The 230686-nt window shown below is 42.1% G+C and carries 168 protein-coding genes, 9 tRNA genes, 1 other RNA gene, 1 pseudogene and 1 riboswitch (1 of these 180 only partly in view); of the genes and pseudogenes, 140 read left to right on the top strand and 39 right to left on the bottom strand.

Translation table 11 applies throughout. From position 1 onward, the window contains the following. Window positions 1-703 precede the first annotated feature (703 nt). The 13 genes from ACPFYS_RS02410 (at window position 704) to murI (ending at window position 17807) form a co-directional block, all read left to right on the top strand. Window positions 704-4852, top strand: a complete 4149-nt coding sequence (locus ACPFYS_RS02410) for a Rib/alpha-like domain-containing protein (RefSeq protein ID WP_427877463.1) — start codon at window positions 704-706, stop codon at window positions 4850-4852. 307 nt (window positions 4853-5159) lie between these two features. Then, window positions 5160-7016 carry a SpaH/EbpB family LPXTG-anchored major pilin gene (locus ACPFYS_RS02405; protein WP_427877461.1) on the top strand — a complete coding sequence of 619 codons (1857 nt, stop codon included), beginning with the start codon at window positions 5160-5162 and terminating at the stop codon, window positions 7014-7016. Window positions 7017-7315: 299 nt separating this feature from the next. After that, window positions 7316-7699: a hypothetical protein gene (locus ACPFYS_RS02400; protein ID WP_427877459.1), complete on the top strand. Its 384-nt coding sequence runs from the start codon at window positions 7316-7318 to the stop codon at window positions 7697-7699. A 475-nt stretch (window positions 7700-8174) separates the two neighbouring features. Continuing rightward, on the top strand, window positions 8175-9254 hold the full coding sequence (locus ACPFYS_RS02395; protein WP_427877458.1) for a class C sortase: 1080 nt from the start codon (window positions 8175-8177) through the stop codon (window positions 9252-9254). A gap of 58 nt (window positions 9255-9312) precedes the next feature. Beyond that, window positions 9313-9675 carry a hypothetical protein gene (locus tag ACPFYS_RS02390; RefSeq protein ID WP_427877456.1) on the top strand — a complete coding sequence of 121 codons (363 nt, stop codon included), beginning with the start codon at window positions 9313-9315 and terminating at the stop codon, window positions 9673-9675. 257 nt (window positions 9676-9932) lie between these two features. Continuing rightward, window positions 9933-10613, top strand: coding sequence for an Abi family protein (locus ACPFYS_RS02385; RefSeq protein WP_427877454.1), 681 nt, complete (start codon window positions 9933-9935; stop codon window positions 10611-10613). A gap of 75 nt (window positions 10614-10688) precedes the next feature. Then, window positions 10689-11006 (top strand): hypothetical protein, encoded by a 318-nt coding sequence (locus ACPFYS_RS02380; RefSeq protein ID WP_427877452.1) that lies wholly within the window; start codon window positions 10689-10691, stop codon window positions 11004-11006. 44 nt (window positions 11007-11050) lie between these two features. After that, window positions 11051-11124: transfer RNA gene (locus ACPFYS_RS02375), tRNA-Lys, on the top strand. Window positions 11125-11242: 118 nt separating this feature from the next. After that, complete coding sequence (gene xseA, locus ACPFYS_RS02370; RefSeq protein WP_427877600.1) at window positions 11243-12598, top strand: exodeoxyribonuclease VII large subunit; 1356 nt, start codon at window positions 11243-11245, stop codon at window positions 12596-12598. A 97-nt stretch (window positions 12599-12695) separates the two neighbouring features. Further along, on the top strand, window positions 12696-13028 hold the full coding sequence (locus ACPFYS_RS02365; RefSeq protein ID WP_427877450.1) for an exodeoxyribonuclease VII small subunit: 333 nt from the start codon (window positions 12696-12698) through the stop codon (window positions 13026-13028). A 45-nt stretch (window positions 13029-13073) separates the two neighbouring features. Next, window positions 13074-13146 (top strand) — tRNA-Arg (locus ACPFYS_RS02360). Window positions 13147-13497: 351 nt separating this feature from the next. Next, complete coding sequence (gene ileS / locus ACPFYS_RS02355) at window positions 13498-16896, top strand: mupirocin-resistant isoleucine--tRNA ligase (protein ID WP_427877448.1); 3399 nt, start codon at window positions 13498-13500, stop codon at window positions 16894-16896. A 137-nt stretch (window positions 16897-17033) separates the two neighbouring features. Beyond that, entirely contained in the window at window positions 17034-17807 is a 774-nt protein-coding gene (gene murI, locus ACPFYS_RS02350; RefSeq protein ID WP_427877446.1) for a glutamate racemase, read from the top strand. 1 nt (window position 17808) lies between these two features. On the opposite strand, the gene ACPFYS_RS02345 is transcribed toward murI, so the two are convergent. Next, window positions 17809-18447, bottom strand: coding sequence for a vitamin K epoxide reductase family protein (locus ACPFYS_RS02345; protein ID WP_427877445.1), 639 nt, complete (start codon window positions 18445-18447; stop codon window positions 17809-17811). 48 nt (window positions 18448-18495) lie between these two features. On the opposite strand from ACPFYS_RS02345, the gene ACPFYS_RS02340 reads away from it, so the two are divergent. Continuing rightward, a complete protein-coding gene (locus tag ACPFYS_RS02340; protein ID WP_427877443.1) occupies window positions 18496-19413 on the top strand; it encodes a PHP domain-containing protein in 918 nt (305 codons plus the stop codon). A gap of 95 nt (window positions 19414-19508) precedes the next feature. On the opposite strand, the gene ACPFYS_RS02335 is transcribed toward ACPFYS_RS02340, so the two are convergent. Beyond that, a complete protein-coding gene (locus ACPFYS_RS02335) occupies window positions 19509-19730 on the bottom strand; it encodes a DUF3107 domain-containing protein (protein ID WP_427877442.1) in 222 nt (73 codons plus the stop codon). Between the two features lie 59 nt (window positions 19731-19789). Beyond that, window positions 19790-21535, bottom strand: coding sequence for a phosphotransferase (locus ACPFYS_RS02330; RefSeq protein WP_427877598.1), 1746 nt, complete (start codon window positions 21533-21535; stop codon window positions 19790-19792). Between the two features lie 158 nt (window positions 21536-21693). Here ACPFYS_RS02330 and ACPFYS_RS02325 point away from each other — a divergent pair, with 158 nt between their 5' ends. Further along, on the top strand, window positions 21694-23193 hold the full coding sequence (locus ACPFYS_RS02325; protein WP_427877440.1) for an ATP-dependent helicase: 1500 nt from the start codon (window positions 21694-21696) through the stop codon (window positions 23191-23193). On the opposite strand, the gene ACPFYS_RS02320 is transcribed toward ACPFYS_RS02325, so the two are convergent. The 4 genes from ACPFYS_RS02320 to trxA all read right to left on the bottom strand — a co-directional run bounded on the left by ACPFYS_RS02320 (window position 23177) and on the right by trxA (window position 28463). Next, window positions 23177-25015: a zinc-dependent metalloprotease gene (locus ACPFYS_RS02320; RefSeq protein WP_427877438.1), complete on the bottom strand. Its 1839-nt coding sequence runs from the start codon at window positions 25013-25015 to the stop codon at window positions 23177-23179. The two genes, ACPFYS_RS02325 and ACPFYS_RS02320, sit on opposite strands and share 17 nt — an antisense overlap. Window positions 25016-25122: 107 nt before the next feature. Further along, window positions 25123-26724, bottom strand: coding sequence for an MDR family MFS transporter (locus tag ACPFYS_RS02315; RefSeq protein WP_427877436.1), 1602 nt, complete (start codon window positions 26722-26724; stop codon window positions 25123-25125). Between the two features lie 193 nt (window positions 26725-26917). Next, window positions 26918-27901, bottom strand: coding sequence for a G5 domain-containing protein (locus ACPFYS_RS02310; RefSeq protein WP_427877435.1), 984 nt, complete (start codon window positions 27899-27901; stop codon window positions 26918-26920). A 190-nt stretch (window positions 27902-28091) separates the two neighbouring features. Further along, window positions 28092-28463, bottom strand: a complete 372-nt coding sequence (gene trxA, locus ACPFYS_RS02305; protein WP_427877434.1) for a thioredoxin — start codon at window positions 28461-28463, stop codon at window positions 28092-28094. A 257-nt stretch (window positions 28464-28720) separates the two neighbouring features. Between trxA and serS the strand changes: the two genes are divergently transcribed. The 4 genes from serS to ACPFYS_RS02285 all read left to right on the top strand — a co-directional run bounded on the left by serS (window position 28721) and on the right by ACPFYS_RS02285 (window position 32666). Beyond that, window positions 28721-30007, top strand: a complete 1287-nt coding sequence (serS, locus tag ACPFYS_RS02300; RefSeq protein WP_427877432.1) for a serine--tRNA ligase — start codon at window positions 28721-28723, stop codon at window positions 30005-30007. 79 nt (window positions 30008-30086) lie between these two features. Continuing rightward, window positions 30087-30171: transfer RNA gene (locus ACPFYS_RS02295), tRNA-Ser, on the top strand. Between the two features lie 364 nt (window positions 30172-30535). Then, complete coding sequence (gene dcm, locus ACPFYS_RS02290; protein ID WP_427896794.1) at window positions 30536-31837, top strand: DNA (cytosine-5-)-methyltransferase; 1302 nt, start codon at window positions 30536-30538, stop codon at window positions 31835-31837. 94 nt (window positions 31838-31931) lie between these two features. Further along, a complete protein-coding gene (locus ACPFYS_RS02285) occupies window positions 31932-32666 on the top strand; it encodes a PmeII family type II restriction endonuclease (RefSeq protein WP_427877428.1) in 735 nt (244 codons plus the stop codon). 628 nt (window positions 32667-33294) lie between these two features. Here ACPFYS_RS02285 and ACPFYS_RS02280 read toward each other — a convergent pair. Next, window positions 33295-34092 (bottom strand): thiamine diphosphokinase, encoded by a 798-nt coding sequence (locus ACPFYS_RS02280; RefSeq protein WP_427877426.1) that lies wholly within the window; start codon window positions 34090-34092, stop codon window positions 33295-33297. A gap of 320 nt (window positions 34093-34412) precedes the next feature. Between ACPFYS_RS02280 and infC the strand changes: the two genes are divergently transcribed. From infC to ACPFYS_RS02235, 9 genes are all read left to right on the top strand, one after another. Further along, window positions 34413-35171, top strand: coding sequence for a translation initiation factor IF-3 (infC, locus tag ACPFYS_RS02275; RefSeq protein WP_427877425.1), 759 nt, complete (start codon window positions 34413-34415; stop codon window positions 35169-35171). Beyond that, entirely contained in the window at window positions 35152-35346 is a 195-nt protein-coding gene (gene rpmI, locus ACPFYS_RS02270; RefSeq protein WP_004128670.1) for a 50S ribosomal protein L35, read from the top strand. The genes infC and rpmI overlap by 20 nt, the downstream gene beginning before the upstream one ends. Before the next feature lie 78 nt (window positions 35347-35424). Continuing rightward, window positions 35425-35808: a 50S ribosomal protein L20 gene (gene rplT / locus ACPFYS_RS02265; protein WP_004105106.1), complete on the top strand. Its 384-nt coding sequence runs from the start codon at window positions 35425-35427 to the stop codon at window positions 35806-35808. Between the two features lie 135 nt (window positions 35809-35943). Beyond that, a complete protein-coding gene (gene xerD, locus ACPFYS_RS02260) occupies window positions 35944-36927 on the top strand; it encodes a site-specific tyrosine recombinase XerD (protein WP_427877422.1) in 984 nt (327 codons plus the stop codon). Window positions 36928-36986: 59 nt separating this feature from the next. After that, entirely contained in the window at window positions 36987-37826 is an 840-nt protein-coding gene (locus tag ACPFYS_RS02255; protein ID WP_427877420.1) for a ParA family protein, read from the top strand. 241 nt (window positions 37827-38067) lie between these two features. Further along, a complete protein-coding gene (gene typA / locus ACPFYS_RS02250; RefSeq protein WP_427877418.1) occupies window positions 38068-39990 on the top strand; it encodes a translational GTPase TypA in 1923 nt (640 codons plus the stop codon). 176 nt (window positions 39991-40166) lie between these two features. Beyond that, on the top strand, window positions 40167-40574 hold the full coding sequence (locus ACPFYS_RS02245; RefSeq protein WP_427877416.1) for an alcohol dehydrogenase: 408 nt from the start codon (window positions 40167-40169) through the stop codon (window positions 40572-40574). A gap of 136 nt (window positions 40575-40710) precedes the next feature. Next, on the top strand, window positions 40711-41706 hold the full coding sequence (locus ACPFYS_RS02240; protein WP_427877414.1) for a prephenate dehydratase domain-containing protein: 996 nt from the start codon (window positions 40711-40713) through the stop codon (window positions 41704-41706). Then, on the top strand, window positions 41700-42821 hold the full coding sequence (locus ACPFYS_RS02235) for a prephenate dehydrogenase (protein WP_427877413.1): 1122 nt from the start codon (window positions 41700-41702) through the stop codon (window positions 42819-42821). The genes ACPFYS_RS02240 and ACPFYS_RS02235 overlap by 7 nt, the downstream gene beginning before the upstream one ends. Window position 42822: 1 nt before the next feature. Here ACPFYS_RS02235 and ACPFYS_RS02230 read toward each other — a convergent pair whose 3' ends face one another. After that, complete coding sequence (locus ACPFYS_RS02230) at window positions 42823-43116, bottom strand: DUF6725 family protein (RefSeq protein WP_427877412.1); 294 nt, start codon at window positions 43114-43116, stop codon at window positions 42823-42825. Between the two features lie 83 nt (window positions 43117-43199). Between ACPFYS_RS02230 and ACPFYS_RS02225 the strand changes: the two genes are divergently transcribed. The 12 genes from ACPFYS_RS02225 (at window position 43200) to mltG (ending at window position 57144) form a co-directional block, all read left to right on the top strand. After that, window positions 43200-44234, top strand: a complete 1035-nt coding sequence (locus ACPFYS_RS02225; RefSeq protein ID WP_427877410.1) for a tyrosine recombinase XerC — start codon at window positions 43200-43202, stop codon at window positions 44232-44234. 504 nt (window positions 44235-44738) lie between these two features. Further along, window positions 44739-46373: a peptide ABC transporter substrate-binding protein gene (locus tag ACPFYS_RS02220; protein ID WP_427877408.1), complete on the top strand. Its 1635-nt coding sequence runs from the start codon at window positions 44739-44741 to the stop codon at window positions 46371-46373. Between the two features lie 204 nt (window positions 46374-46577). Further along, window positions 46578-47504 (top strand): ABC transporter permease, encoded by a 927-nt coding sequence (locus tag ACPFYS_RS02215; protein WP_427877406.1) that lies wholly within the window; start codon window positions 46578-46580, stop codon window positions 47502-47504. Window positions 47505-47518: 14 nt separating this feature from the next. Then, window positions 47519-48514: an ABC transporter permease gene (locus ACPFYS_RS02210; RefSeq protein ID WP_427877596.1), complete on the top strand. Its 996-nt coding sequence runs from the start codon at window positions 47519-47521 to the stop codon at window positions 48512-48514. 24 nt (window positions 48515-48538) lie between these two features. Next, the gene (locus ACPFYS_RS02205; RefSeq protein ID WP_427877404.1) at window positions 48539-50557 is read left to right on the top strand and encodes a dipeptide ABC transporter ATP-binding protein; all 2019 of its coding nucleotides are present in this window, start codon (window positions 48539-48541) and stop codon (window positions 50555-50557) included. Window positions 50558-50654: 97 nt separating this feature from the next. After that, window positions 50655-51008, top strand: a complete 354-nt coding sequence (locus tag ACPFYS_RS02200) for a hypothetical protein (RefSeq protein WP_427877402.1) — start codon at window positions 50655-50657, stop codon at window positions 51006-51008. 32 nt (window positions 51009-51040) lie between these two features. Then, window positions 51041-51715, top strand: coding sequence for a histidine phosphatase family protein (locus ACPFYS_RS02195; RefSeq protein WP_427877401.1), 675 nt, complete (start codon window positions 51041-51043; stop codon window positions 51713-51715). A 235-nt stretch (window positions 51716-51950) separates the two neighbouring features. Further along, window positions 51951-52349 (top strand): DUF948 domain-containing protein, encoded by a 399-nt coding sequence (locus tag ACPFYS_RS02190; RefSeq protein ID WP_427877594.1) that lies wholly within the window; start codon window positions 51951-51953, stop codon window positions 52347-52349. Beyond that, the gene (locus tag ACPFYS_RS02185) at window positions 52349-52606 is read left to right on the top strand and encodes a hypothetical protein (protein ID WP_427877399.1); all 258 of its coding nucleotides are present in this window, start codon (window positions 52349-52351) and stop codon (window positions 52604-52606) included. The genes ACPFYS_RS02190 and ACPFYS_RS02185 overlap by 1 nt, the downstream gene beginning before the upstream one ends. Before the next feature lie 20 nt (window positions 52607-52626). Beyond that, entirely contained in the window at window positions 52627-55317 is a 2691-nt protein-coding gene (alaS, locus tag ACPFYS_RS02180; RefSeq protein ID WP_427877398.1) for an alanine--tRNA ligase, read from the top strand. A 53-nt stretch (window positions 55318-55370) separates the two neighbouring features. Further along, window positions 55371-55880 (top strand): Holliday junction resolvase RuvX, encoded by a 510-nt coding sequence (gene ruvX, locus ACPFYS_RS02175; protein WP_427877396.1) that lies wholly within the window; start codon window positions 55371-55373, stop codon window positions 55878-55880. Window positions 55881-55968: 88 nt separating this feature from the next. Continuing rightward, a complete protein-coding gene (mltG, locus tag ACPFYS_RS02170) occupies window positions 55969-57144 on the top strand; it encodes an endolytic transglycosylase MltG (protein WP_427877394.1) in 1176 nt (391 codons plus the stop codon). A 67-nt stretch (window positions 57145-57211) separates the two neighbouring features. On the opposite strand, the gene ACPFYS_RS02165 is transcribed toward mltG, so the two are convergent. After that, window positions 57212-57781: a peptidase A24 gene (locus ACPFYS_RS02165; RefSeq protein ID WP_427877393.1), complete on the bottom strand. Its 570-nt coding sequence runs from the start codon at window positions 57779-57781 to the stop codon at window positions 57212-57214. A 227-nt stretch (window positions 57782-58008) separates the two neighbouring features. Here ACPFYS_RS02165 and aroC point away from each other — a divergent pair, with 227 nt between their 5' ends. From aroC to ACPFYS_RS02110, 11 genes are all read left to right on the top strand, one after another. After that, entirely contained in the window at window positions 58009-59196 is a 1188-nt protein-coding gene (gene aroC, locus ACPFYS_RS02160; RefSeq protein WP_427877391.1) for a chorismate synthase, read from the top strand. A gap of 149 nt (window positions 59197-59345) precedes the next feature. Further along, window positions 59346-61046, top strand: a complete 1701-nt coding sequence (locus ACPFYS_RS02155) for a bifunctional shikimate kinase/3-dehydroquinate synthase (protein ID WP_427877592.1) — start codon at window positions 59346-59348, stop codon at window positions 61044-61046. A gap of 19 nt (window positions 61047-61065) precedes the next feature. Next, on the top strand, window positions 61066-61521 hold the full coding sequence (gene aroQ, locus ACPFYS_RS02150; RefSeq protein ID WP_427877591.1) for a type II 3-dehydroquinate dehydratase: 456 nt from the start codon (window positions 61066-61068) through the stop codon (window positions 61519-61521). Window positions 61522-61583: 62 nt separating this feature from the next. Further along, complete coding sequence (locus ACPFYS_RS02145; protein ID WP_427877389.1) at window positions 61584-63266, top strand: CTP synthase; 1683 nt, start codon at window positions 61584-61586, stop codon at window positions 63264-63266. Between the two features lie 258 nt (window positions 63267-63524). Further along, window positions 63525-65084, top strand: a complete 1560-nt coding sequence (gene sufB, locus ACPFYS_RS02140; RefSeq protein ID WP_427877387.1) for a Fe-S cluster assembly protein SufB — start codon at window positions 63525-63527, stop codon at window positions 65082-65084. Continuing rightward, window positions 65084-66331: a Fe-S cluster assembly protein SufD gene (gene sufD, locus ACPFYS_RS02135; protein WP_427877385.1), complete on the top strand. Its 1248-nt coding sequence runs from the start codon at window positions 65084-65086 to the stop codon at window positions 66329-66331. Before sufB ends, sufD begins: the two co-directional genes overlap by 1 nt. A 9-nt stretch (window positions 66332-66340) precedes the next feature. Next, window positions 66341-67117 carry a Fe-S cluster assembly ATPase SufC gene (gene sufC, locus ACPFYS_RS02130; protein WP_004110671.1) on the top strand — a complete coding sequence of 259 codons (777 nt, stop codon included), beginning with the start codon at window positions 66341-66343 and terminating at the stop codon, window positions 67115-67117. Between the two features lie 114 nt (window positions 67118-67231). Beyond that, a complete protein-coding gene (locus ACPFYS_RS02125) occupies window positions 67232-68563 on the top strand; it encodes a SufS family cysteine desulfurase (protein WP_427877590.1) in 1332 nt (443 codons plus the stop codon). A gap of 112 nt (window positions 68564-68675) precedes the next feature. After that, window positions 68676-69347, top strand: a complete 672-nt coding sequence (gene sufU, locus ACPFYS_RS02120) for a Fe-S cluster assembly sulfur transfer protein SufU (protein WP_427877382.1) — start codon at window positions 68676-68678, stop codon at window positions 69345-69347. A gap of 32 nt (window positions 69348-69379) precedes the next feature. Continuing rightward, a complete protein-coding gene (locus tag ACPFYS_RS02115) occupies window positions 69380-69844 on the top strand; it encodes a metal-sulfur cluster assembly factor (protein ID WP_427877380.1) in 465 nt (154 codons plus the stop codon). Window positions 69845-69903: 59 nt separating this feature from the next. Then, window positions 69904-70533: an HAD family hydrolase gene (locus ACPFYS_RS02110; RefSeq protein WP_427877378.1), complete on the top strand. Its 630-nt coding sequence runs from the start codon at window positions 69904-69906 to the stop codon at window positions 70531-70533. A 165-nt stretch (window positions 70534-70698) separates the two neighbouring features. Here ACPFYS_RS02110 and ACPFYS_RS02105 read toward each other — a convergent pair whose 3' ends face one another. From ACPFYS_RS02105 to ACPFYS_RS02095, 3 genes are all read right to left on the bottom strand, one after another. Continuing rightward, on the bottom strand, window positions 70699-71376 hold the full coding sequence (locus tag ACPFYS_RS02105; RefSeq protein WP_427877376.1) for a DUF4125 family protein: 678 nt from the start codon (window positions 71374-71376) through the stop codon (window positions 70699-70701). Continuing rightward, window positions 71373-73424 carry a DUF4037 domain-containing protein gene (locus ACPFYS_RS02100; RefSeq protein ID WP_427877374.1) on the bottom strand — a complete coding sequence of 684 codons (2052 nt, stop codon included), beginning with the start codon at window positions 73422-73424 and terminating at the stop codon, window positions 71373-71375. The genes ACPFYS_RS02105 and ACPFYS_RS02100 overlap by 4 nt, the downstream gene beginning before the upstream one ends. A gap of 123 nt (window positions 73425-73547) precedes the next feature. Next, a tRNA-Pro gene (locus ACPFYS_RS02095) sits at window positions 73548-73621 on the bottom strand. A 469-nt stretch (window positions 73622-74090) separates the two neighbouring features. Here ACPFYS_RS02095 and lysS point away from each other — a divergent pair. Together lysS and ACPFYS_RS02085 are read left to right on the top strand one after the other, a co-directional pair. Next, the gene (gene lysS / locus ACPFYS_RS02090) at window positions 74091-75743 is read left to right on the top strand and encodes a lysine--tRNA ligase (protein WP_427877588.1); all 1653 of its coding nucleotides are present in this window, start codon (window positions 74091-74093) and stop codon (window positions 75741-75743) included. 373 nt (window positions 75744-76116) lie between these two features. Further along, window positions 76117-76857, top strand: coding sequence for a phosphoglyceromutase (locus tag ACPFYS_RS02085; protein WP_004112459.1), 741 nt, complete (start codon window positions 76117-76119; stop codon window positions 76855-76857). Window positions 76858-77009: 152 nt separating this feature from the next. On the opposite strand, the gene phoU is transcribed toward ACPFYS_RS02085, so the two are convergent. Further along, a complete protein-coding gene (phoU, locus tag ACPFYS_RS02080) occupies window positions 77010-77690 on the bottom strand; it encodes a phosphate signaling complex protein PhoU (protein ID WP_427877371.1) in 681 nt (226 codons plus the stop codon). 211 nt (window positions 77691-77901) lie between these two features. Here phoU and ACPFYS_RS02075 point away from each other — a divergent pair, with 211 nt between their 5' ends. Next, window positions 77902-79221: a sensor histidine kinase gene (locus tag ACPFYS_RS02075; RefSeq protein ID WP_427877369.1), complete on the top strand. Its 1320-nt coding sequence runs from the start codon at window positions 77902-77904 to the stop codon at window positions 79219-79221. A 38-nt stretch (window positions 79222-79259) separates the two neighbouring features. Here the strand turns inward: ACPFYS_RS02075 and ACPFYS_RS02070 are convergent, their stop codons facing one another. Further along, window positions 79260-79514, bottom strand: coding sequence for a DUF2530 domain-containing protein (locus tag ACPFYS_RS02070; RefSeq protein ID WP_427877367.1), 255 nt, complete (start codon window positions 79512-79514; stop codon window positions 79260-79262). Between the two features lie 235 nt (window positions 79515-79749). On the opposite strand from ACPFYS_RS02070, the gene ACPFYS_RS02065 reads away from it, so the two are divergent. From ACPFYS_RS02065 to ACPFYS_RS01990, 16 genes are all read left to right on the top strand, one after another. Then, complete coding sequence (locus ACPFYS_RS02065) at window positions 79750-80763, top strand: CHAP domain-containing protein (RefSeq protein ID WP_427877365.1); 1014 nt, start codon at window positions 79750-79752, stop codon at window positions 80761-80763. A 250-nt stretch (window positions 80764-81013) separates the two neighbouring features. Continuing rightward, entirely contained in the window at window positions 81014-81847 is an 834-nt protein-coding gene (locus ACPFYS_RS02060) for a Pr6Pr family membrane protein (RefSeq protein WP_427877363.1), read from the top strand. A 153-nt stretch (window positions 81848-82000) separates the two neighbouring features. Continuing rightward, window positions 82001-86557, top strand: a complete 4557-nt coding sequence (locus ACPFYS_RS02055) for a PD-(D/E)XK nuclease family protein (RefSeq protein WP_427877361.1) — start codon at window positions 82001-82003, stop codon at window positions 86555-86557. Then, window positions 86554-90957, top strand: a complete 4404-nt coding sequence (locus ACPFYS_RS02050; RefSeq protein ID WP_427877359.1) for an ATP-dependent DNA helicase — start codon at window positions 86554-86556, stop codon at window positions 90955-90957. Before ACPFYS_RS02055 ends, ACPFYS_RS02050 begins: the two co-directional genes overlap by 4 nt. Window positions 90958-91063: 106 nt before the next feature. Then, on the top strand, window positions 91064-91759 hold the full coding sequence (locus ACPFYS_RS02045) for a GNAT family N-acetyltransferase (protein ID WP_427877357.1): 696 nt from the start codon (window positions 91064-91066) through the stop codon (window positions 91757-91759). A 189-nt stretch (window positions 91760-91948) separates the two neighbouring features. Beyond that, complete coding sequence (locus ACPFYS_RS02040; RefSeq protein ID WP_427877586.1) at window positions 91949-93382, top strand: MFS transporter; 1434 nt, start codon at window positions 91949-91951, stop codon at window positions 93380-93382. A gap of 91 nt (window positions 93383-93473) precedes the next feature. Then, window positions 93474-93623 (top strand): hypothetical protein, encoded by a 150-nt coding sequence (locus tag ACPFYS_RS02035; RefSeq protein WP_427877355.1) that lies wholly within the window; start codon window positions 93474-93476, stop codon window positions 93621-93623. Window positions 93624-93713: 90 nt separating this feature from the next. Next, the gene (locus ACPFYS_RS02030; RefSeq protein ID WP_427877584.1) at window positions 93714-95651 is read left to right on the top strand and encodes a ribonuclease J; all 1938 of its coding nucleotides are present in this window, start codon (window positions 93714-93716) and stop codon (window positions 95649-95651) included. A gap of 113 nt (window positions 95652-95764) precedes the next feature. Further along, complete coding sequence (gene pepN, locus ACPFYS_RS02025) at window positions 95765-98380, top strand: aminopeptidase N (protein ID WP_427877353.1); 2616 nt, start codon at window positions 95765-95767, stop codon at window positions 98378-98380. 298 nt (window positions 98381-98678) lie between these two features. Continuing rightward, on the top strand, window positions 98679-100094 hold the full coding sequence (glmM, locus tag ACPFYS_RS02020) for a phosphoglucosamine mutase (protein WP_427877351.1): 1416 nt from the start codon (window positions 98679-98681) through the stop codon (window positions 100092-100094). A gap of 136 nt (window positions 100095-100230) precedes the next feature. Then, window positions 100231-100884 carry a peptide deformylase gene (locus ACPFYS_RS02015; protein ID WP_427877349.1) on the top strand — a complete coding sequence of 218 codons (654 nt, stop codon included), beginning with the start codon at window positions 100231-100233 and terminating at the stop codon, window positions 100882-100884. 227 nt (window positions 100885-101111) lie between these two features. After that, window positions 101112-102272, top strand: a complete 1161-nt coding sequence (locus ACPFYS_RS02010; RefSeq protein WP_427877347.1) for a hypothetical protein — start codon at window positions 101112-101114, stop codon at window positions 102270-102272. A 72-nt stretch (window positions 102273-102344) separates the two neighbouring features. Next, window positions 102345-103784, top strand: coding sequence for a zinc-ribbon domain-containing protein (locus ACPFYS_RS02005; protein ID WP_427877345.1), 1440 nt, complete (start codon window positions 102345-102347; stop codon window positions 103782-103784). A gap of 607 nt (window positions 103785-104391) precedes the next feature. After that, complete coding sequence (locus ACPFYS_RS02000; RefSeq protein WP_427877343.1) at window positions 104392-105762, top strand: ABC transporter permease; 1371 nt, start codon at window positions 104392-104394, stop codon at window positions 105760-105762. 61 nt (window positions 105763-105823) lie between these two features. Further along, a complete protein-coding gene (locus tag ACPFYS_RS01995; protein ID WP_427877341.1) occupies window positions 105824-107143 on the top strand; it encodes an ABC transporter permease in 1320 nt (439 codons plus the stop codon). Between the two features lie 105 nt (window positions 107144-107248). Beyond that, a complete protein-coding gene (locus tag ACPFYS_RS01990) occupies window positions 107249-107890 on the top strand; it encodes an ABC transporter ATP-binding protein (protein WP_427877339.1) in 642 nt (213 codons plus the stop codon). Between the two features lie 335 nt (window positions 107891-108225). Here the strand turns inward: ACPFYS_RS01990 and glnA are convergent, their stop codons facing one another. Then, window positions 108226-109662: a type I glutamate--ammonia ligase gene (gene glnA, locus ACPFYS_RS01985; protein ID WP_427877337.1), complete on the bottom strand. Its 1437-nt coding sequence runs from the start codon at window positions 109660-109662 to the stop codon at window positions 108226-108228. A gap of 167 nt (window positions 109663-109829) precedes the next feature. Between glnA and ACPFYS_RS01980 the strand changes: the two genes are divergently transcribed. The 7 genes from ACPFYS_RS01980 (at window position 109830) to ACPFYS_RS01950 (ending at window position 119773) form a co-directional block, all read left to right on the top strand. After that, on the top strand, window positions 109830-111404 hold the full coding sequence (locus ACPFYS_RS01980; protein WP_427877336.1) for an AI-2E family transporter: 1575 nt from the start codon (window positions 109830-109832) through the stop codon (window positions 111402-111404). After that, window positions 111401-112627: a glycosyltransferase family 2 protein gene (locus tag ACPFYS_RS01975; RefSeq protein ID WP_427877334.1), complete on the top strand. Its 1227-nt coding sequence runs from the start codon at window positions 111401-111403 to the stop codon at window positions 112625-112627. The genes ACPFYS_RS01980 and ACPFYS_RS01975 overlap by 4 nt, the downstream gene beginning before the upstream one ends. A gap of 301 nt (window positions 112628-112928) precedes the next feature. Next, window positions 112929-113774: an ABC transporter ATP-binding protein gene (locus tag ACPFYS_RS01970; RefSeq protein WP_427877332.1), complete on the top strand. Its 846-nt coding sequence runs from the start codon at window positions 112929-112931 to the stop codon at window positions 113772-113774. Between the two features lie 20 nt (window positions 113775-113794). After that, window positions 113795-115447, top strand: coding sequence for a hypothetical protein (locus ACPFYS_RS01965; RefSeq protein WP_427877330.1), 1653 nt, complete (start codon window positions 113795-113797; stop codon window positions 115445-115447). A gap of 158 nt (window positions 115448-115605) precedes the next feature. Next, complete coding sequence (locus tag ACPFYS_RS01960) at window positions 115606-116604, top strand: lipid II:glycine glycyltransferase FemX (protein WP_427877328.1); 999 nt, start codon at window positions 115606-115608, stop codon at window positions 116602-116604. Window positions 116605-116781: 177 nt separating this feature from the next. Next, window positions 116782-118590 carry a D-alanyl-D-alanine carboxypeptidase/D-alanyl-D-alanine-endopeptidase gene (locus tag ACPFYS_RS01955; protein ID WP_427877327.1) on the top strand — a complete coding sequence of 603 codons (1809 nt, stop codon included), beginning with the start codon at window positions 116782-116784 and terminating at the stop codon, window positions 118588-118590. Between the two features lie 259 nt (window positions 118591-118849). Beyond that, window positions 118850-119773 carry a hypothetical protein gene (locus ACPFYS_RS01950; protein WP_427877325.1) on the top strand — a complete coding sequence of 308 codons (924 nt, stop codon included), beginning with the start codon at window positions 118850-118852 and terminating at the stop codon, window positions 119771-119773. Between the two features lie 83 nt (window positions 119774-119856). Here ACPFYS_RS01950 and ssrA read toward each other — a convergent pair. Beyond that, window positions 119857-120253, bottom strand: a transfer-messenger RNA (tmRNA) gene (ssrA, locus tag ACPFYS_RS01945). A gap of 360 nt (window positions 120254-120613) precedes the next feature. Between ssrA and ACPFYS_RS01940 the strand changes: the two genes are divergently transcribed. The 12 genes from ACPFYS_RS01940 (at window position 120614) to ACPFYS_RS01885 (ending at window position 141135) form a co-directional block, all read left to right on the top strand. Beyond that, window positions 120614-130240: an InlB B-repeat-containing protein gene (locus ACPFYS_RS01940; RefSeq protein ID WP_427877323.1), complete on the top strand. Its 9627-nt coding sequence runs from the start codon at window positions 120614-120616 to the stop codon at window positions 130238-130240. Between the two features lie 102 nt (window positions 130241-130342). Then, window positions 130343-130555 carry a 50S ribosomal protein L31 gene (rpmE, locus tag ACPFYS_RS01935; protein ID WP_075523086.1) on the top strand — a complete coding sequence of 71 codons (213 nt, stop codon included), beginning with the start codon at window positions 130343-130345 and terminating at the stop codon, window positions 130553-130555. A gap of 93 nt (window positions 130556-130648) precedes the next feature. Then, window positions 130649-131746, top strand: coding sequence for a peptide chain release factor 1 (gene prfA / locus ACPFYS_RS01930; RefSeq protein WP_427877320.1), 1098 nt, complete (start codon window positions 130649-130651; stop codon window positions 131744-131746). 90 nt (window positions 131747-131836) lie between these two features. Beyond that, window positions 131837-132751 carry a peptide chain release factor N(5)-glutamine methyltransferase gene (prmC, locus tag ACPFYS_RS01925; RefSeq protein WP_427877318.1) on the top strand — a complete coding sequence of 305 codons (915 nt, stop codon included), beginning with the start codon at window positions 131837-131839 and terminating at the stop codon, window positions 132749-132751. Then, window positions 132729-133415: an L-threonylcarbamoyladenylate synthase gene (locus ACPFYS_RS01920; protein ID WP_427877316.1), complete on the top strand. Its 687-nt coding sequence runs from the start codon at window positions 132729-132731 to the stop codon at window positions 133413-133415. Before prmC ends, ACPFYS_RS01920 begins: the two co-directional genes overlap by 23 nt. Beyond that, the gene (locus ACPFYS_RS01915) at window positions 133412-134515 is read left to right on the top strand and encodes an MraY family glycosyltransferase (RefSeq protein WP_427877314.1); all 1104 of its coding nucleotides are present in this window, start codon (window positions 133412-133414) and stop codon (window positions 134513-134515) included. Before ACPFYS_RS01920 ends, ACPFYS_RS01915 begins: the two co-directional genes overlap by 4 nt. 69 nt (window positions 134516-134584) lie before the next feature. Next, entirely contained in the window at window positions 134585-136129 is a 1545-nt protein-coding gene (guaB, locus tag ACPFYS_RS01910) for an IMP dehydrogenase (protein WP_427877312.1), read from the top strand. A gap of 218 nt (window positions 136130-136347) precedes the next feature. Further along, complete coding sequence (locus ACPFYS_RS01905) at window positions 136348-136656, top strand: type II toxin-antitoxin system RelB/DinJ family antitoxin (protein ID WP_116438502.1); 309 nt, start codon at window positions 136348-136350, stop codon at window positions 136654-136656. After that, window positions 136649-136933 (top strand): type II toxin-antitoxin system RelE/ParE family toxin, encoded by a 285-nt coding sequence (locus ACPFYS_RS01900; protein ID WP_004136925.1) that lies wholly within the window; start codon window positions 136649-136651, stop codon window positions 136931-136933. The genes ACPFYS_RS01905 and ACPFYS_RS01900 overlap by 8 nt, the downstream gene beginning before the upstream one ends. 71 nt (window positions 136934-137004) lie before the next feature. Next, window positions 137005-137712 carry an oligoribonuclease gene (gene orn / locus ACPFYS_RS01895; RefSeq protein ID WP_427877310.1) on the top strand — a complete coding sequence of 236 codons (708 nt, stop codon included), beginning with the start codon at window positions 137005-137007 and terminating at the stop codon, window positions 137710-137712. A 39-nt stretch (window positions 137713-137751) separates the two neighbouring features. Then, the gene (locus tag ACPFYS_RS01890; protein WP_427877309.1) at window positions 137752-139209 is read left to right on the top strand and encodes a PIF1 family DEAD/DEAH box helicase; all 1458 of its coding nucleotides are present in this window, start codon (window positions 137752-137754) and stop codon (window positions 139207-139209) included. 93 nt (window positions 139210-139302) lie between these two features. After that, entirely contained in the window at window positions 139303-141135 is a 1833-nt protein-coding gene (locus ACPFYS_RS01885) for a proline--tRNA ligase (protein ID WP_427877307.1), read from the top strand. A gap of 207 nt (window positions 141136-141342) precedes the next feature. On the opposite strand, the gene ACPFYS_RS01880 is transcribed toward ACPFYS_RS01885, so the two are convergent. Continuing rightward, window positions 141343-141828: a single-stranded DNA-binding protein gene (locus ACPFYS_RS01880; RefSeq protein WP_427877306.1), complete on the bottom strand. Its 486-nt coding sequence runs from the start codon at window positions 141826-141828 to the stop codon at window positions 141343-141345. A 389-nt stretch (window positions 141829-142217) separates the two neighbouring features. Here ACPFYS_RS01880 and ACPFYS_RS01875 point away from each other — a divergent pair, with 389 nt between their 5' ends. Next, window positions 142218-143426, top strand: a complete 1209-nt coding sequence (locus tag ACPFYS_RS01875; protein ID WP_427877304.1) for a 1,4-beta-N-acetylmuramidase — start codon at window positions 142218-142220, stop codon at window positions 143424-143426. 582 nt (window positions 143427-144008) lie between these two features. On the opposite strand, the gene ACPFYS_RS01870 is transcribed toward ACPFYS_RS01875, so the two are convergent. Beyond that, on the bottom strand, window positions 144009-146147 hold the full coding sequence (locus ACPFYS_RS01870) for a M13 family metallopeptidase (protein ID WP_427877302.1): 2139 nt from the start codon (window positions 146145-146147) through the stop codon (window positions 144009-144011). A gap of 102 nt (window positions 146148-146249) precedes the next feature. Between ACPFYS_RS01870 and map the strand changes: the two genes are divergently transcribed. The 13 genes from map (at window position 146250) to ACPFYS_RS01805 (ending at window position 164741) form a co-directional block, all read left to right on the top strand. Continuing rightward, window positions 146250-147023 (top strand): type I methionyl aminopeptidase, encoded by a 774-nt coding sequence (map, locus tag ACPFYS_RS01865; protein ID WP_427877300.1) that lies wholly within the window; start codon window positions 146250-146252, stop codon window positions 147021-147023. Between the two features lie 85 nt (window positions 147024-147108). Continuing rightward, entirely contained in the window at window positions 147109-148254 is a 1146-nt protein-coding gene (gene prfB, locus ACPFYS_RS01860) for a peptide chain release factor 2 (RefSeq protein WP_427877298.1), read from the top strand. A gap of 45 nt (window positions 148255-148299) precedes the next feature. Beyond that, entirely contained in the window at window positions 148300-149895 is a 1596-nt protein-coding gene (gene ftsE / locus ACPFYS_RS01855; RefSeq protein WP_427877296.1) for a cell division ATP-binding protein FtsE, read from the top strand. After that, window positions 149895-150818 (top strand): permease-like cell division protein FtsX, encoded by a 924-nt coding sequence (gene ftsX / locus ACPFYS_RS01850; RefSeq protein WP_427877295.1) that lies wholly within the window; start codon window positions 149895-149897, stop codon window positions 150816-150818. Before ftsE ends, ftsX begins: the two co-directional genes overlap by 1 nt. Window positions 150819-150947: 129 nt before the next feature. Then, complete coding sequence (locus ACPFYS_RS01845) at window positions 150948-152375, top strand: CHAP domain-containing protein (protein ID WP_427877293.1); 1428 nt, start codon at window positions 150948-150950, stop codon at window positions 152373-152375. Window positions 152376-152444: 69 nt separating this feature from the next. Next, window positions 152445-152939 carry an SsrA-binding protein SmpB gene (smpB, locus tag ACPFYS_RS01840; protein WP_427877291.1) on the top strand — a complete coding sequence of 165 codons (495 nt, stop codon included), beginning with the start codon at window positions 152445-152447 and terminating at the stop codon, window positions 152937-152939. A gap of 229 nt (window positions 152940-153168) precedes the next feature. Further along, window positions 153169-154083 (top strand): ABC transporter substrate-binding protein, encoded by a 915-nt coding sequence (locus ACPFYS_RS01835; RefSeq protein ID WP_427877290.1) that lies wholly within the window; start codon window positions 153169-153171, stop codon window positions 154081-154083. Window positions 154084-154222: 139 nt separating this feature from the next. After that, window positions 154223-155209, top strand: a complete 987-nt coding sequence (locus ACPFYS_RS01830) for an amino acid ABC transporter permease (RefSeq protein ID WP_427877288.1) — start codon at window positions 154223-154225, stop codon at window positions 155207-155209. A 46-nt stretch (window positions 155210-155255) separates the two neighbouring features. Beyond that, window positions 155256-156104, top strand: coding sequence for an amino acid ABC transporter ATP-binding protein (locus tag ACPFYS_RS01825; RefSeq protein ID WP_427877286.1), 849 nt, complete (start codon window positions 155256-155258; stop codon window positions 156102-156104). A gap of 126 nt (window positions 156105-156230) precedes the next feature. Continuing rightward, window positions 156231-158138 (top strand): glutamine--fructose-6-phosphate transaminase (isomerizing), encoded by a 1908-nt coding sequence (gene glmS, locus ACPFYS_RS01820; protein WP_427877284.1) that lies wholly within the window; start codon window positions 156231-156233, stop codon window positions 158136-158138. A gap of 131 nt (window positions 158139-158269) precedes the next feature. Beyond that, the gene (locus ACPFYS_RS01815) at window positions 158270-159697 is read left to right on the top strand and encodes an ABC transporter substrate-binding protein (RefSeq protein ID WP_427877282.1); all 1428 of its coding nucleotides are present in this window, start codon (window positions 158270-158272) and stop codon (window positions 159695-159697) included. A gap of 103 nt (window positions 159698-159800) precedes the next feature. After that, window positions 159801-160568: a type III pantothenate kinase gene (locus ACPFYS_RS01810; protein ID WP_427877280.1), complete on the top strand. Its 768-nt coding sequence runs from the start codon at window positions 159801-159803 to the stop codon at window positions 160566-160568. Window positions 160569-160796: 228 nt separating this feature from the next. Next, window positions 160797-164741 (top strand): BspA family leucine-rich repeat surface protein, encoded by a 3945-nt coding sequence (locus tag ACPFYS_RS01805; RefSeq protein ID WP_427896792.1) that lies wholly within the window; start codon window positions 160797-160799, stop codon window positions 164739-164741. Between the two features lie 297 nt (window positions 164742-165038). On the opposite strand, the gene ACPFYS_RS01800 is transcribed toward ACPFYS_RS01805, so the two are convergent. From ACPFYS_RS01800 to pdxS, 3 genes are all read right to left on the bottom strand, one after another. Then, on the bottom strand, window positions 165039-166352 hold the full coding sequence (locus ACPFYS_RS01800) for an ATP-binding protein (protein WP_427877276.1): 1314 nt from the start codon (window positions 166350-166352) through the stop codon (window positions 165039-165041). 221 nt (window positions 166353-166573) lie between these two features. Beyond that, a complete protein-coding gene (gene pdxT, locus ACPFYS_RS01795) occupies window positions 166574-167188 on the bottom strand; it encodes a pyridoxal 5'-phosphate synthase glutaminase subunit PdxT (protein WP_427877274.1) in 615 nt (204 codons plus the stop codon). Window positions 167189-167210: 22 nt separating this feature from the next. Then, window positions 167211-168146: a pyridoxal 5'-phosphate synthase lyase subunit PdxS gene (pdxS, locus tag ACPFYS_RS01790; protein WP_427877582.1), complete on the bottom strand. Its 936-nt coding sequence runs from the start codon at window positions 168144-168146 to the stop codon at window positions 167211-167213. Between the two features lie 429 nt (window positions 168147-168575). Here pdxS and ACPFYS_RS01785 point away from each other — a divergent pair, with 429 nt between their 5' ends. The 8 genes from ACPFYS_RS01785 to ACPFYS_RS01750 all read left to right on the top strand — a co-directional run bounded on the left by ACPFYS_RS01785 (window position 168576) and on the right by ACPFYS_RS01750 (window position 177844). Further along, window positions 168576-170261 carry an ABC transporter substrate-binding protein gene (locus ACPFYS_RS01785; RefSeq protein ID WP_427877273.1) on the top strand — a complete coding sequence of 562 codons (1686 nt, stop codon included), beginning with the start codon at window positions 168576-168578 and terminating at the stop codon, window positions 170259-170261. Window positions 170262-170535: 274 nt separating this feature from the next. Beyond that, complete coding sequence (locus ACPFYS_RS01780) at window positions 170536-171504, top strand: ABC transporter permease (RefSeq protein WP_427877271.1); 969 nt, start codon at window positions 170536-170538, stop codon at window positions 171502-171504. Window positions 171505-171568: 64 nt separating this feature from the next. Then, entirely contained in the window at window positions 171569-172453 is an 885-nt protein-coding gene (locus ACPFYS_RS01775; RefSeq protein ID WP_427877269.1) for an ABC transporter permease, read from the top strand. A gap of 16 nt (window positions 172454-172469) precedes the next feature. Beyond that, window positions 172470-174110, top strand: a complete 1641-nt coding sequence (locus ACPFYS_RS01770) for an ABC transporter ATP-binding protein (RefSeq protein WP_427877267.1) — start codon at window positions 172470-172472, stop codon at window positions 174108-174110. A 91-nt stretch (window positions 174111-174201) separates the two neighbouring features. Beyond that, the gene (locus ACPFYS_RS01765) at window positions 174202-174696 is read left to right on the top strand and encodes an S-ribosylhomocysteine lyase (protein WP_427877266.1); all 495 of its coding nucleotides are present in this window, start codon (window positions 174202-174204) and stop codon (window positions 174694-174696) included. Window positions 174697-174790: 94 nt separating this feature from the next. Further along, window positions 174791-176146 (top strand): alanine racemase, encoded by a 1356-nt coding sequence (gene alr, locus ACPFYS_RS01760; protein WP_427877265.1) that lies wholly within the window; start codon window positions 174791-174793, stop codon window positions 176144-176146. Between the two features lie 81 nt (window positions 176147-176227). After that, window positions 176228-177511, top strand: coding sequence for a deoxyguanosinetriphosphate triphosphohydrolase (locus tag ACPFYS_RS01755; RefSeq protein ID WP_427877580.1), 1284 nt, complete (start codon window positions 176228-176230; stop codon window positions 177509-177511). 150 nt (window positions 177512-177661) lie between these two features. After that, complete coding sequence (locus tag ACPFYS_RS01750) at window positions 177662-177844, top strand: hypothetical protein (protein WP_427877264.1); 183 nt, start codon at window positions 177662-177664, stop codon at window positions 177842-177844. Window positions 177845-177899: 55 nt separating this feature from the next. Here ACPFYS_RS01750 and ACPFYS_RS01745 read toward each other — a convergent pair whose 3' ends face one another. Further along, complete coding sequence (locus ACPFYS_RS01745; RefSeq protein WP_427877263.1) at window positions 177900-179651, bottom strand: zinc-ribbon domain-containing protein; 1752 nt, start codon at window positions 179649-179651, stop codon at window positions 177900-177902. 101 nt (window positions 179652-179752) lie between these two features. Between ACPFYS_RS01745 and ACPFYS_RS01740 the strand changes: the two genes are divergently transcribed. The 4 genes from ACPFYS_RS01740 to dnaG all read left to right on the top strand — a co-directional run bounded on the left by ACPFYS_RS01740 (window position 179753) and on the right by dnaG (window position 183958). Then, window positions 179753-179938: a hypothetical protein gene (locus ACPFYS_RS01740; RefSeq protein ID WP_427877262.1), complete on the top strand. Its 186-nt coding sequence runs from the start codon at window positions 179753-179755 to the stop codon at window positions 179936-179938. A gap of 75 nt (window positions 179939-180013) precedes the next feature. Continuing rightward, window positions 180014-181450, top strand: a complete 1437-nt coding sequence (locus tag ACPFYS_RS01735; RefSeq protein WP_427877261.1) for an AMP-dependent synthetase — start codon at window positions 180014-180016, stop codon at window positions 181448-181450. Window positions 181451-181452: 2 nt separating this feature from the next. Beyond that, complete coding sequence (locus ACPFYS_RS01730) at window positions 181453-181866, top strand: hypothetical protein (RefSeq protein WP_427877260.1); 414 nt, start codon at window positions 181453-181455, stop codon at window positions 181864-181866. A gap of 10 nt (window positions 181867-181876) precedes the next feature. Beyond that, the gene (dnaG, locus tag ACPFYS_RS01725) at window positions 181877-183958 is read left to right on the top strand and encodes a DNA primase (protein WP_427877258.1); all 2082 of its coding nucleotides are present in this window, start codon (window positions 181877-181879) and stop codon (window positions 183956-183958) included. A 90-nt stretch (window positions 183959-184048) separates the two neighbouring features. On the opposite strand, the gene ACPFYS_RS01720 is transcribed toward dnaG, so the two are convergent. Next, window positions 184049-185743, bottom strand: a complete 1695-nt coding sequence (locus ACPFYS_RS01720; protein WP_427877578.1) for an acetolactate synthase large subunit — start codon at window positions 185741-185743, stop codon at window positions 184049-184051. Between the two features lie 310 nt (window positions 185744-186053). On the opposite strand from ACPFYS_RS01720, the gene ACPFYS_RS01715 reads away from it, so the two are divergent. After that, the gene (locus tag ACPFYS_RS01715; RefSeq protein ID WP_427877257.1) at window positions 186054-187247 is read left to right on the top strand and encodes an SLC13 family permease; all 1194 of its coding nucleotides are present in this window, start codon (window positions 186054-186056) and stop codon (window positions 187245-187247) included. Window positions 187248-187319: 72 nt separating this feature from the next. Further along, a tRNA-Arg gene (locus tag ACPFYS_RS01710) sits at window positions 187320-187392 on the top strand. A gap of 77 nt (window positions 187393-187469) precedes the next feature. On the opposite strand, the gene ACPFYS_RS01705 is transcribed toward ACPFYS_RS01710, so the two are convergent. From ACPFYS_RS01705 to ACPFYS_RS01685, 5 genes and pseudogenes are all read right to left on the bottom strand, one after another. Further along, complete coding sequence (locus ACPFYS_RS01705; RefSeq protein WP_427877255.1) at window positions 187470-187868, bottom strand: Fur family transcriptional regulator; 399 nt, start codon at window positions 187866-187868, stop codon at window positions 187470-187472. Between the two features lie 229 nt (window positions 187869-188097). Next, entirely contained in the window at window positions 188098-189270 is a 1173-nt protein-coding gene (gene purK / locus ACPFYS_RS01700; RefSeq protein WP_427877253.1) for a 5-(carboxyamino)imidazole ribonucleotide synthase, read from the bottom strand. Beyond that, a complete protein-coding gene (gene purE, locus ACPFYS_RS01695) occupies window positions 189254-189718 on the bottom strand; it encodes a 5-(carboxyamino)imidazole ribonucleotide mutase (protein ID WP_427877576.1) in 465 nt (154 codons plus the stop codon). Before purE ends, purK begins: the two co-directional genes overlap by 17 nt. 165 nt (window positions 189719-189883) lie before the next feature. Then, a pseudogene (locus ACPFYS_RS01690) lies at window positions 189884-192439 on the bottom strand (bifunctional lysylphosphatidylglycerol flippase/synthetase MprF). A gap of 227 nt (window positions 192440-192666) precedes the next feature. Next, on the bottom strand, window positions 192667-194037 hold the full coding sequence (locus ACPFYS_RS01685; protein ID WP_427877249.1) for an alpha/beta hydrolase-fold protein: 1371 nt from the start codon (window positions 194035-194037) through the stop codon (window positions 192667-192669). A gap of 354 nt (window positions 194038-194391) precedes the next feature. On the opposite strand from ACPFYS_RS01685, the gene ACPFYS_RS01680 reads away from it, so the two are divergent. Beyond that, complete coding sequence (locus ACPFYS_RS01680; protein WP_427877247.1) at window positions 194392-196584, top strand: LTA synthase family protein; 2193 nt, start codon at window positions 194392-194394, stop codon at window positions 196582-196584. A 122-nt stretch (window positions 196585-196706) separates the two neighbouring features. Here ACPFYS_RS01680 and purD read toward each other — a convergent pair whose 3' ends face one another. From purD to purT, 6 genes are all read right to left on the bottom strand, one after another. Continuing rightward, window positions 196707-197978 (bottom strand): phosphoribosylamine--glycine ligase, encoded by a 1272-nt coding sequence (gene purD / locus ACPFYS_RS01675; RefSeq protein WP_427877245.1) that lies wholly within the window; start codon window positions 197976-197978, stop codon window positions 196707-196709. Between the two features lie 56 nt (window positions 197979-198034). Continuing rightward, a complete protein-coding gene (gene purM, locus ACPFYS_RS01670; RefSeq protein WP_427877243.1) occupies window positions 198035-199069 on the bottom strand; it encodes a phosphoribosylformylglycinamidine cyclo-ligase in 1035 nt (344 codons plus the stop codon). A 46-nt stretch (window positions 199070-199115) separates the two neighbouring features. Then, entirely contained in the window at window positions 199116-200594 is a 1479-nt protein-coding gene (gene purF, locus ACPFYS_RS01665) for an amidophosphoribosyltransferase (RefSeq protein WP_427877241.1), read from the bottom strand. A gap of 48 nt (window positions 200595-200642) precedes the next feature. Beyond that, window positions 200643-204386, bottom strand: coding sequence for a phosphoribosylformylglycinamidine synthase (locus ACPFYS_RS01660; protein WP_427877239.1), 3744 nt, complete (start codon window positions 204384-204386; stop codon window positions 200643-200645). 167 nt (window positions 204387-204553) lie between these two features. Next, on the bottom strand, window positions 204554-205333 hold the full coding sequence (gene purC / locus ACPFYS_RS01655) for a phosphoribosylaminoimidazolesuccinocarboxamide synthase (protein WP_427877237.1): 780 nt from the start codon (window positions 205331-205333) through the stop codon (window positions 204554-204556). 173 nt (window positions 205334-205506) lie between these two features. Further along, entirely contained in the window at window positions 205507-206850 is a 1344-nt protein-coding gene (gene purT / locus ACPFYS_RS01650) for a formate-dependent phosphoribosylglycinamide formyltransferase (protein ID WP_427877236.1), read from the bottom strand. Window positions 206851-206990: 140 nt separating this feature from the next. Here purT and ACPFYS_RS01645 point away from each other — a divergent pair. The 7 genes from ACPFYS_RS01645 (at window position 206991) to ACPFYS_RS01615 (ending at window position 213800) form a co-directional block, all read left to right on the top strand. Then, window positions 206991-207066 (top strand) — tRNA-His (locus ACPFYS_RS01645). A 150-nt stretch (window positions 207067-207216) separates the two neighbouring features. Then, on the top strand, window positions 207217-209931 hold the full coding sequence (locus ACPFYS_RS01640; protein ID WP_427877234.1) for a DNA translocase FtsK 4TM domain-containing protein: 2715 nt from the start codon (window positions 207217-207219) through the stop codon (window positions 209929-209931). A gap of 135 nt (window positions 209932-210066) precedes the next feature. Continuing rightward, the gene (gene pgsA, locus ACPFYS_RS01635) at window positions 210067-210795 is read left to right on the top strand and encodes a CDP-diacylglycerol--glycerol-3-phosphate 3-phosphatidyltransferase (RefSeq protein ID WP_427877232.1); all 729 of its coding nucleotides are present in this window, start codon (window positions 210067-210069) and stop codon (window positions 210793-210795) included. Between the two features lie 44 nt (window positions 210796-210839). After that, complete coding sequence (locus tag ACPFYS_RS01630) at window positions 210840-211511, top strand: CinA family protein (protein WP_427877231.1); 672 nt, start codon at window positions 210840-210842, stop codon at window positions 211509-211511. Window positions 211512-211523: 12 nt separating this feature from the next. Further along, the gene (locus ACPFYS_RS01625; RefSeq protein ID WP_427877229.1) at window positions 211524-211757 is read left to right on the top strand and encodes a DUF3046 domain-containing protein; all 234 of its coding nucleotides are present in this window, start codon (window positions 211524-211526) and stop codon (window positions 211755-211757) included. Window positions 211758-211953: 196 nt separating this feature from the next. After that, window positions 211954-213081 carry a recombinase RecA gene (recA, locus tag ACPFYS_RS01620; RefSeq protein WP_427877228.1) on the top strand — a complete coding sequence of 376 codons (1128 nt, stop codon included), beginning with the start codon at window positions 211954-211956 and terminating at the stop codon, window positions 213079-213081. A gap of 50 nt (window positions 213082-213131) precedes the next feature. Next, window positions 213132-213800 (top strand): regulatory protein RecX, encoded by a 669-nt coding sequence (locus tag ACPFYS_RS01615; protein ID WP_427877226.1) that lies wholly within the window; start codon window positions 213132-213134, stop codon window positions 213798-213800. Window positions 213801-213866: 66 nt separating this feature from the next. On the opposite strand, the gene thrC is transcribed toward ACPFYS_RS01615, so the two are convergent. Further along, entirely contained in the window at window positions 213867-215387 is a 1521-nt protein-coding gene (gene thrC / locus ACPFYS_RS01610) for a threonine synthase (protein WP_427877224.1), read from the bottom strand. Between the two features lie 191 nt (window positions 215388-215578). On the opposite strand from thrC, the gene ACPFYS_RS01605 reads away from it, so the two are divergent. The 10 genes from ACPFYS_RS01605 (at window position 215579) to ACPFYS_RS01560 (ending at window position 223816) form a co-directional block, all read left to right on the top strand. Further along, window positions 215579-216904, top strand: a complete 1326-nt coding sequence (locus tag ACPFYS_RS01605) for a glutamate-5-semialdehyde dehydrogenase (protein ID WP_427877574.1) — start codon at window positions 215579-215581, stop codon at window positions 216902-216904. Between the two features lie 110 nt (window positions 216905-217014). Then, on the top strand, window positions 217015-217509 hold the full coding sequence (locus ACPFYS_RS01600; RefSeq protein ID WP_427877572.1) for a phosphoribosylglycinamide synthetase: 495 nt from the start codon (window positions 217015-217017) through the stop codon (window positions 217507-217509). Beyond that, window positions 217499-218323 carry a nicotinate-nucleotide adenylyltransferase gene (nadD, locus tag ACPFYS_RS01595; RefSeq protein WP_427877570.1) on the top strand — a complete coding sequence of 275 codons (825 nt, stop codon included), beginning with the start codon at window positions 217499-217501 and terminating at the stop codon, window positions 218321-218323. The genes ACPFYS_RS01600 and nadD overlap by 11 nt, the downstream gene beginning before the upstream one ends. A gap of 97 nt (window positions 218324-218420) precedes the next feature. Next, window positions 218421-219443, top strand: a complete 1023-nt coding sequence (locus ACPFYS_RS01590; RefSeq protein ID WP_427877568.1) for a ribose-phosphate diphosphokinase — start codon at window positions 218421-218423, stop codon at window positions 219441-219443. Between the two features lie 129 nt (window positions 219444-219572). Continuing rightward, window positions 219573-219643, top strand: a tRNA-Gln gene (locus tag ACPFYS_RS01585). Window positions 219644-219819: 176 nt separating this feature from the next. Beyond that, window positions 219820-221172, top strand: a complete 1353-nt coding sequence (glmU, locus tag ACPFYS_RS01580) for a bifunctional UDP-N-acetylglucosamine diphosphorylase/glucosamine-1-phosphate N-acetyltransferase GlmU (RefSeq protein ID WP_427896799.1) — start codon at window positions 219820-219822, stop codon at window positions 221170-221172. Between the two features lie 66 nt (window positions 221173-221238). Next, on the top strand, window positions 221239-221661 hold the full coding sequence (gene rsfS, locus ACPFYS_RS01575; protein WP_427877221.1) for a ribosome silencing factor: 423 nt from the start codon (window positions 221239-221241) through the stop codon (window positions 221659-221661). Between the two features lie 24 nt (window positions 221662-221685). Then, window positions 221686-222504 carry a histidine phosphatase family protein gene (locus ACPFYS_RS01570; RefSeq protein WP_427877219.1) on the top strand — a complete coding sequence of 273 codons (819 nt, stop codon included), beginning with the start codon at window positions 221686-221688 and terminating at the stop codon, window positions 222502-222504. Window positions 222505-222776: 272 nt separating this feature from the next. Then, window positions 222777-223277, top strand: a complete 501-nt coding sequence (locus tag ACPFYS_RS01565) for a LytTR family DNA-binding domain-containing protein (protein ID WP_427877217.1) — start codon at window positions 222777-222779, stop codon at window positions 223275-223277. An 89-nt stretch (window positions 223278-223366) separates the two neighbouring features. After that, entirely contained in the window at window positions 223367-223816 is a 450-nt protein-coding gene (locus ACPFYS_RS01560) for a DUF3021 family protein (protein ID WP_427877216.1), read from the top strand. Between the two features lie 147 nt (window positions 223817-223963). Here ACPFYS_RS01560 and ACPFYS_RS01555 read toward each other — a convergent pair whose 3' ends face one another. Beyond that, window positions 223964-224368 carry a pyridoxamine 5'-phosphate oxidase family protein gene (locus ACPFYS_RS01555; protein ID WP_004106472.1) on the bottom strand — a complete coding sequence of 135 codons (405 nt, stop codon included), beginning with the start codon at window positions 224366-224368 and terminating at the stop codon, window positions 223964-223966. 360 nt (window positions 224369-224728) lie between these two features. On the opposite strand from ACPFYS_RS01555, the gene ACPFYS_RS01550 reads away from it, so the two are divergent. The 3 genes from ACPFYS_RS01550 to ACPFYS_RS01540 all read left to right on the top strand — a co-directional run bounded on the left by ACPFYS_RS01550 (window position 224729) and on the right by ACPFYS_RS01540 (window position 227812). After that, a complete protein-coding gene (locus ACPFYS_RS01550) occupies window positions 224729-225706 on the top strand; it encodes a DMT family transporter (RefSeq protein WP_427877213.1) in 978 nt (325 codons plus the stop codon). 177 nt (window positions 225707-225883) lie between these two features. Further along, a tRNA-Ala gene (locus tag ACPFYS_RS01545) sits at window positions 225884-225956 on the top strand. Window positions 225957-226069: 113 nt separating this feature from the next. Beyond that, a riboswitch (Lysine riboswitch) is annotated at window positions 226070-226256 on the top strand. Window positions 226257-226405: 149 nt separating this feature from the next. After that, on the top strand, window positions 226406-227812 hold the full coding sequence (locus ACPFYS_RS01540; RefSeq protein ID WP_427877566.1) for an amino acid permease: 1407 nt from the start codon (window positions 226406-226408) through the stop codon (window positions 227810-227812). A 91-nt stretch (window positions 227813-227903) separates the two neighbouring features. Here the strand turns inward: ACPFYS_RS01540 and ACPFYS_RS01535 are convergent, their stop codons facing one another. Both ACPFYS_RS01535 and ACPFYS_RS01530 read right to left on the bottom strand, forming a co-directional pair. Beyond that, complete coding sequence (locus tag ACPFYS_RS01535; protein WP_427877211.1) at window positions 227904-228827, bottom strand: ATPase; 924 nt, start codon at window positions 228825-228827, stop codon at window positions 227904-227906. Between the two features lie 135 nt (window positions 228828-228962). Then, a tRNA-Asn gene (locus ACPFYS_RS01530) sits at window positions 228963-229038 on the bottom strand. A 286-nt stretch (window positions 229039-229324) separates the two neighbouring features. Between ACPFYS_RS01530 and ACPFYS_RS01525 the strand changes: the two genes are divergently transcribed. Then, a complete protein-coding gene (locus ACPFYS_RS01525; RefSeq protein WP_427877209.1) occupies window positions 229325-230029 on the top strand; it encodes a M23 family metallopeptidase in 705 nt (234 codons plus the stop codon). A 259-nt stretch (window positions 230030-230288) separates the two neighbouring features. After that, window positions 230289-230686, top strand: partial view of an AMP-dependent synthetase/ligase gene (locus ACPFYS_RS01520; RefSeq protein WP_427877206.1) — the beginning only. It continues 1417 nt past the right edge of the window; only the first 398 of its 1815 coding nucleotides appear in the window; it begins with the start codon at window positions 230289-230291; the stop codon falls past the right edge of the window.

The raw sequence follows: 230686 nt of genomic DNA, 5'->3' as shown, positions 1-230686 counted from the left end.
GGGATACTCGTGCAGATTGCGGTTTGCGCACTGCGGTTTGTTTGCGTGGCTGCGTCAGGTTTGCGCACTGCGGTTTGTTTGCGCACTGCGGTTTGTTTGCGCACTGCGGTTTGTTTGCGCAACTTCGTCAGGTTTGCGCACTGCGGCCACTTAGTTTCGCGTGCGCGCAGGCTGGCACCGTATTTAGCGCAAATGTATATAGGTTATAACAATATATAGTGGTTTTAAGACACGCCGAACGCGTTGTGTGCTGATTTTTGCAAATTTTATTTTTGGGAAATATTCGAAAAATATACGTAAGTTATGCATTTCACTATAGATTTTTAACTATATTTGCAATATAAAAAAAGTTTTACGCTATGTTATAAAAAGCTGTGAGAATTACTTGAAATACACCGTGGGGGGGGGGTATAACTACTAGAGGCTTTTAAAACGGATAGATATGCTTGCGTATAGGATATAGGGGTATATTATACTCGCTACCTGTGGTTGGCTCTGCCAGCCTGCGCATGGTCTTTATTATCGGAGTTGAGTTTCTCGCTCTGATTGACTTTTAGAAAGCTGCCGGAAGAATTTTAAGGATTTTTCCGTAGTGTGTTGCGCTGCGATTGGCTGCGTTTTGTGCAATGGTGATTACTCGAAGGGGTTGATTGCGCTAAAAATCAGGTTTTTGCGGCAGTGAAGGATTAGGAAGGCGAAGAAAATGCTACCAGCAAAGTTCCGTGGATTCGCATCACGCGTGGGTCGTCTTGCGTCGCGCGCTTTGGCTTGGCATAAGACCAGCGAGCGCGATGCATCGCTCAACGCTACCTCCAGTGCAACCGTATCTAGCGCAACTTCTAACTCTTCTGCTTCTACTTCTACCGTTACTTTTTCTTCTACCTCTGCTTCTTCAAATGGTTGCAGACGTATTCTTTCAAAGCATTACGTTTTCCGTGCGTTTTTAGCGTTGCTTGTTTCTGTTGCCACGCTTCTTGCTGTACTTGTTGTTCCAGCTAAGCCTGCAAACGCAGCTCAGGTTATGTGGTCGTATGGCGGTTATGGATATTTTACTGCTAATGGTAATGGTATTGGTAATGCTGTTGAAAATATGCATATTACGCCAAGTATTACTAAGGACTCTAATGGTACTCATGTGCAGTATGAAATATATTTTAACTATGCTTTTCTTGAGCATCTAGATAACCAGCCTAGGCAGCGTATGCCAGCGCGAGTCACTTTTTATGTAGATCTTCCTAAACAGCTTATTACGGACACTATTAGAGTGAAAAGAGATAGGCGAAATGTTTACGAGAAAAAGTGGAATGAATGGTCAACCCAGAATGATAAAAACATCCCAGAAACGATGAAAACTTGGGATAAGTATTGGGGTGCTACTAGAACAATTTCTCGTTGGCATTATACATATGGCAATACAGATTTCAATGATCAATGGGAAGACACTGTTGGTAATGGCCATTTTGGCTGTGGATATAATCAGGATACTGATCCTACAGCGCGTGATTTTACGAAGAAATATAGTTTATGCGAAATAAAGAAGTGGCATGATAATGGCGACTTTGGTATAATGCTGCGTTCATATGAGAGTGCTAATTCTACGACTTGCTACCGTTGGGTTATTACTGCAGATGTGCCAGATGGTACTGATATTCGTTACATGCCTATTATTGCTGGATACCAATCTACTAATGCTAAATCTCATGAGCGTCATTATGCAACTTATGGTCCTTATGATCATGATGGTGATGGCATACCAGACAACGTTGAGTGGGATAATAGTACCGATCCAACTAAGCCTGGTGGATTGCATTTTGAGGAGTCGGAGGATTCGCAGCCTCGTCAAGCTTCTTCTGTAAGAGCTTATACTGATGATGGTCACTGGCAGGAGAATGGTGATGATTACTACAATAATAAGGGTAGTTTTGTTCCTGATTATGGCAGTGACGGTAAAAGAGGTAAGCTGTACAATAATATTCCTAAGAATCTTATTTATTCCATTGATGGTAACGCTTATTTTGATAACAATAAGAGTTCCAATGCTCAAGTTACTTTTGATGATCCTAATAATCAGAAGCCAGAGCCTTTACAACAAGGTCATGCGTGGATTGATAAGTCCACAGGCAAAGTGTATTTTAACCCAGCAGACTCGCATAAAAATCATATAGTCTATATACCGATTAAAGTAACATACCCTAATCCAAATAAGTACAACTGTAATCATAATCAGCCTTTTTCAGAGACGGTTGTCGCTAAATTCCGTGTTTGGCCTATGTCTCATTTTTATAAGCCTGTGTATCCAGATTATGATAAAAAACAGGTACAAGCTGGAAACTCAATTACGTCAGTTCCAAAAAACGAGGGGATCACTAAAGGTGATTTTCCTAAAGGCACTAGGTTTGAGCTTGGTACAAATAATAATTATTCTAGTCCAGTGCTTTCTTGGTCAAAAATAACGAATGCTAGTACTGGTGAAGTAACTTTTACTCCAAGTAAACCTCAAGATCCTAAGAATTATGATACTCCTGTAATTGCTTACTATCCTGATGGTTCAAGCACTAAGGATAATGGTCAGGTTTATGCTCACGTTAAAGTAACGCCACTTACTATAGGCAATAACGACTTAGGTTTTTCTATTGCCGAGGGTACAGGTATGCACGATTGGGGTAGTAAGTATGACGACCGTATTACTTATGGTTCGTATCATACGGATCATTACACAAATCTTGATAAAGATAAGCAGATAGATAGTAGTAGGCTTCTTATACCTGACGCATGGTCTGCTAACAACAAGTCTCCGATTACATTCCGTGCTATTTGCCACGAAAAAAATAAGGATAATTATACGCTTCTTAAATGGGATGAAGAGAAAAACAAGTCCGTTGGTGATGTTAACGGATTAAAGTTTACTGCTTTCCATCAATGGAAGATTGCTACGGAAGAGGAAGAAAACAAGTGCAGGAATGATAAAAACTGTAATCTTGATGATTTTAAGTACTCGCATTTAACTAAAGACGAGTATAACACGAATATTATGGCTCGTTCTCGCGCGATTATTACTGGAAAGCCTGAGAAAAGTGGCGAATACGAGTGTCGCGTGTTTGCTTTTAACAATGCTGTTAGTCTTAAGAATTTCGATGACATAATTGTCAATGACAATGGTGGAAGTGTTGTTTATAAGAAAATGCTATTTGCTAATTATGGTACTCAGGGTGCGACTAAGGATTCAAAGGGTAAAGATTGGAATGACAGCATTTTCCGCTTTAATATCAAGCTCAACGATAATCAGCTGTATAATCCGACTTACACGAAGATTCCAGAAATTCAGGCTGGTAGTACTTTTGACAAGAATCTTAAGAATCACAAGGATGCTATAAGCTCTGACGCGCCGCAAAGCAACAATAAAACGTCCAAAAATAGTGGTGGTAAAGAAGTTGGAGCTAACGGCGTTCCAAAAGAGGATTTGGTGAACGTTAAAGAAGGCGCTTTGCCTGCTGGCACTTGGTACGAGATTAAGCGCTTTGTTAAAGCTAGTGATATTACAAATTCGAAAGCAAGCAGTTTGCCTTGGGCTAACTTTGAAGACGGCGAAGATAACAAAGCTGACGGTAAGCAGGAAGCAAAAGATAGTAATGCCACTGGCAAAGGCTCCGTCACCTTCCGCCCAGATAAGTGGCAGGATGCTGGCGAGTACTGGGCCGAGGTTAGGGTGCACTACCCGGACGGCTCTGTTTCTGACGGCGAAGGCTCTATTAACAAGGATTACCCTATCTACGCAAAGGTGAAGGTTACTAGATTGCCTGTTAACAAAGGTGATTTGCATCTTAACGTTTACAAGCAGTATGAAAATGGCAAGTTTACTGGGGATGTAGACAGTACGAACGGAATTGTTGTTATGAAAGGCGTTGGCTTGCTGAAGGATATGGGCATTGACTCGTGGTCCACAGCCAAGCCTGAAGGCATTACGCTTAGAGCTTTGTGTAGAGATGACAGTGATGAAGCTAAAAAGAGTACAACTCATATCTGGAGTGAGAATCTAGATAGTCTGTTCTTCAAGCTTAATTGGCAGCAGGCGTGGAAATATCCAAGCTTTGCTCGTCAGGAAGCTTGCCGTAAGGGTAGCAATAATGGTGATCACTGCAATACTGGCGATGAGCATTTCCTGTTCGATAGCACTGGCGGAACGATGGAGCGTGCGCGCGGAACTATCACCAGCGACAAAGCTCCTACGAAGTCTGGCAAATACTATTGCGTTGTGCTTGCGATGAAGCTTACGGATTTGGGTAAGTATAAGAAAGCTATTAAGAACAGCAAGATTAGCGTTACTGATAATAACTTTGCTAAGGCTATGGGCTTTACCGATACTGAGGGCATTGACTACGCTGCAAAGTTCTTCCCAGTCAACGTGGTGGAGCCGTTTAAGCTGCCAAAGACCGGCGGCGAGGGGATGAATATGGCGCTGCTGGTGGTTGCGATGATTGGCATGTTCGTTGTGTGCGGCGCGTTCTTCGTTGATCAGACGAAGTGGGGTCACGCGATGCTCGTCGGCGCGGCTGCTGGCATGATGGGCGGTTTGCGCGGAATCGCTAGCAGATTGACCGCCAGCATCACGCAAGCTCGCACTATGCAAGTTCGCACTACGCAAGACAGCGTTATTTGCTCAGACGCGAGTATCTCCACTACGCAAAACAGTAAAATTTCCAAAATTTGGCGCGGTTTAGTCAAAAAAGTAAAGTTTAGGCGATTTGACGAATATTGTGCGCCTGTAAAAGATTTTGTCCGCAAAGTCACCGGATGGTTGCGCGCCGCATTGAGGCGCGTCAGAAGGTGGGCTACCGAAAGGTGGCGATGCTGATGAAAAATTTTCTGCAGCTTAAAAACTGCAGTAGTTTCGCCGCATCGCAAGTCGGCTCGCGCGCTGCTAAAAGCACAAGCAACGCAGTAGCGCAGTAATGTGCTAAAACGCGGAAACGTGCAGAAACGTGCAGAAACGCAGTAGCGCAGTGCGCAGAGTTGAAGCGGGTAAGCGGCACAAAACTTGTTGCCAAGGAAACGCGGATTCTACGGAAACCAAGAACTCGCGGCCGGTCGCAACACAACAACAAACAAAACGTATTTTCCTAAAACCTGCCCGAAAGGGCACTGATATAAAGGAGAAGAAAGTGAATAAATTCACTAAACAATGCGTGGCGGCATTCGCCTCGCTCGCAATGGCTGGCACGCTGTGCGTCGCCGGCGCCGTGGTGGCAAACAGCTCTGCTTGGGCTACGCCAAGTGTGGATACCAATGGAGCTAAGGGTACTACTGGTGTAGATAAAGCTTCTGGTACCGCTTCCTACGACAAAGCTCCATGGAATCTTGGTGATGCAGCTGCAACCAAGACCGGCTCCATCACCATATACAAGTGGAAGTCTGAAACTAATGGCAATGGCAAGCAGAAGAAGGAAAATCCTGTTGAAGGCGCTGGCTTTACCATCAAGAGGATTAGTAAGATTGGTGATACTGACATCAATCTGAACAACTACTCTGCTTGGACGAAGATCACTGAGAGCGTTGCAAAGCTCAATGCAGATTCTGTTACTACTGATGCTCAGGATTCTTCTGATAAGCTCAAAGTCACATATGACCCTAACTTCACTCTTGCCGAAGGCAAAACAAACGCTAGCGGTGTTGTGAAGTTCAAGGATCTTCCACTCGGCTTATATAGGGTCTGGGAATCCACAGTTCCTAAGGGCTATTCTGCTGATGAGGGCGGTAAGGCATTCTACATGACTTTGCCAATGATTGAGAAAGTAACTCAGTCCGGCGGAACCGCGACCAAAACCCAGTACAACTACGCTCCATTCGTCGATCCTAAGAACGTCGATTTGAGCGGCGCTGTTACTAAGACTGCAACCACCACCAATACGGTTGGTGCTGGCGATACAATCGAGTACACCATCAAGGCGAAGCTTGATAAGTCAAGGCCTAATAGAGAAGATGCTTCGAAGTTTAAGGCAGATGATTTCAAGGGTTACACCGTTTACGATCTTGCGCCAAGCGATTACTTTACTGCGTATGACCAATCAGTAATTACTAAAATGACTGTTGGTGATACGGAAAAGAATGAACAGGGCAAGACAACAACTGTAGAAGGTCCAGAACTTACCTACAATAAGACTACCCCCAATAACGGTGACTACACTGTAAATAGCGACGAAACCATTGCTGCAGTTACAACTGGTGAAGAAACTAAGAAAGACGTTAAACGTACGAAGATTAAAATCGAGTTCACTGCTGCTGGTCGCGAAAAGCTTGCTACCGAGGTGAATAAGGAAGCTAACGTCGGTAAGGCTGTGTATGTAACTGTTCATCTTAAGTTCACACTTAAGGGTTCTGACACGATTGGCACTAACAAAGTTACCAACAAGGCTAGGATAACTCCTTCTCACACAGATGGTTCAACTCCAAGCGATGTTGATACTACAAATAATCCAAGCACCGAGTTTGCTACATTCAAGATTAAGAAGGTTTCCTCTAAGGATGATTCTGCCTTGGGTGGCGCAAAGTTTAGGTTGTTTGCTGTTAAGGCTGAAGCTCAGGCTTGCACCGATGCTATTAAGGCAGATAAGTCAGGTCAAGACCTTAAGAATGCTTGCGAAGTCAAATCTTCCACTGGCTTTGGTGAGAAAGAAACTGCTTCTGAAACAAAGGATGGCAAGACCAAGGGTGAAACCGACGGTTACTCCGTTAAGCGCGGCGAAGCATTCTACGTTGTGGAGACTGTTGCGCCAGCTGGTTACATTCGTAACCCTGATGTTCAGAGTGTGACAGTTGAAGCAACTGCAACAACCAAGACTATCACTGTCAAGAACATCCCTGACGGTGGCAACGGTGGTAATGGCTGGCTCTTCAACCTTCCAAAGACCGGTTCTTACGGCATAATCATCTTCGCTCTTGCTGGCGTGTGCTTGGTGTGCTTCGGCATCTTCGTATTCATGCGCAACCGCAAGAAGGATGAGGAACAGCAGGAAGCCTGATTCCGCACAATTCTGTCAAAATTTACAAGGCGCTAGGCGATTTAAAGTTACTGTAGACGCGCTGCGTGCAAAACTTTAATCGCCTGGCTATAATTAAAAACTCAGCAGGCTGCGCTGTGTTCGCGCACACCGATGGCTTGATTTGCATATGCGTTGAAAGCTTGAAACGAACGTCGCACGCGTTAGTGTGTGCGAGTATTCCTCTTCTTCGCGCAGCACAGTCTGCTGTCTCCTCTTCTTTCCATTCGGAAAGAACCTTAATCAATAACAATTCATCATCTTTTAGAAAAGAAGTTGAAATGAAGAATATTTATGCAGATAGAGAATGCTTCATCAAACGAATATTTTCAATAAAGAAAAGAATTGGGAATTACTATATTGACACAATTGGTGGCATTGAAGGCGACAAGGATGCGTTGGAGATGGAACTGCACAGAGTAAGGTTCATTTACAACGTGTTACATGGTTTCGCTTCAGGATTTGTTCTTGGATTCCTTTCAGGATTTATTGGATTGTTAGCTGGATTTGTGAAGCCTGAAGCTAATCTTTTGAATATTTGTCTTATGGCACTTCTTTTCATAGCTATTCTAATTTGTCAATGGTTTTCCCTCTATTTAGCAAATACTTATTACGAAAAGATGAAGGTTGTTGAAAAAGAACTTGAGGAAATAAAAAATAGTTGACGTATTATTGCTATACGGACAGTCCGAATAACACTAACGTCCGCGCTGGCAACACCACAGCGAAATGCACTCCTACCACGCCAAGAACAACGGTAGTGAATTGACGTGTGAGGGTGGGTGTTGCTTGGTCGAAGATGCTTTGCTATTAGTGTGGTAGAGATTTGAGATTTTTCGCACAGAGCGAGATGAACCTCAGCACGAAGTGGTGATTCATTGAGCGAAGAAGAAAAATCGAAGAATCTCGGCGATTAAACACGGTTATTAACGATTGGCACGCAGAAGTTTGGGGGGATTTTTCTACGAGCACTAAAAGAGGACTGAGCGAACTTAAGTACAACATAAGTAAAGTTACTGTACGTTAAAAATGTTTTGCATGAATATGTAGCGAAGGCCGGGACGTGCGAGGAGAGAAATCCCCCCAAACTCGCGCCACATAGAATGAAATTAGTTATATAAACCCACGAACGGAGGAAGCATGAAATTGAACAGCGTTGTTTCGAAAGTATATGCTTTCTTCAACAAAATCTCTAAAAACAAGCTTTTTCAGAACAAAACTGCTAAAAATAGCGCTGCTAAAACTGATCAACCTCAATCTAACTCAAATTCGCACACAACTCAGAATCCTTCTAAAAATCCTCCTAAGAAGTCTTCTAAAAAATCTAAACTTCGTAAAGTTATTGAGCCGATTGCATTCGTTGTTGCCGGTCTGTTGTGCTTCGCGTATCCGCTGTGTTCAACGCTTTGGAATAATCATGTTTCTAAGGAAATTTCCGAAGCTTACGACAAGTATAATCACGATCAGGCTGGTGACGTGCGTCGCGCTCATTTGCGTGCGGCTCGCCGCTATAACGCGCGTCATAAGGCGATTCTTACTGCCGACCCGTATAACGGCAGTTCTGATTACATGAACACGCCGGAATATAAGGAATATGCGAAGCAGTTGGACGAGCCTATGGGCATTATGGGCATCGTAAAAATTCCTAAGATTGGTGTAAAACTTCCTATTTATCACGGCAGTTCGCAGGAAGTTTTGGCGCGTGGCGCTGGTCACTTGTATGGCACGGATTTGCCTGTGGGTGGCAAGAACCGCCACACGGTTATTACCGCGCATACCGGTCTTGCGGATGCCACCATGTTCGACGATTTGGTGAACCTGAAGAAGGGCGACTACTTCTACCTTGATGTACAAGGCGAGACGCTGCGGTATAGGGTGTTTCGCATTAGCGTGGTCGATCCGCACGATATTAGTCTGCTGCAACGCGAGAAGGGGCGCGATTTGGCGACGCTGCTCACGTGTACTCCGTACGGCGTGAATTCGCATAGACTGCTTGTGACGGGTTACCGCGTGCTGCCGGATCCGGTTGCGCCGCCGGAGGATCGCATACAGTGGCCGCTGTGGATGACGCTGTTCCTGCTTGCGATGATTTTGACAATCGCCGTTCTGACGACGATGATTTTGGCTGCAGTTGGTAAGAAGCGGCGCGATTTTGATATTCGCGGCAAGCATATGTTGTTTATTTCGCGCGAAATGCTGCGTAAGTTGCGGCGCGGCTAGCGTGACGACTTCGTGTGGCTAGCGTTACGGTTGCGCGCGCGTTTGTAGTCAATAGAAAATGTCGAAAACATCGGTTTATTATGTGTTTTCGACAGTTTTGGCTTGCGTTTTGTCGATTTCACCAAGCGATTTTGTGTTTTCGACGGTTTTGGCTTGTGTTTTGTCGATTTCACCAAGCGATTTTGTGTTTTCGACAGTTTCGCCTCGTATTTTGTCGAAAACATCGGTTGATTATGTGTTTTCGACAGTTTCGTCTCGTATTTTGTCGAAAACATCGGTTGATTTGTTGTTTTCGACAATTCCAGCTCACATTTTGTCGATTTCACCAAGCGATTTTGTGTTTTCGACAATTCCGCCTTGCGCAGCTGCGTCACTAACGAATAGTTGCGGTTTAGTGTTACTTGCGAAGTACGTAATCTGATGTTTTAGACCAAAAGCGAGATAAGATCAAGCAAAAACAACTGAGCTCTTGCCCTTAAAGAAGGATTTTTAACGAACAAGAGCTCAATGAAATCACGTGTAGGAGCAACCTACACAGGTAAGTTAGAGTCTACCACATTCCCTGAGAATTTGCATTTGTCGTATTATATTTTCGTGTCAAATTCAAACTAAATGTACAATATTTTCATGTCTGCTAATACATTTTTTACTCTGCAAGAAGCGCAACAATTCTGTGGCGTGGCTAGATTTGATCGTTATATGCGCGATGCAAATAACGATTTAGATACGGCTATGCTTATATGCAAGTCGAATCATGAATTAGCAGGAATATTACATGAGCAAATTGGATACGTAGAAATATGCGTGCGTAATTCAATTGATTTAGAACTTCGCAAACTTGCGTTGAAAGAAAAGCAGAATGAGGAATGGACCAATCCTCTTTATATGCCAGATTCTGTTAAAGATTTGATTGAAAATCAAATCAAGAAAGCGAAAGAAATTGCAGTTCGAGCGCATTTTGGTGGAAGTGTAAATCATGATGACATTTTATCTAAACTCATGTGGGGAACGTGGGTAAAACTTGTTGGATCTTCGGAAACAAACAGCAACAATCGCATTCAGCAAAAACTTTGGAAAGATGCTGTATGCAATGCGTTTCCATTTGTTAATTGCTCCAAAATCAATAAACAAGACGATTATGGTAGGAAAATAATATCAAGAAATCTTATTTATATTAAAGAGATTAGAAATAAAGCAGCTCATTTTGATAATTTGTACAGTATAGCTCAAAAAAATAAGAATCTTATAAACGCACTGTTTACGCTACTTCATGCAGTTAATGAATCGTTTACGATTGGATGGATTGATCCAGCAAAAATACGTAAAGCTGCTAATAAATATTTGGAACTGACGAAGTAAGAAGTCTGAAAATAGATACGTAAGTTGCGGCGCGGGTAGTGCGACTACTGCGCGCGTTTTGCTAGTCAATAGAAAATGTCGAAAACATCGGTTGATTTTGTGTTTTCGACGGTTTCGGCTTGTGTTTTGTTGATTTCACCAAATGATTTTGTGTTTTCGACGGTTTTGGCTTGTGTTTTGTTGATTTCACCAAATGATTTTGTGTTTTCGACAGTTTCGCACTACATTTTGTTTATTTCACCAAATGATTTTGTGTTTTCGACAATTTCGCCTCGTATTTTGTCGAAAACATCGGTTGATTTGTTGTTTTCGACAATTCCGCCTTGCGCAACTGCGCCACTAACGAATAAACGTCAATGCGACACGCCCAACTTGCGTGCGCGCGTATTCTGAGTATAGTTATCTCTCGGTTCGCAAAACGAGCCGAGATAACCAACGCCCCTTTAGCTCAGTTGGTTAGAGCAGCTGACTCTTAATCAGCGTGTCCAGGGTTCGAATCCCTGAGGGGGCACAGACAAAACCCAAGCTTTACGGCTTGGGTTTTTTCGTATCTAATCCTTCCGCCACGCGAATTCAACAGTGTGTTTGTCCCTCTTTGCAGTCAAGCTGGAAACATGACCTCGTCAAATATGATGCCGCAATTATTCCAGGATTATTCGCAGCTTGAACAGCAGCAGTCTCAACAGCCGCCATTTACGCCTCAGCCGCAGCAGCCGCAGCCGCGCCAGCTCCCTCTAAAAGCCGCCGACACAACTGCCGAAAATCCATGGCCTGTTGCCGTTTTAAGTCAAAAGTTCCACAGTGCTGTAGAACGTTGGCCAGCAGCGTGGATTGAAGGTCAAATCGTCGAAATTAACATGCGCCGCGCGTCTTCCGGCTACATCACTCTTCGCGACAGTAACGAAGAAGTGTCGATTTCCGTAATGGGCTTCAGCAATTTCGTGCAGCAGGCGCGCGAACTTCGCCAGGGCGATCGCGTTGTAGTTCACGGCAAGGCGGATATTTGGGTGAAAGCCACGCGTTTAAGTTTCGTTGCAGACGAAATCAGGCGCGTTGGTGCTGGCGACTTAAAAGCGCAAATTGACGAGTTGCGTAAAAAGCTTAAAGGCGAGGGCTTATTCGACGCTGAAAATAAGGTTCCGCTGCCGGAATTTCCTAAGTGCATTGGTCTCGTATGTGCGCCTCAAGCGCGCGCGGAGGGCGATGTTATTACGAACGTGAATTTGCGCTGGCCTGTTACGCGCTTCAAAGTTGTTCATGCGCATGTGCAGGGCGTGCAGTGCCCGGCGGATATTATTGCCGCAATTAAGCAGCTCGATGCCGATCCAGAAGTTGACGTTATTATCGTTGCGCGCGGCGGCGGCAGCTTTGAGGATTTGATCGGTTTTTCGGACGAAGGCGTGGTTCGCACTACGGCTGCATGCGTGACGCCGATTGTGTCTGCAATAGGTCACGAGGACGATTGGACGCTGATTGATTTGGCTGCAGACATGCGCGCTTCGACTCCTACGGATGCCGCAAAGCGCGTGGTTCCGGACGTTCGCGAACAGTGGCAGCTTATTGATAATGCGCTGCAAACTATGCGCATGCGAATTTCTGCGCGCGTTGACAATGAGATTCGGCTCGTTGAAGGTTATGCAAATCGCCCGAGCCTTACGCGCCCGAGCACTATGCTTGAGCCGCACGAGCGCTTGGTTGAGCAGGCTGTTGAGCGAATGCGTCACGGTTTGGTGCGACTTCTTGACGACGCGAGCTTGACTGTTGAGAAGGCGCATGCGAGCTTGACTGCGTTAAGTCCGCAATCGACTTTGAATCGCGGGTATGCTGTTGTGCAGCTTAGCGGTGGGCGAGTGCTTGACGACGCGGATTTAGCGAAAGTTGGCGACGATATGACAGTTACGCTTAAAAGCGGTGTGGTACTTGGCAAGGTGACTGGAACAAAGGTGACTGGAACAAAGTCGGCTGCAGTGAAGTCAAGTAAGTAATTTTAGATATTTTAGATATTTTAGATATTTTAGATATTTTAGATATTTTAGATATTTTAGATATTTCAGATATTTCAGATACAACGAAAGGTTAGATATGAGCGAGAAAGCAACAAAAAAAGCGGAAGAAGTAGCGGCAGAAAGTACAGAAAGTGCGGATTTTGCAAGCACTCTTACGAAAGAAGAGCGCGCTGCGATTGAGGCGATGCCGTACGAAGAGGCTCGCGAAAAGCTAGTTCAGGCGGTTCAGGCGCTGGAAGCTGGCGGTTTGACGCTGGATCAGTCCATGCGCCAGTGGGAGATTGGCGAGGCGTTGGCAAAGCGCGCTCAGGGTCTGCTTGCCACCGTTCGTGCCAAGTTGGACGCGGCACAGGCGGAGCAGTCGGCAACTGCGGCTACAGCTGGCACGCAATCGAATCTTGAAGATTAAGTGCGCGCCGCAGTGACACGCCTTAGTGTATAATTGCCGTTTGTTGCCTCGGTAGCTCAGTGGATAGAGCACCACTCTCCTAAAGTGGGTGTCGTCAGTTCGATTCTGATCCGGGGCACTTTTATTACTTGTTTGCTTTTGCTATATCTCTTGGACAATATGTCATGAAAATGTCATGAAAATTATTCGCGAGTTGCGAAATCCTTCCCAATGTTAGGGGATAGTGTTAGATTGTTTCTAACTTAAACGATGATCCGTTATCGGCGGGGAGTTTTCGGAAGAACGGCGAGGATTCGTAAGGTTCTCGCTTATTAGAACCGACGGGGTTGGCCCGCACAGCCAAACACGAGAGGCTATAAGAATAGTTCGATTGCGTTACGTAGTCGTCTTATAGCAAGCGAGGTGGTACCGCGGCAGTAACTGTCGTCCTCGCAGGGAAATATTCACCCTGTTGAGCGAGGAGAGCACAGTGAGCGAATCCACTAATCCAGCCGAAAAGTCGTGCGCAAATAGCGTATACCCAAAGGTAAGTGTTTCTGCATCAACGCAAGAAAACGCTGGCGCGCAAGTTGCACCAAATCCTTCCTTCCCAAAGCTTGAAGAGTCCGTTCTGCAATACTGGGATGCAAACAACACTTTCCGCAAGTCAATCGAATACCGTCCGTCTGGCAAGGGAAGCCAAAACGAGTTCGTGTTCTTCGACGGCCCTCCATTCGCAAACGGTCTTCCTCACTACGGCCACCTGCTCACAGGCTACGCAAAAGACGTCGTTCCGCGCTATCAGACTATGCGCGGCCGCAAAGTAAACCGCGTTTTTGGTTGGGATACTCACGGTCTTCCTGCAGAGTTGGAAGCGCAAAAAGAGCTCGGCATCGAGTCGGTTGAGCAAATCGAAAAAATGGGCATCGCAAAGTTTAATGATGCTTGCCGTGCTAGCGTTTTGAAGTACACCAACGAGTGGCAAAACTACGTACATCGTCAGGCTCGTTGGGTTGATTTCGAGCGCGGCTACAAAACTCTGAACATTCCATACATGGAATCCGTAATGTGGGCATTTAAGCAGCTTTACGATAAGGGCTTGGCTTACAAGGGTTACCGCGTACTTCCGTACTGCCCTAAGGATCAGACTCCGCTCAGCGCGCACGAGCTTCGTATGGATGCGGACGTTTACCAGAATCGTCAAGACACAACTGTTTCCGTGGCAGTCAAGCTTCGCGACGAAGACGATGCTTACGCAGTATTCTGGACCACTACTCCTTGGACTGTGCCAACCAACTTCGCAATCGTAGTAGGCGCAGACATCGACTACGTGGAAGTTCGTCCAACTGAAGGCAAGTTCGCCGGTAAGAAGTTCTACATTGGTAAGCCTTTGCTCGGCTCCTACACTAAGGAACTTGGCGAAAACTACGAAGTTGTGCGAGAACTTAAGGGCGCCGAGATGGCCGGCTGGCGCTACTACCCAGTATTCCCATACTTTGCAAGCGATTCTGCGCTCGCAGAGGGCGGCACTCCTGGTCCTAACGCTTTTACGATTTTCACTGCAGATTATGTCGACACCGCTGAAGGTACTGGTCTCGTTCACCAGGCTCCTTACGGCGAGGACGATATGAACACGCTTAACGCGCACGAAATTCGCAGCGTTGACGTGCTCGACGCAGGCTGCAAGTTTACAAGCGACTGCCCAGATTACGAAGGCTTGTACGTTTTCGACGCGAACTTGCCGATTTTGCGCAACTTGCGTGCAGGAGACGGCCCGCTCGCTCAAATGCCGGAAGATCAGCGCGCGTTACTATTCCAAGAAAAAAGCTACGTGCACAGCTATCCTCACTGCTGGCGTTGCGCAACTCCGCTTATTTACAAACCTGTTTCTAGCTGGTTTGTGTCTGTTACGAAGATTAAGAAGCGTTTGCTAGAGCTTAATCAGGAGATTAATTGGATTCCTGGAAACGTTAAGGACGGCCAGTTTGGTAAGTGGCTTTCTAACGCTCGCGATTGGTCGATTAGCCGTAATCGTTTCTGGGGTTCGCCAATTCCAGTGTGGGTGAGTGACGATCCAAAGTATCCTCGCGTAGACGTGTACGGTTCGTTGGAAGAGCTTAAGGCTGATTTTGGCGACTATCCTCGCGACGACGACGGCAATGTGAATATGCACCGTCCGTATATCGATCGCCTTACACGTCCAAATCCAGACGATCCTACCGGAAAGTCGCAAATGCACCGTATTACGGATGTTCTCGACTGCTGGTTTGAGTCCGGTTCTATGCCTTTCGCACAGTTCCATTATCCGTTTGAAAATAAGGAATTCTTCGAAGAGCACTTCCCATGCGATTACATCGTTGAATATATTGGTCAGACTCGTGGCTGGTTCTACACGCTTCACATTATGGCTACTGCTCTATTCGACCGCCCAGCTTATAAAAACGTGATTTGCCACGGCATTGTGCTTGGTTCAGACGGCCAGAAGATGAGTAAGCATTTGCGCAATTATCCGGATGTGAACGGCGTTTTCAACGAGTACGGTTCGGATGCTATGCGCTGGTTCCTTATGTCTTCGCCAATTTTGCGCGGTGGCAATTTGATTGTTACTGCAGACGGCATTAGGGATACGGTTCGTCAGGTTATGCTTCCAGTTTGGAGCTCGTATTACTTCTTCACTTTGTATGCGAACGCTGCAAACGGTGGTAAGGGTTACGATGCTCGTCGTCTTCGTGCGGATGAGGTTGCAGGACTTTGCAACATGGATCGTTATTTGCTTGCTCGCACGCGTTTGCTTGTTGAGCGCGTAGAAAAGTGCTTGAACGAGTTTGCGATTAGCGATGCTTGCGCGGCAGTAAGCGATTTTATTGACGTGCTTACGAATTGGTATATTCGCGGAAGCCGTGACCGCTTCTGGAATGAAGACGAGACTGCTTTTAACACGCTTTACACTGTTCTGGAAGTGTTCATGCGCACGATTGCTCCTCTTGCTCCTATGGAAGCGGAGGCTGTATGGCGTGGTCTTACCGGCGGCGAATCCGTACATTTGGCTGATTGGCCTTATTTGGTTGAGCCTGAGACTCTTTCGGATGGCGAGAAGAATCCTAAGGCTGGCGAAGTAACTGAGCTTGGTGCAGTTCTTGCTCACGACGATGCTTTGGTTGCTGCTATGGATAAGGTTCGTGAGGTTGTCTCTTCTACGCTTTCGTTGCGTAAGGCGGAACAGTTGCGTGTGCGCCAGCCGTTAGCAAACTTGACGGTTGTTGCAGAAAATACTGCTGCTGTAGAGCCTTACGAGCAGGTACTTGAGCGCGAGCTTAATGTGAAGAATGTTACATTCTGCACTTTGCAGGATGCAAGCGAACACGGTTTGAAGATTGTTCACGAGCTTAAGGTGAACGCGCGCGCGGCTGGCCCTCGTTTGGGTAAGCAAGTGCAGTTTGCTATTAAGTCTTCTAAGAGTGGCGATTGGCATGTTGACGAGTCTGGCGCTCCTGTTGTTCAGACTCCAAACGGCGAAGTTGCGCTTGTTGAAGGCGAATATGAGCTTGTAAATCGCGTCGAGTCTTCGGATGCTCAAGCTGCTCAAAATACGGCTTCTGCTGCTATGCCAACTGGCGGTTTCGTTATGCTTGACACTGCTTTGACTAGCGATTTGCTTGCTGAAGGTTACGCTCGTGACGCTATTCGTGCTGTTCAGGATGCGCGTAAGGAGAACGGTTTGGACGTTACCGACCGAATCGCTTTGACTTTGAGCGTACCTAGCGCGGACGTTTCTAAAGTTAATCAGTTCCGTGATTTGATTGCGGAGGAGACTTTGGCTACGAGCTTCGAGGTTGTTGAGGCTGATTCTAGCGCAACTGAGCTTAGCGTAAATCTTAAGCGCGCGTAAAACACAACTAACAGCTAATTAACTAAACAAAACGTGCCGGCGCACAATTCAATACGTCGGCACGTTTTTGTTTGATCAACTGCATATATATGTTGAGGCTCGCAATTACGATGGAGAATTGTTTTAGGAGGTAGAACATGTCTTCGTCGGCACCGATTGGAGTTTTTGACTCAGGTCTTGGGGGAATTTCTGTTGCGCGTCAGATGCGTGAGGCTCTTTCGCATGAGAAAATCATATATTTTGGTGACTCTGCCAATGCTCCGTACGGTATTAAAACTCCTGAAGAAGTTAAAAAGCTCAGTTTTGCAATTGTTGAGCATTTTATGCAGCTAAATGTAAAGGCCGTCGTAATTGCTTGCAATACCGCCACTTCTGCAGCTGTTAACGATTTGCGAGCGCATTATGATATTCCGATTGTTGGTATGGAACCGGCGCTTAAATTGGCTTGTGATTTGGGCAAAGGCGAGCCTCAGCGCGTAATCGTAGCAGCAACTCCTCTTACTCTTCGCGAGCGCAAGTTTGCAGATTTACTGCAACGTTTTTCGCAAAATAACACGATTTTTTCGCAGCCTTGTCCTGATTTAGTGCGCATTGTTGAGCGTGGAGAGCTTTGTAATCGCGATATAGTTTTCGCAGCTCTTCACAAATATTTCGACACTTACGATTTAGAATCTATTGATTCTGTTGTGCTTGGCTGCACTCATTTTGTATTCTACCGTGATTATTTCCGCGAGTTTTTGCCGGAAAGTACGAAAATAGTTGACGGTAATGAGGGCACGATTAATCATCTTCGTAAGATTTTAGATGAGCGTAACGAGCTTGCGGATGTGTTGGAGCAGGGAAGTATTACCATTACTAATTCCGATACGAGTGAGCGTATGCGAAAACTTGCGGAAAGCTTGTGTAAGTAATCTAAATATTTCCGTATTTAGATAAGATAAGCAGCACAAGAGCCGCAATCCACACTACGTCAACCAGCAAATCGTAACGCATGTAATAATATTTGTGCACAAATTTCTTCGATAACGCAAGTCCTTGTACGCTTACAGTTGCGTGTGAAAGCGACATAAATTGCAAAGTTGTTGAGAACATTAGCACAAGGCACCACGGGCACAGCACGTTAATCACAAACATTGATTGCGAGAACAGCCAATATGCGTATATTAGAGCGCACAAACCTCCAAGCCAAGTGCACGCAGCAAACCAGCGTGGTAAACGTACGCGAATTAAACCAATAATTGCTAAAGTTACAAACACGCTTTCAGCGGCAATTCCAAAAAATGCGTTAGGGAAACTTAAATCGCCAAATTTTATAAATTCTGCTTGCCAAGTTTTAGCAACTTTTGAGCACGAAACTATCGCACTAATATCGCATCCGAGTGATCTGTGTGGCGCTCGTGCCAGTTTGAGTGTTTCAGCGGAAAGAATAAGGGATGTAACAAGTGCGCTTATGGAAACTATTAGCATAATGCCGTAAGTCCATAATGCTGAATGTCTCCAACCGGTAAGTTTGTTATTGCAGTTTTCTTGTATTTTGCCAGTTTGCTGCATTGATACTCCTAAATTCAAGCTTTACATACTACAGTTTACGATAGTTATATGACTGTGATTAATACGCAAACTTCTTTAAGCTGGGATTTACACTGTCACACATCGTATTCTGATGGTACTGAAACCCCTGCTACGCTTGTTTCTGAGGCTAAGCGGCTTGGTTTAGAGGGTGTTGCTATTAGTGATCACGATACCACAGCTGGTTGGGAAGATTTTCGTTTGGCTGCTTCTGCTTTAGATTTTCCAGTTTTATACGGTTCAGAAATTACTGCTCAAGAACCTTGCTGTTTTGATGGTGAAGTTATGCGTGGAATAAACATTTCTGTGCATATGCTTGCTTATCAGTACAATCCGAATGATTCTGAGATTGTTGCCATGTTTGCGGCGACTCGAGCTAGAAGAATTGAACGCACGAAGTTGATGGTTGAGAGAATGGCTCACGATTTTCCTATTACTTGGGATGATGTTATATCTCAAGCTGGTGAGGGAGAATTAACTACTATTGGCCGTCCTCATATAGCAGACGCTTTGGTGAAGGCTGGTGTTTATGAAACGCGTTCTGAGGCTTTTGCTGACGCTGTTTCTCCGCAAAGCAAGTATTATATTCCAACTCAGTCGCCTAGAGTTATTGAGGTTATAAAAGCTGTTAAGCATGCTGGGGGAGTGAGTTTTATTGCTCATCCTGCTGATACTAGTCGTAATCGTGTGTTGCTTTGCGATGAGCAGATTATTGAGTTTGCTGAGGCTGGTCTTGATGGTTTAGAAGTGTATCATCGCGGAAATACGCTAAGTCAAAGAAGTAGGCTTCTTGCTATTGCTAAAGATTGTGATCTTCTTGTTACAGGAGGATCTGATTGGCATGGAGCCGGAAAACCAAATATTTTAGGTGAAAAAAGAACCGACCGCGGTGTTGTGAAAGAAATCCAACGCCGCGGTCGTATAGAGTATAGGAGAAGAGAGATATGAAACTCTAACGTCTAATTAGATAATATAGCAGCTGATTATAAGATGCGCAAGTATCTAAATACACAATTTATTATTTTTAATAATTATGTATTTGTTCACACTCCAAATCCAACTGTAAGTGTTGGTTTATCTCCTACAATTGCGTATGCTAATGAAGCTGCAGGAACTACTATTTTACGCTTGTGAACATCGTTTAGAGTTAGAACGTTATTATTCTCTATTGCTTCATTAATTGCTTTTTGCACTTCTTCCGCACTGCTTTCTGTTTCGAAATGAAGTGGTTCAGGACTGTGGTTTATACCTAGCGTAACGTTCATTTTCTTTCCTTCCTAGTGAAGTTTTTTGAAATATTTCTACTAATTTACCAATTTACTGACTATTTTTCTGTAGTTTCTGACTTTTCTGTAGTTTCTTCAGAAGAGGCACTTTCTTTATTTTTAGTGTTAGTCTCGTACTCAGGAATTAGTACTGTTTCGAGATTGTCATTTGCGTTATCAGATTTAGAATCTTCTTGTTCAGAACTTTCTTGTTTAGAATCTTCATTGTCTGTAGATTTCTCGGAATCTGTAGACAATGTAGACTCTGTAGACTCTGTAGGGTTTGCAGTCTCTGTAGAAGTATTTTTAGCAGTATTGTCGATTACTTTAGCGTCATTTTTTATTTCGACTTGCACATAAACTTCAGTTGCAGCATCGTCTTGATCGTTATAGACGTATTCGTCATCTTCAGAATCCTCTGCATTATCAACTGCATTATTAACAGAGCTTTTAGTAGCATCTACAGTACTTTCAGCAGATTTAGCAGATCCTAAATCTTTCGAATCAGCATTTTCAAGGCTTGTAATTACTTGTGTAGCAGTATCATCTGCTTCGCTTCTATCGGAAGTATTTTCTGCACTAGTATTTTCTACACTATTATTTTCTGTACTTGGACGCTCATGAGTATCGTCGTTCAAAGTAACAGTTCGCTCTTCAGTATTATCAAAGTTTTCGTGATATTCCTGATTTGCGTTATTAGGTATTGCGTTTTCGTTAGTAGAGTCAGCTGCAGCGTGTGAAGAAGTAGTATCGTCAGCTTGTGTTGCGTTTGCCTTTTTAGCTGCGTTTGCTGCGTTTCGTTCATCGTTTTGCAAAAGCGTTCCAACAGTAATTGTGGAAGACGGTTTCATATTAGGATTAGCCTGCTCTGCAGCTTTCTGTGCGCGCGATCCGTGGATTCGCGTCAACTCGTGAGCCAAACGCTCAACCTGAGCTTTAAAGCGCATAATTCCAACGTTATCACCATGCTGCAAAGCTTTAACAAAGTCTCCGACCTGTTCCATTTGCAGCCACAAATTAGCTCTAAGCATAATCATGCTGTCTAATCGAGAGCCCATCATGCGACCGTAAGAATCAAGAACAGCATTTCTGCGCTGCTCGTTCAACTTTGCAAAAATCCAAGCCAAGTCGCGTGCAGGATCATTTATTTGCATACCCTGCCAGTTTGTTATAGCGCTAACTGTAGAGCCGTTAAATAGAACGTCTCCGTCTTGGAATCCTCCGTGTACAGGGAAAGTATTAAATGACCATAATCCTTCAGTCTCAAGCACTCTAGACCAACTGTCAGTAATTTCAGTAGGAATATGACCAGCTTTTCGTAAAACTTTAATCCATCCAGTAAGTTGCGCTCGAATTTGACCAGTTGTAAAACTTGGGTAGTTTGCGCGAGTCAAGAAAGTAGGACGAAGACGATGGATCGATCCGATTGCTGTTCCTAAATTCATGCAATCGTTAGTTGTTAACAAATTTAAGTCGCGAGAAGTGCCCTCACGGTGATCACAAACAAGCACTGCAGGATCTGTTTGAGCGGATTTACCAGTGCTATTCGACTGTGTGCCAGGTCTAAATGTGACCAGAGTGTCATACTCGAAACCTAGTGCCGCAAGATCTTTAGTCTGCTGCAGTGTCCATGCTGCTCGCGCTCGATCATGTAAGCGTTTTCGACCATTATCTTCATAGCTTATGAATACGTCGTAAAGTCGGCCAGATACGTCTTGTACCACGGCATGAGAAATTCCCGCAGCTCTGTCAGTTGCGTTTATTTGCTCACTCTGGCGGGTTCCCGCGAGCTGTATTTCAGGCATTGCTGACGAAGCCAATGCTGCTAACTTGAATCTGCTGAGTTGTGTCACACTCCCACAGTAATACAAGGCACCGAAACGGACAATATTATGCGCAAACTTATATCCACAATATGTGAAATTATTTGTTGAAATAGTAGTATCCTGCAAGAATAGTAGTTATGAATAATTCACCCGAAACGTTGCTTGATGGTTTAGACGAAGCACAACGTTCTGCAGCCACTGCATTAGAAGGTCCTGTGCGTATTGTTGCGTGCGCAGGTGCCGGTAAAACTCGTACTATTACGAGACGTATTGCTTATGCGTGTGCTAAGGGTGATTGGGATCCTAGCAGAGTTCTTTCTGTTACGTTTTCTGTAAAAGCTGCTCGAGAAATGCGCTCTAGGCTTGATTCTCTTGGTGTTTCAAGTGATGCTCTTGCAACGACTTTTCATTCTGCTGCTTTGCAACAGTTGCGTAAAGTGTGGGGGAAGGTTTGTTCTGCTGATTTTCCTAATATTATTGATGATTCTCGTACTGTTATGTCTTCTGCAGTATCCAGATATCCTGAACTTTTTGACATGACACCGATTCAGATTCGTGACGTTCTTGCTGAAATTAATTGGTCTAAAGTTTCACTTATAGCTCCGGAAGATTATGCGAGAGTATGCGCTGCTATACATAGGAAAGCGCCGGCTGGTTTGGAAGTAAGCCAATTCGTTGATCTGTACGAAGCGTACGAAATAGAAAAAAATGCGCGTAATCTTATTGATTTTAATGATATTCTTCTGCTTACGTGCCATGTTATGCGAAATTTTCCTGAAGCTGCTAGTTCTATTCGCAGTAGAATTGGTTGGATTACGGTAGATGAGTATCAGGATGTTTCTCCACTACAACACGAATTATTGCGACTTTGGATGGGAATAAATCGCGATATTTGCGTAGTAGGCGATCCTGCACAAACAATTTATTCTTTCGCAGGCGCTACTGGATACTATTTGTTAGATTTTAATAAAGAATTTTCGCCTATTTCTGCAGATATTAGTTTGTGCACAGATTATCGTTCAACAGAGCGAATAGTTGGAATGGCAAATAAAGTTTTGGCAAAATCTGGATGTAAAAAAGACTATTTGACTTTGCATTCAGTAGCTAAAGGTGGAGTTAGAGTTTCTAAACAAGTTTATGAAAGCGATAAACTCGAAGCTTTAGGCTGCGTTGAGAATATTGTGAAAGAAATTAAATCAGGTAAAGCAATAGCTTCGCAATACGCTATTTTGACACGCACTAACGCTCAGCAGCAGATTATTTGTAAAGCTTTAGCTGCAGCCAATCTTTCTTATAATGTGAGAAAAGATACAGGCTTGCGTAATGTTGTATGCGATTTTGGTAAGACTGAGCGTGAAGATTTCACGAGTATTTCATCTATTCTCAAGGCTGCTTCTTCTGTAACAGTTTCTACTATTCATGCGTCAAAAGGTTTGGAATTTGATCACGTTTACGTGCTTGGTTGCTCTGAGGGACTTATACCATTTGGATCGCCTACTGACGAGGATCAGATAGAAGAAGAACGAAGACTTATGTATGTTGCTGTAACTCGCGCAGAAAAAACCCTGCATCTTTCGTACGCTGTGCGAAAAGATGCAGGGATCGGTATTTCTCGAGCTCCTAGTCGTTTTCTTTAGTGCCGTCAGTTTTATCGTCACTATCCGAAGAGTTATCGGACTTATTGTCTGACTTATTGTCGGGTTCGGTACCGTTTTCGGTATCGTTTTCGCTACCGTTTTCGGTATCGTTTTGTTTTTGAGCAGCGTCATCTTCGAGAAGCTTACTTAATTCATCATCCCAATTGATAGTAGACATATCGATATCTTCAATATTTATTTTCTCTTGAGATTTGTCGGTTTCGTTTTTTGCTTCTTTACCGGTTTCACTGTCTTTTGCATCGTCAGTTTTACTGATTTTTTGTGCAGAATTACTTTCTTCAATTTTTTCAGTTTTTTCATTTTTCTGAGATTTATTTTCAGAAGATTCTGCTACTTCATCAGAATTTGTAGAAGTTTCGCTGTCGGTAGTTTCGCTGCCGGTAGTTTCACTGTCTAGAATTCCGCTGTCAAAAACTTCAGTGCTGAAATCTTCAGTACTGAGAGTTTTGCTGCTGGAATTATTATTTGAAAGCTGAGCAGAAACAGAATTTTCAGGAAGAGCAGGAAGCAGATCAGGATGACCCCACATCGCATCTCTAGACTCGATCCCATCTTTATTCGTAATATCTTCCCAAATTTTAGTAGCTTCACGCATACGACGAGGACGCAAGTGAAGACCTAAAAGTGACTCAAAAGTAACTTCTGAAGGGCCGCCTGCAGCACGCTCTCTACGCATCATTTCACGCAACTGTTCAATATGAGGTATGTGAGCAACTCCAGCTCTCCAAGTTACGCAATCGACCCAGCCTTCCGTAAGCGCAAGCAGAGTTTCCAAACTATGCAAAGCCTGCTGCTGTATTTCAGAATCCTCGCCTTTGGCAACTTTCGACAAATTCACAGCGCCAGAGAAAGACGAAGGATCCATGCTCTGAGCATCCCTTAACTGATCTTCTACAGCGTTCAAATCAATGCTAGTTGCGTTCGCGTATTTAATAATCAAAGACTCAAAGCGGGTCATAAGCCACGGTACAGATGCAAAGAGTCGAGCGTGAGCAACTTCTCTCAAAGCAAGATAATCCATAACTTCGCCATTATCTAATCCCCAAGATTTGGCGTAAGCAATGCAATTGTAAGGAATTAAACCACCTGCAGGATTCTTCAACAAAGAAATACCCTGATCAAAACTTCCATGAACCTCATGCGAAAGAGCGCCAGCAGCTTCACCGAGTTGCATAGCGAAAGAAGTATTCGCAAGCAGTTTCATAAGCTGCACAGGATTATTCATATCTGACGGAAGAGGAATAGGCACAGCGCCGGCAAAAAGTCCAGTAACTTCAGCGTTATCAATGTCACCGAAACGTTCAGCAATAACCTCACTTAAAGCGTCATTAATGGCTCGAGCAACAGGATTTGCAAACTTAATCCACGAGTCAAGAGTTCCTTCAACCCAAGCAGAGCGTGAAAGAACTTCCGGGGTACCGGGAGCAGGATTAATATTACAAGTTATATCAAGCCACAAATTAGCCTTACTAAGCGAACGTCTTGCTGCATCGGCAACCTCAGCGTTTACGTTCCCATTATCTCCATTAGCTTTCTGAAGAGCTATAGATTTAGCAAGTTTACTGTTAATAGGACCCTCTTCGAGAGTTTCCTTCATTTCGTAAGGATTGTTCAAGCCTCCTGCTGTAAAAGCTCTCATCATAGCATGAACATCCCCAGGTTTAGGAAGTCTAGCAGGGTCTTGACTCATAATATGCTCGCGCAACTCAAAAGGAAGCTGTTCGAACTGCCGCCATGCTTCTTCTCCCTGAACTGGCCCGAAGCATTCAATAAGCCACTGGCGAAGTGTGTCATCGTTCATGAGTGTCGTCCTTTACCGTACTACAGCACATATAGCAGAATCATGCTAAACAGTATGCTGCTGATGTATTTAATTCTACATGATTTACGATTTTTACAAATAAAAAATTAGTATTGTTGATGAGTGTGATCGTTAATAACATCACGATGCTCATTAGAGTGAGGAATATGAAGAACTTTCATACGGTTAATTGCTTTTCTTGCAAGCTGATGAGCCGAGCCTGCGCCCTCACCTTTAACGCCAAAAATAACAATAACAGCCATAATTGCTGTAATTAAAGCGCTAATACGAAGAGTCCACTGAACGCCGAAAATGCTAGCCGCAACATCCTCAGAATGACCATGACCTCCTGAAATAGCGTAATGCCATTGTGTAAAAGCAGTCATAGTAACCACAAGAACAGGAGCTCCAATAGCACCCCATAATTGACGCATAGTGTTAGTAACAGCAGAACCGTCACCAAGCTCTTCGTGACTAAGACAATTAAGAGACCATGTAGTAACAGGCATAAGAAGGAAACCCATACCAATTTGGCGAGTAAATTGCCATATAGAAATCCACCAAATCCAGGTATACATATCTATAAGGCTCATCATTATAGTGCCAAATAAAAGTATTAAAGAGCCTGCCATGGCTACAGGACGCACGCCAAAACGATCAAGCATTCTGCCGCCGAAATACTGAGAAATCGCCATTCCGAAAGCGCCAGGAAGCAAAATCAGACCGCTCATAGTAGCCGAAAAACCACGATCAGACTGAATGTAAAGCGGAATCAAAACCATAATCGAGCTAAACGCAAAAAAAGTAAGGCAAGCGCAAACAGTGCCAGTCAAAAAGTAACGATTTTTTAATACTCCAAGACCAAGAAGCGGGATTTTCCCATGAAAAGCGGCACGAAGCTGACGGGTGACGAACCAAGCTATTCCCAAAGCGCCAATAAGCATAGGAAGCCAGGAGAACAAGCTTTCAAAACCATAAGCTTCTATATTTGTAAAACCAAACATTAATCCGCCAAAACCAATAACGGACAAGCCTACAGAGAAGAAATCAGCATGAGCATTAGGATCATGCTCACCAAAATTGTGAAGGAAAAATATAGAAAGTACGATTGATATAATGCCAATAATCGTAAGAGACAAGAATATAGAACGCCAGCCGTTAATATCAGTTTGCAAACCACCAATAGTAGGGCCGATTGCAGGAGCAATACTCATAGCCATGCCGACGCTACCCATTGCCATACCGCGGCGAGTAACAGGGTAAACAGAAAATACAGTAATCTGCAACACTGGCCACATAACACCAGTGCCAATTGCTTCCAAGGTTCTGCCAAAAAGAGCCATCATAAAATCGTTACTAAGCCACGCTAATACTGATCCTAAAGTAAAAAGCGACATGGAAGTAATAACAATTTGACGAGTAGAAAAACGTCTAGTAAGAAAAGCTGTAAGCGGAACCATAACTGCCATAATCAGCTGAAATATTGACGTAAGCCACTGGCCTGTAGTTACGCTAATATCAAACTCTTTTACGATAGTAGGAAGAGCTGCAGTAAGCTGAAGTTGAGCAAAATTACCGATAAAAGTTATAAAAGTAAGTATCGCAAGTGAAATTAGTGCAGGACGAGTAAGACGATTATTATGATACGCTTCTTCGCCCGTAAGAGCGTGATTTAAGTGGCTTAGTTTATGCCACTGCGAAATTGTCACAGTGCAGTTTCCTTTATCAGTCAGTGTTTAGCTCTAAAAGAGCATACTAATTCTACGCGAATTTAGCGCATGTTTTATCTACAAAATTTAATCAGTCAATGAAATTTAACCAATAAGCCAATATTTACTGATAATGCTCACGGCTAATATTTACCGGATAAATTATAGCTAAAGTATAGCCAAATTGCTGTTTTTAGTAGCAGTGATGGCTTCTCCAGTAGTTATAAGCACCCTGAATAGAACCGTACCTACCATTGCAGTAATTCCAGAACCAGCGTAACTGTGTCTGATAATTTGTAGCCCAATCAGCTCCAGCAGAAGACATCTTACGACCAGGCAGAGCCTGAGGTAAACCATAAGCGCCAGAAGGGTTCATAGCATTCACACGCCAACCAGATTCGCGCGAAATAATGAAAACTGTTGCAGTAAAATCAGCTTCAGAATAACCATTAGAAAGAAGCCAATCATGAGCCCACTGCTGCATTTCGCCAGCAGGAACTGTAGTACCAATGGACTCTTGAGCGCTAATATGTGTGCCGCCTGTACCAACGAGAATAACTCTATCTTGTGGAGCTTGCTTTACAAAAGAAGTGAAAATATTAGAAGAAACTATTTTATTTCCGGCGCGCGTAACAATCTTTGCCGTCTCCATAACACCTGGAGCACCTTCGCTTTCTACTTTTTCAGTTCCTTTAGGAAGCGATGATGTTTCTTTTTTAACAGTATTAAAAGATATAGGCTCGTCGGAAGTTTCAAGATCTGCGCCGGCTCTTTGAATCGTAATAACAGTAGACTCAGTAACTTTAGTGTTTAATGCAGGATTAACAACATCATTAGATTCCAAAGTTACGTCACCAGCATCAAGAACTGACTTAACATCTGTAAAGTTAGTGCCGAGAATAGTTCTACGGTGACCATTAATAACAACGTTTATGTAAGAAGTGTTATTTTTGCCTAATATGTCACGAGTAGCGCCACGAGAAACTTCAGGGAAGTTATCAGTAGCAGAATACGACGTTGCTGAAGAAACGTGAGTTTGATTTGAAGAATAGAAATTACGAGAAAGGCAGCCAAGTGCAACCAAAACCACAAAACCAATAACAATCACGCCAACTCTTGCCCATTGACGCATGCTTAAAGAACTAAGTGTGACTGTAGGCTTACGGTGACTGGTCATATCCCTCCCTGCGGTTAAAACGCTAAAAACTTACGCAGTCTCGCAACAAACTGTAAGAAGCTGCATATGTAAGTACGTCATCTTTCTCGTTTCTAAAGTTCTTATAAGTATAGTCTCCACCTACGAGAAAGGCTTAAAATCAAGGTTTTTTGCATTCTCGTAATGTTTTTTATTTCTAAGATTCAGAAAATTATAAAGTTTTATCAGAATTTTCGTCGTTAGAATTTTCGTCGTCTTTTGGCTCGTAAGCTTTAGCTTGGTTTACTAAATCTTCCAAATCATCCGGACGCAAAGCGCCTGCCTGCCTGTAAAGTACCTCTCCGCGCTTAATGATCATAATGGTCGGAACAGCTTTAATTGCGGCAGTTTCTGCTAAATCAGGGCTTTGATCAATATCTACCTTAACGAAAGGAATATCAGAAAACTTATTGCTTATGCTCTCAAAAATTGGGCCAAAAGCGCGGCAAGGTCCGCACCAAGTAGCCCAAAAATCAACAACAATAATTTCGTTAGTAGTAGCAATTTTTTCAAAATCGTTTTGAGTAGCGTGAATTACTGCCATTTTTACCCCTTTTCGCAAGTATTTACCAATTTTCGTAAGTAAATACTATCTAAACAATCTAATTGTTCAAATTGTTCAAATTGTTCAATTTGTTCAATAACAATTCAAATATTAAACACAATTAATTAATGTAATTGATGTAATTAACGCAATTATATATGCAGCTGTTTATATGCGGATATTTATATGGGCTTTACAAATTGGCACTATATGAGCTTATAAATTATCTGTCGCCTTGCGGCACTAGGCTAGGGGTCATGCTTGATATTCAATTTATTCGTGAACATGCCGACGTGGTAAAGGAGTCGCAGCGTAAGCGTGGCGAATCTGTTGAACTCGTCGATGAAGTTTTGCGCAACGATGATTTGCGCCGTACTGCTCTTAAAGCTTTTGAAGATGCTCGTGCTGAGCAAAAAGCTATCGGTAAGAAGGTTGCAACAGCTAGCGCGGAAGAAAAGGCTACGCTTATTGCTGAAACTAAAGAATTAGCATCTAAAGTTGCAGAATACAAGGCTGAATCCGAAAAAGCTACTGCCGACTACACTACAGCAATGTGGAAGCTTTCTAACATCGTTGAAGATGAAGCTCCAGAAGGCGGAGAAGATGATTACGTTGTAGTTAAGAAGGTTGGCACTCCTCGCGATTTCGCAGCTGAAGGTTTTGAGCCAAAGGATCATTTGACTCTTGGAACTGGCGTTGCTGGAATTGATATGCGTCGCGGCGTGAAGGTTGCAGGTTCTCGCTTCTACTTCTTGCGCGGTGCTGTGGCTCGCTTGCAAATCGCAATGCTTACTATGGCTGTTGATCAAGCCGAAGAGCACGGTTTTACGCTTGCGATTACGCCAACGCTTGTGCGCCCAGAAGTTATGCGCGGAACTGGCTTCTTGAATTCTCACGCGGATGAGATTTATCGCCTTCGCGAGCCAGATGATCAGTATTTGGTTGGTACTTCCGAGGTTGCCTTGGCTGGCATGCACGAGGATGAGATTCTTGACCTAAGCAATGGTGCTTTGCGCTATTGCGGTTGGTCTAGCTGCTACCGTCGTGAAGCTGGTGCTGCTGGAAAGGATACTTCTGGTATTATTCGCGTGCATCAGTTCGATAAAGTTGAGATGTTCGTATATTGCAAGCAGGAAGATTCTCGCGCTGAGCATCAGAAGTTGCTCGGTATGGAGCAGGAAATGCTTGCTAAGGTAGAAGTGCCTTACCGTATTATTGATACTGCTGCAGGTGATCTTGGTTCTTCTGCTGCCCGTAAGTTTGATTGCGAAGCTTGGGTTCCAACTCAGGGTCGTTACCGTGAGCTTACTTCTACTTCTAACTGCACTGAGTATCAGGCTCGCCGCTTGAATGTGCGCGAACGCATGGAAGACGGTGGAACTCGTCCAGTTAGTACGCTTAACGGCACTTTGGCTACTACTCGCTGGCTTGTGGCTATTTTGGAAAATCATCAGCATGAAGATGGTTCGATTGATATTCCAAAGGCTATGCAGGCTTATATGGGTGGCAAGGAAGTCATTGAGCCTACTAAGTGGGAAGCGTGAGTGTTGCGTTCTATACGTGATGATATGCTTACCACTTGTGCATTGAAGGCGGCTATTTGATTGCTTTCATGCGCAAAATGGATGGGTGTCCGAGCGGTCTAAGGAGACGGTCTTGAAAACCGTTGTAGGGAAACCTACCGCGAGTTCGAATCTCGCCTCATCCGCGAATAATCAAGCCTAAAGCATGTAAAATTGCTTTAGGCTTATTTATTTTTCTGAGCTTATATAACTGAAATCACACTGCGATTTCAACGAGAGCGATGTCGGACTGCGTATTGATTGATGTAAACAGAGCAAAGTAGTGTGTCTGTATTTTGCTGCTTACCAGTAACCCTTACCTATGCAAAGGTTATCAATATATGATAGACTTTCTTTATGAAATATAGGGGTAAATTAGTTACTGACACTTACGAATCGACGCAATTATCAACGCAAGTAGATAATATTAATCAACTTAAACAATCAAATAAACATTCACTCAAACAGTTGGGTATGAAAAATAATTTACAATGTGTAAGTTTCAATTTATTGAGTGAAAATAGTCATGCAAGTAAAGAAGTTACTGTCACGGAAGCATCACACATACTGCATGTTTCTGTAGATACAATACGTCGTTGGGCAAAATTGGGATTGCTTCGATGCAAGCGCGATTCTCACAATAATAGAGTTTTTGAACTGCATGAACTTCAGTCTCTCCAGAAGCGACGTGAAAATCATTCTAATAGCGGTCAGCCGCGTTTTGTTGTGTTAAAAAGTAAACAAACATCTTTTACTTCAGTAGAGCTTTTTGCCGGTGCTGGTGGTACTGCGCTTGGTATGCATAACGCTGGATTTAAACATTTAATGTTAAACGAAGTGGATAAATCAGCATGCGCAACTTTGCGAAAAAATCAGCCAGAATGGAATATTATTCAAAAAGATGTTCATGAAGTTGATTTTTCAAAATATTGTGGAAAGGTTGATTTGCTGCAAGGTGGAGTTCCTTGTCAAGCGTTTTCGTATGCTGGATTGTCCAAAGGCTTTGAAGATGCTCGTGGAACTTTGTTTTTTGAATTTGCGCGAGCAGTTCAGCAAATTAAACCAAAAATTCTTATGATGGAGAATGTGCGTGGTCTTCTTACTCATGATTCTGGTAAGACTATTATGACTATGCTTCACATTTTGGATGATATTGGTTACAAAGTTGCTGCAAAAATTTTGCGTGCACAGTTTCTTGATGTGGCACAAAAACGAGAACGTTTAGTGTTGATTGGCGTTCGTAAGGATTTAGATATGCCTATTTTGTACCCCAAAGAAGATAGTGATGTGCTTACACTGTGGGATGCTATTGGGAAGTGTCCGAAATCTGAAGGAGCCAAATATCCAGAAAGTAAGAAAAAAGTTCTCGATTTAGTTCCTGCTGGTGGATATTGGAAGGATCTGCCTTTATCTGTGCAAAAGGATTATATGAAGGGGTCTTTTAATCTTCCTGGAGGTAAAACTGGTATGGCTAGGAGACTTTCTTGGTCAGAACCATCTTTGACTCTTACGTGTGCTCCTGCTCAAAAGCAAACCGAAAGGTGTCATCCTCAAGAAACGCGCCCACTTACTGTACGAGAGTATGCGCGAATACAGTCATTTCCTGATGATTGGCAATTTGAGGGAAGTTTAGCTAGCAAATATAAGCAAATTGGTAATGCTGTTCCTTGTAATCTTGCTTATCATGTTGGACGAGGAATTATTGCTATGCTAAGCGGTGAAAATCGTGAGTCGTTCCGTGAGATTCAGCCTTTTGACATGACAAATATTACAGTTGAAGAGGTGAAATCTGAGGCTCTTTCTATGCTATAATCTCTTTTATTAAAGGTTTCGTTTTTATGTGAATTTTGTAGCTTTTGCAAAGTGTATAGATAATTTTATATACAAAATTGGGGGAGGATTTATTATGGTATCGGAAGCTGAGAAGGCGTGTATTTTGATGCAGATTTCTCAATTTTTTGAAAAACAAATTATTGAAAATCATGTTAAAAATACTGAAAAACTTGTTGATATTCGTGCACTGAAATTTAATCCATTTCTTGTATCTTATCTTGCTCGGTTTGCTTTTGGGAATGCACAGCCTGAATCTGTAGCAAAAGTTATTCTTTATCCTCGCGTACTTGGAACTTCTATTACTACTTCTTTTGGAACTTCTATACAAAAATTGAGTTCTGAAATACTGTCAGGATTTGCTTCCACAACATCTGGAATTGATATCGAATATGAGGATTACGAAACTGGCCGTCATATTTATTGTCAATTAAAATCGGGGCCTGAAACTATTAACAAAGATGATGTAAAAACAATTTGTGACCATTTTAAAGATTTGGGAAGATTAGCGAAAACAAATGGATCTACACAAGTAAATCCATTAACTGATTGTATTGTTGGTGTTTTATATGGTTCTCGTGAAGATTTATCTGCAAACTATAAGCGAATAGAAAATGAAGGATATACAGTAAAAATTGGTGAAGAATTTTGGGAATCTTTCACAGGCGATAAGCAGTTTTATCAAGATTTAGTAAATACTATTACAAAAGTTAAAAGTGAAAAAATATATGGTGTTCTTGATAAGACTATCGTTAAGCTTGCGAAAAGTATTCGTGAAAATGCAGATATGATTCCTGGATTAGATTTGTGAAATGAAGCTTCATAAGACTAAGCATGTTGTTACATGTACAAATTTGAAACTATGTATGCAATTTGTTAGTTAAGTAATGCTAATAGGGTGTCACGTTAGAATCTATATCATCCGCGAATAATCAAGCCTAAAGCATGTAAAATTGCTTTAGGCTTATTTATTTCGCCGATCTTATCAGTGGGTTGGAAGCGCGGTGTACTTGTTCTATAAGCCAAAAGTGTCAAAAGCTAAGCTGATGAATATTCTGTGGTATAAGACGCAGACCAAACACTGTTACTAATTCAGATGGTTGACTGAGAAAATAACGGTAATCATCCAAATACCGTTATTAATTCAGATGGTTGACTGAGAAAATAACGGTAATCATCCAAATACCGTTACTAATTCAGATGGTTGACTGAGAAAATAACGGTAATTACCCAAATACCGTTACTAACTCAGATGGTCGACTGAGAAAATAACGGTTATGAGACACTATCGCAGCGCGCCAACTGCGCAAGAGCCTCAAAACAGGCAGAATGAGACATTAATGCAGAACGACTGCGCTTTCAATGAGAGCGCGAAAATCGATAATAAGGGATAACTAGAGCAATAAGCGTCAATATAGTTACGTATGAGAAATAAATCGCTATTTATTAGTCATAGACTCTGCTGCAGCAGTAGTGGAATCGTTAGGATTATCCTCACTTTCCAGCGGAACTGCCAAAGCTTCAGAAATAGACGTGTTAATAGCACCCAAATCTCCTGATGGACGCTGCTTAGGCCAACTTACTTGTGGAAGTGGCACGTCAGTAGGGAAAGTAATTACAAGAGTTCCTTCCTGAACATCAATATGCGCAGGAGTATTATCCAAAAGTTCATTGCTTAACCCTTGAACTGCATCTCCATGCATTTGCGCATGCTGAAGCTGATACTTTAATCCTGACTCGTTCACATCTTTAGATACAGGAGCGTGCGAAAATACGCTAAGTAACTTAGGTTCTTTAACTGAAGAAGCAGGAAAATCAAGAGCCGCGTTGTGTATTGCAGTAACGATCTGGCCGTTTCCGTAAAGGAAGCCAATCCCTCCACGCAATGCCAATCGAACCATCAGCTGTATATTAGAAATCGTATGATCAACACGACCGCCAAGTCCGCCAAATATATGGAATTCGCGCATTCCTTTAGACCAGCCGTACTTTAAAGCGGAAAGCAAATCTGGATCATCTTTTTCTTCAGGAAGTCGTGTAATTACAGCGTCTGTAGGTAGTTTCAATCTTACAGAATCAAAATCGCCTATAAGAGCGTCAACGTGTAAACCGAGCTTGCAAGCGTAATCCCAGCCTCCGTCAGCAGCAATAGTTAAAGCGCGATTCGGCACTTGCTCTCTAGTATGATCGTAATAGTCTCCAGCTGCTAAAATAACGCAGCGATGCAAAGGTTCCATGGCTTTATGGTACCGCGTTTAGTGCGAGCCTCAAAGGTTAGAAATAATTTTTTATAATTTTTTAACTAATTTTTAATTTTTCGAAATAGTAAACGTTACTATTCAACAAACGTTAGTATTATCATCTAGCAAAATAAAACGGCTGATAGTTTTGTCAAAGCCGTAGCTATAATAGATATTCGGCTTGAGTAATCAAGAAAGTGGGATGTCCCCACCTGGAAGCCTGCTGCGGTTTCGGGTTCATGACTTCGGTCACACAAGTAGATTTTTGCGCTACTTGTTACGCTTGTTTGGGAGCGTTTTTTGATATGAAGTGGTGAATGCCTAAGCTCTTGGACTTCTCGGTGTATTGCATCTTACCAGTATTTAGAAGGATTGGAGTCATCATTAGCGACGAACCACGCATTAACGAGGAGATTCGCGTCTCCCAGGTGCGCCTTATTGGTCCAAAAGGCGAGCAGGTGGGAGTTATTGCAACCTCGGTCGCGTTAAACCTTGCGAGGGAAGCGAACCTCGATCTTGTTGAGGTAGCGCCTACTGCTAAGCCTCCGGTAGCCAAGCTTATTGACTACGGAAAGTACAAGTACAACGAAAAGATGAAGGCTCGTGAAGCACGCCGTAATCAAACCACAGCTGAGATTAAGGAAATTCGTTTCCGTCTCAAGATTGATGATCATGATTTCGACGTGAAGAAGGGTCATGTTCTTCGTTTCTTGAACGGCGGCGATAAGGTAAAGGTCACTATTATGTTGCGTGGCCGCGAACAGTCTCGCCCTATTGGTGGCGTTGAACTGTTGCGTAGGCTTGCAGATGAGGTCTCTGACAGTGGCACCGTTGAGTTTGCTCCGAAGCAAGAGGGTCGCAATATTATTATGACTCTCGCTCCAAAGGGCAAGAAGATTCATACACAGTCTGAGCAGCGTCGTAGAGGCGCTGAATCGCGTGCTGAGCGTCAAGCTCGCCAAGCTGCACGACTTGCAGCAAAGCAGGAAGTGCAAGCACAGGCTGCAGCTGCAGCAAATGCTGTACAATCCGATCAACATCACAAGGAGGGCAGCAATGCCGAAGATGAAAACTAATTCCGCAGCGTCCAAGCGCGTTCGTCTTACCGGTACCGGTAAGGTGATGCACGATGGTAGCGCTATGCGCCACAACTTGGAGCACAAGTCGGCTCGTAAGCGTCGTGCTCTTTCCGAGGATAAGGTATTAGCTACTGCGCAGAGCAAGAAGCTTAAGGGCTTGCTCGTTAAGTAAGTAAAAGCAAGTAAACAAGTAAAAATTGCTTGTAAACAGAGACGCAATCGAAAATTTTAAGAAAGCTGAGGAATACTTATGGCACGAGTAAAGCGCGCAGTTAACGCTCATAAGAAGCGTCGCGTTGTTCTTGAGAGGGCTTCTGGCTACCGCGGTCAGCGCTCCCGTCTTTACCGCAAGGCGAAGGAACAGCTGCTCCACTCATTTACTTACAACTTCCGCGACCGCAAGGCTCGCAAGGGTGATTTCCGCAAGTTGTGGATTCAGCGTATTAACGCAGCAGTTCGCGCTGAAGGCATCACTTACAACCGCTTCATTCAGGGCTTGCACTTGGCTGGCATCGAATTGGATCGCCGCGCTCTCGCTGAGCTTGCAGTCTCCGACATTGAGGCTTTCAAGGCTGTTGTAGAAGCTGCTAAGGCTGCATTGCCAGCCGACGTAAACGCTCCAGTTGAAGCCTGATTTCGTTTCAACTGAGTTTGATTTTAAGCCCGTCAATTTTGGCGGGCTTTTTTATATTTTTATATTTTTATATTTTGTATTTTTATATTAGAGCCTTGTGAGCAATAAATTTATTTATTAGATATAATCATTTTTATGCGCTCGAAACTTGATTTTACTGATATTTCAGAAAATATTTCTACCAATATTCCTACCGATATTCCTAAAACTTTCGCACAATACGTGCAGAAATTTATTGCGCATATAGACATTGAGCGAGGTCTTTCTAAGAAAACAGTATCAGCCTACGAATCTGATTTAAAAGATTACACATCCTGGCTAGAATCAGCACGAAATGTAGGAAGTATTAAAGAAATTAGTGAATTAGATATCGAATCGTATGTGCGATACTTGCGTGAATCAGGCTTAGGCGCGAGAACAGTTGCGCGCAGACTCGCAAGTATTCACGAATGGCATAGGTTTATGCTCGCTCATTCAGACGTTCCAGCAGATGTTTCAGCATCAGTAAAAGCACCAAAACAGGAAGAGCATCTGCCTGATGTACTTAGTATAGATGAGGTTAGCAAAGTTATAGAAGCGGCAGGAAATTTCGGAAGTAAAGATGCTATTTCGCTTAGAGATAGTGCACTACTCGAGTTTTTATACGCTACTGGAGCGCGTATTTCTGAAGCTGTTAACGTAAAATTTGAAGATATCGATTTGGATGAGTCTGTAGTAAAACTTACTGGTAAAGGCTCTAAGCAACGTCTAGTTCCGATTGGCGGTTGCGCTGTTCGTGCGCTTAAAGAGTATATTAAAATCTCACGTCCGCTGCTGGCTGCTAAATCTAAACGAGAACTTCACACTATCTTCTTAAATAAGCGAGGTAACGCACTTTCTCGCCAGTCTGCTTGGGCAGTAGTTGCTGAAGCTGCCGAGCGTGCGAAACTAGGCAGGCCTCTTCATCCTCATACTTTACGTCATTCGCTTGCTACGCATCTTATTGCTGGCGGAGCTGATGTTAGAACAGTGCAGGAATTACTTGGTCATGCTTCCGTAACTACTACACAAATTTATACGCATATTAGCCCAGATGAGTTGGTAGAAGCCTACATATTAAGCCATCCTCGAGCTAGATAAGATTTGTTTTTGCTTTACCGGCGGGTTTCGTGAGTATACCTGTTGATAGAGTGGGAAGCATGCCTACTGATTTACTTGGACGCGAATATGATACTTTTCACGCGCCGGAACTGCTAACTTCTCACGGTCCTGCGCGAGTTATTGCTATGTGTAATCAAAAGGGCGGTGTTGGTAAAACTACGAGTTCTATTAACATTGCCGGTGCGTTAAGCCAGTACGGTAGGCGAGTTCTTATAGTAGATTTTGATCCGCAGGGTGCCGCTACTGTAGGTCTTGGTATTAACGCGAATGCGCTTGATAATACTGTTTACACTGCGCTTTTTGACTCATCTGTCGATGTTCACGATGTGATTCGTCATACGAACACTGAGAATATTGATATTATGCCTGCAAATATTGATCTTTCTGCCGCAGAAGTTCAGCTTGTTACGGAAGTTGGTCGTGAGCAGATTCTTGCAGGAGTATTGCGCAAAGTTCGTAACGAATACGACGTTATTATTATTGACTGCCAGCCTTCCTTAGGTTTACTTACTGTTAACGCACTTACTGCTGCTGACGGCGTAATTATTCCTGTTGCTGCAGAATTCTTCGCACTTCGCGGTGTGGCTTTGCTAATGCAGTCGATTGAAAAAGTTCAGTCTCGTATTAACCCGAATCTGGAAGTTTTTGGCGTGCTCGTAACAATGTATACGCGTACGCTTCATAGTGAGGAAGTTTTGCAGCGTATTTACGAAGCTTTCCAAGGTCGCGTTCTTCACTCTGTTATTTCTCGATCAATTAAGCTTCCTGATTCAACTGTTGCAGCTGTACCGATCACGATTTTTGCTCCTGAACACAAGACAGCAAAAGAGTATCGTGAGGTTGCGCGCGAATTAATTGCTAAGGGCGTAGTTGCGTAAGTTGACTTTTATGACATTTTAGTTAATCTAAGATTTTGTGCAGTTGATACTTTTATATTTTGAACTGTCTGCAACAGCGAGTAAAATCAGCGAGGTTTGGCAGCTGGCTGATTTTTGACTTTATGTCAATAATTTAGTGTTTGCCAATGAGAGTTTCGCTTCTTGGACGCTTTGTGCGTCTGAGTGAGTGTGTAATCAATAGTTTTAATACTTAAAACGCGAAGAATGGAAGAGGTTTGTGATGACTGTTCGCGGTGATATTCGAAATGTGGCAATTGTGGCGCACGTCGACCACGGTAAGACCACTCTGGTAAACGCCATGCTTCAGCAGTCGCACGTATTTTCTGAGCGTGAAGAAGTCCCAGATCGCGTTATGGATTCCAATGATTTGGAACGCGAAAAGGGCATTACTATTCTTGCTAAGAACACTGCTGTGCAGTACACCGGTCCGTTGGCTGAAAAATATGGCCACCCAGAAGGCATTACTATTAACGTGATTGATACCCCAGGCCACGCTGACTTTGGCGGCGAGGTTGAGCGCGGTATTTCTATGGTTGACGGCGTTGTTTTGTTGGTTGATGCTTCTGAAGGCCCGCTTCCACAGACTCGCTTTGTGCTTCGTAAAGCTTTGGAAGCTAAACTTCCTGTAATTTTGTGCGTGAACAAAGTTGATCGTCCAGACGCTCGTATTGAAGAAGTTGTTGGTGAGTCAACAGATTTGCTTCTTGGCTTGGCTCAGGACGTTGTTGAGGAAGGTATTGACCTCGATCTCGACGCTTTGCTTGATTTGCCAGTGATTTACTGCGCTGCTAAAGCCGGTTACGCTTCTGTTAATCAGCCTGCGAATGGTGCTCTTCCAGATAACGATAATTTGGAGCCTTTGTTTGACTCTATTATTTCCAACATTCCAGCTCCTGAATACGAAGAAGGCGCTCCTCTTCAGGCTCATGTTGCAAACATTGATTCCTCTGACTTCTTGGGTCGTCTTGGTTTAGTGCGTATTTACAACGGAACTTTGGAAAAGGGTAAGACTTACGGTCTTTCTCGCGTTGACGGATCTATTGAAAACTTCCGTGTTTCCGAGCTTCTTCGCACTCAAGGTTTGGAGCGTACTCCTGTAGCTTCTGCAGGTCCTGGCGATATTGTTGCTGTTGCAGGCGTGAACGACATTATGATTGGCGAAACGATTGTTGATCAGAACGATCCAAAGCCACTTCCGTTAATTCACGTCGATGATCCTGCAATTTCTATGACTTTCGGCGTAAACGATTCTCCTCTTGCCGGAACTGAAGGCAAAGATCATAAGCTTACTGCTCGTATGATTAAGGATCGTTTGGATCGCGAGCTTATTGGTAACGTTTCTATTAAAGTTCTTCCAACTGAGCGTCCAGATGCTTGGGAAGTTCAGGGTCGTGGCGAGCTTGCGTTGGCTGTGTTGGCTGAGCAGATGCGTCGCGAGGGATACGAGCTTACAGTTGGTCGTCCTCAGGTTGTTACTAAGACTATTGACGGTCAGATTAACGAGCCTATGGAAAGCACCACAATTGACGTTCCAGAAGAATACATGGGTACCGTCACTCAGCTTATGGCTGATCGTAAAGGTCGCATGGATTCTATGAGCAACCATGGTTCCGGTTGGGTTCGTTTGCAGTTTACTGTTCCTTCTCGCGGTCTTATTGGTTTCCGCACGGCTCTTCTTTCTGCTACTCGCGGAACTGGTATTGCAAGCTCTATTTCTGCCGGTTATGCTCCATGGGCTGGTCAAATTGTTACTCGTCAGAACGGTTCTATGGTTTGCGATCGTAAGGGTGTTGCAACTCCTTACGCTATGCAGCGTTTACAAGCTCGCGGTATCTTCTTCGTGGATCCGCAAAGCCCAGTTTACGAAGGCCAAATCGTTGGTATTAACAACAAGCCAGACGAGTTGGATGTGAACATTACGCTTGCTAAGCATATGACTAACATGCGTTCTTCAACCGCTGACGTGCTTGAAACTTTGACTCCACCAATCAAGATGAGCTTGGAAGAGTCTCTTGACTTTGCTAACGAAGACGAGTGCGTGGAAGTTACGCCTGAGTCTATTCGCGTGCGCAAGATTATTCTGAGCCGCGACGAATGGTATAAGTGGCGTGCTAAGCAGCGTCGTCAAAATAATAACGCGTGAGTCTTTAATGAATTGCGGCAGTGGTTTTTCAAAATCACTGCCGTTTTTTTTTTATAAGTAATTTATTGCGTTTATATTGTGCTTAGACAGTTTGTAACGCATGTATTTGAAGAGTTACATTTTTGCGCATTCTTTCGTAGCGTTTTATCGTTAAGTCGATATGTACAATAGTTTTTATGTCTTATAAGCCTTTATCTCATCGCTTGCCAGTATGGTTGCAATACGTAGTTACTTGCGTAAGTGCAGGCGTTTACGCTCTTATAGGTACTTTTGCTCACCGCGCTGGTGCGATTAACAATATGCCGTACGGTTTGTTTATGGCATTTATGCTTATAGTACTTTCAGCATGGTGTGCTAGGTCTCGTAATGGACGACATGGTCTTGTAGCGCATATGATAGTTTCTACTGTTGTAGTTTGGCTTATAGCTTTAGGATTTTTCGGTAATGCTATTGTTATTCCTGTTGGCTTTGGCGGTTTTGTTCCGTGGTTTTCGCAGTATGCTGGCTACATTTGGCTTTTCGGCATTCTTGTTGTTCACTTAGTTTTGCTTTGTATGCCGCAGCGTTGGTTTGTTATTGAATAGTAAAATAAGTAAAGAATTTGCAATAATTTAAGCGTGACTTCGCTGTGAATTTTGCATAAGAATCAGTATTAAGCAGTATTTTTACAGTATTCTTGATTACAATATTCTTAACTGCAACAGTTTTTAAGGAATACTTATGAATAGTAGTAACAGTAAGTGCTCGCGTAAATTATGCTATTTAGGGCCGGAAGGTTCTTTTACGCATCAAGCAGCTTTAAAAGTTCAGCAGCAGTTACAATCATTTGATAATTTGCAACTTATTCCAACTGCTTGCGAGAATGTTCTTAGTATTGCTAGTGAAATTGAAGAGAATCACAATTGGGGTGTTATTGCGTGGGAAAACAATATTGAAGGCGTTGTAATACCTAATTTAGATTTACTAATCGATGCAAAAAATATGGTTGGTATTGCTCGCGTAGGCGTAGATATTAGTTTTGATGCTGTTATTTGCAAATCAGATTCAATCGATAACTGTTCTACTATTGTTGCTCACCCTCACGCGTTGGCGCAATGTCGTAAGTTTGCTCAAGAGCGTGGATTGAAAGAAAAAACTGCGTCTTCAAATGCTGCTGCTTGTAGGGATTTAGTTCCTGGCGAAGTTGCTTTATGTCCTAAAATTTGTGCTGATTTATACAATAGGCAGATTGTGAGTGAAGCAGTTGAAGATTTTTCTGGAGCGCGAACTGAGTTTTTAGTGCTAGCTCCTCGAGATCAGGCTTTAGATTTTGTTAATGTGCAGCGAGAAAACTTTTCATCATTTTCCTCAATTATTGCGTTTATTCCGCGTTGCACAGGTGCTGGAGTGTTAGCAAATTTGCTTGATGTTGTGCGTGATCACGGTCTTAACATGACTTCTTTTATGTCTAGACCGATTAAAGGGCAAGGCGGTTTATACAGTTTTATTGCAACTGTTGATGCTGCTCCTTGGGATTTTATGTGTAAAGCTATGATTCAAGAGGTTGTTGAACATGGCGATTGGGTTCGAGCTTTAGCAGTGTATCCTTCCGATAAGCGCAATAATCCAGTTATGAATGATTGGATGCTGCCTCATGGTGGAGTGTGTGTTGAGCCTTCGGTTGATGCTTTGCATAATTTGAACGTAATGCAGGCAGAAAGAGAATTATTATGGTAGAAGATTCTGAGTTTTCGCAAAAATTTTCTGTTGGTATTGTAGGTCTTGGTCTTATTGGAGGATCTCTTGCAAAAAGACTTGCAAAATTGCCTGAATGTAGCGTTTATGCGTGGAATCGTCATCATAATCCATACGAAGAAGCTGAAAATTTAGGAATTACTTGCGTAGACAATGTGCAAGATTTAGCTAAGCTTCGCCCGAACGTTCTGATTTTGTGCAATTCTCTAGCTTCTATGCCAAGTATTTTGCAGGAAATCGCACCTTATGTTGACAAATCTTGCACAACTATTAGCGATGTTGGTAGTGTAAAAACTTTAGTTCGCAAGCAGGTTGCTGCAGCAGGTTTGCAAGATTGTTACGTTGGTGCGCATCCGATGGCTGGTAGCGAATTTACTGGTTGGGAAGCTTCTAGTGCTAGCTTGCTTGACAATGCTTTATGGGCTTTGACGGTTGATAATACTACTGAATTTTGGCGAGTTGCCGCAGTTTTGCGCATGATTGTTGATTTTTGTGCTAATAAGGCTATTGTTCTCGATGATATTACGCACGATAAGAGTGCTGCTCTGATTTCTCATATGCCTCATGTAGTTTCTACTGCTTTAGCAAATGTTTTGTGCGATCAGCCTAATCGTGCTATTGCTTTGCAATTATCTGCAGGCTCTTGGCGAGATATGACGCGCGTTGCTCTTACAGATCCTCAACGCACGCGTGCAATGGTAAGCGAAAATCGGCATAATACTGCGAAATTATTGCGTTCCGTAATTTCTGAGCTAACTTTTGCTGCGGATATGCTGGATCAAGATGTAGAAGTTGCTGACGATAATGAGCAGGAGTTTTTTGCTAAAGCTCAATCGTGGAGAGAATATAAATACCAGCAGCGCAACTCGTGTAAAACGAATATGCAACAAAGTGATGCTGCAAATAAAAACGATGCTGCTAATAGCAGATTGTGGAAGTATGATTCCAGAAGTAATTGGCAGGAAGATTTGCTGGATTCAGCGCGCTTAGGAGAATCTATTGTTGAAATCTCAGGATTTGATAATTGCAAATCTGATAAGTCGTTACGAAATCTGCAGCTTGTATTAACTTCAAATAATCTGCTTAGTAACGTGTAATCTACACTCGAAGTGGCTTTTGGAATTTGCGCTCTGGAATTGGTTTTAATCGTGCAATAGTTTTTGCATCTATGAACATTTCTTGAGCAGCTCTAGTTCCGTTTGCTGTTGGGTCTCGAAGTAAGTGAAGCGTTTCTCCATCCCACTCAAGTACGTGACCAATAGCATCATGATACTCGATTTTTTGCGCATGAGTGTGAGTATCTTCTATAATTTTATACGTTCTTACCACAATGCGCGCGCCTGCTGGAATTTGCTGCGGTAATGTAAGTGAATTTGGTGTACTTGTGTTCATAACATGCTCCTTGTTGTATTATGCATGTGACTGACGAGTATGGCAAACGTTTTGTTTTAAAGCGTTTATTGGATGGGAAGTCTATGAGTAATAGTGACGATAGTGCTAGTAGATCTAGTAGTGAATCTGCTGCTAGAGGCTTGGTTTGTCCTTCTAAATATGCGCGTTTAGTGGATGATTATATTGAGTATGTGCGTGCAAACAAGGGTTTGGGGGAGCGCACTCAGCGCGCTTATAGAACTGATATAACCTTATTTATGCTTTGGTGTGAGCAGAAGGGTTTTGGTGATATTTCTGATATCACTGTTGACGATTTGCGTCGTTGGATGGCAGATTCTTCTCGCGGGCGCGCGCGTTCTAGCTTAGTTCGTGAAGTGGTTTCTGTACGAGGATTTTTTGCTTGGGCTGAGCATGTTGGTAGGATTTCTTCAAATCCTGCGGAAATATTGATGACTCCAAAAATTTCAAATAAGCTTCCTACTGTTTTAGATGAGTCTCAGGCAGCTAAATTACTTGATTATGCTGATAGTTGCACTTGTTCCAATTCTTCAGATTCTTCTGTAGATAGTTCTTCTGTAGATAGTTCTTCTGTAGATAATTCTGTTAAGTCTGCTATTTTTTCGCGTAACGCTGCGATTCTTGAGCTTTTATACGCTACCGGTATTCGAGTTGGTGAACTTACTGGTTTGAATACTTGCGATATTAATTTTTCTGAACGAATGATAAAAGTTACTGGTAAAGGTAATAAGCAACGCGTTGTGCCATTTGGTCTTCCTGCTTTTCGGGCTGTAGAAAAATGGCTAAAGCATGGTAGAAAAGTGCTTGTAAAAAGTGATGAAGAAACTGCTTTATTTGTGGGCGCTAGGGGTAAGCGTATTGATCAGCGAATAGTTAGAGAGATTGTTCATTGTGCTGCATATAGCGCGAATGTGCCTGATATTGCTCCTCACGCTTTGCGTCACAGTGCTGCTACGCATATGCTTAACGGCGGTGCTGATTTAAGAGAAGTTCAAGAAATGCTTGGACATTCGTCGCTAAATACTACGCAAAGATATACGCATGTTTCTATTGAGACTTTGAAAAATTCGTATGCTAGAGCTTTTCCTAGAGCAGAATAGTGCTTTGGTGCTTTGCTTTGGTGCTTTATGCAGTAACGTTGCTTTTGTTAACAATTAGTTTGTAACATAAAAAGTTTGTAATTTTGATAAAATTTTGTTATTTGATTTTGTTTTTTGGAAAAATTTTTAAGCAGAGTGCAAATTTGCGCGCTTATATTTACTGTCGCGTTTATTAGTATGATATTTTCTAACTGTAATCCGTTATTGAATCGTATACATAAATTTACATCTGCGTAATATTTTATAAAACTGTAAAAAGTAGAAAAAATACATCAAATATAGCTATTTAGAGTTAATTTATTTATAAATAACTTTATATTTTATGCTTTTGCTACATAAAACCGTAAATTTGTTTTTTGTATATATGCTTGCTTTGTTTTATAAATTACGTATTATTGAATTTTAATCAATGGAGAGTCTCGTCTTGGATGTGTTATCTCACAATTCAGGGCGAGACTTTCGCGTTGAAAATAGATCCTGCCAGACCAACGTTAGGAGATATCCATGAAAAATAAGGCTTTAGTTTTTGCTGCTGCTGCCTGCTCGCTGGCCATGTTATTTGGAGGCTGCGGCTCTTCAGCTAAAAATGCGAAATCAAATGGTGGCAAGGTTATTATTACAGTAAATAACTCTGAACCACAGAACGAATTAATTCCTGGCAACATTAACGAAAATGCTGGCGCACGTCCTGCCATGTTGGTCAACTCCACGTTGGTCACTTTTGATGAAAAGGGCAACGCAGTAAACGAAGATGCTGAAAGCTTAACGCCAAACGCAGATTCCACCCAGTACACTGTGAAGTTGAAGGAAGGCAAGAAGTTCAGCGATGGTACCCCTATTACCGCTGAAAGCTTCACCAAAGCATGGAGCTTCGTTGCAAATGCTAAGAACGCTCAGAAGTGCGCTTCCTTCTTCCAGACCATTAAGGGTTATGACGAGCTGCAGAAGGCCGACAACAAGGGCGACGAGCAGCTTTCCGGTTTGAAGGTTGTTGATAAGAATACCTTCACCGTTGATTTGAAGCAGCCAGATTCCGTATTCCCAATTAAGGTAGGATACTTGGCATTTGCTCCACTTCCAGAATCCTTCTACAAGAATCCAAAGGCTTATGGTGAAAAGCCAGTATCCTCTGGTCCATACTTGTTCAAGTCCTGGGATCACAATAAGCAGATTGAGGTTGTAAAGAATCCTGATTACGACGGCCCACGCAAGGCTCAGAATGATGGAGTTACCTTCAAGATTTACACCGATGGTAATGCAGCCTACCGTGACGTGCAGTCCGGCAATCTCGATATGACTGATAACATCCCAGATACAGAAACCAGCAACTTCCAGTCTGATAGCACTATCACCGCTTACAACAAGCCTGGTTCTGTAATCCTTCAGTTCACCATTCCTTCTAATCTCCCACACTTCGACGTTAAGACTGAAGAAGGCCGCTTGCGTCGTCAAGCAATTTCTATGTCCATCGACCGTAAGGCAATTGCTGAAAAGGTGTTGAACAAGACTGCTGCTCCAGCAAACGATTTCACTTCTCCAAAGACTCCAGGTTACGATGCCAACTTGAAGGGTAGCGAACATCTGAAGTATGACGTTGACAAGGCTAAGGAATTGTGGAAGAAGGCTGACGCTATGTCCAAGTATGACGGCAACCTCACCTTCACTTACAATGCTGATAATGCAGTCGCAAAGTCCGTGTTTGAAGCTGTTGTTAACTACGTAAAGAACAATTTGGGTGTTAAGGCTGAAACCACACCAATTCCAACCTTCCAGGAATTCCGTGACGCATGCACCAAGCGTGAGATCAAGGGCGCATGGCGTGCAGGCTGGATGCCATATTACCCAAGCCCAGAAAATTACTTAACTCAGCAGTTCGCTTCTGTTGCAGCTGACGGTAATGGTTCTAATGATGGTGATTACAAGAATCCAAAGTTCGACGAGCTGTTGAATAAGGCAACTTCGTCTGCTGATGCTGATGAAGCTACTAAGCTTTACCACGAAGCTAACGAAACCCTTCTTGAAGATCTCCCATCTGTACCACTGCTTTACATGAATTCCAAGGCTGTTATGAGTCACGACTTGAAGGGCTTCGTAATGGATTGGCAGAATATGCCACTCTACTACCAGCTTCACAAGTAAGATGTAATAACTTTAAGCGAAACTATGTAAGTAAGTTTCATGATATTTAGTAATTGAAATTACTAAATTCACCTCTCAATAATTAAATATCGCAATTAGCGAGTATTGCTACTTCGGTTGAAAGGATTTAACTAAAAATATCTTTCGACCGAAGTGGCACTTTGTTGTTTTTATGACTAATCATTAATAATCAAGGAGAAACAGATGGGTAAGTACATTCTGCGTAGAATTTTGCAGATGATTCCTGTTGTTCTCGGCACAACTTTATTGGTTTATGCTTTAGTATTTGCTTTGCCAGGCGATCCTGTAAAAGCAATGTTCGGAGACAAACCAGTTAATCCTGCAGTAGCAGCACAAATAAGGGCTGATTACAATCTCGATAAACCATTTATTGTTCAATATTTACTATTCTTAAAGAATGCACTTACTCTTGATTTCGGGCAAACGTTTGCAGGTCGGCCTGTTATTGACGAAATTTCTGATGCGTTCCCTGTGACAGTGCAGCTTGCAATTATGGCATTTGCATTTGAAGCTTTGTTCGGTGTTGTCTTTGGTATTATTTCTGGACTTAAAAAAGGCAAATGGTACGATAGCGTAATTCTTATTGTCTCGCTTCTTCTTATTTCTGTACCAACATTTGTTACAGGCTATATTATGCAGTACGTATTCGCTATAAAGTGGCATATTCTTCCGCCTAATGTGAGTAATGATCCAGGATTCTTCGATATGCTCACTCCTGCAATAGTGCTTGGATCAGTTTCTATGGCATACGTGATACGACTTACAAGGTCCGAAGTTTCATCAAATATAGCTCTTGATTATGTGCGAACCGCTCGCGCTAAGGGATTAAGTGAAAGTGCGGTAACGGTTCGACACATTCTTAGAAACTCTTTAATCCCAGTAGTGACATTCCTAGGTCAAGACTTAGGTGCTCTTATGGGTGGCGCAATGATTACAGAAACTATTTTTAATATTCACGGCATTGGATACGCCACATATCAAGGTATTTTGAAGGGCGAAAGTAATCTAGTTGTTTCTGTAGTCACATTACTTATGCTGATTTTCGTAATTAGCAATTTACTTGTTGATATCTTGTACGCGGCTCTCGATCCGCGAATTCGTTACGCGTAAGGAGAAGCATGATTATGCAAGAAAAAGTTGAGGAAAATTTGACTGCTGCTGATATTGAGCTTCCAGGCCAAGAGCGTTATGTTGCGCCTCTTGAAGATACTCCTCTTCAAGAAGTTGATTCTGTTGATGAATCTGTTCCAGTAAGTGGAATGTGGTCTGATGCTTGGCGTACTCTCAGGCGCAACCCACTGTTTATTATTTCTGCGATATTAATTCTCGCAATATTCTTTATTGCTCTCTTCCCGGGAGTATTAGTTAAGAGTGGTGCTCCTTTTAATGGTAATCCTACTTACTGCTCACTTGATTATTCGCTCGCACACGGTTCTGCTGGGCATCCATTTGGATTTGATAAGCAGGGTTGTGATGTTTATGCGCGAGTAATATACGGCACGCGTACCTCAGTTACTATTGGTTTAATAGCAACGATATTAGCAGTGCTTGTAGGTTCTATGATTGGAGCTTTGGCAGGATTCTTTGGTGGCTGGGTTGACGCAGTACTAAGCCGTATCACAGATATCTTCTTGGCTCTTCCTATGCTGCTCGGCGCTATAGTTGTGTTGCAGATGTTTAAATCCACAAAATCAATGTGGAAAATAATTATGGTTATGGTTCTGTTCGGATGGGTGAGCGTAGCTAGAATTGCTAGAAGTGCCGTTATGGAATCAAAAAATCTTGAGTTTAATATAGCTTCTACAGCTTTAGGTTCAAGACCTGCGCGTAATCTTTTCCGCCATATTATTCCAAACTCGTTAGCTCCAATCATTGTTGTTGGTACAACCTCGCTCGGCTCTTACATTGTGTTGGAAGCAACCCTAAGCTTCTTAGGAATTGGTTTGCCAACCACAACAGTCAGCTGGGGTGGAGATATATTTACTTACAGTAGATATTTCAATAATAATCCTGAAGTTTTGTTATGTCCGTCTATTGCGCTCGCCATTACTGTTCTCTCATTCATTATGATGGGTGACGCTGTTAAGGATGCGTTGGATCCAAAGAGCCGTAAGGCGTGAAATTAGCGTGGAGGAATAATACAAATGAATGCAACAGGTAAAGACGTAAATATTCGTGCCATGCAATTAGCTCAAGGTCCTTTACTTGAAGTTAAGGATCTTCAGGTTGATTTCACTACAGACTCTAAAACGGCTGTGCACGCTGTACGCGACGTTAGTTTCAGCGTATACCCAGGTCAGTGGGTTGCAATAGTTGGTGAATCTGGTTCTGGAAAATCAACTTCGGCAATGGCAGTTCTTGGTTTACTTCCTGGAACCGGTCACGTTACTGGCGGATCTATTAAGCTAAAAGGCAAAGAAATCAGCAAATTAAAGCCAAAAGAGTATGCTGCGTTGCGCGGTAGTGCTATGGGCTTAGTTCCGCAAGATCCTATGAGTAATTTAAATCCTGTGTGGCGTATTGGTACGCAGGTAAAAGAAGCGCTTGTAGCAAATAATGTTGATTTAAGTCACGACAAACGTTCCGCATTAGCAGAAGCTTTAGCTGGAGATGCAGTCAAAGTTAAGGGAAGCGAAGACGAAACATTCCTTGGTTCAAAAGAGCTTCCTGAACTTATGAAAGCTGCTAGAGAAGCGTTAATTTCTGCAGGAGTTGATGAAGATAGCGATAAGTTCCACGATCTGTTTGAATACTACAAAAAAGAGTGGGTTCCAGGATCTGAAACTCGCTGGCGTGTTGCAGACGATTTAATTAAGGGCGGAGTAAGCGACGTTATTGCTTGGGAGATAGCAAAAAAGTACGTTATTGGATCTTCTATGGAAGATCGTATCGCCGGCTTACTTGACGAGGCTGGTTTGCCAGATGCTGCAACGCGTGCGCGTCAGTTCCCGCACGAGTTTTCTGGCGGTATGCGCCAGCGCGCTTTGATTGCTATTGGTTTGGCTTGCCGTCCAGATCTGCTTATTGCAGATGAGCCGACTTCCGCTTTGGATGTTACAGTGCAAAAGCGTATTCTTGACCACTTGCACACGCTCACAGATTCGCTTGGCACGTCTGTGTTGTTTATTACTCACGATTTAGGTTTGGCTGCTGCTCGCGCACAGCATGTTGTGGTTATGTATAAGGGTCGTGTTGTTGAATCTGGTCCATCTTTGGAAGTTTTGCAGCATCCTCAGCATCCGTATACAAAGCGACTTGTTGCCGCAGCTCCATCTTTGGCATCTCAGCGAATCATCTCAGTAAAAGAGCATGGTGGTAATGCCGATAGCCTTCTTGAGCATCATGTAGTGGGTGAGCAAGCTCTTGAAAAGAGTGAGCATATTATTACTGTGGATCACTTAACTCGTGAGTTTAAACTTCCTCGTAAGAAGGAACTATTTAAAGCCGTTGACGACGTTTCGTTCTCAATTAAGCGCGGAACTACTTTGGCAATCGTGGGTGAATCTGGTTCTGGTAAATCTACTGTTGCAAATATGGTTTTGCGTTTGCTTAAGCCAACGAGTGGAACAGTTACTTACGAAGGTAAGAATATTGCTGATTTGAAGGGCGCGGATTTGCTTGATTTCCGCCGTCATGTTCAGCCGGTGTTCCAGAATCCATATGGCTCTCTTGATCCTATGTATTCTATCTACCGTTCTATTGAGGAGCCGTTGCGCATTCATAAGATTGGTGATAAAAAGAGCAGACAGAATCGAGTTCGCGAGCTTTTAGATATGGTTCAAATGCCTACATCTGTTATGACTCGCTTCCCGAATGAGCTTTCAGGTGGTCAGCGTCAGCGTATTGCAATTGCTCGAGCTATGGCTTTGAACCCTGACGTAATCGTTTGCGATGAAGCTGTTTCTGCTTTGGATGTTCTTGTGCAAGATCAGGTTCTTCGTTTGCTTAACGACTTGCAAGCCGAGCGTGGTTTGAGCTATTTGTTCATTACTCACGATTTGGCTGTGGTTCGTCAGATTGCGGATGAAGTTGTTGTTATGCAGCACGGAAAGTTGGTAGAACACGCAACTACCGACGAGGTGTTCGATCATCCTCAGATGGATTATACGCGCGATTTGCTTGATGCAATTCCTGGCGGTAATTTGAGGTTAGGTTTGGACTAGGCTGATTAAGCTTTTAAGGCGCGGTGTTTCTTTTGGAGCTCCGCGCCTTTTATTTTATTTAATTTATTCGCGCGTTATATAGCGACGTACACACATATTGTCGAAAACATCGGACGATTATGTGTTTTCGACAGTTTTGTCCTATATTTTGTCGATTTCACCAAATGATTTTGTGTTTTCGACAGTTTTGTCCTATATTTTGTCGATTTCACCAAATGATTTTGTGTTTTCGACAGTTTTGTCCTATATTTTGTCGATTTCACCAAATGATTTTGTGTTTTCGACAGTTTTGTCCTATATTTTGTCGATTTCACCAAATGATTTTGTGTTTTCGACAGTTTTTGCTTGCGTTTTGTTTATTTCATCGGCTGATTTTGTGTTTTCGACAGTTTCGTCGATTAGCCTCGCAAATACCTACGTAAGAAGTTGCGTAAGTATTTGCGTATCGTAGTATTCTCTAAGTTTTAGTGACATAATGGAGCTATGTTGCTGCATCTTTATTTGGTTCGTCATGGACAAACCATGTTTAATCGTTATAACCGCTTGCAAGGCTGGTCAAATTCTCCTCTTACAGAAAAAGGACTTGCTGACGCTGATCGTGCTGCAGAAAAATTAGCTAACATAACTTTTGCTGCAGCTTACTGCTCTGACACTACTCGCGCACAAGTCACAGCTCAAAGGATTTTAGATTTAAACGAAAAGAACGGTCAAAAGCGTCCTAATCTTATAAGTGACATGCATTTTCGCGAGCAATGTTATGGATATTTTGAAGGTCAAGATATGAACATGTCATGGTGGGCTGCAGGTGCTGCAAAAGGAGCTCACACTTATAACGAAATAGTTGAAAAGTTTGGTCTTTCAGCCACTAGAGACATGTTGAAAGAGGCAGATCCATTTCATGATGCTGAGTCAGATATTGAATATTGGAATAGAGTAGAAGGTGGATTTGCTATCATAGCTTCCAATAGTTCGCTTCACGATGGCGATAACGTATTACAGATTTCTCACGGGAATACTCTGCTTAGTCTTATGCATCGTTTTGCTTCTGGAGATTACGATTTAAGTGAGCGTCCGCAAAACGGTAGTGTTACAAGACTCGATTTCGATACTTCTCTTCCTTTAGATAGTGCTGTAAAAGTAGTTGGTTACAACGAGTAGATATTTTTATTGCAACGAGTATCTGTAGTGTGAGAAAAAACTAGAGAAATTAGAAAAGCTTGCAATCAACTATTAGCTGTGTTGTGTTGGTTTTTCGGGAGAATAGTAGGGTTTTGCACACTTTGCGTCGTGGCCGTTCGTTAGTCTTGAGTCATTGCATAGGGTATCAGCCACGCATGTATGTGTATGAGTGGATGAACCACGAGCGTGCATTATTGTGTGGAAAGAGGTTACGATGAGCGTTGGAGACATCGCTGGGCTTATTGCCGCTGTTTCATTCGCAGTGCTTTCGGGCTTCTTGATTTATCCGTTAATTAGATTGGGCAAGTTGTTCGATCAGATTGCGAATACTATCAAAGAGTCTGGTGAGCATGCTTTGCCTGCAATCGATGAGTCTGTAACGACGGTAAAGCAAGTAAATAAAACGCTAGAAGATGTAAATGCTGTTTCTAGTGCTGCTCGCACTACTGCTACAAATATCGGCTCTCTTACTGATTTGTACGGAGCGTTCCTTGGTAAACCAATTATTAAAATTGCTGCCGCAGGTTATGCTCTTAAAGATACTGTTGCCTCTTTCTTTAATAAGCCATCAGTTCCAACAGATGTTAAATCTACAAAGCATAAGGAGGCGTGATGCTTAAGCGCTTGTTTTGGCTTTTTGTAGGTATGATAATTGGCGTTCTTGTAGTTACTAAGGCTCGTGCTTATGTTAAAGGGAAACTTCCTGAATCTGCGCGCAATTTCTTTTTCGATAAAGAGCCTGAGAATTTAACATTAAGTACTATTCTCGGTTTGTGCAAGGATTTCAATACGAGTCGTAAAGCGCACGAAACTGAGTTAAACAATAAATATGCACGCCGTTCTCACAGTGCTCGTGGCGATATTTTCTAAAAAATAAGGAGTTTGTACGTATGCGTACAGCAGAAATTGCAAAACGTTATCTTGACTATTTTGCTAAGAATGGTCATATGGTCGTTCCTTCGGCATCGCTTATCTCACCGAACCCAACTACTTTATTCACTATCGCAGGCATGGTGCCTTTTATTCCGTACTTGTTAGGTGAGCAAACTCCACCTTCACGCAGGATGGCGTCAAACCAAAAGTGTGTTCGTACTCTTGATATTGACGAAGTCGGTAAAACTACTCGTCACGGCACCTTCTTCCAAATGGTAGGTAACTTCTCCTTCGGTGATTATTTCAAAGAAGAAGCAATTCACTACGCTTGGGAGCTTTTAACCACTCCGCAAGATAAAGGCGGTTACGGTTTTGACCCAGAAAAGCTTTGGGTAACTACTTACACTGACGACGATGAAGCTCGCGCAATTTGGAAGAACGAAGGCTTCGACCCAGAGCACATGCAAGTTTTCGGCATGGAAGATAACTTCTGGACTACCGGTGGTCCTGGTCCTGGCGGCCCATGCTCTGAAATTTACGTAGATCGCGGTCCTAAGTATGGTAAGGATGGCGGTCCTGCTGCTGACGAATCTCGTTTTATTGAGATTTGGGATTTGGTTTTCGAAAACTACCAGGTAGATAACGTTAAGTCTAAGACAGATTTGCATATTGCCGGCGAATTGGATCAAAAGAATATTGATACCGGCGCTGGTCTGGAACGTTTAGCTTACCTTATGCAAGGTAAAGAAAATATTTACGAAACTGACGAAGTTTACCCAGTTATTGAAGCTGCAGAAAAGCTAAGCGGTGTAAAGTACGGCGATAATAACGATGCTGACGTGCGTTTCCGCGTTGTAGCTGATCATGTACGTTCCGCTTTGATGATTATGAGCGACGGTGTGCGCCCAAGTAACGTTGGCCGCGGATACGTGCTTCGTCGTCTTCTTCGCAGAACTGTTCGCGCAATGCGTATGCTCGGTGTTCAAGACCCAGTTTTGCCAACGCTTTTCCCAGTTTCTAAGGCTGCAATGGAACCAAGCTACCCAGAGCTTAACAATACTTTCCATGAGGTTAGTGAAGCTGCTTACGGTGAGGAAGATGCGTTCCGTCGTACTCTTGAAAAGGGCACGACTATTCTTGACTTGGCTGTTGAAAAAGCTAAGAAAGAACACAAGGATGACCCTATGGTTGGCGGCGCAGATGCCTTTACTTTGCACGATACTTACGGTTTCCCAATTGAGTTGACTCTTGAGATGGCCGCTGAGCAGGGTGTTAAGGTTGATGAAGCTAAGTTCCGTGAGCTTATGAGCGAACAGAAAGGTCGCGCTCGCGCCGATGCTCTGAAGAAGCGTCACAATGTGGACGTTAGCGTTTACGACGACATTAAGAAGGCGCTCGAAAAGCCAATAGACTTCCTCGGTTACACTGACTTCTCAAGCCGTTCTAACGTTTTGGCAATTGTTGAAGCAGGTAAGGGCTCTGTTAAAAGCGTTACCGCTCCTGCAAACGTTGAGGTTATTCTCGATCGCACGCCATTCTACGCTGAGCGCGGCGGCCAGATTGCTGACCAGGGCGAGATTATTTCCGACGACGGCGCAATTTTGGAAGTTGACGACGTTCAGCGTCCAATCAAGGATTTGATTGTTCACAGCTGCCGTTTGACTGAAGGAACGCTTAACGTTGGCGCTCCAGTGAACACGAATATTGATCAGGTTCGCAGAGCTGCTCTTGCACGTTCTCACACCGCTACCCACACTCTTCACAAGGCTTTGCGCGAAGAGCTTGGCCCACAGGCAACTCAGCGCGGTTCCGTGGTTGATCCAGATCGTTTGCGCTTTGACTTCCAGTGGCCAAAGGCTGTTGATAAAGATGCGCTTTCACGCGTGGAAGCTCGCGTAAACGAGCGTATTCGCGACGATTTGCAGGTTGTTCCTAAGGAAATGCCAATCGACGACGCTTTTAAGCTTGGAGCAATGCACTTGTTCGGCGAAAAGTACGGCGACGTTGTGCGCGTGGTTGAAATCGGCGACGGTTGGAGCCGCGAGCTTTGCGGTGGCACTCACGCTAAGAGCACCGGCAAGATTGGTATGGTCACTATTCTTTCGGAGTCTTCCATTGGCTCTGGTGTTCGTCGTATTGATGCACTTTGCGGCGAGGCAGCGTACGAGTATGGCGCTCGCGAGCACGCTTTAGTTGCTCAATTTGCAGACATGGTGAACGCTCGCCCAGACGAGTTGGTTGAACGTTTGGAATCCTTGCTTAACAAGATGAAGGATTCGGATCGTAAGCTCGCTGCAGTCTATGAGTCTCGGCTCGCTAATTCCGTTCCAGCTCTGATTGAGGCTGCTAAAGCTGCTGCCGGAAACATTAAGTTGGCTGTTAAGAACGTTGGTAACTTTGGTTCCTTCGATACGCTCCGTAAGACGGTGCTCGACGTTCGCTCTCGCCTAGGTGAGGATGCTCCTGCAGTAGTAGTTTTGAGCGGCGTAAACGAGGATGATAAGCCAATGGTTGCTGTGGCCACAAACGAGGCTGCGCGCGGACTTGGAGCTAAGGCTGGTGACTTGGTTCGCATTGCTTCTAAGGTTCTCGGCGGCGGTGGCGGCGGCAAGCCGGACTTCGCTCAGGGCGGCGGTACGGATGCTTCTAAGATTGACGAAGCGTTGGAAGCTGTGAAGCGCCAGTGTCTAAGCTCGCATAATGCGTAGCTATCCGCTTAAAACAGAACGATATAATCTTTACCAAAAGCAGCACAAAATTCATGGTGTGGTTAGGTATTGATTTGGGTGATGCTAGGGTCGGACTTGCTCTTTCCGACCCTGAGCTCACTTTTGCGCACCCGATTGGCAATGTGCAAGTTTTCGGAGATTCTTTTAGAGCTATTGACGAAATTATGAGTCTTATTGAAGAACATCATGTTCGTCGCGTTATTATTGGACTTCCTTTGCAACTTAACGGTTCTGAAGGAAAATCTGCGAAAAAAGCGCAACGTTGGGGGAAAAATTTAGCTAAACGTATTCAAATAGCACAAAATGATGGTGATTGGGCGCTTTCTTATGTGCCTGATATTGTTTGGAAGGATGAGCGTTTAACAACAGTTAGTGCTCATCGGCAGTTGCTACAAGCTGATTTTTCTACTCGGCAACATCGTCCTATGGTAGATCAGCAGTCGGCGGTTCTTATTTTGCAGTCTGCGCTAGATGCGCATACAATTGATTCTCGTGCTGCAAAATATGGCGCAGTTGATAGTAGTAACAGTGAGGTTGACTAGTTTAGTTTAACTGCAAAATGTTGCTGCAAGCATAGTCTAATTTGAATATTAATAGTTGTTGAGAGAGCGTAATAAAAGGGAGTTTTGAGTGTCTGAAGATTTTGACGAATTTTTTGAGCGCCATACTCACTGGAGTGAGCATGAAAAAGATTCTTCGCATGAAGATGTTCCGCCAAAACCTCCTAAATCTCGTCGTGAATTACATAAACAGCGCGTTGCAAAAAGCAGAAAGCGTTCTATACTTATAACTTTAACTGTTGTTATTGTTATATTATTAACGCTTTTTACCTACGCAGGGTATAGTGTCGTACGTTACTTTCGTTCTGCTCAAGACTCTTCTATTTCGGAAGATTGGCCGGGTCCAGGATTTGGTTCTGTAGAATTTGTTGTAAACCCAGGCGAAGGCGCTATGAAGGTTGGTGCAAATCTTGTAAAAGCGCAAGTAGTTAAATCACAATCCAATTTTGCTACAACAGTTTCTTCAAACAATAAGATTCTTTATCCTGGAATTTACAAGCTTAAAAAACACATGTCGTCTATGGACGTTGTTGATATTCTTTCAGACCGCACTAAAGCTCAGGGATTCTTAGAAGTTAAAGCAGGAGAAAAGGCGGCTGATATTATTCATAGAGCATCCGCATTATCAAATATTAGTTTCGATAAATTCAAAGCAATTATAGACAATAAGGGAGCTGGAATTCTGCCTCCTGAAGCTAACGGAAGTTTCGAAGCGTGGTTTGAGCCAGGAGTTTACAATGTAAAATCCATGAAAAGTGCGGAAGAAATTCTATCAAACATGGTGAAAAAACGAATAGCTAAGCTTGACTCTCTTGGTATTCCAAAAGGCGAGAATCGTGAGAAGTCGTTGATAATTGCCTCTATTGCGGAAGCAGAAGTAAATAGTAGTGAGTATTACGGGAAAGTTGTGCGAGTAATATTAAACCGCTTATCTCAAGATATGCCACTAGGAATGGATTCAACAATTGGTTACGGCGCTGGAGTAGAGCCGATTAAACTTACGCAGGCAATGCTTGACGATCCTAATAATATTTACAACACGCGTATTCACAAGGGCTTGCCTCCTACTCCTATTAACACCCCAGGTGATAATGCTCTTATGGCAACGCTTAAGCCTCAAGATGGGCCGTGGATTTATTTCGTTACCACGAACTTAAAAACTGGAGAAACAAAGTTTACTGCAGATATGCAAGAGTTTTTGAAATTCCGTGACGAGTATAAGCGTTCAAACGCGAACGCTAATTAAACTCTTTCATTCTGTTAGATTTTTCTGTTAGATTTTCTGTTAGATTTTAATATCTGATATTTAATCTCTAGTACCAGCAAAACAGCGTAGCTAATATTGCAGATATCGTTAATACTGGCACAAACGGCATGCGAGTATCGTACAGTTTATGATTTCGTGCGCTATTTTTCTTAAGTATACGAACATAAATTAGTTGCCACAAAACTACACACACTAATCCAACTAATCCTGTTAAAGCAAACCAAAGTGCATAAGCATATAATCCAAAAAATCCTACTGCTTGAGAAAGCATAATAGCGCAAGTTACGTCGCCAAATCCTAAAGCATTTTTCCCAGCACATAATCTCAAAATTTCGTACAATAATGCTGTCAAAAAGCAGCAAAACCAACCCATAAGCAGTGGGTTAAAACAAGAGTGTATTGAGAAATTTTGTTTTATAAAATACGTAACAGATACGTACAGAGCAGTTGACAACGATTGTGTAAATAAAGTAGCGAGTACCCACATGCGTGGTATCATGCGACTTTTGAAATCACTTGCGCATAAAAATATTGAGCCAACAAGCGTCGGACTAAGCGTTGCAGCAAAAACAATTGCCTCGTAAAGCCAATTAGGAATAAGTAAAGAATTTATCATGCTAAGTATCGTAATTAGCTTTTTGAGTTAATCAATATTTATTAAGCATTGTGGATACAGGCTATTTTGTAAATGAAATCTAGTAAAAATAGAATAACTTTCCAAAATACTGTCACAATATTGGCGCAATACTGGCACAACTGTAAAATGTTAAAACTATAAGCTAAAAATAAGTGTAAGAAAGAATAGTTTAATTGTAAGTTTTTAACGAGTGAATGGAGTGAGGTATGCTTAGGTGGCAGACTGCGGGTGAATCGCACGGGGAATCATTAATAGCGATGATTGAAGGCATTCCTTCCGGTATTCATTTAACTAGCAAAGATATTAGTGATGCGCTTGCTCGTCGTCGTTTAGGTTACGGGCGTGGAATGCGCATGAAGTTCGAAGAAGATAAAGTGCGTGTGCTTACTGGAATAAGACACGGCATAACACTTGGGTCGCCTATTGCTATAGAAATAGCAAATTCAGAGTGGCCAAAATGGAAAGAAGTTATGAGCACAGAACCTGTGCAGAAAGAAATTGAAGCAGAAGGAAGAAATGCTCCGCTTTCTAGACCTCGTCCTGGTCATGCAGACTTAACAGGAATGAGAAAATATGCTTTTGATGATATTCGCGAAGTACTTGAGCGCTCTAGTGCTAGAGAAACTGCTGCGAGAGTAGCTTTAGGGGCTGTAGCAGCACAGTTTTTGGAACAAGCATTGAACGTTAGAACTGTGGCTCATGTAATTGGAATTGGCGGAGAGTACGTAAGTGGTGAAGTTCCGCTACCAACTCCGGATGATGTATTTGCTTTAGATAATTCGCCAGTAAGAACGCTTGATAAAAGAGCTGAGTTGCGAATGGTATCAAAAATTAACGAAGCTAAAGATGTTACAGACACTTTGGGTGGAGTAGTTGAAGCGTTAGCTTACGGAATGCCTGCAGGAGTCGGCACATATGTGGAAGCGGATAGGCGATTAGATGCAGCAATTGCAGGGAATGTTATGAGCATTCAGGCAATTAAAGGTGTAGAAATTGGTGATGGTTTTGCTGAAGCTGATCGTTTAGGTTCTCAAGCTCATGATGAAATTATTATGAACGAGTTTGGGCATATTGTTAGAGCTACTAACAGAGCAGGCGGAATCGAAGGCGGAATGTCGAATGGCGAAATTATTCGCGTGCGCGCGGCAATGAAGCCAATACCATCGATTCCTCGCGCTTTAAGAACAGTAGATATTTCATCGGGATTAGAGGCGCAAGCAATCAACCAGCGTTCAGATTCTAATGCAGTTCCAGCCGCATCTATTGTTGTTGAAGCAATGCTTAGACTTACTTTAGCCCAATATTCGTTAGAGAAATTCGGCGGAGATTCCGTGGAAGAAATTAGACGTAACGCTCGCAGCTATGTAGATTCATGGCCGGAACATATGCGTTAAGGATGTGAGTTGTGATGGAAGAAAATCGTCCGTTCGGCGATAATTTCACAAAATTCTCTGACGATAGCGGTGAAGAAGATAGTATTTCGGAATGTGATATTTCGGAATGTAGTATCGCTAAATCTGGTCCTATAGCTGTAATTATTGGCATGCCTGCTGCTGGTAAAACTCGCGTAGGTAGTGAAACTGCAAAAATTATGCAAGTTCCTTTCGCTGATAGTGACGAAATTATTGAACAGACTATTGGTACGTCTATTTCAAACTATTTCAATAATCGAGGCCAAAAAGCATTTAGAGATATTGAAGCTAGAATTGTGCGCGCGCTTGTAGAAGGCGAGAGTTTTGTTGACGCGTTGCGTGGAACGGAATTTAGTTTTGAGAAAAGTGACGAAAATATTCAAAATTTTGATGTAAAAGGTGGAATACTTTCTTTGGGAGGCGGTGCTCCAATAAACGAAATCACAAAGAAAGTTTTACAAAATTACGCTAAGCGTGGCGGCTGCATAATTTACCTGCAAGTTTCTGAAGCAGAAGCAATAGAACGTATATCTTGGAACAATAATAGACCAATGTTACAGGGCAAAAATGGTGCCGAACGTTGGAATAAATTGTATGAGCAAAGAGATCCAATATTTAGATTATTAGCCAATAGTTACGTTCGAGTTCATGGTGCAACTCCGCATATGGCTGCTGAAAAAGTTAGGAGCATGATTATGCAACATATTGTGCATGTTACAGGAGAAGGTATAGAGCCGTATGATGTGCGAATTGGCGACGGAGTTATGCAGCTTTTGCCGCAAATTCTGGGTGAAAAGCCTGTTAGAGTGGCGTTAGTTCATACTCAACCAGTGCAGAGACACAGTGATAAAGCTAGAACTATTCTGCGTCAATCTGGATACGAAGTTTTCGACATGATAATTCCAGACGCGGAAGCTGGAAAAACTATTAAAGTTGCAAGCGGATTATGGGCAAATTTGGCAGAAGCTGGTTTTACTCGTTCCGACGCGATTGTTGGATTAGGTGGCGGCGCTGCAACAGATTCGGCTGGTTTTGTTGCCGCAACTTGGATGCGCGGTATTCGATATGTGAATTGTCCTACTTCGCTTTTAGCTATGGTTGATGCTTCTACAGGCGGAAAAACTGGTATTAATACTGATGCTGGCAAGAATCTGGTTGGTAGTTTTTACACTCCAGCGGGAGTCTTAGCTGACACTTCTACGCTTGCAACTCTTCCTAATGATATTTTGATTGAAGGCTTGGGAGAGGTTGCAAAATCTGGGTTTATACGCGATTGCGAAATATTAAAACTACTTAGTGACGCCCATAATGCTGAATTATTGCGTAAATTTAATGGAGATCTGTTAGAAAATTGTGAAGAGCTTCACAATCTGTTAGTAGAACTTATTGAGCGCACAGTTAGAGTAAAAGCGTATCACGTTTCTAATGACTTAAAAGAGCAGGGTTTGCGCGAGTTTTTGAATTACGGGCATACTTTAGGGCACGCGATTGAGCAGATTGAACATTTCCGTTGGCGTCATGGAAACGCGGTTGCTGTTGGAATGGTTTTTGCGGCTGAACTTGCGCAAATTTTGGGATATTTGGATGCTGAAGATGTTACGTACCATCGTTCGCTTTTGAAATCTCTCGGATTGCCAATATCTTGGAACGGCGGTGGGGATTGTGAAAGTGCGTTTGAGCGTGTTCTTAATCTTATGCATCGAGACAAAAAAGCGCGCGGAAATATGTTACGTTTTGTAATTTTGGATGGTATTTCTAATCCTATTCATCTCGATAATCCGCCTATTGAAGCAGTTCAGGAAGCTTTTAGACGAGTTTATAAGCAAAATTAATCAATATTTAGAGGCAATAATGGAAAATCAGCAAACAAAAAAAGTTCTTGTAGTAAACGGGCCGAATTTAGGTCGTTTAGGCGTGCGTCAACCAGACGTATACGGTAGCGAAAATTTTGAAACTTTGCGCGAGTATTGCGAAAAATGGGGTGCGGAACTTGGGCTTAAAGTAGAAGTGCGGCAAAGCGACGACGAAGCACAAATGGTTCACTGGATGCACGAAGCAGCTGATACATGTACGCCTGTTGTTATGAATCCTGCTGCTTTCACACACTACAGTTATGCGCTTGCGGATGCGGCTCATATGGTTTTGGACGCTGGAGTGCCGTTAATGGAAGTGCATATTTCTAATCCTGCTGCGCGTGACTCTTTTCGTCGAATAAGCGTGATTAGCCCTGTTGCAACCGGCACTATTACAGGCATGGGATTGTATGGTTACAAGCTTGCTTTGGAAGCCGTTTCGCATCTTGTTTGATTTTGTTCGATTTTTTGCGAATCAACACCCAGCGTCGAGGCTCGAAGATACTATGGAGTTCCATGGTTAGAAGACAACATGGTAACTCTCAGGAGCATATTACAAAGCATATTTTTGTCACTGGTGGCGTAGTTTCGTCCCTCGGAAAAGGCCTTACAGCATCATCTTTAGGCCGACTTTTACGCAGTCGCGGATTGCATGTATTACAACAAAAACTCGATCCTTATATCAACGTTGACCCGGGTACAATGAACCCATTCCAGCATGGTGAAGTCTATGTTACGGAAGATGGAGCAGAAACAGATCTCGATATTGGTCATTACGAGCGATTCCTAGATGTTTTCTTAAGCCAGAAAGCGAATGTAACTACAGGTCAGATTTATCAGTCTGTGCTTCGTAAGGAGCGTGCTGGCGAATATTTGGGTCAGTGCGTGCAGGTTATTCCGCATATTACTGGCGAAATTAAGTCGCGTATGCGCGCGCAAGCTTCCGACGATGTTGACGTGATTATTACGGAAATCGGCGGTACGGTTGGCGATATTGAATCCCAGCCATTTTTGGAGGCTGCTCGCGAAGTTCGTCGCGATTTAGGTCCTGAAAACTGCATGTTTGTGCACGTTTCTTTGGTACCTTATATTGCTGCAGCTCATGAATTGAAAACTAAGCCAACTCAACATTCTGTGATGATGCTTCGTCAGCTCGGCATTTCTCCAGACGCGCTTGTTTTGCGTTCGGATCGTCCGCTTAATCAAGGAATTAAAGATAAGATTTCGCTTATGTGCGATGTTGATGCTGAAGGCGTTGTGAATTGCGTTGACGCTCCAAGCATTTACGATGTGCCGAAGATTTTGTTCAACGAGGGCTTGGATGCTTACGTTGTGCGTGAGCTTGAGCTTCCATTCCACGATGTTGATTGGAACGAGTGGGAAGATTTGCTTGAGCGCGTGCATCATCCAAAGCATGAGCTAAACATTGCAATCGTTGGAAAGTATATTGATTTGCCGGATGCGTACCTTTCCGTTACCGAGGCTATTAAGGCTGGCGGTTTTGCAAACTGGGCTAAGGTGAACGTGCGCTGGGTTGCTGCTGACAAGTGCGAAACTCAAGAAGGTGCGGCCGCGGCTCTTGATCAAATGGACGGAATGGTTATTCCAGGCGGCTTCGGCATTCGCGGTATTGAAGGTAAGATCGGCGCTTTGCGTTACGCTCGCGAGCACGGTTTGCCAACTTTGGGCTTGTGCCTTGGTTTGCAGTCCGTGGTTATTGAATACGCTCGTCACGTACTTGGACTTGAGGATGCTAATTCCACTGAGTTTGAGAAGGATTGTGGCGATCCAGTAATCGCGACTATGGAAGAGCAGAAGGATATTGTGGCCGGTAAGGGAGATATGGGTCACACAATGCGACTCGGCTCTTATCCTGCAACTCTTGAAGAAGGCTCAATTGTTGCTGAGCTTTACGGCACTACGCACGTTACCGAGCGTCACCGTCATCGTTACGAAGTGAACGTGGCGTATAAGGATCGTTTGCGTGAAGCCGGCTTGCGTATTAGCGGCCAAAGCCCAGATGGTAATTTGACTGAGTTTGTGGAGCTTCCAAAGAGCGTTCACCCATTCTACGTGGCAACTCAAGCTCATCCAGAGTTTAAGTCTCGTCCAACTAAGCCTCATCCACTATTTGCTGGATTAGTTGCGGCAGCTTTGGAACATCAAGAAGCTGCTCAAAACAGCAAGGCAGATAAGTAAGTCTTAAGCATGTAAAAACAGGCGGTAAAACTTAGGATCCTTAAGTTTTACCGCTTTTTGTTTTATTAGATTGTGAGTAATATTACGTTTTGCGCGTAACACAGCTATACCAAGAAATCGCATTACGCGGTACCCTTGAATAGGTAAATAATTTGAGTACATAGAACGCGAAAGTAACGCTTGGGGGAGCAGCTTTTACGGATTGATTCGTATAACGATGCCGTACGATTCGTTATACATGGAGGTGTCAGAGGCGTTATGAGCGATACTAGCAATATTAGTAATGCTGGTGTTACTGGCGATACAAGCGTTACAGCAAGTGATACTAATAATTCAGCAAAAAATAAAGCTGCAGACGTTGAAATGAGCCAGTATGTGGCAGATCGCGCTCGAGTAAACGAAGAGAAAATACGTCAAGACGAGCAGATTGTTGCTGAATTCGGCGATTACAATTACGGCTGGCACGATTCGGATGCTGCAGGCGAGGCTGCAAAAAAAGGTATTGACGAGTCGGTTGTTCGCGCAATTTCCGCTGACAAGCACGAGCCGGAATGGATGCTAAATCTTCGTTTGCAAGGCTATCGTGCGTTTTTACAAAAGCCGATGCCTGATTGGGGTGTGGATTTAAGCGGTTTTGATGCAGACGATTTTAAATATTACGTGCGTCCTGTTCACGATCAAGCGAAAACTTGGGATGATCTGCCAGAAGATATTCGCAAAACTTACGATCGCTTAGGCATTCCGGAAGCTGAGAAAAAGCGCTTAGTTTCAGGCGTTGCAGCACAGTACGAGTCGGAAGTTATTTACAATTCGATTCGTGAAGATTTAGCAGCTCAAGGCGTGATTTTTGTTGATACGGATACAGCAGTGCAAAAGTATCCGGAGCTTGTAAAAAAGTATTTTGCAACTGTTATTCCAGTTGACGACAACAAGTTTGCGGCTCTTAACACAGCAGCTTGGAGTGGCGGTTCGTTCGTTTACGTTCCAAAAGGCGTGCATGTGGATATTCCGCTTCAGGCTTACTTTAGAATTAATACGCCGAACATGGGTCAGTTTGAGCGCACGTTGATTATTGCAGATGAAGGCTCTTACGTGCATTACGTTGAAGGTTGCACTGCTCCTATTTATTCCACGGATTCGCTTCACGCTGCAAATGTTGAAATTGTTGTGGAAAAACATGCGCGCGTGCGATACACAACCGTTCAAAACTGGTCGAATAACGTGTATAACTTGGTAACTCAGCGAGCTTACGTGCGCGAAGGTGGCACAATGGAGTGGGTTGACGGCAATATTGGCTCCAAAGCTACTATGAAGTATCCTGCTTGTATTCTCGCCGAACCGTATGCAAAAGCGGAGACTATGTCTTTGAGCTTTGCTGGCCGCGGTCAGTATCAAGATACGGGTGCGAAGATGATTCATTTGGCTCCGCATACGAGTTCCACGATTGTTGCTAAGTCGATTTCGCGCGGCGGTGGGCGTTCTGCTTACCGTGGTCTTGTGAAGATTATTAAAGGCGCTAAAGGCTCGAGTTCGTCTGTTGTGTGCGATGCTTTGCTTGTTGACGATTTTTCCAGGTCGGATACTTATCCGCATGTTGACGTGCGTGAAGACGACGTTTCGATGGCTCACGAGGCCACTGTTTCCAAGGTTTCCGAAGATCAGCTTTTCTATTTGATGAGCCGTGGGCTTGAAGAAAAAGAGGCTATGGGCATGATTGTTCGCGGCTTCGTAGAGCCGATTAGTCGTGAGTTGCCAATGGAGTACGCGCTTGAGCTTAATCGCTTAGTTGAGTTGCAAATGGAAGGATCCGTGGGCTGATGAGCGAAGATTTAAAAGAGAATTTAGGCAATAAAATGACGGAAAAAGAAATTACTATTCCTGTAGCTGACCCTAATGATCCTTACGCGGTTCCTGCCGCAATGCCTTCTAGCGCCGATAAATCCGTGCGCTCGTTCAACGTGGAAGATTTTGCGATTCCTACGCGTAAGCAGGAAGATTGGCGATACACTCCAGTTGAGCGAATTTCAGAGTTTTTCGAGTGTTTTGAACCATCTAATAGTATGCAAGTAACGCTTGAAGGCGTTGGTGGAGCTGCGTTGGATGATTCTTACGTTGGAAGCGACGGTTCTGTAAGTTTGCAGGTAAAGCCGCAAAATGAGGCTCCTCATACCGATATGAAGCCGTCTGATCGCGTGGCTGCAGTGGCGTGGAATGTGGCAAAATCCGCATACGTGCTTCACGTATCTGGCGAAATCAAAAAGCCAATCGTGCTGAAAATTCAGGGTAATAATGCGCGTATGCTTGACGCACTGCACTTAGTAATTGAAGCAGACTCTCGCTCGAACGCGGATATTATTATCGAACATACTGGTTGCGCAAAACTTGCTGAAGGTGTGGAAATAATCCTCGGAAAGCATGCGCACGTTTCTACTACCTTTATTCAAGAGTGGGATTCAGGCAGCAAACACGTTGGAAATCAGCGTATTCACGTGGGTGAGGGAGCTTCACTTCGTCACACAATGGTCACTCTTGGTGGAGATGTTGTGCGCATTCGCATGGATCAAGATTTTGGTGGCGAACAGGGTGATTTGAACATGCTCGGCATGTATTTTGTGGATCCGGGCGAGCATGTTGAGCATCGCACGATGGTTGTGCATAATTATCCGGAATGCAAGTCCAGAGTAGTGTACAAGGGTGCCTTGGAAGGTAAGGGCGCGCATTCGACTTGGGTTGGAAACGCGCTTATTAAGCCGGAAGCTCCTGGCACGGATTCATATGAGTTGAATCGTAATTTAGTGCTCACTCCTGGAGCAATAGCTGATTCTGAGCCGAATTTGGAAATTGAAAACGGCAATATTATTGGTGCCGGTCACGCAAGTTCAGTCGGTAGATTTGACGACGAAGAGCTTTTCTACTTGCAAGCGCGCGGAATTAGTGAGATTGAGGCCAGAAAGCTTGTTGTGCGCGGATTCTTTAACGAGCTTATTGAAGAAATTGGCGTTCCGGAAATTGTTGATCACTTAATGAAGGTTATTGAGCGCCGTCTTGCAAGAACGGAAGAATAGGAGAAAAACATGTCAACTTTGGAAATTAAGGATTTGTACGCTTCTGTAGAAACAAAAGAAGGACGCAAGCAAATCTTAAAAGGCGTAAATCTTACAGTTAATTCTGGCGAAACTCACGCAATCATGGGTCCTAACGGATCTGGAAAGTCTACTCTCGCCTACACTTTGGCAGGACACCCAAAGTATGAAGTTGATTCCGGTCAAGTTCTACTCGACGGCGAAGATATTTTGAAAATGACTCCTGACGAGCGCGCAAAAGCGGGATTATTCCTCGCAATGCAGTACCCGGTAGAGGTACCAGGCGTATCTATGACGAACTTCCTTCGCACTGCAAAAACTGAAGTCGAAGGCAAAGCTCCATCTTTAAGAAGCTGGGTGAAAGAACTTAGCGAGGCTATGAAAAAGCTTCGAATGGATCCGAAATTTGCGTCGCGTTCTGTAAACGAAGGATTCTCTGGCGGCGAAAAGAAGCGCGCGGAAGTTTTGCAATTAGAGCTTTTGAAGCCGAAGTTTGCAATTTTGGACGAAACTGATTCCGGACTCGACGTTGACGCTCTTCGAATCGTGTCGGAAGGTGTGAATCGCGCCAAAGAAAACACCGGTTTGGGCATTATGATGGTCACGCATTACACGCGAATTCTAAAGTATATTAAGCCGGATATCGTGCACGTCTTTGCGCAAGGTCACTTTGTAAAGACTGCAGGACCGGAGCTTGCGGATGAGCTGGAAGAAGAAGGCTACGACAAGTATTTGCCGGAAGGCGCAACCGAGTCGGCACTGGCGTAAGCGCGGTTCAAGTACAGTTTAATCTATCTGTATATTTGTAAGAATAGCGTAAAAATAGCGTAAAAATAGCGGTTTAATATGACTACAGTGACTACAGTGACTACAGAAAATATTATGCGAGAATTTAGCGATTTGCGCTCGCAGTTTCCGATTTTAAGTCGAACGGTTCACGGCACTTCGCTTCACGATACTGTGCACGGAAAACCCTTGATTTACTTGGATTCTGCAGCAACTTCACAAAAGCCGCAGGTTGTAATCGACGCCGAAAAAGAGTTTTACGAAACAATTAACGCTGGTGTGCACAGGGGAGCGCACGAGTTGGCTGCACTTTCGACGGTTGCGTTTGAACAAGCGCGTGCGAAAGTTGCGCGGCTTGTTGGAGCGTGTGCAGATGCTGGCAGCGAGGAAATTGTTGTTACTCCGGGAGCTACAGGCGCGCTTAATCTTCTCGCAACTGCTATTGGTAACGCTAGTGCTAAGGCAAGAATCTGCAAAAAAGACAGTTCTGATTTAGCTGATTTTCGCAAAAATTTCGCTCTTCGCGAAGGTGACGTAATAGTCGTATCTCGCGCGGATCACCATTCTGTTTTGCTTCCATTCCAAGAGCTGGCTCTTCGCACGGGGGCTGAGCTTCGTTGGATTGATGTAACAGAAGATGGTCGCGTGCGCACGGACGCGAATTATTTGCGAACGATTATTGACGAGCGCACGAAAATCGTTGCAGTTACGCATATTAGTAACGTTACTGGCGCTATTACCGATGTTTCGCCGATTTGCAAGCGTGCTCATGAAGTCGGCGCAATTTTTGTGCTCGACGCATGCCAGTCAGTGCCGCATATTCCGGTTGATTTCCACGCGTTAAACGTTGATTTTGCAGCCTTTAGTGCGCATAAAATGTACGGTCCTACGGGAGTTGGATTCTTGTATGGTCGCCGTGAGCTTTTGAACGCGCTTCCGCCGGCTAATTTTGGCGGTTCAATGGTGGAGCTTGCATGGCTTAACAAGCCGGCGCAATACATGGATGTGCCTTATCGTTTTGAGGCTGGAACTCAACCGGTTGCGCAAATGGTTGCGGCTGGAGTTGCTGCTGATTGGTTGCGAGAGCTTGGCATGAGCCGAGTGGCAGAGCATGAGCAGGAAATTGCTGCAGAATTGCTAAAATTACAGGATGTTCCAGGCGTGCGCGTTTTGGGGCCGACTGATTTGAGCCAGCGAATTGGCACAGTTGCTTTTGAAGTTGAGGGCGTGCATCCGCACGACGTTGGACAGTTTTTGGACGCGCAGGGCATTGCGATTCGCGTCGGGCACCATTGTGCTCAGCCGATTCACCGTCATTTTGGCGTGTATGCTTCGAACCGCGCTTCTGTTGGAGTTTACAATACAGTTGACGAGGCTCGCGCGCTTGTTGAAGCAGTCTCACACGTTCGCGACTACTTTGGCGCATAATATTGTTAGCGAGCGAGTTGGAGAGTTAACTAAGCGAGTTGGAGAGTTAACTAAGCGAGTTGGAGAGTTAACTAAGCGAGTTGGAGAGTTAACGAGTAGGTAAGGAGAGCGTATGTTTGATATGAGTTTTGGCGCAGGTGCAAGTGCAGGTTTTGGTGCAGATGCAGGCGACGGATTAGAAAGCATGTATCAAGAAGTGATTTTGGATGCTGCACGAAATCCGCATGGCAAAACTCATTTCGAAAGTACGGACGCGCTCGCACAAGCGGAACTGCAGGAAGAAACTCAAGAATCTGTCGAAAATACAGAATCTGCAAAAAATACAGAATCTGCAGAAATCACCTTAAATAATGCTCACGAAAGTTGCACTGTTTCAGCTGGCGAAAACTCTGCTTTAGGTCAATCGCACCAATTCAATCCAACTTGCGGCGACGAAGTCACAATGCGTGTGGAGCTTTCACGTGGCGAAAATAATGACGAAACCCCAATAGTATCAAGTATTAAGTGGGATGGTCACGGCTGCTCGATTTCTCAAGCGAGCCTTTCAATGATGGTTGATTTAGTTGAAGGAAAGTCGGTTGACGAAGCGTTGCGATTAGACGCGCTTTTCCACAAACTTATGGAATCTCGCGGCGCAGGTTTTGAAAACGAAGAAGACGAAGATTCGCTTGAAGATGCAATGGTTTTGCAAGGCGTATCGCGCTATCCAATGCGAATTAAGTGCGCGCTTTTGGCGTGGGAAGGATTAAAAGACAGCATTGCAAAGGCTATGCAAGAACTATAAAATCTTTATGTAACGTAAAAGCAAGGAATATTATGGCAGAAAATCAATCGGCATCTGAGGTGACGCAGTCTGCACTTTTAAGTGCGAACGACATTGGTAGAGTTACCGAAGAGGATATTAAGGACGCACTCCACGACGTAGTGGATCCGGAATTAGGTATTGACGTGGTTGATTTAGGGCTGGTTTACGGTATTGAAATTGATGAGCTTGGCCGCGCGATCATTACAATGACGCTTACCACGCCTGCATGTCCGTTAACTGAATTGATTGAGGATGAGTGTGCGAATGCGCTCGCCGGTTTGGTGGAAGAGTTTCGTATTGACTGGACGTGGAAGCCGCGCTGGAGCGTTGAAAATATTAATGAAGACGGTCGCGCCCAACTTGAGGCGCTTGGTTACAATCTCAGCAGTTTGCAAGCGAGTTTTGCAACAGGAATGTATGGTTCTGGTGTATCTGAGGAAGATTTGATTAGCGCTGGTATTCCGCCAACTGCGTGAGTATTTGGTTGTGTTGTGGTTGGTTGTTTTGAGAGCAATGTGATGCACAAGTGGGCGATATGAGTGCTGAAATAAAAGCAGTTACTGCACGTGATATTTGCGATATAAATAATATCTGCAGTATTTCTGGAGAAGTTTTGCACGGGATCACTGACGTTGTTTTCGACTTGCATCTGCTTGTTGATTGGGATGCGCGACGCACATTGGCTGAGGATTACCCGGATTTTATTGGGGAAGTGCTGTTTAGTTTCGAGCCGGAATGGGGATTTGAGTTTCACGAGTCTTTGCGTGAGGCTGGGTGGAGTTGCGGTCAGGTTTTAGATTCGTTCGATGAGCATCACGGGCCTGCAGTTACGTGGCTGTATCGCTTGTATTTTGAGCGTTTCGAGCGCGGTTTTGCAGGCGAGCGCGCGGATACTTCGGCTGTTGCGCGCGAGTTGATTGCGAGCGGCGTGCGCGTGTGGGCGTTGGGTAATGCTTCTAGCGATTGGCTTTGCTGCGCTCGCAAAACTTGCCCAATACTCGGCGAGCTTAACGGCGTTTGTGTATCTTACGAATCGCATTTGCGCAAACCCGACGTAATGCTTTATCGCACGTTTTTGCAACAAGCTGGTCTTTCGGATACCTCCACGCTTTTTCTCGAAGGTGACTCTCGCGCCGCTTCTGCAGCGTCGCTGCTCTATTCTTAAGCTGTATTCTTAATCTGCGTGAGTGTCTCATTCTGCTTGTTTTGGGACACTGGCGCAGATTGCGCTCTGCGTGCGTGTCTGAAAATCAGCGTAATGAGACACTCGTGCAGTAACTAATCTGCGAGAGTGTCTGAAAATCAGCGTAATGAGACACTCGTGCAGCGCTCAAGCACTTTGTTGCGCGCATTCTGCCGCTTCGAGCGAATCGTAGCCATACATGCGCACAGTATTCGCAATAATCATTTGCGTAAGATTTAGATTTTCCGCGCGCAAGTTATCTACAAAACGCTGGTATTTAGCGAAAGTTGCGTCAGAATACGTGCTTAATTCTCCTCGCAAATACGTTTCAAAAGACGTATTTTCTGCTGTATCTTCGCTAGTTTTAAGCACGCGCATTGCAAAACCTAAATGAGGGTAGCGCTCGCGAAAATCCGCAGCCCACTCAACTTGCGTTAAAATAATCTGCTCCTGAGCGCTTTTTCTAGGCTCCAAAATCGGCTTAATATAAGGTTTAATCGTGCGCTCAAAAATTTCCGGCACAGTCGACTCCATCATTCGCGCATACTTTTCCGTAATCAAATTGCCGCCATCGCTATTCGCGCGCTCAAGATCCTGTTTATAAGACTTCTGCAAATCGAGCGGCCAAGCCAAAAACTGACTCATGCGCATAATGCGGAAAGTTGGCCAGTTTCCTTGGCAATTCGCGCGTCCTCCTTCGTTTTGCGTAAGTTGGAACTGATCCCATTCGAGTTTAGTGATTTCTTCCGCAAGATTTTGCGCTTTTGGATTTTGCGCTTTCTGAAGATTTTGCGCTTCCAGATTTGTTGATGAATCGCACATCATAAGCTCCTCAAACATGCTGCGTGCGAGTGAATATGTGCTTCAACGTACGGCCTCTGCCATTCCAAAAAGGTTTCTCCACAATCGCTTAAACCTTGATATTGCAACTCTCGCACAATATCTTCGCAAATACTGTCAATTATTTGCGTAACTTGCTTTTGTGCAAGTCCAGCTCCTTTTCCGCCTTCGCCAAATCCGTCTCCACCGGAACCGTCGCCGCCAAAGCATGCAGCGGAAGAAAGTCGCATTAACGACTCAAGTTTGCCGCATACTTTCGGAAGCCTAGATGCCATGCGATTGCTTAGCTTGCGCAGCGCAGCAAACTGCCACTTGTAGTAAGGCAAATATCCTGCACTTATTGGGTTATTGAGCAGAAACACGATTGAAGCGGTTGCGCGCACGAATTCGTTTATAGAAAGCCACGCTGCGGATGCGTCTTTGCGCGCAATCATGCGTGGGAAATTGTATTGGCCTGCTTGCGAAATCATGCCGAGTCTTCTGGAGATTAGTGAGATTCGCACGTCGTCTGGCATGAGTTTGAAACTTTGGCGCGTTTTTGAGAACTCTCCAATAGGATCCGCGAAAATTTTGCCATTCGTTGCTGCTGCAAGCGTTGACTCGCTTAGTGATAGCCATAAGTGCGGCTCGTTTTGGCTTGGGGCAGTAGGGAAGCCGGTTAGATTTTCGAAAAATTCGCTTATGCGAAATACTCCGACTCGCTTGCTGCTTTCGCATGATTTGGCGCGCGGCGTTTCGTTGCGAGATTCAAAACCGGCGTATTTTCGCGGAAGTGCGTCGTAAGCGTCTTGCAAATCCGCACCAATTTCCGCGTAATCTTCGTCGGTGAGCCACAAGCAGAAGCCTGGTCCAAAATCGTGGTCGCGCGAAATCTCGTCGTCAAAACCGTAACATTCCGATCCGTGGCCAACTAATCCTGCTGCAATGCGATTTTTATATTTCGCGAATTTTGGCTGATCAAGTAATGGCTTTCCGTAAGTTTGCCAATATGATTGCGATAATTGCATGCCGGTTTTTATATGTTGGCTTGCTATGTTTTGTGTTGTTATGTGTTGGTTTTCTGTTTGTTGGCTTTCTGATTCTTGAATTTTTGTAGATATTTTTGTAGATAGTTCTCTATTTTCTTCTGTATTTTTTACTGAAGGCACTTTTTCGGATATTTTCGTAACTTTTTCTGCTAACTTACGCGTCTGCCGCAAATTTTCCTCCGTAATCGCGTAAGATTCGCTATCTTTTCCGTAGCATTCTGCAATCAAATCAAGCGCCTTACTATAACTTTCCGCCGCCTGAGCGTACTCGCCGCGTGCGCACTGAACCTGCGCAAAACCTGCCAAAGCAGAAGCGTAGTGCGGCTGATTTTCGTTATTTCCAGCGACGTACATGCGAACGCTGGTCGAAGCGTGCTTAAAAGCGGATTCGAGAGTTGCAGATTTGCTGTTCGTGCTTTCGCTAGGCTGCGAGCACTTTTGTTGGCACTCCTGCAGCATCGCAAGCGCAAGATTTGTGTGCGTAGCGGCAATATCAATATCGCGTTCAGGATCCGTGCTTGTATTCTGCAAAATCTCAAGCGCCTGGTTAAGCTCCTCAATTGCATCATGCGTGCGACCGGTTTCGCTGTAAAGCATCGAAAGATTGTTGTGAAGTGCGGCGAGCTTACGATTTTTTGCGCCGAGAGTTTCGGCGGATTCGTTAAGAGCCTGAGTGTAAATTTTTTCGGCGCGATCGTAGCTGCCGGCCGCGCGAAGGCTTGTGGCGGCGTTAATTAGCGTGGTCGTGCCGGCTTCGGTGCCATCTAGTTGCATTTCGTTTGTAAGATTTAGAGCGTGATTGATAATTGGTTTGTTTTTTGCGTATTCTCCTCGAGATCTATAAAATCCCATCAACTCGTTTAAAACAGATAGTTGCAATGCTTTAAGTGTTTCTTCTTGCGATTGGTTTAGCGCATTTAGCAGGTATTTTTCGATTTCTTGCGCGCTCGCGTGGCTCGCAAACATTTCGTCAAGCTCGCTATAAAATTGCGTCGCGTTCTGCATCAAAGCCCCCTTGCTATTGCGCTCGTTCAATCAATCGACTTCAACTTTACAGTCTTATAACGAAAAATTTTGCAGAAGTAGCATAAGCGAAATAATCGGCGTAATTGCGCCAAAAACCAAAAGTCGGGCTGGCGGGATTTGAACCCGCGGCCTCTTCGTCCCGAACGAAGCGCGCTACCAAACTGCGCTACAGCCCGATGTCGATTGTGCGAACGCAATAGAGATTGCACATCGTGAATTCATCTTACGAATACATGATGCAACTACATGCTGTAATTGCGCATGCAACACTCCGACAACGTGGTTATAATATCGTGAACTTGCTACAAATTAACAGTGTGTGTCGTTGTCAAATAAATTCTTTTAAAATTTTATTAAAAATTCACTTGTATTCTTTTGCAGTTGCATGGTCTCCGCAATATTTGCAAAATGATGTAACTTTTCGTAAATAATTTTGTATATCTTAATAAAATAATAAAAATTTTTACTAAAAATGCATTTTTCTTCCGAAAACAGAAAAATATAAATATTTCAAGAAAAACGCGCGTTTGTTGCGAAAATGGTCGTACGAATCAAGCTAATAACGCAATGACACGTGTTCAAAACGCTTACATCTGTATTACCTACTGGCTACAATAAGCGTTTATGACTGACACCAATACTGCAATGTCTGCCGCGCAAAATGCCGCAGAAAACGAAGCAACAGATACCGTCAATGAAATTGACACTGTTGAGCATGCCGAAATGCTACTCGCTCAAGACGAGGCAATCGCCAAACGTGTAAACGAAGGTGCAACTCTTGACGAGGCAATCGACCCAAGTAATAAAGAGTTTGGTCCGCAGGCTCATCCGGAGCAGGTACAGATGCGCGTTGCTAAGCGCGCGATGATGCTTAAGGAAGGCGTGCAGCCTTATCCTGTGCACCTTAACGTTACGGATACTATTGAGCAGGTGCGTGCTGATTTCGACGGCAAACTTGAAGCAGGCGAAGAAACCGATACCGAAGTTGGTATTGCAGGTCGCGTGCTTTTCTTGCGTAACGCTGGCGGCTTGTGCTTCGTTAAGCTTTCTGCCGGTGATGGTACTACGATTCAGGCGATGGTTTCCAAGAAGGAAATTGGCGAAGAATCCATTAAGAATTTCAAGCAGATGGTTGATTTGGGCGACCATTTGTATGTTCGTGGTCGTGTGATTTCTTCCAAGACCGGCGAGCTTTCCGTATTTGCAACCGAGTGGGCGATTGCAGCTAAAGCATTGCAGCCGCTTCCAGCTTTGCACAAGGAATTAAGCGACGATACTCGTACGCGCAAACCTTATATTGGCATGATTGCGGACGAGAAGATTCGCGATATGGTTCGCAGGCGTTCTCACGCTGTGGCTTCTCTTCGTCGCACTTTCGACAGCCACGACTTCTTGGAAGTTGAAACCCCAATGTTGCAAACGGTTCACGGCGGTGCTGCAGCTCGTCCGTTCACGACTCACATGAACGCTTTCGACATTGACCTTTATTTGCGCATTGCTCCGGAGCTTTTCTTGAAGCGTTGCTTGGTTGGTGGCATCGATCGCGTATTTGAAATCAACCGCGATTTTAGAAACGAAGGCGTGGACGCAACTCACGCTCCAGAGTTTACAATGCTCGAAGCTTACCAGGCTTACGGCACTTACGATACGATTGGCGCTCTTACTAAGGAGCTGATTCAGAAGGCTGCTATCGACGCTTTCGGCTCTACCAAGGTGACTTTGCTCAACGGCGAAGAGTACGATTTTGGCGGCGAATGGAAGCAGATTACCATGTACGGCTCGCTTTCTGAGGCTTTGGGTGAGGAGATTACTCCAGAAACTTCCGTTGAGCATTTGGGCGCGATTGCAGACAAGCTTGGCGTTGAGCGCGACGACGTGGAGAATCACGGCAAGTTGGTTGAGCACTTGTGGGAGCACTTCTACGAGGATAAGCTTTACGAGCCAACGTTTGTGCGCGACTTCCCAGTGGAGACTAGTCCGCTTGTTAAGGGTCACCGCACTAAGCCTGGAATGGTTGAGAAGTGGGATTTGTACGTGCGCGGCTTTGAGCTTGCAACCGGCTACTCTGAGCTTAACGATCCTGTTGTGCAGCGCGAGCGCTTTGTGGCTCAGGCTAAGGATGCTTTGGCTGGAGACGTTGAGGCAATGGATATTGACGAGGACTTCATTGAGGCTCTCGGCGTCGGTATGCCTCCTGCTGGCGGCATGGGAATGGGTATTGATCGCTTGCTGATCGCTCTTACGGGCGCAACCATTCGCGAGACGATTACCTTCCCACTCGTGAAGCCTCTTCGCTAGTTGATAATTTTTAGTAGATAAAGCCGTTGGATGTTATTTAAACATTCAGCGGCTTTTTGTATGTGATGAGTTTGTTGCGCAGCACTCCAAACGTGAGAGCATCATCTCGCTTTTGGAGCTGATTCGGTTGTTTACTGCTCCAAACGTGAGAGAGTTGTCTCGTGTTTGGAGGGTTTGTTTCCGTAATACGCTCCATTTGCGAGAGAACTGTCTCGTGTTTGGAGGGTTATTGTCTGTGTTTTGCTCCAAACGTGAGAGAGTTGTCTCGTGTTTGGAGGGTTTGTTTCCGTAATACGCTCCATTTGTGAGAGAACTGTCTCGTGTTTGGAGGGTTTGAGCCTGTCGTCGTAAGGCGTTAATAGACTGGGTAATTATGACATACAAATTAGTATTGCTCCGACATGGTCAGAGCGCATGGAATAAGACCAATCAGTTTACTGGTTGGGTTGATGTACCGCTGACTGAGCAGGGTGTCGAGGAAGCTAAGCATGGTGGCGAGCTTCTTAAAGAGAAGAACGTTCTTCCAGACATCGTGTTCACTTCTTTGCTTCGTCGCGCTATCAACACCGCGAATTACGCGCTTGATGCCGCCGATCGCCTTTGGATTCCAGTTCGTCGTAGCTGGCGTTTGAACGAGCGTCATTATGGTGCTTTGCAAGGCAAGAACAAGTCTGAGATTCGTCAGGAATATGGCGATGAGAAGTTCATGATTTGGCGTCGTTCTTACGCAACTCCACCTCCTGAGATTGATCCAAACGATGAGTATTCTCAGACAAATGATCCTCGTTACGCAGGCGATCCAGTTCCAGAAACTGAGGCTTTGGCAAACGTTGTGACTCGTGTAACTCCTTACTGGGAATCGGATATTATTCCAGAGCTTAAGTCCGGCAAGACTGTGATGATTGCGGCTCACGGCAACAGCTTGCGCGCAATCGTTAAGATGCTTGACAACTTGAGCGAGGAAGAGATTTCCAAGGTGAATATTCCAACTGCTATTCCTCTGCTTTACGAGTTGGATGAGAACTTCAAGCCAATCAAGCCTCGCGGTGAGTATTTGGATCCAGAAGCTGCTGCTGCCGGCGCTGCCGCTGTTGCTGCTCAGGGTCAGAAGTGAGACTGATTAGCTGGCTTTGGTTAGCTTAATTTGGTTTTAAAAATAAAAGTAGGTCTGCAATTGATTTGCAGGCCTACTTTTTTATCTTCATGCGCGCTTTAACTGAGCTTAAAACTGCACAGCGCGCTACCGGCACTGCCGTATTAAGTGCATTAAGCCACAACCGTATCTTTATCTGGTTCTGGCTTCTTTGATGGATCGAATCCCGAAACTATAAACACAATTTGTCTTGAAACGGCAACGCAATGGTCTCCAATTCGCTCAATAAAACGACTAAGCAGAATCACGTCGATTAGCTGCCTGCGCGTACCTTCCCAATTTTCGCCTTCTACTAGTTCAAAAATTTTTTCGTGCAGTTTATCAAGCGCGTCATCTCCAGCAATAATAGTTTCCGCCATTTGCACGTCGCGATTCACAACCATGCTGGTTAGTCGCTCTGAAAGTACGTGTAAGAAGTTGATCATTTCCACAATAGTTTCACGTGCTTCTTGCGGTATTGCAGAATCTGGCCACGTACGTCTTGCAATTTGTGCTACGTGACTTGTTAAGTCTCCCATACGTTCGAAAGTTGCGGCTAAGCGCATAGTGGCTACGACTTCTCTCAAATCCGTTGCTACAGGATTTTGACGAGCGAGTAGCGTCAAGCATTGATCGATAGTGCTTGCTTCTAAAGCGTCTAAATTCGCATCACCGTCTATAACAGTTTGAGCAGCGTCCAAATCGGCGTTTACTAACGCGTCGCCGGCATCGTTCATAGATTTTGCTACAAGTTGTGCCATGCGTTCGAGGTTTGTAGCTACGGCCTTCATTTCTTCGTTGAAAATCACTCGCATGGTTAGTCCTTTCTTCGATTTGCGCTACTTTGGCAAATGTTCGGCAAAATTTTGCGGATATCGTTAAATACCCACATATATTATAAACTATGCCGTGCTGTTAGATGAGTTATTAGATGAGTTATTATCTATCTGCTTATTTATTCTTTGCGCGTTTATTTAAGCGATGGCAAGAATAGCAATATGAACAGAAATATGAGAATATTATATTATGCCTATTGATTCTTCCGCATTAGTTTTTGTAGCGTTTGCTGCTCTGGCTTTGTGTGTGCTTATTGGGCTTTTTGTTTTGATGTCTGATTATATTGCTGGTATTTTCCGTTGGATTTTTCGCAAATTTTCTAAGTTCGCTGAAAATCTAACAAAGTTTAGTAATTTACTAGGTTTTTCGTTTACTAAGCGAAATAAATTGTTGGATGATGACAGTGTTGCAGAAGACTTGAGTTCTGATGCTCAATCTGTTCTTGCTATGTTACGTTCTGCAACGATTGTTGTTGATTCTGATGACGAGGTTATTCGTGCAAGTTCGGAAGCTTATACTTTTGGTGTTGTACTTGATGATGCTATTGTGCAGCCTCGTGTTCTTGAAGCTATACGTTTCGTGCGTGAAAAAGGTGGAAGTGAACGTTTTTCGCTTATTACTTCTACTCCAACGAGATATATTACGGTTAAAGAAGATTTTCCTGTTTCTTCAGAAGATTTAAAAAGTTCTTCGTATGTTTTAGATGATTCGAAAACTTCTACGGTTACTAGACCGAATTGGCTTACTGTTACTGTTGGTTGTGTTGGCAGTGGAATAGTTGTTGTGATTCTTGAAGATACAAGTGCAGCACAACGTTTTGCGCAAACGCGCGATGATTTTATTACTAACGTTTCTGAGCAGCTTATGAGTTCCACACGCACTATTTGCAATCTTACGAAAGTTTTGCAGAACGAACACGTTACAGAAGAAAAAGTTAAGGAAGTTGCTAAAGTTACTGGTAAATCTTCCGAGCGTCTCGAGCATATGCTGGAAGATCTACTGCTTTTGATGCGTGCACAAGATCCTATAGATGAGGATCGTGCTGACGTAGTTTGTGTTTCCGATGAGTTGTTTAAAGTAAAGGAACAAGTTGCTGACTTGGCTGTTTCCTGCTCTGTGAGAATAAATATGAAAGTTGATTCTTCTTTGCGAGTACGTGGCTCTGCAGAACAGATACGCGCAGCTGTGAGAAAACTTGTTGAAAATGCTTTAGTTTATTCACGTCCCGATAGTGTTGTTTCGATTTCTGCTTCGGAATCAGCCGATTGCTTGTATGCAGTTATAAGAGTAGTAGATAGAGGTGTTGGTATTGCTATAGAAGATCAGCCTCGAGTTTTTGAAAGATTCTATCGTTCTGATAATCAAAATAATCGCAGCGACAATGGCGTGGGATTGGGTTTGGCAATTGCTAAGCATGTTGCGTTAGCTCATCATGGAAGCATTACATTGTGGAGTAGACCTGGTAATGGAACTACAGTAAGTTTTGCAATACCGTTGTGTAAAGATTAAGTATTTGAATTAAGTATTTGATAATTACGTCTAAATAATTACTTTCCGAGGCGACGGTAGTCCCAGCGATCGAAGTGTTCCCAAATAAGCATTAGCAAGCCAATAATAAATCCAAAAACGCAAACTATAACAGCCATCCATGGTACAAGATTTAGCAGCTTTAAAATGAATACAACAACAGTTGCTATTAGCCATACAAAAGTACCCATAAAAAATGCTTTAAACAAGTCTACGCGGAGCGGTTTAGGTGCTTCTTTACGCGCATCTGGATTAATTATGGGTGCAAACTTCATACAACTAACCATACAACGTGCAGTGACTTAGTGTCGAGTTTTAGTAATTCATATTGATTAATTCTTTAATACTTAAGTAAGTTAGCGTGTCGTTTCTATCCGCGCCACGTTGTAAACTTTCGAATTGTTGACAGCAAGTATGCTGATTTATTCATTTACTTGTGTGTTAATTTTCGTAGCGCAGTAATGCAAATACGAGATTATAGCTGAAACATACTGTAGGAGTAGTTCTTATATGAGACATGCCGCACATGGTGCAAAGAAAGCAGCAGGGCGCGTTGATTCGCCTTTGTCGCTTTTTTCTGCTGCGCGCGGAACTCATGGTGCTGCTCATGGTTTGCGCTCTAAGCAGCATCTGCTTGGGCTTGCTACTAGCAATGGTGCTGTAGTTGAGTTAAGTGAAGATGTTGCTCGTCGTATAGATGAGGTTATTCCTCGTACTCGTCGTGAGATTCGTCTTGAGCGTCTTGCTGCAGAGCGTCGAAATCGTTTAATTGTTTCTACTTCTCTGATTGCTGCTTTTGGTGCTGTTGCTGCGTCAATGTCTTTAGCTAAGACAAATAGTTCTGATTTGCGTGTTGATGGAGCACATTCGACTTTATCTACGCTTTCTTACGATGTTAATACTGCTCCTGCTTCGCGTTCTACTCAGCGCGAGAGCATTGAAGAGTCTTTGCGAGATATTGATAATGCTGTTTCGGCAATGGATCCGAATTCTTCTAATACGGTTTCTACTGTTTCGCCAGTTAGTACTAAATGGGATTTTGGTTCAAATTCAGGTTTTGATTTAGCTCAGCTTTCTCGTTCTAATGCGAATAATCCTCTTGTAGCTGATTTAATGGATTTGGATGCTAATATTCTTCCTAAAGGATTTAACCCGAATCATGGTACGGGCGATATAGGCAATGCTTATTCCTTCAGCCAGTGCACCTGGTGGGTTTATATCCGTCGTCATCAGCTTGGTTTGCCAGTTGGATCTCATTTTGGTAATGGTGGTTCCTGGGCTAACAGCGCACGTCAGCTTGGTTATTGGGTTGATCGTACTCCGCGTCACGTTGGCGATATTATGGTGTTTGCTCCAGGTCAGTTTGGTTCTGATCGTACTTGTGGACATGTTGCTGTTGTTGAAAAGATTAATCCTGATGGCTCTATTGAGACTTCAGAATGTGGTGCTATTTTTGCTGGAAAACCATTCTCACGTACTTTCTCAGCAAGCCAGGCTGCTTCATTACAGTTTATTCACTATTAATATTTGATAATATTTAAAAGCAGCATAAAGCGACTAGCTTTTTATTATTTCTTATTTTTTTTTTATTATTTGCTTTTCTGTACAAAATTTTTGCTTTGTTTTTGCACTTTTATCCACTGCGTTGCTGTTAGTTATGCTATAAATATTGAATTATTGCATCCGCTAATTGTTTTGTCAGCTTTTAAAGTTGCATGATTTACTGTTTGCGGTTTGCTACATTACGGTGCGTGACGTTTGAAAGTGAGATTATATGAGCGCGGAAACCTACTTATCTGAAGATTCTAGTCAAGGTTTTTCTAATGATAATAATGTTGTTGCTGAAATAGTTAATGAGGATAGTAATTCGCAGCTAGTAACTTATAAAGAATATTATATTCGTAGTTTTGTGCGTATTTTTGCGATTCTTGCGAGCGTTTACGGAATGGTTATTTCTTGGGATGGCTGGATGGGTCTTACCTATTTTACGAAGCTTTCCAATGTAATGATTTGTGTTGCGCTTGCTGGATCACAATTTTTTGATACTCGTAGTGTTCTTAAAAGTCGCGCATTGAACGAGAAGCTAGGTTGGAAGGATAATAAATCTAACGCCTGGTATGTTTTTAAGTTCATGATGACTATTTCGATTACTGTAACCTTCTCCTTATATTTGTGCTTCCTTGCGCCTACAGATAAAGCAGGTTTCGTTCAAGCGTATATGCAATCTGGTGCTCATAGTTTATGCGTTCATTTTATAGCTCCTCTTCTTGCTATAGCAGATTTCTTACTTTTTGATTATCGTTTCCGCTCTAGTAAAACTCATGTTTACTATTCTGTAATTCCTCCTCTTTCTTACGTTGCGTATGTGGTTGCTTTAGCTCAAATATCCGGGGTTCGTTGGGGGGAGCATGCTATGCAAGCTCCGTATAATTTCTTAAATTACGGTTCTCCAGCTGGATGGTTTGGTTTTGCTCCGAGCACTGTAAATTCAACAACTGTAGGCGTCGGAGTAGCTTACTTGTTGGTGATTTTAACTTTGATTTTTGTTGTTTTAGGTAGAGTATTTCTTGCTCTTAAAGATTCTCGCGCCAAAAAGTGTGGTTGCTGAATTGTAATATTTGATTTGCCCTGCGTAAAAGTAAAATTATTCTACTTGCGCGGGGCTTTATATTATGGTTTCGTATGGTTTCGTATGGTTCCGTATGATTCAGTACGTTTTCCGTAGATGTTCTGCTAATGCTTTGTTGCTAGAATGATGAGTATGTGTGACGAAGATGCTCAATTGCAGGCGCTTTTTGATGGGGTTCTTAAACTACCTAATGGTGAAGCGACGAATACTTTGCTTGTGTTCGGCGCTCCGAATTACGGTAAAACTCGTTTTGCTTTCAAGGCGATGTTGTGCGCTTGCAAGCGTTGGCCTCGTCGAGTTAATGCGTTGAGTGTGCAGAATAGGGTTATTGCAGATCGTCTTTCTGACGATATTATTCGTGAGCTTGGTGTCACCGATAAAGCTAGGCCTGTTGGTACGCTTTCTGCTTTAGCGTTTTCGCTTATTAGTGCTAGAAGTCGTATGAATGGCTCGTATTTGCCTAAATTACTTAATGGTGCTGAGCAGGATGCTATTCTTCGCCAAGTTGTGAAATCTCATATTGATCATGTTTTACGTGGTGAAAATGGTGATTGTTCTGTATGCGATCTGTTACAGAACTATTTTTCTACTAAATCGTGGGTTGGTGTATTAACTGATTTAAATGATTTAACTGGTTTAACTGACAAATCGAATAGTGTTAAAAGCGCTGAGGAGGATAGTTTAAGTAGCATAAGTTCCGCTTTTATGCATCAACTTCGCGATATGCTTGCTAGATTAGATGAACTTGGTGTAAGCGATTCTGACGAGTCGAAAGTTTTTTCATACTTAGATAATGTTTCTAATGCTGGCAACAGTGGTACGAATATTGATACAAATATTGGTACAAATGATTCTCAAAGTAGTGAGATTGTATCTAGATGCAAAGTTCAATGGAATTTAGCTTTTGCTTTGCGAAAAGAATATAGGAATCTTGTTTCTGTTGAGTATCCGCATGATTTTCGTTTGGATTCTTCTAGTTTGCTTGTTGAGGGAGCGAATGCGGTAGAAGAACTAAAAAGTAGCATATCTTTTGATAATTATGATTGCCCTATACCAGAAGTTCTTATTGTTGACGATTTTCATGATGTAACTTTGGCTGGATTGTCGTTTATTGAAGCGCTTAGTAAGGCTGGTACTAAAATTGTGCTTCTTGCTAATCCGGATGAGTCAGTGCAATCTTTCCGCGGATCTTATCCTGATTATGTTATTTCTGCTGCGCGTTTAGAACCTCTTTGCGCTGCTGAAATAAAACTGACTGATAATAACGCTGATAATAACGCTGATAATGCTGTTAGCTCTTATTCTAAGATTTCAGCTCTTAATTTACTTTCTTCTCGCGTATCGTTTTCTATTTCTTCGCAACTTGATTCCTCTATTGCGCTTCCTAAGCGCCCGTGGAAACTAAAGCTTTTTGAGGGAGCATATCCTATAGAAGCTGTTACGAATATGGTTAGTTCTAATCCTAAAACTCCATATTTGTCTAAAGATAATAGTTTGACTGCATCTTTGTATCGTTCTACAAGCCAAGAATTAGATGCCATTGTGTGGGATATTAAGCAAAGTCATGTATCTAAACGCAGAGCGTGGTCTGATATGGCTCTTATAGCGCACGATAATTCTATAGTTCGTGCGTTTGGTGAGAGGCTAAAACAAGACGGTGTACCTGTACGATATTCTCTTGTAACAAAACCTTTGAGTGAAGAACCTTTTGTGCAAGGTCTTTTTGCGTTTATAGAGCTTGCGATTTTTGTAAGTCGTGGAAGTTCTTATATTTTCAAACAGATTGAAAATGGTAAAACTTTACAAAGCATAGCTTTATTTGTTAGAGAAAGACTTACTGCAATTGTAGATAGTCCTCTTGTTGCTTTATATCGTTATAGCGGAGAAACAGTAGAGTTTTTGCGCCCTGCTCGCATGAGTAGCGTTGAGTCTTGTTTGCGTTCTTTAGTTTCTCTGGCTTCAATGGTTGATGCTGATGTTGTAGATAGCAGTGTTAGTGGGGAAGTTGCTCCATTAAAAAGTGCTATCAAAGAATGGAATTTGTTTGTTGATAAAGTTTTGCATGAATCTAATATAAATTCGCAAAAAGCTCAGCAAATTAGTATTGATAATCGACTTTTTGACGCAAATCCAAATGAAGATAGTAAAAAATTTAGTCTCAATTCATGCTATTTACTGCTGCTACTTTCTGCTTGCAAAAATATTTTTGCAGACAGTTTAGAAACTTCTAATAATTCTTTTGCTGAGAAAGATGATTATAATACGATAATTTCTATTCTCGAGTCTATGGCACCTCACGATCCTCATGTGCTTGCATTTTCTAAAGTTTGGCAGAATATTTGTAAATTTGCTATAAAACTTAATTCTCACTCATATTTGCGGACTGCAAAATATGCTCTTTCTCAAGCTTGGCAGATGAGCGATGTTGCTTCTTTATGGCAAAAGCTTGCGTTGATTAACAATCGCGAAGGAAGATTAGCAAACGATAGACTTGATGCCGCAATGCGATTATTTGATTATGTGCAATCTTTTAGTAATTCCAATATAGAAGACTTTAGGGAAGAAAATTTAAGTACTTCCGGCAAAAATAGTGTAGATATTATTGATTTTATAGCTCAAGTGCGTGGTATGGAAATTGAGGCAGACTCTTTAGCTTCAGTAGCACCTGTTACAGATGCCGTCACTCTTACAACTCCTGCAGGAGCTGCTGGAAATCATTGGCCATTAGTGTGGATGCCTAGCGTAGAACAAAAAGTTTGGCCTAATTTAGCTTCACGCAGCACAATGTTTGGTGTAGAAATATTAACGCAAATTGTGCTAGAATCTCGTAATTCTTCAATAAACGGCTCTAAAAATAACAAAATTTCATTAAATATAAAAAATCTTTCCTATAACGATAAAGCTACTATTTTTGCAGCTGAACAGCGTAGCTTCTTAACAGCAGTTACTCGCGCAACTGAAACTCTTAATATAAGTGCTGTCAAAAGTGACGAGTGCGCTCCTAGTGATTTTCTTTATTCTTATCTACCGGAATGGTATTTCGAGGATGGGGAAGGTACTGAATTTACTCAAAGAGTAGAGCCTTTTGCTGGTATAGATATGGATGTTCGTGGACTTGTTGCTGCAGCTCGAGCTCGACTTGTTCGCGCAAGTAACGCAAGTAACGCAAGTAATATTAGCGAAGTTTCCAACGCTGCAGCAGATTCTCAAACTAATAAAAATTATGTAAATGATGCTTGTCAGGCTCTAAAATTATTGCGAGATCATGGAGTTTCTTGCGCAAACCCAGAACAATGGGATTTCATGCATGCAGATGGTGAATTTGCAGAAAATATTAATGTAGACTCAACTGCTGAAGATAATAATTCTACAGAAGTTAGTTTGTCTCCTTCTATGGTAGATAGTTTATGGGCTTGCCCTGTATGTGGTTTATTAGATAGAAAGTTTTCAGGGCCGCAATCAAGTAGTGTAGCTGCATCTTTCGGTACTCTAATTCACGAAACTGCTCGTTGGGCAAGTGAAGAAAAACACTTCGATATGAAGGAAGTTAAAAATGAAGAGTTTACGAATGATAAAAATGAATTATCGGAGCAATCTGTTTACTCTAGTCAAGTAAAACTCATTTCGTATGTTGCAAAACAAATGATTGAGTATTATCACAGTATTGCACCAGATTTTAGTGAAGTTCATAATCTTGAAGAACGTTATAAAGCAATTGAAAGAGAACATAATATTGATCGTGCAATATACGCTATAGCGCAGTATTTCGTGACTTCTAAAAACGCTTGCAACTATAATTTAGTAGCAAAAAAGTCAGAAACTGGTGTAGTGGAGTCTCTTAGCAAATCAAGTAAGAATTTAGAAAGCAGCATAGGAGACTTAGTAGAAGCGTATGTGGAATTACCTATAAGTGCTCACATAAGTTTAGATGACATAACTAAAGTTGTTAATGAAACTTTAAGTAACTCAAATAGTGCTGAGAACGCTGAAAAACTCAGCAAAAGTGAAGTTTTCTCTATAATGGGCGCACTAGTTGGTGGATGGCCTGACGGTGCTAAAGAAAATCTCAACATACATATTCATGGACGTATAGATCGTGAAGAATTAAGAAAATTAAACGATGGAACGAAAATTTTACGTCTTATAGACTATAAAACAGGAAAACCAATAAGCGCATCGGCTGTTTTTAATGATTTACAACTTGTATGCTACCAGCTTGCTTTAGCTTTTGCTGATGAAAATCCGCTTATAAATATGCCAAATCCTCCTAGAATCGCTAGAAGCGTACTTTTCCACGTAGTAGAAAAAGACTATCCAGCACAAGATCGAAATGTAGCAGAAAACATATATCAGCAACCTATTTTTAAAAATAACATGCTAAATACAGATCCTTTCGAACCGCGAATAAGTATAAAAGATATAAACAAGTTAAGTGATATAGATTGGGATGCTATTCGAGAAAATCCTGGCAATATTAGCGAAAAAGTTTGGAAAGCATTCTTATCGCTACCAACTTGCGCAAAATGGTCACTTGCTATGATTTCGAGAGTATTCTACGCTGCTGCAATTATTAAATCTCACAAAATCACAGCTAAACCAACTCCGCAACACATGCGCTACTGCAGAAATCGTAACGTATGCCCAGCATGCGCAGGACAAGTAGATACAGTATACGAGGTGCGAAAATGAAAGAAACTGCAAAAATAACAGGAATTACAAAAAACAAAATCACAGATAGTCCTGAACAGTCTGCAGCCATAGAAGCATCTCTTAAACAAAACATGCTAATCGTAGCAGGTGCTGGATCTGGAAAAACTTACACAATGACCAGAAGAGTTATAAATCTTATAGAAATGGGTGTAGCTCCAGAAAGTATTCTAGGATTAACATTTACTAACAAAGCAGCATCCGAACTACTTTCTAGAGTTTCAAATGCAGTAAACCAGCACAGAAATAATTCTTCAAATAATAATTCTATAAGTAACTTATTTATGAAACCTGAAGTTATGACATACGATGCGTTCTTCCAATCTATCGTACGCCAATACGGACTACTTGTAGGATTTGACCACAATACTCAACCATTAAGTGAAGCTGGCGCTCGCGAGCTTATAAAACCACTGATTGGAGATTACTTCCAAAAGCATCCTGAAGATATTCGCTGGTATAACTGGGATACTCTTATTAACGACGTGTTGGCACTATCTTCAGATATAGCTTGCTCAATGATTGGCGTAAATAGCAAAGGTGAATCTTTAGACAGTATTGCTAGCGCTGTTGATGAAGCAAAAAAGTGGAATACTGCATTTATAAATTGCTTATGTAAAGTCTTAAAAATAAAGCATGAAAATAATTCATCATACCAAAGTTTTAGTGATGCTACTCGAGAAAATAACGATATTGAGAAAGCTAAAAATATTGCAGAATTTGCTAAAAAACCAATCTGCAGACTTAGCCGCACAAAAAAAGATACTGACGAAACTTATAAAAATAAATGCTCAGAATATGCGAAAAAGTATGTAGATTATTTAAATAGTACTCTTCCTAACACGTATAACGAATCTTGCAAAAGCTTATACGAGTCTGCTGTAAAAAGAGATATTCTTCTAAATCTAGTGCTTGAATTTGATGCAGCAAAACAACGCGCAAATATGGCACAATTTAGCGATTTTACTATAGCTGCATACCGTTTAGTTACTCATTTTCCGTCAATTGCTGCGAATTATCGTCGTCAATATAAATATGTTCTTCTTGACGAGTATCAGGATACTTCAACAACACAAGCAATGCTTATAACTGCTTTGTTCCATAAACTAAATACTGAAAATACTGTGGAATCTGATACTCGCATAGCTGCAGTAGGAGATCCATTCCAAGCAATTTATTCGTTTAGAGGAGCTAGTTCTGGAGCTTTTCGAAAGTTTTATGATACTTTGAATCTTAATGAAGACTGTAAGTATTCGCTTACTGTTACAAGACGTAATGCAAAGATTATTTTAGCTGCAGCTAATTCTATTACTCACCCTCTTAGAATTCCGCCTGTACAGCATAGCAGTTCTCTTGCAAGTGAAGTTGCTGTAACTCGTCTTAATTCAGCAGAATCTTCCTCGTTAGGAATTTTGGGAGTTTTGAAACTGCCTACTCAATATCAAGAAATTGAATCTGTTGTGCGATTTGCAAAGTATGTTAAGAATACAAAACTGGCAGATAATGATCGTACTGATACAAAAAGTCCTCGCCTTGCAGTGCTTTTACGCAGCAAAACAAATATTTCTTTGTACGAGCAGGCTTTACAAAAAGCTGGTTTGCGCACAATTACAGTAGGATATTCTGCAATGTTGGAAAAGCCGGAAATTAAAGACGTTCTCGCTCTGCTAAAAGTCGTAGATGATCATAGTAAAACTTCAGAATTAATGCGTTTATGCGCTACTGCGCGTTTTTCTCTTAGCACAAGTGATTTAGAAGCGGCTGCTAATATTGCAACTGCAGCAAATACAGAGTATATTTTTCGCGCTTTAGTTCAGGCTGGTTTAGTAGACGCTAATATTCCTAAATCACAGTTCGCTAAAGTAGTTCGTGAAAAATCTCAGCAAGATCCTCAGGCAGCAAATATTCGAGGAGGAGTGTTCTTAGCTGACGTATTTATAAAAGCTTATGAGGAGAATGAGGAAAGATATGCTGGAATTAATGCAAGTGCAGGAGACTCTGTAGGATCTGCAGGTTCTGTAGACTCTTGTTTAGATTCTTTGCGTAATTGCATGAGTGAGCATGGTTTTGCTTCAGCATTGAGATTAGGTGGAATGATTAATGCTGTAGACTGTGCTCGTCACGACAGTTTGCACGAAATAATACGTGCCGCTGTTGAAACTTTGCAAATAGATATTGATGTTGCTGTAGCTAACGCGCTTAGCAACTCTGAGTCTACTAGCGATAGTCTGCTAGCAGATATGCGTTCTTCTTTTGACGCTTTACTTGCTTTATCTGACTCGTATGTGCAAGAAATGGGTGATTTTACTGCTCCAACTTTGCACGGTTTCATACAATGGCTAAACAGTTTAGGTTCTGTTAAAGATTCCCCAGTTTCTTTAGATGATCCAGCTGACGTAGTTCTTATGACAGTTCATCAGTCTAAGGGTTTGGAATGGCCGGCTGTGGCAATAGTCGGTCTTAATGACGGCGCGTTTCCAAGCTCTCAAGGAGATGAACTAAAGGTGAGTAGAAACGAGTCTGAAGGTAAATGCTCTTATAATGAAACCGCGTATGCTGCTATTTCTATAGCTTCTAAAGTTCCTGTACCGCTTAGAGTTGACGCAGATATACTTCCAAGATTTCCGCATAATGCAGATCTTGAAACAAGTATGAATCCGGAAATTTCTTTAGCGGATTTTAAGAGTGCTGAGCAATTTGATGAAGAAGTGTACGGCTCTAGAGCATCATATTTAGTTGATATTGCAAAAACTATATGCGATAAAGCTGGTATTGATGAGTCAGATCTTCCGGATGAAATAAAAGAAGTTTGTGAAAGTAAAAGAAACGGTTCTCTTCCTCTTTCTCAATCGCAAGAAAGAGGTCGTGCGCTGCATGCGGATGAGCGTCATCTTATGTATGTGGCTTTGACGCGCGCAAAATTTGCTGCTCTTCTTACTTGCAGTGCGAATACTTCGATGGCTTTAAATGATAAAGGTTCTACAAAAAAATCTTCAGTTTTTTGGGATGAAGTTTACGATTCTGCTGATAATGGCGACGTTAAGCAGGAACTTTTTTCGCAAAATAAAAAAGATTCTTGTGCAAAAATTACGATAGGTGATGATGGAGGCTATATACTTGGCGACTATTGTGATGATTTAGTTAAAATTTTATCTCAGCCTAGTAGTATTCCTGAAAAACTTGAAACAACTTCTCTCTCTTGGCCTAGTAGTATAAGTGACGGCATAAGAGAAGCGTTAAAAAGTTCCGCAAAGTGCGTTTTAGAAGGCAATGTTTTAGAAGGCAATCTTAACGAGCAGAATGTATTAAATGATAAATCTTCTTATAATAATCCGCTTTTAGGCGAATCTGAGTTAAATAACTCTCTACTTATTAGAGCAAAAGAACTTGCAGAAGATAACGATATAATGCCTAAAAATTGGAATAATAACGACTGGTTGCAGTCTAAAGTAGAAAAACTTAACGATTCTGGAAGATTGCCTGTTACTGCATTGCAAAGAAGAGTTGATTTGCATGCTGATAATAACAAATCTTTGCCTAAAAATCAGCTTCAAAATAACCAAAATATTAGATTGCGCAACGAGTGGATGGCTCTTATACGTCCAATTCCAAGAATTGTGTCGCCGGAGGCAGATTTGGGTACTCGTTTCCACGCTTGGGCGGAACAATTTGTTAAAGCAGGTTGTGTATTTGCTGAAAATTTTGAAACAAACAGTGAAGAAACTTATTCTTTGGGTTCTACTTGGAAAAATATTGTGCAAAGTGGGGTAGAGCTAAAAGAGCATACAGATTTACAAAAAAATATGATTAATGATCTTGATGTTGAAAAATCGTTATATGAAAGTCATTTAAATGATGATTTTGCTTTTGAAAACGATGAATCTTTGTCAAGAGCTGAGATTTCAGCCCAGAAAAAACTTCTTCTATGGGAGTCAAGACTGGTAAAATCGAGCTGGGCTTTTCGACGTCCGCTTTCTGCAGAACAACCAATTGTCGCTCATGTAAACGAATTAGGTAATCGCATTATTAACGGCAAAATAGACGCTGTATTTGCAGGAGGTCTAGATACCAAAGACAAAAGCAAACTCTATACAGTAGTTGATTGGAAAACTGGACATAAGCCTACTAAAGCAGATGATATAGAGCGTAAACTTGCGCAACTCGATTGGTATAGACTGTTGCTTTCTTTAATAACAAATGCACCTTTAGAAGCTATCGACGCTACGCTTTACTATGTGGACGTAGAGGATGAATCTGGGCGAGAAATACATGCTGAAGCAAAAAGTAGGGAAGAAATTCTTTCGCAGCTTCGCAATACTCCTGAATTTGCACTTAAAGATGATGAAGATAGTGAAGATAGTGAAGATGATGAAGTAAATTAAAACGAAAGTGCTGCTATTTGGCTAATTTTATACTATAAATGATTGCATTTGACGGAAAAATTACGTAATAATTGTATATATAGAGAAAAATCGAAGGAGGAATATCTTGGAAGTAACATTTAGGCCTGTAACTATAGAAGATATTGATTCAATATCTGAAGAGTATGAACGTACCTGGGGTATACCGGATATAGTTGGAAAAGAAGCGTCAAAAGAGCTTTCTAAACGTTTCGTAATGCACTATATGGAACCATCTACGCATGGAATTATCGCACAGTCTAACGGAAAATTTATGGGACTACTTTTTTCTCGAGTATTTGAAGACAAAGTACTTTTTCCACAATTGCGCGATATGATCAAAAAGCAAGATGAAATGATGTTGGAAAATCCAGATCCTAATTTTTCAAAAGCTTTACACGCTGCAAAATCCATGCGTGCTATAGAAACAAAACTAGAAGCTAAATCGCATATTAACGACTTAACTCAAGCAGAGTTAGAACTATTTATAGTTTCTCCAGAGTCTCGAGGACACGGTGTTGGTGGAAGATTATGGAAACAAACTATGCAAATGCTTCGCAGTAAAGGAGTTAACAGGTATTACTTGCATACGGATACTGCTTGTGATGTTAGTTTCTATGATTATCACGGATTGCGTAAAGATGCCGTATGGTGCAGAAAAGACAATGCAAATAAAGCTATTTACTCAAACTATAGTGACTCAAAATATTTAGTAGACGATTTGTTCATATACTCTGGTGAGCCTTTCTGTTCACGTACTAAGAGACATGAGCAGAACAAGTAACAAACGTATACGCTTAATTTTGCTGGATATAGTATATACAAAAACGATAGTTATTTATTAGAAATCGTAATAACTATTTATAAAATATACAGGTTCTGGTTAAAATAAGAAGATGCTCTAAATCGGTAAGATGCCGAAATTGAATGTGAAAATAGTTTTATAAGATTCTTTGTAAGGAAAGTGAGTAGTATGTTGTCGCCAGAAGCGAATAAGAAGTCAGCAGAATCAGAAAAAACTGCAGCTTCTGAACATACTGCAACTTCTGAACATACTGCAGCCAACAATTATAAAAGATTATTCGCATTTCGCGGAGCAAAAGCATTCTGTATTTCTGCTGCAATAGCACGTCTTCCTATGTCTATGATGGGTTTAGGTATTGTGCTTGCTTTAAACAGCTTATATAACAATTGGACTGTTGCAGGAGCGATGGCTGCAGCGTACGTGCTAGCACAGGCTGCAGTTACACCATTGTACGCAAAATTATTCGATCGTTTTGGACAGCGGAAAATTGGTGGCATAGCTTTAAGCTCACAGGTTGTAGCAATGTTAGCTTTTGCTTTTGCGGTACTTGCTCACGTGTCACTTCCTGTTTTGTTTGTGCTTGCAATAATCATGGGAATTACGCAGTTTGCTTTCGGAGCTTTAGTGCGAACTCGATGGGCGTACACGTTAAAATCTGAAAATGACGACACTTTGCTAAACGTGGCGTACGCTTTAGAGTCTGGAATTGACGAACTTGTGTTTATTTTCGGCCCTATTCTTGCAGCTTGGTTAGCTACTTCAGTACATCCAGTTTCGCAGCTTTTTGTGCCGATTTTAGCAAGCGGTTTAGGCGGAGCGTGGTTCTTCTCACTGAGAAATACGCAGCCGGCAGTGCTAACAGTTTTGCAAGTAGATTCTGCTTCCTCTAACGATGTTGACGTGCTTATAGCAGTACAAAAAGATAAGTCAGTAGAAGTAGATTCTAAAAAAGATGCGTCGTTTATTGACAAATTTACTCTAAAACGTCTGCGTAACCATAATAATAAAAAAACTAAAAACGTGCTTTTATACAGAGGCATTTTGCCGCTTGTTATTATGTTCGTAGTGTTTAATATGAGCTTTAGTGCATTCGACGTTTCTATTACTGCTACTATGAAATCTCAAAATTTGGAAAATCTCATAGGTTTGCAGCTGGCTTTATTTGCTTTTGGATCTCTTATAGGAGCAATAATTTTTGGTTCGCATAAGTTCCCTGGATCTAACTGGTCGCATCTTATAATTTTCTTAAGTTTGCTCACTTTAGGCTACATACTTATGAGCCTTAGTATTGATCACCTATTGTTCCTAAGCGTATTTGAAACTTTATCCGGCCTATGCGTTTCACCAATTTTTGCAACAGGAAATCTTATTGTAAAAGCAACAGTGCCAGAACAGTCGCTTACAGAAGGCTTATCTTGGCTTCCTACGGCTTCTGCTGTTGGAGCATCTTTAGGATCACTAGCTGCAGGCTCTGCAATAGACGCGTGGAATGTGCACGCTGGCATTATGGTGCCGTGGATTTCAACGTTGGCTGCAATTCCTATAGCAATATTAGGGTGGCTTATTGTAATGGTTTTTGTCAGTAAGCCAAGTCGCGTATAATAGAAAATAAGTGTTCGCAAAAATCGTAAGTTTTGCGGTGAGTGCTGCAAAATAGTACGTTGGTGCGATTTTGTGTAGAACAGAGGTGAATATGTGTGGAATGTTTGTGAATAATGCTGCTGCATTAGGCTTTGAGTTACCAGAAACTGGTGCTGCTGTTAAAGCATTTTTAATTTTTGCAATTGTTGTAGTAGTTATCGGTATTGGCATTAAAGTTTGGGATCATTTCCGTAAGCACTAAATTATGAGCATAACAGCGTTGAGTAAGTCTGACGATGCTAGTGATGCTCGTCACGATGGAAATTCGCAACGTGCTGAGTTAACAGACGACATGATTGCAGCCGTGCTAGATGCTGCGCTGCGTGAAGCAGGATTAGATGATGTCGCCGGCAGCTCTGTTGCGGCCAAATCCACCGGTAAATTTGTTAAAAAAACTATGAAGAAAGAATCTACAGAATCTGTGAAATCGACAACATCGCAACAGTCTTCTCAGTCTGCAAAAACTAAAAAATCTGCTGTAAAAACTGATACAAAATCTGCTAACGCGCTGCCGCCAGTAGTAAACGATCAGCGCGAAGGCGCACTTATTACGCCGCCAAAATATCGTAAAGGCTCCATGCGAATTGTGCCGCTTGGTGGACTTGGCGAAATTGGCCGTAATATGAACGTAATCGAGTATAACGGTCATATTCTGCTTATTGATTGCGGTGTACTATTCCCAGAAGAAGAACAGCCAGGCGTAGACCTGATTCTTCCAGATTTTCACTATATTCAAAATCGTCTTGACAAAGTAGAAGCTTTAGTTTTGACGCACGGTCATGAAGATCATATTGGCGGTGTTCCTTACCTTCTTAAAATGCGCCCGGATATTCCTCTGATTGGTTCTAAACTTACTCTTGCTTTCGTAGAAGCAAAGTGTAAAGAACACTATATAGAACCAAAAATGATTCGCGTAGAAGGTAGAGATAAGCTCAAAGTTGGCCCATTCAACCTTGAATTTATTACAGTTACGCACTCAATTCCAGACGCGCTCGCAGTTTGCGTAAAAACAGCTGCTGGAACTCTTATCGATACTGGAGATATTAAACTCGATCAGCTGCCGCTAGATCATAGAATTACGGATTTGGTAGAATTTGGCCGGTTGGGAGAGCAAGGTATTGATTTGCTTATGGCTGATTCTACAAACGCTGAAGTTCCAGGATTTGTAAAACCTGAAACTTCTATTGGTCCTGCTTTGGATCGCGCATTTGCTGAAGCTGCTCGTAAAATTATTGTTGCTAGCTTCTCAAGTCACGTACACCGTGTGCAACAAGTGGTTGATGCAGCGCACAAGTTTGGAAGAAAAGTCGTTTTTGTTGGTCGCTCGATGGTTCGTAACATGTCGATTGCGGCAGATTTAGGTTACTTGCATATTCCTGAAAATACAGTTGTGGACTTAAAGCAAGCTAAGGATATTCAAGACGACAAACTTGTGTACATGTGCACCGGTTCACAAGGCGAGCCGATGGCAGCTCTTGGACGTATTGCTGACGGAAATCACAGAGATATTACAGTTAATGAGTTTGATACTGTGATTTTAGCTAGCTCGCTTATACCAGGAAATGAGCATGAAGTTTATAAGGTTATTAATAAACTCGTGCAGCTTGGCGCGCGTGTAATAAATAAGGATAATGCTGCTATTCACGTGTCTGGTCACTGCAATGAGGGTGAACTTCTTTACTTGTATAACATTGTGAAACCAAAATGTGCTATGCCAATTCATGGCGAGCATCGTCACTTAGTTGCAAACGGCTTGATTGCAGTAAAAACTGGTGTTGATCCCAATAACGTTGTGCTTGCTGAAGATGGCGATGTGGTGGATTTGTATCACGGGAACGCTGCAGTGGTAGGCTCTGTGCCTTGCGGATACGTTTATGTTGATGGTGATTCCGTTGGTGAGCTTACAGACGAGGAACTTGAAAAGCGACGCATTTTGGGTACGGAAGGTTTCGTTTCCAGCTTTGTGGTTGTAAATACTAAAACAGCTGATGTTGTTTCTGGTCCGAAGATTTATCTTAATGCAGTTGCAGAAGACGAAAGTGATTTCGAAAAAGTTCGCTACCAAATAGTAGAGCAGTTGCGCGATGCTATGATGCACGGTGAGCGTGATACTTATAAGCTGCAGCAGGTTATGAGACGTACTTTGGGCAGTTGGATTGCTAGAACTTTGCGCAGGAAGCCAATGATAGTGCCAGTAGTAGCAGATATTTCAGAAAATAATCAAGAATAAAAATATAAGAAAAATATATAAAAATATATAAAAATATATAAAAATATATAAAAATATATAAAAATATATAAAAATATATAAAAATATATAAGAAAAATATAAGGAAGGTAGATATGCCAGGAGCAAATCTGACTCGCGTAGAAGCTCAAGAGCGTTTCGACGCTATCCAAATGCCAATTCACTACGATGTTGCACTCGATTTAGGAAAAGGCGGACGCGATTTTACTTCGCGCACGAAGATTGAGTTCGACGCTAAGGCTGGTAGTGCAAGCTTCCTTGATTTGATTGCAAATAGCGTAGAATCCGTGGTGTTAAACGGTACCGCTCTTGACGTTTCTAAAGTTTTTGCAGACAGCCGAATTGAGCTAGAAAATCTTCTTGAGCACAATACTGTAGAAGTTGTAGCAAACTGCCAGTATTCCAACACGGGCGAAGGTTTGCACAGAAGTGTTGATCCTTCTGACGGAAACGTTTATTTGTATACTCAGTTCGAAGTGCCGGATGCTCGCCGCGTTTATGCTGTGTTTGATCAGCCAGATTTGAAAGCTGTTTTTGACTTTAGCGTAGACGCTCCAGAAAGCTGGATCGTAACTTCCAACATGCCAGTTAAAAGCGAAACAGTGCTGGAAGGCCGCGAAACTGAAGCAGGCACTTTGGAAAATGGCGCTGTAGAAGGCATGAAGCGTTGGGTATTCGAGTCAACTCCAAAGATGAGCTCTTACTTAACTGCTATCTGCGCAGGCCCTTACGCGCAGTGGCACACAACTTACAACAACGAAGACGGTCGCGTAGTGCCAATGGCAATGTACTGCCGTCAGGCACTTAAAGACGCTTTTGCAAAAGACGTTGACTACTTGTTCGATATTACGAAGAAAGGTTTTGCTTTCTACGCTAAGACTTGGGGAGTGCCATATCCGTACGCAAAGTACGATCAGATTTACGTGCCAGAATACAACGCTGGAGCTATGGAAAACATTGGTATGGTTACAATTCGCGATCAGTACGTGTTTGAATCCAAAGTTACAGACGCTTATGCTGAGCGCCGCGTTGTAACAGTTTTGCACGAGCTTGCACACATGTGGTTCGGCGACTACGTGACCATGAAGTGGTGGAATGATTTGTGGCTTAACGAATCCTTCGCAGAATTCACTTCTACTCTTGCAACTGCTGAAGCAACCGAGTGGCATGACGCTTGGAGCACTTTCAATTCTGGCGAAAAAAGCTGGGCTCTTAATCAAGATCAGCTTCCAACAACGCACCCAATCGTGGCTCCAATCAACGATTTGAACGACACTTCCGTTAACTTCGACGGCATCACCTACGCAAAGGGCGCTTCCGTATTAAAGCAACTCGTAGCGTACGTTGGTCGCGAAAAGTTCTTTGAAGGAATCCACAACTATTTGAGTAAGCACGCATACAGCAACGCGACTTTGGCTGATTTGTTTCATGAGTTAGAACTTACAAGCGGACGCGATCTTAAGTCTTGGAGTGCTCAATGGCTTGAAAAGGCTGGAATTAACACGATTTCTACCGAAGTAGAAGAAGCAGCTGACGGTACTATTGCTTCCTTGCGTTTGCGTCAGAGCGCGCCGGCTGAGCATCCTGTTCTTCGCGCACACCGTTTGGCTGTTGGATTCTACAATGTAGATGAAGCAACTGGCGAAATTAAGCGCACGAAGCGAATCGAACTTGACGTTGACGGCGAAGTGACGGAAGTTGCGGAAGCTAGCGGCGAAAAAATGCCTGCGCTTATTCTCGTAAACGACGACGATTTGACTTATACAAAGTTACGTTTCGACGAAAAGTCGCTTGAATTTGCTGCAGAAAACTTGTATCGTTTCAAGGATTCTTTGACTCGCTCGCTTATTTGGCTCGCATTGTGGGATATGACTCGCGACGCAGAATTCCCAGCAGAACGTTTTGTGGAACTCAGCCTTAAAGCTTTGGCAACTGAGCGTGAATCAACTACTTTCCGCTATGCTCTTGGTCAAGTAAAGGTGACTGCAAGCCACTACGTGGTGCCTGAGCGTCAAGCAGAAGTCGCAAAGCATGTAGCTCACGAACTCTGGCAGTTGGCTTTGGCAGCTTCTGCAGGTTCCGACGAGCAGTTCCAGCTCGTTAAGGCTTATCTTGGATACGGCGAAGTTGGAGATGCTGAGTTCTTGCGCGTAGCTAACGGATTACTCGACGGTTCCGTGAGCTTAGAAGGCTTGGAAATCGACAATGACTTGCGCTGGAGCATTCTTATTGCGCTCGCAGGCGTGAACGCTTTGGATGAAGCTGGAATTGACGCTGAGCTAGCTAAGCGCGATACTACCGAGAATCGCGAATACGCTTACCAAGCTCGTGCGGCTCGCTCAACTGCAGAAGCTAAGGATTGGGCTTTCGAACAGGCTTTGCGCAATCTCGATTTGACTAATATGCAAATGGGTGCTGTGGTTGCTGGCTTTGCAAGCACTGCTAAAGGCGATTTGGTTAAGCCTTATGTTGAGCGCTACTTTGCTGAAGTTGAGTGGATTTGGAAGAATCGCACTTTCCACATGGCTGAGGCTTTGATTGAAGGCTTGTATCCAAATTATGCGGATGTAGACGAGTTAGTTGAGCGCGGACAGCTCTGGCTTGATGAGCATAAGGATGCGGATCAGGCTTTGCGTCGCATGGTGCTTGGCAGCCTTGATTCTTCGCGCCGCACGCTTAAGGTGCAGCATTACAACGCTTCCTTGCGCTAAATTCGGACACTCCTGCAGTACGCATTCTGCATTAGAGCCTGATTTTGCCTATCTTCAGACACTAGTGCAGATTGCGTTCTGCGTTAGGGTCTGATTTTGCTTGTTTTGGGACACTCGTGCAGTTTTATTTCTGCGCGAGTGTCTTTGTTTGGTGATTTAACTATCGCCAGTTAGCTCTGTCAAAGCGCTAGCGCGTTATGTAAAGCAGTGAGTAGAATTGCGAATAGTGTGACGTGCTAGTATGCAATGTTGTTTGTGCGCTCACAGATTGAAGTGATTTTGCGAAAGAGGCTTTATTATGCCAAGGATGTTTGGTACTGATGGTGTGCGTGGGTTGGCAAATCGTGCTTTAACTGCTCAGCTTGCTCTTGATTTAGGCGACGCTGCTGTACGCGTTTTAGGAGATGCGTCTTCTGCGGAAAAAGTAGAGTCGGCTGGTGATGCTAATAATTCTGCACATGCTCGCCGTCGTGCGCTTGTTGGCAGAGATACGCGCGTATCGGGTGATTTTCTCGCCGCAGCTTTGTCTGCAGGTATGAGCGCTGGCGGTTTTGACGTTATTGATGCTGGAATTATTCCAACTCCTGGCGTTGCGTTCTTAACTTCTGTACTAAATGTTGAGATGGGTGCCGTGATTTCCGCATCTCATAATCCTATGCCAGATAACGGCATTAAATTCTTTGCTCGCGGTGGTTTTAAGCTTCCAGATAGTAAGGAAGATGAGATTGAGGCTGTGCTTGGCCAAGATTGGGAGCGTCCGACTGGCGCTGGCGTTGGTCGTATTAGTCATGACACTAATACTGCAACGAATCTTTATATTGATCATTTGGTTTCTGCAGTAGCTCCACTAAATAGTGATTCTTCAACTCGACCAAAGCCATTATCTGGGTTGCGTGTTGTAGCAGATTGCGCAAATGGTGCTACTTCTGTTGTAGCACCTGAAGCACTTCGCAGAGCTGGAGCTGAAGTAATCGTAATTAACGCATCTCCTGACGGCTACAATATTAACGATCACGCTGGTTCCACGCATCCTGAGCAGTTGCAAGCCATGGTTAAAGCTTCGAAAGCTGATCTGGGTGTTGCTTTTGACGGTGACGCCGATCGTTGCTTGGCTGTTGACGAGAATGGCCATATGGTTAATGGCGATCAGATTATGGGCATTCTAGCAAGAGCTAAAAAGCGTGAAGGAAAACTTAATCACGATACGCTTGTAGTTACAGTGATGAGCAATCTTGGCTTAAAACTTGCTCTTAAAGATATGGGCATTGCAACCGTGCAAACAAATGTTGGTGACCGTTACGTTCTTGAAGAAATGCTTAAGCATGATTATTCGCTTGGTGGAGAACAGTCTGGTCATGTGATTAATCGCGAATTTGCCACCACTGGTGACGGTACGCTTACTGCTTTGACATTATGCCGCGAAGTTGTTCGTTCCGGAAAGAAGCTTTCGCAAATGGCTGCAGATTTTCCACAGCTTCCGCAGGCTCTTGTAAATGTTCCAAATGTAGATAAAATGGCGTCAAAAACTAACGCTGCTGTTCTTGCTGCAGTAGAAAAGGAATCTAAGCTTTTGGGAGATACAGGTCGCGTGCTTCTACGTCCTAGTGGTACTGAGCCGCTTGTGCGCGTTATGTGCGAAGCTGCTACTCAAGATCAAGCTGATGAAGTTTGCGCTCGCCTTGCTCAAGTAGTGGTTGATAATCTTAAGCTGTAAAGCTAGCAAAATTAGTAGAATTTTGTTACAATTATCACCTTAGTGTTGTGCTGTATCTCTGATTTTCACTTTTTAAACGTGAATCTTAAGTTGACTGTACGTGTGTATTGAAACGTCTTTTAGTGTAAGGAGTCCTATGTTTACGCATCATGCCAGTGTCGATACTAAACTTAGCCGTGCGGTAGAGCATCTTTTGGATTCTGCTACCGAGGATGGCATACTTCCTGTTGTTCAAGCAGGTGAGCCTGTGCTGCGACAGCGTACTGTTGAATACGATGGTCAACTTACTCGTGCTACTCTTGATAAGTTGATTTCTCTTATGCATAGCACCATGCTTGCTGCTCCTGGAGTAGGTTTAGCTGCCCCGCAGATTGGTTTAGGTCTTGCTATTGCAGTTATTGAAGATCATGTTCGTGATGATGAGGATGATCCTCGTGATATAGCTGAGCTTCCATTCCGCGCGATTATTAATCCTCATTATGAGCCGATCGGTACTCAGACTAGAAGTTTTTATGAAGGTTGCTTAAGCGTTGCAGGATATCAAGCTGTTCGTCAGCGTTGGCTTGATATTCAGGCTACTTGGCAGGACGAGGATGGTAAGCAGCATTCTATGAAATTGCACGGTTGGCCGGCTCGTATATTCCAGCATGAGACTGATCATTTGCGCGGTGAATTATATATTGATCGTGCTGAAATGCGTTCTCTTTCTACTGATGAGAATCTTGAAGATTATTGGGCTGATGAAGCTGTTCCAGTTTCCGCCGCGCGCATTTTAGGGTTTGCTATTTAATTTTTTAATTATTGTTGGTCGCTTGATAATTTTTTATTATCAGGCGACTTTTCGTATTTTTTCTGCATTTATAGTATATTTTTCGGAAAAATTACAATTAATAAGATATAGGTTGTCTCTATCGAAGTAATACAATTAAATGATAGCGTTCGTGTGTACGTAATATGCACGGATAAAGGGGATTGATTCTAGTTTGGGTTGATTCCAATAGTTACAAGGAGAGACAAATGAAAGTTTGCGCTCAGTGCGGTTCTGAAAATAATGATGCCGCAAAATTCTGCAAAAGTTGTGGAAATAATATGGCAGTAGCTAAGGCTCCTGCTCAGCCTGCTGCTCCTGCTCAGCAGCCTCCTATGCAGCGCCCAGCGCAGCCTATGTATGCTCAGCCTGTTCAGCAGCCTCGCCCAATGCAGCAGCCAATGCAAGCTCCATATGGACAGCCAATGCCTGCTCAACAGCAGCAGTATGCTGCTCGTCCTGGCCAGCCAGTACAGCAGGGTGCAGCTCGTTATGCTCAGCAGCTTGCTAGCCAGATTAATTCTGAGCAAATGATGAACTTCTTCCGTTGGTTGGTAACAGCTATTAAGAATCCTTCTCAAAAGTATCGCGTATCTAACTTGTATGCAGCATTGGTAGCAGTTATTTCTGGTTTACTGTTTGGTTTGCAGGGATACCTGTCCTCGATGACTATTGTTAACGCAATGTATGCTCCAACTAAGGATCTCGCTAATATTGCAAATTCAATGTCAAGTTCTTTTGGAGGACCAAGTATTCCAACGGTTCCAGGTGTTCCGTTTACAGTGTTCCTTTACAAGTTTGTTATTGGTGTCTTAACTGTATACGCAGTCTACGGTGTTGCTTTGTTGGGCATGAAGATGTTTGGTGATGAGATTTCACCAGCTCAGCTTCATGTTCTTTTTGCACAAAAGCTCGTACCGCTTTTAGGTTTGCAAATTGTTGCTACAGTATTAGCATTTATTCCACCATCTAAGACTGCTATTGTTGGATTACTTGGTGGACAGGTATCTAGTCTTATGGCTGATTCCATGTCAGGCAATCCTCAGTCAATGACTTTGAATTTTGATTCTGTAGATGCATCTTTGTTCGTTCATAATCCTTCTTTGGTATTACAGGTTCCGTCTGTTGCTTTGCAGGCGCTTTACCTTGTGCTGCTCATCTTAGTGCCTGTGTCCTTCTTAGCAACTGCACGATATAAGGGTAAGCTCGATCGTGAGTGGATGTGGGTTATCTTCATCCTCGTAGGTGTTATTGCAATGTTCATTGTATCGGCTATCGATAAGAGCTTTATGACATCTGCATGGTCAAACTTCTGGATGGCAGTTAAAAATATTGGTCACGCGCCATCACTTCCTAGACCTGTTTTTTAATTAATAATTGAGCCTAGCTGGGAAACCAGCTAGGCTTCCTTGTAATTTCTAAAACCGTATTGAGAGAAATATATGAATTGTCCATATTGCAATAACCAGAATCCCGATGGAGTAGCGATATGTTCATCTTGCGGAGCGCCTCTTAATCAGCCGATGCAAGAAGCACAAAATTATCAAGAAGCACAGTCTGCGCAGTATCCTCAAAATCAGTTTAATGAGACTCAGCCGACTCAATTCATTCAACAAAACACACAAGTTTATGAGCAGCCTGGTTATGAGCAGCCTGGTTATGGACAGCAAAATTACGCAAACCAGCAGTATTATGCTCAGCAAGATTACGTTAATCAACCTTACGCTAATCAGCCTTATACAATCCAACAGGAGTATCCGCAACAGCAAGAATACTTTACTCCTGAATCACCTAGTTCCGGATTTGTAACAGACTACGTTGTTAAAGGTAAGCCGATGAGCCGAGGCGCAAAAATTAGCCTTATAATAATCGCCATTGCGATAGTAGTTCTCGGAATAGGATATGTTGTTATCCAACAAAATATTTATTCACCGCAGGCAACTATCCAGCGTTACGTAAAGTATTTGCAAGAAGGAAATTTTGATGAAGCTAGCAATATGACGGACTGGTCTTCATCAAAGATTCCTGCAAATCGTAAAGTACTTCTAACAAACGCAATTGGAAAATCTGCAACAAACCGTATAACAGACGTAAACGTTGTTAGTGGTCCATACAATTCTTTCAAGGTTAATTACAAAATTGCTGGTCAACGAGATTCAATGAATCTTGTACTTGTGCCAGGAGGAAAACAGTGGCTGTTCTTCGACTCTTACAAGGTTCAATATCCATCAGTTGGAAAAATTAGCTTGTCAATACCAAACCAGGTTAAGAAAATTAAAGTCAATAATTCCGAAATAAACTTGGATGATTTCAAGAAAACTCCAGACGGTGCAAAAGACGGATATTCTTCAGACTACACTTACTCTGATGATGGTGTTACTACAAGCTATCTTATGCCAGCGTATCCAGGAAGTTACCATATTGAATCTGTAAAGGATTCACAATTGTGGACTACTGGTACTTCTAATGTATTGGTTAACGAAATTGGCGTTTCAACACCTGCATCACTGAAATTGGAAGCTACGGATGCTTTAAAAGAAGAGCTTACTAAAGCTATTAAAAAGCATATTGATAAATGCGTAGCTTCCACTGATACGGATGTACCAGAAAATTGCTCTTTTGCAAGATTATATACGTACTATGACTATCAATACGATGGTATTCAACGCTCAGCTAGCGGTGTACCAGATCTAGACGAAGTCGACATGGATTCAGGTACTTTTAGAAGTAATGAAATTAATGTCGACATAAGTTATCGCTACAAGAGCAACTATTTTGATGACAGTGACTGGGAGAGTGACAGTACTCAAAACAGTGGCTATGTTTACGGAAAGTTCAGTATTGACGGTAAAAAACTGACAATAGATTTCACTGATGATTAATCCTGTAAATATTGTAGATCCTGTGAATACTGTGAGATTCTGCTAGATCCTGCTATATTTACACATAAAAAGTTTCCCTCCGCAATTTATTTTGTGGAGGGAAATTTATTATATAGTAGATCTACTCGCTTTAAACTATGATACTAAACGCATTTTTAGTAAGGATATGTTATATCACACTCTAAGAAAACGAATAGAACAGCAATAGTTTTCATTATTGTATTTCTTATTTCGACATTGCTGTTCGTTATTGGTGCAGATGGCGCGCTGCGTTATGGTCTCTTAATCCTGTTCTTCGGACACGCGCGCAGCACGACGACTGCACGCGTGTCCGATTTTGCTTGTTTTGGGACACTGGTGCAGTGCGCTTACTGCGCGAGTGTCTCTGTTTGGTGATTTTGGGACACTAATGCAGAACTCTTACTGCGTTAGTGTCTGAAGACTGTCGTTATGGGACACTAGTGCAGAACGTCAAACAAAAAGCCGACTCTGCGAAATCGTAGGGCCGGCTTTTTTATATTGTGGTTATAAGTGCTCATATGTTATACTGGCATACCGTATATTTACATACTATATACAGTCATTTTTCAATGAGGAAAGGTAGTCGATGACGTTTATCTCTCGTGCAATACGCTACATTCTGAGGAAACGAATAAAAACATTAATAGTTTTCATTGTTCTATTTCTTATTTCAACATTATTATTTGCAATTTCTGCAGTTTCGAGCGCCGCTAATAAAGAGGTGCAAAAAGTTGAATCGCAAGCTGAATCTAGTTTCGTACTTGCAAATAATCCGCAAGTAAATCCTGGAACTCCTAGAGGAGCTGGAACTGTAAAACCTAAAGATGTACAAGCAATCGCAAAGTTGAATGGAATTGCTTCGTACGTAGTTCGCCAAAATGTAACAGCTGATTTGGTTAATGCCAAAGCTGCGAGAATTCCAGGCGTTCAGGATTATGATCAAAAGCGCGAGCAGCAGTTTGGAAATGCAGTTAACATTGAGGGAACCAATAATTCTACTGCGCTTAATGCGTTTAAAACAAAAGCAATAAACGTATCTAAAGGTAAGCATTTGTTTGCTAGCAATGTTCATGCATCTCTTATTCATGAAGATCTCGCTAAAGCCAATGGATTACATGTAGGAGATACTCTTACACTTCGCGCTAATCCTTACGATGCCGACAATATTAACCAATCAACCGTAACCGTAAAAACTCGTATTGTTGGAATTTATTCGGGAGCAAATAAGCGACAAGTTGCAACTAGAGCGGAACTTACTGCAAATACTGTGTATACAGATTTGCAAACTACGCGCGAATTGTATAAATATAAGCCAGGAAAAGAAATATATCAGGACGCAAGTTTTAAAGTAAAGCGCGGTGAGGATGCGGATAATATTATGGCACAAGCTGCTAAATTGCCTATTGATTTGCAAAATTATCAGCTAACTCGTGACGATCAGTTCGTTGCTGGCTTATTGAGAGTCGCTAAAGGCGTTCATTCAATGATGACTATTACGACTATTGCAGTAATATCTTTCGCTATTATTGCGCTTGGATTGGTGCTTTTGTTGTGGATGAATGAGCGGCGACATGAGATTGGTGTATTTACTGCGATTGGCAACAGTAAGCTGTCTATAGTTTGTCAGTACATTAGCGAGGTTCTACTTATTGCAATACCTTCGCTAGTTATTGGATACTTTTTTGCAAAAATCATAGCTCCGTGGATGGGTGCCGCTGCGCTCGGATCCGTAAAATCTGCTGCTGCTGATGATTTAAGCACTATGGGTCAAGCTGGTGGAAATCTTGAATCAACTTTGGCAACTAGAACTTTGGACAAACTTATTGTGCAAGTAGACTTGCAATGCTTTGCTGGTGTTTCTGCAATAGTATGCGCGGTAGTTGTTGTTTCGGTAGTGCTGTCCTATTTGCCAATGATGTGCAAATCTCCTCGAGAACTGCTCGGATTGCAAAAATAAAAAAATTGCGTATTTTTTAGCAAGTTTTAGCAAAGTTTAGCAAAGTTTATTTGGAGTGATTATGAGTGTTGGTGTAATTTCTTTATGCTCTAGAGCGTGGCTTGCAATATTTCGCAAGCCTCGACGCAACGCAATAATTGTGCTGATCATGACTCTTGTTTTAAGTGCTCTAGTTTCGCAAGCTGGTATTAGTGCTTCTGTTGATGATGCTAGAAATCGTCTTCAATCCAGTATTGCTTTAGGTTTTACTGTACGAGCAAAAACTCGAGGTGAAACTCTTCCAGAGCAAAGTAATATAAATTCTAATTCTGTTGCTACGTCTAATTCTCCAATTCCGCAAGATTTAGACGCGAATGAAGGAATTGACTCTAGTCAAATTCGTAAATTTGCTGCGATTCCGGGCGTAAAAACTGTAGTGGAAGAGCGCGATGTTTTAGCTACGCCTGTTGGGAAGCAAATTTTGCTTCCCTTACAAGGTCCAAGACTAGACGATGATGTTTTGGCTCATGCTGCCGGAATTACTGGCACAACAGATTCTCGATTATCTCAAGGTTTTCAAGAAGGATTGTACCGTTTAGTGCAGGGTGAGCATATTACTAATCGTTCTGCTGGTAGCGCAATAGTGCATCGCGATTTTGCTAAGAAGAATAATCTTAAGATTGGCTCTACTATAACTCTTAAGCAGGGGTTTAATGTAGAAGTTCGCGTTGTTGGCATTTTTGCCGGCAAATTGCAAACTAAGGGAGCTCTTCCTTCGGATACTTCAGAAAATCGCATATTTACTGACTTAAGTTCGGCGTTGTCTCTAGCTGGTTCTTCTAAGCGAAGTGTTCTGCGCTGTGTTGTTGAGCGTTCTGATTTATTAGCTAATGCAATACGTGATGCTAAAAGTATTGCCGGCAAGTGGGCGGATGTAGAGCAGAATGCTTCGCAATTGTCTGGTGTAATAAGATCAGTTAACTCTGTGCAACAACTTGTGCGAATGATTTTTGTTGCGCTAAGTTTTGTTGGCGTTTTAGTGCTTGGACTTGTACTAGTGTTCTGGGTTAGAGCGCGTATGCACGAGATTGGCGTACTTATGTCTATTGGATTGTCGAAAGCAGTAATAGTTAGCCAATTACTTGTTGAAATCGTGATACTTAACATTGTGTCATTCGTTATTTCGCTGGGATTGGGTGCTGCTTTTTCTGGCGTTATTGGTTCTGCGATTTTGCATGGTGCAGATTCTTCATTTATTGCGGACGGTGTTCCGGTATTGCCATTGGTGCAAACGCTTACTGCTTTTGTTATGGGTTTGCTTATTTCAATAGTTGCGTTGATTGTTGCAGTGCTGCCAATCTTAATAAAGAAGCCTCGGCAAATACTAAGCGCTATGAGTTAGCAGAAATGTAGTTGCGTATGCGCATTTTCTACTAAAAACGCAATTGTATAAATGAATCAAATCGTATAAAACGTATTTAAATTATGTAAAAATAAGGAGCTTATTATGTCGGCTTTATTGCAATTAAAAAATGTGAAGTACACTTACGGACCTGCAAATATTGCGGTACTAAATGACGTGAATGCAGATTTCGAAACTGGCAAAATGTACAGTATTATGGGAGCTTCTGGAGCTGGAAAGTCTACTATGCTTTCGCTTTTAGCTGGATTAGATACTCCGTATAGTGGCGAAGTGCTTTTTAACGGTGAAAATATTGCAAAAACAGGATATTGTGAGCATCGCAAAAAGCATATCTCGCTTGTTTTCCAAAATTTTAATCTTATTGACTATTTGACGCCGTTAGAAAATTTGCGATTAGTAAATTCGCGCGCGGATGCTCAAGTTCTAGTAGATCTTGGGTTGACGGAGGAAGAAATAAATCGCAATATTACGCAACTTTCCGGCGGGCAGCAGCAGCGTGTTGCAATTGGGCGAGCTTTAGTATCTTCTGCGCCGGTAATTTTAGCGGATGAGCCTACAGGCAGCCTTGACCCGAAAACGACTAAGGAAGTTATTGCAATATTAAAGAATCTTGCTCGCAAGCACGGCAAATGTGTGATCGTTGTTACGCACGATTCGAAAGTTGCGTCTCAAGCTGACGTAAAGTACGTGCTAAAAAATAAACAGCTAACGCAAAAATCTGCTTGATGCCAAAGCCGGCGTAATGGGACACTTGTGCAGATTGCGCGCTGCGTTATGGTCTCTTAATCCTGTTCTTCGGACACGCGTGCAGTCGTCGTGCTGCGTGCGTGTCCGATTTTGCTTGTTTTGGGACACTGGTGCAGATGGCGCTCGCGCTATAAGCGCTCGCTTACGAAACTCGCGTTGGAAGTCCACTGGACTTCCAACTTAAGCGAGTTTCCGCTCCGAGTTGCTTTCGCGCGCGCTGTGCTGCGCTCAGACAGGTCGTCGCGCCAAACAAAAAGCCGACTCTGCGAAATCGTAGAGCCGGCTTATTGATTTAGAATGACCTAACTACAGAATCAGATGTGGAAGTAAAGCTCATACTCGAGTGGAGTTGGAGCCAAACGAGCCATATCCATTTCCTCATGCTTCAAATTCAGCCAAGTTTCAATCAAATCGCTAGTAAACACGTCACCCTGCATAAGGAAGTCGTGATCCTCTTCCAAAGCCTGCAAAGCCTCACCAAGCGAAGAAGGAACCTGCTTAATACCCTCGTGCTCCTCAGGAGGAAGCTCGTACAGATCCTTATCAACAGGTGCAGGAGGCTCGATATGGTTAATAACACCATCCAAACCTGCCATAAGCTGAGCGGAGAACGCTAAGAATGGGTTGCAAGAAGGATCTGGAGCGCGGAACTCAATACGCTTAGCAGCAGGTTCCGTACCAGCAAGAGGAATACGAATAGCTGCAGAACGGTTACGAGCAGAGTAAACCAAGTTGACTGGAGCTTCGTAGCCTGGAACCAAGCGGTGGTAAGAGTTAAGCGAAGGATTCGTAAATGCAAGCACAGAAGAGGCGTGCTTAATCAAGCCGCCAATGTACCAACGTGCGATATCAGAAAGCTGAGCGTAGCCAGTTTCCGCATAGAACAATGGCTTGCCATCCTTCCAAAGCGACTGATGGCAGTGCATGCCAGTGCCGTTATCTCCAGCAATTGGCTTTGGCATAAATGTTGCAGCCTTACCAGCTAAAGCAGCAGTTTCATGAACCACATACTTGTACTTCATCAAATCGTCGCCAGCGTGAACAAGCGTATTGTAACGGTAGTTAATTTCCTGCTGACCTGCGCCGCCAACTTCGTGGTGAGAACGCTCAAGAATCAAGCCAACCTTTTGCAAATTGTAAACCATGTCATCGCGCAAATCCTGATTGTGATCTACAGGTGGCACAGGGAAGTAGCCGTGCTTTACGCGATTCTTAAAACCAATATTGTTGCTGCCGTCATCTTCAGTGTCGATTCCAGAATTCCAAGGAGCTTCGTTAGAATCAACCTCATAGAATGAGCGCTGCATGTCATTAGCAAAACGCACCTTATCGAAAATGAAGAACTCAGCTTCTGGAGCAAAACTTGCAGTATCAGCAATACCGGTGGACTTCAAATAAGCTTCAGCTTTAATAGCAACCTGACGTGGATCCCTAGAATATGGCTCATCTGTTACAGGGTCAACAATAGAGAACGCAACGTTTAAAGTCTTATGCTTACGGAATGGGTCAATGTAGGCGGTATCAACATCCGGAATAAGCTTCATATCGGATTCGTTAATAGCCTGGAAGCCCTGCATTGAGGAGCCGTCGAAAGCCATACCATCAGTAAATGCGCTGTGTAAGAACTCGTCAGCTGGAACAGTAAAGTGCTGCTGAACACCAATCAAATCAGTAAATCGTACGGATACGTATTCAATGCCTTCCTTTTCAATAAGGGCTGCGGCATCTTCTTTCGTTTGCAAAGTGGTCATGGAGACACATTCCTTTCTGAAAAACTCAATTAAAAAGTCTAGAAGAAGTGAAAGGTTTTTGGATTTCAGCGACTCGACTATCTCGTTAAGATTTTGTTACGTATAATTCACGAAGTTTAATTAACGCGCGATTCATACATCAGTTCGCAACAGTACAATAGTTATTTATGAACGATCAAGAACATGAACTGAACGAGTTTGGCGCTGCGGATAGTAATAAACTAGATTTAGCGTCGTTGTTCCCAGCAAAAGGAGATGAGCGTAGGCCTCCTGATTGGCTTGGACGCGCACTCATATATGTTGCTATAGTTACGTTTATATCAGTATTTTTGTGGTTTGCGTGGAATAGTATTTCATTTATTGTTTTCGATGTAATAGTTTCTATTTTTATAGCTTTAGCTTTAGAACCTTTAGTAGTTCGACTCGTAAAACATGGTTGGAGAAGAGGAGTTGCTTCCGGAGTTTGCTTAACCGGTCTTATGGTTATTGTGGGCATGCTACTTGTGCTTTTTGGTAACATGTTTGTGCAGCAAGTGGTTTCTATGGCTATGGGATTGCCAGAATTGTATAACCAGATTGCTCATATGGTGTTTCACTCAACTGGCTTTAGAATGCCAAATATTGAGCAATTGTTTGTAGAAATAATGAAAAATGTGCAAACTTCATGGGTTATTGATTTTGCAGGCCAAGCTTTGAATACAACATGGGGATTGTTTGCTGCAATGCTTGATCTGCTCACAATACTTATGGTGACTTACTACATTTCTGCAGCTGGTCCAGCAATGAGACGCAGCATGTGCCGTTGGATGAACCCTCAGTCTCAGCGCAGATTCCTATTCATATGGTCTGTTGTGCAGGAGCAGATTTCCAGCTTCCTTTTCTCGCGTATTATTTTGGCTGTTATTAACGCAGCCGGTACTGCAATATTCCTAATATTTATGCAAATACCGTATTGGTTGCCGCTTTCGTTATTCTGCGGAATAGTGTCACAGTTTGTTCCTACAATCGGTGGTTATTTGGGCGGAGCTTTGCCAATATTATTCGCATGGGGTTCGCAAGGAATCGGATCTGCAGTAGCAGTTCTCATATTTATTACTATCTATCAGCAGATAGAAAATATGGTAATTTCGCCGAAAATTTCGCAAAAAACTATGGATCTTAATCCTGCAGTAGCATTCTTATCCGTGTTAGTTATGGGTGCAGTGTTTGGAGCTTTAGGTGCATTCTTAGCGTTACCTGTTACTGCTAGTTTGCAAGCTATCTTAAGAGTTTGCACAAAACAGTATGATCTAGTATCTTCTCCACTGATGAGCGATCCTAAGCCGGTTCACAAGTCTATAATGGTCAGCGGCATTGAAACCATTAGTAATAATCTTGTAAAGCCTATGCGAGATGGTGTTCGTCGTGTTATGAAGGGGAGTAGTTCTCGAGTAACGATGAACGATGATATTTTGTACTGGTATAAGCAAGCGTATATTGATCCAGAAAATAATGCTCATTCTAATAGCGGAAAAACTAAAGGAAGTTCTAAAGCATCAATGCTTAGCGGTAAACAAAATAGTAGCGAAGAAGACGCAAGCAGAGATGATTTAACAACAATCGCTATATCTAGAAAAGTATTAGATGCTGTAAATCACGATATTGCATCGAAAAATCAGGCTGATAAAATTGCACTAGCTAATAAGTCAAAGAAGCAGCCAAAAAGCAATATAAGTAACCCACGAAGCGGATGGAATAAATGATTCTCCTATCAGTATTCGACATACTCGTAATTATTATCGGCATAGGTAGCGTTGTGTATCAAGGTGTTTGCGCAATAGTATCTCTTGTTGCAAAACCTGTTGTTTTTCCGAACGCTCCGATGGATAAACATTATGCTGCTCTAATTTCTGCACGAAATGAGGAAGCTGTTATAGGTAACCTTATTAGTTGTATTCGTTCGCAAACATATCCTGGAGATTTAATCGATATTTGGTTGGTCGCAGATAATTGCACTGATAATACTGCGCAATTAGGTAGAGATGCTGGTTGCAATGTTATAGAACGCTTCGATAAAGAACATATTGGCAAAGGATACGCTTTAAGCTACCTGCTTGACCATATTATGGAAGTCGGTGACGATAAGAAATACGATGCGTATTTTGTTTTCGATGCAGATAACAAACTAGACAGCCGTTATATTGAAGAAATGAATAAAGGCTTCCATGCTGGATATCAGATTCTAACGAGTTACCGTAATTCTGTGAATCTTTCAGATAATTGGGTTTCTTCCGGATCCGCATTATGGTTTATTCGCGAGTCTCGTTTTACAAATAATTCCAGAATGCTATTTGGCTCTAGCTGTCACGCAGGCGGAACGGGATTCATGTTCTCAAGTGAGATAATGCATAGAAACCGTGGATGGAAGTTCCATCTTCTTACTGAAGATCTCGAGTTTACTATGGACTCAATTCTTCACGGTGATAAAGTCGGGTATTGTGGTGCAGCAATGCTTTACGACGAGCAGCCTGTATCGTTCCGTCAAAGTTGGAGACAGCGTTTGCGTTGGAGTAAAGGATTCCTGCAAGTTTTCCGATATTATGGTGCTGCTTTAATAAAGCATGGTATTCGCGAGCGCGATTTTTCTTCTGTGGACTTTACTTTAATGCTATGTCCGTTCATGGTTCTTGCAATAGTAAGACTTATACTTGGTTTTATTTTTGCAGCTTGTGGTTTCGTGACTTGGACAAGTCAGATATCTTCTGTGCTTAATTTAGTTATTACAACTGTTAATAGCTTTATGGGAATGATGGTTTTCGTATCTCTTACGATTCTTGTTGAGCATAATAAGCTTGGAGCTACGAATAAGGAGCTTTTTGCGTATGCGCTTAGTTTCCCGATTTTCATGCTTTCGTACGTGCCGATTGCGTTCCAGGCTGTGTTCTCTAAGAGCGAGTGGAAGCCTATTCAGCACACGGGGCGGTAGATTGGAGTACGCGAGCGATGACCTACCTTCGCGCTTTGTCTCAAATTCGTTAGATTTGTCTCATAAATGATGCAAACATAACGAATTTAGGCTAAAAAACGTTACAAATGTCTCATGAGTGATACAAATCTAACGAAAATCAGCCAAAAAACGTTACAAATGTCTCAAACACGAGACAAATATAACGAATCTGTAGTGTGTTTATACGCAAGATATGAGATAATAGAGCTCTTGATGTAAGCGTGCGATTGCGCATAATGTGGCGCAATACGTGCGTTTATCTGTATGTTGCGAGGTTTCTATGGTAGATTCTGTTCCAGTTTTTGGCGCAAACACTTACGCCGCTGACAGCGAAGATGTTTCAGCGGTTTCTATCCGCGGATTTGTTAAGACTTTTGGAAAAAAAGTTGCTGTAGATAATCTTTCGTTAGACATTCCAGCAGGCTCTTTCTATGGATTAGTCGGCCCTAACGGTGCTGGTAAAACTACTACGATTAAAATGCTTACGGGCTTGCTTATGCCAGATTCTGGCTCGGCTTCAATTTTTGGCAACGACGTTTGGAGCGATGTAAATAGTGCTAAGCGCGCAATCGGTTTAATGCCTCAAGCGGATGAGATCTTTAGGACTATTACCGGCCTTCAGCTTTTAACTTATGCTGGCATGCTTCGCGATATGAGCCGCGCGGAATCCGTAAAGCGAGCGAACGATTTGCTTTCAGCTTTCGACTTAACAGAAGCTGCAAACACTATGGTTTCGGACTATTCAACTGGTATGACTAAGAAGATTTGCCTTGCAACAGCTATGATTCACAGCCCGCGCGTGCTTGTGCTCGATGAGCCTTTTGAGGCGGTGGACCCTGTTTCTAGCGCAAATTTGAAGGATATTCTCGCCGAGTATGTTTCTACTGGCGGAACGGTGATTATTTCTTCGCACGTTATGGAATTGGTTGAAAAAATGTGCTCGCACGTTGCGATTATTAACGAAGGTCATGTTGCGGCTGCTGGCACTCTTGCAGAGGTGGCTCAAGGTAAGGAGCTTGAAGATCGCTTTATGGAGCTTGTTGGCGGACGTCACGCGGCTGCGCGAATCGACTGGCTTAACGGCGGCAATAGCGCAACACCAATCGCAAGTAATCACAACGCGTGAGCGAAAGGCGGTAAGTAATCATGTCTATGATTTTTACAATGGTTCGCCTTCGCTGGGCGCTTACTTTTTCTGTTATGCGAAAGTCAATTTGGCAAAAAATTGGCTTTGGTATAGTCATTGTTTTTGGACTTGCGATTATATGCGCTCTTGGTTTTGCCGGCTGGCAAACAGGAAAGTACCTTGATCCAGGAATGATTGAAGATACTAAGGATTGGCAGGAATTCCAAGTTGTTCCAATAATAATTGCGTCTACTGTGTCAATTTTTACGCTGTTTATAAACCTGTTTATGTTAGGCAGCGACACAACTCTAAAGTCGCGTAGTTTTGCGCTTTACGGCATTCCTTGCGTAAAGCAGCAAGCTGGCATGCTTCTTGGCTCTCTTTTTGGAGCGCTTTCTATAAGCTGCACAATTGCGCTTGCTTTGTGGTCTTTAGCGTACAGAAGCTTTGGAATTGTGCCGGTTTTAGTCAGCGTAATCGCGGCTCCTCTTTATGTTGCAACAATCGTGTCTTTAAGCAAAATGCTTATTGAACTTTTGGATACTATTTTAATAAACAAGCGTTCAAGAAACATTTTTTACTTTGCTATTTTCGTAGCGTATATGCTTTTTGTTACGTCAATGAACACGCATGGTAGTTCATCAAATGGAATTGTGATCAGCTCAAGTTTCTGCGCTGCGTCCGCTTTTACGCCATTAAGTGCAGCTATTGCTTTGCCGCTCGATGCTATTAATGGCAATTGGCTTGCTCTTGCTATTCGCTTCTTTATTTGCGTTGTAACGATTGCTGTTTGCTTTGCAATCTCTGTGTTCTGTGCAAAATTAGAGCCGAAGCTTATTCGTGGTGAGCAAAAAACAGTTGTTAAAACTAAGGGAATCGGATTGTTTGCTGCAGTTCCAGACAACACAGTCGGTGCGATTATTGCGCGAATTATTAGCGTTATGAGAAGAGATATGCGTCAACTGTTTTTGCTTATTGCGCCGCTTTTTATGCTGGTAATTGCGGGAGGAGGTAGTTTTAAAGCTAAAGGATTTGATTCTCTAACAGATAGCTTAGGTGTTTCTGCCTGGATGATGTATGCTGCGTTGCTTATGGGCATGGTTGTTGGAAACAATATTGCATACGATGGCACAGCTTTTACTATGCACGCGATTATTGGCGTAAAAGGTTTGCACGATCGCTTAGCTAACGCAATAGTTTGGTCCGTGATTTGCGCTGTTTATTTTGCGATTCTTGGAGTAGGGGTTTACGTTTTCCTTTTCTTCGTGGCGCATGTTCAGCAAAGTGTAAGTGCGGTTATGTTCCAGATTCTTTCGCCAATTGGAGTAGCTTTTGCGACTATAGGCATTGGTTTAATTTCTTCGTGCATTGCAATGTACCCTGTGGCATCAATCGAAAAGCCATTTTCTAGGCCGCAAGGTTCTGCAGGAGCTAGATCCTTTGCGCCAATAGGTTTTATGCTTCTTTCTGCAGTATGCATGATTCCGTCTATTGCTGCAGCTATTGCGTTTATGATCCTTAACACGAATCTTTTGTGGATTGCAAGCATTTTGTTTGTAATAAACGGCGCAATTGTGCTGGTTGTTGGCGTAATTCTTGGCGGCAAAGTAATGGATAAGCGCATGATTCGCATTGTAGAAAACTTGCGCAGATTCGCGTCGATTACAGCGTAACTTAAGTATTTAAATCATACTAACTAAAAAATTTTTACCCTACTAAATTAAGAATATAGTTAAGAATATAGTTTTTGCGTTGATTACATAAAAATCGTATTGAACAGCAATCATACGATGCAAGTATTAAAATCACGTATTAGCTAAAAGGAGAATAGATGCCGATACTTGATAAGAATGATTCTGCCAAGGTTCAAGAATATGAGAATTTCGTAAAAAATTCACCGTACGGATATGCTACTCAAGATATGCAATGGGCAAAAGTTAAAAATAATTGGATTAGCGAGTATGTTTATCTTGAAGAAAATGGGAAAATTACTGCGGCTATGTCAGTTCTTGGTATTAAAGCAGTGGATGATAAAATGTTCCTGTACGCTCCTCGCGGTCCAGTATCAGACTTTTACGATACAGAAACTACTAAAAAACTGATTGAAGAAGCAAAACCGTTGTTTGAAAAGTATAATGCGTTTTTGCTGAGAATGGATCCTTGTGTTCAAAACGATCAGAATCTTGTTAAAAAGTATAGAGATTTAGGATTTACTTTTAGAAGCGATGGAGAAAAAATACATACTTTCTCAAATCCGCGCTGTGAAATGATTCTTAACATTGAGGGCAAGTCAACTGAAGAATTAATGGCTGGGTTTAGCTCTATGACTAGAAGGCATATAAGGTCTTCTATAAAAGCTGGCGTTACGTCTCGCTGGGGTAGGTCTCAGGAAGATATTGATACTTTCTACAATCTTACAGAAATAATGGCAAAAAGGCATGGTATTACTTACAGGCCTAAAGAATATTTTGAAAGACTTATAGCCGCATATCCGGATATGAGGATTTATAGCACTGAGTATGAGGGCGAAACTATTGCGTGCATGTTGGGATTGCCTTACAACGGCCAACTTTGGTACATGTATGGCGCAACAGCAACTATGCAAGGAAAAGTAAGCCCAGGTTATCTTTCTATATGGGATTTAATTCAGTGGGCACATGAGATTGGAGTTAAATACTTCAACATGGGCGGCGTTTTCTCACTAGACGTTAGTGACGGTCTTTATTTCTTCAAATACGGGTTCTGCAAGGCTAATGATCCGTTTATGTGGATTGGTGAGCTAGACGTTGTTGCGGATGAAGTTGCTTACGAAAAGTTTATTAATAGATAGTTTGTTACCTGTTAAATAAGCTTTTAGTTACATTAATTTCAGCTTTTAGTGACGTATTAGTCGCGTATTAATTTGCGTATTAATTGCGTATTGCGTAGCGTTTATGCATGAGTTTTGTGACAAGAGCAATGTATACTTTCATAGTATTGTTAAGTTAGATGAGATGAGGGTGCACTAATGCACGATATTGAGCAGGCTGATATTGATAATGAAAAAAAGGCTAGTCAGCTTGAGGATATCGTAGATCTACCTGAAGATGTATTCACGTCTAAAGAAGCGCGAAAAAAATCGTTAAAACAGACTGTTTCTTCTTCTAGTGTTCCTTCTACAAAAACTTCTTGTACGCTTATGCGTAAACGCTTTGCTTCGAATTTACGTATTCTTGTAGTGTCCGCATCTGCTATTGTTACTTGCGCTCTTATGATTTCGTATATTTTTCTTGACATATATGATATTGCGCCTGGTCCGCTTACTATGCATAAGCAGAATCAAACTTATGAGGCAACTCATCTTCCGAAACTTTTTAAAACTTTCCCAACTCTTGCAAAAAATGTTTCTGAAGGCGGCCCAATAAATAAGGATTCTGTTTCAGGGATCGTAGATAATTTAACTTCTAATCCTTCGGTAGGAAGTGACATTTCTATAGTAATTCTTGATTCGAAAGGCAAAATCGTTGCATCTAAAAACGAGGATGTTCCTAGAGCTCCTGCTTCTACATTAAAAACATTAACTGCTGCTGTAGCTTCTCGTACTTTAGATATGGGATCTACTTTAGACACAAAAGTTTATCTTTTGCCAGAAGCTACTGCTGATACTAAAAACGCTGTTAATTCTTCTAAAATATCAAAACACGGTTCGTATCGTTTAGTTTTGCGCGGAAGCGGAGATATGCTTTTAGGCGTAGGAAAAAGCGATAAAAATCATGTAAATGGTAGAGCTGGTCTTGAAACTCTTGCTCATAATACTGCTGAAGCTTTGAAAGCAAAACACATTACTTCTGTAAAGTTTGCTGTAGATGACTCACTTTTTGGTGCTAATCGTAGGCCTGCGTTAATCGACAAGAATGACTCTGAGCATCGCTTTTATGCTGATACTTCTTCTATGGCAGTAGATTGTGCGCGGCAGCGAAATCTTGCTTTGCAGGGTGTTGATGCTGATGATCCTACTGATTTTCCTCTTTCTGATCCGCATCCTGCTGAAAGTGCTGGTAGGACTTTTGCTGATTTGCTTACTCGTGAAGGTATTTCTGTACTTTCGTGGACTAGCAGTGAAAAATCTAATAGCAAGAGTGATGAATCAAAAAATAACGAAAATAAAGAGAATAGTGAAAATAGCGGAAGTAGCGAAAACAGCAGTGATGATAGTAATAATTCTGCAGCTGAGAATCCTACGCCGGAACCTATATTTGTAAGCTACAAAAAATCACTTATTGCGCGTAACGCTAATCTTTTAACTAAAGTTTCTTCGGCGCCGTTGAATGAAGTTATGTCGTATATGCTTCGTCATTCTGACAATACTCTCGCAGAAGAGTTTGGTCGATTAACAGCGTTGGCTGTAGGGGAGAAGAATAGTCCGGAAGGTGCTACTGCTGCTATTAGTGCTGGTTTGAAGAAACTTAAAGTTGATACTCGTGGTCTTCATATGTCAGATTGTTCTGGTCTTTCTCCAGATTCTACAGTTCGAGCTATTACTTTAGCTCAGGTTCAGTTATTGAATATTAGACAGGGTTCTGGTGCTGCTGCAGCTCAGGGTCTCTCTATTCCTGGGCTTATTGGAACCGCAAGAAAGCGTTTATCTGACGAGAATTCTGCCGGTTTTCTTCGTGTAAAAACAGGATCTTTGTCTGATGTAACTTCTATGACTGGTAATGTTACGCGTAAAAATGGTGGAACAATTGTGTTCTCGGTTATAATAAATAATCCTAAGTTCTTTTTTGGAGCTTTTAAAGCTGTGAATGATTTTATGTCTGCTTTGCCAAATTTGTGATTTCATAATTTTTTAGAATATTGCAGAACTACTGGATTTATGATGATACCGCTGCGAAGCGTAGTTTTTCTTTACTCACATTTGGCTTATTTCTGAAGTTATTGGCGTTACATGTGATGTTATCCATGGTTATTGCTCTTTCTTTTCCACTCCCGTTCTTGTATGAATCATATAGAGTCTAGGCGCGCGTCGAATAAGCCAAACTGCAAATATTTGCTTTGTTAATAGTAGAATAAGTTTTTAATGAAAGGAGTGAGTAATGGATAGTAATGTAACAGTTCTTAATTCTGAGAATAGCGCGAATTTTACTGTTAAGTATGATGGTATTGCGCTACAGTCTCATGAAATGGATGTTAAGCAGCTTGCTCCTGCGCTTTTAGCATTATCTCAAGCGTTTGAAAAGATTCAAGCTCATACCGCTCCTAATTGCGTTATATCTTTGAAGGCAAAGGCTACTCGTGAGGGTTCTTTTAATATTGACCTTATTGCGAGTGTTGCTAATAGCATTGTTGATTTGTTTTCTAGCAATCCAGTAAATGCTGTAGTTAATGCGTCTGCTATTATTGGTGTGTTTCTGGGAACAGTTAAAGCTGTTAAGCATGTTTTGTATAAGGGTGATCCAGTAAAGCAAACTCCTGATAAAACAGATGAGCGTACTGGGTTGGAGTGCGTAAAATTAGAGTTTCCAGATGGTTCTAAGTTGACTACTTACAAGGCTTCTGTTGAGCTTTTAACAAATGAAGAATATTTGAAGACATTGAGGACAACTGTTGATCCTGCTATGTCTGATGGTGTTGATTCTGTAACGTTTAGCGACGATTATTGTGTAGAAACTGTAGATTCTGAAGACGCTTATGGAATATCGCAGTATTCTTCTGTAAGTACCAAAACTGAGGAGAGTATTGTTGAAACGGTGGTACAAGCATTAGATATTTCGTTCCGTGATGGTGGTAAATGGCGTATTACTGATGGTGTGAAAACTCAGTTTGTTCAGGTTGAAGATAGGGATTTTATTAAGCGTTTGAATGATGGTAAAGAATCTTTTAGAAAGAACGATATTTATAAAGTTGCTATGCTGATTCGTAAAAGTATTGACAATAATGGCATGTTGACAACTCAATATGTTTCTATTAAGCAAGTTTTAGAACATAGGACTTCATCAAGCCAGCCACCATTGTTCTAGTTTGTTTTGTCTACACAAAAAGTGTTGAAAACACTGGGATTTGCTACAAAAACGCCACTGTTTGAGCAGTGGCGTTTTTGCGTTGGTGGAGTCGCGGGGAATTGAACCCCGGTCCGGTGACCGTACCCTCGGTCTTCTACGTGCGTAGTCTGCTGGCCGTGCGGCAGTTTTTCTGCCCCCATGTTATCGCAGACAATTCATGGCGAGCATATCTACAGTAAAAGTCCTTGAATTGCCCTGCAGCTCGGCAATTCAAGCAAGTCTTCTAATGACGTTCAGCACCACTCCGAAGACGTGAGTGGGTGAACGGAGCAGCTGCTCACTGGTTAATCCTGGCGCGAAGCTCAGGCAGCGAGAGCGAACTCAGTGCGATTAGATTTAGCACTTATTCTTTTGCGAAAGGACGTTTACGAGTGGACTTTCGCGTTCTCGGCACGCTTCCCCGCGGCGAACAGATCGCCGTCGAAACCGATCGACCCCTTTTGATTTTTCAAATGAAAATGCGCAAAATACGCATTCATGTGCGAAGGCACATCTTTCAAGTATATAACACGTTTTGTGTAGATGTTACGCATGTTGTAATAATTTTGAATATATTCATAAAAATAGAATGGGGGGGGGGGTGGTACAATATTTGGTTGTGCTATTGGCAATATGACATTTAGGGGTATGAGTGATTATGCGTCTGTATTTATTTTATTGTGCGTAAATATAGCATAAACAAATGTTTATTTTATGCATATATACTGCATAGTCATATAGTATATATATAGGTTGTTTTTTGGGTTTGGTTTTTGTGTGACGATCTGGTATTTGAATTGATTGAAGCGAGGAGACGTGATGGCGAATCGTAAAGCTTTACGTGATGCGGAGAACATGAAAGCGATACACAAGGCTGAAAAGTCTAAGCAGGCAGAAAAGTCTAATAAGGCTGAAAAGAATGTGCAGGCAAAGAAGTCTGTTCAGACTAGAAAGTCTAAAAAGGCTGAGACTGTGAAGAACGCTCGTTTGCATCGTGGTGTCGCTGGTGTTGCTGTCGCTTCTACTTTGGCTATGATGTTACCGTCGGTAGCCGCAGCCGCATTGCAACCTACGCAAAAAGATATTATTGATGCGTCTAGTACTACGCAAAAAATGGGCAAAGGTAAGCCTGATGTAGACGAATTGAACATGCAGCGGTGGAGTGTCGGCGTGCTCAATAAAAGCGCACAAACTCAGAAGTTTGTGGAGCTTGCTCGTCGTGATATTGAAGCAAAAAAGTTGCGCGAAGCACAACAGTTGCGTGCTGCCCAAATGTTGCGTGAAGAACAACAGTTACGTGCAGCGCAACAGTTACGTGCAGCGCAACAGTTACGTGCAGCGCAACAGCGTGAGATTGAGCAGCGTGAAGTAAATAAGGGTGAAGTAAATAATAGTGAAGCAGAGCAGGGCGAATCACAGTTACGTGCAGCGCAACAGCGAGGAATTGACTCGCAGTTAGATAGATCTTCGGAACAGGTTAATTTCGGACATTCTTCTGATACTATTCATAGCGTCCAGTCTGCTACGCCTACAAAGACTTCTGAGAAGACTTCTGAGATTAAGAATGCAGCTTCAGGATCCAAAGCAAGTGCTTCTTCTATAGAAAATACAGTAAGTGCTGCTGGATCTACTAGTGGATCTACTACTGTTAGTGCGCCAGCGTCTGATTCTGTTGTAAAAAACTCGACTTCTGATGAGCAAGCTAATCAAAAGACTGCGAAGCCAGATGCAACGAAGCCAGCAGAAGAAAAGCAACCGGAAGCAAATAAACCGGAAGCAAATAAACCGGAAACAAATGCTGGTGGCGTTAATACAGCTGAAAATAAGCAGCTTTCAAACGCAAAGCCATCTGCTTCGAATGCTGATTCTGAGGGTACTAAGCCTGCGGAGGTTAATCCAGCTGAAAATAAGCAGCCTGCAAATGCGCAGTCTGGAAATGCTGAAAGCGCGAAGCCTGCGACAGAGCAGAATACAAATGCACAACCTTCAAGCACTCACGCAGAAAATACGAATACAGTAAGCGATGCAAATACACCAAAGGGGCGTGCTCGTAGGTCTGTTGATGGTGACGATGGTGCTTCCAATGGGAGTAGTGTAACTTCTGTAAATAATGCGTCTGAAACTCCGACGACTGCTCCTGCAAGCAATACAACTGCACCGTCTTCTCCTGCAACTTCTACAAGTGAAGGTGCTGGAAGTACAGCGAGCCCAAATGCAGATACAACTGCACAAGGCAATACACAAGGGCAAGGTGCGCAAGGTACAGGCGAGAATAAAAACGCTACGCCTTCAGCTTCTGGATCAGCGTCTGCTTCAGAGCCTGGGCCTGCTTCGAGCAATCAGCCAACGTCTTCACCTACTTCTACATCTGCTTCTACATCGAACACTGGCACATCGAACACTGGTGCAACAAACACAGCAACTGATCCAAATAGCCAGGTAATTAAGCCGAATACGGATAATCCAACGGCTGGCAGCACCAGTGAAGCCAATGGTCAGGTACAAACCGACAAAAAGCCAAGAGCTACGTACAATTTGAAAATTCGCTACACGATTGGTGGTGCTGCGAATAAGCAACTTGTGCAGCCGTACGAGCTTACGATTGACGAAAACTTCTTAAATAATCTCGGCAAAAACGAAAAGTACGAATACATTGAGCTTCCAAAAGCTACTGGGTACCGCCCGTCCGTATATCATTCTGGGGATTACCAGTACTACGTTAAAAAAGGTGAAGGAGATAACAGCAAGTTTGTTATTGACGATGGCACGGATGCGGATGCTGTTCGCTACTTGCGTTTGAATAAGAAGCTGATTAATGATTACGCTGTGAAGAAAAGGCAGGCTGTTGAAAGCAACAACAGTGCGCAAACTTCGCCGAATACATCGTCTTCGCAGTCGGGTTCAGACGACGGCATTCAGTACTATGGCGAGTTGAACATCAACTACGCTCCTAAAACAGCTAAGTACTATGTGCGTCACTTGGTGCAAAATCTTGACAATAAAGATGAGTTTGAAGAAGCACCTAATATCGGCAAAGCCATTGTTGTAGAACATAAAACTAAAGACAAGAAAGGCAACGTTACAACAACTAAAGAAGTTATTCACGTTACGGAGATTACTGGCACAGTTGGCTCGAATGTAACAGCTGTTTCAACGTATATTCCAGGCTACGAACCGGAGCATAATCTTATTAGCTCGCCGCTTTCGGATTCTGAAGATGAAAGCGACAAGCTTGTTTTGAACCTTCGCTACTACCGTAAAGCGTATGAAGTTACTTATGATTCTGCTGGCGGCACGGATGTTACTGCTCAAAAAGTGTATTATGGCCAGAAAGTGCCTTCAGTTCCAGAACCTACGTATCGTGGTCATAAGTTCCTTGGATGGCAGGTAGTAAAACCTGGAGATAGTAGTTCTAGTGGTCCACTAATTAAAGGAACTAGTACTAACTACAAGATGCCGGATCACAATGTGCAATTCCGCGCAGCTTGGTCAGCTAACGCTGCCACTAGCTACCGCGTGAATGTGTGGGTGCAAAAAGCTGATTTAGTTGATAAAGAGCATCCGAATTCACTTGCAAATTACGACTTTGTTGGTCTTGTTGAGCGCAAGAATGTTAAGACAGATAGCGACGTTGCGCTTGATAAGATGAATGATGCTGGCGTTGTTACGGACTCTAATGCTCTTAATGGTAAAAGCGAAGATGATTATGTAGAAAACCCGGAGCTTGGCTTAACTAGAGAAGAGCTGCAGGGTACAGAAGCGAATGACCACGAAGACGGCTTAATTGCAAAGTTCAACTGGATGAACGATACGCATGTAACAAACTTAGACGGGTATGATACCACTAATCCTGGTGCCGAAAGCAATTACCTTAAAGATTCTAGCGGTAAGTATGTTACAGGTCCTATTGATGCTAAAACCCCTAATTGGGATAATAGAGTTTACAAGGACATATTCACGCGCTACTTCCACGTGAATAAGGAGCTTACTAAAAAGCTTAACCGTGAGCAACATGATTTTGTGCCGGGTCGCCCAGATTTAGGCAAACGTAGTAAATCGCAGCTTTGCGCGAACGACTTAAACAACACTCTTAACTTAGTTTACGATCGCAATACTTATGAGCTTATTTTTGCTAAGCCGGCTGGCGTAGATAATGGTGACAATGCTGCTATAAAAAGAAAAGATGAAAACGGCAAAACAACTATTTATTGCTATGCTGGCGGTGGCGGTTGCTCAGATAAGTATGTTGGTAAAGACAAGGATGAGCATGGCACTGAGATTAACCATAAAGGCTACCGCGTAAATGTTCGTTACGGTCAAAAGCTTACTGATATTTGGCCTGATGTAAATGAATTATATTTTAGTGAAGAGGGAAAAGGCTCTTTAGGGTGGCAGCTTGGATTTGCAGGGGTTGTAAAGTATCGTGACACTCCTCCGTATCGTTTTACTAAAGAAGAATTTGCTGACCCTCGTTGGCGTGCTGCTTTTAAAAAAAATCCAAAAGACAAAGTAATACCTAAAATTAGCGATGACCCTGAGCATAACCCTCAAGTTACACACGAGTTAAAAGATAATCAGCGTCTGCTTACTGCTGATAAAAGTAATCAAAGTCAGCCTATACAGGTGATTATTAGGAAGCAAAGTATTGCCTCTGCTAAAAAGGGTGGTGACATAAGCGAGGACGATTATGAGCTTTCTACCGATTCTTATAGCAAAGATGATACTCCTAGCGGTGACTATGATTATCCAGCTCCATCTATTGCTGGTTTTAATCCTGCTGATGGTTATGATACGGCAAGAGTTGGTGATGCCCTTGATGAAGGAGAATTTAAAGATAATCTGGAAGTGTGGTATAACGAATCTCATGCTCATGGGGATTGGGATGATTTAAGTGAGGATGAGCAGAAAGATTTTGCTAAAAAGTATCATTTAGCATTTCGAAAGTATAGGGGCGTTCCAGTAGATGAACAAGAAAATTATCACGGTGATGAACAAGAATTTGATGATAACAAACCACTTGAATTTAAATACAACCGCCAGTCGTACGATGTGCAGTTTTATAATGCGGATGGCAAGGCTATAAGCAACACAAAGGGCGCTGCTAAAGATAACCTGCCGTTTGAGTATAGCTTGACTAAACGCGGCAAAAAAGATTTGACGGGCGAAGATTTGACGGTCGAAGACAAAGAGCTATACGGAAAAGATACGTCTTACGATGCTTCTGTAACTAAAGACAATGCCGATGATACGTCTAAGCAGTTCGATGGCAGATACACTTTCACGCTTAACGGCAAAACTTACTCCATCGTTCGCCCTGATTATTTGCCAGAAGACTACGTGTTTAAGGGCTGGGCTCTTGATCAGGCTGGCACTCGGTTTATAAATGGCGAAGACAAAGATATTACAGTGCCAGTCAATGGCATTAAGCTTTACGCTGCGTGGGGTAAGCCAGAAGGTATTAAGCACACTGTGACGCTTAACTACAATATGCCTGAAACTGACGCAAACGGCAATGAGATACAGGGTTCTAGCGTAGTTACGAAAAAGCAGTTCGATCACTACTATGTTATTAAGGAAAATAAAGATATAAAGGTTCCAACTCGCAAAGGCTACGACTTCTACGGCTGGGAGATTAAAAAGAACGGCACGACTTTGCCGTACGCTTTTGGCAACAAAGTAGTAGAAGATATAACGCTTGATGCAGTGTGGGTTAAGGATACTCGCTACAACGGTACTTTTAAGCACATATTCTTAAAGCCTGGGTACACGTTTGCTGACTATAAGAATGCTACTGATAAATCAGCCAAAGCCGCGATGGTGGATCACGTTTCTACTCAAACGGTTTCCGGCTTGCGCGAGCATTTGCGCTACAATGCGGAAGCAGTCTACAGTGACGAAACGCACTTCCCAGATAAGCATTTCACAAGCTTTGAAGCTTCGAGCGATGAGAATCAGAATACTGGCGAGTTTATTTACCAAACGTACAATACGCGCAAGTATAAGGTTCGCTATGTAACTATTGGTAAGGACGGAAAAGAAAAGGATCTTCTTCCAGAAAGCGAAGTCAGCTCTGTAAACAGAAAGTACGACGTAGCATTCTACAAGCCGATTGAAGGCTTTATGCCGGAAAGCACGCAGCAGAATATTGAATACGCTACTGACGAAGATGGCAAGCAGACTAGAGAAGATACATTCATCTTCAAATATAAAGACGTTCGCGTGCTTAAGCGTAAGTATGTTGCTGAGAATCCTAATGCTGAGAAGCCTAATGCTGAGAAGCCTCCGTATCGCCCGGATCACTACACGCGTTACGTGTTTAAAGTGGCTGATGGCCAAGGCTCTATGGGTAGCGTTGTTGACTGGCAAGGAAGTAATGTAGCCGACGGCTCTGCTCTTGTGTACGACGCAATTAAGGGCACGAAGGCATACCAGATGCCGCTTCCAACAGTAAAAGCGAAACCTGGATTTGAGTTTGAAAAATGGACTTCGCAAATCGGTTCGTATGCCCCTGGCTCTACGGAGATTAAGTATGCTACCGGCTTAGAGCGCTTGCCGATTCGCTCCGAAGAGCAGAATAGCCCTGAAGTAATTTACACTGTTAAATTCAAGCTAAAAGCTCCTGTTGCAATCGATACTAAGGTTTTGAAGCCAACAGATGCTTTGAGTCTGGATGATAATTCAGCTAAAGAGCTTATAAAGAATGCTGATAAGTATCCAAGTAACGCTAAGTTCAGCTTTGCGCAAGGCGAAAGGTTTGACAGCACTCCAGGCTTGCACAAGATTAAAGTGCAAGTGACGCTTGATGGAAACACTGCTGGAACTGAAGTGCTGTACCGCGTGCTGCCAGATTTGGTGTACGCAAGCGATTGGGAGAAGTTCAGCAAAAGCGACTACGGCAGCAAGCATAAAGACTACTACGTGCCGATTAACTTTATTGGTAAGAATAAAGAAGGCAAGCTTATTGGCCACGATAGCGATAATACTGATACTTCTACTGGCAAAGAAACTACGCTTACTGCGTACGTTTATAAAGGTAAGGATGTTAGAATCCGCGTGCCGCAAGCCTTCGGCAATGATTACAGCGACCAGCATTACCACTACGTGTTTAAGGGCTGGGCGACTAAGGTTGTAGAGCCGACTCCTAGTACGCCTTCTTCTGGTACGTCTTCTTCTGGTACTCCTTCTTCTAGTACGCCAAAGCCAGAGGAGAAGAAGCCAGAGCAGACGTTTGACATAAATTCAAGCGACCGCTACAAGAACGTCAAGTTAGACAACGGCGTAACTTACCACGCTATTTACAAGCGAATCGACTACTTCTCGAGTTCGTCTGATAACGGAACAGTTCCAGAAGATTCTGTAATTGCAATCTTCAAGCCTGCTCCAAAACGAAAGTGGAAGGACGGCTCAGACGGCCCTAAGGTGTTCTACGTAAAGAAGGGCGCTAATCTTGCTGATATTACAGTAAAAGTTACGGATAGTGATGGTAATACTACCGACGTGAAAGCGTTAGATTTCCTCCAAAACAATCTCACTAACCCTACTGGCAAGTGGTCTCGAAGCAGCATGATTAATGGCAAAGAAGAAGTAACGTCTATAGACAATGTTTCGGATTGGCATGTCAATGAACCATTCCAAGAGTTTGTGGCAGGTCAAGCTACTTGGATAGAGCCAGAAGTGCCTCCTGATTACCTTGCCGCTGTGCAAGATGATCTTACAACATTTCCGAAGTTGGTTGATTTAGAAAATTATATTAAAAAAGCTTATGAGAAAAAGTATGAGGATGAGCAAAAGAATACGGATAATAAGTATAAGGTTTACAATCTAGGCGACGTAAAAGTCGAATATGATTTGCCGAAAGGTAAGACTGAAAAAGAATTTAAGAAAAGTATGCTTTCTAAGCCTTCTTTGTACACTGTGCCGTTAAAGATTACAGTAAATTACAAGGATGGTAAGAAAACGTATAAGCGTGATGTTCGCCTTAAGGTGATTTACAAGCTGATGTACGAGAAGAGCCTACCGAAGCCTGATAGTACTACTACTAAACCTAAACCTATTCTTACTGGTGCTACTGCAGAGCGTGACCTTGTTCTCAAGCAGGGTAAGTATGTTGTGGTCAACTTTATAAATGCCAAGCCAGTTAAGGGTAAAGAACAGGGCAGCCTTGATAAGGATGCGACTAAGCTGTACTACGTTCTTAAAGACGACGTTAAGGGCGTAAAAGCTCCGCAAGCTGTTGGCAAGGATTATGACGATGCTGGGTACCACTACGTGTTTAGAGGTTGGAAGCTAATAGAAGGTGAGATTATAGACGCTTCTGGCAAAACTATTAAGGGAACTGCACAGACTAGTAGTGCGACCGTTCCTTCAGAACATGACGCAACACATCCTAGCGCAGTCCGTAGTGCGTTTACTGCTATGCCATTTACGACATTCTTAGTTACAGATGCTACAACTCCTACGACAATTAATGAAAGTAATGTAGGAAATGTAAATAATGCAGAAAATGATAAAATCTACACTTCCGAAGAAGTTAAAAAGTGGAAATTCAGAACCAATGCAAGACTTCAGGCAGCGTACGAAAAGGTGAATAATGTCATCGACGCAAAGAGTAAGGATAAAATTCCAGATAACTACGTGCCATACGTATTCTTACCAGCTTTCGGAAGAAAGTGGAATGATGGCTCATACAAGCCACAAGTTTTCTATTTCAAGTCGGACGCCAAAAACTTCAAAGATTCTGTTGTTGAAACAGATAAGAAACTGGGCGGTCAACTTAAAGGCTTTAGCAAGTGGGAAGTCTACGATATAAGCAACAAGACTGTTTCGGAATCTGGCAAATATGCTAATAAACAGATTCGCGTGTTTGTGGCAAATCAGATTGCTGATATGCCTGTGAATGTATCTCAGTTTGTCAGAAGTGTTGGAGATGAAGTTCCTGCTCCTAAAGAGCTTGTGTCTGATGTCGATCCTAAGAACCTAGATATTGCGGGCATGCACGGTGCTGGTGTAGTTTATTCTTCCGGAGCCAATTCCGTTCGTATTGCAAAGCCTGGCATTACTACTGTTAGAGTGAAGATTAAAAAAGAATCAGATACGACTGGTGAAACGAAAGTAATTTATGAAGATGTACCTATTCAAGTGCTTCCTAATGTAATCTCAGAGCGAGATTTGCCTTCATTCGACAGTCAAGCAGGAAAGTTTATTTTAGAGAATTATACGAGGGTAACGTATGTAGCTGCCGGTGGTGGAACTATGCAGTCACCAATGCACACTTACTGGGTGCGTAAAGGTAGAATGTCTGAAATAAATAATTATATTCCGGACGTGCGTGCAAATGCTGGCTATGTGTTTAAGGATTGGGAGAGAATATCTTGCTCTATCAAGCATATTGATGCCATCTATAACAGTGCTGATAACCACAAATCAACTGATATTGAGCGTGAAGGATTAGCTAAAATTGCTGAGTTACGTGGAGAGAGTTATTTAGCGCGTATAATACGTGGTTCTAAGAACTCTACGTTTGCTGCTTTGAAGAATCTTCTTCTTGAGGCTAAGCCTGACAAGCATGCACAGTATGTTGCATCTCGTGAGAAGATTGCACAAATTGCGGAAGCTTCTGGTAAGTCGTTTGTTGCAAGCATTATACGTAAATCAGAGAAGTCAAGTATTGCTGCTTTGAATAATTTGCTTGTTGAGGCTGGTTGTGATGATGCTCGTATGGTTCTACCGAATGTGGAAACTGATACGATTATTGTTGCCAACTTCGAGAAGATGACTCCTATGAAGTTTAAGCTTAGTGGTTCTGCTCGCGAGGGTATTTTCACGAACTTCAGATTGCAAAACATGACTGAAGGTAATCTTAATGCTGACGGAACGCCGGATACTAAGAATACAAAGATTACGGTAGACGGCAAGGAAGTAACTATTAATGATTTAGTTTCCCAGGTTAAGGATTCTGTAAACGGCATTAGCGCAAAATGCGCTGGCACTGCATGCACGATTTCCGGCACTCCTAAGATTGTAAACGGAAAGCCAAAAGTTGAGCTAACGTTTACTACTACCGACAAGTACGGTCGCGAAGCGGAAATTACTATGGAAATTGATGTGATTCCTGAGTACAAGCCGATTCCGTTGCCGCCAACTCTGGAGCCACAGCCGGAGCAGCCAGCTCCAGCGCCTGTGCCAACGCCTGAGATTCCGTTTGTGCCAGATTTTGCGCCTTCTGTGATTCCTGAAGCTCAAGTTATAGAGCCTGAGGTTGAGCAAGCTGAGCAGCCTGAGCAGACTGAGCCAGAGACTGCACAACCAGAGACAGAGTCAAAGCCTGTGCTCGCCAAGACTGGTAGTAACGTTGAGCAATCTGCAATACTTGCCGGCTTGTTAGCGTCTGTTGGTTTTGCTGGGTTCGCTGCAAAGCATAGGAGAAAGCGCGAAGATAAAGAATAACTAAATGCGTCGAGGGTGGTGACTAGAATCGCTAAGGTTCCGGTTCACGCTTAGCTATTGGGGCTTTGCGACCCGGGTCGCCCGAATTCCATAGGAGACATTATGAAGCAGGGTATTCATCCCGACTATCATGCAGTGCAGGTTACCTGCTCTTGCGGCAACACTTTCGTAACTCGTTCCACCGCAAATGGCGATCATATGACGGTTGACGTGTGCTCAAAGTGCCACCCATTCTATACCGGCAAGCAGAAGATTCTCGACACCGGCGGCCGCGTGGCTCGCTTCGAGAAGCGCTACGGTAAGAAGACTAAGTAGCTTTTGTGACGCCAGCCCTGCTTTCGTGTAACTCGCGGAATCGGGGCTGGCGTTTTATGTGCTAAATCAAATATTTTTAATTTAAGGAATATGATGGCTGAGTCAGTAGAGGAACAGTTCCCGGCAGCAGTTACCGCGTTAGAAGAGTATCGCGATATTGAAAGTCGTATGGGTAGCCCGGAAGTTGCGTCGAACCCGGACGCTATTCGCAAACTCGGCCGTAGGCACGCAGAACTCGGCTCAATCGTAAACGCTTACCTCAACTACAAGCAGCTTTGCGACGACTTTGAAGCCGCAAACGAAATGGCAAGCGACGATCCAGATTTTGCTGAAGAAGCTAAGCGTTTAGAGGCGCAACTTCCAGCAGCAAAAGAAAAGCTTCGCACTGCGCTAATTCCTAGGGATCCGGATGATGCGCGCGATATGATTATGGAAATTAAAGCTGGCACAGGCGGCGAAGAAGCTGCACTATTTGCTGGCGATTTATTGCGTATGTACATGCGTTACGCAGAAAAGCGCGGCTGGACTACCGTAATCCAAAGCGAAAATTCAACTGAACTTGGCGGCGTAAAAGACGTGCAGCTTGCGATTCGCGCAAAAGGCACTCCTGCTCCAGAAGACGGCGTGTGGGCCAGCATGAAGTACGAGGGTGGCGTTCACCGCGTGCAGCGAATCCCAGTTACGGAATCGCAGGGGCGCATACAAACTTCCGCAGCCGGCGTAATCGTGTTCCCAGAAGCAGACGAAGATGACGACGAAATCGAAATCGATCCAAAAGATCTAAAAATCGACATTTTCATGAGTTCTGGTCCTGGTGGACAGTCCGTGAACACCACGTATTCAGCTGTTCGCATGACGCATATTCCAACCGGAATTGTTGTTAGCATGCAAGACGAAAAGTCGCAGATTCAAAACCGTGCGGCTGCCCTTCGCGTGCTAAAGTCTCGTTTGCTTGCTATGAAGCACGAGCAGGAGGCGGCAGAAGCGGCGGATATGCGTCACTCGCAGGTGCGCTCGTTGGACCGCTCTGAGCGAATCCGCACGTACAACTTCCCAGAAAATCGTATTGTGGATCATCGCACGAATTACAAGGCTTACAATCTTGACCAAGTGCTTAACGGTGACTTGCAGCCTGTTATCGACAGCGATATTCAGGCGGATGAAGCTGACCGCTTAGCGCAAGCCAAGTAATAAGTAATATCCTTTAAACTTGTTGCTTGTTTTAGCTTGTGTTAGTTTGTGTTAGCTCGTAGAAATTAGCTTCTAGGAATTGCTTGTATTATGCGCGAACTTTTGCAAAATGCTATTGCGCGTCTTTGTGAAGCAGGCGTGGAGTCTGCGGAATACGACGCGCGTGTACTTTTGGCACACGCTTGCGGCGTAAGCTTGTCGGATTTAAATAAAGCGCTAATACTTGGCGATTTTAAGGATTTTTCGCCCGATTACGATAGCAAATATAGCGATTTTATATCTAGACGTGTTTCTCGTGAGCCGTTACAACACATTATTGGATGCGCAACTTTTCGCTACATAGACCTAATAGTAGGCAAAGGCGTTTTTGTGCCGCGGCCGGAAACAGAAGTTGTAGTTCAAGAAGGAATAGATTGGATTCGTGCAAATAATCTAAAGAATCCCGTCGTTGTTGACTTATGCGCAGGTTCGGGCGCAATCGGATTGTCGGTTGTAACGGAAGTTGCAGACGCGCAAGTGTGGGCTGTAGAAAAGTCGCCTGAAGCTTTCCAATATTTACAAAAAAACTATTGCAAAATCGCGGAAGAATATGATATTTCAAACAGATATCATGCAATATTGGGTGATGCCACAGACGCTAATCTGCCTGAAATAAGTGCGATTAAAGGACTAGTAGACTTAGTGATTACGAATCCTCCATACGTGCCAGAAAATCAACCTGTAGAGCAAATAGAAGCAAGAGATTATGACCCTGAAATGGCGTTATATGGTGGATCCCAAGACGGGCTGCTAATACCGCAAAAAATTATGGAAGCAAGTTTTGAGTATTTGCGTCCAGGTGGAATAATGATTATGGAGCACGATATTACGCAAGGAAAAGCCCTTTCGGATTATGCACAAAACATAGGATTTGGCAGCGCAAAAGTCAAAAACGACTTAACAAACAGAGCAAGATTTGTAGTATGCAAAAAAGAGGCAAAAAATGAGAAAAATTTGCACAATTAATGAAGAATCCTTGCAACTTGCAGCACAAATTATTAATGCTGGGGGAGTAATCGTAGTGCCGACTGACACTGTGTATGGAGTTGCTTGCGATCCGTTCAATGAAGCCGCTGTTGCAAAAATTTACGAGCTTAAGCGCAGACCTCGCACGAAAGCGTTGCAAATTTTAATGAGCAGTGTAGATGACTTAGAAAAACTTGGGCTTTACTTGCCATCTCCGCTAGATATTTTAGGCAAAAAGTTCCTTCCGGGAGGATATTCTCCGATTGCGCGTGCTAAAAAAGGCTCGATTGCTTCAAGGCTTGCTACGCTTTGTAGAACGTCTGAAACTGATGCGCAAAACGATGCTCAAAACGATGCGCAAGCTGAAGCAACTCAAGGCGTGCGCGTGCCAGATTGCCCAGAATTAATGCAAATTTTGCGCGTTACAGGTCCTTTGGCTGCTTCTAGCGCGAATCGCAGTGGTCACGAAAGTGCAGATAGTGTAGAAGAGGCAGTGGCTGCTTTTGGAGACGAAATTCCGCTGTATTTGAACGCAGGTCCGACTCGCTCGCACGTGGCAAGCACGGTAGTTGGAGCAGATCCAAACGATAAAGACGGAATTGTGATTTTGCGCGAAGGCGTGATAAGCGAAGAACAGATAAGAGCAGAAAGTCGCAAGAGATGAGGGTATACCTGTTTATTGCAGCAATTGCAGGCGGAGCTACATGGCTGATTATGCCGCTTGTGCGTCATCTTGCTATACGAATGGGAGCTGTTGGCAAAGTTCGCGCACGCGACGTTCACACAATACCAACGCCACGTATGGGCGGAGTGGGTATGCTTTTTGGCTTTGCAGTTGCTATGGCATTCGCAAGCTCTATGCCGTTTATTTCCGGGCTTTTTGCTGGTACGCATCAGCCGTGGGTGGTACTAGCTGGAGCAGTACTTATATGTCTTTTAGGCATATGCGACGACATTTGGGATTTAGACTGGATGCTAAAACTTTCGGGTCAGCTGCTTATATCTGTGTTTGTTGCTTGGGGAGGATTGCAAATCGTAACTTTGCCGCTAGGCTCGCTTGTAACGGCATCGCCAAGCGTATCAATCGCAATAACCGCCATACTTATTGTTGCTTCGATTAATGCAGTAAATTTTGTGGATGGTTTAGACGGACTTGCTGCCGGAATAGTTGCAATCGGTGGAATCGCCTTCGCAACATATTCGTACATGCTTGCAAGAACTTCTCCAACTTACGCTTCAATGGCAACCCTTATTGACGTTGCAATGGTAGGAATGTGTGTAGGTTTTATTTTGCACAATTGGCATCCTGCGAAACTTTTTATGGGCGATTCTGGTTCTATGCTTATAGGCTACTTAATTACTTGCGCGTCAATCATTATGACCGGTCATTTGGACCCTTCCGCAGTACACACGAGTATTTATTTGCCTGTATTTATGCCGATTTTGTTGCCGATTTTAGTTCTATTCCTGCCTGTACTCGACATGTGTTTGGCTATTTGCAGGCGAGTTGCTAAAGGGCAGTCGCCAATGCACCCGGATCGTATGCACTTGCATCATCGCATGCTGCGCATTGGTCACTCTGTGCAGGGAGCTGTTCTGATTTTATGGGGTTGGGCTGCGCTTATATCATTCGGCTCGATTATGATACTGTTCTTCAAAGCAATGTACGTTTTAATTGGCATGATTATTGCCACTGCACTATTAACTATTCTCACTATGATGCCGTATTTGCGTCGTCGTCTGCCGGAACTTCGCAATTCGTAGATTTGCTGCGCTGCGTATTTTTTACCGTGCGTTTTGGCAAACGTCATAGCAAAAACGTATAGTAACCCTATGGCTACAACTGATATTAACACGGAATCCGTGTATGCCCCTGTTCCTCCAGTTTTTGCGAAGCTAGGTCTCGCTTATGACGACGTTCTGTTGCTTCCAAATGAAACTGATGTTATTCCGTCAGAAGTGGACACTTCCACTCGTCTGACTCGCGAAATTACCATGAAAGTGCCGACTATTTCGGCAGCTATGGATACTGTTACCGAGTCCGATATGGCAATTGCCATGGCACGTAACGGTGGTATTGGTGTACTTCACCGCAATCTTTCTATTGATGATCAAGCTGCGCAAGTTGATATTGTTAAGCGCAGTGAATCCGGTATGATTACCGACCCGCTTACTGTTCACCCAGATGCTACGCTCGCCGATTTAGATAAATTGTGCGGGCGTTTCCATATTTCTGGCTTGCCGGTAGTAGATAGCGAAAATCGTTTAGTTGGTATTATTACCAACCGCGACATGCGTTTCATCGCTTCCGAAGATTACGATCGTTTGAAGGTTAAGGATGTGATGACGCGTGAAAATCTCGTCACCGGTCCTTCTAATATTTCTAAGGATGATGCTCACCGTTTGCTTGCAGACAACAAGGTTGAAAAGTTGCCGCTTGTTGATGCTGATGGCAAGCTCACCGGTTTGATTACTGTTAAGGACTTTGTTAAGACCGAGCAGTATCCGGATGCTACTAAGGATGATCAGGGTCGTTTGCGTGTGGCTGCTGGCATTGGTTTCCTTGGTGATGCTTGGCAGCGTGCGTGCGCTCTTATGGAAGCTGGAGTTGACGTGCTTGTGGTTGATACCGCAAACGGCGAGGCTCGTTTGGCTCTCGACATGATTCGTCGCATTAAGGCAGATAAAGCTTTCGACGGCGTGCAAATTATTGGCGGAAATATTGCAACTCGCCAAGGCGCTCAAGCTATGATTGACGCTGGCGTTGACGCTGTAAAGGTTGGCGTTGGTCCAGGCTCTATTTGCACTACGCGCGTGGTTGCTGGCGTTGGTGTGCCTCAGCTTACTGCAGTTTATGACGCGGCTCAGGCTTGCAAGGCTGCCGGTATTCCATGCATTGCAGACGGTGGTATTCACTATTCTGGCGATATTGCTAAGGCTTTAGTTGCAGGCGCGGACACAGTTATGCTCGGCGGCACTTTGGCTGGCTGCGAGGAAGCTCCTGGTGAGAAGGTTTTGCTTCACGGCAAGCAGTACAAGCTTTACCGTGGCATGGGATCTCTTGGTGCAATGGCTCCTCGTGGTAAGAAGTCTTATTCGAAGGATCGTTACTTCCAAGCAGACGTTACCAGCTCCGATAAGGTGGTTCCAGAAGGCGTTGAAGGTGAAGTTCCGTACCGCGGTCCACTTAACGCTGTGCTTTACCAGTTGCTCGGCGGTTTGCACCAGTCCATGTTCTACGTTGGTGCGCACAATATTAAGGAAATGCAGGAGCGTGGCCGCTTTATTCGCATTACGGATGCAGGTCTTCGCGAATCTCATCCTCACGATATTGTGATGACTGCAGAAGCGCCAAACTACAGCGGTTTCCACAACTAAATCGCGTATAAGTTGAGAGTTACGTAAATTGCGCGTATAAGTCGCGTATAAGTCGCAACTAATTTTGCACTAAACGGCGAAAAGTTACGCAAGTTACTTACAACTTGCCTGCTTTTCGTCGTTTTTGTTTGTTTAAACATTATGATTGCTGTTGTATGTATATTGTATTACAATAGCAATTTAATAAAAATAAAAATCATTAGAAAGTGTGTATAAAATTGTCTGCAATATTGGTTAGCGATAGCGTCAAAAGTAAATATGCTGAAAATACGCATCAAGCAACTGTGAGTTTTCGCACAGATTCTAGAGTTAAAGAGGAAGCAAAAAAATTATTTTCTTCAATGGGAATGGATTTGTCGACTGCGATTAATGTCTTTTTAAGACAGTCAATTGTTGATCAGGCTATGCCTTTTTTGATTACTCGTGAAAGCCGTGAAAGTGTTGAAGCTCGTCGTCAAGCTGAAGCTCATGATGGAAAATCATTTAATAACACAGATGACCTTATGCAGGATTTATTAGATGCTTAAATCAGTATTTCGTACAACTCAATTTAAAAAAGAGTTCAAAGCTTTATTGAAAAAGCATGTAGATCCAATAAAATTCAAGCATGCAATCGATGCCCTAATGAAACAAGATAAGCAACTGTTGTCTACTCGATATAAAGATCATTCTCTTACTGGTAATTGGAAAGGGTATAGGGAAATTCATATTGAGGGGGATTGGCTTCTAATTTATAAGATTGAGAAAGAAGAATTGCAGCTTGTACTCACTAGAACGGGCTCTCATGATGATTTGTTTAATTAATTTTATGGTCTAATAGTCGGTACGAAGATGTAGGCTGATGAGTTCGAAAAAATATTAGGAAAGGAACGAAAATGGCTGAAGCTAAGGAAGATCTTACGTTTACGCCTGAGGAATCGCGCTTAATTTGGATTGATTGCGAGATGACGGGACTCGATATTTTCCACGACGAATTATGCGAAGTATCTGTAGTTCCAACCGACTTTAATCTGAAAGTTTTGGACGACGGAATTGATTTAGTGATTAAGCCAAGCGAAGCTGCTGTGGCTCATATGAACGATTTTGTACGCAATATGCACACTTCTTCCGGACTTGTTGACGAGTGGAATAAGAACGGTTTGACTTTGGAAGAAGCGCAAAAGCAGGTAGTTGAGTACGTAAAGCACTTCCTGCCGGATCGAGGAAAAGCTCATCTTGCTGGAAATTCCGTCGGCTCCGACAAAAAGTTCCTCGACCGTTACATGCCAGATTTAATGGCAAATCTGCACTATCGTGTAATCGACGTAAGCACGTTGAAAGAGATTTCTCGCAGACTTTACCCGGACGTTTACCGCAATAAGCCGGCAAAACACGGCGGCCACCGTGCGCTCGCGGATATTATTGAGTCGATTGACGAGCTTCGTTACTATCGTGATATGATGTTCGTTCCAGCGCCAGGCCCAAGCGAGGCTCAAGCAAAAGCTGGTGCGCAGCATATTGAAAGCACGAGCTTGCTTCGCGACTACGAGCGCCGTGGTGAAGCATTAGAGGACGTAAATTCCGCAGAAAAGCGTGACTACTAAACTTACTAAACGCAATAGCGCAAATAAAGGGTACTGCCAATGAAGCAATCCGAAGCCTTAACCATAATCGACGCTGGCGCTAGCGCGTTCATTACCGGTGCTCCTGGTGCAGGTAAAACCTACGTATTAAACGCTGCTATTCGCGAAATGCGAAAAAACGGTTTAAGTGTGGCTGTAACTGCTTCTACTGGTATTGCTGCAACGCATTTGAACGGTCAAACCATTCACTCGTGGAGCGGAGTTGGAGTTTCAAACGCGCTCACGGATACGCTTCTTAAAACCATTAGAGCTAGGCGAGGGAAGCGCATAAAAGCCACAGATGTGCTCGTGCTGGACGAAGTTTCAATGATTCACGCTTGGCTTTTTGACATGGTTGATGAAGTGTGCCGGAAGGTGCGCAAAAATCCCGCGCCTTTCGGTGGGCTTCAAGTAATTATTTCAGGTGACTTTTTCCAGCTGCCGCCTGTAAGCACTTCTATGCGAAATCGCGATGTGTTCGAGCCGAGTCAGGAGTTTATTGCGTCGCGCGAAAAGTATGCTGCTGCCGGCAAAAATCCAGAAGGCTATATTACGGAATCTTTTGCCTGGGATGCTTTAAAGCCGACTGTGTGCTACTTAACTGAGCAGCATCGTCAAGATGACGGAAAGTTGCTTGAAGTTTTAACAGATATTCGTAGCGGTTGCGTAAGTGACGAAGATAAGCAAGTGTTGGCCAGCCGGCTTGGTGAGTATCCGCAAGACGATGAAGTTGCAGTGCATCTTTTTCCTACTAACGCGCAGGCGGACGGATTAAATAACGTGCAGCTTTCAGCAATTGATGCTGAGCCTCACGAATTTGTGGCAACGGAAGCCGGGCCTAAAAATCTTGTTGAGCGTTTAAAGAAGAATATGCTCGCTCCGGAGCGTTTAGTTTTGAAGGCCGGAGCTGCTGTGATGGCGTTGCGAAACGACCAGGAAAAGCAGTATGTGAACGGCTCTGTTGGTCGAATTTTGCGTTTTGCGCCTGAATCTAAAGGTGGATGGCCGATTGTTGAGTTTGAAAATGGAAATATTGTAACTCTTAAGCCTGCTGCTTGGGAGATGACCGACGGCGAAACTGTGCTTGCTAGTGTGAATCAAGTGCCGCTTCGGTGCGCGTGGGGAATTACGATTCATAAGTCGCAAGGCATGACGCTCGATGCTGCGGTAATGGATTTGCGTAGAACTTTCGCTCCAGGAATGGGATATGTGGCACTTTCTCGCGTGGAAAATCTGGGTGGGCTTTATTTGGAAGGTATTAACGATCGCGCGTTTAGTGTTTCGGCGGATGCTGTACTGTTAGATGGATCTTTGCGTGAGGCTTCAAAGCGTGCGAGTGAGTTGCTTGCTAGCGACGGTGCTGCTGCTTTCGTAACAAATAATGCGGAAGATGATTCTGCAAATCAGCAAGAGTTTGACATTTTTGGCGCTGTAAATTACGCAGATAATGAAGAGTTTTCCTTCGATAACGAATTTTAGCTGAAAATTGAGTAGCTGAAAATTACGTATTGTGAGTTTGTTTAGTAACGTAAACAAGTGTTTATGTCCTCATGCGCAAATAGATTGGAACGCATGAATTCCAATGTACTTCGTATGTCTCAGTTATTCCTTCGTACGCTGCGCGAGGATCCAGCAGACGCGGACGTGACTTCCGCAAAACTTATGCAGCGCGCAGGCTATATTCGTAAATCTGCCCCAGGTGTGTGGACTTGGTTGCCGCTTGGACTCAAGGTTTTAAACAAGGTTCAGGCGATTATTCGCGAAGAAATCAACGGTATCGGTGCGCAGGAAGTCCACTTCCCAGCGCTTCTTCCGCGCGAGCCTTATGAGGCTACAAACCGTTGGGAAGAATACGGCGACAACATCTTCCGTCTTAAGGATCGTCATGAGGCTGACTATCTTCTTGCTCCAACGCACGAAGAAGTTTTTACATTGCTTGTTAAGGATATGTATTCTTCTTACAAGGATTTGCCGGTTACTTTGTATCAGATTCAAACGAAGTATCGCGACGAATTCCGTCCTCGCGCAGGTCTTATCCGCGGTCGCGAGTTTATTATGCAGGATGCTTATTCGTTCTCGATTGACGAAGATGGTTTGAAGTCTGCTTATGTTGAAGAGCGTGCTGCTTACGCTCGAATTTTCGACCGTTTAGGCATTAAATACGTGATTGTTCACGCTGTTTCCGGCCCTATGGGTGGCTCCGATTCTGAGGAATTCTTGGCTCCAATGCCAATTGGTGAAGATACTTTTGCGCTCGCTCCTTCTGGAAAAGCTTGGAATGTTGAGGCTCTTACCACTCCAGAAATTGCGGATGTTGACTACTCAGCAACTCCTGCTGCAGAAGCTCTCGAAACTCCAGACGCTAAGACAATTGAGGCTTTGGTCAAGGTTTCCAACGATTTGCATCCGCGTAAAGATGGCAGCGAATGGCAAGCGTCCGATACTTTGAAGAACTTGATTATTGCTGTTAAGCATCCAGCTGACGCTGAGGGTGGTGAGCACGAGGAGCCATGGCGCGAAATCGTGGCTATTGGTATTCCAGGTGATCGCCAAGTAGATATGAAGCGTCTTGAAGCTCAGTTTGCTCCTGCAGAAATTGAGGAGGCAACTGAGGATGATTTGAAGGCTCATCCTGAGTTTGTTAAGGGCTACATTGGCTTTAGCGTATTAGGTCCTCAAGCTCGCAAAGATGGTAGTGGAATTGAAAATCCTGTCCGCTACTTGATGGATGCTCACGTTGCAAAGGGTAGCGCCTGGATTACAGGAGCTGACGAAGACGGAAAGCACGTTTATAACGCTGTTTATGGACGCGATTTTGAGGCTGATGGTGTTGTTGAAGCAGCCCAGGTTCGCGACGGCGATATGAGCCCAGATGGTTCCGGTCCATTGAGTTTCGAGCGTGGCGTGGAAATCGGCCAGGTGTTCCAGCTTGGCTTAAAGTATTCTAAAGCTTTGGGCTTAAGCGTTCTTAACGAAAACGGTAAAGCTGTACCAGTTTGGATGGGCTGCTACGGTATTGGCGTTAGCCGTGTGATTGCATGCTTGGCAGAAACGCATCACGACGACGCTGGTCTTGCATGGCCAATGGCAATTGCTCCAGCTCAAGTTCACGTTGTTGCTACTGGCAAGGATCAGGTTGCTTTCGATGCTGCTGAAAAGGTGGTTGAAGAGCTTAGTCAGCAGGGAATTGAAGTAATATTCGACGATCGTCCAAAGGTTTCTCCAGGCGTAAAGTTCAAGGATGCTGAGCTTGTTGGCGTTCCGCTGATCGCTGTAGCTGGCCGCGATACTGTGAACAATGGAACGATTGAAATCCGCGATCGAGACGGTTCAAACGTTGAAGCAGTTCCAGTTGATGCTGCTGCTAGCCGCATTGCTGAGCGCGTAAACGCTTTGCTTGCGTAACGTTTTGCTTGCGTAACGTTCTGCTTGCGTAAGTGCTTATAAATTAAAACTTGCCGCCAGGAATTTTGCTATTTTCGTATCGTAACGCGTATTGATACTACTAATAGCATTGTTCTTGGCGGCAAATTAAAAAAAAATAAGTGGAAATAACAAAATAATAAAATAATAAAATATAAAATTATAAATTTTATATTTTATTTTACAAAATTACATATCCACATCACCTCCAAAATCTTCATAATTTTCGTCATCTTCATAATTCTCATGGTTAGCTTGTGAGTTATCGCTGCTTGCGCTACTTGTGCCACTCGAGTTACTTGTGTTGTTTGTTGAGTGTTTCACAAATTTAGTAGTGCCGCGATTCAAATCATGTCCAATTACGGAAGCTTCTAAAATTACTCTATTGTGGTCGTTTCCGTCCTTGCTCCACGTTTCAGTATTTAGATTTCCGCATACTACTATTGCGTCACCTTTATGTACGCTACGTAATACGTTGTTAGCAAGCCCACGATAGGCTTTAACGGTCATCCATGTAGTAGGTTTATTACGCCACTGTTGTTCGCTTGCTAAGTAGTACGATGGTGTGCATGCAATTCTAAGTGAGCAGGCTGGCGGATTATTGCTGTGTCCAAAACTAATTGGTTCAGCTCCTACATATCCGCTTATAGTCACCGTGGACTGTTGTTGTACCATAATATGTCCTTTCACGTTTGGACTGCGGTTATTTCAGCCCCGAAATACAGAGCCATCGTAGTCCCTGAGCATCGCAGCTACTAGGAAATACCGCAGTGATAACAACTATGAACTTTTCGCAATGATTATGCTATAAAAATCTTTCATTGTGGATACAGCCTAGGTTTTATCCACAATGCTTATAAACTATTGACAAAATTAATAAAAAAGGATATTTAATCGCAAATTTTGTTATTTGAAAATATGCGTAGATTGATATACTTAGCGAAGGTAGTTTTTGTTTTTACATACATACGTAAGTAAAACTTAAGTTCACTTATTGTTGATCTTTTATGAATCAAAAATTACTAAAAAGTAGTTGTAAATCGCTTATGGAGAGGACTACGTTTATGTGGCATAAGATGCATAAGTTTTCTGCAAAGAAGTGCCTAACAGTTGCAGCATCTGCTATCGCATGTGTAGCAATGATTATACCTACTGCAGGCTCTGCTAACGCTTCGTTTACTGTAGAAAATAATAGTGTTGCAAATGTAAACACTAATTGGCAAATTAAAAATCCGCAGCTTGCAAGCTATATTTTAAATGAAATTCGTAATTTGCGTTCAAAGTATTATGAAGATGGTACCACTCTTATGAATGGTATGCCTCTTGCTGATTATGTCTCTTCTAAGGGTCTTAGTAAAGAACAGTACATAAACGGTATTCGTTATGATCGTGCTAATGAAGAGGACGCTTATCGTCGTGTAGCAGAGACTATTGCGCATGGCAAAGTTGGACATTTTGCTGCAGATGGTGTAAGTGATCCAAATTATGAAGGCCGTAAGGCTTGGGGTGAAAACCTTGCTTGGGGACAATCTGCTGAAGAAGCAATGAACGATTGGAGCGCCAATGAGGAAAAAGCATTACATGACGCCAATGGTGTTGCAAATATTGACAACGCTCATCTTTATCAGATTTTGAATCCAGAGAATATTTCCTTCGGATATGGTGAAGGAGCAGGTACTTCTTACGGAAGTGTGTGCGCTTTAACTTTGTCAACCCAGGTTGGCGATACAGATTATCCACAGAGTGGATCTACACCAAAACGTCTTGATTTTGCTTGGATTGTTCGCGATAACGATATTGCCGTTGGTGCAAATGCTTACACCGACAAGCAGCTTGAGTATCGCTGGCTTTCATATAATTTGAAAACTAACGAGTGGGCTACTATTTCTGATTGGAGCACAGGAAACTGGTCTTCTTGGGTAACCAATCCTGGTGATTATTGGCTTCATTGCGAAGTTCGTGATCCTTCAACCGGTCAGGTTATCTTAGAAAAGACAATTGCTTTCCATTACATGGTTAATAATAGCACTGTTGTTTCTGGAACTTATGCTGCATGGCAGGGTAATCATGTTCTTCTTGGTGCTGTGACTAATAATCCTAAAGGTTATACTAAGATTAAGATCTACGATTACAACGCTAAGCAGTGGGTTGCAAGTTTTGATGGACCGTGGGCATCTTGGTATCCACACCCAGGAATTTACTGGACGCATTTTGAAGCTTACGATCAGAATAACAACTTGACTGATACGAAGACCTACGCTTTCGGAGTGTGAAATCTGATAATCTAATTAATAAGATTATTTAAAAAGCCTGCTTACGTTATTAAACGTTTGCAGGCTTTTTGTTTACTTTATATTTTTGGGGTATAGGCTCAAAAGTGTGTAAAGCTAAGCTGATGAATATTCTGTGCATAAACCATAGCTTCAGCACCGTTACTAATTCAGTTATCTAACTGAGAAAGTAACGGTAATCACTCAAACACTGTTACTAATTCAGATGGTCGACTGAGAAAATAACGGTAATTACCCAAACACCGTTACTAATTCAGTCAGCAGACTGAGAAAATAACGGTCATGAGACACTAATGCAGCGCGCCATCTGCGCGAGGGTCTCTAAACAGCTAACTAGAGACACTAATGCAGTTAGCGTACTGCGCGAGGGTCTCTAAACAGATTCGATTACCGCAAAACGCTTGTATTGCAATGCATGAGGCATGATTTCTTACACACTTTTAGCCAATAACCCCATATATCCATAATGGGAACGTTACTAATGTAGCGTTCCCATTATGTTGCTTTATAGTAAGAAAATTATTTGCGTGTTATATGCGCAAGACAAGCAAACGCACTATTGCTTTACCAAATGTGTACGCGCTCAGCAGGGTCGAGCCACATTTCGTCGCCTTCTTTAACATCGAACGCATCGTAGAACAAGTCTACATTTCGAGCAATGCCGTTAGTGCGGCATTCTGCAGGGGAGTGCGGGTCGATTTGAAGTAGCTGCTCCGCAATCTCGTTACGAGCTTTAGAACGCCATACGAGAGAGTAGCTTAAGAAGAATCGCTGCAAAGCAGTGAAGCCATCTACTTTAGGAGCGTTCAGCAAAGTTTCGCGAATAGCAGCGTCACTTCCGTCGACTTCTAGTCCATTGTTCTTTTGTAATGCGAAAGCATAGGCTTTAAGCGCAATAGTTACGCCGCTTAAATCGCCAATATTTTCGCCGATTGTTAAAGCGCCGTTTACGTGAGGCATTGCGTTGCGCTCTTCTTTGCTCTTTAAGTGAGAGTATTTAACAATCAGCTGCGTTGGTGTAAAAGCATTGTATTGTTCAATAAGCTTTTTAGTGCGCTCAGCAAAGTTGGTTTTGTCTTCCTCAGTCCACCAATTGTTAAGAACGCCGTCGCCGTCGTATTCGCAACCTTGATCGTCAAAACCGTGGCCGATTTCGTGTCCGATTACTGCGCCAATAGCGCCGTAATTTGCCGCATCTGGAGCGCTTGGGTTAAAGAATGGTGGTTGCAAAATCGCAGCTGGGAACACAATTACGTTCAGCAGCGGATCGTAGTAAGCGTTAACAGTTTGCGGAGTCATCTGCCATTCTTCGCGATCCACAGGATTTCCAGCTTTTGCAGTATTCCTACCAAAGCCAAATCGAGAAACTTCGCGCATATTCTCAACTAAACCAGCATCTTCCTTAATATTTAGAGCAGAGTAGTCAACCCAATGGTTTGTGTAACCAATATTTGGCTCAAACTTGCTAAGCTTTTCCAAAGCCTTCGCCTTAGTTTCTTCACCAAGCCAGCTGCTGTGCGAAATAGACTCGCGGTAAGCGTTAATAAGATTGTCAACTAAGCCTTGCATATACTTTTTAGAAGATTCAGGGAAATGCAAGCGAACATATTCGCGGCCAACTTCTTCTCCACAAGCATCGTCAACTACTCCTACTGCTCGCTTCCAACGGTCGCGTGGCTTGGTGGCTCCAGAAAGCACTTTGCCGTAGAAGTCGAATCGTGCTTGTGCAAAATCTTCACTTAACATGCTTGCCCAAGACAAAATCACGTGCACGCGTGCCCAAAGCTTTAGATCTTCTAAGTCGGCTTCCTGCCAAATCTTATTCAATCCTTCTATAAAGCTTGGCTCGTGAACTACTACTTTGATAAAAGCTTCACGAAGATTGATTGGCTGAAGCTTTGCTTCTTCGCAATTATCGTAAGCTTTTTGAGCAGAATCTAAGAAAGCGTCAAGATTCAGCGCTTCAAGTGTTTTTGCCAAATCTGCATAATTGTAAGGATTATAAGTTTTTTGAGAATCGCGAGTTGCAACATTATCCCAGTGCTTGCTTGCGATTTGTGTTTCAACATTCAAGAAACGCTCGGCTTGCGCTTGTGTAGTAGCGGCATCTCCGTAACCAGCTAAGCGCAGCAATGAGGCTACCATTTTTACATATTCAGCGCGAATTGGAGCGTAATTATCTTCGCGATAGTATGCTTCGTCAGGCAAACCCAATCCAGACTGCTCAATATGCATAATATTCGTTTTAGGATCCTTAGGATCTCCATAAACACCAAAATAGAACATTGCATCCGGACCGCCGTATGGATTAAGCGTGCCGAGAGTGCGAACTAAATCTTCCTTGCTACTAGCCTCGTCAACAGCGTCTAAATCGCTTTTAATTGGCGTGATTCCAGCTTTTTCAATAGCTGCAGTATCCAAATAGTTGCGATATAAGATTCGCGACTTTTTAGCTGGGCAATCTTCGCTTTCTAAAATATCTCGAATTTGCGTCTCTGCATCTTCTGCAAGCTTGTGGAACGCACCAAACATTGGTTTGTCTTCTGGAAGAGTGTAAGTGTCAATCCAAGGGCCGTTCACGTAACGGAATAAATCATCTTGTGGTCGAGTAACCGACGAGAAGGAGGCAGGATCAAAATTTACAGGAGAAATTTCGTTCTGCGATTCCTTATTATCTTTATTAATTTCATTGTTGTTAGACATGAGATTAGCTTACAAGTATTAAGCGACACTATTAGTTAGTATTTTTGCCATATTTTCGCTATATTTTGCGATATTTTCGTGCCTGCGCGTTAGTCTTAAAGCATGATTGAACTTAAAACTCCAGCTGAAATTGAAGCGATGAAGCCTGCAGGTCGCTTCGTAGGTAGTATTCTTAAAGATTTGAAAGCAATGACAAAAGTTGGAACGAATCTCCTCGAAATTGATGACTTCGTTCGCCAGCGCATTATGAGCCGTAAAGGTGCGTCTTCTTGCTATGTTGATTACGCTCCTGATTTTGGTACTGGTCCTTTTGCGCACTATATTTGCACTTCTGTAAACGATGCTGTTCTTCACGGAGTTCCTTTTGATTACAATCTTAAAGACGGTGATTTGTTAACTCTTGATTTGGCAATTAACGTCGATGGCTGGGTTGGAGATTCTGCTATTAGTTTCGTGGTTGGAAAGAATGCTGATCCTGAGGATTTGCGATTGATTAAGTGCACTGAGGAAGCTTTGGAGGCTGGTATAAATATGGCTCAGCCTGGAAACCGTCTTGGGGATATTTCTGCTGCTGTTGGTTGCGTTGCTCACGAGTATGGTTATAGCGTAAACCTTGAGTTTGGTGGCCACGGAGTCGGTCATATTATGCATGGCGATCCGCACGTTCCTAACGATGGCACTGCTCATCACGGCTACAAGCTTCGCCCAGGTTTGGTTATTGCTATTGAGCCGTGGTTCTTAAAGACTACTGACGAGATTTACCAGGATCCTAAGGACGGTTGGACTCTTCGTTCTGCTGATGGTTCTCGCGGTGCACACACTGAGCATACGATTGCAATCACTGAGAATGGTCCGGAAATTTTGACTGTACGCTAAACTTATATAGTAAAAAGTTTATTTGGTAATAGTTTTGCGAATAGTGATTGCGTAAGACAAGTATATAAAGAGGAACTTTAAGTAAATGGCGGAATTTGATTTTGCCCAAGCGTTAAATGATGTTGAAGCAAAGTATTCTTCGATTGCTAAAGCTTTAGACGTTGATTCGTTGAAGTCCACTATTGCTGATTTAGAAAAGCAGGCTGCAGAGCCTGGGCTTTGGGATGATTCTGAGCATGCTCAGCAGGTTACGAGTAAGCTTTCGGCAGCTCAGTCTCAATTGAAGCGTTTACAAGCTGTTGAGCAGCGCATTGAAGACACTAAGACTTTAATTGAACTTGGTGAAGAAGAAGGCGATGCTGATTCAATGAGTGAGGCTCAAGAAGAGCTTGGAAGTATTGCTCACGAGTTGGATGATATGGAAGTTCAGACTCTTCTTGACGGCGAGTATGACGCTCGTTCTGCAGTTGTTACGATTCGCTCTGGTGCGGGTGGCGTGGATGCTGCTGATTTTGCTCAAATGTTGCTTCGTATGTACTTGCGTTGGGCTGAGCGAAATGGCTACAAAACTAAGATGATGGACACATCTTATGCAGAAGAAGCTGGTATTAAATCCGCTACTTTCCAAGTTGATGCTCCTTACGCGTATGGTCGTCTTTCTGTAGAAGGTGGAACTCACAGAATGGTTCGTATTTCGCCGTTCGACAATCAAGGCCGTCGCCAAACTGGTTTTAGCGCTGTTGAAGTAATTCCTCTTGTTGAAGCTACGGATCATATTGATATTCCAGATTCAGATATTCGCGTAGATACCTTCCAGGCTTCAGGACCAGGAGGCCAGGGCGTGAATACTACATATTCTGCTGTGCGCATTACGCATTTGCCAACCGGCTTGGTTGTTTCTATGCAAGATGAGCGAAGCCAGATTCAAAACCGTGCTGCTGCAATGGCAGTTTTGCAGTCACGTTTGCTTGTTCTTAAGCATCAAGAGGAAGCCGCAAAAAAGAAGGAGCTTGCTGGAGATATTAAGGCAAGTTGGGGAGATCAGATGCGCTCCTACGTGCTTCACCCTTATCAGATGGTAAAGGATTTGCGTACTGGCTACGAAACTTCACAAACTCAAGCTGTTTTTGACGGCGATATTGACGGTTTTATTGAAGCTGGTATCCGTTGGCGTCACGAGCAGCGAGTTGAAGCGCAACGTGAGGCAGAAAAAGAATCGCAAGAGTCTTAAAAGTAAATCATATATCGGTTGCGTCGTTCGGAAGGAAAGTTAGTTATGTCACTGATTTCGTTGGAGCATGTGTCGAAAATTTATCCTCGAGGTACAAGACCTGCTCTTGATAGCATTTCTTTGAACGTTGACCGTGGTGATTTTGTATTCTTAGTTGGAGCTTCCGGTTCTGGAAAAACTACGCTTTTAAGTCTTCTTTTGCGAGAAGAAGAAGCTAATGGTGGTGAAATTCACGTAGCTGGGAACGATTTACGTAGGTTATCTAATAGGCAGGTTCCGCAGTATCGTCGTTCTCTTGGATTCATTTTTCAGGATTATAAGCTTCTTAATAATAAAACTGTTTGGCAGAATGTTGCTTTTGCTCTTGAAGTGATTGGTACGAGTCGTTCTACTATTCGTTCACTTGTGCCTAGAGTTCTTGAAACAGTAGGTCTTACGGGTAAGGAAGATAACTATCCTCACGAACTTTCAGGTGGTGAAGCTCAGAGAGTTGCGATTGCTCGCGCTTATGTGAATCATCCGCAAATTATTCTTGCAGATGAGCCTACTGGTAATTTGGATCCAACTACTTCTCTTGGAATTATGGAAGTTTTGGATGCTATTAACAGAACTGGTACAACGATTGTTATGGCTACGCATAATGAGGAAATAGTTAACTCTATGCGTAAGCGTGTTGTGGAACTTCATGCTGGAAAAATTGTGCGCGATGAGCGTGAGGGTTCGTACGATTCTGCGCTTTACTTCCCAGATAGTGATGTTGAGCAAAAAGCTAAAGCTCAGCAGTCTATTGAGAATGACGCCGATAGTTCTTCTCAGAACGCTATGAATACTAATTTTGCTTTTGACAATCATACAGAACGTCACAGGCGTCTTTCTAAAAAAGCTCAGCGTGCAGCACAAGCTAAGAAAACTGTTGATTTAGTTGCTCAATCTTTGCAAAATGGCTCTGGGAATGAAGGAATAGCTAGACTCGCTCAGTCAGTTCATTCTGGAAGAACTGGTCGTTATGGTGAAGTTTTCCAATCTTTGGAAACTACTATGACTTGGGGTCGCGGATTAGTTGCTACTGATATTTCTTCTTCTGCAGATTTAGCTAAATCTGCTAATTTAGAAGAAAAAGAAAGTAGTGAAGTCTCTTCAGATGTGGAAAATGCTGAAATTTCGGCAGATTCTAAAGATATTGCAGAAAATATTACAGCAGAAAAGCCTACTACAGAAAAAGATACTGTAGAAAAAGATACTACAGAAAAATCTTCCGATAGTAATGAAAATAATGAATCTTCTTTAAGTTCTTCAGAAGTTCCTGCAGAAAATATTTCTGAGGATAGTACTTCCGCAGAAAATGCTACAGAAAATGCTACAGAAAATGCTACAGAAAACGCTACAGAAAACGCTACAAAATCGGCAGAATCAACTCTTAAAGCTGAAACTGATAGTAATAGCGCAGAAGATAGCAAAAATAACGTTGATGATTTAAATAATTCTAGTAATATACAAGACTCTGGTGCTCCTATACCTATGCCTCCTGCGCCGCCAACTAAAAAATCATCCTCATCTGATTCACGCGATTCTGCAAATAATGAAAATAATAAAGAATCGCAAAATTCTGATAGCAGTTCAAGCAATGAAGGAGTGAAGTAATGCGTTTAAGATTCATCTTCTCTGAAACTTGCATTAGCTTACGCCGCAATGTTTCTATGATTCTTTCAGTTATGCTTGTAACCTTCATTTCTTTCTTGTTTATAGGTACTTCTGTGCTTATGCAGGTGCAAATTACGAAAGCAAAAGGCGATTGGTACGATAAGGTTGAGGTAGTTGCTTGGCTTTGCCCTGACGGTACAAGTCAATCACCTTCATGCGCTTCCGGAAAAGCACCTACGAAAGATGAAATAGTTAAACTAGAAAATGTCATAAATCAAGAATTAGGTGATGACGTTTCGAATATTACGTACGTGAGTCGCGAAGAATTCTATAAGAATACTTTCTTAAAACAGTATCCTAACGGAGTATTTCAGGGGCGAACTTTAACTGCTGCAGATATGCAAGATTCTTTAAGACTAAAACTCACGAATCCTATGAAATATCAAGTAGTTTCAGAAGTGCTTTCTGGAAGAGACGGCGTTGAAGAAGTTGTTGATCAAAGGCAGATTTTTGATCCGGTATTTAGTGTTCTAAATCGTGCAACTGCCGTCACAGTTGTGCTTGCTGCAGTGATGATTATTGTAGCAATTATGCTTACAAGCACGACTATACGAATGTCTGCGGCTTCTAGAAGACAAGAAACTGAGATAATGCGATTGGTTGGTGCTTCAAATTCGACTATTCGAATGCCGTTTATTTTGGAAGGAGCGTTCGCCTCACTTATAGGTTCGCTTCTTGCGGGTGGTGCATTAAGTCTTATGGTAAAACTGCTTGTAACAGATTGGATGGCGCAGAACGTGCGTTGGATGCCGTTTATTACGCAATCTAACGTGTGGATGACTGTTCCAGTGCTTGTTGTTGGCGCAGTATTCTTATCGATTGTTGCTTCAGCGATAGCATTAAGAAGATATTTGCGCGCTTAAATTTTTGCTTTTTCCGCAGTATGTTCAGCAATATTTTCAGTAGTATTTTTCGCAGTGTTTGTTATTTTGCTGCGATTCGAGTATTCGCTGTATAATTCGGAAATAGTTATGTCGAAAAGGGGAAGCGATATGAGTAGCAAAGAATCGCATAGAGCAGTTAGTAACATGTGTGCGTGTTTTAAATCTCACGTGGTTGTGAGTTTTGTTGTTTCAGCTGCTATGATGCTTTCGGCTGGTACATTTGGCACGCTAGCTACTGCTTCTTCTGCAAATGCTGTCAGTATGAAAGAGTATCAGCGCAAAGTACGAGATAACGAAAAGCTTAAGAGTCAGCTTGCTGGAGTAAATAAAAAACTTGCGGATAAGATCATTGAGCTTAATGATTTGAATGAGCATAAAATTCCTAGTCAGATTGCTGCTGCAAATCAGGCTGATGCTCAGGCTGATCAGGCAAGAAGCTTAGTTGAATCAACAAATCAACGTTTGGAATCAGCTAGAAAAGATAAGCAAGCGTTAGAAGAAAAAATTAAACAAACAGGCATTGATTTTGATGATGCTAGGGCTGCTGTAGCACAGGTTGCTCGCAAAAGTTTCCACGGTTCTTACGCTTCAGATGTTATGGGCATGGTGACTAATTCCACTACAACAGAGCAGTTTGTGGGTAAACTTCAGTCTGAGGCTGCTATAGCTCGTAGCGAGTCAAATGCTGCAAATGATGCTGCTGTAAAACTTAATACTTCTATGAATCGCCGTCAGCGTTTGTCTGCTATAGAAGTTGAAATTTCAAAACTTAAGCAGCAAGCGGATGCGCAATCTCAAAGTGCTCAGATTGCTGCTAAAGCTGCTAACGATAAGCGTCAAGCTTTGCAGAATCTTCGAGATCAAGGTGAGAATATTCGTAAGCAACTTGAAAGTCAAAAAAACGATTTGACTTCTCGCTCTGCGCGTGAAGCTGCGGAAATTGTTGCTATGAAATCTGCTATTGATGCTCAGGCTAGAGCTCTTGCTAATAAGGCTGTTGCGAAAGCTGATCCTAGGGCTGGAAACCGTCAGCAGGTGAGTGGAAAAATGTCTTACGCTAGGATTGAACTTCCTCCAATGAAGTTATCTAGCGGTTCAGCTAGCGGAATGAATTATGAGGTTCCTGGAAACTGTGCAGAGGGTTCGCGTAGTTGCTATGGTCACAATACTGGTAATACTGCTGGAGGGTCTTCTTATCCTCCTCGCCAATGCACTTTGTGGGCATATTTGAGACGTTCTCAGCTTGGACTGCCAGTTGGATCGTTTATGGGCAATGGTGGCGATTGGGCTGTTACTGCAAGAGGTTTGGGATATTTAGTTAATAGAACTCCTCACGTAGGTGCAGTTATGGTATTTGCTAGAGGCCAGCGTGCGAATGGTTGGAATGCAAGTTCTCAGTATGGTCATGTTGCTGTTGTTGAAAGAGTGAACTCGGATGGTTCAGTTCTTGTTTCTGAAGGTGGAACTGGTTTCCCAACTTTTCCTGCCTATGAGACTATTCAGAACTCTGGAGACTTTGAGTACATTCATTACTAAATTTTAATGTAGCGTGCTTTCGTTTTTTATGGAGAGCATATTTAAAGCATTTGTAAGAAGGGAAAAGTTTTGGTAAAGAAAGCGGATAGTGACGGTACTGTAACGGTTGCGAATAATCGTAAAGCTCATCACGATTACGCTATAGAAGATTGCTATGAAGCTGGGCTTGCTCTTACTGGTACTGAAGTTAAGTCGCTTCGAGAAGGTAGGGCATCGCTTGCTGAATCTTTTGTTAGTATTGATCGTCGTGGCGAAATGTGGTTAGAAGGGGCAAATATTCCTGAATATTTAAACGGTACTTGGAATAATCATGCTCCTAAACGTAAGCGTAAATTGTTACTTCATTCTGCTGAAATTGCTAAGCTTTCTAGGCAGACTGAAGCTAAGGGTTATACTGTTGTTCCTTTGAGACTCTATTTTCGCGGCAGCTATGTGAAGGTTGAGATCGCTTTAGCTAGAGGTAAAAAAGAGTTTGATAAGCGTCAAGCTTTGCGTGAGGAGCAGGATAAGCGTGAAGCGTTACGTGAGATGAGATATCGTAATTTGAAAGCGCGAGAAGCGTAATTGCGTTATTTTTAGAGCGAATTTAGTATAAAATACGACACGCCGTATATTATTCATTTTTATGAATAATATACGGTTTTATTCTTGTTAAGTTAAGTTTTCTAGCGAAAATAGCGCATAGAAAATCTATAATATACAGTTTTCTGTAAAAAAGTACCGCAAAATAGCAACGTTCTAGTGTATAGTTATACGCATCACTGAAAATTATTGAATCTTATAGGAGAAGAAAATGAAAAAGTTATGGAAGATTGTAGCTGCCTCTGCTGTATCTGTATCTTTACTCGGAATTGCTGCTTGCGGTCCTGCCGACGAGCATAAAGGTAAAAACGATCCAGATGTTGCGCGCAGCTACGATGTAAGTCACGTACAAAAAGATGACAAAATTGCTGCAATGGTTCCGGAAGATGTAGCAAAAACAGGAGAGCTAAAAGTGGGCGTAAACGTAAGCTATGCTCCTGCAGAGTTCTTTGCATCCGATGGCAAAACTCCAGTTGGCTACGAAGTAGATTTCTCTAAAGCTTTAGCAAAAGTAATGGGTCTAAAAGCAAATATTATGCATGCGACATTTGATTCTATTATTCCAGCAATTGGAAGCAAATATAATGTTGGTATTTCTGGGTTTACAGTAAATTCTGAACGAATGAAAACAGTTGATTTTGTCACGTACGCTAACGCTGGTCTTTCTCTCGAAGTGCAAAAAGGTAATCCTAATCACGTAGATACAAAGAATTTGTGCGGTAAAAAGGTTTCGCTTCAAACAGGTACTGTAAGCGAGACGGCAATGGAAGATGTTAAGAAACAGTGCGAAGCTAAGAAAGACAAGCCGCTTGAAATTATGAGCTTCAAAGAGCAGACAGATGCTACTACAGCTTTAATCTCAGGCAGAGTTGATTTTATGTATGCTGACACTCCAGTAGCAGGATATGCTTCAATTAAGAATCCTGGAAAGCTTGAAATCATTGGAAATAGTGAAGATTCAGAGCCAATGGGTGCTGCTGTTAAAAAGGGTGACTCCAAAATGCTTAAAGCTGTTAAAGCTGGCATTGAAAAACTCATGAAGTCTGGTGTCTATAAAGACATTCTGAAAAAGTGGGGTGTTGAGGGAGTTGCTATTAAAGAACCTGTTGTAAATCCTGAAGTCTGATTTTTTTAAAGCGACGCATATCTTGTAGTTTTATAAACTGCAGGGTATGCGTCGCATTATGCGTATTCAATCAAATGGTTTATTTTAAGTAAAAGATTTAACAATTAGATTTCTAAAACCAGCATGATATGGAGTAACTATGTCAAAACATGCAATTAAACAATTCTCAAGTAGTGAAGAGCAGATTTTGCCAGTTAGAAAACCCGGGCCGATTATTGCTGGAATTATTGTTGCTATAATCGCCTGCTCTCTTTTGTATGGAATAGTTACAAATCCTCGATTTGAGTGGGATGTAGTTGGAATATATTTAATTAGCGACAATGTTCTTTCCGGAATATGTTGGACATTGTGTATTACAGTTATATCAATGGTTGTGGCTATTATTCTCGCCGTGATTTTAGCGATGATGCGAAAATCAATTAATCCAGTACTACGTGCAGTTAGCTGGTTCTTTATTTGGTTCTTCAGAGGTACTCCTGTTTATACGCAGCTAGTATTCTGGGGTATGTTCTCTGTTTTAGTTCCAAAGATTAGCTTAGGAATACCATTTACATCTATAGAATTTTTCTCAGTTGATTCTAATCTCATTATGACTGCGCTAAATGCTGCGCTAATCGGTTTGTCATTAAACGAGGCTGCTTACCTATCTGAGATTGTTCGAGCAGGATTAGAAGCAGTTGATTCAGGGCAAGTGGAAGCTGCAAAAGCACTCGGCATGGGTAGAGCTTTGACAATGCGTCGTGTGATTCTTCCTCAAGCAATGAGAATTATCGTTCCACCATTAGGAAACGAAACTATCGGTATGCTAAAAACTACGTCCTTAGTTTTAGCAGTGCCGTTCACGCTGGAACTTCAGTTTGCAACAAACGCAATTGCTAATCGTATTTATAAGCCTATTCCACTTCTTATTGTGGCTAGCATTTGGTATTTGGTCATAACATCAATTCTTATGGTTTTGCAGTACATGTTAGAAAAGCATTTTGCTAAAGGTTTCGAAGCTAGAAACATGCACAAGCAAGGAAAAATGGATTATAACAAAGCTAATCGTGGTGATGAAGCCTTAAAAGCTCAAAAAGAAAATATAAAAGAGCGTAACGAGGCAACTATGCTAGGTTTTAACGCGTAATTTAGAGCTTTTAGATAGAGTAAATACTTAAAGTGAGGGCAAGAATATGACTATTAAAAATAACGAATCCGCAGTTAGCAAGCAGGAAAGCAGCAAGCAGGAAAGTAGCGAACTTACTAAAGAAAATCTTCCCGCAGTAACTGTAACAAATGTGAAGAAAAACTTTGGAAAACTGCAAGTCTTAAAAAACGTTAATATTACAATCCAACCCGGTACAGTAACTGTTATTCTAGGACCTTCAGGATCTGGAAAATCAACATTATTGCGTTTAATAAACCAACTTGAGACTCTTAGCGGCGGAAGTATAAACATTTACGGCGAGCGAATCGGTGTTAAACAAGTAATGCACAAAGGCAAAGAATGTTTGCAAGCTTTAACTGATAAAGAAATTGCTCAACAACGCTCAAAACTTGGTATGGTATTCCAACGCTTCAACCTATTCCCTCATATGACAGCACTAGAAAACGTTATGGAAGCACCTGTTCACGTTGGACACGTCAATAAGAATGAAGCGCGTGATTTAGCTATAGAAGAATTAAAACGTGTTGGCATGTCTGAGCGCATGAATCATTATCCTGCAGAACTTTCAGGCGGACAGCAGCAGCGTGTAGCTATTGCTAGAGCGCTCGCAATGAAACCGGAAATTATGCTGTTTGATGAGCCAACTTCCGCGTTAGATCCTGAGCTTGTTGGCGAAGTTTTAAATGTTATGCGAAATCTTGCTAAAGATGGCATGACAATGATTGTAGTAACTCACGAAATCGGTTTTGCTAGAGAAGTTGCGGATCAAGTAGTGTTTATGGATGATGGAATGGTTGTTGAGTGCGGAACTGCTGATATTATTGAGCATCCTCAAACAGAACGTTTTAAAGATTTTCTGCATCACGTATTGTAATTATTTTCGTAAAAAGCGTATTTTTCATACGTTTTTTACGTACTTATTGTACTTATTTGTAGCTTTGTACAGTTTTTATTCGCTTCTCTGGCGTGCGCTCGCTCATATAACGTACAATAGAAGATTATGTGTGGCATTGTAGGATACGCAGGTTTTGGGAAAGTTTGCTCAAAGCCTTTAGAAGTTTGTTTAGGCGGATTAGAACGTTTAGAGTATCGCGGTTATGATTCTTCAGGCGTAGCATTGGTTGCTCCCGGAATGGATATTACAGCCGTGCGCAAAAAGGCAGGAAGATTAGCTGTTTTAAGAGAAGATATTAAAGCTAATCCAATGCCAGAATCTAGCGCTGCAATCGGTCATACTCGTTGGGCTACTAATGGTGCTCCGTGCGACGAAAACGCACATCCTCATACAAGCGAAGACGGAAAAATCGCCCTTATACACAACGGTATTATTGAAAATGCTGTTATGTTAAAAGAACAATTGCATGAGGAAGGCTACGAGTTTTTATCGCAAACAGATACGGAAGTTGCTGCTAAATTACTTGGCAAAATTGCGAACGAAATAATAGACGAAACAGGAAAACCAGACTTATTTACAGCTCTTCGTCGTACAGCAAAAATGCTTAAAGGAGCTTTTACGCTGCTAGCTGTAGATGTTCGTCAGCCGAATATTGTTGCTGCAGTACGTCACGATTCTCCTCTAGTAGTTGGTCTTGGAGAAGGAGAATATTTCCTAGGCTCTGATGTTGCAGCTTTCGTTGCATACACTGATAAAGTTCTAGAAGTCGGTCAAGATCAGGCAGTATGCATAGGAGACGTGGAAAATAGCGGTAAAGCAAGTCTTCTGCTAACTGATTTTGACGGAAATATAATTAAAAACCCTACTTGTTTTACAGTTGACTGGGATGCATCTGCTGTTGAAAAAGGCGGCTGGGATTCATTCATGGACAAGGAAATTCATGAAGATCCGCATGCTGTAGCAGATACTTTACGTGGACGTTTCGATGCAAAAGGTAATATTGTTCTCGACGAAGTTCATATTAAACAAGATGTTCTTCGATCAGTTGACAAAATTATTGTAGTTGCTTGCGGAACTGCAAGTTATGCAGGTTTAGTTGCGAAATATGCTATTGAACATTGGGTGCGTGTGCCGGTTGAAGTTGAGTTAGCTCACGAATTTAGATACAGAGACCCAATTTTAACGCATAGAACTTTAGTCGTAGCAATTTCGCAGTCTGGCGAGACAATGGACACTCTTATGGCGTTGCGTCACGCGCGCGAGCAGGGTAGTCGTGTGCTTGCGATTTGCAATACTCAAGGTTCAAGTATTCCTAGAGAATCAGATGCTGTGCTTTACACTCATGCAGGTCCTGAAATTGCTGTAGCTTCAACAAAAGCTTTTGTTGCGCAAATCGTGGCAGCGTACATGCTCGGTCTTTATTTAGCGCAAGTTAAAGGCACAATGTATCGTGACGAAATTCAGCAAATTGTTGAACAGCTTAAAGAAATGCCTGATAAAATTCAGCATGTTCTTGATACTCAAAGCGACTCAATCATGAAAGCCGCACAACATACTTTAGACGCAAAATCGTTCTTATTCTTAGGACGTCATGTAGGATACCCTGTGGCAATGGAAGGTGCTCTTAAGCTTAAGGAAATAGCGTATACTTTCACAGAAGGTTTTGCTGCAGGTGAGTTAAAGCATGGTCCTATTGCGTTGGTTGACGAGGGTGAGCCGGTAGTGGTAATAGTTCCGTCGTCGCGTGGAAGAGACGTGCTTCATTCGAAAGTAATTTCTGGAATAGAGGAAGTTAAAGCGCGTGGAGCTTTTACAATAGCTGTTGCGGAAATTGGTGACCCTGATGTTGCTAGATATGCAGATATAGTATTCTGGCGTCCTCAATGTCCGACTTTGCTAAGCCCGTTGGTTGATGTAGTTGCGTTGCAGCTTTTTGCTATGGATATGGCTGGTCTTAAAGGTTACGATGTAGACAAGCCGCGTAATCTAGCAAAGTCAGTAACAGTTGAGTAACTAGAGTAACTAGAGTAAATTGCAAAGTAATTTGTGTAAGTAATTTACTTGAGCAATTTATATAAGTAATTTATTAGTGAAAAACTTTATAACGCAAGAAATATGTAACTAAGTAGCATACGGAAAATCTAATGTCTGGAAGAGTTTGGCAAAACTACTATTCGCTAAAGCGCACGGTACTATCAATACTTTGCGTTTTAGCTATAGTATTTTCTTCTTCAGCATGTGACTCTCAAGATTCTCGTACTCATATTACAGTGTGGTCTTGGGAACCAAGTATGAAACTGCTTGCTAAAAAGTTTGAAAAACTCAACCCAGATGTGCGCGTAACTATAAAAGATACTAGTGGTTACAATAATTTAAATACAGCTATACAAGATGGCTACGGTATGCCAGACGTAGTGCAACTTGAGTATTATGCGCTACCACAGTACGCTGTGAGTGGCCAGCTGCTAGATATTACAGACCGTGTGCAAAGCGAACAGACTTTTTACACTCCTGGAACGTGGTCTTCTGTACAATTAAGTGGACGCACATACGGATTGCCGATGGATTCTGGACCTATGGCCTGGTTTTACAATGATGACGTATTTAATCAGGCAGGTGTTGACGTTTCGAAAATACACACTTGGGAAGATTACAAATCTGCAGCTCGTAAGCTTAAAGATATAGGCGTGTATATTGCGGCCGATTCTGGAGATTCAAGTTTTTACAATGCGATGATTTGGCTTGCAGGCGGTAGGCCATTTATAACATCTCACGATGGAAAAACAGTTACTCTCCGTTTAAGTAACGATAAAGGAACTAAAGAATTTACCGAGTTTTGGCAGTCAATGATCGATGAAGATCTTATTGACACAAGTTCCACCACTTGGACTCAAGGATGGAAAGACGGACTTGGGTCAGGTAAAATTGCTTCAGTTTTTGCAGGAGCGTGGATGCCGTCACTTTTACTAGAAAACGTACCGGGAACGGCCGGTTTATGGAGAGTTGCGCCTGTTCCTACTATGAATGGCGAAAAGCGAAATGCTGAAATGGGCGGATCTGCTTTATCGATATTGCAGTCTAGTAGAAAACCTGAAGCTGCAATGAGATTTGTTAATTTCGTATGTCACGATGCGGACGGTATTAGTACAAGGGTTGAAGGCGGTGCTTTTCCAGCAGACGTATCGACATTGAAAAATACTGCATTCTTGAAAAGAACTACAATTCGCGACTTGAGAGGTATTGATATACCTTATTTTGGGGGTCAAGAGTTTAATAAAGTTTTTGCTTCAGTTGCTAGTAATGTTGATACGGGCTACAGATATTTGCCTTTTGAAGTTTATGCTAGAAGCGATTTTAGAGCTACTGTTGGCAAAGCTTACGATTGGAGTCGTAAGTCTCGCGATCGTTTGAATACGCAAGATATGATTGATGCTGGAATTACGCAAGATGATGGCAGTAAGTTGAAACTTCCTGATAGTCCGGGGCAACGGATAACGCTAAAAGATGGTTTAGATTTGTGGTGTAAGGATTTGCGAGAATACGGGTATAATCAGGGATTTATTGTGAGGTAATGAGGTAGGTAGGTAGTGAGGTAGGTTAATTTAATTTAATTTATCGAGGTAATTTATCGAGGTAACTACGTAAGCTTATAAAAACTTAAGGAAAGAGAGCGAAATGTTATTAGCAGTCGATATTGGCAACACGAATATTGTGCTTGGGTTTTTGGAAAACAATCGCATTGTTGGAACCTACCGCATGACAACTAAATCAAATCGCACTTCCGACGAGTACGGAATTATGATTACGCAATTCCTTAATTTAAGCGGATTTAAGGTGAGCGATGTTGAGGATGTTATTGTTGCATCCGTAGTGCCAAAAGTTATGCACTCATTCCGCGCGAGTATTATAAAGTTTTTGCATGTTGATCCTATGATTGTTGGCCCTGGCGTTAAAACAGGCATGAATATTCGTATTGACGAGCCGCGTTCTCTTGGAGCTGATTGTTTGGCTGATTGCGTTGGTGCGTTTAATGAGTACGGTGGGTCAGTGCTTGTAATAGATTTCGGTACGGCAACCACTTACAACTATGTTGATAAAAGTGGAGCTATTACATGCGGTTTGATTTGCACCGGTATTCGCACTGCTGCTGCAGCATTGTGGGATAACACGGCTCAGCTTCCGGAAGTTGAAATTGCGCGGCCGAAGTCTGTTCTTGCAAAATCAACTAGACCTGCTATGCAAGCTGGCTTATACTACAGTTTTTTGGGCGGAATTGAGCGCACAATAGAGCAGTTCAAGATTGAGATTGATGAGCCGTTTAAGGTAATTGCTACTGGCGGTTTGGGTAGATTGTTTGAAAAAGACGTGAAAACGATTGACTTTTACGATCCTGACTTGATTTTCAAAGGTATGGCTGAAATTTATAATCGCAATATGCGTTGATGTGGATTTTCGTTGTGTAGATCTGTTGTGTGGATTCGTTATGTGGATTCGTTATGTGGATTCGTTATGCATAATTTTTTTATATCGATTTTTCGCATTTAGGAGTATACTAGTGAATAGTTGTGTATAAAGGTTGCGTTCGCCGGTGAACCTTCATGGGTGCGCATTTGTTTTTGCGTCCTGTTTATGCGCTGGTAGCGTATTTATTCGCATTCGAGAGGAAGATTGATGAAGGAGAGTAGGAAACATCGTATTCTTTCGGCAATTGGCGCCGTTTTATGTTTAGTCTCTATGATTTTAAGCGTAACTGTACTGCCTGGGTTGGTTTATACCAAGGTGACTAAGAATCCATTGTTTGCTGCTGCTTTGGCTGCTGCTGCCGAGAATAATAGGGGTCAAAGTAAGTCGGGTGAAGGGGGAGCTGGTGAAGGGGGAGCTGGTAAAGAGAAGGTTGGTAAAAAAGAAGGAGCTAAAGGGGAGACTGTTAAAGGGGATAAAGGAGATAAGAAGGCTAAAGAGGTAGATAAAAAAGAAGGTAACAGTGCAGCTAATGGGGAAGTTGGTAAAGAAAATAAAGTAACAGAAAATAAAGGCAACAAGGTAGATAGTAAAAATCCTAATGGGGTGGGGTCTGTAGATAACAGCAATGCTGGCAAAGGTGCTGGTAATGATGGCAAAGATGCTGATACTGCTGGAAAGAGTTCGAAATCTGGCAAAGATGCTAGTAAAGATGCTGTAAAATCTGGTAAATCTGACAAATCTGACAAAAATGCTGACAAAGATTCTAAAAAAGATAGCAAAGACGCTAACAAAACTAAGGGCAAAGATCGCAGCACTGGTGGTATGGAGAAATTAAGCCTAGATAAAGTTAAAAAACTTCCTGCTTGCGAGGCTTATTTATTTACTGACGTGTTCGCTAATGCTTCAATTCGATTCCGCCCTAGCTCTGGTAGTGGAAGCAAGTGTGCTATTAGTGCTGATGCACCAATTAGTAATTTTGATAGTATTCGACAAGAAATTTCAAATCTCGGTGATAGTGGCTCAGTTAATTTTTCGAATGCATATGTGTATGCGTACGGTAGTTTATCAAAGAATGATGTGGGTCTTTTTTCGGGGAAAAATATTAGTTTTATTGATGGCGCCGACAGGTTTGATACAAGTAATGTTACAGACATGTCCTATCTGTTTAAGAATTCCTCGTTAACTGATCTTAACAGTTTGCGTGGTTGGGATGTGAGCAATGTTACAAATATGCAAAGCATGTTTGAGGGGTGCACGGGTTTAGAAGATATTAGTGGTTTGAGTGGCTGGGATGTTAGCAAGGTTACGAACATGAAGAGCATGTTCTCGGCTGTTATTAATGACAACACTGAGCACGATAAACTTAATGGTGGATATGCGGGCCTAATGATGATTGCTTCGCTAGGACCTTTGAGTAACTGGAATGTCAGTAACGTTACAAATATGGATAGTATGTTCGAAGGTTGCATCGAGATAAAAGAATTTACTGGTTTGGAAAAGTGGAAAACTAAAAGCTTAGAGTCAATGAATAGCATGTTCAGATACTGCCTGAACATTGGTGGAGGTGATCAATCTTCCAAGGCGTTTGAAAATTGGGATGTAAGTAACGTTACAGGCATGAGGGCAATGTTTGCGGCGACACAGATTCAAAATACTGTTGGCCTAAAAAAATGGAATGTCAGCAACGTTATTGCCATGGATGACATGTTTGCAAGGTGCACTAATCTTGACAATATCGAAGAATTAGCTAATTGGAATAAAGATAAGAGCAGTACAAGCAAATTAACTAGCACGTCTAGAATGTTCTATGGATGCAACAATATTAGTAGCATTGAGCCTTTGAGTGGTTGGAATATTGAAAATATTAAGAAGATGTATAGTATGTTCGACGGTTGCAGTGGCTTGAAGAGTCTTTCAGATCTAGCAAAATGGAATGTTGGCAATGTTACGGACATGCATGGCATGTTCAACGGTTGCAGTGGCTTGAAGGACCTTTCTGGTCTAGAAAACTGGAATGTTAATAATGTAGAGAATATGAGCGGAATGTTCAGTAGTTGCGCTAATGAAGGCGCTGATTCTGAAAAAGGATTTGATATAAGCGCATTGAGTAATTGGGCAACAAAACTTGGCAAGGTTACTGACATGTCTGGCATGTTCACTGATTGTGAATCGTTGAAGAGTATTAGTGATCTGAAAGAGTGGAATGTTGGCAATGTTACTGACATGCATGGCATGTTCAACAGTTGTACTGGCTTAACTAGTCTTAAGCCTTTGAGTGGTTGGAATGTTGACAAGGTTACTGATATGCATGACATGTTCAACAGTTGTAAGAGCTTAACTAGCATTTCTGATTTAGAAAAGTGGGATGTTGGAAAAGTTGAGAACATGTCTGGCATGTTTGCAAATTGTAAAAAGCTTACTAGTGCAGAGAAACTGAGTGAGTGGGCAACGAAGGTTGGCAATGTTACGAACATGTCTAGCTTGTTCAGCGGTTGTGAATTGTTGGCGAATATTAGTGATTTGAGTGGCTGGACTGTTAATAAAGTTACGGATATGAATAGTCTGTTCAGCGGTTGTAAGAGCTTAACTAGTCTTTCAGATCTAGCAGGTTGGAAGGTTGACAATGTTACCGACATGCATGATATGTTCGAAGGGTGTATTGGATTAAGTAATCTTTCGGGTCTAGAAAACTGGAATGTTGGCAATGTTACTGATATGCATGAAATGTTCAGCCACAGCCTTGCTAAAGGTACTGATAATTTGACTGATATAAGTGCATTGAGTAAGTGGAATGTTAGCAATGTTAAGGACATGTCTAGCCTGTTTTCTGATTGCAAAAAACTTACCGGCGATGCTGATTTAAGCAAGTGGGATATTTCAAAAGTTACGAATCTTAGTTCAATGTTTTCCGGTGTGGTAGCAGAAAGCGGCGATAAACTTGTATTAGATTTCAGCAATAAGACTTTTACAAAACCTACTGATCCTAATTCGCATTTTTCTGTTGACAGTATGTTTAGTGGTTTTAAAGGCACTTTGATTGCGAATAACTTGAAGTCTCAAGATTTTAGTTCTGATCCAGAATCTCTAGACCCTGCTGATCCTATCGCAATACTTGCTGGTGGTGAAATATACTCCACAAATGGTGACGATTCAACTAAAAGCAATAGCATAGTCATAACTGATAATAATAATATTTTAGACTCTGTTTCAGATAACTACTACATTCCTGTTACAGCCAAGCAGATGGAACCTGGCGATATGGATTCATGTAAGTGTGATGGTAGCGGTGATTCTAGTGGCACTACTTACTACGTTTCTGCGTTGTATGATTCGACTGGTATAGAGAAGCAGAAAAACGAACCTTTGCAAGATTATGCGTACAAAATTGTTAAAAACAGTTTCGCTTCAAAGTTGCGAAGTGCTATAGATGATTCTCAAGCGGAAGAACAACCTAGTGAAGAACAACCTGGTGAACAACCTAGTGAAGAACCTAGTGAAGGTGAACCCGATTCTGAATTGCGCAGTGCAAAGTTGAAATCGCGTGTAGGGAAATCGCGTGTAAAGGAATTGCGATCCGCAAGAGAATCGCGAGCTGTAAGAGATGACGATGATGTAGAAGAAGGTCCTGAGCCTGAGCCTGAACCTGAACCTGAAGAACAGGGCAGTACTTATAAAATCTGGTTTAAGAAGTCAAGCGGAAATACTTGCACTTGGACAGAACTTGGCGAAGGTGAAGATGGTGCTGTGCCTGTTAGTGATCCACAGTCGCCTTTAATATTCTTTACTACTACATACTATTTAAGTACTCTTGTTAAGCCAGTGCCTTTGCCGCATACTGGCGGCCAGTCGGCTGTTATGTTTACGTTCTTGTCGATTGGACTGTTCTCAATGTTCGCGGTTGCTGGGGCATTCGGTCGTCATGGATGGGTTGCTTCGGTGCTTCCAAGCACTGCTTTGACTGGGTTTGCGAAGGCTTTTGGTGGCGGCGCGCTCAATGTTGCCTCTGGTGCTAAGCACTGCTTTGCGCATTCTGTTGCGCATTCTGTTGTAAGTGGCTCGATGCTTAAATCTGCTGTAAGCGCAGCAACCGGCTTCTTTGCTCGGTTCCGAACTGACGATTCCACCTTCGGCAAGCACACTAAACAGCGCTAGTAGCTCTCAAGCAGCTCGTCAGTTCACGCAAAACACTAGCGGTTTTATTAGTAGTGAGAGATAGGAATTGCTTGGTCGAGCAATATAAAAGCGGAGCGATAGTAATAATCTTTTTGATGAATAACTGTTTATGCAGAAAAAGTAAGCAAAAAACTAAACTTAACTACCTAGCCACTAAACCAAATGAGGTATAAGAGCGTAGCGCTGCGAGACAAGTAATTCCTATCTCTCACAGCCACATAACCCTGCCCTGCCTTCGCGCGCTAAATCGCAGCGCTCAAGCAGGTCGGAGCGCGTTTACCTAAGTAGCCAGTCCATAAGATTAATCGCCTTAATTCCGTCGTAAGAGTTTATGTAATCGCGATCCATAGAAATCACGATTTTTTCGTAATTATCTTTGATTGCACGTAGTGGCTTTAGTTCACGTTCGCGCGTTTCTGGAGATTGCATGCTTTCGGTTACCTGAACGTATATTTTTTCGTTAGGCTTTTCTGCAACAAAATCTACTTCCGTGCTACCAACTTTTCCAATATAAACGCGATAATCGCGTCTAATAAGTTCAAGAAATACAATGTTTTCTATAATGTGTCCGCGATCTGTTCCTCTGTATCCTAAAAGCATATTGCGGAAACCTAAGTCAATAATGTAATTTTTTCCAAGCGTTTTCAGAAGCTCTTTGCCTTGAATATCGTAGCGTTGTATTGGAAAAATAATAAAAGCGTTGCTTAGCATGCGTATGTAATCGCTAACAGTTTTGCTAGCAACAGATACTGTAGTTTTTTCAATATCTCCTTCAGCTCGCAGTGATTTGCTTATGCTGTTTGGGGAAGTTGTGCTACCAATAGTTGAGCATAAGAAAGTCATAAGTTTTTGTAAAACAATTTGGTCTGCTTTTTCGTTTCTTTGTAAAACGTCTCGTAAAATAACGGTTGAATATATGCCCTCCAAAGCTTGCATGCTACGCGCTTCGTTGAATTTATATTCGCTTAGCACTGGCATGCCGCCAAATTGCAAGTATTTTTGGAATTTTTCGTCTGTTGATGTGCTTTCTGGGAAGTTGTAAAAGTCCAGGAATTCTTTGAAGGATAATGGCAGCATGCGGATTTCAACATAACGACCTGCTAGTAGTGTTGAAAATTCGCTGGAAAGTAAATACGCATTTGATCCTGTAATGTAAATGTCAACGTTGAAATCAATGCGGAACGACTCTACTGCTTTCTGCCAATCTTCTACGGCTTGAAGCTCGTCAAAAATAAGATATGTTTTTGTGGATTTGCTTGCGTTTGTGGATTCGGTAGCATTTTGTGACGCTATGTATGATGTGCCACTTTCTGTGCAGTCTGCTGGCATGCGTTTGCTTATATAATCATACAATTCCGTGTAATTTGTGATATTTCGATATTTAAGTGACTCAAGATTTATGTGAATAATATGGTCTTCGCGTATGCCAGAATTAAGTAGATGCTTGTGGAAAAGATCGAGTAGGGAAGATTTTCCACACCTTCGAATGCCAGTTACGATTTTTACTAAGTCTACGTCTTTATGTTCTATAAGCTGGTTTAGGTATTCTGGGCGATTTATGAGCGCGTGTGTTGCTGAATTGTATATCACCGTAAGCTCCCTTTGAAAATTTCCTCTACTTTCCAACTTTTTAACCATATTAGCAAAAACTTGCTTAAAACTCAAAGTTTTTGACGTCCGCGTTAAAAACTTTGAGATTTTGATGACTTTTTGACTTCTGCGTTAAAAACTTTGTTACTATTGCAGTCAAAAAGCCTCCGCAGATATTGTTACTGCGAAGGCTTTTTGTATCGGTGCGCTTACGAATCAGATTACAGATTCAGGAAAAGCTGGTGGATTCGCGTATCGTCGTCAAGCTCTGGGTGGAAGGACGTGCCGATTTGGTTACCTTGGCGCGCTGCAACAACGTGACCGTTAACAGTTGCGAGAACCTCAGCATTAGAGCCGACCTCTGCAATGTAAGGCGCGCGAATAAATGTCATCGGCACCTTGCCAAGCTCGCCAAACTCAGCTTCGCAGTGGAAGCTTCCAAGCTGGCGGCCATAAGCATTGCGCTTAACTGTTACGTCTAAAGTGCCAAAGCCGTTAACTTCGTTACCTTCCACGTTCTTTGCAAGCAAAATCAAGCCTGCGCAAGTGCCAAGAACAGGCATTCCGCCTGCAATTCTCTCGCGCAAAGGCTCGAGCATATTCTGCTCGCGAAGAAGCTTAGCTTGCACGGTGCTTTCGCCTCCCGGCAACACTAAACGGTCAAAAGACTGCTCTAAATCGCGCGCCTGCCTAAGCTCTATGGCCCTCGCGCCAAGTTTCTCAAGCATTAAGCGATGCTCAAGAAAAGCACCCTGAACAGCTAAAACTGCTACAGTGTGAGCGGAGTTACCAGCAGTGGAGTTACCAGTATTGATAGGTGAGTCTGTCAAAATCATTCGCCTCAATCACTTGCCTTAATCACTCGCCGCGCTCAGCCATCAAAAGCTTGATTTCCTGCTCGTTAATGCCAACCATTGCTTCGCCCAAATTCTCGGAAAGCTTAGCAATCATCTTAGCGTCCTTGTAGTTGGTCACGGCCTTAACGATTGCAGCGGCGCGCTTTGCTGGGTCTCCAGACTTAAAGATGCCGGAGCCAACGAACACGCCTTCAGCACCAAGCTGCATCATCAAAGCAGCGTCAGCTGGGGTAGCAACACCGCCAGCAGCGAAGTTAACAACAGGAAGCTTGCCGTTTTGTGCAACGTACTTTACGAGTTCAAAAGGAACGCGCAAATTCTTAGCTTCCTCAAAAAGCTCATCCTCGCGCATGCTTGTAAGCTTACGAATTGCGGAATTCATCATGCGCATGTGGCGCACAGCCTGAATCACGTCACCAGTTCCAGGCTCGCCCTTAGTGCGAATCATTGAAGCGCCTTCGTTAATTCTGCGCAAAGCCTCGCCCAAATCCTTAGCACCGCAAACGAAAGGCACAGCAAAATCGCGCTTATTAATATGGTATACATCGTCTGCTGGGGAAAGTACTTCGCTTTCGTCAATGTAGTCGATCTCAATAGCCTCAAGCACCTGAGCTTCAACAAAGTGGCCAATACGGCATTTTGCCATAACAGGAATAGACACAGCCTCTTGAATTCCGTGAATCATTGCTGGATCGCTCATACGAGAAACGCCGCCGGCTGCGCGAATATCAGCAGGAATACGTTCCAAAGCCATAACTGCGCAAGCTCCAGAATCTTCAGCAATTCGCGCCTGCTCAGGTGTGGTGACGTCCATAATCACGCCGCCTTTAAGCATTTGAGCAAGCTGACGGTTCAAAGCCGTGCGATCTTCGCCGCTTTTGTTCTGCGGATCCGAAGATTCGTTCACGGTTGCTGCAGTATTCAAGTTTTCAGACATCATTCCTCGCTTTAACCTGTTTGTATATTAAAATCTGATAAACGCACTTATTTTGCGCATTAATTGCAAGAATTGTGCTAAGTCAATGCAAGACGTTTTCAGGTTTATGTTCTGTTGGAATTTAACCACATTCGTAGGATATATACTTTATAAACATTATAATTTTGGACGATTTTGCGAATCTATTGCGAAACTGCTACTGAATCTATTGCGAAAACTACTGCGGAACCGCTATGAAACCCATTAATCAAAAGTATACAAATTTTTACTTAATTCTTTATACAAAAATACGGTGAGCCTGGCTTGCGTATACGTTACGATTAGTACAGCCGGCGACTTGCGTTAAGTGCGTAATCAAGCGTCGAGCTACTAAAAATTAAAAAAGCACATAACAATTTAATATTAATACCATTAAGAAAGGTTTATGGTATGGGTAACACAAAACCCGAGAAAGGCGCGTACGAAGAAAACGACGCGACCAAAATAGTCTCTGGTAAAAATAAAAACGAAGCTAGTAGAGTAGCTTCTTTTGACTCTAGTACCGATTCTTCGTTAAATTCCGCTGAAAAATCATCTTCTGCTCGTTCGAAACATAAGATCGGCAAAATGTGGATGCTCAGCTTAGTAATTGTTGTAATAGCAGTATTTAGTGCAATATTTGCAACTCTTACTCCAAAATCGAATAAATCAAATTCATCATCGGCAATGTCTTATAAAACCGTTTCAATCGGCTTAAAGTTAGCTCCTACGAACTTAGATATTCGCAACCAATCTGGATCTTCGCTCGATCAGTTGCTTATCGGCAACGTGTACGAGGGTTTGGTTGCGCGAGATGCTAAAAACCAAGTCTCACCTTCCTTAGCAAAAAGCTGGGAAATAAGTAAAGACGGCTTACGCTACACATTCCATCTTCGCAAAGACTCACTATTTTCTAACGGACATAAGCTAACTGCAAAAGACGCAGAATGGTCATTTAACGAGCTTGTTTCAAAAAAGTATCGCGGATCGAATATGGTTGGCAAAGTTGAGTCAGCTAAGGCAAAAGATGATTACACGTTTGAAATCACTCTTAAGGAGCCAAATGCTAAGCTTCTGTGGGCTTTATGCAGCCGATCCGGTTTAGTGTTTGACAGAAACGCTAAGTATGATGCTAAAACTCAGGCTGTTGGTTCAGGCCCATACTTAGTCGACAAGTTCGTGCCTAACGATCGCGTTGTGTTAAAAGCAAATCCTCGTTATAAAGGTATTCATCCTGCGAAAACAGCAAAGATCGTAGTTCGCTATTTTGTAGATGATAACGCTGCAATAGACGCGCTTTCTTCCGGCTCTGTGCAAGCTTTAGCTCCTATTTCTGGTCAGCTAGCTAAACCGTTTAAAGATGATGCTGCTCACTACGATGTTCATGCTGGAAATGGTACTGACAAGTTTGTTTTAGCTATGAATATGAAGGGCGAGCGCACTAAGGATAAGCGCGTGCGTGAGGCGATTCGTTACGCTATTGATCATAAGCAAATAATTGCGTCCCGTGGTGGTACTGACGTTCCGTTGGGCGGTCCTATTCCTTCTCTAGACCCTGGTTATGAGGATTTGACTAATCTGTATCCGCACAATGTTGATCGAGCTAAAGAACTTATGAAGAAGGCTGGTTTTGACGAGTCTCATCCGTTACAGCTTTCGCTTACTTACCCGAATATTTACGGTACGCAGATTGGTGATCAGTTGCGCTCACAACTTAAGCCTGTGGGAATCGACTTGAAAGTTAATGTTGTTGAGTTTACTACATGGCTGCAGGATGTTTATAAGAATAAGCAGTATGATTTGTCGATGGTTGATCACAATGAAAGCCACGATTTTGGGCAGTGGGCGGATCCTACATATTACTACGGTTACGACAATAAGCAGGTTCAGGATTTGTATGCGAAGGCTATGCTTAGTGCCAATAAGGATGAGTCCGAGAAACTTCTTGCAAAAGCTGCGAAAATCGTAAGTGAAGATGCTCCGGCTGATTGGCTGTTTAACTACCGCGTTGTGACTGCGAAGGTGAAGAATCTTGAGGGAATGCCGTTTGACATGAATCAGGAGATTTTGCCACTTTACAATCTGCGACTTAGCTGATTTTGATTTGCTAAGCACAAATCAAGGGACACTCGCGCAGAACGTAATCTGCGCCAGTGTCTTAAAACAAGCAGAATGGGACACTCGTGCAGAACGCAATCTGCGCCAGTGTCTTAAAACAAGCAGAATGGGACACTCGCGCAGAACGCAATCTGCGCCAGTGTCTTAAAACAGGCAAAATGAGACACTCGCGCAGAAATCATACTGCGCGCGTGTCCGAATTCGTATACTTGCGGTGAGCTTTGACTGGAAGCCTATAAAAAGGAGGCGGTTTATGTTTCGCATGATATGCCAACGTTTGCTGCTTTTCATTGCGGCGTTATTTTGCATTTCTACAGCCGTATTTCTTGCTTTGCGTGTTCTTCCAGGAGATGTTGCGCAAGTTATGGCCGGCTTGAACGCTCCTAGCGGTAAAGTAGAGCAATTGCGCGCTGAGCTTGGTATTGATAAACCACTTTTTACGCAGTATGTTGACTGGATTTGCGGCGTTTTTCGTGGTGATTTTGGTGTATCTATGTTAACCGGCCGTTCCGTAAGTTCAACTATTGCTATGCGCGCTTCCATTACTTTCCCACTTATTATTATGGGATTGATAATAGCTCTTGCAATTGGTATTCCGTTAGGATGTCTTCAAGCTATTTACCGCAAAAGTAAACTTGTAAAATTAACTCGTTTTATGGCGCTAACTGCAGGGTCTGTGCCGGCTCTTTGGGGTGGTATGCTGCTTATTTTGCTTTTAGGAAAAGGCGTTGGCGTTTTTAAAATTCTACCTACTCAAGGTTTTCCAACTGACGGCTGGGGTGAGTTTGGTGAAGCTTTTTATTCTCTGCTTCTTCCAGCTTTTAGTGTTGGAATTATTGTAGGCTCTGGTTTTATGCGTTACACGGCTGCCGTTTTAGAAAATATTTCGGATAGCGAAATTGCTTCTCAATCTATGGCTTGTGGAATGACTAGAAAGGAAGTTGTTTGGAAGGTAGGCTTACGTTTGGCACTTCCGCAGCTTGTTTCTGTTATAGGATTGACTTTTGCTCACATGGTTATGGGCGTTATGGTGATTGAGAATCTTTTCTCGCTTCCAGGAATGGGTATGGGTTTGGTGAGAGATGTTGGTTTACGAGATCTTATTGCAGTTCAAGGCGAGCTTTTTATGCTCTCAGCTTTGTTTTTAACTATCGGATTTATAGTAGATGTTTCTCACCAGCTTCTTGATTCACGCTTATCTCAAGATTCTGAATCTAACTAGTTTTTAAAAGTTGAGTAAGAGTAAGGAAGTGAGTTTAGTGATGAGTTCCGTTATTAGTTCCCTTATGAGTTCCGTGAGTAAGTTAATTAATAAACTTAAGTTTTTATTTTTAGTGAGATTGTGGAATATTTCTTTTGGTAAATTTGTGTGCGTAACGCTCGGCTTGTGGATTACAGTATCCATAATTTCTTTATTCTGGACGCCGTACTCACTGCTTTATACTAACGGTTTTGCAGTATGGCAGAAGCCGTCTTGGTCTCACTGGCTTGGAACTGATGGTGCTGGATCAGATATTCTTAGTTGGCTTATGGCTGGTTCTCGTATTGAACTTATTTTAGTTATCTGTACCGTGATTATTTCTGCTAGCATTGCCTCACTTTTGCTTAGTTTAATGATTTCTAAAACCCAGATTATTAGTGGCTCAAGTGTTATGTTCGTCGATGCGCTGATTTCAATACCGACTGTGTTAGTTGCGCTTATGCTTGCTGTTCCGCTTGGTGCTAGTGTTCTTGTAATCGTATTGTCTTGTGCAATTGGTTATGGGCTTAATTTGGCTCGAATTGTGCGTCCAAGTGCTGAACTCGCTTTGCGATCTGATTATGTAACTTTCGCAGTTTCTCAGGGTGCTTCTAGACGTTACATACTTATTAGTCACGTATTTCCTAATATAATTCCTGTTGCATTAGTTCAGCTTTCGCTTTCTGCAGGAACCGTAATTTTAGCAGAAAGCGGTTTAACTTATTTAGGAGTTGGCGTACCTTCCGGTGTTGCAAGCTGGGGAAGAGTTTTGGCAACCTCTGTAACTCTTATTCATGTAAATCCTTTAGCGGTACTTTGGCCTGGTTTAATAGTTACTTTAGTTGTTGTGGCGTTGAATTTATTTGGTGATGTACTTAGAGTCGCGTTAAAACCTACATCTAAAAGTAGTGTAGTTGAGTTAAAAAATTAGGTTGAGGGGTAGTTAAATGAGTTTAATTGTTAATAATCTTAACGTTACTTTAGGTAATTCTTGTGTATTAAATAACGTGTCTCTTAAAGTTGCAGATGGTGAGCGTGTGGGTTTAGTTGGCTCATCAGGATCCGGTAAGTCTATGCTGATTCGTGCTGTTACTGGTTTACTTCCAGAAGGTGCAAAAGTTTCTGGATCTTGCAAACTGGGTGATTTGCAGACAGTTGGGGCTAGTGATATTGAAATAGCAAAACTTCGCGGAAAATACGTGGGAGTTGTTTTTCAGCAGGCTAATCGCGCACTAAATCCTGTTTTAACAGTAGAACAGCAGATTTCATTGCCTCTTCGAATACACTATCTTCTGAATGACGATGATGTTCATAATCGTGTTTGTAATATGCTTGAGAAGGTTGGTTTATCACCTAAACTTGCTTCTAAGCGCACTTTTGAGCTTTCTGGAGGCCAGCAGCAGCGTGTAGGAATTGCCACAGCGCTAATTACATATCCAAAACTTATTCTTGCTGATGAGCCTACTACGGCTCTTGATTCTGTTACTCAGCGTGATGTTGTAAGTATGCTCACTTCACTTGTGGACGATATGGGAGCATCAATGCTTTTTGTTACTCACGATTTTTCTGTGCTTTCTCATTCATCTCAGCGCTGTTATGTTCTCGATTCTGGGAATTTGGTTGATAGTGCTTGTGTGAAAGATTTGCTTGAAAATCCTAAAGTTACTTCAACTCGTATTCTTGTTGAATCTGCTAGAAAACTTACGCTTAGAGCAAAAAATTCGGAAAGTGCTTTTTCGGAAAGTGCTTCTGCTAAAGATACTTCCGCTGAAAGTATTTCTGATAGTATCTGTAAATCTGAAAATTCCGCAACTTTGCTCTCTGCAAAAAACATTCACGTAATATTTGGTAGTGGCAAAAAAAGTTCTGAAGTATTAAAAGGTGTCGACTTAAATCTTAAAGTTGGTGAATCTTTAGCAATTATAGGCGGATCTGGCAGTGGTAAAACTACTCTCATTCGATCCATACTTGGTTTGCAAAAAATTTCAGAAGGAACTATCGAATACGATTCCAACATAATAGCTTTATCAAATAGCAAAAAAAGTGACTTTTTAGCGTTACGTAGTGAAACTTCCTTAGTTTTTCAACATCCTTTCGCAGCATTAGACCCACGCTGGACTGTGGAAAAAAGTGTTGCTGAGCCGCTTAATATAAGACATAAAAATATGAATCTTAGTAAGGAAGATGTAAACAATCGTGTTTATAGTGTTTTGAAATTAGTCGGTTTAAAACCAGAAAATTTTGCGCAAAAATATCCGCATGAGCTTTCTGGCGGTCAGGCTCAGTGCGTTGCTATAGCTCGAGCGCTTATTAACGACCCTAGAATACTTATAGCAGATGAACCTATGAGTGCTATCGACGTTGCTGAACGTACTCGTATTCTTGAAGCTTTTGCTACGATTCGATCTAAACGCCCAAACATGTCTTGCATATTCGTAAGTCACGATTTAGGTATGATTCAGCATTTAGCTACACGCGTGATCGTACTAAATGATGGGAAAATAGTAGAGTCTGGAAGCGTAAGCCAAGTACTTAACTATCCTAAGAATTCTTATACGCGAGAACTTGTAAACGCAGCAATCTTATAAAATCTAAAGTTATTTCGCTAAATTTACTTAATTTGCAGGATACAGTCTAATATGTATATAAGTATTTCATGAGTAAATGAAGGGAATAATTATGAGCGAAAATTCTAAGCAGCGTCCGCGTCCAGAAAGTTTTGAATTAGATCATACTAAAGTAAAAGCTCCTTACGTGCGTTATATTGATACGCAAAAAGGCCCTAATGGTGATGTAATCTCAAATTATGATATTCGCTTAACTCAGCCTAATGAAGAAGCTATTCCTACAGCAGCTTTGCACACAATCGAACATACAATAGCAGTACTTTTAAGGGAACGTATTGACGGATATATTGATTGCTCTCCTTTTGGTTGTCGTACAGGCTTCCATCTTCTTACGTGGGGAGAGCACAGCACTGAGGAAGTTGCTCGCGCGTTAAAAGAGTCCCTTGAGTTTATAGCTTTCAAGGCTACATGGGATGATGTTCCAGCAACCACAATTAAATCTTGCGGTAATTATCGAGATCATAGTTTGTTTGGTGCTCGCCAATGGTGCAAGGATATTTTAGCTAAAGGTATTAGCTCGGATCCTTTTGAGCGTAAACTTGTGTGAAATTATCTTAAGGTAAGTAACTAAGTAAGTAACTAAGTAAGTAACTAATTCTAAATTTGAGCGCATTCTTGAGTGTAAAAATAATAGGTGAATAATGAGTACAGATCCTAAAAATACGGTGACATTAGCTGAAAACTATGCTCGCGCGTTAAGTACATACCCTGGTCAAGTAATTGTCGATTTGAAGGCGCTTCGAGACAATATGCGCGCTTTGGTTGCGCGAGTTGGTCAAGATTTGCAGCCTGGTCAGAATGCGCCGGAAGTTATGGGAGTCGTAAAAGCAGACGGATACGGTCACGGGCTTATTCCTAGTGCGCTCGCGGCTTTAGCTGGAGGCGCTACTTGGCTTGGTACAGCTCAACCATACGAAGCTTTACGTTTGCGTGCAGCTGGTATTGATTCCAGCCGTTGCCATATTCTCACTTGGCTTACTAGCGCTCCGACTACGAGATTTGCGGATCTGATTACGGAAAATATCGATATTTCAGTAGGCTCTATTGACTCGCTCGACGCTGTAGCTTTTGCTGCACGTGCTTTAGGTAAGCCTGCTCGCGTGCACGTAAAAGTCGATACTGGTTTTGGACGAAATGGTTTTACTCCAGAAGGTTTTAATGCCGCTTTAGAAAAGTTAAAGCAATACTCTAGCGAAGGCGTGATTGAGGTTATTGGCCAATGGAGCCACTTAGCTGTGGCAGATTCTCCTGACGTTCCAGAATTTGTAGACGCAACCGACCGGCAAATTAATCAATTTAACGAATTTACAGAACGTATGTGCGAAGCGAATGTTGCGCCTAAAATCCGCCATTTAGCGAATACTGCTGCAACGCTTAATCGTCCTGAAATACGTTTTGAACTTGTTCGTCCAGGAATTGGTTTGTACGGATACGAGCCGGATCCTGCAATGGGGGATTCTCAAACTTATGGATTGCAGCCAGCTATGACTCTTCAAGCGCAACTCGGCACCGTAAAATCTGTAGAAGAAGGGCATGGAATTTCATACGGACGCACGTATTTAACTCCAAATAATACGAGTACTGCTATTGTGCCTCTTGGTTATGCTGACGGTATTTTGCGTTCTGCTTCCGGATTTGATATGCAAGGTGCACGTCATGTTGATAAACCGGGCGGACCAGTGAGAGTAGAAACCAATAAGGGTGCGCGAGTTTTGAACGTTTCTGGGCGAGTTTGCATGGATCAGTTCATAGTTGATTTAAAAGGCGATGCTGCAGAGTTAGGCGTTCGAGAAGGCGATACTGTAACGCTTTTTGGACCTGGAAGAGGTGTGGAATTTGCCGAGCCTACTGCTGACGATTGGGCAGAAGCTGCAGGAACAATCAGCTACGAAATCATGACTGGAATCGGGCCTCGTGTGCCGCGGCTTTATCGTAACGCTTACGAAGTGCTATCTTCTAGCGATATTGCAAAACTGGACGCAAAAAGCTTGATATAAAAGCTTGATATAAAAGCTAAACTTAAGCGCTAGATCTAGGTTATTAATTAAGAGGTTTTAATGTGTGACGAAGTTTTTTCTATAAGCGATGAAGTTATCGCTTCAGATAATGAAGTCGTTGGCGAATACGATTTGCGTGACACTGAGCGTTATGCAAGCGAGCCTCATCATACGCGTGTTCGTACTCCTTTTGAGCGCGATCGTGCGCGAATCATACATTCGTCTGCATTGCGTCGGCTTGGAGCAAAAAGTCAGGTTTTAGTTGCGGGATCTGATGATTTTGTGCGCACTCGTTTGACGCATACTTTGGAAGTTGCTCAAATCGGTAGGCAAATCGCGGCAATGCTTGGATGCGACCCAGATGTTGTTGATTGCGCTTGTTTATCACACGACTTGGGGCATCCTCCTTTTGGCCATAACGGCGAACGCGTACTTGCGCAAATAGCGAAAAATATTGGCGGTTTTGAAGGTAACGCTCAAACTCTCCGCTTACTTACGCGCTTGGAACCGAAAGTTTTTCGAGAAAATGGCAGTAGCGCAGGGGTTAATCTTACTCGAGCAGCATTAGACGCTACTGTAAAGTATCCGTGGGGATTAGAGGATGCAAAAGCGCACGATAAAGGTGAGCGTGATCTGAAATTCTGTGTGTATCCAGATGATCGCGACGTGTTTGAATGGCTGAAAATTGGCGCTCCTAAAGATGCGCGTCCAATGGAATGCCAAATAATGGATCTTTCGGATGATATTGCTTATAGTGTGCACGATATTGAGGATGCGATTGTTGTAGGCGCTTTTAATACACAATGCGTATCTGATCCTTCTTTAGCGGACAGTGTTATTGAAGATACTCATGCATGGTATGGAAAGCAATGGGATTGCGATAAGCTTTTGGCAGCTTTTCAACGTTTGCGTAAGCTTAATGTTTTCCCGGAAAATTTCGACGGTTCGCGCAGATCTTTAGCTAAGTTAAAAAATATAACAAGTATGCTTATAGGACGTTTCGCCGTTTCTGTTGAAAAAGCAACTCGCGAAAAATATGGTGATGGGGCGTTAATCAGATATCGTGCGAATGTTGTGATTCCAGAAAACACAAGTTATGAAATGGTTATGCTGAAAAGTTTAGCTGTTCATTTTATTATTGCTCCTCGCGAGCGTGAGTTTTATAGGCGTGAGCAGAAAATCATCACCGATTTAGTGGAAGTTTTTATGAGTAAATCTCCTCGTCCGCACGATGCTATGGAAGAAGTGTTTGTAGGGGATTGGAACGAGTGCACTAACGACGATGAGCGTCTTCGTGTGGCTATTGACCAGGTGGCAAGTCTTACAGACGGTTCCGCTACAACTCTTCACGCGGCTTTGTGCTAAGAGTGTGTTGTTCTGAGTGAGTTGTGAGTGTGTATTTGTTGTAAAGACTAAATTATGTGAAGAAGATCGCGCATGTTTTGCGTAAATTTCGTAAGCGAGATCGGTTGCAGTATTTTTACGTACTTTATATGAATTCCGCTTTTTAGATTGTTGATTTCACCAGATGATTTTGTGTTTTCGACATTTTCGCACTACATTTTGTTTATTTCACTAAATGGTTTGGTGTTTTCGACAGTTTTGCCTCACATTTTGTTTATTTCATCAAATGATTTGGTGTTTTCGACAATTCCGCCTTGCGTTTTGTTTATTTCACCAGATGACTTGGTGAAATAAACAGAATTCGTATAAAAGCGTTGTTAATACCTAATCGCTGTATACTAAGCGCATCTTACAATGATTCGCTAGTGGAAGTATCCCAATCGAAAGGCTCTTCCACAAGATAGTACGCGTTCGAATCGTCCGGGGCAGGTGCAAACGGAACCGCGCGTCCTTTTATACTAGGAATAAACGGACTCCAATCAGGATAGCTAGTCTTAGGCAAATCAACTCGCGTTTGCTTGTACAATTTAGGATTCCTGCGCAAAATAAACGGACGCGTTAAATCCGGTTGATTCTTGCCTTTCCCAACGAAATATCCGCTATTTAAAAGCTCATCGAACTTCGCACCAACAGGCACAACTACCATAAAATCTTGCATAACGTAGTAGTATCCAACGCCATAACCAGGATCTTTTTCAATATCATCGTCTCCATTTGTGCCATCCATAACTGTTTCGGCATCAATATACTTGCCATTTACACATGCTGACCTGTCGTCAGCATTATGCTTAATATGTCCGTCACAGAACGATGAATCCCTTCCAGCATACAATTCAACTGTGCCTGTATCTCCAGAAATAAGATTGTTCTTCATATATTTTGTATTTTCAATATTTTTATCATATATAGCATAATCAGTAGGATCTTGGCCCCACACACTCATATAAAGAACATCTATATCGTTATAATCAGCAGTAGAGCCGCTTTTGTCAACTTCTTCCGTAATGACGCCGTTAATATATTTTTCTTCTGACCCAAGGAATGAATACGGCAACAGTTTTATGCAATTACCACTCTTCGTGCACCACTTGCCAACAAAAGAGCCTGCTCGAGTTACAAGATAAGCCGTTTTATCGCCGAAATCCGTCGGCTCACTAACAACATCCTTAGCTTTGGAAGCGTCAACTCCGTAATAAAGCGTTACAGAACTTGGATTTCCCTGAGTGCCCAAAGCTGGATAATCACCAACAATTTTGCCGAAATATTTTGGCGACGAAAACTTTGGTCGAAGATCCACGCTGAAAGGCTTAGAAGATAGCATATCCTTGGCTTTGTCTTTATCTACACCAAACACGTCAACTGGCACGCCGTCAGTGTTTTCGCCAACTGCGATATGTATTACGCCGTCTTTACCAACAGCGTTTCCAGGCATTGGGCTAGACGCAACTATCTTGTCAGTAGACTTTTCGCTTACAGGCACGTGGTGAAGCTTCACAGGTACACCCATTGACTTCACAATTTTTTCGGCTTTTTCTAAACTTGCACCGACAACGCCTTTCGCTGGAACGCCAGGACCTTTAGATCTTAAAATCTTAACAACCTTGCTAGTAGACTCCTGTGAACCAGACTTAACATTCACATATCGAAGGAAGTTTCCCTGTTTCTCAGAACTAAACTCGTCTATAACTTCCGTGCGGAAACCTTTATCATTCAAAGCTTTTGCAACACTATTTGCAGACTCTCCAAGTTTTGCACTAGGAATTGTTGCGGAATTTTTAAGGTAATACCATACTGCTCCAGCTAATACAAGTGCAATTGTTAGCACTATGCTGGTAATGATGATTGCAATTTTTCTTCTACTATTATTTGACTTATTGTTAGTTTTTTGATCTTCAACGGTTTTATTTTGTTGGAGTAGTTGTAATTGAGAAGATTGTTGCTCAGATTGTGTTGGTTGTGTTGGTTGTGATGGTTGTGTTGGTTGAGTAGGCTGTGCTTCTTGAGCCTGTTTAGCATATGTATAACCTTCAACAGGAGCTCCACACAAACCGCAGAACTTGTCTCCTGTATTAATTTTGTTTCCACAATTCTCGCAAAACATGCGCAACCTTCTTACAATCTCCACAGAATCTCTACTCTTTCTGATAATAAATATCTATTAATATATTACATCCGAATTAAATAATTTTGCTATCAATAGAAATGTCGATTTCACCAAATGATTTGGTTTTTTCGACAGTTTCGTCCTTAATTCTGTTTATTTCATCAGACGGTTTGGTGTTTTCGACAATTCCGCCTCACATTTTGTCGATTTCATCAAATGATTTGGTGTTTTTGACAGTTTCGTCTTGCGTTTTGTCGATTTCACCAGACGATTTGGTGAAATAAACAAAATAAATACCCTATATCCACATTGCAAAAAATTTATTGCTCCTGCGTTACTTTAAAAATAATCTTAATTTCATGAACAGAACAAAGTTAAATCTAATTGCAGAAAATGCAGAAAAAGAAAAGCGTTGTATATATGCGACAGATGTAAATCAGCATCAATCGCTGATTAGGCAGGTGAAAGCGGGTACGTTTGTGCGAACTTTTCGTAATCTTTATGCTCGAAAAGATTATTGGGAAAAACTTTACTTGCATGAAAAGATACGGCATATAGCTATTCCACTTATGGAACGTCATTCAAATTGGAAATTCACTGCTTCCACTGCAGCTGCGCTTATTGGATATCAGGTTGTAGAAAATTATGATGATCCTGATTATGTGCATAAAAAAGGGAATGTATCGTATCCTGCTACGCAGATTTATATTAGTTGCGGAAGCTATAAATCTAATACAGATAATCCATGTTTGAACAGAATTCATGCTACTGGCAATGAGCAAGATGGCACAAGTGATAATGTTCGCATTGTGACGTATGCCGATAATGCAAACAGGAACAATGGAGCAATAAGAGCAATGAGCGCAATGAGCGCAATTGGTAAAACTAGTGGTGGAAATGGTAGACATGCAGGAAAGTTAATAAAGCTTCCGCATTTTAGCGACAACATTAGTGATGATATAAAAAGCCATATTGTAGATAAAAGCACAATGCTATTTGATACGTCTATAACAAAGCCATTTAGATCTGCCTTAGCAATTTTCGATTCAGCAGCAAAAGACAATGTGAATTTTGCTAAGGTTATTGAAATTTGCCGAAGAAGATGTGAAAATGCTAAAGCTTGTAAAAGCAGTAATCATATTACGGATTTTTCTTATGATATTGAGGATTTTGGGGAAACCTATAACGAATATGATGAATCATCTGGAAAGTGCTACGGTACAAATTATTCCGGTCAATTAGGCTATATGCAAAATCGCGTAACGGCAAATTCTCAACTTTCGTTTGAGAATGTATTTGGAAGTAACATACAAGATAATTTGACTCAATTACGAAAACTATGTTACTTCGCAAATGGTTTAAGTGAAAACGGAGGCGAATCATTCGCGCGCGGCACAATGATTACTCTTGGTTTTATGGTTCCTAAACTGCAGCACGAGTTTGTGTTACAAAGTTACGGTATTAAATATAGGTCTGATTTTCTTTGGAAACTTCCTAATAATGATTTAATTATTGGAGAGCTTGATGGATATAGCAAATATTACATTGATGAATTTGATAATAATCATGCAAATATTGATCTAAATTCCTCTAGTAACAACCAGATGCTACGAAATTCATATAATCAAAGCGTTATTAATCATAATATTGACAAACAGGCGGAGCGTGAGGCGCTTCTTATGAAAGAGTGTGGAGTAAGTAAAATAGTTCGTTTTAATTTTTCGGAAGTTATTGATTATAAAAAGTTGGAAAAGAAGCTTACTGCTGCTGGAGTGCCAAGAATTATGAGGATGTGAATGTGAATATGTCGATTTCACCAAATGATTATGTGTTTTCGACATTTTCGTCCGGTATTTTGTTGATTTCATCAAATGATTTTGTGTTTTTGACAGTTTCGCCTCACTTTTTGTTGATTTCACCAGATGGTTTGGTGTTTTCGACATTTTCGTCCGGTATTTTGTTTATTTCATCAAATGATTTGGTGTTTTCGACAGTTTCGCCTCACTTTTTGTTGATTTCACCAGATGATTTGGTGTTTTTGACAGTTTCGCCTCACTTTTTGTTGATTTCACCAGATGGTTTGGTGTTTTCGACATTTTCGTCTTGCGTTTTGTTTATTTCATCAAATGATTTGGTGTTTTCGACAATTTCGTCTTGCGGAAAGCAAACGAAAGTTATGTGCGTAATACCGCTAGCCGCAGGTTTGCGATAAGCTAGATAGCATGGTTGGAATGATTGTGAAAGAAGACATTGAGCGCGTGCGCGCTGCGGCAGATTTGTACGATATCGTCTCTGCATCAGTTACGCTTAAGCCTTCCGGAACCGGCACTTTTGTGGGACTTTGCCCATTCCATGATGAAAAAACGCCAAGTTTTAGTGTGCGACCGAGTTTGGGAGTGTGGCACTGCTTTGGCTGCGGTGTTGGCGGCGATGTGTTTAAGTACGTCGAGCAGAAAGAGAATATTGATTTTCGTGAAGCTGTTGAGTTTTTAGCAGACCGGTACCATATTGAAATGCATTATGAAAAATCGCAATCAGGCGATTCTAAAAGTAATGCTGGTTCTAAACGTGCAAGACTTTTAGAAGCTAATGAGGAAGCTCAAAAGTTTTTTGTGTCACAACTTAATACATCTGAAGCAGCTCCTGCGCGAAATCTTCTTGCCGGCCGTAATTTCACTGAGCAGCAAAGTGAGCGTTTTTCTTGCGGTTACGCACCTAAAGGTTGGGATAATTTAGTTAGATATTTATCTAATAAAGGTTTTACTCGCCAAGAGCTGTTAGACGCTGGATTGGCTAGACTCGGTCAGCGAGGAATATACGACTACTTCCGTGGGCGTTTAACTTGGCCTATACGTGATTCTACTGGCCGCACGCTTGGTTTTGGTGCTCGTAAACTTTACGAAGATGATTCTATAAGCGCAAAGTATATTAATACTCCCGACACTGCATTGTATCGTAAAACGCAAGTTTTGTACGGCATTGATTTAGCTAAAGCAAATATTGTTAAAAAACGACAGGTAGTAATTGTTGAAGGCTACACGGATGTAATGGCATGCCATTTAGCTGGTATCGATACTGCTGTTGCAACATGTGGTACAGCTTTTGGCGTAGAGCATGCGAAGATCATACGTAGACTTATTGCAGATGATTCTTTAGGTGGCATTCAGCTTATTGGCCCTCTAAAAGTGAACGGGCAGTCAGTTAGTTCTAGAATCGTGTTCACTTTCGACGGTGATGCTGCAGGACAGAAAGCTGCGTTACACGCTTTTGGTTTAGATTCAGCATTTTTGACGCAGACTTTCGTCGCGGTAGCAGATAATAATCTTGATCCTTGCGATTTGCGTATTCAGCGAGGCGACGAAGCTGTGCGATCGCTTGTTGCGCATGCAAGTCCACTATACGATTTCGTTATTGATACGGTAATTAACCGTTTTGATACATCCTTAACTACCGGTCAAATGGGTGCGGCTAAAGCAGCAGCTCCACTTATAGCGCAGATACGCGATCGTTCACTTCTTGATTTATATACTCGAAAAGCGGTTCGTCTGATTGGTGTTGATTTGGCTGTTATGCGTCGTGAGGTTGAAACTGCTAGGCGACGTTTGAGAGTAATAGACGACGATGCTTACACTCAAAAATATAATATTCCTCAAAGTTTAGGAGTACGGCAGGTATTAGATTCACGTTCTAGTGGTTCTAATCTTTCGCGTATTGCTGCAGCACGTAGCGCGGCTTTAAATCAGAGTTATTACCGAGTTGACGATACTGTATTTATGTGCGAACAGCAGTTTATGGCGTTACTTTTGCAAGTGCCTCTTGCTTTTGATGAGAAGCTTTTTGCGCAACTTACTTTGAATAATTTTATGACTCCAGTATTTCGTACTCTATTTCAGGCTTTTGTTGCTGCTGGAGGTTTGCCAACAGGTAACGTTACGCAAGGATTATGGCTTCATATTATGACCAAGTCTGCGGGTCCTTTACTTGAGCCTGTAATTACTGAGCTTTCTGTTATGCCTTTGCCACTTCAATCTACTTATAGTTCTTCAGTTGATGAAAATTCTCAGCAGAATCAGCAATCTTCATCTGGTTCTCCTTCGGATTTTTTGCGCGTTGCTACTTCGGCTGAAAGTAAGTATGCTAATGAGCTGCTTATTCGATTACTTGATGTTGGTTATATGCGTCGTATTGGTGCAGCTCGCGCTCGCATGGCTAAGCTTCCTGATGGTCAGGAAAAGATTGCATTGCTTGGGCAGATTACTTCAATGGAAACTGCTAGAAAAGATTTACAGTCGCAAATTATGTAAATTAGAAATATAAAACGTACTTAACACTGATTAGTTCGGTGTTAAGTACGTTTTCTAGTTTATTTTCTATTTATTACGGAATCGTTTTATTTAGTTACTAAAATCAATATCGCCAAGCTTTTCAATAAGCTTCATATTTTCGCTGTAATCAACTGGGCAAGAAATTACGTCAACGCCGCTTTCCTGTTCCAAAGCTTCACGCAGCATATTGTACAAGTCTTCCGGCTTTTTAACTACGTGACCTCGCGCACCAAAACTTTCAGCCAATTTTGGCACATCCGGATTATGAAAATCAACGTACTCATGTTCTCCTGCGTGAAGTTCCATTTTCCACTTAATTAAGCCGTAAGCGTTATCTTCCCAAACAAGCACCACCATGCGGCTTCCAACGCGAACAGCAGTTTCTATTTCTTGCACATTCATCATGAAGCTTCCATCGCCCATAACAGCCAAAATTGGTTTCGTGTTAATTTTGCCGCAATCGTTACGAATAAACGAAGCGCCAACAGCGCCAGGAAGTGTCCAAGCCATAGTTGAAAGACTGTTGTCGATTATGCAAGTATTCGGATGCATAGTTGGATACAAGCGTGCCATCCACATTTTCAAAGCACCTGTATCTACCAGTACTTTCGTGCCTTCAGGAACAGCGCGACGAATATCGTATACTACGCGCTGTGGTTTCATTGGCATGCTTTCATCGTTTTCGCAAGAATGTAGTTCTTCTGTAAGTAGCTGTCGAATACGCGGGTGGCTTACGTCGAAAGTAATGTTGCGTGTTTTTAATACTGAAGTAAGAGTTTTAAGCGTTTGGCCAATATTCGCCATAATGTTCAGCGCAGTAGGGTAGTGCGCATCAGTATCTTCCACGAAAGTATTGATGTGAATAATGGTTTTATCAATATTCGGGTTGATTTTCTTAGGATCAAACTGCTGAATCGAAAAACCTACGGCAATAATTAAATCAGCAGTGTCAAAAGCGAAGTTTTCGTAGTCGCGATGCATAAAACCAACGACGCCAAGTGCATTCGGATGATTATCTGGGAAAACGCCTTTACCTTCGAAAGTAGTTGCAACAGGTACATTAAGCTGCTCAGCAAACTCGAGAAGCTGATTTTCCGCGTGTGAGCGTGCAACGCCATTTCCTGCCAAAATAATAGGCTGCTTTGCTTTACTAATGATTTGAGCGGCTTCGTCAATAATGTCTGGTGCTGGCATGATGTGAAGCGGATGCGGAAGTGGAAGAGGCTTTGCGTCGTCCGGCGCTGGCATTTCGCTAATATCTTCCGGAATAACAAGGCAGGTAGCTCCTGGACGGTTGCGTCCTGCAATAGAGAATGCTTTTCGAACCATTTCTGGCGCAGAAGCTGGAGCAAGCATCATAGAAGACCATTGTGTAATCGGCTGGAATAGTGCAACCAAATCTATAATCTGGTGAGATTCCTTATAAAGTCTAGAAACGTTACCTTGCGCGCAAATCGCAACAAGTGGGGTAGTGCTTGCGTTTGCTTGAGCTACAGGAAGCGTAAGATTTAGCGCTCCTGGGCCAAGAGTTGCCAAGCATACGCCCGGCTTTCCGGTAATGTGAGCGTAAGTTGCGGCCATAAAACCGGCGCCTTGTTCGTGGCGAGTGAGTACAAAACGAATTCGACCGTCGCGCTCAATCGCTTCAAGAAGTGGAATATTTTCCTCGCCTGGAATGCCAAATACTACTTCTACGCCTTCATTTACTAAACATTCGACTATTAAATCTGCTGTATTGCGTTTGTGATTTTTACGTAGATGCATCTGTCGTTCAAGTTTTTGTTTAAGCTTCTGGTCTTCAGTTTCTTTTATTTCTGCCATAATCCGCTTCTTGTTTAGACAACAAATTCTTTGCTCTATATGATATACATATTTTTGTCTTTTGTAACAATTAAGTCTATGCGCGTGTCATAAAAAAGGGCGGATTTTTGTGTTGCGTATTTGCGGCTAAATCTAGCCCTTAATACTTCCTAATACCTTGCTATTTCAACGATTTTGTCGGGAGTTGTAAATATTAAGGGAATGGGTTTCTAGTATAATAGAACGAGTCATATTTGCTGTTTACGGAGGAATGATGAGGCGCTGGCTGCTGAATCTCGTCAAGTGCGAAACTATCCTTATCGTGGCAGCTATTTTAGCGGTTATTTCTTGTTTTCTTGTACCACCAGATCCACAATATTTTGGCTACATTCACGTTAATACTATTTTGCAATTAGTTTGCCTTATGATGGTTGTCTGCGGTTTTCAGCGTATTGGCGTATTTCGTGCTATTGGTGCCAGATTGTTGCGAAGAGTACATACTGAGCGCGGCTTGGTTTTGATATTAATTTCGCTAACGTTTTTCTCATCTATGTGGATTACTAACGATGTGGCGTTAGTTACGTTTGTGCCGTTTGCTTTATCTGTGCTGGTTATGGCTAATGCTGAGAAGCATGCGATTCTTGTTATAACCCTTATGACTATTGGTGCGAATGTTGGCAGTATGTTAACGCCTATTGGTAATGCGCATAATTTGTATTTGAAGGCGTTGACTCACATGTCTACCCAAGATTTTTTGGCTATTATGGCGCCTTACACTGTTACAGCTGCATTGCTTATGGTTGCGTTTGCTTTTGTTTTCTTCAAATCAGATCGTGTTGATCAGTTTGAAGGATTGCATGGCGAAGATATTGAGCAGAGTGTTCTTGCTCCTTCTCATGGTCGTCCGCAGCCTGATGAGATTCGTATCATGGGTTATGGTATGAGTTTCACTCGTTGGCGAGTTGCGGTTTATAGTGCTCTATTTGCTGTGTGTTTACTTGGTGTAAGTGGTTTGATTCCTGATTGGGCAATGTTGCTTATTATGGTTCTGGCCTTTTTCTTGTGCGATCGACACGTTTTTCGAGTGCTTGATTGGGCATTGCCTCTTACGTTTATTATGTTCTTTATTTTTATTGGCAATATGCGTCGCGTACCAGGTTTCAGTGATCTTGCTCAAATGTGGGTTGGTACGCATCCTATGGAAGTTTCGATTGCTTCAAGTCAATTTATTAGCAATGTTCCGACTACAATTCTTCTTTCTGGTTTCTGTAATCAGTGGAAGCTTCTTATTATTGGCACAAATCTTGGTGGCATGGGTACTTTGATTGCTTCCATGGCTTCTCTAATATCGTATAAGTGTCTTACTCATGATTATCCGAATCATAAGGGTAGATATCTTCTCACGTATACTATTGTGAATCTGTTCTTCCTTATGGTTCTTATGACTCTCGCTTGGGTTATTGAATAAGTGTAAGTTTATTTTTAAAATCTTCTTTTGAAGGCGTGTTTATATTAAGTTTTTGCTATAATTGCAGTTTGCGCCTCTGTAGCTCAAAGGATAGAGCAACGGCCTTCTAATCCGTTGGTTGCGCGTTCGAGTCGCGTCGGGGGCACTAAAAAAGCCCGGAATTTCAACAATTTCGGGCTTATTTTTTATTATTATTTTATTACTGTTTTTTACTATTATTTATTACGCATTTTGGCATGATTCACATAAGCCAAAAACTTCCAGCGTGTGATCAACTACAGTATATCCGTGAGATTCAGCCACTTTATGAATCCAACCTTCGTCGTCAGGTGGCTCAATATCAACAGTTTTACCACATTTTTCACAAACTAAATGATGGTGATGAGTGTTCTCGTCACAAATGCGAAATAGCTGCTGTCCGTTAAAACGCACTGTATCAACGTCGCCACTTTGCGTAAGTGCGTTAAGCTGTCGGTACACGGTAGCTAAACCGATAATTTCGCCATCTCCTGCGAGTAGTCTGTGCAAGTCTTGTGCAGAAATAAAATTACGAGACTCACGCAGATAACCTAGTACCGTATCTTTTTGCTTAGTGTGTCTTCGTACTGGATTACTGGCCATCTTGAGTCCTTTCAAATGCTTTACTCTTATTTAAGTTTAGTACTTGTTTGAGCTTTGAGACTAGTTCAAAACCGAATTCTACATGAATTATACAATTCAAAATCAATCGTCGTAATGCGCTCTACTTCTTATTATCATCTTGCATGCGATAGACCCTAACGTATCGCGAATAATACGTTAGGGTCTATTACACGTTCTTCGAGCTGTAAGATATTTTATTAAATGTAACTTAATCTAATTCATCATCCCAGCAACCAGTAGCGTCTAACTCTGCGGCAGCTTTTATAGGATCGTCGCACAGAACCGTAATATGCCCCATCTTTCGGTTTTTGCGCACTTCAGCTTTACCATAATCATGAATATGCCATTCAGGATGATCGAGAAGCATAGAGCGCACAGGAGCTACGTGTTGACCTAGTACGTTTACCATAACCGCAGGGGATAGAAGTCGTGGTTTTTGCAAAGGCCATCCTACGATTCCTCGAATATGAGCCTCAAACTGATCAATATCGCAAGCTTCTATCGTGTAATGCCCAGAATTATGCGGTCTAGGAGCAAGCTCATTTACTATTACGTGATTGTCGTGCGTAACAAAAAGCTCAATTCCTAAGGTTCCTGCTAATTTAAAGCCATTTGCGATTCTCATAGCTAATTCGTGAGCTTCTTTATCTACCTGCGGATCTACATCTGCAGGAACAAGAGTCATGTGCAAAATACTGTTATGATGCACGTTTTTAGCAAGAGGATAAGTAACGTAGTCTTTTCCGTTTCCTGAAACAATTATTGAAGCTTCAAAAGCAAAATCGACGAAGCCTTCAAGAATGGAAGGAGGGAACTTTCCGCCACGATCTGCGCGATGATGAATATTCGCAACATCTTCTTCTGTGCGCAAAACGTCCTGTCCGTGGCCATCGTATCCGCCTCGGCGAGTTTTTAAAATCGCAGGCAAGCCGATTTCGTTAATAGCAGCGTCTAATTCGTCAAGATTATTGACTTCACGCCATGGAGCAGTTTGGGTGCCATGCTTGTTAATAAACTGCTTTTCGAACACGCGATCTTGTGTTACTCTAAGCAAATCAGTTCCTTGCGGAATGGCAGTTAGATGACGAACTTTATCGAGCGCATCAGCGTTAACGTTTTCGAACTCGTATGTTAGTACATCGCAACGTTCTGCAAGTTCTCGTAATCCTTCAGGATCATCATAGTTTGCTTCAACCTGCAAGTCTGCAACCTGAAATACAGGGCAGTCTAATGTAGGATCTAACACTCCGATTCTAAATCCCATGTGTCTGGCTGCAATAGCCATCATACGACCTAGTTGACCGCCGCCAATAATTCCTATTGTTGCGCCTGGCATTAATCTTTCTACGGCACCATTAGTAACTTCAGATAAGCTCGGCATTAGATTCCTCGACTTTCGCCTTTAATGATTCGCGATACTGGTCGAGTTCTTTAGCCAGACGCTCATCTGTTGTACTTAGTATGCTCACTGCAAGAAGACCAGCATTAGTTGCGCCAGAATTACCTATTGCTGTTGTTGCAACAGGTATTCCACCTGGCATTTGAACAATAGAAAGTAACGAATCTAATCCCGATAATGCGTGAGAACGCACAGGAACACCCACAACTGGTAGTGTTGTTTGTGCTGCAATCATGCCTGGTAAATGCGCAGCTCCTCCAGCTCCAGCAATAATCACACGGAAACCAGCAGAGCGAGCGTTGTGAGCAAAATCTGCCATAAGTTCTGGTGTTCTATGTGCTGAAATTACTTGTTTCATATATGGGACATGGAATTTGTCGAGCATTTCGCAAGCGTGACGCATGGTTTCCCAGTCACTTGAAGATCCCATTACGACTGCGACGGTTGGCTTTATTTCTAACACGATGACCTCCCTGACGTGCAATAGTTACTTTACGCAGAAGTGAGGAGAAAACGCCGACGGAACGTGTTATCAGCACGTTAAATCAAACAAAATTTATGTTACATTTTCGTATATGCTGCGTTGCGCCGCAGATTATTTTTTATTACGCAGTGACTTTACCATTTCTAAAAGTTGTTTTGGTTTTGCTTCAGGAAGGTATGAACTAGTAACTGCTAATGATATTTGTGCGAGTTTAGCGGAATCAAGATAGCATACATACACTGGGCTTGCTTCAGGCTGGAACTTCTTTTTAAAGAAGTATAAAGATTTAAAGCCATAAGCAGGTTCTAGAATATCAGACATCATTGCAAGAGTGTGATTCATAATATTTGTTGATTTTTTACTTCCGCTTGTTAGCTCGTCCTCTTCGATTCCTGCTAGAGGAGCTGCAGATAGGCTCATAAATTCTACTGCCGAATCAGGATTGCTGATTCCTTCATCGCGTAAGCGTTCAGCCATTCTTGCTATAAGAAGTTCCATAATTCCGTTAGGACTGTCTGTACGATGTCTCATAAAATCAAGAGTCCAGCCAATTACCTTATTGTTACGGTACGTAGGCATCCAACTTGTTACTCCTAGTACTCTTCCGCTTTCGTCTATAGCGTATAAAATTTTCACACGATTATCGTGTAATTCATCTAATCCGCCTAGAGTAAATTTCATTTCAGGAAGTGCTTTTAATTCTGCCCACTATTCAGAAATTTCGACGATTTGCTGCTGTACTTCATTAGGAGCTTCCTCGTACGTGCTAAGCACATCTATAATACCGTCGCGTTTTGCCTTATTAATAGCAGTTCTAATATCCTGCCATTTTCTACCCTTAGTTTGCCACTGATTAGGGTATACGAGCATGTCTGTGCCAATTTTAAGAGATGTAAAACCTAATTCTTCTAGTGCTTCGCGTTGTTTTTCGTGCACTGCGTAAAATACAGGTGACCATGAGTTCTTTTCGCAAAGTTGTATAAAGCCGTTAAAATCCTGCTTATACTCTTTCTCATCTCCAAAAGGTCCTGTAAGAGTTAAAGCAATATCGTATTTTAATCTGTACGCTATAGCGGATTTTCCTGTATGAGAGAACCAGTAGTGGTTTCCTGGCCATGTAGTCATGAAACTCATTGTGTTTCCGCCAATTTCCACTAGTTTGCTAGCTTTGATCCTATCGTTTTCGTTGGTAACAAGCTTAATTCTGAACCATGTGAAGCATACTACGAATAGTACGAGCCAAAACACTACGCCAACGCCTTGTGTTACGAAAGATGCTAGAGGTGTTCTAGGTATAAGCATAGCGTTTGAACGATTTCCGAATCCCATCGGCATCCATCGTCCTGGCAAATCTCTAAGTAAATGGTACAAGTCAGCAGAAGGTAGGAAGCTTCCTGGAGTCATTAATCCGAAGAAAACGTAACTTGCTCCAGTAGCGCATAGGGTGATAATAATAACAGCAAAACCTATGCCTACGCTCACAATCTTCGTATCGTTTGAAAAATGACGTATATGAATAGCAAGCAATATTGCTATCAAAAGCGGAGGAAGTGCCGTAAGCATAAACGCTACTGCTACAGCGTTTCTTTGATGTATTATAGAGCTTTGTTTCGTAGCAATAATAGGCAAAAACATAAAGTACATTGTGGCGTACAAGGCTGTAATAGCGTTAAAAATTATGGCTGTCCAAGCGGCTAATCGTCTACCTTTCAGAAGACCCCATGCTATTAGCATAAGAGTTAGCATAGGAAGCATAATTCTAATCCATAATCCACCAATAGCTACATGTTGTAAACCTGAGTGGATAAGGCAGCTTGCAGAACTGTGGTTGGTCATGCATCTTGCAAGCCAGGTTTTAGTGCCCATTTGAGGCGACATAAAAAGACCTAAAGTTGTTAAAATTCCTGCATGAGATCTGGAAGATAAAGCAAAAATTGGTCCTGAAGCCATTACTAATTGCGTTACAGAAAAAAGTCTGCGTATCTCGTAATCGGTTCCTTCCCACCAATTAACATTCTTATTGGCAGACTTATTTTTTTGCATAAGATTTCCAATAACATGTCCCGTAAGAGCCGCAAAAATAGTGCAATAATCGCCAGGATTTCCACTATAAAGCAGCATTGCAGATGTTATTGCGTATCCCAAAACCAGCATTCTACGATGCCAAAGAATAGACTCATACGTTGCTGCAGCCATAAAAGCGCCTATAAAAAGCGTAAAAGGCGAAAGTCGTATAGGAATACGTGTAATCCAATGCATATTACTTATGATGATAGAAAGATTTCCTATAACCATAAGGCCAATCAGCATACCTACTAGTGTGCTGGTAATAGAAACCAGCAGCATTCGAAGCTTTCCCATTTTTGTTTCTGCTAATCCAACTAGTAGGATAGCGAGAATTACGTTTACTAAAAGAGAAGGAACACTGTTTACGAAGAATAGTGTGTGACAAAGTTTTACGAGAAGCGTGCCAATATTTCCGTGGCCGAAGAATAATGTAGGGCCTTGAGTAGGTTTGTGTCGTGCGAAAAATTGCGAAAGTGTAGCGTTTGCTCCATATTTGTAAAAATGTAAAACAGTAACAACAACCCAATTTATGAAATTAACTGCTATAAGAGCAATAGCTACAGCTACAGCGCATGAACGTTGTTTCAACCATTCATAAATATCTTTAGCGAGAATTACTACGTGCTGAGTTTTATTATTAGCTGAATTTAGCCTAGCATGTGAGTTTAGTTTTTCACCTGATCTTAGATTATGGCTTTCGCCACTGTTTTCTGAGAACGCTATGCCAGTTGCGCTATTCGCTTCTTTAGAATCGTTCGCGTAGTTTTGATTTTCGTTGCTTTCTAAAGATTTATGATTATCAAAGAAAAATAGTGACATTGTTGCTCTCATTTCCCTTTAATATCGTTGAGTATTTTTACATCAGCATAAGAATTAAGTTCTGCAGTAGTGTCTGAAATTCCAGCTTGTTTACAGAACTGATCAATAACAACATGCAATCCTGCTTGCACAGTATGCCAGTCGTGTCCTGATTTTTGAGCAAGCATTGTGATTACACGCATTCCGCTTTTATGAGCAGTTATAGAAATAGTTGATTGATTCGACTGAGATTTTGGATCCCACAATCCGGCAATAGCATAATAGTTTTGTTTAAGAGGAGCGTTTTTTCTCATAATCTTTTCAGGAATATGGCTTTCGTAATCTTTTTTATTACCGTTGAAGTATTTACTAATAGTTTGATTTTCGTCTTTCCAAGTAGGTTCTATTTCGCCGCCAGCAGAATACATACTTGAGAAAATATCCGGGTGTGCAGGAACAAGTTGCGTAGCGCAAGTGCCGCCTTGCGAGAAGCCACCCATAAGCCAAAGCTTAGGGTCTTCGCTTACAGGAAGGTGCTTTTTAATCCAATTAGGCACATCTTTAGTGAGATAAGTTTCGGCTTTACCGAAAACAGGAGTGTCAGCACACAGAGAGTTATGAGAAGATGAACCGTTTTGATCTGGAGAAATCACTATAGGAGCAAGTCCTGAATGATTTTTTGCGTATTCGTTGAGCATGGATGCGATATTGCTTGCTGAGAAGAATCTTGTAGGACTACCAGGCTGTCCTGCTAGCATAACCATTACGGGAAGTTTAGGAGCGTGTTTACTTAAAGCTGCAGGAGGCAAATAAACATTAGCTGTTCTCGCTTTAAAATTAGATTCTGTTGCTGGAATATGCACGGAACGCACTATGCCTTGATTGCGTACGTGAATTTTTCCACTTTTATAAAGTGCTTTCCATTGAGATATTGTCGTAGTTGGAGCGTTCTGCTCGCTTTCTTTTAAAGTAGGAAAACTACCCCAACCAAATAGTGAGCCTATAGTTGTGTATTCTCCATAAACCATATCTACGCAAAGCATTGTGCACAATATTGTCAAAAGTGATGCTAGAACACAAACTACAAGTCTTATACCCTTAGACATGAATGCTGTAGCAATTGCAAAACCCAGGAAAGCGAAACCTGCGGATATTGCGAAAATAACAAGCCAACCTAAACTTACGCCAAAAACTAAGAATACGTCTGAAATCAGCCAAGCTATTAATCCACCAACTATAAGACTTGCGAAGGCTGCTCCAAGCTGAATTGCAAGCGGAATCCAATACTTTCCGCGTTTTGATTTAGTAAAAACAAGAAAAGCTATTGCTATGCCAGTAATAGAAAAAAGTACTGTAGGAAACCAGCCATCCATCAAACTAATGTTTGCTAATTGCTTCATTCCGTTGCGTTCCTACACTTTCCGTTAAAACACACTTCTACTATTAGCTAGCGTTTGTTGCTATCTTTAATAGACTGCACATACAGTTTTACTATATGCACAATATTAAATCGCTGATTCTACGTCGGGTTTTCATTTTATTCACATCAAATTTTTGTGTGAATATCAAACACATTTAATCATAGATATTATGGACGATTATTTAATCAATCTAAGGTATGAATTTTGTGAAATTTAATAGTTTTAAGCAAAAATAAGCTTTATGTTTGTGTTTTATTATGCTATGACGATAGCAATTACTACAATTTATTACTATTAGCAAATTCGCATATACTTAATGAGCATGAGGATACTATGGATTCAACGGATTCAACACTGAAAGAGAAAGATTTAAAAGATTTATCCAGTGATGAAACCATTGATAAAGCTAGCGATAAAAATAGTAATAAAGTTGCTAGCAAAACTAGGAATGTTTTTGTTGCGCGCTGCTTTGAAGTATTAAAATCAATACATTTTGCAGTTCCAGCATGGGTTTATGCAGTCCTATTTGTTCTTATAGACGCTCTTATAGTTTTTGTTATACAGCTTGGCGTTAGGCGCAGCGGACGCGTTGGTATGACATCTTCAGCTGCAGGAAAATACTTCTACATTTTTACTAAAATGTGGAAGAATCTAAATTTTGTTTTCCTGCTTAATATGCTTATTGTTGCATGCATTTACGGTCTTATACTAATGATTATTAACAGGTTCTGGGTCACAAGCATGCTTATGTTTGCGCTCGCTGTTGTTATAGCGGTTATTGAGTATATGAAAGTTAATGTTCGTTACGAAACTGTACTTCCTGCTGATTTGAATTTTCTAAAAAGTAATACTGGCAATATTGCAACATTCCTTCCAGATAATGCTCCTACTGTTATTACTCAAGCTGTTTTGTGTATTTTTATTTCTTTGCTTATAACAGTAGCTTTGCATATGTTTGACAGTAGGCGAGGAAAAGTTTTTTATTTTAAAAATTGGCGTTACTGCATACTTAGCCGCATAGTTATTTCGATTATGCTTCTTTCTGGGCTTAGCTGGTATATTTCTGGAGTTGGTACCGTTGATTCTTCTGCGAATAAGTTTGCTAAATATTTTGGCGATTCTGCAGCAATGTGGGATTCTGTTTATGATGCGCAAAGAAACGGTGCGCTGGTAGCGTTTTTGCGACAGATTAATCCTAAGATTATGGATCAGCCTGCACAATACAGTCAGGAAACTATGGAGGCTGTTTATAAGCGTTACAAGCAAGAAGCTAAGGAGATTAATCGTCTTAGAACTGAAAGTATGAAAGACAATACTGTAGTTTATATACTTTCTGAATCTTTCTCCGATCCTTCAAGAGTTCCAGGTGTTAGCGTTAATAAGAATCCTATTCCGTTTATAACTGATGTTAAAAATCGTACAGATAGTGGTTTGATGCTATCTTCTGGTTACGGCGGTGGTACTGCGAATCTTGAGTATATGTCTCTTACTGGGTTAAGTATGGTGAACTTTGATTCATCTCTTACAAGCCCTTATCAGCAGCTTGTGCCGAATGCTTCTTGGACTCCTACTGTGAATAGATATTGGGGTGACAAGTCTAATTCCGTGGCATTCCACCCGTATGAGCCGAGCATGTATTTGCGTTCTACTAACTATAAAAAGTTTGGTTTTAGTAAGTTTTATGCTTTGCAAGGCCCGGACGTAATACAGCATAAGGATATGATTGATAAATCTCCATACGTTTCCGATGATGCTGCTTATACAAGTGCTTTAGATGAGATTTCTTCTGCTAAAAAATCTCAGTTTGTGCAAATTGTTACCATGCAAAATCACATGCCTTACCGTAATTGGTATGCGAATAATGATTTTAAAGTTCAGGCTTCTGAAGGAAGTCAAGATCTTGGTGACGATGAGACATCTTCTATAGAAACATATTCTAAAGGTATTAATTATACGGATCAGGCAACTAAAAAGTTTTTGGATGGTTTAGATAATCTTGATAAGCCTGTTACTGTAGTTTTCTACGGTGATCATTTGCCAGGAATTTATAGTACAGCAAGTGATGATGATAAGAATTCTCTTGCGCTTCACTTAACTGACTATTTTATTTGGTCTAATAAAAAGTCGCTTGATCTTAAAGATGAGTCTAAAAATAACGTAGAAGATAGTAAAGAAAATAAACAGAATAACAAGTACAAAACTGGTGTGTATTCTTCACCTAATTTCTTTATATCTCAAGTTGCAGAACACATGAACGCTAAAGTTTCTCCATACCTTGCGTTTTTGACTAGGCTTCACGAGAATATTAGCGCGATGGAGCCTCCTGTTGTTAATAGTATTCAGGGTTGGGATAGGATTCCTGCTGGACAGCCTATTTATTTAGACGGCAAAGGAAACCCTATGGCTGTAGCTGACATGGATAAGAAAACTCGTGATCTTTTGGAAGACTATCGTCTTATACAGTACGACATAACGTGCGGAAAGCACTATCTTAAGAATACTGATTTCTTAAATATACCTAGCTGATTTTAGTGCAGTGCGCGTTAAGTAAATAGTATGTGTAGAATTTAGTTTTGGCCTGCAACAATATTTTTATTGCAGGCCAAACGAGTATATAAAGATGAATAAGAGTAGATAAATAATTTAGTCTACTGCAAAGCTTTAGATGCGATATCGTGCCTAAAGAACATGTGCGGAAGATTAAGATTATCTAATATGCTATAAACGTTGTTTTGAGCGTCTTTTACGTCGTTTCCATGCACTTGTACAAGAGATACTCTGCCTGAAGAAGTAAGAAGTTTTCCGCTTTCGTCATCGCTTTTTACTCCTGCATAATACACGTGCTGACCTTTATTTTCGTCAACAGGAATTTGAGGAAGAGGAGTTCCAGTAACTAAAGTGCCAGGGTAGCCTTCGCTAGCAATGATCACACCGAGCGTAACACCGCTATTTTTCCAAGTAAAAGTTGGATTCTTATGCTGCAAAATATTCCATATAGCTGCACCAAAATCTGAAGTGAGGCGAGGAAGTACAACTTCTGTTTCTGGGTCTCCAAAACGAGCATTAAACTCAATAACTTTAGGACCTGTTGCTGTATCAATTAAGCCAGCATAAAGCACACCGGTAAAAGGCGTACCCTCTTTAGCTAATCCTTCAACAGTTGGACGAACAATTTCTTCGATAGCACGCTGAACTGTTTCGTCGCTAATTTGTGGCACAGGGCTATAAGCTCCCATGCCGCCAGTATTTGGTCCTTTGTCGCCGTCGTAAGCGCGCTTGTGATCTTGAGAAATAGGCATAACCCAAAAATCAGTTCCGCTTACGAAACTCATAAGTGAAAACTCTTGTCCTTGCAAAAATTCTTCAATAACAACTTTTGCTCCGGCTTGACCAAAACGGTGATCGACGAAAATATCCTCCAAAGCATCAACTGCTGTTTGCTCATCCATAGCAACAGTAACGCCTTTTCCTGCAGCTAAACCGTCCGCTTTAATAACAATTGGAGCGCCGTGTTCAAGAACGTATGTGCGTGCCGGTTCTAAAGAATCAAAAGTGTGATAAGCGGCAGTTGGAACGTTGTGACGAGCCATAAGCTTTTTTGCGAAATCTTTAGAGCCTTCAATTTGAGCCGCAGCTTTGTTTGGGCCAAAAGCGGCAATTCCATGCGCTTCAAAATCGTCAACAATGCCATTCATAAGCGGCACTTCAGGACCAATGAACGCAAAGTCGTAGTTGTGCTCTTTTACGAAGTTAATAAGAGCGTCATGATCTGATTGACTTATATTTGCAGTTTGAATGCCATCTGCTGCAATACCAGGATTTCCAGGAGCAACAGTTACTTCATCAACGCTTTCTCCATTAAGCAGAGAGCGTGCAATAGCGTGTTCGCGAGCGCCAGAACCAACTACTAAAACTTTCATCTTTAATCCTTTATTGCTTTAAGATTTTGCAGCTTATTGTTTTGTGTATTTGTTACTTACAACAACTCAACTGCAGCGTTTTCGCGCTTAGTCATTTTGCCAATAATATAAGCGGTTTCGTTATGCTCGTTTAATATTCGCATTGCGTCGTTTGCTTTGCTTTCGTCAACTGCCAAAACCATGCCGATGCCCATATTAAAAACGTTGAACATTTCAGCGTGAGCAACGTTTCCGGCTTTTTCAATAACGCCAAAAATAGGTGGAACGCTCCAGCTAGTGGTATCAATTTTTGCAGCCAAATCGTCAGCGTACATGCGTGGAACATTTTCAATAAATCCGCCGCCTGTAATATGAGCAACTCCCTTAATAAGATGCTCAGCAAAAAGTGGCTTCAAAGCTTTTACGTAGATTCGAGTAGGTTCAAGAAGAACTTCTCCAAGTGTCTTGCCATTAAGCTCATCCAACTTCGTATCTACGCTAAAACCTGCTTCTTCAAACAGGGCTTTGCGAACAAGAGAGAATCCGTTTGAATGAACTCCTGAAGAAGGAAGTCCTATAAGCACGTCTCCGGCTGTAATAGTGGAGCCGTCAACAATATTCGAACGTTCTGCAACGCCTACTGCAAAACCTGCAAGATCGTACTCATCTTCGTCGTACATTCCAGGCATTTCAGCAGTTTCACCACCAATTAAACCTGCTTCTGACTGTACGCAACCGTCTGCAACGCCTGAAACTACTTTTTCAAGTATTTCAGGATTGTTTTTTCCGCACGCAATGTAATCGAGGAAGAAAAGCGGTTCAGCACCTTGAGCTGCAATGTCGTTTACGCACATAGCAACGCAATCAATGCCAATAGTGTCATGCTTATTCATCATTTTTGCAATAATAAGCTTGGTTCCAACACCATCCGTTCCAGAAATTAGAACTGGTTCTTTATATCCAAGAGATGCTAAATCGAATAAGCCGCCGAATCCGCCAATGCCACCTACAACACCAGGGCGATCAGTGCGTTTAACATGCGATTTTATGCGTCTAACTACTTCGTAACCTGCTTCTACGCTAACTCCAGCTTCATCGTATGCGTGTGGCATATCGTTTCCTTTCTGCGCTTTACTAAAGTATTTTTACTGCCTTAAATTATTCCGTAATATATTTACTATGCTTAGAAATTTCTTGAATGTGTTTCCGTTCCTCTTCACTTAGTGAGGCAAGAAACTCTTCTCTGTAATCGTCTAAAGCAGTAGGGTAGTCGCCATTAAAATAAGCAACACACAAACCGCCATATGGAGCAGGTTTGTGTAAACCAATTGACTCAATCAAACCATCTAAAGATAGAAAAGCTAAAGAGTCAGCTTCGATATATTCGCGAATTTCTTCAACAGAATGTTTTGCTGATATAAGCTCTTTAGTGGTTTGAATATCAATACCGTAGAAGCACGGGTATTTTAATTGTGGAGAAGATATGCGTACGTGAACTTCCTTAGCTCCAGCTTCTCGCAGAAGACGAACTATTCGGCGAGAAGTAGTGCCACGCACAATAGAATCGTCAATAACAATAACTCGTTTACCTTCAACAACTCCTCGCACTGCTGAAAGTTTCATACGAACTCCCTGCTCTCTTAGTGCTTGAGTTGGTTGTATAAAAGTGCGAGCAACGTACTGATTTTTAATTAATCCCATTTCGTTCGGTATGCCACTTTCTTCAGCATATCCGGAAGCTGCAGATAAGGAAGAATTTGGTACGCCAATTACCATATCTGCGTCAACTGGAGACTCTTTAGCTAAACGAGCACCCATACGTTTTCTTGCAAAATGAACATTTATGCCGTAAATATTAGAGTCTGGTCTAGCGAAGTAAATAAACTCCATAGAACATACTGCGTGCTGTATTTTATCAGTGTAACGTTCAATAGTGTAACCATTGTCGTTTATTACTATAATTTCTCCAGGCTCAATATCTCTTATAAATTCAGCACTTACGATATCTAGAGCGCAAGTTTCTGAAGCAAGAACGTACGCTCCATTGCTCATCCTTCCTAAAGAAAGTGGGCGGAAACCGTTAGGGTCTGTAGCACCAATAAGCGCGTCTTGAGTTAGAAGAAGATAAGCAAAACCACCATGAACAATATGCAAAGACTCTTTCAGCTTATCCATAAAGGTTGGTTGAGATGAGCGTCGGATAAGATGCATAAGTATTTCAGTATCTGAATTTGAATGGAAAATTGCTCCCTCGTCTTCTAGTTTGTTGCGAAGAGTAGTGCAATTAGTTAGGTTTCCATTGTGTGCTAGAGCTACGTCACCATCGTGGAATCTAAATAGGAATGGTTGTATGTTTTCTACGCTTCCAGAACCTGCAGTAGCGTATCTAACGTGACCAATTGCACGGTTTCCAGTAAGACGATCCATTACTTTTTCGTTACTAAAAACTTGTGTGAGTAATCCTAGTCCTCTATAACCGTGAAGTGTTCCGTTATCGTTAGAAACAATTCCGGCACCCTCTTGGCCGCGATGCTGTAAAGCATGCAAACCAAAATACGTAAGTCGTGCAGCGTCTGAATGTCCCCACACGCCAAAAACGCCGCATTCTTCGTGGATGTCTTCAAGTTCCGCAGACATACAACCCCTTATCTCTAGTTATCTATCAATAAAATTTTAGTATAAAAATCAGGCAGTGAAATATTCGACACCAGCAGCAAACAGTGGTTGCGAAGTAAAATCTGGAATATTTTTGTACAAATCGCAGCCGGATCGTTCACAATGTCCCATTTTTCCTAGCACTCTTCCGTCAGGGCTGGTAATTCCTTCAACAGCCATAATCGAGCCGTTTGGATTTACTTTCAAATCCATGCTTGGAACTCCATTGCTATCAACATACTGAGTGGCAATTTGGCCATTTTTTATCATATTTTCTAATACTTCAGGTTTAGCAATAAAACGACCTTCGCCGTGAGAAATAGCCACAGTGTGAATATCTCCAACTTTAGTATTTGCTAACCATGGTGAACTGTTTGAAGCAATTCTTGTTCTAACAATACGGCTTTGATGGCGACCAATCGTATTGTAAGTAAGAGTTGGGCAGTTCTCGTCAATTGGCACAATATCTCCAAACGGTACAAGTCCTAACTTAATAAGTGCTTGGAAACCGTTGCAAATACCTAACATTAAGCCGTCGCGATTGTTTAGCAAATCTCTTACAGCTTCAGTAACTTCAGGATTTCTAAAGAATGCTGTAATAAACTTTGCAGAACCGTCAGGTTCGTCACCGCCAGAGAAGCCGCCAGGAATCATAACAATTTGACTTCTTTTAATTTCATCAACTAATTGTTTAGTTGATTCAGCAATATTCTTAGCATTCAAATTATTAATGATGAGCGTGTGAGCGTCTGCGCCAGATTTTTCAAATGCAGCTTGCGTATCATACTCACAATTATTTCCTGGGAATACTGGAATAATTACTCGAGGGTGAGAAAGTTGCGTGTGTGAATGTTTAGTAGTTGATGCTGAATTTTCTTTGTTATAAGACAAAGTTTGTACAACTTCGCCCTTCTCTCTGTAAGGGAATATGCTTTCTAAGCCTTTTTCCCAAACTTCTTGGATTTCAGCTAAATCAATACTTTCTCCGGTTGCGGAAGTAAGCACATAGTATTTACTTGTTTCGCCTACTGTGGAAATATCAACGCAGTCAGCAGATTCATCTAATTGCGTATTATTTTCAAGCTCAATGTAGAAACTACCGTAAGAAGGTTTAAATAGTTCTTCATCGGCAAAAGTATTGCACAAGTTAATTCCAATATGATTGCCGAGAGTCATCTTAAACAAGCTTTCTGCTCCTGCTCCATAACCTGGAGTTGATATAGCTAAAGCTTGCTTGTTTTTAGTAATATTTTCTACAATTTCAAGAACTTTCAGGAAACTTTCTTTTTCAGGAGTTATTCCGTCTTCCTTATATTTAGGCGAAATTCTAACTATCTTATGATCGGATCCCTTAAATTCAGGAGAAACTGCAAGTCGAGCATCGCCAGTAGAAACTGCGAATGAAATCAAAGTTGGTGGAACATCGAGATTTTCGAAACTTCCACTCATAGAATCCTTGCCGCCTATTGCGCCAACACCGAAATCAATTTGTGCACTTAAAGCTCCAAGAACAGCTGCAGTAGGCTTACCCCAACGTTCAGGAACATCTTTTGGTTTTCCAAAATACTCTTGCAAACTTAAGTAAGCTCGTTCTCTAGTAAAGCCGCTGGCAACAATCTTTGCTAAAGATTCCACAACAGCAACATAAGCACCAGTAAACTGATTCTTTTCCATAAGATACGGATTGAAACCCCAAGCCATTGCTGAAGCAGTGTGAGTTTTACCAAAAACTGGGAATTTAGCTACCATAGCTTGAGCAGGAGTAAGCTGACGTCTGCCGCCAAAAGGCATAAGAACAGTTGCTGCTCCAATCGTAGAGTCGAATCTTTCTGACAAACCTTTATTTGAAGCAATATTAATATCGCTTACTAGTTTGATCATTCTAGCGTTTAGAGATTTTTCTTCTCCGCAAAGCCAAGGCATGGAATAGTTTTCGCTATTTTCCACATGCAAGGCTTGCTGTTTTGCAGCTCCGTTAGATGCTAGGAAATCTCTACTTAAATCAACAATAGTGCTTCCTCGCCAAGTCATGCGCATGCGAGCTTCTTCTGTAACAGTAGCAATAATCTCTGCTTCAAGATTTTCTTCACGTGCGTACGATAAGAAAGTATCTGCATCTTCTGCAGCAATGTCAACGGCCATGCGTTCTTGAGATTCAGAAATTGCAAGTTCTGTTCCGTCAAGACCCTCATACTTTTTTGATACTTTATCGAGGTTTATTACTAGGCCGTCTGCGATTTCTCCTGTTGCAACAGAAACTCCGCCAGCACCAAAATCATTACAACGCTTAATAAGCTTGCAAGCGTCTTTTCTGCGGAAAAGTCGTTGCAGTTTACGCTCAATAGGTGCGTTACCTTTTTGAACTTCTGCGCCGCACTCTTCGATACTTTCTGTATCTTGAGCTTTAGAAGCTCCAGTAGCTCCTCCAATACCGTCGCGTCCAGTGCGACCGCCGAGAAGAATAATAACATCTCCAGGAGTTGGAGTTTCTCTACGCACGTGATCTGCTGGGGTAGCAGCTACAACTGCTCCAACTTCCATTCTTTTAGCAACATATCCAGGATGGTAAAGTTCATGCACTTCGCCAGTTGCTAAACCAATTTGATTTCCGTAAGAAGAGTATCCTGCAGCAGCAGAAGTTACTATTTTTCGCTGCGGAAGCTTACCTTCAAGCGTTTCGTTTACGGGAGTTCTTGGATCTGCAGCTCCCGTAACTCGCATAGCCTGGTAAACGTAAGATCTACCTGAAAGAGGATCTCTAATGCATCCTCCTATGCAAGTTGCAGCTCCACCGAAAGGTTCAATTTCTGTAGGATGATTGTGTGTCTCGTTTTTGAATAAGAATAGCCAATCTTCGTCGTGACCGTTTACGTCTACTTTAACTTTTACAGTGCAAGCATTAATTTCTTCAGACTCATCTAAGTTTTTAAGAATTCCTTGCGATTTCAAATACTTAGCACCTATAGTTGCCATGTCCATAAGGCAAATAGGTTTATTTTCGCGATGTAATTCTTTTCTTAAAGAAAGATACTTGTTAAAAGCTTCTTCTACAGCACTGTCATCAATAGTAATATTCGTAAGTTCTGTACCGAAAGTAGTGTGACGGCAGTGATCAGACCAGTACGTGTCTATAACGCGTATTTCCGTAATAGTAGGATCGCGCTGCTCTTTTTGGAAGTATTGCTGGCAGAATTTAATATCAGCAAAATCCATAGCTAAGCCGCGTTTGCAAATAAACTTTTGCAATTCAGCATCGTCTAAATTAATAAAACCATTTAATATCTCAACGTCAGCTGGCACTACTGATTCTGTTTGTAAAGTTTCTACAGTGTCGAGAGATGCTTCACGAGCTTCAACAGGGTTAATAATATAATGCTTTATTTTTTCAATACTGTTATTGTCAAGATTGCCTTTTAGTGCAATAACCTTCGCACTTCTTACGCGTGGGCGCTCGCCTTGGCTAATAAGCTGAATGCATTCGCTTGCAGATTCTGCTCTTTGGTCAAATTGTCCTGGCAAAAATTCTATTGCAAAAACTTTTTCGTTTGTGTTAATTGGAAGATAATCATAAGTGTTGTCAACAGGAGGTTCACTTAAAACTGTTTTAACCGCTGTGTTGAATAAATCTTCACTTATACCTTCAACGTCGTAACGGTTTATAATGCGCACTGAATTTAGCGCATCCATTCCGAGATTCTCTTTTAAATCATGTAGAAGATGTTGTGCTTCTACGTCAAAACCAGTTCGCTTTTCCACATATACGCGAAATACCACGAGAAACCTGCCTTATTGGTTGATAAATGGTTCGTTGCGATGTTTAAGTTATAAGCTATTTTATTTTTATTTATTTTTAAGTTTTAATTTTTAATCTGCTAAGTTTGTTTATTTTGTGTCTTTATAATGCGTGTGGCTCGTGCATTTTTAGCACGAGCCACAAAACATTAATCTTTTACGCACTCTTCCGGTTTACGCACAGTAACGTCTAAACCTTCGCTGTTTGCGAGTGCTTCGAGTCTTTTATGAATTTCTTCGTAAGCAGGAATAATGTCGCCTAAATCGCGTCGGAAAAGATCTTTATCTAAGTGACTTACGCCTGCTTCAGCATTGCGCTTATCCCAAAGTCTGCAAGTATCTGGTGTTATTTCGTCAGCAAGCAGAATATTTCCTTCAGCGTCTACGCCTTCTTCAATCTTAAAATCAACGAGTTGCACGTCGATCTTGGAGAATATGTCAAGAAGAGCATTGTTTACAGCATGAGCCTGTCGGGTTATTTCCGTCATTTCTTCATCTGTTGCTAATCCTAAAGCCACAACACCTTCAGGATTAATAAAAGGATCGCCAAGTTCGTCAGATTTAACGCAGAACTCAAGTAGAGGCTTCTTTAATGGTGTGCCTTCTTTAACTGCGTAGCGCTTAGCAAATGAGCCGGCAGCAGTATTGCGCATAATGATTTCCAGTGGGAACATGCGCATACGTTTTACTAGCTGTTCGGTGTCAGAAATACGTCCGAGGAAGTGACTTTTTACGCCACGAGCCTCTAGTAGATGGAATAGTAGGGAAGTGATTCGGTTATTTAGACTGCCTTTTCCGGCTATCTGAGCCTTCTTAAGGCCGTTACCAGCAGTGGCCTGATTCATGTATTCTACCCAAAGCACATTTGCATCATCGGTAGCATACAGTTTCTTCGCTTTGCCTTCATACAACTTGTCAAGTTTTTCCATTGACTTGCCTCTCTTATGCATCCATAGTTGTAGGCGTAAACCAACAATATTTGTAGGTTTACCTGACCTTGGCCAGCACGTTCAGACTAACAATTGTTACCTACAAATTTTCCTTTAGCGCGTACTGTAAATTATTGTTGCTTTTAACTCATATGCCTTAATTTTCAATGTATCTAAGCATTTGTTTGTGTAGTTTTTAGTGTTAAAGCAATGCGTGTCGCGTTTTCTCTAGCTTTACTAGAAGTAGATCCAGTTGCTAGCGCTACTGCCATTCTTCTGTGTCCGTGTACTTCTGGTTTGCTAAAAATTCTTAGATTAAGTCTGAAGTTTTCTTTTGAGTTTTCTTCGTGGCTCTCTGCGCAATTGTCTGCGCAATTGTCTGTACAATTTTCTGTACATAGTGCGTTTTCTATATTTGTGAAGCCTACTGCACCATTTCCCTCGATAACTATTGCGTGACTTGCTGCAAATTCATTACTTTTTAGCGAAAGCTCAGTGTAATTTTCAGTAATTGGTACGCCTAAAATAGCCAGTACGTGCAGTGCAAACTCGCTGTAATGCTGCGAAATCATAGTTACCATACCAGTATCGTGAGGTCGCGGAGAAAGTTCATTAAATAGTAGCGATCCATCTTTTAGTACAAATAGTTCAACACCATAAACACCCCAACCAGTTTCTCCTGCTTTTCGTGCAATATCAGTTAAACCTTCTACAGCACGCTTTGCAATATTCTTAGCTTGTGTGCGAATAGATTCTGGAATATTCGCAGGCTGCCAGGATTCTCTATAGTCTCCATCCTGCTGGCGTTGGGCTATAGGTTCGCAAGTAGTAACACCTGCAGAAGAGCTAATAGTTAGTACAGTAAGCTCATAATCAAGCGGAGCTAAAGCTTCTACTATTACTCGAGAGCACTCATTTTCGTGACCTTTTGCTGCACGTCTTCCGTGCTGTGCTTCATTCCATGCTGCAAGTAAATTTTCTGGGCTATAAACTATCGATTGTCCGTGTCCAGAAGAGCTCATAACTGGTTTTACTACGCAAGGATAGTTTACTTCTTTAGCGCCAGTTTCAAGTTCTTCATAAGAAGAAGCAAAACGGTACGGTGTGGTAGGAAGATCTAAATCTTCGTGAGCAATAGTTCGAAGTCGTTCGCGATCCATTGCGATGGATGCAATGTCGGAGCTTGGAACAACTTGTATATTTAGTTCTTTTGCCGCGTAAGATAATACTTTTGTTGAAATTGCTTCCACTTCTGGAATTATTATATTTGGTTGAATTTCTTCGATTAGATTTTTTAATAATTCGGGATCTGCCATGTCTATTACGCGACTTTCGTGCGCAATTTGCATAGCTGGAGCGTTTTCGTAACTATCTGCTGCGCATACGCGCACACCTAATCGCATTAGTTCAATCGCAATTTCTTTACCAAGCTCACCTGAACCAAGTAGAAGTGCGGTTGTGTTACTGATGTTTTCAGTTACGCCAAAAATGCGATTATTTTGCTCAGAAAAACTCATATGTATATTGTTACATTTCCTATTGTCTAGTCAAAATCCATTAATCACGACGCGCCGAAGTGTGTTGTGCTAGCGTAAATCAAGAAAATCGTGTATAGTATTCCTCTGTTGTGTGATTCCGTTAAGGTTTTATGCACATGGTGGCTATAGCTCAGTTGGTAGAGCATCTGATTGTGGTTCAGAAGGTCGCGCGTTCAAGCCGCGTTAGCCACCCCACTTCTTTTTTACGGCTGTTTTGGCCGTTTTTTTTTTACTACTATTTGTGAATATCCTCGCGCATAAGAGTAGACTTATTAAGTTAGTAATGTAGACGTAAGTTTTGTGCTTATATTTTATTTTGCATAAGTTGCATAGAAGGAGCTTCTAATGGCAGGTAAGGAGTCATCTCGTGAGCCTCGCGAACCATTTTGGGAATCAGCGTTGCTGCTTGTGCCTAGAACGCTAGGTAAACTCGTGCGTTCACTTTTTGGTGTAGGTGAGTACGATGAGGCGTATAGGCGCGATGGACTTTGCTTTACAATGCTTGTTCTAGCACTGCTATTTTGTGCTTCCGAATGGTTTAGAGTAAGCGGATTTATTGGTTTAAGCTTGCACTTGTTTGCTTCAAGTCTTCTTGGTTTAATGAGCATAGTTTTACCTATCTGGTTATGTGCGGTGGCTGTACGACTTATGCGAAATAGTGGAGCCGGATCTGGTAATCCTCGTGTAATCAGTGGTTTTATACTACTTCTTTGGTCCGTTTGTTCCATTCTTGACGTTGTTGCTACGCCAAAGCATCACGGTTTTGATTTTGATTTAATTCGTAAAGCAGGAGGATTGCTTGGTTTTTCACTAGGCTCTCCTTTATCTTGGGGATTGTCTCGCATATTTGCGCTAGCTATATTTGTTCTTGTTGCGCTATTTTCTATTCTTCTTATACTGCGTTTGCACGTTACTGACATTTCTCATATGATCGGCTCTTTTGTAACTAAGCTTCGTGATAAGAATAAGAACGCTGAAAATGAAGATCAAAATAATACGACTGACAGTAAAGATGACACTTCTATAGAGTTCGCTGAAGGCGTTCCTGAGCATAACGATGAAGATGCTGAGGATGTGAGTGCTAAGAAATCTTATAAGGGTGTTTCTGGATTTGTGCAAGGCATATTCGCATCGCTGTTTTCTAGTAAGAAGAAGGAAAATAGTAAAGAATTATTAGATGAGTATGCTGGTGACGACGCGTTTTCTCATGCTGCTGCCATTCACGGTGAGGCAAATGAGCAGCATGAAGGATCTGGTTTTGCTGAGCCGAGAACTGTAAGTAGTAGTTACGAAAATACAGAACCTGAAGATTATAATAATCCTAATAATTCTAAACAAACTGGTCGTTCTGTGCGTTCTGGAGATCCTATTGCTAGAACCGCATCTTCTGTCCCAATGTCTATTGATGTCATGCCTAAAGCGCCTATGAGCACTTCTTCTTCAGCAGTAGACCCTTGGTCTCAAGTACCGGCTGAGCGTATGGATCAGTATAGAACTTCGCAAGAGTCACAAAACGAGCAAGTATCATCTGAAGTTTCGCCGATTTCTGAAGTTGATTCCAATATTGAGCCTTATCATCTTCCAGATTTGAACCTATTAGTTCATGGAAAGCCACATGTTGCGAGAACTCCAGCAAACGACAACGTTATTCGCGCATTAACTTCTACTTTTGAGCAATTTGACGTTGATGCCCACGTTATTGGATTCCTTAGAGGCCCATCTGTTACACAATACGAGGTTGAACTTGGTCCTGGTGTAAAGGTCGAAAAAGTCACCAATTTGCAAAAAAATATTGCATACGCTGTAGCTAGTACGGATGTTCGTATTTTGTCGCCAATTCCAGGAAAATCTGCTATTGGTATTGAAATTCCAAACGTCGATCGCGAAATTGTGCATTTGGGAGACGTTCTACGCTCGCAAAAAGCTATGAATGATCCTAATCCTATGCTTACAGGCGTTGGAAAAGATGTTGAGGGTCATTTCGTAACGGCTGCTCTCGATAAAATGCCGCATTTGCTTGTTGCTGGTGCTACTGGATCTGGTAAGTCGAGTTTTATTAACTCAATGCTTACTTCGATTATTATGAGGGCAACTCCTGAGCAGGTTCGAATGATTATGGTAGATCCTAAGCGTGTGGAGCTTTCTGCGTACGCTGGTATTCCGCATTTGCTTACGCCGATTATTACTGATCCTAAAAAGGCTGCGCAGGCTCTTGAGTGGGTTGTTAAAGAAATGGATGCTCGCTACGACGACTTGCAATTCTTTGGTTTCCGTCACGTTAAAGATTTCAACAAGGCTGTTCGTGAAGGAAAAGTTCATGCTCCGGCCGGTTCTGAAAGAAAAGTTGCTCCATATCCGTATTTGCTTGTGGTTGTAGACGAGATGGCTGATTTGATGATGGTTGCTAAGAACGATGTAGAAAGTTCTATTCAGCGTATTACTCAGCTTGCTCGAGCTGCAGGTGTGCATTTGGTTCTTGCTACTCAGCGTCCGTCTGTTGACGTTGTAACAGGTTTGATTAAAGCGAATATTCCTTCTCGATTGGCTTTTGCTACTTCTTCTGCAACTGATTCAAGGGTTATTCTCGATACTGTTGGAGCGGAAACTTTGATTGGTCAAGGTGACGCTTTGTTCCTTCCAATGGGTGCTGCAAAACCTCAGCGTGTGCAGGGCTCGTGGGTGAGTGAATCTGAAATTCGTAAGGCTGTGGAGTATGTTCGCACTCAGCGCAAGCCAAAGTATCGTGAAGATATTGAACAAATGGCACAAAAAGCGGATGCTCAAGCTCAAAGCAAGCTTAAAACTAGCGATATTGGCGACGATATGGACGAACTGCTTCAAGCTGCAGAGCTTGTTGTCGGTTCGCAGTTTGGTTCTACTTCAATGCTTCAGCGAAAGTTGCGCGTTGGATTCGCAAAAGCAGGTCGATTGATGGATTTGCTTGAATCTCGAGGCGTTGTGGGTCCTTCTGAAGGTTCTAAAGCTCGCGAAGTTTTGGTTCAGCCGGAAGATTTGCCAAAAGTTTTGGCATTTATTAGAGGTGAGTCAGACTCTATATAATTTCTCTTTTTATATTGAGTTTTAGCTAACAAATTAATGGGTATTTAATTATAAAATTAAGTATTTTCTACTTACCTGCTCAAAGTTTGCGCGTGTATAGAAGTTTTGAGTTTGAGGTAGAATGAGGGTATGCGTATGAAGAAAAAAGGTAAATCGTCACTGTTTGATGGTTGGGATTGCGCTCCTAATATTGTGACGTATGCTCGTATTGTTCTTTCAATATTGTTCATTGGATTGTACTTGTATGCAGGTCCTTTGGGTGAAAAATCTGTTGGTGTGCGTTGGGCTGCGTTTGTAGTTTTTGTTGTTGCAGCAGCAACAGATAAGATTGATGGATGGATGGCTCGTAAATACCATCAGGTTACTGAACTTGGCAAATTACTTGATCCTATTGCAGACAAGCTTCTTATGCTTGGTGCTTTGATTATTGCCGCTGTTTTTGAAGAGATTACTTGGTGGATTTCACTTCTGTTCGTTTTGCGAGAAGTTGCTATTACTATTATTCGCTTCTACGTTGTTCACAAAAACGGTAAGGTAATTGCGGCATCTTCTGCAGGAAAGTATAAGACTTTGACTCAGGCTATTGCTTTAGGCATGATTATTTTGCCGGTTTTGATTATTTGCATAAGAAGTGCAGATGCTGAATTGCCAAACTGGGTTGTTTCCTACTACGCAGTTGCCTACGGTTTGCTCGGTATTTCTTTGGGACTTGCATTGTATTCTGCAGCTATTTACGTGTATGAAGCTTTCTTTAAAAAGAATACTGCACGTTCTAAAGTTTCGTCTACTAATTCTGATTCAGAACAGTTAGAAGATAAGCCGGCTTCTCCTCGTAGGATTGTTACTACAAATCATAGTGAGTGAAATAATAGCCAGTATTTTAAGAATAGTGAGTAATTCTTGTGAATATGCCATCCACTAAAGCCGCTTGTTTGTTAAATAAGTGTGCAAACTGTGGGTGGCATATTGCTTTAGCGGAGTCTTTAACTGGAGGATTGCTTGCGGATGCTTTTGTGAGCATTCCAGGCGCTTCTAAAGTGCTATTAGGTTCTGCTGTAACGTATGATATTCATGCTAAAGCGAAGTTGCTTGGCGTGGATTTTAAGTTATTAAAAAGCGAAGGTGCTGTCCATCCGCAAGTAGCAATGCAGATGGCAAGTGGAACTGCAAAAATTTATCGCGGCAGTGGCTGGCAGTACGAGTCGGAAAAGAAAATTCCACTTGAATTGCAGGAAGAATCGTTCCCTGTAATAGGCTTATCTACTACGGGAGTTGCAGGACCTGGACCAGATGGATCTAAACCAGCAGGTTTAGTGTATGTAGGAATGTACGTTCCTAAAGTTTTAGTAGATACTTTTAATCGTAACGATTTTGTTAAATCTGTATCTAATATTCCTTGCGTTAAAAATGTGTATTTAGATTACAAGAGTGGAGCGTTGTGTTCTGCTTTTGAACTGCGATTTAATGGGAGTCGTAGTCAAGTTAGAGTTTCTACAGTTAATACGATTATTACGATTGCATATACTGCAATTGTGGAATTGAATGAATCAAAAAATATTAGTGCAAATTTGTCTGAATAATCAGGGGCTGTTTTGAAAGAGCGTGAATTTTGGGAACTTCTTGAGGAAGTTTTCGGTAGGGAATTTGGTCGCAGTATTGCGCGCGACCAGGGATTGCAGAAGCTCGATGGTATGAACGTGTATGAAGCTTTAGAAGCTGGCGTGGAACCTAGAGTTGTTTGGAATGTTTTATGCGATCATATGAGTATTCCGGATAGTAAACGGTGGGGTAAAGATCGTAATGCTCCGCCGATGCCAGCACGCTAAACTGCACACAACACACCATCGAACAAATGTTCGCACGTGGTGTATACTGATAATTGCTGGGCTTCTGCAGCGTGTAATATCGCGGAATACCAAGGTTTTAGACCCTGTATCCACAATGCTATAAAACGCTTGCATGGGCATCTTGTATCAGATTAATGTCATGTGATACATAACGGCATGCGAAAGGAGTAGCAACATGGTGCAAGCCAAATCTAAAGTGGCAGTGGATCGACTTATTGATGCCGATAAAACAGATCCACGCCGTCAAGCTGCGTTGGAAACAGCGTTAGCTAATGTTGAGCGTCAGTATGGTAAAGGTTCTGCAATGCGATTGGGTGATAGACCAATGCAAGATGTAGAAGTAATTCCTACTGGTTCGCTAGCTCTTGATATGGCACTTGGTATTGGGGGCGTACCTCGTGGTCGTATTGTTGAAGTGTATGGTCCTGAATCTTCTGGTAAAACAACATTGGCATTACATATTGTGGCCAATGCTCAACGAAAAGGTGGCGTTGCTGCGTTTATTGATGCAGAGCACGCACTAGATCCTGTTTACGCGCGCAAATTGGGCGTGGATACTGATTCTCTTATTGTTTCGCAACCAGATAATGGTGAGCAGGCGTTAGAAATTGCGGATATGCTTATTCGTTCTGGCGCATTAGATGTTATTGTTGTTGATTCTGTTGCAGCTTTAGTTCCAAAAGCAGAAATTGACGGAGATATGGGAGACAGTCACGTTGGTTTGCAAGCTCGTTTAATGAGTCAGGCATTACGCAAGATGACAGGTGCTCTTTCTCAAGCTGGAACAACAGCAATTTTTATTAATCAGCTTCGTGAAAAAATTGGAGTATTCTTCGGAAATCCAGAAACTACTACTGGCGGAAAAGCTTTGAAATTCTATGCGTCGGTTCGTATGGATATTCGAAGGGTTTCTACTATTAAAAATGGTGAAGAAGCAGTTGGTAACAGAACTAAAGTAAAGATTGTTAAGAATAAAATGGCTCCGCCTTTTAAAACTGCTGAGTTTGATGTTTTGTATGGCGAAGGTATCTCTACTGAAGGTTCAGTTATTGATATGGGTTTGCAGGCTGATGTTATTAAAAAATCTGGATCTTGGTTTACTTACGAAGGCGAACAACTCGGTCAGGGTCGTGAGAACGTTCGTAAGTTCCTGAAGGATAATCCTGCTATCACTGAAGAAATTAGTGAGAAAGTAAAAGCCGCATTAGGTCTTATGCATAGTGAAGATCAGTTTGCTGAAGACGAAAACCATGATGATGTTGAAGTTGAAAGCAAAAATGATGTTTCAGAGCCAGAAGAGTAGCAGGAAAATAAAACATTAGTTATTTGATTAATAGCAGAAGCGAAAAAATCATGGTAATTAGTGTCGAGAATTTTCTTCGTAATCATCCAGTAGCGCATACTGGAGAAGATAACGAAAGTAATAGTGCAACGCTACATACTTGCGAAGAATTGTCGAATAAGTCAGTACTTTTAAGCGCAGAAAATAATACAAAAAACATGCCGTATGTAAAAAGCGCTAAAGTAAATGATTTAAGCGATGAGATTTGCAATAGTAGTGAAGATGATTGCAGGGAAGCAGCTTTAAGGCTTTTAGATTATGCTCCTCGTTCTGTTATGGACATGCGAAAGAGGCTTAGTGAAAAAGGTTACACGGAAGTTGCTATTGATGCGGTTATTAATCGTTTGCTTGAATTGCATCTTCTTGATGACAATCAGTATGCTCAAATGGTGATTCGCTCCTGCGCAGCGAGGCTTCTTGGTGCTAGAGCTACTCGAATGGAATTGCAGCGTAAAAATGTTGATCCTGCTGCTATTTCACAAAACGTAGCTTCTGCTCAAAACTCTGGAGTATTCACTGAAGCAGCTTGGGAGCTTGGCCGCAAAACTGCTCAGCGTACAAAAAATCTTGAGCCTTTAGTTAGAAGACGAAGATTTTTTGCAGCAGCTGCCAGAAAAGGCCATGATTTAAACGTTATTAACGAAGTGTATGCAGCTTTATTTGAGAGTAATAACGAATAATAGTAAAAGAGGCTGGCTTATAGAAAGTAAACCAGCCTCTTTCACTTAAAAACTCATGGCTTATGATTATCTTGCGAAATTATGCGCTTGAGTTAACACATATTCAGGCATATCTTCAACATTAATAACATCATTAAAACGTGGAGATTTATTCTCAAGATTTCTAAGCATGCTTGGAGCTTTTGTGCCTGTTGCTTTACTAAGAGCATCCATGCATTGGAAATCATCCATATTATTCACGTCAATATTCAAAGCTTCATCTACCACACGAGGGAATTTATATGGGCTTGCAGTGCTTAAAAGCACTCGTGGCACATTGCCATCGTGAGGCATATGTTGCATAACAAAATATCCACAAGCCGTATGAGGATCAATCACGTACTTATGCTCATTCCAGCAATCGTAAATAGCAGAACGGATCTGATCTTCGTTAGCCCAGCCGCAGCCAAAAAGCGCACGTATTTTAGCAAGAACGTTTTCCGGAATCTCAAAAGCGCCCCACTGAGCCAAATCGTTCATAAGCATTTGGATTAAACGCGTATCCTTATCGCACATGTAATAAAGCATGCGTTCCAAATTAGAGGAAACCAAAATATCCATAGAAGGAGCCACAGTATGATAGAACGGGCGCTGACGGTTATAAGTTCCACTTACCAAAAAATCAAACAAAACATTGTTACTATTGCTTGCAACAATAAGATGCTTCACAGGAAGACCAAGCATTTTTGCATAATATCCAGCAAGAATATCACCAAAATTGCCTGTAGGAACACAAAACTCAACTTCGTCACCAAGCTGTATGTTTCCAGAATCTACAAGCTGCTTATAAGCTGCAAAATAGTACACAACTTGCGGTACGAGCCTACCAATATTAATAGAATTTGCGGAAGATAACGAAGTGTGAGAAGAATTACGTAAATCATCATTAAGATCAGTTTTAGTAAAAATCTTCTTAACGCCAGTTTGAGCATCATCAAAATTGCCGCGAACTGCACAAACTCGCACATTGCTGCCATTTTGTGTAGTCATCTGCAACTCTTGAACGCGACTTACTTTACCTTCTGGGTAGAAAGTAATCATAGAAGTACCAGGAACGTCAGCGAAACCTTCTAAAGCAGCTTTACCAGTATCTCCAGAAGTAGCAGTGAGAATCATAACGTTCTCATTGTTGTTTTCTAATTTATTCTCCTGAGTGCGAGACATAAACTGTGGCAAAATTTGCAAAGCAACGTCTTTAAACGCGCAAGTCGGTCCGTGGAAAAGTTCCAGAACAAAATCCTTAGTATTCCCAAGCTGCTTAAGAGGAGTGATAGAAGAATCAGACCATTGAGATCCGTAAGCATTTTTTACGCAATCGTTAAGTTCGTCGGAAGTAAAATCTGGAAGTAGTATGCCTAAAATGTCGCGCGCAATGTCTTGATAAGATTTTCCAGGAAGATTTGCTAGATCATATCGCTTATCTCCCAAAGTATCAGTTACAAATAATCCGCCATCTTCAGCAATACCCTTACGGATTGCTTGTTTTGCACTAAATGAGTGCGCGTTTGAACGAGTGCTGTGAAAAACAGCATTATTCAAAGATTCCATGAATTCCTCCGCTTATTGTATTGCTGTACGCGCATACTTATGCGTATTCTTTAAAAGAATAAGCTTTACGTACTAATGTTACCTGATGAGCTGGGCGAACTTTAGTGTGCTAATCTTTTATCAACGGTAAATCGCGAGTAAAGCAAGCTCTTCGGCTATGAACAAGGGGACAATTCGAAATGGGCACTCAAATGGATACTAGAAAAGTAGAATCCTCACAATCCTCACAATCCGCAGAATTAAATATTGATGCAGTTGTTTGTAAAAGAGCCGATTTAGCTCGCGTTGCACAACGAGTTTTTGCGCATGCTGATACGCAAAAAAAGAATAAAATGCTTGAAAAAATAGCGGACACTTTAGAAGCAGAAGCTGAAAATATTGCAAAAGCTAATAAAAAAGATATTCAGGAAGCACAAAATAATGGAATGGACGCTGGAAAGTTAGATAGGCTTAAATTTGATGAAGAACGAATCAAAGCTTCAGCAAAAAGCGTTAGAAAAATTGCTCAATTGCAAGATCCTGTAGGTCAAGTAGTTCGTGGGTACACTCTTCCTAATGGAATTAAACTTTCGCAAGTTCGAGTACCAATGGGTGTTATGGGAATGATTTACGAAGCTAGACCGAACGTAACTATTGATGTAGCAGCTTTGTGTATTAAATCAGGAAATGCTGCGATTTTACGCGGCGGAAGTGCTGCTGAAAATACTAATAAAGCAAGTATTAATGCTATACAGGCTGCTCTTAGTGAGGAGAATTTTAATCCAGAATTAATACAGTCAGTTGACGATTTAGGAAGAGCCGGCGCTACAGCAATGATGCATGCACACGGTCATATTGACGTTCTTGTTCCTCGTGGAAGTGCAAATCTTATTGCTGCAGTTGTTAAGGAATCAACTGTTCCTGTTATAGAAACTGGCGCAGGTAACGTACACATTTATGTTGATAAAAGTGCGGATATTACAAAAGCAATTCCGATTGTTATTAACGCAAAAACGCAGCGAGTAGGCGTGTGTAACGCTGCAGAAAAGTTGCTAGTGCATAGAGATGTTGCGCAAGAATTTTTACCGAAAATCGCTGCTGCTTTAGCTGAACATAACGTAATTTTACACGCAGACGATAAATCTTACGAAATTTTACAAACTGCTAATATTCAAGGATTACAACTTGAGCACGCAACTGACGAAGATTGGAAACGCGAGTATTTGTCGCTAAATATGGGAATAAAAGTAGTAGAAAATGTGGATGATGCTGCAAATCATATAGCAAAATATTCCACTGGTCACACGGAAACGATTATTGCTGAAGATTACTCAACAATTCAGCGTTTTATATCAAACGTAGATTCTGCTGTGGTGATGGTAAATGCTTCAACACGTTTTACAGATGGTGGAGAATTTGGTTTTGGAGCCGAGCTTGGTATTTCCACGCAGAAACTTCACGCAAGAGGTCCAATGGGTTTGCAAGAAATGACTACAACAAAGTGGATTGGTTACGGTGAAGGCCAAATACGCTCTTAATGCTGGTTTTAATAGTCACATGGCGGTAAGGTAAGAATATGTCTCAGAATGATGTGAATGTGTCAGATAAAACTGCGAACATTTCGAAAGCTACTAACCAAGCAGAAACTATGACTGCGCTTGAAGTTCTTAACGTTGCAGCAGAGCGACTTTCGATTGTGCGATACGTGTTCTTAGTTCAAATAGAAGATGGTATTGCTTCAGCTTCTCAGCGCTCATCTTTGGAATACGCTGACGCAGTGTTAATGGGATGGCCTGATGGAGACGAAAATGATGTGATTCTGCCAGCTGACGAACAGTTGGAGAAAGTTCGTAGCTATGTAGAGAAAATGGAAGAGTATATAGCATCATTTTCTGATCTTGAGCGTGCTGCTGAAGTAGACGATATGGCGAATATGCTTGTAAAAATAACAGAGTGCGTTGCAGAAATAAGAAGTACTTATCAATCTGATTTCCCTCTTCCTACTTTCGCTGAAATTAGGCGAGTTGTTCAAGACGAATGGGATGAGGAAATAGGTAATATTAATCCAGATAGTGCAAATGATGCTGTAAGTTTAGTTGATGAAACTCAGGCAGAAGATAAGGCTGAAAGTGATGCATCCTGAGCAAAAATCAAATATGCAAAAAAATGCAGAAGAACGCAGAATGTCTGATTTATTTCAAGGATCTTTAAGCGGTAAAGAAGCTGCTCCTCCTGCTGTAGCAACAGTAAAGCGCAAACGTACTTCTGCACGAGGAAATGTGCATGAAAAGCAACGCATTGGGATTATGGGTGGCACTTTTGATCCTATTCATAATGGTCACTTGGTAGCAGCTTCGGAAGTTGCTTGGGTATACGATTTGGACGAAGTTATTTTCGTGCCAACAGGTAGGCCAGTTTTTAAGCTTGATAAAAAAGTTACTAATGCTGAAGACCGTTATCTTATGACGGTTATTGCTACAGCATCTAATCCGAAATTTACTGTTTCTAGAGTAGATATCGACCGCCCGGGAGTAACTTACACTATTGATACTTTGAAAGATATTCACTCACAGCATCCGGATGCTGAACTTTTCTTCATTACAGGCGCTGACGCTGTTGCAGAAATTATGCAGTGGAAGAATGCGCGAGAAATGTGGAATTTAGCGCGTTTTGTGGCAGTAACTCGTCCGGGCTACTCTAGGCCAGAAAAATTAGCTGAATCAAATTCGTCTATTATTACTCGAGAGCCGCATTTGAACGAAAATTCGGTTGCTAACTTAGATGATATTGCTAATTGTGATGAACAGCATTTGCCTGTAGATATTTTAGAAATACCAGCGTTGGCTATATCTTCTACAGATGTTCGTCATCGTGCAGAACGTGGCGAGCCTGTTTGGTATTTAGTTCCAGATGGAGTAGTTCAGTACATTGTTAAGCACGGTTTGTATCGCGCGTAATTATTGATTTTTTCGGCTTGTCGCCGCAAGTCTGCGCAAATAGCTAGTATTGAAAACGTTCATTTCGCGAATTATAAGCGAATTAGCGTTTGGAGATATGGTGAACATCGTCCTTGAAGGAAAGCCAGATAAAAACCTTGTTCTCGTCACTGGTCGTACTCATCCGAAACTTGCTCGTGATGTAGCAGATCAGCTCGGTATCGAAGTGCTTGAAACAACCGCATACGATTTTGCTAACGGTGAAATGTATGTGCGCTACACACAGTCGGTACGAGGCACAGATGTTTTTGTGCTACAAAGCCACAGTGACCCTGTCAACAAGTCCATTATGGAACAGTTGATTATGATTGACGCTTTGAAGCGCGCATCTGCTCGTTCAATTACAGCGGTATGCCCGTTGTTAGGTTATTCTCGTCAAGATAAAAAGCATCGTGGTCGCGAGCCTATTTCTTGCCGTTTGATGTTTGATCTACTAAAAACTGCTGGTGCAGACCGTATTATGAGCGTTGACTTGCATGCTGCACAGTCGCAAGGCTTTTTTGACGGTCCAGTTGATCACTTAATTGCTATGCCAGTTTTGGTTGATTATGTGCGCGATCGTTTTAGCGACGATCTTGCAAACGTAACTGTTGTCTCTCCGGATGCTGGTCGTATTCGAGTGGCAGAACAGTGGGCGCAGCGTTTAGGCGGCGGTCCTTTGGCTTTTGTGCACAAGACTCGCGATATTACTTGCCCAAATAAAGCTGTTTCTAACCGCGTAGTTGGTGACGTTGCTGGACGCGACTGTGTGATGGTCGATGATTTGATTGACACTGCAGGAACTATTGCTGGAGCTTGCAATGTGTTGAAAGAAGCAGGCGCTAAATCTGTTACAGTCGTGGCAACTCACGGTGTGCTTTCAGGTCCTGCAGTTGAACGCTTAAAGTCTTGCGGCGCTCGCGAAGTGGTTTTGACTGATACTGTGCCAATTCCAGAAGAAAAGCGTTGGGATGGTTTGACTGTTCTTTCTATTGCTCCACTTTTGGCAAGTGCTATTAAGGCTGTGTTTGAAGACGGTTCAGTTGCAAAGCTTTTCGACACTTATCCGGAACATCACGGTCAAGGCTTCCTATTCGCTTAATTGTTGCTTTTGCTTTGATTAGTTAGTTTCGCGAGGTGAAAGTTGCTTAGTTGAGCAAATTTGCGCCACGCCAAATTTGACGAAGTCAGCTGATGTGGCATAATAGTGACTTGGCGGTTTTTCCGCCGTTCCCTCATGGTGTAATGGCAGCACACGGGTCTTTGGAACCCTTTGTCTTGGTTCGAATCCAGGTGAGGGAGCTTAATGTGGCGCTACTTGTTTTAAGTAGCGCCTTTTTGCGTTTTGAAGGGCGATAATACGTAATAGAATGAAAAATAGTAAAAAAGTAGTTAATACAACATATGTAAGGAGCGCATGCGTGAAAGAGCATAATGTGGCCGCGGCAATTATTTTGGCAGCAGGTGATGGGACGCGCATGCGTTCTACAACTCCTAAAGTATTGCACCTATTCGCTGGAAAAACTTTCCTAAATCGTGTTATAGACGCAATGTATGGCGTAAATCCTAATAAGCTTGCTGTAGTTGTTCATGCTCAAGCTGAGCGTGTAAGCAAGGCAGCGTTAAGCTATAACAGCAGCGTTCTAATCGTAAATCAAGACGATAAGCCTGGAACTGGTCGCGCAGTTCAGTGTGCTATGAAAGATCTTAATGAAATTGCAAAAAACGAGACGGGAGAATCTCTTAAAGGTGCAGTGCTGATTGCCGCAAGCGATATGCCTCTTTTAAACACTGAGACTTTGCAATCGTTGGTTGAATTTCACAATAATCATGGGAATGTTGCAACAGTTCTTACTACAGTGTTGGATGACGCTACAGGCTACGGACGTATAGTTCGTGAAGCAAACGGTGACGTTCTTCGCATAGTGGAGCATAAAGATGCAAACGCTGGAGAGCTTGAAATTCACGAAGTAAATACTTCTGTTTATGTATTTGATGCGCAAGTACTTTCAGATGCTATTGCAAATATCAATTCTCAAAATGCGCAAGGAGAATTCTATTTAACTGATGCTCTAGAACATGCTAGAAAGTTTGGTCATGTTGGAGCAATGTCTGCTTCTGATTCGCTAGTGGTTGAGGGTGTAAATTCGAGGGTTCAGCTGTCGGCTCTTGCGAAAGCTTATAACAAGCGAATTTGCGAACGTTGGATGCTTGAAGGCGTGACAATTCTGGATCCTGATACTACTTGGATTGAAGATAGCGTTACGCTTGCGCAAGATGTTACTGTTCTTCCAGGCTGCTTCCTTCAAGGACATACTGTGGTTGCAAGTGGGGCTGTAGTTGGTCCTTATACGACTCTTATTGATGCGCAAATTGATGAGGATGCTGTTGTTGAGCGTTCGAGAGTGCAAGAATCGCATATTTGTAGAGCTGCAAATATTGGACCATGGACTTATTTGCGCGCTGGAAACACTCTTGGTGAGGAAAGTAAGGCTGGCGCTTTTGTAGAAATGAAGAAAGCGCATATTGGTAACGGTACTAAAGTTCCTCATTTAAGCTATATTGGCGATGCTGATTTGGGTGAACACACGAATATCGGCGGTGGTACGATTACTGCAAACTACGATGGTGTGCATAAGAATCACACTACGATTGGTTCTGGTGCTCACGTTGGTGCTGGAAATCTGTTTGTGGCTCCAGTTACTGTGGGAGATGATGTTACTACCGGTGCTGGTTCGGTGGTACGTCACGATGTTCCATCTGATTCTATGGTGTATTCGGAGAATACTCAGCATGTAGTCGAAGGCTGGAAGCCGGCTTGGGAACGCTAATTTAAACATTTATTTTGTTTATTTTATTTGTTTTGTTTATTTGTGAAATTAAGGAGTACTAACGTTATGGCTGCTTTAGAAAGCTCGATTAATGCAATTCGTATCGCTGCTGCTGCAGCAGACAGGCTTAAGGCTACTGATGAGCAGGCTTTTGATGTTAGCAATTTGCTTGGTATTACTGACGCAATGCTGATTGTTTCTGCTTCTAATGAGCGTCAGGTATTGGCTGTTGCGGAAGAAATTGAAAAAGATTTGTTCTTGAAAGACAACAAGCGCAAGGCTTTATCTCGTGAGGGCTTGGAATTAGCACAGTGGATTTTGCTTGATTTTGGTGATTTTGTTGTTCATGTTATGCATGAGGAAGCGCGCGCATTCTATCGTTTGGAACGCTTGTGGAATGATTGCCCGGCAATAGATTTGCAACTGCCAGATCATGCTAGCGAAACTGAAGATGCTAGCGAAACTGAAGATTCTAGCAAAACTGAATAACAAGAAGAAAGTACGGTACAAACCATGGTTGATTTCGTAGAAAATGTTGCGAGTAACGTAAATAATTCCATTAATAGTGCGCACGAAGGAATTGCTCGTTCTGTTATGCTTATTCGCCACGGTCAAACTCCGTATAATGCGCAGTTTCGTCTTCAAGGCATGATTGATATTGCTTTGGATGAGTCTGGAATGGATCAGGTGACTCGCTCTGGAAAAGCTTTGCGCGTGCTTTTTGGTGCTTCTGATTTAGAAGATCCAAAGGATCCTAATAGCGAAGAGCATGTGCGCATTACGCCGGAAGAAGCGGACGCGAGTTTTGTGGCGATTGTTTCTCCACTTATTCGCGCGCAGCAAACTGCTCACGCTTTTGCAGATAAGATTGGGCTTCATGTGCACGTTGAAAACGGTGTTCGCGAGCGTTTCTTTGGCGAGTGGGAAGGTTTGAATCGCAAGCAGATTAGCGAAAAGTGGCCGGAAGATTTTAATGCCTGGGTAAAAGGCGAGGGTGGCGAGCTTCGTCACGGTGCTGAAGCTAAGCAGGAAGTAGGAGAGCGCGCTGCTGCAGCAGTTGAGGATTGGACGCGCAAAACCGGTTCAGACCGCGATTTGCTAGTATTTTCGCATGGTTCCTGTCTTTCGCAAACTGTTCATAAACTGCTTGGATTAGATAAAGTAGATCCTTCTTACAAGACGATCGGTGGCATGGGAAATGGTCGCTGGGCGCGCTTAATTCCAAGCCTTAACGCAGATGGTTCGATTCATTGGCGTTTGGATGCTTACGATCAAGGTCCTGCAGCTGATCCTACGAGCCAACGTCTTATTCGCATTTGGGGTGCTGCGTAAGTTTTACTCCCGTACGCTCCTTTCTAAGCATTTGCGATTGGTGATAGTGTAGATTTCTTGGTGTTTTAGACAAAAAGTGATACGAAATTGTTTATTTCACCAAATCATATGCGATATAACTAGCTAGCGTTTTGATTTTCTTGCGTTTTGTGATTTACCGCTTAATTACCGAAAACTACCGTTTAGCGATTTTGTAAAGACAGACTATTTACAGTGCCGTATAGTCAAAATTACAAAACAAAAGATAACGGTAGCGTACGGAAGGAGGACTGATGAAAGTAACGATTGCTATTGTTCCGCCAGAAGAGGAACAGTCCGCGCAGTTGTCAGTTCACAATATTGACGATAATCTTAAACGAATTATCGCTCAATTGCAAAGCGTTGATTCTAAGTCTGCAAAAGCAAGTAACGCTGAAAATAATACTGCGAATGCGGCAAATAGCAACAATAATTCATTCATATACGGTTATATTAACGATTCGATTATTGTTATGCATGAGTCAGATGTGATTATGATTTGCGTAGAAAATTCGCGCGTAATCATTCACGGTGATAAAGGCGAGTGCGTTTCTTACAAGCGCCTAATGGATTTTGACAATCCGCAATTCGCGTCGTTTGTGCGCATATCTAAATCCGCAATCGTGAACTTGAATCGAATTGTTCGAGTCGATCCGGGATTCGGCGGAAGTATGAGCGTAAAAATGGACGATGGAAGCGTTGAGTGGATTAGTCGCAGATGCTTGAGCTCGTTCAAAAAGCGCTTAGGAATGTAGTTTTAAGCGTAGTTAAATATAAAACTATCAAAATTTTAATACTAATTATTTATTACAAGATTTTAATACTTAAAAAGGAAACGATTATTATGGAAAAGCAAGTTACAACTTTAGGCAAAACAATGGCAAAAAACATTGTTAAAGGCATTGGCATAGGATGCACTATTTTTACAGTAATGTCTTTTATATCAAGCTTGTTAGCGCATAGTGCAGTTGGAAACAGAATTGCATCTTATGCTGTAGCAACGTTTGTTATAGGCATAGGATATGGAGTGTTCGCTATTTTTTGGTCGAATGAACGCATGTCAAATCTTGCAAAGTTCGTTTTTGCGCTAGTTCCGCCAATTGCTATTCAATTTATTGTATCGGTGATTGTTGGGTGGATTTCATTCAAAGATGAGCCATCTGTGATTTGCGGATGGATTGTATTCACTGTTATTTTCCCGATTGCGATTGCTGCAATAATTTATTACTTCGAGAAGAAGAAAGCGGAAGAAATGAACGCTAGGTTACAAGCATTGCGTAAAGAAAATAAGTAGATTAGTGAAAATTAAATAAGCAAGTAAAGAATTGAGTGGTGTTCATCTTCGCCTTTGAGGACGAACGCCACTCGATATTGTATGCCGCTTGCTTGAAACGTAGTAATTCGGCGTTTTGCAGCAAGCTATAAATTAATCAGCTATAAATTAATCTTTTGCAATAGTTTTGCCGGCAGTAGCTCCAGAAGTCAAATCCTGAATCTCAGTGATCTCCATAACTGGAACTGCAGCTGGCTTCTTCGTGCCTTTTTCTTCGGCCACGCGTACCTGCTCTTCGTAAATTGCGTCATCAGTGTGAAGAGTTACGGTTCCGCGGAAGCGATAGCCCTTCTTTTCTGCCAAATTTGCAACTGCTACAACCAGCTGGCTGCCGTCTTGCAAGTTCTTGTAATGCTGGCCGGCAGTGCGCTCATGGTAGGCGAGATGATTGTCGTCAAGCACGAACATAGACATTTTTGGTCCAAGATCAAGCTCGCCATCCTTACTCACTGTTGCAATCCAAGCCAAATTATTCGCAATAAATTCCTTCATATCTGCGCTAAGAGTTGCCATAATATTTCCTTTCTTATACGTTCCTGCGCATTTTAACAGGCGCGCAAAATATACAAGTACACGTCTAGCATAGCTTCTTTATGTTTTATTTGGTTAGATTATCGCTTAAATATATGGAAAATATAGGTTAATTTGATGCGTTTTTAATAAAATATCGAAATCTGAAATATATAAGGTAAAAGCATCACTAATTAGTTATTTATATCGTTAATATAGGAAATTTTCCAGAGGAACGCCGAAGGGTTGTACTTTTACTAAATTTATAGCTATTCTATTAATTTTATAAGGCAAACTTGTTGTCTTAAAGAAAATTTTAAAGCTAATAACATAACTTGTTACGCATAAAGCGAGGTGAGTGACATGAGTACGTTGAATACAACAGTTCAAACAAATGGTACAAGTCGGATTAATTTACATGTTGCTCGATTTATGCTGATTGTTTGCACTGCTATTTGGGGTGGAAGCTATCTTTCAGTTAAGTACTGCTTGGATTATTTTCAAGTTCAATGGCTTATAGGAATAAGAACAATTGGTGCTTGCCTAATTATCGGAGTGCTTTTCTTCGATGTTATTCGTAAAAGTTTTAATAAAACTTTCGTTCTTGCTTCCTTGCTTACTGGAGTTACATACTACGGTCTCATGGTTCTTCAAACTGCTGGCTTGCAATCAGTAGAACCGGGTCGCAGTGCGTTTTTAACAGCAGCTTACTGCGTAATTACTCCTTTTTCAGCTTGGTTAATTTTCCGCAAAAAACCTACTTTAATTAGTCTTATTGCAGCAGTTACGTGCATTGCTGGTGTAGGATTTGTGGCTCTTAAACCTGGTATGCTTACGCTTTCGCTTTCGAATGGGGATCTTTTAACTCTTGCCTGCGCTTGCTCGTTCGCTTTTAATTTGACTTTCCTTTCGTATTACACAAGAACTATTAATCCTGTTGCATTATCGTTTGGGCAATTTGTTGTTGCTGGAATACTTTTCATTACTGGCGCTGCTTTTACTGAGCCGTTGCCAAATATTTCTAGCGTTGAGCATCTTAGTGTTTTTGCAAACTTGTTCTACTTGACCGTTATTGTTACCGTCCTTGCGCAAGTAATGCAAAATTGCAGTCTGTCTGTACTTTCTCCTTCTAGTGCCTCTGTGATTATGTGTGCGGAAAGCTTATTTACACTGCTATTCTCTGTTATTCTCTGCAATGAGCAGGTTTCACAAATGGCTCTTATTGGTTTTGTACTAATTTTTACTGCTATTGTTGTTGCCAGTCTTGGTGAAAGAAGCAACAATGTCAGTAAGTCTAAGTCAAAATCTATTGATGTAAAGAAAGTTGCAGCTTCTGCCTGAATTTAATTTAGTTTTGCCCTGATTATTTTATGCTGAGAATGCTGTGAAATGACGAGAATAGAAAAAAATAAAGCTACTTTACTTTGTAATATTTCGTTTTCGACACGCCGGCATTTGGCTATAACGAAGATTTGTTGTATTCTATCAAAGGTTCGTTTGAACGGCATAAATAAAAACGGGGCTATGGCGCAGCTGGTAGCGCATCTCCATGGCATGGAGGGGGTCGGGGGTTCGAATCCCCCTAGCTCCACAAATTTTAAACGTCACTTCTCATGAAGTGGCGTTTTTTGTTATTATTTTTCGATTTTTATGCGCCACGCCGTATTTTTTACAGTTTGTCTGCAAGTCGTACTATTAATGAACAACATCGACCAGAGGTCGCGCTCGACAAGAGTAGTAAGCATGAGCTGGGGAAAGCGTTGATTGTTTACAAAAGGGGAGAGCGCCGAAGTTTACTGCTTAATCCCAAAAGTAGTGAGCTGGGACTTGGTTTAATATACCAAGGACTGTCGCAGTGATTTGGCATTCGCTGCGGAGAGCTATCGACACGCTTGCTTTTGCTTGCTTGTTTTGCCTCTGATTGTTATGAAAGGAGGAAAAATGAGTAGTTCATTATCATCTACTGCTGCACAGAATACTCAGCAGAATACTCAACAAAATAACGATGTTCACCGCGCTTTAAAAACGCGACATATTTCCATGATTGCCTTAGGTGGCAGCATTGGTACCGGCCTGTTTGTTGCTAGTGGTGCAACAATTCATATGGCTGGCCCTGGTGGCGCTTTGTTCGCCTACGCTGCAATTGGCATTATGGTTTACTTCCTTATGACTTCCCTTGGCGAAATGGCCACTTTTATGCCTATTAGTGGATCATTTGCATCGTATTCTGGACGTTTTATTGATCCTGCACTTGGTTTTGCAATGGGTTGGAACTATTGGTTTAATTGGGCTATTACGGTTGCAGTGGACGTTAGTACCGCGGCAATAGTTTTGCAATATTGGTTCCCAACAGTGCCAGTATGGATTTTCTCACTGTCGGTTCTTATGCTTATTTTGCTGATTAACGTTCTTACAGTTAAGTGCTTCGGTGAAACTGAGTATTGGCTTTCTATTGTAAAAGTGCTTGCAGTAATTGTATTCCTTGTTATCGGTTCACTTACGATTGTTGGCATTATTGGCGGTAAAGCTACGTTCTTGCAAAACTTTACGCATAAGGATGCTCCATTTGCAGGTGGTGTTCCTGCAGTGTTGTGTGCGTTCGCTATTGCTGGCTTCTCGTTCCAAGGAACTGAGCTTATTGGTATTACTGCAGGCGAGTCTGCAACTCCAGAAAAGAGTATTCCAAAGGCTGTAAAGCAAGTATTCTGGCGTATTCTTCTTTTCTACATTCTTGCTATTTTCGTTATTGCTTGCATTATTCCTTACACCAGTCCAAATCTTCTTGGATCTGAAGCAACTGATATTGCTATTAGCCCGTTCACACTTGTATTCCAGCGTGCTGGTCTTGCAGCTGCTGCAGCAGTTATGAATGCCGTGATTTTGACTTCTGTTATTTCTGCAGCAAATTCTGGTATGTACGCTTCAACGAGAATGCTTTATGCGCTCGCAAAGGATGGTAACGCTCCAAAAGTATTTGGCAAGGTTAGTCTTCGTGGTATTCCTGTTCCTGCGTTGATTGCAACATTTGTGGTTGCGTTGCTTACTTTCTTTATGAGTATTTTTGGCGATCAAATATACATGTTCCTGGTTGCTGCAAGTGGTTTGACTGGTTTTATTGCTTGGGCTGGTATTGCTGCAGCTCACTACCGCTTCCGCAAGGCATATGTGGCTCAAGGCCATTCTTTGGACGATTTAGTTTATCGTGCAAAGTGGTATCCTTTCGGACCTATTGTGGCGTTCCTTTTGTGCGTTCTGGTTATTGTTGGTCAGGATTTGCATTCATTTGCAATTCTTAACTGGCAGGCTATTGGTATTACTTACATGTCTGTGCCGCTATTCTTGATTCTGTACGTTGGTTACAAGATTAAGAATCATACTAAGGTTATTCCGCTTGAAGAAGTTGATTTAGCTGGTATTAGAGCTGCTAATCGAGTAAATGCTGAATAATTAATAATATTTATATATGTAAAAAAGCTCCCTGCGAAATAATTCGCTGGGAGCTTTTATCTATTCTCTTTATGAGTTTTTAGTTTTCAGATCATGCCTTTGCATGTGGCCTTGGTTCCGTTGGTTTTTGATCTGGATTCGTACCCGGATCCGTATTTGTATGTTTGTTAGGATCCGTAGGTTTGTTAGGATCCTTAGTTTTGTTAGGATCCTTAGTTTTGTTAGGATCCTTAGTTTTGTTAGGATCCTGTGTGATTAATGGAGTTGGATGTGGTGTATCACCAGGCTTCTCACCCTTCTTGTCGTCCGGCTTATTCTTATTGTCTTTTTGTGGTTGTGCTGGAGTTGGAGCTGGAGCTGGCTTTGGTGCTGGAGTTGGAGCTGGAACCGGAGCTGGCTTTGGAGCTGGAGCAGGCTTTGGCCTTGGTTTAGGATTTCGCTTTACGTTCTTCTTAGGAGCGTTGTTAATTATAGAATTAGTTGCTTTTTGCACTTCTTGCTGAACTTTAGCATCTTTTTGTGCTTCGGCTTGTTTTGCTGCGTCAGCATTATTAGTTTCCTCAGTATTTGGTTGATTTTGAGGTGAGATCAAAGATAATGTGAGTTCACGTAAACGCTTTGCTTTTGCTGCGTACCATTCTCCTGCGGCAAGTGCTTGTGCGCCCTTAGACCCAAGTTCCTCAGGGGAGTTTGCGTTGCACGACACCTTTTCAGGCTCTTTTTCTTCAAGAAGTTTCTTTAACTCTACTGCATCAGGTTCGCTTGAATTGGCAAGTGACTGAACGTAGGAATTAGATTTCAGTGCATCCCACATTTTGCTGGATTTCATAATCTGTGAAACTTTAATCTCACACTGTCTTCTAGCAGCTTTTGTGCGATCTTGTTGCTTAATATACCAAAATACGCCTATTCCGCTTAATACTAATGCAAGTACAACAATACCTGTAATCAAAATTATTAATTGCTTTTTGTTGTTGCCTTTATTATTAGTGATTGCAGATTCTTCTTCTGCCATATTTTTCCCCTGTTCGTCAGTGATGGTTCAAGGTTTAATGGATATTTCTATGTTACGACAAACTTATCATGTTTTCTAACTTAGACGATGAAAATATTTTATAACAAAAAACCACCGCACAAAGGCGGTGGTTGTTGGCTCCTGCGGCTGGGCTTGAACCAGCGACCATTCGATTAACAGTCGAACGCTCTGCCAACTGAGCTACGCAGGAATATTCATTTTTGTGTTCAGCTTTGTGCTGTGCACAAGACATTTATATTACACGCATTTTCGCGATATGCAAATTTCTAGCTTTTGGGCGTGTCGTATTTTGATATTTTTGTTGATTTTCTAGCGTTTATTAAGCCTGTATCCACAATCTAAATTTTTTCTATTAATAAAAATTCGTAAATGAGAAACTGTAAACAAAACTGTTTTACTTAAAAATTTAGTAATAAAGATTTCTAATTTTTGGAAAACAGAAGTAAAAAAGTGAGTTTTTATAAATAAGGGGAATTATGTTGATTATAAAAAATCATGCAGTTTTCGCGTGTGCTGCAGTCGCGTTGTTATCTTTTGCTGTGATGGTGGAATCAGTTGCATTTTTTATAGATGATAGTCGATCCGGTGAGTATAAACTTTCAGAAAATGCTGCTTATAGTTTTCAACAAAAGCATTTATCTTACAATTCTTGTGATTATGTGCCAATTACGTATAAAAAATACGAAAAATCAGCTTCTTTTTACACGCTTACTTCTGTGACTTCTCAAGTTTTGCCAGCAATATCTTTCGATAATCCTTCTGCAGAAAGTTGCAATTCGCAAATGCAGTGGCCTGTAAAAAGAGTGAAAGTAGTTAAAGAATTTAATCCTCCTCCAAAACCGTGGATGGCAGGTCATCGTGGAGTAGATTTATCGGCATCTCAAGGCACTTTGCTTTACGCACCGGCGGATGGAGTAATAAGTTTTTCTGGCCTTGTGGCTGGTAAATCTGTTGTAAGTATTCGTCATGGAAAATTAACTTCAACATTTGAGCCTGCAGTAACTGACTTGACTGTAGGAACTGCAGTTAGAAGAGGTCAGCTTTTTGGAAGAGTAGAAGGAGGTTCGGATCATTGTGGGAAAACTTGTGTTCAATGGGGTCTTAAAAGCGGTAAGAAAAGTTATGTTAATCCACAAGCTGTAACTAAAAAAAGACGTATTGTTTTTAAACCAATAGATTAAAGCGACTTACGGTAATACTAGTTGCAGCAATACTATTGGCAGTAGCGAGTGGCAGCGAGTAGAAGTAGCTAAATATAAAAATATTCTACTTTTCTAATCAATATAGTAATAATTTTTTGAAACTGTGAAGTTGTACAAAGTTTATTGCAAAAGATTGTGATTTAAACGTAGCGAAACGCTACTTAAAACGCGTATAGTGAAAGTTGTGCCGAGTTTTTAATATCTTGGCAATAACGGTTTCGTAAAAAGGAGCGCTTGCATGCAGGAGTATACTCGTCCTCTTGATGAAGTAATTGACTATGATGCCAATATTTTTTCACTTCTCGATGAGCGTGCGAATCGCACTCCTCAAGATTCGCTTGTGGAGTATGTAAACGAGAAGGGTAATTGGGATTCCTACACTGCGCAAGAGTTTAGAGACCTTGTTATTTCTGTAGCAAAAGGCTTTATAGCTAGGGGAGTTATGCCAGGAGATAGTGTGTCTATTATTTCTCACACTTCTTGGCAATGGACTGTGCTCGACTTAGCGATTATGTCGATTGGTGCTTTAACAGTTCCTGTTTATGAAACTAATTCAGCAACTCAAATGAAAACTATTTTCTGCGACTCTAATGTTGGAACAGTGTTCGTAGAAACTCCAGATTTGCGCGCTACTGT

The organism is Gardnerella sp. 2492, assembly GCF_050320365.1.
In the GTDB taxonomy this organism is placed as follows: domain Bacteria; phylum Actinomycetota; class Actinomycetes; order Actinomycetales; family Bifidobacteriaceae; genus Bifidobacterium.
This window is presented reverse-complemented; position numbering and strand designations above follow the sequence as displayed.

What these genes read in the sequence shown, in the direction of transcription:
- pgsA (WP_427877232.1), top strand. Translation starts at nt 210,067, where the DNA reads ATGAAGAAAAAAGGTAAATCGTCACTGTTTGATGGTTGGGATTGCGCT.
- ACPFYS_RS01960 (WP_427877328.1), top strand. Translation starts at nt 115,606, where the DNA reads ATGCCGATACTTGATAAGAATGATTCTGCCAAGGTTCAAGAATATGAG.
- prfA (WP_427877320.1), top strand. Translation starts at nt 130,649, where the DNA reads ATGGCTGAGTCAGTAGAGGAACAGTTCCCGGCAGCAGTTACCGCGTTA.
- xerD (WP_427877422.1), top strand. Translation starts at nt 35,944, where the DNA reads ATGCGCTCGAAACTTGATTTTACTGATATTTCAGAAAATATTTCTACC.
- ACPFYS_RS01835 (WP_427877290.1), top strand. Translation starts at nt 153,169, where the DNA reads ATGAAAAAGTTATGGAAGATTGTAGCTGCCTCTGCTGTATCTGTATCT.
- rplT (WP_004105106.1), top strand. Translation starts at nt 35,425, where the DNA reads ATGGCACGAGTAAAGCGCGCAGTTAACGCTCATAAGAAGCGTCGCGTT.
- sufC (WP_004110671.1), top strand. Translation starts at nt 66,341, where the DNA reads ATGTCAACTTTGGAAATTAAGGATTTGTACGCTTCTGTAGAAACAAAA.
- ACPFYS_RS01885 (WP_427877307.1), top strand. Translation starts at nt 139,303, where the DNA reads ATGAATTCCAATGTACTTCGTATGTCTCAGTTATTCCTTCGTACGCTG.
- dnaG (WP_427877258.1), top strand. Translation starts at nt 181,877, where the DNA reads ATGGTTGGAATGATTGTGAAAGAAGACATTGAGCGCGTGCGCGCTGCG.
- ACPFYS_RS02040 (WP_427877586.1), top strand. Translation starts at nt 91,949, where the DNA reads ATGTTGTCGCCAGAAGCGAATAAGAAGTCAGCAGAATCAGAAAAAACT.
- ACPFYS_RS02055 (WP_427877361.1), top strand. Translation starts at nt 82,001, where the DNA reads ATGTGTGACGAAGATGCTCAATTGCAGGCGCTTTTTGATGGGGTTCTT.
- ACPFYS_RS01590 (WP_427877568.1), top strand. Translation starts at nt 218,421, where the DNA reads ATGGTGAACATCGTCCTTGAAGGAAAGCCAGATAAAAACCTTGTTCTC.
- ACPFYS_RS01570 (WP_427877219.1), top strand. Translation starts at nt 221,686, where the DNA reads ATGGTTGATTTCGTAGAAAATGTTGCGAGTAACGTAAATAATTCCATT.
- ACPFYS_RS01735 (WP_427877261.1), top strand. Translation starts at nt 180,014, where the DNA reads ATGAACAGAACAAAGTTAAATCTAATTGCAGAAAATGCAGAAAAAGAA.
- sufU (WP_427877382.1), top strand. Translation starts at nt 68,676, where the DNA reads ATGTTTGATATGAGTTTTGGCGCAGGTGCAAGTGCAGGTTTTGGTGCA.
- ACPFYS_RS01880 (WP_427877306.1), bottom strand. Translation starts at nt 141,828, where the DNA reads ATGGTACAACAACAGTCCACGGTGACTATAAGCGGATATGTAGGAGCT.
- ACPFYS_RS02110 (WP_427877378.1), top strand. Translation starts at nt 69,904, where the DNA reads ATGAGTGCTGAAATAAAAGCAGTTACTGCACGTGATATTTGCGATATA.
- serS (WP_427877432.1), top strand. Translation starts at nt 28,721, where the DNA reads ATGCTTGATATTCAATTTATTCGTGAACATGCCGACGTGGTAAAGGAG.
- ACPFYS_RS02065 (WP_427877365.1), top strand. Translation starts at nt 79,750, where the DNA reads ATGAGACATGCCGCACATGGTGCAAAGAAAGCAGCAGGGCGCGTTGAT.
- map (WP_427877300.1), top strand. Translation starts at nt 146,250, where the DNA reads ATGATTGAACTTAAAACTCCAGCTGAAATTGAAGCGATGAAGCCTGCA.
- pdxT (WP_427877274.1), bottom strand. Translation starts at nt 167,188, where the DNA reads ATGATTTTGACAGACTCACCTATCAATACTGGTAACTCCACTGCTGGT.
- ACPFYS_RS02220 (WP_427877408.1), top strand. Translation starts at nt 44,739, where the DNA reads ATGAAAAATAAGGCTTTAGTTTTTGCTGCTGCTGCCTGCTCGCTGGCC.
- ACPFYS_RS01830 (WP_427877288.1), top strand. Translation starts at nt 154,223, where the DNA reads ATGTCAAAACATGCAATTAAACAATTCTCAAGTAGTGAAGAGCAGATT.
- ACPFYS_RS02345 (WP_427877445.1), bottom strand. Translation starts at nt 18,447, where the DNA reads ATGCAGCAAACTGGCAAAATACAAGAAAACTGCAATAACAAACTTACC.
- sufD (WP_427877385.1), top strand. Translation starts at nt 65,084, where the DNA reads ATGAGCGAAGATTTAAAAGAGAATTTAGGCAATAAAATGACGGAAAAA.
- purT (WP_427877236.1), bottom strand. Translation starts at nt 206,850, where the DNA reads ATGAGTTTTTCTGAGCAAAATAATCGCATTTTTGGCGTAACTGAAAAC.
- ACPFYS_RS02310 (WP_427877435.1), bottom strand. Translation starts at nt 27,901, where the DNA reads ATGACCAGTCACCGTAAGCCTACAGTCACACTTAGTTCTTTAAGCATG.
- ACPFYS_RS02005 (WP_427877345.1), top strand. Translation starts at nt 102,345, where the DNA reads ATGAATTGTCCATATTGCAATAACCAGAATCCCGATGGAGTAGCGATA.
- ACPFYS_RS01615 (WP_427877226.1), top strand. Translation starts at nt 213,132, where the DNA reads ATGGTAATTAGTGTCGAGAATTTTCTTCGTAATCATCCAGTAGCGCAT.
- ACPFYS_RS01765 (WP_427877266.1), top strand. Translation starts at nt 174,202, where the DNA reads ATGAGCGAAAATTCTAAGCAGCGTCCGCGTCCAGAAAGTTTTGAATTA.
- ACPFYS_RS01995 (WP_427877341.1), top strand. Translation starts at nt 105,824, where the DNA reads ATGAGTGTTGGTGTAATTTCTTTATGCTCTAGAGCGTGGCTTGCAATA.
- ACPFYS_RS02145 (WP_427877389.1), top strand. Translation starts at nt 61,584, where the DNA reads ATGGTTAGAAGACAACATGGTAACTCTCAGGAGCATATTACAAAGCAT.
- ACPFYS_RS01600 (WP_427877572.1), top strand. Translation starts at nt 217,015, where the DNA reads ATGACTGCGCTTGAAGTTCTTAACGTTGCAGCAGAGCGACTTTCGATT.
- glnA (WP_427877337.1), bottom strand. Translation starts at nt 109,662, where the DNA reads ATGACCACTTTGCAAACGAAAGAAGATGCCGCAGCCCTTATTGAAAAG.
- ACPFYS_RS01705 (WP_427877255.1), bottom strand. Translation starts at nt 187,868, where the DNA reads ATGGCCAGTAATCCAGTACGAAGACACACTAAGCAAAAAGATACGGTA.
- glmS (WP_427877284.1), top strand. Translation starts at nt 156,231, where the DNA reads ATGTGTGGCATTGTAGGATACGCAGGTTTTGGGAAAGTTTGCTCAAAG.
- lysS (WP_427877588.1), top strand. Translation starts at nt 74,091, where the DNA reads ATGTCTGCCGCGCAAAATGCCGCAGAAAACGAAGCAACAGATACCGTC.
- ACPFYS_RS01740 (WP_427877262.1), top strand. Translation starts at nt 179,753, where the DNA reads ATGTCGATTTCACCAAATGATTTGGTTTTTTCGACAGTTTCGTCCTTA.
- pepN (WP_427877353.1), top strand. Translation starts at nt 95,765, where the DNA reads ATGCCAGGAGCAAATCTGACTCGCGTAGAAGCTCAAGAGCGTTTCGAC.
- ftsX (WP_427877295.1), top strand. Translation starts at nt 149,895, where the DNA reads ATGCGTTTAAGATTCATCTTCTCTGAAACTTGCATTAGCTTACGCCGC.
- ACPFYS_RS01640 (WP_427877234.1), top strand. Translation starts at nt 207,217, where the DNA reads ATGGCAGGTAAGGAGTCATCTCGTGAGCCTCGCGAACCATTTTGGGAA.
- ACPFYS_RS02155 (WP_427877592.1), top strand. Translation starts at nt 59,346, where the DNA reads ATGCCTGCTGCTGGTAAAACTCGCGTAGGTAGTGAAACTGCAAAAATT.
- ACPFYS_RS02085 (WP_004112459.1), top strand. Translation starts at nt 76,117, where the DNA reads ATGACATACAAATTAGTATTGCTCCGACATGGTCAGAGCGCATGGAAT.
- guaB (WP_427877312.1), top strand. Translation starts at nt 134,585, where the DNA reads ATGGCTACAACTGATATTAACACGGAATCCGTGTATGCCCCTGTTCCT.
- ACPFYS_RS02380 (WP_427877452.1), top strand. Translation starts at nt 10,689, where the DNA reads ATGTCGAAAACATCGGTTGATTTTGTGTTTTCGACGGTTTCGGCTTGT.
- glmM (WP_427877351.1), top strand. Translation starts at nt 98,679, where the DNA reads ATGCCAAGGATGTTTGGTACTGATGGTGTGCGTGGGTTGGCAAATCGT.
- xseA (WP_427877600.1), top strand. Translation starts at nt 11,243, where the DNA reads ATGATGCCGCAATTATTCCAGGATTATTCGCAGCTTGAACAGCAGCAG.
- phoU (WP_427877371.1), bottom strand. Translation starts at nt 77,690, where the DNA reads ATGCGAGTGATTTTCAACGAAGAAATGAAGGCCGTAGCTACAAACCTC.
- recA (WP_427877228.1), top strand. Translation starts at nt 211,954, where the DNA reads ATGGTGCAAGCCAAATCTAAAGTGGCAGTGGATCGACTTATTGATGCC.
- ACPFYS_RS01560 (WP_427877216.1), top strand. Translation starts at nt 223,367, where the DNA reads ATGGAAAAGCAAGTTACAACTTTAGGCAAAACAATGGCAAAAAACATT.
- ACPFYS_RS01950 (WP_427877325.1), top strand. Translation starts at nt 118,850, where the DNA reads ATGGATAGTAATGTAACAGTTCTTAATTCTGAGAATAGCGCGAATTTT.
- ACPFYS_RS02165 (WP_427877393.1), bottom strand. Translation starts at nt 57,781, where the DNA reads ATGATAAATTCTTTACTTATTCCTAATTGGCTTTACGAGGCAATTGTT.
- ACPFYS_RS01630 (WP_427877231.1), top strand. Translation starts at nt 210,840, where the DNA reads ATGCCATCCACTAAAGCCGCTTGTTTGTTAAATAAGTGTGCAAACTGT.
- ACPFYS_RS02185 (WP_427877399.1), top strand. Translation starts at nt 52,349, where the DNA reads ATGCTTAAGCGCTTGTTTTGGCTTTTTGTAGGTATGATAATTGGCGTT.
- ACPFYS_RS01805 (WP_427896792.1), top strand. Translation starts at nt 160,797, where the DNA reads ATGAAGGAGAGTAGGAAACATCGTATTCTTTCGGCAATTGGCGCCGTT.
- ACPFYS_RS02235 (WP_427877413.1), top strand. Translation starts at nt 41,700, where the DNA reads ATGGTAGAAGATTCTGAGTTTTCGCAAAAATTTTCTGTTGGTATTGTA.
- ACPFYS_RS02365 (WP_427877450.1), top strand. Translation starts at nt 12,696, where the DNA reads ATGAGCGAGAAAGCAACAAAAAAAGCGGAAGAAGTAGCGGCAGAAAGT.
- ACPFYS_RS01785 (WP_427877273.1), top strand. Translation starts at nt 168,576, where the DNA reads ATGGGTAACACAAAACCCGAGAAAGGCGCGTACGAAGAAAACGACGCG.
- purK (WP_427877253.1), bottom strand. Translation starts at nt 189,270, where the DNA reads ATGCCGAGCTTATCTGAAGTTACTAATGGTGCCGTAGAAAGATTAATG.
- rsfS (WP_427877221.1), top strand. Translation starts at nt 221,239, where the DNA reads ATGGCTGCTTTAGAAAGCTCGATTAATGCAATTCGTATCGCTGCTGCT.
- ACPFYS_RS02225 (WP_427877410.1), top strand. Translation starts at nt 43,200, where the DNA reads ATGAGTAATAGTGACGATAGTGCTAGTAGATCTAGTAGTGAATCTGCT.
- ACPFYS_RS02335 (WP_427877442.1), bottom strand. Translation starts at nt 19,730, where the DNA reads ATGAACGTTACGCTAGGTATAAACCACAGTCCTGAACCACTTCATTTC.
- purC (WP_427877237.1), bottom strand. Translation starts at nt 205,333, where the DNA reads ATGGAAAAACTTGACAAGTTGTATGAAGGCAAAGCGAAGAAACTGTAT.
- ACPFYS_RS01720 (WP_427877578.1), bottom strand. Translation starts at nt 185,743, where the DNA reads ATGCATCTACGTAAAAATCACAAACGCAATACAGCAGATTTAATAGTC.
- ACPFYS_RS01525 (WP_427877209.1), top strand. Translation starts at nt 229,325, where the DNA reads ATGTTGATTATAAAAAATCATGCAGTTTTCGCGTGTGCTGCAGTCGCG.
- ACPFYS_RS02035 (WP_427877355.1), top strand. Translation starts at nt 93,474, where the DNA reads ATGTGTGGAATGTTTGTGAATAATGCTGCTGCATTAGGCTTTGAGTTA.
- ACPFYS_RS02190 (WP_427877594.1), top strand. Translation starts at nt 51,951, where the DNA reads ATGAGCGTTGGAGACATCGCTGGGCTTATTGCCGCTGTTTCATTCGCA.
- ACPFYS_RS01540 (WP_427877566.1), top strand. Translation starts at nt 226,406, where the DNA reads ATGATTGCCTTAGGTGGCAGCATTGGTACCGGCCTGTTTGTTGCTAGT.
- prmC (WP_427877318.1), top strand. Translation starts at nt 131,837, where the DNA reads ATGCGCGAACTTTTGCAAAATGCTATTGCGCGTCTTTGTGAAGCAGGC.
- ACPFYS_RS01565 (WP_427877217.1), top strand. Translation starts at nt 222,777, where the DNA reads ATGAAAGTAACGATTGCTATTGTTCCGCCAGAAGAGGAACAGTCCGCG.
- ACPFYS_RS02240 (WP_427877414.1), top strand. Translation starts at nt 40,711, where the DNA reads ATGAATAGTAGTAACAGTAAGTGCTCGCGTAAATTATGCTATTTAGGG.
- ACPFYS_RS01990 (WP_427877339.1), top strand. Translation starts at nt 107,249, where the DNA reads ATGTCGGCTTTATTGCAATTAAAAAATGTGAAGTACACTTACGGACCT.
- ACPFYS_RS02410 (WP_427877463.1), top strand. Translation starts at nt 704, where the DNA reads ATGCTACCAGCAAAGTTCCGTGGATTCGCATCACGCGTGGGTCGTCTT.
- ACPFYS_RS02340 (WP_427877443.1), top strand. Translation starts at nt 18,496, where the DNA reads ATGACTGTGATTAATACGCAAACTTCTTTAAGCTGGGATTTACACTGT.
- infC (WP_427877425.1), top strand. Translation starts at nt 34,413, where the DNA reads ATGCCTAAGCTCTTGGACTTCTCGGTGTATTGCATCTTACCAGTATTT.
- ACPFYS_RS01970 (WP_427877332.1), top strand. Translation starts at nt 112,929, where the DNA reads ATGGTAGATTCTGTTCCAGTTTTTGGCGCAAACACTTACGCCGCTGAC.
- purD (WP_427877245.1), bottom strand. Translation starts at nt 197,978, where the DNA reads ATGAAAGTTTTAGTAGTTGGTTCTGGCGCTCGCGAACACGCTATTGCA.
- ACPFYS_RS02050 (WP_427877359.1), top strand. Translation starts at nt 86,554, where the DNA reads ATGAAAGAAACTGCAAAAATAACAGGAATTACAAAAAACAAAATCACA.
- ACPFYS_RS01555 (WP_004106472.1), bottom strand. Translation starts at nt 224,368, where the DNA reads ATGGCAACTCTTAGCGCAGATATGAAGGAATTTATTGCGAATAATTTG.
- ACPFYS_RS02060 (WP_427877363.1), top strand. Translation starts at nt 81,014, where the DNA reads ATGAGCGCGGAAACCTACTTATCTGAAGATTCTAGTCAAGGTTTTTCT.
- ACPFYS_RS01920 (WP_427877316.1), top strand. Translation starts at nt 132,729, where the DNA reads ATGAGAAAAATTTGCACAATTAATGAAGAATCCTTGCAACTTGCAGCA.
- ACPFYS_RS02245 (WP_427877416.1), top strand. Translation starts at nt 40,167, where the DNA reads ATGTCTTATAAGCCTTTATCTCATCGCTTGCCAGTATGGTTGCAATAC.
- ACPFYS_RS02115 (WP_427877380.1), top strand. Translation starts at nt 69,380, where the DNA reads ATGGCAGAAAATCAATCGGCATCTGAGGTGACGCAGTCTGCACTTTTA.
- ACPFYS_RS02325 (WP_427877440.1), top strand. Translation starts at nt 21,694, where the DNA reads ATGAATAATTCACCCGAAACGTTGCTTGATGGTTTAGACGAAGCACAA.
- ACPFYS_RS02390 (WP_427877456.1), top strand. Translation starts at nt 9,313, where the DNA reads ATGTCGAAAACATCGGTTTATTATGTGTTTTCGACAGTTTTGGCTTGC.
- ACPFYS_RS01535 (WP_427877211.1), bottom strand. Translation starts at nt 228,827, where the DNA reads ATGGCAGAAGAAGAATCTGCAATCACTAATAATAAAGGCAACAACAAA.
- ACPFYS_RS02330 (WP_427877598.1), bottom strand. Translation starts at nt 21,535, where the DNA reads ATGCCTGAAATACAGCTCGCGGGAACCCGCCAGAGTGAGCAAATAAAC.
- ACPFYS_RS01770 (WP_427877267.1), top strand. Translation starts at nt 172,470, where the DNA reads ATGAGTTTAATTGTTAATAATCTTAACGTTACTTTAGGTAATTCTTGT.
- ACPFYS_RS01605 (WP_427877574.1), top strand. Translation starts at nt 215,579, where the DNA reads ATGGATACTAGAAAAGTAGAATCCTCACAATCCTCACAATCCGCAGAA.
- aroC (WP_427877391.1), top strand. Translation starts at nt 58,009, where the DNA reads ATGCTTAGGTGGCAGACTGCGGGTGAATCGCACGGGGAATCATTAATA.
- ACPFYS_RS02280 (WP_427877426.1), bottom strand. Translation starts at nt 34,092, where the DNA reads ATGGAACCTTTGCATCGCTGCGTTATTTTAGCAGCTGGAGACTATTAC.
- purE (WP_427877576.1), bottom strand. Translation starts at nt 189,718, where the DNA reads ATGGGATCTTCAAGTGACTGGGAAACCATGCGTCACGCTTGCGAAATG.
- ACPFYS_RS02320 (WP_427877438.1), bottom strand. Translation starts at nt 25,015, where the DNA reads ATGAACGATGACACACTTCGCCAGTGGCTTATTGAATGCTTCGGGCCA.
- sufB (WP_427877387.1), top strand. Translation starts at nt 63,525, where the DNA reads ATGAGCGATACTAGCAATATTAGTAATGCTGGTGTTACTGGCGATACA.
- ACPFYS_RS01810 (WP_427877280.1), top strand. Translation starts at nt 159,801, where the DNA reads ATGTTATTAGCAGTCGATATTGGCAACACGAATATTGTGCTTGGGTTT.
- ACPFYS_RS02285 (WP_427877428.1), top strand. Translation starts at nt 31,932, where the DNA reads ATGGTATCGGAAGCTGAGAAGGCGTGTATTTTGATGCAGATTTCTCAA.
- ACPFYS_RS02010 (WP_427877347.1), top strand. Translation starts at nt 101,112, where the DNA reads ATGAAAGTTTGCGCTCAGTGCGGTTCTGAAAATAATGATGCCGCAAAA.
- purM (WP_427877243.1), bottom strand. Translation starts at nt 199,069, where the DNA reads ATGCCACACGCATACGATGAAGCTGGAGTTAGCGTAGAAGCAGGTTAC.
- typA (WP_427877418.1), top strand. Translation starts at nt 38,068, where the DNA reads ATGACTGTTCGCGGTGATATTCGAAATGTGGCAATTGTGGCGCACGTC.
- ACPFYS_RS02255 (WP_427877420.1), top strand. Translation starts at nt 36,987, where the DNA reads ATGCCTACTGATTTACTTGGACGCGAATATGATACTTTTCACGCGCCG.
- ACPFYS_RS02070 (WP_427877367.1), bottom strand. Translation starts at nt 79,514, where the DNA reads ATGAAGTTTGCACCCATAATTAATCCAGATGCGCGTAAAGAAGCACCT.
- trxA (WP_427877434.1), bottom strand. Translation starts at nt 28,463, where the DNA reads ATGGCAGTAATTCACGCTACTCAAAACGATTTTGAAAAAATTGCTACT.
- pdxS (WP_427877582.1), bottom strand. Translation starts at nt 168,146, where the DNA reads ATGTCTGAAAACTTGAATACTGCAGCAACCGTGAACGAATCTTCGGAT.
- ACPFYS_RS01775 (WP_427877269.1), top strand. Translation starts at nt 171,569, where the DNA reads ATGAGTTCCGTGAGTAAGTTAATTAATAAACTTAAGTTTTTATTTTTA.
- alaS (WP_427877398.1), top strand. Translation starts at nt 52,627, where the DNA reads ATGCGTACAGCAGAAATTGCAAAACGTTATCTTGACTATTTTGCTAAG.
- ACPFYS_RS01955 (WP_427877327.1), top strand. Translation starts at nt 116,782, where the DNA reads ATGCACGATATTGAGCAGGCTGATATTGATAATGAAAAAAAGGCTAGT.
- ACPFYS_RS01845 (WP_427877293.1), top strand. Translation starts at nt 150,948, where the DNA reads ATGAGTAGCAAAGAATCGCATAGAGCAGTTAGTAACATGTGTGCGTGT.
- ACPFYS_RS01550 (WP_427877213.1), top strand. Translation starts at nt 224,729, where the DNA reads ATGAGTACGTTGAATACAACAGTTCAAACAAATGGTACAAGTCGGATT.
- ACPFYS_RS01680 (WP_427877247.1), top strand. Translation starts at nt 194,392, where the DNA reads ATGGATTCAACGGATTCAACACTGAAAGAGAAAGATTTAAAAGATTTA.
- ACPFYS_RS01825 (WP_427877286.1), top strand. Translation starts at nt 155,256, where the DNA reads ATGACTATTAAAAATAACGAATCCGCAGTTAGCAAGCAGGAAAGCAGC.
- ACPFYS_RS02230 (WP_427877412.1), bottom strand. Translation starts at nt 43,116, where the DNA reads ATGAACACAAGTACACCAAATTCACTTACATTACCGCAGCAAATTCCA.
- glmU (WP_427896799.1), top strand. Translation starts at nt 219,820, where the DNA reads ATGCGTTCTACAACTCCTAAAGTATTGCACCTATTCGCTGGAAAAACT.
- ACPFYS_RS02195 (WP_427877401.1), top strand. Translation starts at nt 51,041, where the DNA reads ATGTTGCTGCATCTTTATTTGGTTCGTCATGGACAAACCATGTTTAAT.
- rpmI (WP_004128670.1), top strand. Translation starts at nt 35,152, where the DNA reads ATGCCGAAGATGAAAACTAATTCCGCAGCGTCCAAGCGCGTTCGTCTT.
- ACPFYS_RS02215 (WP_427877406.1), top strand. Translation starts at nt 46,578, where the DNA reads ATGGGTAAGTACATTCTGCGTAGAATTTTGCAGATGATTCCTGTTGTT.
- ACPFYS_RS01940 (WP_427877323.1), top strand. Translation starts at nt 120,614, where the DNA reads ATGGCGAATCGTAAAGCTTTACGTGATGCGGAGAACATGAAAGCGATA.
- aroQ (WP_427877591.1), top strand. Translation starts at nt 61,066, where the DNA reads ATGGAAAATCAGCAAACAAAAAAAGTTCTTGTAGTAAACGGGCCGAAT.
- ACPFYS_RS01890 (WP_427877309.1), top strand. Translation starts at nt 137,752, where the DNA reads ATGAAGCAATCCGAAGCCTTAACCATAATCGACGCTGGCGCTAGCGCG.
- ACPFYS_RS01915 (WP_427877314.1), top strand. Translation starts at nt 133,412, where the DNA reads ATGAGGGTATACCTGTTTATTGCAGCAATTGCAGGCGGAGCTACATGG.
- ACPFYS_RS02395 (WP_427877458.1), top strand. Translation starts at nt 8,175, where the DNA reads ATGAAATTGAACAGCGTTGTTTCGAAAGTATATGCTTTCTTCAACAAA.
- ACPFYS_RS01965 (WP_427877330.1), top strand. Translation starts at nt 113,795, where the DNA reads ATGTCTATGATTTTTACAATGGTTCGCCTTCGCTGGGCGCTTACTTTT.
- ftsE (WP_427877296.1), top strand. Translation starts at nt 148,300, where the DNA reads ATGTCACTGATTTCGTTGGAGCATGTGTCGAAAATTTATCCTCGAGGT.
- ACPFYS_RS01900 (WP_004136925.1), top strand. Translation starts at nt 136,649, where the DNA reads ATGCTTAAATCAGTATTTCGTACAACTCAATTTAAAAAAGAGTTCAAA.
- ACPFYS_RS02075 (WP_427877369.1), top strand. Translation starts at nt 77,902, where the DNA reads ATGCCTATTGATTCTTCCGCATTAGTTTTTGTAGCGTTTGCTGCTCTG.
- nadD (WP_427877570.1), top strand. Translation starts at nt 217,499, where the DNA reads ATGCATCCTGAGCAAAAATCAAATATGCAAAAAAATGCAGAAGAACGC.
- ruvX (WP_427877396.1), top strand. Translation starts at nt 55,371, where the DNA reads ATGGTGTGGTTAGGTATTGATTTGGGTGATGCTAGGGTCGGACTTGCT.
- rpmE (WP_075523086.1), top strand. Translation starts at nt 130,343, where the DNA reads ATGAAGCAGGGTATTCATCCCGACTATCATGCAGTGCAGGTTACCTGC.
- orn (WP_427877310.1), top strand. Translation starts at nt 137,005, where the DNA reads ATGGCTGAAGCTAAGGAAGATCTTACGTTTACGCCTGAGGAATCGCGC.
- ACPFYS_RS02105 (WP_427877376.1), bottom strand. Translation starts at nt 71,376, where the DNA reads ATGATGTGCGATTCATCAACAAATCTGGAAGCGCAAAATCTTCAGAAA.
- ACPFYS_RS02205 (WP_427877404.1), top strand. Translation starts at nt 48,539, where the DNA reads ATGAATGCAACAGGTAAAGACGTAAATATTCGTGCCATGCAATTAGCT.
- ACPFYS_RS02400 (WP_427877459.1), top strand. Translation starts at nt 7,316, where the DNA reads ATGAAGAATATTTATGCAGATAGAGAATGCTTCATCAAACGAATATTT.
- ACPFYS_RS02015 (WP_427877349.1), top strand. Translation starts at nt 100,231, where the DNA reads ATGTTTACGCATCATGCCAGTGTCGATACTAAACTTAGCCGTGCGGTA.
- ACPFYS_RS01875 (WP_427877304.1), top strand. Translation starts at nt 142,218, where the DNA reads ATGTGGCATAAGATGCATAAGTTTTCTGCAAAGAAGTGCCTAACAGTT.
- prfB (WP_427877298.1), top strand. Translation starts at nt 147,109, where the DNA reads ATGGCGGAATTTGATTTTGCCCAAGCGTTAAATGATGTTGAAGCAAAG.
- ACPFYS_RS02030 (WP_427877584.1), top strand. Translation starts at nt 93,714, where the DNA reads ATGATTGCAGCCGTGCTAGATGCTGCGCTGCGTGAAGCAGGATTAGAT.
- ACPFYS_RS01975 (WP_427877334.1), top strand. Translation starts at nt 111,401, where the DNA reads ATGATTCTCCTATCAGTATTCGACATACTCGTAATTATTATCGGCATA.
- ACPFYS_RS01745 (WP_427877263.1), bottom strand. Translation starts at nt 179,651, where the DNA reads ATGTTTTGCGAGAATTGTGGAAACAAAATTAATACAGGAGACAAGTTC.
- ACPFYS_RS01715 (WP_427877257.1), top strand. Translation starts at nt 186,054, where the DNA reads ATGAGGCGCTGGCTGCTGAATCTCGTCAAGTGCGAAACTATCCTTATC.
- murI (WP_427877446.1), top strand. Translation starts at nt 17,034, where the DNA reads ATGTCTTCGTCGGCACCGATTGGAGTTTTTGACTCAGGTCTTGGGGGA.
- ACPFYS_RS01685 (WP_427877249.1), bottom strand. Translation starts at nt 194,037, where the DNA reads ATGAAGCAATTAGCAAACATTAGTTTGATGGATGGCTGGTTTCCTACA.
- ACPFYS_RS02125 (WP_427877590.1), top strand. Translation starts at nt 67,232, where the DNA reads ATGCGAGAATTTAGCGATTTGCGCTCGCAGTTTCCGATTTTAAGTCGA.
- ACPFYS_RS01980 (WP_427877336.1), top strand. Translation starts at nt 109,830, where the DNA reads ATGAACGATCAAGAACATGAACTGAACGAGTTTGGCGCTGCGGATAGT.
- ACPFYS_RS02210 (WP_427877596.1), top strand. Translation starts at nt 47,519, where the DNA reads ATGCAAGAAAAAGTTGAGGAAAATTTGACTGCTGCTGATATTGAGCTT.
- ACPFYS_RS01870 (WP_427877302.1), bottom strand. Translation starts at nt 146,147, where the DNA reads ATGTCTAACAACAATGAAATTAATAAAGATAATAAGGAATCGCAGAAC.
- ACPFYS_RS01815 (WP_427877282.1), top strand. Translation starts at nt 158,270, where the DNA reads ATGTCTGGAAGAGTTTGGCAAAACTACTATTCGCTAAAGCGCACGGTA.
- thrC (WP_427877224.1), bottom strand. Translation starts at nt 215,387, where the DNA reads ATGGAATCTTTGAATAATGCTGTTTTTCACAGCACTCGTTCAAACGCG.
- ACPFYS_RS02000 (WP_427877343.1), top strand. Translation starts at nt 104,392, where the DNA reads ATGACGTTTATCTCTCGTGCAATACGCTACATTCTGAGGAAACGAATA.
- ACPFYS_RS02100 (WP_427877374.1), bottom strand. Translation starts at nt 73,424, where the DNA reads ATGCAGAACGCGACGCAATTTTATAGCGAGCTTGACGAAATGTTTGCG.
- ACPFYS_RS01780 (WP_427877271.1), top strand. Translation starts at nt 170,536, where the DNA reads ATGTTTCGCATGATATGCCAACGTTTGCTGCTTTTCATTGCGGCGTTA.
- alr (WP_427877265.1), top strand. Translation starts at nt 174,791, where the DNA reads ATGAGTACAGATCCTAAAAATACGGTGACATTAGCTGAAAACTATGCT.
- purF (WP_427877241.1), bottom strand. Translation starts at nt 200,594, where the DNA reads ATGTCTGCGGAACTTGAAGACATCCACGAAGAATGCGGCGTTTTTGGC.